Origin of the sequence: Burkholderia sp. KJ006, assembly GCF_000262695.1 — a bacterium.
GTDB classification, from domain to species: Bacteria; Pseudomonadota; Gammaproteobacteria; order Burkholderiales; family Burkholderiaceae; genus Burkholderia; species Burkholderia vietnamiensis.
Genome location: NC_017921.1, coordinates 690849 through 919270, shown reverse-complemented (window position 1 = coordinate 919270; position 228422 = coordinate 690849). Strand labels below are relative to the sequence as shown.

The window sequence follows — 228422 nt, the reverse complement described above, 5'->3', positions numbered from 1 at the left end:
GGGAGTGCCTTACGGCGGCCGGTAGGTTCGGCGGTTCGGCGGTTCGGCGGTTCGGCACGGGCGTCTGACAGTCCGAACATCCGGGTGCCCGACTACCCGTGCGCCCGAATGTCCAGGGATCGAAGCGTCATCGCAGCGATGCAGCGATGCGCCGCGACACGCGCGCCGCATGCGCTGCTCGCGCGTGCGTCAGCTCGCGAAGTACTGCGGCCGGTCGATGTCGGCCAACAGCCCCGGCTGCGTCGGCGCCCAGCCGAGCGCCGCGCGCGTGCGCTCGCTGGTTGCGGGCGCATCCATTCCGACGAACATAGCGAACCAGCCGAAGTGCTCGCGCGCCTGCTCGGCCGAGATCGACGCAACGGGCAGATCGAGCCGTCGGCCGATCACGGTCGCAATCTCGCGAAACGGCACGCCCGTGTCGTCGACCGCGTGGTAGCGCGCGCCGCGCGCACCGCGCTCGACTGCGAGCCGGTACACGCGCGCCGCGTCCAGCCGATGCACGGCCGGCCAGCGGTTCTCGCCCTCGCCGACGTAAGCGGATACCCGTCGCTCGCGTGCGAACGCGATCAGGCGCGGCACGAACGCGTGGTCGCCGTCGCCGTGCACCGACGGCGGCAGGCGCACGACGGACGCATGCACGCCGCGCGCTTCGAGCGCGTGCGCCGTCGCTTCCGACGCGCGCGGATAGGCCGCCGACACCGGCACGTGCGGATCGTCCTCGGTCGCCGCGCGGCCCGGTGCCACCAGCGCGAGCCCCGACGTGACGACGAGCGGCCGCGCCGACCCTTCCAGCACCGCGCCGATCGTCTCGATCGCGCGGCGGTCGAATTCGCAGTTTTCAGCGAAGCGCGAGAAGTCGTGATTGAATCCCGTATGGATGACCGCGTCGGCGGACTCGGCGCCGCGCGTCAGGCTGTCGGCATCCTCGAGCGACCCGCGATGCACCTGCGCGCCGGCGGCCGCAATCGCTGCCGCGGCGGCGTCGGAACGCGCGAGGCCGAGCACCGCATGCCCGGCGGCCACGAGTTCGGCAACGACCGCGGAGCCGACGAAACCCGACGCTCCAGTAACGAAGACACGCATGTTCAACACCTCCGGATGAGTTGGAGGCTTACTATCTGCCGGCCGCCGCGCGCGGTGAAGACGTGACGGTTTACCGGTAAACGAACTAACAGGCTATGGCTGACGCCCCCGACAACCTGCTCGGCGCGTACCTTCGGGACCGCCGCGAGAAACTCGACCCCGCCGCGCTCGGGCTGCCGTCGACGCGGCGCCGCACGCCGGGCCTGCGGCGCGAGGAAGTCGCGCAGCGCGCGCACGTGAGCACCGCGTGGTACACGTGGCTCGAACAGGGGCGCGGCGGCGCGCCGTCGGCCGACGTGCTCGATCGGCTCGCCCGTGCCTTGCTGCTCGACGACGCCGAACGCGAGCATCTGTTCCTGCTCGGCGTCGGCCATCCGCCCGAAGTGCGTTATCACGCGAGCAGCGGCGTGACGCCGCGCCTGCAGCACGTGCTCGATGCGCTCGACGCGAGCCCCGCGATCGTGCGCACGGCGACCTGGGACGTGGTCGCATGGAACGCCGCGGCCGCCGCGACGCTGACCGACTATGCGACGCTGCCGCCGGCCGCGCGCAACATCCTGCGGCTGATCTTCGTCGATCCGCGCGTGCGCGACGCGCAACCGAACTGGGACCGCGTCGCGCGGTTCGCGGTGGGCGCGTTCCGCGCCGACATCGCGCGCGGCGGCGCGACCCAGGCCGTCCAGGCCTTCATCGACGAGATGCGCGCGACGAGCGCCGAATTCGACGCGCTGTGGCGCGACCACGATATCCGCTCGCACGACGAAGGAACGAAGGAGATCCGCCATCCGCACGCGGGGCGGATCACGCTCGAATACTCGGCGTTCGCCGTGATCGGCCGTGCGGACTTGAGCCTCGTGATCTTCACGCCGACGACGGCGGCCGATCGCGCAAGCATCCGTTCGCTCGTCGCTGCGCGCGAGCAGGCTCGTGCAGCGCAGGCGCCGGCCATGTAGCGGTGCGGCGTCGCCCATGCGCGCTGTCGTGCGGCGTGGACGCGCCATCGGATTCCCCACTGACAGGCAGTCGAATATTTAATTTTCAAGCGGCGCAGCGCAGCTTTACCCTTTCGGCATCGCATCGTGGGGCCGCAGGCCCCGTCCTGGAGCAATTCGATGACCGACCGCTGCACCGCGCAAGCCGCCTGCCGTCCGCACGCCGCTTCAATGTCGTATGGCGCGCTCGCGCTGCTGGTGCTGGCCGGCATCAACCTGCGTCCGTTCCTCACTGCATTCGGCCCCGTCCTCGACCTCGTGCGCAGCGACACCGGCCTCGGCTTTCGCGCGGCTGCGCTGCTGACTACCCTGCCGTTCGTGCTGATGGGCATCGTCGCCGGGGTCGGCGTGGGACTCGCGCGGCGCGTCGGCGAACGACGCGCGCTGACGGTCGCGCTGGTGCTGATCGCCGCCGGCTGCACCGCGCGGTTGTGGGCGGGCAGCGGCAGCGGGCTGGTGGTCACCGCGATCGTCGCGGGCGCAGGGGTCGCGGTGATCCAGGCGCTCACGCCGGGCCTCGCGAAGCGCTGGTTCGTCGATCGGCTGCCGCTCGCGATGGGCGTCTATTCGGCCGCGCTCGTCGGCGGCGGGGCGTTCGGCGCGATGACGAGCCCGTGGCTCGCCGCGCACGGCGGCTGGCGTCTGTCGCTGGCCGTCTGGGCCGTACCCGCGCTCGTCACGCTCGCGTTGTGGCGAACGCATGCGCCCCGTGACGCAGCGCACGGAGCGCATGCAGTGCATGCAGCGCACGCGGCCACGGTGCCGGCGTCGGTCGCCGCGTTCGCGCGGGTGCCGCGCGCATGGCAGCTGGCGCTGTTCTTCGGTCTCTGCAACAGCGGCTATGCGAGCGTCGTCGCGTGGCTGCCGGCGTTCTATCGCAGCGCTGGCATGAGCGCGCAGGCGAGCGGCAACCTGCTTGCATGGATGGCGCTGTTCCAGGCGGCCGGCGCGCTGGCGATGCCGCTGCTCGCGAAACGGGCGCACGATCGGCGTGCGGTGCTATGGGCGACGCTGGCGTTGCAGGCGGCCGGCTTCGCCGGGTTCGCGGCGATGCCCGCGCTTGCGCCATGGCTGTGGGTCGCCAGCGTCGGCATCGGGCTCGGCGGTTTCTTCTCGATGAGCCTGATCGTCACGCTCGACCATCTTCCCGACGCACGACTCGCCGGTGCGCTTGCCGCGTTCGTGCAGGGTGTCGGGTTCCTGATCGTGGCCGCGAGCCCGTGGCTGATCGGCTGGCTGCGCGACGCGGGCGGCGGCTTCGCGATCGCGTGGTGGGCGCATGCCGGCGTGGTCGCGGCGATGGCCGCGTTGAACGCCGCGTTCGCGCCCGCCGGTTATCGGCGCAGCATGGTGCGCATTACCGGCGCGGCGTGCTGAGCGGGCAAGTTCGACGATATGGCGCGTGGGCCGCTGCGGCGCGCATCGGTGGCGACGTGAACGTATCGACCACCATGCGATTGGCGGCCTTGCGTACCGTCACGCGTCGACCGACATCATTTGCTGAGACGGGACCAGCTTCGGCGGCGGGGCGCACTTGCAGATACAAAGGTCATCGCTCAATGCCACAGGCCGCCCGTCCGGCCCCGTCATCGGCTGTCGCGGGCCGACACATTGAATCTTGCCGACGGTTTTGCACGCGGGACAGATCACGTCGTCGCCTTCATGAGCGATGTGTCTGCCGCCAAGCTCGAACGGCGTTGCCGTTGCGCGGACGGTTCCGGCCACGGTCGTGTGATCGCCGTCGAGGATCATGTATCGCGTCATTTGTCGTTGCCTCGTTCAGGTATTCAATGTCTTGCCGGTTTTCTCTTACAGCGGGAAACCGGTTTTCGGATCCAGATTGTAGGCCTTCGCCATCGCATCGACCGTCGCTTCCGACGGCTTCGGTGGCGAGGCGGCGGCGTCCTGCTCCTTCTGCCATTCGAATGTGCCGTCCCACCGGGGGAGCTTTGCGGGCGGAAGGGGCACGATTTTGTCGATGTCGGGGAGTTTGGGGTTGCGGCCGTCGTTCGAGCGCAGGAATTCCAGAATCGCGCGGTATCTCCGCGAGCGCTCTGAATCATTGGTCAGCGCGAGATAATATAAACCGTCGGTTTGCGGCGGGGCCTTGAAGCCGTTACCCAGAAAGGAAGCTGACTGAATACTGCCCGCCTCCACTCCTTTTTGAAAGGCCTTTACCGCGTCCGGATACAGCTTATCGCCGCTCAAATCGATACCCAACGCGCTTGCGGCCTCACCAGATCCCTGGTCCGTAGCACACTGGCGCATCTGTCTGGCAATCTCCGGAGCCTTATCAAGCGGCGCCAGTAATTGCGCCACATACGCCTGCGCCTCCGGGTTTCCAAGATCGGCCGCCTTTCGGAAATACCGCAGTGCCGTCTCGGCATCCTGTCCCAGTCCATATCCGGTTTCGAGATAGTGACCGATGTCGTAGTAGCCCGATGGGATGCCTTGTTGGATCAGTCGCACGGCAAGCTCCACCGTTTCCTTCGGTGCATCGGGTGAATCGGCCAAACCGTCGGAAATCAGCGACTGGAGATTCTGATTGGCCTTGTAGTGTCCATGTGCCGCCGCGATCCGGTAATAGCGCGCCACCTCGTTGAAATCTTTCGTGCCGTCCTGCTTCTCCAAAAACCGCGCGTAGCGAAACAGGCCGTCCGCCTGTGGATCAAGCGGCGGCAGGTGATCCGCCTGATGCGTGCAGCTGAAAGCGAGATTCGTGCGCACGGCGCTCATGTCGGGCAAAGCGGTCCCCGGCATTTCCTTTTTCGAGCAGGCGCAGGCGACCAGGGCAAGCCCAATGATGATGGCGTATCGATTCATGAATCAGTCGGAACGGGCGATCGTGTTCGAAGCTCGCATGAAGGCCACGAGCGACGCGTATGGCTGTTGGGCCACCATTTTGTCGCATCTATTTCACACCTACCACCGCCGCCGCGAATGCGGCATCGCCAACACACCGCCTGGCGCATCTCAATCAAATCCATCCATCGTCGTTCCACGCCCACGTGCTGAATCCACTCACTGCCACGAAGCGATTCACCACCGTCCGATTCAGCGGAATCCCCTGCCGAGATTCGAACGACTTTCCAGCCCGCAGCACGATCGGCCATACCAACAACCCCGCCCCACCCTCAACCGAACGCAGGCGCCCCACCTGTCGCATCCATCCATATCCACGTCGCATACGGATAAAACCTCCGCGCCCCACCCGCCGTTAACGCGTTCGTAACCCCGGCGCCCCGAGCTTCGACGCGGCGCCCGTCGTCGTTCGTGATCCGCCATCCACATCGCCCGTCGGCCGCCGTTCGACCGCCGGCAAGGGAACGTCATGCGCAAACTCAGCATCCGCGGCGGCCTCGTCGCGACCATCGCCGGCTACACCGTGCTGCTCCTGCTGGTGGTCGGCGCCTGCATCGCCGCGCTCTACGCGGGCAACCATTCGCTCGAGGCGATGTACCGTGACGACACCGCGTCGCTGCTGCATCTGAAGACCAGCTCCGAGCGGATGCTCGTGCTGCGCGAACGCGTGAGCGACGTCGCGCAGATCATCAGCGCCGGCCAGCCGGCCAACGCCGAAATCGCGCAGCTCCATACGCTGCTCCAGCAAAGCAACGACGAACTCGACGCGTACACGCGACTGCACGCCCGCGACGCCGACGAGCAGGCGCTGTTCGACACGCTGCAATCACGTCGCCGCATGCTGCTCGATCAGGTGTTCCTCAAGGCGATGTCGCAGCTCGACCACGACAACGCCTTCGACTTCCTCGAAACGCACCGCACCGCGCCGCCCGGGCTGTTCACCGCCTATCAGCAGGCGATCGACGCGCTCGAATCGTTCCAGGTCACGCGCCAGAAGGCGCGCTACGACGCAGCCGGCGCGCGCTTTCACCGGATCGTCTGGGCGATGGCGAGCGTCGCCGCGTTCGCGCTGCTGGTCGGCTTCGTCGCGCAGCGCGTGCTGGCGAAGGCGATCATCGAGCCGATCCATCTGGCCGTCGATCAGTTCGACCGGATCTCCAAAGGCGATCTGACCGGCGCGGTCGCGATCCGCGGCGAAAACGAAATGGCCTATCTGCTGAAGGCACTCAAACGCATGCAGGCCGGCCTCGTCGACACCGTGACCCAGGTACGCACGAGCACGGAGACGATCGTCGGCGACGTGCGCACGATCGCGAGCGGCAACGTCGATCTGTCCACGCGCACCGAACAGCAGGCCGTCTCGCTGCAGCAAGCTGCGGCAAGCGTGGAGCAGTTGACCGCGACGGTGCGCCAGAACGCGGACAACGCGCGCGATGCCCGCACCTACGCGCAGGGCGCGGCCGGCATCGCGGCGCGCGGCGGCGACGCGATGCGGCGCGTCGTCGAAACGATGTCGGCGATCTCCACCAGCTCCGCGCGGATCTCCGGCATCGTCGGCGTGATCGAAAGCATCGCGTTCCAGACCAACATCCTCGCGCTGAACGCCGCCGTCGAAGCCGCGCGGGCAGGCGAACAGGGCCGCGGCTTCGCGGTCGTCGCGACCGAGGTGCGCGGGCTCGCGCAGCGCTGCGCGTCGGCGGCGAAGGAAATCCGCGAACTGATCGGCAACTCGACGCAGCGTGTCGAGGACGGCAGCGCGCTCGTCGCGCTCGCCGGTTCGGCGATGTCCGAACTCGTCACCGCGGTCGAGCGCGTCAACGCGATCATGAGCGAGACCAGCACCGCGTTCGACGAGCAGACCGCCGGCATCGAGCAGGTGAACGCGGCCGTGATCCAGATGGAGCAGACGATGCAGCGCAACGCCGCGCTCGTCGAAGAAGCGGCGGCGGCCGCGCTGTCGCTCGACGATCAGGGCGCGCGGCTGAGCGATGCCGTCGCGCAGTTCCGTCTGCACGGCGCGGCGACGGCCTGATGGCACACGAATGGCACACTGATGGCGCGCGAGCGGTGAACCGTGACCGGCAGGCGACGCCCAACCGCGGAACCGGCCGCGCCGCAGCGCCGCCGCGCACCGCCTCTAGCCGCCGTTCCCCGACAGCCCGTGCATCGGCCGCCGCAGCGCGGCATCGAACGGATTCGTGCGCGGGCCGATCGCGTCGGCCTGGCGCCTGAGCAGTTCGACGACCATCGGCATCCGGTCGTCGCCGAGCCGCGACGCCAGCGTGCCGACGCTCAGCGCGCCGACCGGATAGCCGGTGCGATCGAGGATCGGCACCGCGACGCCGGCCATGCCGTCGAGCACGCCGCTGTTGCGGCCCGCGTAGCCGAGCTCGCGCACGCGCTCGATCTCGGTGCGCAGGTACACCTCGTCGAGCACGCCGTAGCCGCGGATACGCGGCACGTTGAAGCGGATCACCTCCTCGCGCTCGGCTTCCGGCAGGAACGCGAGGATCGCGAGGCTGCCCTGCCCGACGCCGAGCGCGATGCGCCCGCCGATGTCGCCGGTAAACGACCGGATCGGGAACGGCCCTTCGCACAAGTCCAGACACACCGCGTCGAAGCCGCTCTTCACGAGCAGGAAGATCGTCTCGCCGAGGCTCGCGCACAGCCGCAGCAACGCGGGCCGGCACAGCGTGCGCATGCTGCTCGGATTGCCGGCCAGCGCGGCGAGCGCGAAGAAGTCGACGCTCAACCGATACAGCTTCGATTGTTCGTCCTGCTCGACCATGCGCTCGGCGATCAGCGACTGCAGGATGCGATGCGCGGTGCCCTGCGTGAGGCCGACGGCCTTCGCCAGGTGCGTGACGCGCACGCCGTCCTGCTGCATGCCCGCCAGCGCGCGCAGGATCGCGAACGCACGCTGCAGCATGCCGACGCCCGCTGCGCCGGTCGCGTCGTCTGGCTGCCGCACGGGCGCTTCCGCCGACGTTCCGCGCGAATCGGGTTCCTGCATACCGGCGCTCCTCGATGATTTCATTGAATGGAATAGGGTGAGCCGCCATTGTCGTCCCGCCGAAAAACCGCGGGCATCCGGGTGTGCACGGGATTGACGCGCGTTTTTCGCGGTACGGCCGCCCTTCATCCAACGGAACGAATCGCACCCGCTTCGTCGATTCATTCCGTTCACCGGAATTCTTCCGAAATTCCTCTCGTTGAGCAGAATTCGAAATTGACGCGCCGAAATATGGCTGGCTAGAGTCCGCGTCAATGACGCACCGGCGCTCCGGTGTGCGAACCGGAGCCTCCCATGTCGTTTCTCACGCTTACGGATCTGACGAAAACGTACGGCGAGCTCACCGCCGTCGCGGACGTCAACCTGTCGGTCGAGCAAGGCGAGTTCGTGTCGCTGCTCGGGCCGTCGGGCTGCGGCAAAACCACGACGCTGCAGATGATCGCCGGTTTCGTCGACGTGACGCGCGGGCGCATCGCGCTCGACGGGCAGGACATCACGCACATGAAGCCGAATCGCCGCGGCCTCGGCATCGTGTTCCAGAGCTATGCGCTGTTTCCGCACATGAGCGTCGAGCAGAACGTGGGCTTCGGCCTCGACATGCGCGGCGTCGACAAGGCCGAGCGCGCGGAGCGCATCCGCGCGGCGCTGTCGCTGGTGCGACTCGATGCGCTCGCGCAGCGTTTTCCGCGCGAGCTGTCCGGCGGGCAGCGGCAGCGCGTCGCGATCGCGCGCGCGGTGGTGATCGAGCCGCCGGTGCTGCTGCTCGACGAGCCGATGTCGAACCTCGACGCGAAGCTGCGCGAGGACATGCAGTTCGAACTGCGCGCGATCCAGCGCAAGATCGGCACGACGACGATCATGGTCACGCACGATCAGTCCGAGGCGCTGTCGATCAGCGACCGCGTGGTCGTGATGGAAGCCGGCCGCATCACGCAGACCGACACGCCGTACCACGCGTACGAACGCCCGGAGAACCGCTTCGTGTCGCAGTTCATCGGCAAGGCGAACCTGTTGCCCGGCACGGTCGTCGCGCACGACGGCGATGCGATTCGCATCGACCTCGGCCACGATCTCGCCGAGACGGGCCGCACCGCGCATCTGCGGATGCACGAGCGCGACGTGCGCGTCGGCGACGCCGTGTCGGTATGCATCCGCCCCGAGAAGCTGCGGCTGTGCGTGCCGGGCGCGGGCCGCTTCGCCGCGACCGTCACGAGCCGCTTCTTCCTCGGCAGCCAGTGGCTGTACCGCGTGGACAGCGCACTCGGCGAAGTGCTCGTGTGCTGCCAGAACGAAGGCGCGGAGCCACTCGAGGAAGGCGCGCCGGTCGGCGTCGACTGGCACAGCGACGCGGTGCGCGTGATGCGCGGGGAGGCATGAATGGCACAGCCTGCCCGCCCGCTGCCTGCCGATCCCGCGCAACGCGGCACGAGCACGAGCACGAGCACCAATACGAGCGCCGCTACGCCGCCGGCACGCGCGGCCGCCCCGCGTCCGCCGCGCGCGACGTGGCGCGCCCATGCGCCGCTGTGGCTGATGTGCGCGCCGGCGTTCGCGCTGTTCGCGGCGCTCGTGCTCGCGCCGCTCGCGATGACCTTCGCGCTCACGTTCTACCGCTTCGATCCGGCCACCGGCCCGAGCGCCGCGTTCCAGTTCGGTCACTACGCGGAGGTGCTCGGCTCGTCGTACTTCCACGCGATCTTCGCGCGCACCTTCGGCATCGCCGCGCTGACCACCGCGATCTGCGTCGCGATCGGCACGCCGGAGGCGTACGTGCTGTCGAAGATGCGCGACCCGTGGCGTTCGCTGTTCCTGCTCGTCATCCTCGCGCCGCTGCTCGTCTCGGTGGTCGTGCGCGCATTCGGCTGGAGCATGCTGCTCAACACGGGCGGCCTCGCGAACCAGGCGCTCGCGCTCGTCGGGCTCGGGCCGTACAAGCTCGAGTACACGACGTTCGCGATCGTGATCGCGCTCGTCCACGTGATGCTGCCGTTCATGGTGATTCCCGCGTGGACGGCCCTGCAACGGCTCGATCCGCAAACCGAGCACGCGGCGCTGTCGCTCGGCGCATCGCCGTTCACGACGCTGCGGCGCATCGTGGTGCCGCAGCTGATGCCCGGCGTGCTGTCGGGCAGCCTGATGGTGTTCGGGCTGTCGGCGAGCGCGTTCGCGATTCCCGGCCTGCTCGGCGGACGCCGGCTGAAGGTTGCGGCCACCGCCGTCTACGACGAATTCCTCGGCTCGCTGAACTGGCCGCTCGGCGCGACCATCGCCGTGCTGCTGCTGGTCGCGAATCTCGTCGTGATGCTCACCTACTACCGCGTGCTCGAACGCCGCTACGCGCGCAGCCTCGGAGGCGCTTCCCGATGAGAAACAACGGCCCTGTCGCGCTGGCGTTCCACACGCTCGTGATCCTGTTCGTGCTCGCGCCGCTCGCGATCGTCGTGCTGGTCGCGTTCACGCCCGACGAAACGCTGACGCTGCCGACGCACGGACTGTCGCTGCGCTGGTTCCGCGCGATCCTCGACTATCCGGACTTCATCACGGCGTTCGCCAACAGCGTGAAGCTCGCGTTCGCGTCGGCGACGCTGTCGCTCGCGCTCGGCCTGCCGGCAGGCCTCGCGATCGGGCGCGCGACGTTCCCCGGCCGCGCGTTCGTGAACGGCCTGCTGCTGTCGCCGCTGGTGATTCCCGGCCTCGTGCTCGGCATCGCGCTGCTGCGCCTGTTCGCGCTGATCGGCGCAACCGGCTCGTTCGCGTGGCTCGTGCTCGCGCACACGATCGTCATCACGCCGTTCGTGATGCGGCTCGTGCTCGCGTCGGTCGCGGGGCTCGACCGCAGCATCGAACAGGCCGCGTGCTCGCTCGGCGCCGACCCGTGGACGATCTTCCGCCGCATCACGCTGCCGATGATCGTGCCGGGCATCACCGGCGGCTGGCTGCTCGCTTTCATCAACAGCTTCGACGAGCTGACGATGTCGATCTTCGTCACGTCGCCGCAGACGGTCACGCTGCCGGTGCGCATGTACATGTACGCGACCGAATCGATCGACCCGATGATGGCGTCGGTGTCGGCGCTCGTCATTTTCATCACCGCCGGCGCGATGCTGCTGCTCGATCGCGTGTACGGCCTGAACCGCATCCTGATCGGCCAACATTGATGACGACTTCCGCTTCCCGCTCCACCGATATCGCCGACGACGGCGCGCAGTTCGTGCGCGTCGCCGAACATGGACGCACGGCGGTCGCGTTCACGCTCGACGGCCGCGCCGCGCACGCGCTCGCCGGCGATACCGTGCTCACCGCCATCCTCGTCGCGCGGCGCCGCGTGCGCGTGAGCGAATTCAGCGGCCAGCCGCGCGCAGGCTTCTGCCTGATCGGCGCGTGCCAGGACTGCTGGGTGCGCACCGAGGCCGGCGCACGGTTGCGCGCGTGCTCCACGCCGATCGCCGAAGGCATGCGCCTCGTGACGACGGCCGTGCAGCCGGCCGCGACCGGAGCCGCGTCGTGACGGCCGCGCTGCAGCCGGTGATCGTCGGCGCGGGGCCGGCCGGCGTGCGCGCTGCCGAGGCGCTGGTCGACGCGGGGCTGCGCCCCGTCGTGATCGACGAGAACGCACGCTGGGGCGGGCAGATCTATCGGCAGCCGCCGGCCGGGCACGCGTTCACGCGCGGCAAGCGCACGCTGTACGGCTTCGACGCCGCGAAGGCCGACGCCGTGCACCGCACCATGGCCGCGCTGCTGCCGCACGTCGACTACCGGCCGAACACGCTCGCGTGGGCGTGCGGCACGGGCCGTATCGACACGCTGCAGGACGGCCGCGAAGTGACGGTGCCGTTTTCGCGCCTGATCGTTGCGAGCGGCGCGACCGACCGCATGCTGCCGGTGCCCGGATGGACGCTCGCGGGCGTCTACACGCTCGGCGGCGCGCAGGTCGCGCTGAAGGCGCAGGGCTGCGCGATCGGCCGCCGCGTCGTGTTCGCCGGCACCGGGCCGTTGCTGTATCTGGTCGCCTATCAATATGCGAAAGCCGGCGCGCAGGTCGCGGCCGTGCTCGATACGAGCCCGCTGCGTCAGCAGACGGCCGCCGCCGCCGCGCTGTTGCGGATGCCGACGACCTTCGCGAAGGGGCTGTATTACATCGGCTGGCTGCGCGCGCACGGCGTTGCGGTGAAAACCGGCGTGACGCTCGAGCGCGTGCTCGGCGACCAGCACGTGCGCGGGCTCGCGTGGCGCGCGGCCGACGGCGACGCGCACATGCTCGACTGCGATGCGCTCGGCCTCGGCTTCGGGCTTCGCCCCGAAACGCAGCTCGCCGATCTCGCCGGATGCCGGTTCCGCTTCGATCCGCTGAGCGGCGCGTGGCTGCCGGAGCGCGACGCGGCCGGCCGCACGTCGATGCGCGGCGTCTACGTCGCCGGCGACGGCGCGGGCATCGCGGGCGCCGACGCGGCCGAAGCATCGGGCCGGCGCGCGGCGCTCGCACTGCTCGACGATGCCGGCTTCGCGTCGGGCTCGCCCTCCGGCAAGCCCGGCGCGGCCGCGCTCGAGCGCACGCTGGCGCGGCTCGGTGCGTTCCGCGCGGGCCTCGAGGCGGCGTTCGCGCCGCCGGCCGAGCTCGCCGCACGCTGCCCCGACGACACGATCGTGTGCCGCTGCGAGGAGATCGATGCGGGCACGCTGCGCCGCTGTGTTCGCGACGGCGCAGCAACCGAACTGAACCGGCTGAAGGCGCTGACGCGTGCCGGGATGGGCCGCTGCCAGGGCCGCATGTGCGCGGACGCGGCCGCGCGCGTGCTCGCCGCCGAAACCGGCCGCCCGCTGGCGGAGGTCGGACGGTTGCGCGCGCAACCGCCGGTGAAACCGTTTCCGATCGCAGCCGCGCTCGCGGGCGACGACGTCGCGACGATTCCCGACGAGGCGCGCGATGAATGAGCGCAGCCGTTACGATGTCGCGATCGTCGGCGGCGGGCTGGTGGGCGCGTCGGCGGCGCTCGCGCTGACGCGGCGCGGGCTGCGCGTCGCGCTGTTCGAGCGCCGCGATTGCGGCGCGCAGGCGAGCGGCGTCAACTACGGCGGCGTGCGCTGCCAGGGCCGCCCGGCCGAACAGCTGCCGCTCGCGCTGCGCGCGCGGCGCATCTGGGATCGGCTGCCCGAGCTGATCGGCAGCGACGGCGAGTTCGTCGTGTCCGGCCACTTGCGGCTCGCGCGCAGCGACGCCGATCTCGACGCGCTCGATGCATACGCGACGCTCGCCGGCGAGCACGGCCTGCCGCTGCAAGTGATGCGCGGCGCGGCGTTCCGCCGCCGCTACCCGTGGCTCGGCAGCGCGGCGCTCGGCGGCTCGCTGTGCGCGACCGACGGGCACGCGAACCCGCGCATCGTGTCGCCCGCGTTTGCGCGCGCGGCGCGCGCGGCCGGCGCCGACGTGTTCGAACACGCGCCCGTCGACGACGTGCGACACGACGGCACGCAGTTTCACATCCATGCGGGCGCGCGCACATGCGTCGCGACGTGGCTGATCAACTCGGCCGGCGCGTGGGCGAACACGATCGCCGAACGCTTCGGCGAGGCGGTGCCGATGGAGCCGATCTACCCGAACATGTGGGTGACCGAGCCGCTGCCGCCGTTCATCACGCACAACCTGGGCGTGTACGGCGGCGGCGTATACGCGCGGCAGGTCGCGCGCGGCAACTGCGTGATCGGCGGCGGACGCGGCCGCGGCGACGGCGAGTTCGGCCAGCCGTCGGTCGACACGACGCGCGCGGTGATGCGCGACGCGTGCGCGCTGCTGCCCGCGCTGCGCGACGCGCTGCTGATCCGCACGTGGAGCGGCGTCGAAGGCTGCACGCCGGACCACAACCCCGTCATCGGCGCGAGCCGTACGACACCGAAGCTGCTGCATGCGTTCGGCTTTTCCGGCGGGGGCTTCCTGCTCGCGCCGGGCGTCGGCGAAGTGCTCGCCGACCTCGTCACGGCCGGCGAAACCGCCACGCCGCTCAGTGCATTCTCGATCGGCCGCTTCTTCCGCGAAGCCGCGCCGAGCGCCCCTATCCGTCAACAGGAGACCCAACGATGAAACTGCCCGCAACGATCGCGGCGGCGGCCGCCCTCTGCATCGCGTGCGCCGTCGCGCCCGCGTCCGCGCAAACCAGGACGATCTACGTCGGCATGAACGGCGGCCCGATGGAGAAGGCCTATACGAGCCAGGTGCTGCCCGAGTTCGAGAAGGCGAACAACGTGAAGGTCGTCGTCGTGCCCGGCACGTCGTCGGACGTGCTCGCGAAGCTGCTTGCGAATCGCAACAAGCCGCAGATCCACGTCGCGTTCCTCGACGACGGCGTGATGGCGCGCGCGGTGAGCCTCGGCGTGTGCCAGAAGCTCGACGATTCGCCGGTGCTCAAGGAGCTGTATCCGTTCGCGCGGATGAAGGACGACGTCGGCGCGGGCGTGCAGCTCGGCATGACGGGCATCGCGTACAACCGGAAACTGTTCGCGGAAAAGGGCTGGGCGCCGCCGACGTCGTGGCTCGATTTCGCCGATCCGAAATACAAGGGCAAGGTCGTGTTCCAGTCCGCATCGAGCAGCACCTTCGGGCTGCACGGCTTCCTCGCGATCAACCGGCTGCTCGGCGGCAGCGAGCAGAACGTCGAGCCGGGCTTCAGCAAGTGGGCGAGCACGGTCGGCCCGAACGTCGTCGAGTACATTCCGAACTCGGCGAAGATCTCCGAGATGGTGCAGACCGGCGAAGCCGGCCTGTTCCCGCTGACCCCGACCGGTGTCGGCGATCTCCAGGACAAAGGCATTCCGGTCGCCTACGCGAACCCGAAGGAAGGGCCGGTGCTGCTGCTGGTCGACCTGTGCGTGGTGGCGAACAACCCGGACCCGCAACTCGCGCAGAAGCTCGCGCAGTTCCTGCTGTCGGCCCCCGCGCAGACGAAGGCGGCCGAGGCCGGCAGGCAGATCCCGACCAACCGGCTCGCGAAGATGCCCGCCGCGATGCAGCAGAGCCTCGGCAACGTCGACGATCTGCTGCACAAGGTGACGGTGGTCGACTGGACCGCGATCAACGCGCATCGCACGCAGTGGGATACGCGCTGGAATCGGCAGATCGAGCGGTGAGTGTCGAGGGTTGGGGGTGCGCCATCGCCGGCGCCGCGGCCATCCTCCGCGGACGCGGTGCGCGCCGGCCGCGCGCCGGCGATCAGCGGCGCGGCAACGCCCGCTGCGCCGCCGCCAGCCCAGCCCCCGCGAACAGCGTCAGCGCCGAATAGACGAGCCCGCGCGCGAGGCCCGCGCTGTCCGACACCCAGCCGATCGCGACCGGCCCGGCGATCTGTCCGAACGCGAAGACCGTGGTGAACGCGCTGATACCCTTCGCCCAGCCTTGCGGCGGCAGGTTGTGACGCACGAACGCGGTCGTCGACGCGACCGCCGACAGGAACGTCGCGCCGAACAACACGCCCGACGCGAACGCGGCTGCCGGATGAACGAACAGCGCGGGCATCAGCGTCGCCACGCCGAGCAACGCATTGAGCACCGCGAGCGCCTGGCCGCCGCGCATCCGGTCGAGCAGCGTCGACCATAGCCGTGCCGACACGACGGTCGCGACGCCGAGCATCACGTAGAACGCGGCCACCACCGTCCCGCTCATCCCGGCGCCGCGCAGCAGCGCGACGATGAACGTCATGTAGCCGATGTAGCCGACGCCGAACAGCCCGTAGCCCGCGAGCGCGAACGCGAAGCGCGCGGGGCCGGCGATCGCGGCCGGCGCGGCGGCGTCGCGTCGCACGGCGGCTGCCGCGTGCGCGTGCTCGATGCGGCGCGCGGCCGACACGGCCGCCGCCGAGAACAGCACGCAAGCGAGTGCGAGCGCGAACCAGGCCGGCTGCCAGCCGTGCGCGCGATGCACGAGCGTCGCGGGCACCAGCAGCGACGACGCGACGATCCCCCAGCCGGTGCCGCCGTAGTACAGGCCGAGCAGCAGCCCGGCGTCGCGTGGCGACGCGGATGCGAGCCGCGCGGCCAGCACGCCGCCGCTGATGAAGATCAGCGCGCTGCCGATGCCCGTCGCGACGCGCGCGGCGAGCAGCGCGTCGGTGCCCGACACCAGCCCGCAAGCGGCCATCAGCGATACGGTGAGCACGCAGCCGGCGGTGAGCAGCGTACCCGCGCGCCAGCGCCGCGACAGCAACGGAAAGACGAGCGCGCCGAGCAGATAGCCGGCCGCGTTGGCCGTATTGAGCGCGCCGGCCTCGGCGAACGACCAGCCGAGATCGGCCTTCATCGGCGGCAACAGCAGTGCATACGAAAAGCGCGCGAGCCCCAGCGCGATCGCGCTGCCGAGCGACAGCCGGACCGCGAGCCGCCAAGCGGCCATCCGGTCGGCTTCGGCCGTGCCGGCGCCCGCCCGTGCGCGGGCGGCATGCTGCGGTGGCGGCGCTGCGCGCATCGCGGTGTCTCCATGATGGTTCGAATCGTCCAGCCTGACCGGCCGTGCGCGCGGCCGTGACCGCGCGTGAAGAAGCCGTCAGATGGTGCCAGAAAACCGGCGGCGCCGCGCGTGCCCGGTGCGGCATCGGCAACCGCCGGCGCGCGAGCGCGGCCGGTCGTGCGCGGCATGCGTGAATAGCCGAATTCAAAAAACGAAACCGCTACACACCCATTGAAATTATAAAAAATACAATTCCCGGCCGAATTGCTCCCATCGCCGATATTCCGAAAAAAATCGCCGCGCGCGTTTGAATCGATTCGGCGTCATCCGGCCCCGGATCACGCCGACAGGTGCGAATTCCGCGTGTTTATCAACGAACGACTAAAAACGCAGCAATGCATTGCATTCGATAAATCCTCAGACTAATATCGACGCCACTCGCCCGGCATTCAGGAAATACCGGGTGGGCGGCGGTAATACCCTTACCGTGCTTTCATGTTGAATCGCTGTTCACCACAGGAGAATTGACATGCAGGAAACCCAGCAGATCGAATTGCTTGACTGGATGCAGGAAGACACGCACCCCGAGGCCGTCGACATGATGGTCGAGGATGCGGTGGTGCCGTTCGGCACCGCGCTCTGGCCGGTCTGAGCGGCCCGTCCGTTCCCGCGGAAGGGCTGCGGCCCTTCCGCCGCTTCCGGAGACACGCATGCTGAACCTGCATCGCGCGCTGGGTTTTCATCCGGCGCTGCGCGACAAGCTCGCACGCGGCGAGACGGGCAAACTGCTGGTCGGCTACGACACCCGCAATCGCGACACCGCGTTGCGCGCGTTTTCCGCCCTGCCCGCCTCGCTCGACGCGACCACTCTCAGCCTCGAAAACACCGCACCCGACGACATCGCCGCCGCGCTCACGCAGGCCGATTTGTTCGTGCTGCTGTACGACTCCTCATGCCTGCCCACGCCGTCGCCGAGCGGCCCGCCGTTTCTTGCGGCGATCCGTCCCGCGATCGTCGAGCACTGGAACAAGTCGGTGCTGTTCAAGGATTACGGCCCGCATCTCGACGAGGCGTTCGCCGAATCGCTCGACGACATCGCCGCGCGCAACGCGCGGCTGATCGAAGCGGCCGCGCACGCATCGCAGATCCATTTCATCGACGAGGCCGGCAACCGGCTCAGCGGTTCGCTCGCCGCGGACCAGAAATGGACGAGCGTCGACGGCATGGGCAACCTCGACGTCGTGCCCGGCGAGATCGCGACGCACGTCACCGACCTCAACGGCTCGATCGTGTTCAGCGGCACGTTCCTCGGCACCGTGCCGTTCGCGATCAAATACCGCGTGGCCGAGCGGCTCGCGAAGCTGCACGTGCGCGACAGCCTGATCGACGGTTTCGACAGCGACGATGCGGGCTTCCGGCGCGACTTCGCCGCCTATCTCGAGCGCCACGACAATCACCGGCGCATCGAGGAGTTCGGGATCGGCACGAACCTCGGCATCCGCGCGCTGTACGGCCGCAACGCCGGCTTCGAGGAACGCCATCCGGGCCTGCATCTCGGTCTGGGCGGCGGCGCGAACGGCAGTCATCATCTCGACCTGATCTTCGCGCGCGGCACGCTCGCGTTCGACGAGCGGATCGTGTTCGACGGCGCGTTCGCCGTCTGAGCGCGCGTCAGGCTTCGGCGGCGGCTGCGTCGCCGAGCCACTTGAACATCACGAAGCAGTCGACGAAGCCGAGCCGCGCATGCCGATACGCGCGCGGCAGGCGCCCGACGATCTCGAAGCCGAGCTTCTGCCACAACGCGACGGCCACGTCGTTCGTCGCGACCACCGAATTGAACTGCATCGCGAGAAAGCCGCGCTCGCGCGCCACCTGCTGCGAGTGCTCGCACATCGCGCGCGCGAGCCCGCGGCCGCGCGCGGCCTCGCTGACCATGTAGCCGCAGTTGCACACGTGGCTGCCGGGGCCGGCCGCGTTCGGCTTCAGGAAGTACGAGCCGAGCAGCTCGCCATCCTGTTCGGCCACCCAGGTGCAGAGCGGCGCATCGAGCCACAGCGTGCGCGCGGCTTCGAGCGTCGGCGCGGGATCGAGCGCGTAGGTTTCCTGCGCGGCGACGACCGCGCGGTAGGTGGGCCAGAAACGCGCGAAGTCGTCTTCGGTCATCGGGCGAAGCGTGATCATTGGGGTCCTTGCGGTTGAAAGATGGGAGCGGAGTGGCGCGCGCATCAAGGCTGCACCATCCACACGAGCACCACCGTCGCCGGCGCCGCGTGCATGTCCACCGGCGGGCGTTCGAGCCTCGGCTCGACGTCGAGTGCCTGCGCAATCGCGGCCGCATCGTCGACCGTCGTCGTGCGCACGATCGTCATCAGCCGCGCGGGCCGATGCAGCGTCTCGCGATACAGCGCGCCGTACCACAGCGGCCGCGTGCCGAGCGCGTCCTGCAACACGTACGGATAACGCCACAGCCGCAGCACGAGACGGCTGTCCGGCCGCGCGGGATCGACGCGCACGAACTCGCGCCGCGTGCTCTCGCCGTGCGTGTAGCGCGGCAGCACCGGCAACGCGTCGGCCTGCGCCTGCGGCAGCAGCCAGCGCAGTGCGCTCGCGGGCGACCACGGCGTCGCGCGTTGCCAGCCGGCCAGCGACAGATGGCGATCGAGCGTATCCGACGTCGCGCACCATTGCAGCGGCAGATACTCCTCGCGATCGCCGCCGATCTCGGTGCGTCGCACCGGCACGCGCTGCCAGCCGCCGCGCAGCCACTGATCGACCGTCATCGCGACGACGTCGCCCACATGCGGACGCGCCGCGCGATCGAGCGCCCACTGCGCGGGCACGGTCCACACGCCGGCCGTCGCCGTGACGACCACCAGCGCGACCAGCGCGCCGCGCGGCTGCACGTGCTCGCGCACCCGCCAGTACGCATAGGTGGCGGCCAGCACCGCGAACCAGGCGAGCCCGAGGCTCCAGCCGCCGATCAGCCCCGACAGCCAGGTGTCGCCCACATAGAGCCGCGCGAAGCCGCCCAGTACGATCCACAGCACGACGGCCGTGACGACCGGCACGCGCCACAGCGCGGGCCGGTCGCGCGCGAGCAGCCAGCCGATGCCGCTGCTCGCGACGATCGCGAACGCCGCGTCGGCGTCGGGCAGCGGCACGTGCAAGGTGCCGGGCGGCAGGCTCGCGGGCGTCGTGCCGAGCGCGCCGGCGCCGAACGCCGGCGCGAGCACGACCGCGACGCCGACCGTCGCGGCCCACCACGCCGACGTCAGCCAGCAGCGGTGGATCATCAGCCAGACGAGAAACGCAGCGGCGACGATCAGCCCCGTATCGCGTCCATGCAGCACGGCCAGCGCGCGCATCGCCGCATCGACGGGCGGCGTGCGCAGGTTCTGCAGAAATGAGTACAGCGCAATGTCGGCATGCGTGAGCGGATCGTTCGCGACGACGTCGCGCACGACGTCGCCGAACAGCCACACGCAGCCGACGAACAGCAGCGCGAGCACCGGCACGGCGCCCGGCAGCCGCCGAAGCGCTTCGATCGCCGCGTGCAGCCGCGTGCCGAAGCGCGGCCAGCGCCGCGCGCACGCGTGCATGCCCGCGGCGGCTATGCGGCGCAGCAACGGCCAGCCGCGCCGCAGCGTGAGGCGCACGCCGATCCATACGAGCGCGACGAGCGCGGCCACCACCAGCAGAATCGCCGCGACCCGCACGCTGATCGCGGCGGCCAGCGCGGCCGACGCACCGAACAGAATGCCGGGCGCGACGTGCACGGGCGCCCAGATCAGCGCCGAGACGATGTTGACCGGATAGAACGCGCGTCGCGGCAGCGTCGCGCATCCGACCACGACCGGCACGACCGCGCGCACCGGCGCGAGGAAGCGCGCGAGGACGATGCTCTTCATGCCGTGGCGCAACACGAACTGCTCGCCGCGCGCATAGGCGTTCGCGTAGCCGAAGCGCACCCAGCCGTTGCGAATCGCGCCGCGATAGCGGCGGCCGACCTCGTAGCTGACGCCGTCGCCGACGATCGCGCCGACCGCCGCGACGCCGAGCGTCGTCCAGGCGTCGAGCGCGCCCGCGCCGACCAGCGTGCCGGCCGCGAACATCACGGCACCGGCCGGCACGATCGTGCCGATCAGCGCGATCGATTCGGCACAGGCGACGACGAACACCACCGCCAGCACGAGCAGCGGATGCGCGCCGATCGCGGCCAGCCAGCCGTGGATCGCGTCGCTCATCGCGGGCCGCCGGGCATCACTGTGCGCCGCGCCGGCAGCGGGCGCATCGCGGCGGCGTGCGGCTTCGTCGATGCGCGTGCGCGCCCGTGGGCAGCGTCAGTCGAACTCGTGCTGCCGCGCGTCGGCCTCGAGCGGCGCGTCGTGGTAACCGACGGTCGCGATTTCATGCAGATAGCGCGCGAGAAACGCGCCGATCGACCCGGCTTCCTCGTACTGATGGACATGACGAAACTCGTGGGTGAGCAAACGCCGCGTGTCGTGGCCGCGCAGCACGACCGCGTGGCCGAGCGTGAGGCCGATCGTCTCCGGCGCGAGCAGCCCGGAGTCGCGGGCGATCGCGCCCAGCGTCGGCGTATCGGGAAACGGCAGCCGATCCGCGATCACGACGCGGATGAGCTCCGGCTGCGCGACGCCGACGGCGCGCGCATCGGCGTGCTGCGCGCGCGTCAGCGGCGCGCCGTGCGCAAGCCCCTGCGCGGCCTGCACACCGGCCCACACGACGGCGTCGAGCAGCACGGACGGCAGGATGTGGACGAGATCGACCATCGTCGGGATTCCTTCGGCGGGACGCATTCCAATCGCTCACCAGTTTATCTCTTAAACAGGCCGGCCCGCGATCCGCGGCATCGACCGGCGGCCGACGACCACGCTGGAACGCCCGCCCCGCCCGGCGCTGCCGCGTGCACCTGTACGCGGCGATCGTTTCGCTGCAATATGCATTCCCCGCTCAAGTGTCTCAAAAAGATACATCGGGCACACCGTTTGCCGCTGCGGCGGCATATATTGTTGGACGAACGGCCGCGGCCACGCGGCGCCATCCGGGAGAGAACCGCTCGATGATCAGGGTAATTCTGGCTGACGATCATGCAGTGATGCGCGACGGCTTGCGTCACATCCTGGAGACGGCCGGCGGCTTCGACATCGTCGGCGAGGCGAGCGACGGCGACGCCACGCTGGCGCTCGCCGAACGGCACACCGCCGACGTGCTGCTGCTCGATCTGTCGATGCCGGGGCCGACCGGCATCGACCTGATCCGGCTGCTGAAGAAACGCGCGCCGTCGCTGCGGCTGCTGGTGCTGACGATGCACGCGGAGACGCAATACGCCGCCCGCGCGTTCAAGGCCGGCGCGACCGGCTACCTGACCAAGGACAGCGCGAGCACCGCGCTGGTGGAAGCCGTCGGCAAGGTCGCGGCGGGCGGCGTGTACGTCAGCCCGTCGGCCGCCGAGAGCCTCGCGCGCACGCTGCGTACGCCGGCCGACCTGCTGCCGCACGAACGGCTGTCCGCGCGCGAGCTCGACGTGATGCGTCGCATCGTGGCCGGTCAGACGGTCACGCGGATCGCCTCGGAGCTGGCGCTGAGCGCGAAAACGGTCAGCACCTACAAGACCCGCATCCTCGAGAAGATGGATCTGCCGCACGAGGCCGCGCTGGTGCGCTACGCGGTGCGCCACGAGCTCGATCTCGGCGTGGGCGACGCATGATGGCCGCGTTCCGCATGCGTGAGCCGGCCGCCGCCGACGACGACGACGCGCCGCAGCCGTCACACATGTTCATGTCGTCGCTGCCGCCGGGCCGGCGCGAGCGGCGGCTCGCGCTCGCGACGGTGCTCGTGTCGGTCGCGATCTTCGTCGCGCTCGCGCCGTTCGCGCGCATGCAGCTGCCGCGGGTATGGGGCTTCATTCCGGTGTACCAGTCGGCGATCGTCGTCAGCGACATCGTGACGGCCGGGCTGCTGCTCGGCCAGTTCGCGATCCTGCGCGAGAAATCGCTGCTCGCGCTCGCCGGCGGCTACCTGTTCACGGGCTTCATGGCCGGCACGCACATGCTGACCTTTCCGGGGCTGTTCGCGCCGACCGGCCTGCTCGGCGCCGGCGAGCAGACCACCGCATGGCTGTATCTGTTCTGGCACGGCGGCTTTCCGTTGGCGCTCGGCGTGTACGCGCTGCTGCGCGCGGCCTCGCGCACGCGCAGCCCATCGCTGCGGCGGCGCCGCGCGGCGGTTCCCGTGCTGCTGTGCATCGCGCTGACCGCAGGCGCGACCGCCGCGCTCGCGTTGCTCGCGACCGCCGGCCACGATTTGCTGCCGCGCATCATGGACGGCAACCGGATGACCGCGACGATGACGAACGCGATCGCGGTCGTCTGGGCGTTGAACCTCGCGGCGCTCGTGCTGCTGTGGCGGCAGCGGCGCCGTCACTCGGTGCTCGATCTGTGGCTGATGATCGTGTTGGTCGCGTGGCTGTTCGACATCGCGTTGTCGTCGATGCTGAACCACGGGCGCTTCGACCTCGGCTTCTACGCGGGGCGCACCTACGGCCTCGTCGCGTCTGCCGTCGTGCTGTTCGCGCTGCTGTTCGAGAACGGCCGGCTTCATGCGCAGACGGTGCGCGCGCTCGCCGGCGCGCGCTACCAGCACCTGCTCGTCGTGCAGAAGAGCGCGCAGCTCAACGACGCAAACGAACGGCTCGAGCAGCGTGTCGCGGCGCGCACCGCGCAGTTGAGCGCGTCGAACCGCGACCTGCGGCGCGAGGTCGAGGAGCGCGTGCGCGCGGAGCGGGCGCTGCAGGCGTCGCGCGAGGAGCTGCGAGAAATCGCGGCGATGAGTGCGAGCGCGCGCGAGGCCGAACAGCGCCGCATCGCGCGCGAGCTGCACGACGAACTCGCGCAGACGCTCGCGACGCTGAAGAACGACCTCGAATGGCTGCTCGATCACGTGCCGCAGGAAGACGCGACCCTGGCCCGCAAGATCGGCGCGATGCACGCGCTCGCGCGCGGCGCGGTCACCGCGACGCGCCGCATCGCGTCCGACCTGCGCCCGCTGATGCTCGACGACCTCGGGTTCGCGGCCGCGATGCAATGGCTCGTCGAAGATTTCCAGCGCCGTCATGGGGTCGCTTGCACGCTGCGCGTCGAGCCCGGCGAATTGCAGCTCGACGAGCCGTATGCGACCGCCGTGTTCCGCATCGCGCAGGAAGCGCTCGCGAACGTCGCGCGGCATGCGGCCGCGTCGAGCGCGAGCGTGGCGCTCGCGTATCGCGACGAGACGCTCGTGCTGACGATTCGCGACGACGGCGCCGGCTTCGATCCGGGCGCGCCGCGCAAGTCCGCCTCGTTCGGGCTGGTGGGCCTGCGCGAGCGCGCCTACCTCGTCGGCGGCACGCTGCGCATCGACACGACGCTCGGCGAAGGCACGACGGTCGAGGTGGAGGTTCCGGTGGCGGCCGCGCATGTCGCGATCGCGTACGACGCACGCCACGCCGCGCGCACACAGGAATGACCGGCGAGGAGCACGCCGGCGCGCGCGGCGTGGCGCATCACGCCTGCGCGGCGACCATCGTGCGCTCGGAGCGCGCCCACGCGATCAGCGCGCCGATCCCGAGCAAGGCGAGGCACACGATCGGCACGATCATCGGCCCGAACGCGGTGCCCGTGACCTTGCCCGCGAACGGCATCAGGTTCTGGCTGAAGAAGCCGCCGAGGTTGCCGATCGAGTTGATCGCCGCGACGCTCGCCGCTGCGCGCGCGCCGGTGAAGTAGCGCGGCGGCATCGACCAGAAGCACGGATACAGCAGCGGAATGCACGCGCCGCCGAGCACGAGCGCGATGAAGCGCAACGGCGTGGACGGCAGCACGAGGCTCATCAGGAAGCCGAGTGCGCCGAGCGCGGCGACGATCGCGATGGTGCGCAGGATGCTCTTCGCGCGGCGCAGCTTCGACGGCAGCCACACCAGCAGCACGACCGCGAGCGCCCACGGCAGCATGCTCAGCAGACCGTTCGTGCTGCTCGATACGCCGAACGATTTCACCAGCGTCGGCAGCCAGTACGTGACGCCGTACAGCGACGTCGACATCAGCATGTAGGTGGCCGCGAACAGCATCACGCGCGGATCGAGCAGCGCAGCCCACGGCTTCGCATGGACGGCTTGGGCCGGCTTCTCGCGTTCGAGCGCGGCGGCGACGATCTGCTTCTCGCGTTCGTCGAGGAACGGCGCCTCGCGGAACGATGCGGGCAGCACGCGGAACACGACGATCGCGACGAGCACGGCCGGCACGCCGGTCGCCACGAACACCCACTGCCAGCCCGCGAGCCCCCACACGCCGTTCAGGCCGAGCAGCACGCCGCCGACCAGCGAGCCCAGCATGTTCGCGAGCGCGCTGCCGAGCGTGAAGATGCCGAGCACCTTCGCGCGATAGCTCTGCGGAAACCACAGCGTCAGGTAGTAGATGACGCCCGGATAGAAGCCGGCCTCGGCAATGCCGAGCAGGAAGCGCAGCGAGCAGAACGCCGGCATCGACGTGGTGAAGCCCATCAGCACGGTGATGAGCCCCCACGTCAGCATGATCCGCGCGAGCCATACGCGCGCGCCGTAGCGATGCAGCGCGAGCGTGCTCGGCACTTCGAACAGCAGGTAGCCGATGAAGAACAGCGACGACGCGAGGCCGAACGCGGCTTCGGTCATCCCGAGGCTGTGCACCATCTGCAGCTTCGCGAAGCCGACGTTCTGCCGGTCGATGAATGCGATCAGGAACATCACGACGAGGATCGGCAGCAGGCGCCGCGCGATCTTCGACATGATGCGCTGTTCTTCGGCGGACGCGGGGTCCAGGGTATCGGTGGCATTCACTACGGGCTCCTCCGTGAATCGGTTGCTGATCGGTTGAACCGGCGCGACGCGCGCGCCCGGCTATTCAGTGGTATCGGTGATATCGGTGGTATCGGTTGAATCGCTGCTCAGCTCGACCGGTATGCGTCGAGCATCGGCGCGAACATCTCGTGCCACGCGCGGGGCTTCGCCTTGATCGTGCCGGCGAGGTACAGGAAGTCGACGTAGTCCATCAGCTGGTTCGGCCGCACCGAGAAACGCGTGTCGGGCGCGGCCAGCATCTGCAGCACGTCGTCGTGCGACACGCCGACGCCCGACGACGCCGCATACAGCGCGGCTGCCGCGCGCGGGTCCTGCGCGATCAGCCGGTTCGCTTCGTCGAGCGCGCCGAGAAACGCCATCGCGAGCGCGGGCTCCGTATCGACGAGCCGCTTCGGCGCGAACACGACGTCGAGCGTCAGCGGCCCGAGCACGTCGACCGAATTCACGACGCGATGAATGCCCGGCTGCCGCAACTCGAGCGTCGAGAACGGCGGCGACGTGAAATGCGCGGTGATGCCGCCGTCGCGGCGGATCAGCGCCTGCATCGCCTGCGGGTGCGGCAGGTTCACGGTGATCGAATCGAGTTGCGCGAAATGGCGCGCGCCGAGCTGCCGGCTCGCGACCATCTGCAGCACCACCGCCGACAGCGACGTGCGAATGCCGGGCACCGCGATCCGGTCGGACGGCGTGAAGTCGCGCAGTGCGACGAGGCCCGGCCGGTTCGCATTCAGCGACAGCGACGTCGTCGACAGGCCGCTGATGCCGATCACCTCGACGTTCGGAATCCCGCGTGCGCGAGCCCACAGCTCGATGAAGCCCGGCGCGCCGGCCGCCGCGAAATCGAGCGTGCCGGCCATCATCGCGTCGTTCACGGAGTTGCCGCCGTCGAGCAGCACCCAGTCGAGGACGATGTCGCGCAGCCCGTGCCGCGCCGCGTGACGCTCGAACAGCCGCTGCTTCTCCATCACGAGCAGCGGCAGATACAGCACGCCATATCCTTTCGAGATCCGTACCGTACGCGGCTTCGCACGCGCGAGCGGCGGTGCGGCCAGCAGGCCGAGCGCGAGGCCCGCGCCTGCGGCGACGAGCGCACGTCGGCGCGGCGACGTCGTCACGCGCAGCTCCGCGTGCAACGGAGATCGCACGCGGACCGGCCGGCGTGCGCTGCGCTGCGTCGCGGATGGGGCCGCGCGCTCGCGGTGCGCGTCAGATGCTGCATGTTGCCGTCTCCTCTGGTATTAATGCCGTCTTCGCTCGTGTCGGCTGAACACAGGTTATCGGGCGAGTCTGAGAAAATGCTGAGATCCCGCCCCCGGGGAAACCCGTAACCCTTCATTGCGAACGGCACCATGCGCATTCTCGTCGTCGAGGACGATGCCGAAATCGGCGCGGCGATCCGCGCGCGGCTCACGCGGCTCGGCCATGCGGTCGACCACGAAACCGACGGCGCGACCGCCAACAGCCTGCTGCGCGTCGAGCGCTTCGATCTCGTCGTGCTCGATGCGAACCTTCCCGGCCTCGACGGCTTCGCCGTGCTGCGCAACCTGCGTGCGGCGGGCAGCACGACGCCGGTGCTGCTCGTCACCGCGCGCTCGGCGATCGACGACCGCGTGAGCGGCCTCGGCCTCGGCGCCGACGACTACCTCGTGAAGCCGTTCGACTACCGCGAGCTCGATGCGCGCGTGCAGGCGCTGCTGCGCCGCAACAGCGGTCATGCGAACGACGTGCTGACGCTCGGCGGCCTCGTGATCGACCGCAGCAGCCGGCTCGCGGAGCTCGACGGCCAGCCGCTGTCGCTGTCGCGCCAGGAGTTCGCGCTGCTCGAGATTCTCGCGAGCCGCCCGCAGCGAATCTTCTCGAAGGACGAGCTGCTGAACCAGCTGTTCAGTTTCGGCAACGAGCCGAGCGCGAATGCGGTCGAGCAGTACGTGACGCGCGTGCGCAGGAAGCTGCACGGCAGCTCGGTCGAGATCCGCACCGCGCGCGGGATGGGGTATCAGATTGCCGCGCACTGACTGGTTCCCGAAGACGCTGTTCGGCCGCACGCTGCTGCTGATCGCGCTCGTCGTCGCGACCGGCGCGCTCGCGCTCGCCGCGATCGCGCGCTACTACGCGGGCGTCGCGGCGGAGCGCGCGTACGACCAGCTGCTTGCAGGCGCGTCGATCCAGGTCGCGGAAAACCTCTACGTGCAAGGCGGCGTGCTCGCGCTGAACCCGCCGGTCGCCGCGCTGTCGACGCTGTCGCGCTACGACCTCGTCTACTACAAGGTCGTCGATTCGCGCGGCGTCGTCGTGGCCGGCTACGGCGATCTCGCGAGCCCCGCGACGGCGGCCGCCGCGAAGCAGGGGCCGGCGTTCGCGGACGCCGTGTACCAGGGGCATCGCGTGCGCACCGCGACCATCGCGCGCTACATGCCCGAGGAGAGCACGCCGGGCTGGGCGATCGTCACCGTTGCGCAGACAACGAACGCGCGGCAGCAGCTGACCAACGACATGAGCATCAAGGTGTGGACGCTGATCGTGTTGATGAGCGTGCTCGCGATCGGCGCAAGCGGGCTCGCGATCCGGCGCGGCCTGCGCCCGCTCGCGCAGATCGGCGCGATCATCGCCGCGCGCGACCCGGCCGACCTGCGGCCGGTGGCCGTCGACACGCCGAGCGAGATCGACGCGATCATCGGCTCGATCAACGGGCTGATGCGAAGGCTGGCCGAGCGGATCAACGCGATGCAGCGCTTCATCGCCGATGCCGCGCACCAGATGCGCACGCCGCTCGCGCGGCTCGACGCGCAGATCGAGCTGCTCGACGGCGAACACGATCCGGCCCGGCATGCGGCGCGGCTCGATGCGTTGCGCGCGACTTGCGCCGATGTCGGACGTCTCACCGGGCAGTTGCTCAATCACGCGATGGTGATCCATCGCACCGAGGCGGTGCCGCTGCAACCGGTCGAGCTCGTCGCGCTCGCGAAGGACGTGCTCGGCCGCGCGATTCCGCTCGCCGGCGCGCGCGACGTGGCCGTTGCGTTCGCGAGCGATGCACCGCAAGCGTGGATCGACGGCGATGCGATCAGCCTGCAGGAGGCGTTGTCGAACGTGCTGCACAACGCGCTGCTGCACGGACATGCGGACGATATCGTCGTGTCGGTCACGACGGCGGGGAATGCGGAGGATGGCGTCACGCTCACCGTCACCGACAACGGCCGCGGGATCGCGCGCGAGCATTGGGACGCGGCGTTGCAGCCGTTCGTGCGGATCGCGGCGGACGGCAGCGAGCGCCGCACAGGCTCGGGGCTCGGGCTCGCGATCGTGCAGGAGGTGATGAAGGCGCACGGCGGGCGCGTCGGGTTCGCGTTTCCCGACGCGGGCGGGTTTGCGGTCGTGTTGACGTTTCCGCGGGCGGTGGGGAGTGGGCGGGGAGCGTGAGCACGCAGCATACTGCCGCCGTCAGGCCGTCACGGCATCCCCGCCGAGATACGCATCGCGCACGCGTTCGTCGTCGAGCAGCGCCCTCGCCGGCCCTTCGAGCGCGACGCGCCCCGTCTGCAACACGTATCCGTAGTGCGCGATCTCCAGCGCGAGGCTCGCGTTCTGCTCGACCATGAACACCGTCACGCCCTGCCGGTTGATCGCATCGATGAGTTCGAGCACCTTGTCGACGTAGAGCGGCGACAAGCCCATCGTCGGCTCGTCCATGCAGATCAGTTTCGGCCGCGCCATCAGCGCACGCGCCATCGCGAGCATCTGCTGCTCGCCGCCCGACAGCGTGCCCGCACGCTGCGCGAGCCGCTCCTTCACGCGCGGAAACAGGTCGAGCACGCGCGCGTAATCGTCGGCGACCGCCGCGCGGTCGCCACGCGTGTACGCGCCCATCAACAGGTTCTCGCGCACGCTCATGTCGCCGAACAGCCGCCGCGCCTCGGGCACCGCCGCGATCCCGCGCCGGACGCGCTGCGGCGTCGCGAGCGACGTCACGTCGTCGCCGTCGAAGCGCACGACGCCGCGCCGCGGCCGCATCAGCCCGAGAATCAGCTTCATCGTCGTCGACTTGCCGCTCGCGTTGCCGCCGAGCAGGCTGACGATCTGCCCGCGGCCGACCTCGAAGCTCACGTCGAAATGCACCTGCACCGGTCCGTAGAACGTGTCGAGGTGCTCCAGTTTCAGCAGCGTGTCGGTCATCGCGAGGTCAGCTCCAGAAAATGGTGGGCTCATGCCGCCGCGCGCGCGGCGTCCGCATGGCGGCGCCCGAGATAGGCCTCGATCACGCGCGGATCGTGCCGCACGTCGCGCGGCGCGCCTTCGGCGATCTTCACGCCGTTGTCGAGCACCATCACGCGATCGGATACGCGCATCACGAGCTCGAGCTTGTGTTCGATCAGCAGGATCGTCAGGCCGCCCGCCTTCAGCGACTGGATCAGTTGCAGCATCTCGGCGGTCTCGGTCTCGTTCATCCCGGCGGTCGGCTCGTCGAGCAGCAGCAGGCGCGGGTGCAGCGCGAGCGCGCGGCCGATCTCGACGCGTCGGCGGTTCGCATACGACAGGCTATGCGCCGGGTGATCGATGCGCGGCGCGAGCCGCTCGCCGAATCGCGCGACGATGTCGCGCGCTTCGGCGCGCAACGCGGCTTCCTCGCGCCGCACCGACGCGGGCCGCACCAGCGCGCGCCATACCTCGGCCGCCGCGCCGAGCACCGGCCAGCCGCGTCGCGCCGCCCGCAGCCGCGCATGGGCGCCGATCAATACGTTGTCGAGCACGCTCAGGTTGCCGAACACGCGGCCGTGCTGAAACGTGCGCGCGATGCCGAGCGCCGCGAGCCGCTCCGGTGCGACGCCGGTGATGTCGCTCCCGTCGAACGTCACGCAGCCGGCGTCGGGACGGTCCGCGCCCGCGATCAGGTTGAACAGCGTCGACTTGCCCGCGCCGTTCGGGCCGATCACGCTCAGCAATTCGCCGTCGGCGAGCGTCAGGCTCGCGGCGTCGAGCGCGGTCACGCCGTCGAAGCGGCGTGTCAATCCGCGCACGTCGAGCAACGGTCGACGAGTGGTCATCGCATTTCTCCTTACACGGTGCCGAGCAGGCCCTGCGGCCGGAACCGGACGAGCAGCACCAGCACGACGCCGTAGATCAGCATCCGATAGTCGGCCGCCCAGCGGAACAGCTCGGGCAGCCCGATCAGCGCAACCGCGCCGACGATACCGCCAAGCACGTTGCCGAGCCCGCCGAGGATCACCATCGTCAACGCAAGGATCGAGACCTGCGAATCGAAGGTCTGGTGATTGATGTAGCTGTACAGATGCGCGGCGATTCCGCCGCTCACGCCGGCCGCCACGCCGCCGACCGCGAATGCGATCGCCTTGTAGCGATTCGGCGCGATGCCGTGCGCGCGTGCGGCGACGTCGTCCTCGCGCACCGCGCGCAGCGTACGGCCGAGATGCGAGCGCAGCAGCCGCACCTGCAGCAGCGCCAGCACGACGAGCACCGCGAGTGCGAACCAGTACGCGGCGCGCGCGGTGCTCGCCCACGGCAGCGGCGCGATGCCGGTGATGCCGAGCGGGCCGCGCGTGAGGCCGTCCCAGTTCAGGATCACGAGGCTCACCACTTCGCCGATGCCGAGCGTCGCGATCGACACGTAGTGGCCGCGCAAGCGGAATGCCGGATAGACGAGCAGCGTGCCGAGCACCGCGGTGATCGCGCCCGCACACGGGATCGTCACAGCCGGCGACCAGCCGAGATCCGACGACAGCAGCGCCGATGCATACGCGCCGATCACGAGCAGCGCCGCATGGCCGAGCGAGATCTGCCCGACCGTGCCGGCCACCAGCGTGAGGCTCAGTGCGAGCAGCCCATACAGCCACGCGTTGGTCAGTGTCTGCAGCACATACGGCGACGCGCCGAGCCACGGCAGCGCGGCAGCCAGCACGATCAGCGCCGCGACGGCCGGGCGCGGCACGCGTACGTGCCTCGCAGCGGCGAGGAAGGTGCCGGTCATCGGCTCGGGCGGCAGCGCGCGCTTCGCGCTGAACAGCCCGTTCGGCCGCCATACCAGGAACACGATCAGCAGCCCGAACGCGAACAGGTCGCGATAGCTCGTCCCGAACAGCGCGACGCCGTAGCTTTCGACGAGACCGAGCAGCAGGCTGCCCGCAATCGCGCCCGGCACGTTGCCGAGCCCGCCGATCAGCAGCGCGACCACGCCCTTGAGCGTCGCCTGGAAGCCCATCGCAGGATCGATGCTGTTGTAGTACATGCCGACCAGCAGCCCGCTGACGCCGCCGAGCGCGCATGCGATTGCGAACACGGCCTGGTTCACGCGATCGACGTCGACGCCCATTTGCAGCGCCGCGTCGCGGTCCTGCGCAGTGGCGCGCACGGCCCAGCCGAGCCGCGTGAAGCGCAGGAATCCGTACAGCAGTGCGGCCGCCGCGATGCCGATGCCCGCGATCAGCAGGTCGAGCGCGCCGAGCGTCGCGCCCGCGATCCGCACGTGCCAGTCGGGCAACGGCGTCGGCACGGCGCGCGGATCGGCGCCGAACACGAGCTGCGCGAGCTGATCGAGGATGAAACTGATGCCGATCGTCGCGAGCAGCGGCGCGATCCGCGCCGCGTGGCGCAACGGCCGCAGCCCGATGCGCTCGATCGTGATGCCGAGCGCCGCGCAGCCCGCGACCACCGCCGCGAGCGCGACGGGCAGCGGCAGGCCGAAGCGCGTCAGGCACAGCCAGCCGACGAACGCGCCCACCATGTAGACCGAGCCGTGCGCGAAGTTGATCAGATGCGACACGCCGAAGATCAACGCGAGCCCGACCGCGAGCAACGCGTAGATGTTGCCGACGATGAGACCGTTGAGCGTGTAGTCGAGCCAGGAAGCCATCACGATACGTCCGTCGAAAGCATGCGGGTCAGGGCGCGCGCTGGATCAGCGCGCGGCGAGTTGCGGCTTCGCGCCGTCCCACAGCGCCCACTGCCCCTGCTTCACCACGAGATAGACGGTGCGGGCGCCCTCGACACGGCGCGTCTGCGGGTCGAAGCGCACCTTGCCGAAGATCACGCTCGGCACGTCGCTCACCTTCGCGAAGCCGTCGTGCGCGGCCGCACGCGTGGTCCCGTAGCGGCGCAGCACGTCGGCCGACAGGATCAGCGCGTCGTACGCGCGCGCCACGAACGAATCGGGATCCGCATGATATTTCGCGCGATAGCGCTGCACGAACGCCTGCACTTCCGGACGCGGTTCGGCCGGGAAAAAGTTCGACTCGGTATAGACGCCTTCCACGGCCGTGCCGCCCAGTTCGAGGAATTTCGGCGAATACACGGAGCCGACCGCCGCGATCGGCAACGCGAGGCCCGCGCTACGCGCCTGACGCACGATCTGCGCGCCGTCGGCGTAATACGAGATCAGCACGATCGAATCGGGCTTCGACGCACCGATGCGCACGAGCGTCGAGCGGAAGTCCTTCTCCGCCGGCTGGTAGCCTTCGGCCGCGACGACCTGCGCGCCGAGCCCCGCCGCCGCCTTCGCGAAGATGTCCTTGCTCGTGCGGCCCCAGTCGGTGTTCAGGTACAGCACCGCAATCCGCTTGAAGCCGAGCTCCTTCACCGCGTAACGCGCCAGCAGCGGCTGCTCCTCGGCCTGACTGAGCGCGGTGCTCCACAGGTAGTCGCCGCCCTTCGTGAAATCGGGATGCGAATTCGTGAAGCCGAACTGAATCAGCTGCCCGCGCTGGTAGATCGGCGACGCGGCCATCGACGTCGCGCTGGAGAAGTCGCCGAGCTCGATCACGATGCGCGGATCGGCGACGAACTTCTGCGCGATCGCGACCGCTTGGCGCGGGTCGCTGCGGCTGTCCTGGAAATCCACCGCGAGCGGGCGGCCATGGATGCCGCCGCTGCCGTTGATCTCGTCGAGCGCGAGATCGAAGCCGCGCTTCCATTGCTCGCCGTATTGCGCGTCCTGCCCGGTGAGCGGTCCGCTCACGCCGATCACCAGCGGCTCGCCCGATACGCCCGCGGCGAGCGCGCCGCCCGTCGACAAACCCCATGCGGCAGCCAGCGCCGCAACCGTGCCCAGTGCGCGCCGCCATGCGCCGCGTGTGTCGATGCCCGATACCTTCATACGCCCCCCAGCCGTCCGCCAATCGAAAAGAGTGACGGCATGTAACCATCTGCCTCAGGGCGTTCCAACGAAGTTTTGCGCATATCGATATCGCACGCGGCGCGAAGCCGAACGCGTGCGTCGATGCATCGGCGTGCGGCGCACATGCACGGCGCGTGCGTACGCGGCGCAGCGCTTTGATTCGATTGAGGTTCGACATGCGCGGCCGTGCGGGACCGGCACGCATGCACGTAATCGAACTCCGCGCGGTGCGCCCGCGCTTCGCACTTTTCGCGCTGTCGATAGCAAAAATCATTATATGAATCACGCATGCATGCGCTCCTACAATGCGCACATTGCATCATCGGAACGCGCCATGGAGTTGCATCAACTCGAAGCATTTTCGGCGGTCATGTCGGCCGGCAGCGTCACCGGCGCGGGCGAACTGCTCGGCCGTTCGCAGCCGGCCGTCACGCGGCAGATCCAGGAGCTCGAAGCCGATCTCGGCTATGCGCTGTTCGACCGGCACGGCCCCCGCGTCACGCCGACGCGCCGCGCGTTCCTGCTCTACGACGAAGTCGAGCGTTCGCTCGTCGGCCTGCGCGCGATCGAAGCGCGGGCGCGCGCACTCGGCGACGAAACGGCCGAGCCCGTGCGCATCGCGGCCACGCCTTCGCTCGCGGCCGCGCTCGTGCCGGCCGCGCTCGCCGCGCTGCCCGACGGCGCGCACGCGCCGCATTACCAGCTGCGCAGCGAATCGGCCGAACACGTCGTGCACGAAGTGCTGGCAGGCACCGCCGATATCGGCGTCGTCACGTTGCCGATCGCGCATGCCGGGCTCGACGTGCACTGGATCGCGCAAGCCCGTTGCGTCGCCGTGCTGGCCGCGGCCGATCCGCTCGCGACCAAGCCGCGTATCGCACTGCGCGATCTCGCGCGGCGCCGCATCGTGACGGTCGCGAACCGGCACCGGCTGCGCCAGCGCATCGATGCGGCGTTGGCCGCAGCACGTGTCGACGTCCGTGTATTCGTCGAGACCAACGCATCGCTGAATGCCGTGATGGCCGCGCGCGCCGCGCTCGGGATCGCGATCGTCGATCCGGCAACGGGCGTCGCACTGCCGGTCGAAGGCGTCGTCGTACGCCCGCTCGATGCGGACATACCGTTTGCGTTCGGCGTCGCGACGCCGGCCGGCAAGCCGCGCACGGCCGCCGTCGACGCGCTGCTCGACGCGCTGCAGCGCACGACGCGCACACTCCTCGACGGCGTGATCTTTCACGATGCATCTGTGCACGACGCGTGGATGCGCGGCGACCGGCCGCGCACCGACGGCGACGCGCGCCCGGCTCGCGCGACGCGCCCTACCCGATCGACCCGAACCGCGCACGCGCGCGGCGCCCGCAAGGAGGCCGCATGACGGCGACGCCCGACACACTCGCGGCACTGGAAGCACGTGTCGCGCAGGACCTGCGCTGGCTCGACCTGCCCCCGCCGTCGTGGGTGCCGCCGCGCGAGGTCGACGGTGCGCGCGTACTCGACGTCGCGATCGTCGGCGGCGGCATGGCAGGGCTCGCGGCGTCGGCCGAGCTGCGTCTGCTCGGCATCGACAACCAATGCGTGATCGACCGCGCGCCGGCCGGCTATGAAGGCCCGTGGGTCACCTTCGCGCGGATGGAGACGTTGCGCTCGCCAAAGCAGCTCGCCGGCCCCGCGCTCGGGCTCCCCGCACTGACCTTTCGCGCGTGGTTCGAAGCCTGCCACGGCCGCGACGCATGGGATGCGCTCTACAAGATCCCGCGCACGCAGTGGATGGACTATCTGCGCTGGTACCGCCGCGTGCTCGACCTGTCGGTGCACAACGACACCACGCTCGTCGCACTGCGCCCGCGTGACGACGGCCTGCTTGCGCTCGACTTGCAAGCGAGCGGCGCAACGCGGACGGTGCTCGCGCGTCACGTCGTACTGGCGACCGGCCGCGACGGACTCGGCGGCCCGTACGTTCCGCCCGTCGCGCAACGCGTGCCGCGCACGCGCTGGGCGCATTCGTCCGAGCCGATCGATTTCGCGGCGCTCGCCAGCAAGCGCGTCGGCGTGGTGGGCGCGGGCGCGTCCGCGTTCGACAATGCCGGTACCGCACTCGAGGCAGGCGCCGCTCGCGTCGACCTGCTGTTCCGTCGCGCGGACATTCCGCGCATCAACAAGCTGACCGGCATCGGCAGCCCGGGCCTCGTGCATGGCTTCGCCGCGCTCGACGACGCGACGAAGTGGCGCTTCATGCACTATGCGCTGACGTCGCAGACACCGCCGCCGCGCGAGAGCGTGCTGCGCGTGTCGCGGCACCCGCACGCGTACTTCCATGCGGCCAGCCCGATCGAAACGCTGGTCGACGCTCATGACGGGCTGCAGGTCGTCACGCCGCGCGGTCGCTACACGGTCGATTTCCTGATCTTCGCGACGGGCTTCCATTCCGATTGGACCACGCGCACGGAATTCGCATCGTTCGGGCCGCATGTGCGGCGCTGGAAGGATCGCTACCAACCGCCGCCCGGCACCTGGCTCGACGAACTCGCCGAGTCGCCCGATCTCGGTCCCGCGTTCGCGTTCCAGGAACGCGAGCGCGGCGCATGCCCAGCCGTCACGCGCATCCACTGCTTCAACAATGCGGCGAGTCTGAGCCACGGCAAGCTGTCCGGCGACATCCCCGCGATCAGCGCGGGCGCGGGACGGCTCGCGCGCGGCATCGCGAGCCGGCTGTTCGACGACGATCGCGACCGCCACTACGACGCGCTCGTCGCGTTCGCCAACGCGGAGCTGCATGGCGACGAATGGCGCGACGCCGACGCGTGGACGGCGCCTTCCACGACACCCGTGACCACCGGAACCCACCACGATGATTGATACCCAACCGCCGGCCGCCGCGCCGGATACGATCGACGCGGTCGCCGGGCTGCGCGACGACAGTCCGGTCGCCGCACTGCGCCGCGCGCGCGAGAAGGTGCTGCGCCATACGCAGTTGAGCGAAGCCGCGCTGTTCGATGCCGCGCTGCCCGATCTTTCGCTCATCGAGCGTCTGCATGCGGCGCGCTACGTCGCGCAGCGATCGAGTGCGCACGCACTCGCCGCGACCTACCACGCGCGGCTGATCGAGGCGGGCGGCACGCCGGACGACATCGCGCGCGCCGACGCCGACGCATTCGATGCGCTGCCGCGCCGTCTGGGTGCGCTGCTCGCGCATGCGCGGCGCCTGACGCTGTCGCCCGTCGACGCACACGCGTCCGATCTCGCCGCACTGAAGTCGGCGGGATTCACGACGGCGGCAATCGTTGCGTTGTCGCAGCTCGTCGCGTTCGTCGCGTATCAGCTGCGCGTCGCGGCGGCGGCCAGCGCGTTGCACACGCGCGTCGCGCGGGAGGCCGCATGACCACGGTCACCTCCCACGGCTTCACGTCCGACACGCTCGGCTGGCGTGCGTGGCTCGATACGGTGCCGCTCGAACGCGCCACCGCGGAGCAGCTCGACGTGCTCGAGGCGAGCCATCCGCACGCAACGACGTCCGACTATTACCTGCTGCTCGTGCATCAGCCCGAGATCCTGCGGCAACGCTCGGCCGTGTTCAACGCGATCATGTACGGCCCCGGCGGACTGTCGCGCGCGGAGCGGGAACTGGCGAGCACGGTGGTGTCGCGTGTGAATGGCTGCGTGTACTGCGCATCGGTCCATGCGCAACGCTTCACGCAGCTCGCGAAACGCAGCGATTCGATCGAGCAGGTATTTGAAGACCCATCGACGGCGGGGACGAACGCGCGCGAACGCGCGATCGTCCGCTATGCGATCGCGCTAACCGAGCGGCCCGACACGGTGGACGACAGCGACATCGCCGCGCTCGAGGCCGCGGGACTCGCTCATGACGAAATACTCGACCTGTCGCATGCGATCGCGATCTTCGCGTGGGCGAACCGCTTGATGCTGACGCTCGGCGAACCGGTGTTTCCGCAGGCCACGACGAACACTTGACGGTGGCGCTGCTCGCCGGCCGGCGAGCCGTCGATGCGGCGCCCGGCCGTTCGCTCAACCCTCCAGCAGCTTCAACCCCGCCGGCAACGTCTCCCCGAACACGCGCGCCGTGTCCGCTTCATCGAACGCGATCGCTTCGCGCACCATGTCGATCCAGGCGGCCGACGCGTTCGCCGCCGACAGCCGCTTGATCACCGCCGCACGCGTGTCGTCCGGCAGATCGCGTTCGCGATCGCCCGTCATCCGCGCGATCTGCGCGACCGCGAACGCCGCCGGTTCGACCTGCTTCCAGTCGAGCGCGAACAGCGCATCGAGCCAGCGCTGCGCGACGTCGGCCGGCACGACGCTGTGCGCGCTGCCGTAGAACGGCCGCCGCGCACCGATGCGCCCGAGCGCCCACGCGCACAGCGTGCGCTCGGCCGGCTTCTGCAACTGCGCGATCAACCGCTCGCCCAGTTCCACCTTGCGCTCGACCGGCAATCGCTCGAGCGACGCGGACAAGCGCGTCATGTCGGCCGGCCCGACCTTGGCCGGGTCGAACGGCAGCTTGCGGCGCTTGTCGTCGGACGGTTCGAGGAACGCGATCGCGTCGCGCACCTGCGCCTGCGCATCGTCGTCGAGACCGCCGGCCGCACGCCGCCACAGCGTCCACCATTCGGACCACACCTGCGCGTCGTTCACGTACTGGATCCCGTCGTCGAACAGCGGCCACAGCTGCTCGATGCGCCACGCGTCGAGCGGATGGCCGAAGCCAGGACGCACGCAATAGCCGGCGAGGTTCAGCCACGCGCGCTCGTGATCGGCCGAACGGCGGCGGCGACGCGCACGCGCGAGCAACGCGTCGAACAGCTCGCGCGCGAGCGCGACGTCCCACTCGTCGCGCGGGCCGAGCACCTGCTCCAGTTGCGCGCGCAACCGCCGCGTGTCCTTCGGCTTGACGTTCGCCGCCTTGCCGCCGAACGAGCGGTCGATCAACTCGATCGCCTGATCGAGCCGCGGATGGCGCGCGGGCCCGTCGACATCGCCGGGGCTGGGCGCATCGCCGCGCAGCTGGAATTCGAGCCGCCAGCGCCGCGACGCATCGTCGGTCGCGATGCAGTGCATTTCGAGCGTGCCGACCTCGGTCAGCGACGCGGTGAGCTTCACCGGTGTTTCGCGTGCGCCGCCGCCCGCCTGCCGGTCGATGACCGTCGCGATCGGCGGCAGCCGCACGAAGTCGCCGCCGGCGAGTTCGACGAGATCGCCGGGCCGATAGACCGTGTCGGCGACCGTCGACACCAGATGGAACCGCACCGGCTGTCCGAGCTGCAGCGCGAACGTGCGCGCATCGAGCCGGAGCTCGCGGCCTTCGTCGGTGCCGCGCGGCAACAGACACACGCCGCGCGGCGCGGCGGCGGCATCGCCGTCGTCGTCCAGCACGAGGAAATAGCTGCGCGCGGAGCCGCCGCCGATGCGCGGTGCATGCCCGCCGCGCGCGAGCCCATAGGCCACCGCGCCGCGTGCGACCGCCACGTCCGGATGCGCGTTGTGCAGCACGTCGAGCGGCGCGCCGCGCCATGCGCCGAGCGTCTGCGCGAGGCGGCCGGCGAGCGCGTCCGCGCGGAACACGCCGCCGTTGAGCAGCAGCGTGTCGGGCAGCGGCCCCTGCGCGTGACGATTCAGGAACGCGGCGACGTGGCGCGTGACGGCCGGATCGCTCGCGTACGGCAAGCCGAACTCGACGATCGCGGCGCGCGTGCGGCGCGGCATGTCGTTCGCGTCGACCTGCGGAAAGAAACCGTCGACGACGATCTGCTCGACCTCCGCGCGCGTCAGCTCGGTCGAACGCGCGCCGCCGACGAGCCGGCTGCCCGCGCCGAGCAGCGTCACGGTGACGGACGCCGGCGCAGCGGCGCCGAGCAGCCGCTCCTTGGCCGCGCGGCAGCGTTCGACGAGCTGCGACAGGCTCGCGGCCGACAGCCGCGTGCCGGGCTCGGTCAGGCGCGGCTCGACCAGGCGCGCGAGCGCGAGGTCCATGTTGTCGCCGCCGAGCATCAGGTGATTGCCGACGCCCACGCGCGTGAAGGTCGGTTCGCCGTCGTCGCCCGGTGCGACGTCGACGAGCGTCAGATCGGTCGTGCCGCCGCCGACGTCGCAGATCAGCACGCGCCGCGGCGCGGCGAAGGTAGCGCGCAGCGTCGCGCGCTGACCGTACAGCCAGTCGTAGAATGCGGCCTGCGGCTCTTCCAGCAAGCGCAACGCCGGCAGTTGCGCGCGCCGCGCGGCTTCGACCGTCAACGCACGCGCGCCGTCGTCGAACGACGCGGGCACGGTCAGAATGACGTCCTGCTGCGCGAGCGGCGCATCGGGGAAGTGCGCGTCCCAGGCCGCGCGCACGTGCGCGAGGTAGCTCGCGCTCGCATCGACCGGCGACACCTTGGCGACGCCGTCGGCGCCGCCCCACGGCAGGATCGCCGCGAGCCGGTCCACCGCTGCGTTCGACAGCCAGCTCTTCGCGCTGCTGACGAGCCGGCCCGGCACCTGTGCGCCGAGCGTGCGCGCGTAGCGGCCGATCACGGCCGGCACGGCGTCGGCCGCTTTGCCGGCCGTCCACGGCAGCGCGATCGCGTCGGCCGGCAGTTCGCCGGCCGCCGGGTGATAGCGCACCGACGGCAGCAGCGGCTGCGCAGCCACCGCGCCGGGGCCGACCAGCTGCTCGACGTCGAACACGCGGATCGCGTCGGAGCCGGCCTCGACGTACGCGACGACGGTGTTGCTGGTGCCGAGGTCGATACCGACCGTATAGCGCTTCATCGCGCTCAGGCGGCGCCGCGCACGTCGAACTCGACCTTCCAGCGCTCGCTCGTGCCGCTCGGGATCGCCTCGAGCTCGAGCGTGCCGGCTTCGGTCACGCGCGCATGCAGCTTGACCGGCACGATCTCGCCGACGGTGCGTCCGTCGGCGGGCAGCGTCGCCTGGATTTCCTCGAGCTCCTGCAATTCATCCGGCGACCAGTAGTCGAGCAGCGTGCCGACCTGATCCTGGCGGCGCACCGACGACCCGAAGAAGCGGAACTGCACCGGCTCGCCGACGACGAGGCCGAACTCCTGCGGCGGCAGCGCCGCATCGGTGCCCTCCTCCATTCCGAACGGCGCGACGCACAGCGCCTGCACCGGCGGCTCGAGCCCCGGCACCGCGGGCATCGCCGATTCGATCGCGACGTAGTACGCACGCGCCGTGCCGCCGCGGATGCGCACGCCGCGGCCGCGCTTCACGTAGCCGTAGTAGGCCGCGCCGCGCGCGACGGCGAGATCGAGGTCCGCGCCTTCGAGCAGGCGGGCGGCCGGCGCGCCTTCCGCGGCGAGCCAGCCGTTCAGCGTATCGAGCACGCGCTGCGTGAGCAGCGCCGACTTGAACACGCCGCCGTTGAACAGCACCGCGGTCGGATGCAGGAACGTCGCGCCCGCCGGCAGCGTGCGCGCCACGCCGTCGAGCGCGTCGAGCGCCGCGACCTGACGGCCGAGGAACGCCGCCAGATGGCGCGTGATGCCCGCGTCCTGCGCATACGGCAAGCCGAGCTGCGTGAGGCCGACGCGCGCGCGGCTCACCGGCCGCGCCGCCGCATCGACCTGCGGGAAGAAGCCTTCGAGGATCGTCTGCGTGAGTTCCGCGCGCGTCAGTTCGGTGCGGATCGACCCGCCGATCAGCTTCGAGCCGCGGCTCGGCACGACGAGCGGCACCGCATCCGTCGTCGGGTCGGACAGCAGCGTTTCCTTCGCCGAGCGGCACGCGTAGGTCAGCGCGCGCAGCTGCCACGGATCGGCCTGCGTGCCGTTCTGCGCGAGCTTGCGCGCGACCACGTGCGCGAGCGCGAGGTCCATGTTGTCGCCGCCGAGCAGGATGTGCTCGCCCACCGCGACGCGATGCAGTTCGAGATTGCCGTCGCGTTCGACCACCGCGATCAGCGACAGGTCGGTCGTGCCGCCGCCGACGTCCACGCACAGGATCAGATCGCCGACCTGCACCTGCTTGCGCCAGCCGCCTTCGCTCTTCTGGATCCAGCTGTAGAGCGCCGCCTGCGGCTCCTCGAGCAGCGTCATCCGCGCGTAGCCGGCCGCGCGCGCGGCCTCGGCCGTCAGCTCGCGCGCGGCCGGGTCGAACGACGCGGGGATCGTGACCGTCACGTCCTGATCGGCGAACGGCGCGTCCGGATGCGCGTGGTCCCACGCTTCGCGCAGATGCGTGAGGTAGCGCGTCGAGCTTTCCAGCGGCGACACGCGCGCGACTTCGGGCGGCGCATCGCTCGGCAGGATCGCCGCGCGGCGATCGACGCCGGGGTGGCACAGCCAGCTCTTCGCGCTCGACACCAGCCGAATCGGCGTGCCGGCGCCGCGCGTGCGCGCCATCTCGCCGACCGCGAAATTGCGCGACGCCGTCCACGGCAGCGTCAGGTCGCCCTGCGTGAGCTCGCTCTCGTGCGGCAGATACAGAAACGACGGCAGCAGGTCGCGCGACTCCAGTGCGCCGGGCGCGGTCAGCTGGGCGATCGGCAGCACCTGCTGCACGATTTTCTCGCCGTCGCTCGCGGCGCTGTCGACGTAGGACAGCGCGCAGTGGGTCGTGCCGAGATCGATACCGATCGAATAGCGCGGATCGCTCACAGTTCCACCTCCGCCGGTGCGATCACCGATGCGTCGTGGCTGCCCGTCAGCTTCGGCAGGCGCACGTCGGCCACGCGCCAGCCGCGATGGCTGACGGTGCCCGTGAACGGCGCGGCGCCGACCACGTTGCCGGTCACGCGCACGGCCATCGCGTCGAAGCCGGCCGGCAGCGTCACGCGCGTGCCTTCCGCTTCGTCGCGTACCGGCACGATCGTGAAGTGTTCGCGCAGCGCGGCGCGGCAACCGTCGTGCACGAGGCGCGCGGCCGCGCCGATGTCGGCGTCCGCATAGCCGGCGATGTCTTCCTCGACGAAATCGATGAAACGCGCATCGCGCTGCAGCAGGCCGAGCAGTTGAAGCGCGGCTTGCGGGCTCGCTTCGCGCAGTTCGGGCGCGGGCGCCTTGGCCGGTGCGGGAGCAGGTGCGGGTGCGGGCGCCGCGGCCGGTGCCGGCGCAACCGGTGCCGGTGCGATCGGTGCCGCGGCGCCGTCGCGCACGCGCAGCACGCCGGCCGCGAACTCGCGGTTGCCGAGCACGGAGAAGAACGTGCCGACGGCCAGCGACAGCCGGCCGAAGAAGGACAGGTTGGATTCGGGCATGGGGTGTGGACTCCTGTGGGCTCGCGACGCGGCGAGCAGCTTGCCTGAGCGCCCGGCAGCGGCATGCGCGAAACGCACGCCGCCCGGCCCGGCGCGTAGTTCGGGCGCGCCCTCTCGGGTGCGGAAAACCCGTATTTTGCCCTGTGGCGGGCGAATCGGGCAGAAGTCCGGGGGACGGGACACGGGCGCGACGGCTTTCGCGGCGTGCAGGAATGCGTCGGATGGCCTGCTGCAGGACGTCGGCCGCGATAGCGCGGGGGGCCGTGCCGGGCCGGAGTGGCGGTTCGCTGGCGGTTGGGATCGGCGTGCGAATGCGTTCGTGGCATGCACGCGCGAGTGCGTGTGATGGCGCAGACGCGGCATTGCGGCGACGGCGTCGGTCGTCGTCGAAACCGGCGCCGTCGCGGCCGGTCACTCGCGTGACATCGGCAGCAGAAGATACGCGTGTCGTCGTTGTGCGTATTGCCGACGGGCTGCCCATCTGTCGATGCGACGCGCGGGTGCAACCGCGATCGTTGCAGGCCGGCTGCGATTACGCATCCTTCGAACGCGCTTGCCCCAAGCGTTCGTCGGCTCGATGGCGACGGCGACGCCGAAGCCGAAGCAAGAGAAACGCGAACGACATGACGCGTCGCCTCGCGTTGGGTCCAACCGACCGCGAGCGCGAACCGGCAACCGCGACGGCTCGACAAAACCCGCGTGATTCAATGCGCCGAGCGCGACCATCGATCCCGGCCGCGCAGCGCACCCACGCCCGCCCAACCGATACAAAAACAGCCCGCGATTGCGCTGATCGCAATCGCGGGCCGTCCGGTTCGACGCGGGAGCGCTACGGCCTCCCGCTCGAACCTCGCGTCACTCGTGCTGCTTAGTGACCGCGGTACAGCGACTTCATCTCGTCATTCGCGCGCGGCGCGACGACCTTCGCCGGCTTGCCGGCCGCTGCGGCGCCTTGCGCGTTGTTGCCCACACCGCTGTTGTCGACACCTTGTGCGCGAGCCAGCGCATGTTGCTGATCGACGCGGGCTTGTGCGGCCTGGATGTCGTCCGGATAGTGCGGGTCTTCGCCGACCGCCGGGTTATAACCGGCCTTCTCCAGTTCGATCAGCTCGGCGCGCACTTGCGCACGGGTGAGCGGTGCGGTGTTCTGAGCGAAAACGGCGACCGGAGCGGCAAGGGCAGCAGCAACGACAACGGCTTGAATAAGGTTCTTCATGATACGTACCTCCGACTGTGTCTGGTTGTGTGGCTTCGAACACCTCGTTCGTTGCCAATGACTAAAGTTTAGGCACGTGCGCCCTCGAGAGTTATCGGGCTGCGTGGAAGTGATTGTTGCTGGCCGCGGATGGAATCCGGCGTCACAACCGCTGCGCAGCGATGGATTCCGCGCGCCAAGTGCGGTTTAATCGATGCCCGGCCACGCCAGCATCAACGGACATTTCATGCTCGACCTCGAAGATCTTCGGCTCGTTCGCGCGATCGGCGCGTCACGCTCGCTGGCGTCTGCCGCGCGCCTGCTCGACCTCACGCCGCCCGCGGTCACGCTGCGCCTGCAGCGGATGGAGGCGCGGCTCGAGGTCCGGCTCGCGGTGCGGCAGTCGAAAGGCATCGCGCTGACCGACGAAGGGCAGCGGCTGTACCAGGAAGCCGTCGCGATCCTCGAGCGCGTCGAAGCGTTGCCGCTCAGCCTCTCCGGCGATCACGGCGACGTGCAAGGCACGCTGCGCGTCGTCGCGCCGTTCGGCTTCGGGCGCAAGTACGTCGCGCGCATCGTGCGCGACGTGCAGCGTGCGCATCCGAAGCTCGAGATCTCGCTGCATCTGTCGGAGAGCCCGTTGACGAGCGCGTCGGGCGCCGATGTGGTGATCCACGTCGGCAGCCTGAAATCGTCGTCGTGGATCGGCTATCCGCTCGCACCCAACGAACGCTTCCTGTGCGCAAGCCCCGGTTACGCACGCCGCATCGGCGCACTGAGCCATCCGTCCGACCTCGCCCGCTACGACTGCCTGTGCCTGCGCGAGAACGACGAAGACATCGTCCGCTGGCGCTTCTCGCAAGCCGGCGACGGCGAAGGCGACGCCAGGCGCTCGGCCGTGATCCGCGTGACGGGCGCGCTGTCGTCGAACGACGGCACCGTGATCACCGACTGGGCGCTCGCGGGGCTCGGCATCGTCGAACGCTCCGAATGGGACGTCGCGCCGCTGCTGGCGAGCGGCAAGCTGGTCAGGCTGCTGCCCGACTGGCATCTGCCGCCCGCGCCGGTGACCGCGCTGCTGCCGTCGCGCACGGGCCGTTCCGCGCGACAACGGGTGTTCCTCGAAGCGGCCACGCAATTTCTCGCGCCGCCGCCGTGGCGCGCGAAGGTGCCGCCGCCCGCCCCTCATTAAATTGGTGTTAATGACCGATTTCCGCCGCGTTAAACCCGCGGCGAGTCGAACGCCGTAGAGTGTGTGCGTCGCCAACCATCGAGGCAACGCATCATGGGCATCCCCACCGTCACCACCCCCGCCGCACTGATCGACGTCGATCGGATGCACGCCAACATCGCGCGCTTGCACGCGCATCTGGACGCATTCGGCGTCGCGTTCCGGCCGCACGTGAAGACGACCAAGTGCCAACAGGTCGTGGACGCGCAGATCGCGGCCGGCGCGCGCGGCATCACGGTGTCGACGCTGAAGGAGGCCGAGCAGTTCTTCGCGAGCGGCGTGCGCGACATCGTCTATGCGGTCGGGATGATTCCCGCCCGGCTCCCGCAGGCGCTCGCGCTGCGCCGGCGCGGCTGCGACCTGAAGATCGTCGCCGACAGCCTGCACACCGCGCAGGCGATCGCGGCGTTCGGCCGCGAGCATGGCGAGCGCTTCGAAGTCTGGATCGAGATCGACGTCGACGGTCACCGTTCGGGGATCCGCCCCGACGACGACTTGCTGATCGACGTCGGGCGCACGCTCGCCGCTGGCGGCATGACGCTCGGCGGCGTCCTGGCTCACGCCGGCTCGAGCTACGAATACGACACGCACGACGCGCTGGTCGCGATCGCCGAACAGGAGCGCGCGCGCACCGTGCATGCCGCGCAGCGCCTGCGGGCGGCCGGCTTGCCGTGCGACGTCGTCAGCATCGGCTCGACGCCGACCGCGCTGTCCGCGGCGAACCTCGACGGCGTGACGGAAGTCCGCGCGGGCGTGTACGTGATGTTCGACCTCGTGATGCACAACATCGGCGTGTGCGCGCTGTCCGACATCGCGCTGTCGGTGCTGACCACCGTCATCGGCCACCAGGAAGAGAAAGGCTGGGCGATCGTCGACGCGGGCTGGATGGCGATGAGCCGCGATCGCGGCACGCAGCGGCAGGCGCGGGACTTCGGCTACGGTCAGGTGTGCACCGAAGCCGGCGACGCGCTCGACGGCTATCTGATGAGCTCGGCGAATCAGGAGCATGGGATCGTGTCGCGCAGCGGCGCGCCGGATCCGGATATCGCGAGGCGGTTTCCGATCGGCACCCGCTTGCGGATTCTGCCGAACCACGCGTGCGCGACCGGTGCGCAACATCCGGAATACCGTGCGCTGACGCGCGACGGCGCGACGCAGACTTGGCCGCGTTTCTACGGGTGGTAAAAGCGCCGGCCATCGCGGCCGTCGCGATTCAACGTCGAGGCAACCGTTTGTTCAACGACAGTCGCCTCATCGAATTCCAGTTTGCATCATCTTTCCACAGGCTCGCCCGCCATGCCGTCAGACGCCCAGCTCCTGCTTCTCGATCGTGATGCCGTCGGGCCCGCGCTTCAGGCCGAACAGGTGACGGCGGCCGTGCGCGACGCTTTCCTGCTGCACAGTCGGCGCGCCGGGCGCGTCTTCCCGGTGGTGCGCGAAAAGCTCCATACCGGCGGCATATTCGGCATCAAGTCGGGCGACGTCGCACAGCAGGAACTGCTCGGCTTCAAGGCGGCCGGCTTCTGGCCCGGCAACCGAAGCCGCGGCGGCGAGCCGCACCAGGCGACGATCGCGCTGTTCGATCCGGCCACCGGCCGCCCGCTGTGCATCATGGACGGCAATGCGATCACCACCGCGCGCACCGCGGCGGCCGGGGCGCTCGGGCTGCAGACGCTGGCGCGTCCCGACAGCTCGCGCGTCTGCGTATTCGGCACCGGCGTGCAGGCGCGCGCCCAGCTCGACCGGACGCTCGCGCTGCTGCCGCAGCGATGCGCGGTGCAATACGTGAGCGCCGGCGGCGATCCGGACCCGGCGTTCGAGTCGGCATTCAGCGCACGCTGCGACATCCGGGCCGCGCGCGACCGCAACGATGCGGTGGCCGGCAGCGACGTGGTGATCACGGCGACGCCCGGCCGCGGCCCGCTGTTCGACGCCACCGCGGTGCAGCCGGGCACGCATCTGACCTGCGTCGGCGCCGACACCGCCGGCAAGCGCGAGCTTCCCGAACACCTGTTGGCGCGCGCGCGAATCTTCGTCGACGATCACGAGCAGGCGCGCAGCATCGGCGAATGCCAATGGGCGCCCGAGCTGCCGCGCATCGAGATCGGCGACGTGCTCGCGGGCGTCGTCACGGTCGATCGTGCGGCGCACGACATCACCGTGTTCGACATGACGGGCCTCGCGCTACAGGATCTGACCGTCGCGCGCGTCGTCTATCGACAGGCCGTCGAGCACGGCGCAGGCCACCGCGTTCCGTGGCCATGGTGAGCGCCGCCGCGCGCGGCAGGTTGCGTCGCCATGCGGTCATCTCGCGTATGCGCAAGCACGTTTGACTTCGACGATGCGTTGCGGTGCGCGCATGCGGCTCGACACGCGCGCACGAGCCCAACGGATACGACCTTCAGCGCGCACGAGGCAAATTGCGTCGACGACGCACCGCCGATCGACATCGCCCGCTCCGCTCACAACCCGTCGATCCCGAGTCGCGCCTTCGGCAGCCCCAACGAAGCGGCGTGACGGCGCCCGCCCCGTCACGCCGCCTGACGCGCCTGCGCGATCCGTTGCGGCGCCTTCGGGCGCGCATAGAGCCGTTTGAGATACGCCTGCAATTGCGGGAACGTATCGAGCAACTGGCATTCGCCGGCCCAGTCGATCAGATAAGCGGTCACGCAATCGGCCACCGACAGCGCATCGCCGACGATGAACTCGCGGCCTTCGAGATGCCGCTCGAGAATCGCGGCCATCGTCACGAAGTCCTCGCGTGCGAGCGCGATGTCGGCCGGCAGACGCTTTTCCGGCGGATAGAGGAACGTGTGGCGCGCGATGCGCCACAGCGGCTGCTCGAGCTCCGTCACCGCGAACATCACCCATCGGTAAGCGTGCGCACGCAGCGCCGGATCCGTGGGCAGCAGCGCCTTCTGCGGATACTTGTCCGCGAGATACAGCACGATCGCGGCCGATTCGGGAATCACCAGATCGCCGTCCACCAGCACCGGCACCTTGCCGGCCGGATTGAGGCGCAGGAATTCGGGATGCTTGTGCTCGCCCGCCGGCAGGTTGACCGACACGAATTCGAAATCCGCGTCGAGTTCCTTGAGCCCCCAGAGCGCGCGCTGCGAACGCGTGCCGGCAAATCCGTAAAGCTTCATCGCAATGTCTCCGTCCAGATTGTGTGTCATGTCGCGCGGGCCGCGTCGTGTCCGACCACGGCCGGCGTCGGTCGCGCGCAGCGCGTGCCGCGTACCGCCGCTCACATGCCGGGCACCGGCAGAATCGGCATCACCTCGACCGCCTCGCCGGGAAACAGCGTGAAATGCGGATGACCTTCGAACAGCGCGGCCGCTGCGTCGTGCGACGCGGCGCGCACGATCGTGAACGCGCCGAGCGCATTGGCCGTATCGGCGACGCCGCGCGTGTCGATCCTCTTGGTCTTGCCGAGCGGGCCGCCGAGTTCGACGATCGCATCGCGATGCCGGTCGACCCACGCATGCCACGCGGCCATTCCGTCCCGCTCGCGTGCGCGCCGCTCGTCCTCCGACAGCGCGAGCCACGCCTTCATGGGCGCACTGTCCTTGCTGCCGACGAAAACCGCGAGATACAACTGCTGTCGAGCATCCATGCTTCCTCCGTCCGGTGGCGGGCGCGGCAGGCTGCCGCACCTCGCCCTTGACACAATAGGTTGATATCAACACAATTGCAACATGGCCCGCAATAAAGACCTTCCCTTCGAAACGACGTTGATGGTGCGCGATTGCTGCTTGTGCCTGCACATGCAGCGCGCGGCGCGCAATCTCGCGCGCATCTTCGACGATGTGCTGCGTCCGCTGGATCTCACCAACGGCCAGTTTTCGCTATTGATGTCGCTGAACCGGCCGCAGCCGGCGACGATGAAATCGGTGGCGTCGCTGCTCGCGATGGATCGCACCACGCTGACTGCCGCGCTGAAGCCGCTGGAGCGGCGCGGGCTGCTCACGATCGCTCAGGATCCGGACGACGGGCGTAGCCGTCTGCTCGAACTCACGCCGGCCGGCCGCCAGCTGCTCGCCGACGCGTTTCCGCTGTGGCAGCAAGCGCATGCCGACATCGAGAAGTCGTTCGCACCGGAGCAAGTCGACGTGCTGCGCGACCAGTTGCGCATGCTGTCGGAAGACCCGGCGACGCGCGGCTGAGGCGCGCGTCATAGCTGGTTGATGCAGCGGGTTGATGCAGCGGGTCGATGCTTGCCGCAGCCTGGCGGCAGCGGGCCGATCGGCCCGCGTGCACGTCACTCGGCGAGCGCCGCCGCGACGCCGACGCGCTTCGGCACGCCGGCCACGATCGTCGCGACCGCGACGGCCAGCACCGCGGCCGCGCCGACGAACACACCGCCCGCGCCGTTCGCATCGAACACGACGCCGCCGGCCGCCGCGCCCGTTGCAATCGCGAGCTGGATCGCCGCGACGATCAGCCCGCCCGCGCTTTCCGCTTCGTCCGGCACGGTGCGCGTGACCCACGTCGACCACGCGACCGGCACGCCGCCGAACGCCATCCCCCACAACGCGACGAGCACCGCGTCGAGCATCGGCGCGCGGCCGAGCGCGACCAGCGCGATCGCGAGCACGACCATCAGCGCCGGCATGCCGATCAGCATCGGCCGCAGCCGGTGTTCGAGCACGCGGCCGGCGAGCGACGTGCCGACGAAGTTGGCGATCCCGTAGCCGAGCAGGATCGCCGACAAGCCGTTCACGCCGACGCCGGCAACCTGTTCGAGAAACGGCCGCAAATACGTGAAGAACGCGAAATGCCCGGTGAATACGAGGATCGTCGCGAACATCCCGAGGCCGACGGTCGGCCGGCGCAGCACGTCGACGAGCGTGCGCAGGCGCGTCGTGCCGCTCGGCGGCATCGACGGCAGCGTGGCGGCCTGCGATACGAACGCGACGCCGCCGAGTGCGGCCGCGATCAGGAAGACGTTGCGCCAGCCGATCAGGTGCCCGAAGTAACTGCCCATCGGCGCCGACGCGATCGTCGCGACCGCCACGCCGCTGAAGATGATCGACAGCGCGCGCGGCACCATCGCGGTCGGCACGAGCCGCATCGCGGTGGCGGTCGCCATCGTCCAGAAGCCGCCGAGCGCGATGCCGAGCACCACGCGCCCGATCAGCAGCGTCGTCAGGTTCGGCGCGAACGCGACCGCGAGATTCGACGCGACGAGCAGCACCGAGAACACGAGCAGCACGCGGCGCCGGTCGATGGTGCGCGTGAGCGCGGAGATCAGCAGGCTCGTGACCAGCGCGACCGTCGCCGTGGCCGTGACGGCCTGGCCCGCGACGCCCTCGGTCACGCCGAGGCTGTCGGCCATCGGCGTGAGCAGGCTCGCGGGCAGGAATTCCGCGGTCACGAGGCCGAACACGCCGAGCGTCATCGCGAAGACGGCGCCCCATGCGGGTTCGCGGGGAGCCGCCGGGGCGGCGGCAGAGGAGATTCCGGGATTCATGCGTCGTTCCGAGTCGTCTGGGGAAAGTACCGATGTCGACGTATCGTAAGGAACAACGACAGGACGGTCTATGACATACAATCCGTTCTTATTGATCCATCGTCCGGATTTCGCAATGTCCACTCCGTTGCTCCCACCGACGTCCGACCCGCACGACCTCGTCAGCGAACTGCTGCTCGGGATGCGGCTGAGCGGCGTGCAATACCGCCGGATCCAGGTGGCGCGGCCGTTCGGGCTGAGCTTCGGCCATGCGCCGGGGCGCGCGCAGTTCCATTTCGTCGGGCGCGGACCGGTGCTGCTGCGCGACGCGGACGGCACGACGATGCAGCTCGAGGCCGGCGACGCGGTGCTGCTGCCGCACGGCCGCACGCATGCGCTGTTGTCGGACCGCGATGCGCCGTGCCGCGAGATCGGCGGCTTCGAGGCCGCGAAGATCTGCGACACGGTGGCATCGGTCGGCGTCGGGGCGTGCGCGGCGACGGAGCCGGCCGCCGGCGACGCGCTGATCTTCAGCGCGTGCATGGAACTCGATCTGGGCGGCATGCAGCCGCTCGTCGGCACGATGCCGGCGTTCATGCACGTCGGCACGCTGCTCGCCCGCTACCCGGAAATCCGCCCGATGCTCGACGCGATGGAGCGCGAATCCTGCTCGGAACGCGCGGGCTTCGCGGGCATCCTCGCGCGGCTCGCGGACGTGGTCGCCGCGTTCATCGTGCGCGGCTGGGTCGAGTGCGGCTGCGGCGACGCCACCGGATGGGTGCAGGCGCTGCGCGAGCCGAAGCTCGGCCGCGCGATCGTCGCATTGCATCGCGATCCGGGGCGCAACTGGAGCGTCGCGGAACTGGCCGCCGCCGCCGGCGTGTCGCGCTCGGTGTTCGCCGAGCGGTTTCTCGCCGCCACCGGGATGACGCCGGTGCGCTACCTGACCGAGCTGAGGATGCGGCTCGCCGCGCAGTGGATCGCGCGCGACCGCGACACCATCGAGACGGTCGCGTACCGGCTCGGTTACGGATCGCTCGCCGCGTTCAGCCGCGCGTTCAAGCGCGTGGTCGGCCGGCCGCCCGGTGCGGTGCGTGCGGAGGGCGATGCGCGGGCGGAGGTTTAGGGGGAGTGGCTCGGTCGATGCGGCGGGGCTGGGTTTGGTTGCCGCGGCGTTGGTTTCGACCGCGCCTCCCATCACACCGCACTCGACGCTCACCGTTGCCCGACCCGCACGACGATCTGCGCCTGCGTATCGCGTTCGATACGCTCCAGCGAACCGCGCAACGCCGCGAACACTTCAGGTGAACAAACCTGTGTGCCGAACGCCGCCGTCATCCGGCGCGTGACCTGCACGATGCGCGCGACCGGGTCGAACACGTAATGCGACGTGAAGTCGACGAAGCGCCCATGCACGATCGTGTCGGCCGGCAGGTCCGTCAGCGCCGCGCCGGCCGGCAGCGCGATCTGGCCGGTCTCGTCGAACGTGCCGCCGATGCAGGTCCATGGTTGCGTGCGCATCGGTTCGGCGAGCCACCCTTCGATCTGCGTCGCGATGCCGCCCGTGACGCTCGACAACGCCGGCACCGCGGTCGTGCCGTCCGGCCACACGAAATGATCGAGCGTGCCGGCAAACGTCACGTCGAACGGGCCGTCCGTCGCGCGGCGATCGCTCGTCTCGATCTGCGCGCGGCCGCGCAGCCCGGTTTGCCGCAGGCGTTCGTTCGCGAGCTGGCCGATCCGCTCGGCCGGCGCACGGCGAAACAGGTTGCGCTCGAGCTCGGCCGTCCAGCCGTCGTCTTCGACGAATGCGTGGAACGGCGCGGCGCCCGCCTGCGCCGCATCGATCGCGAGCCGCGCGGTGCGGCGCCGCGGCTGCGTGGCCGGCGTGCGCGACAGCACGCCGCTGTCGACCAGCAGCGCCGGCCGGTCCATCACGATCGGCGGCAGGTAGCCGAACGCGATGCCGGCCGTCGTCGTATCGGCGTACAGGCCGAGCTCGGGCAGCCACGTGATCGCATGATTGATCGCGCCGCCGCCGTAACCGGGCACCGACGGCAGCGTGTACACCGCGCCGAGGTTGATCAGCACCGGCTCGCTGCGGATGCCGACCGCCGCGAGCAACGCGCCGAATAGCGCGACGTGGTCCTTGCAGTCGCCGTAGCGGTTGCGCAGGATGTCGGTCACGCGATGCGGCGCGGCGGCCGTCTCGCCGAGAAAGATCGCGACGTAACGCACGTTCGCCTGCACCCAGTCGTACAGGATGCGCGCCTTGTCGCGCGCGCCGTCGGCGTCGGCGGTGAGCGCGCGCGCCAGTTGCACGACGGCCGGATCGTGCGCGCCCGCATCGACGGCCGCGTTGCGATACCGCGCGGCGAACGCCGCGTAGTCCGGCAGCGTCGACACCACGAGCCGGTCGCCGTAAGTTTGATAACCGACCGAGCCGCTCTCGATCCGCTCGTACGGCCCATGCCGATAATCGAACGCGTAGCGCGTGCGGCCGTTCGCGGTCACCGGCGGCAACGCGACGTAGCCGCGCGCGTCCGCGTGCAGCGGCATGTCGGCCGGCACGTCGAAGATCAGCCGCTGATGCTCCACCGGCTCGCGCGACGGTTCGACGTAGTAGCCGAAGTAGCCCGCGTTGACCGGCTTCGTGCGTGACTTGCGGAATGCGATGCGGGTGCGCGAGCCGGCCTCGACGCCGGGAAACACCACCGTGCGCAGCAGCCCGTCCTGAAACGTCGGCGCGCCGGCCGAGCGCGGCTCCTGCACGTCGCGGATGCCGTCGGCGCCGACCGGATGCGCGACGCCGTCGCGATCGATCGTCTCGGCCGCCACCAGTTCGACCTTCTCCAGATTCTTGTCGTACCAGACGTAGCGCTGCGCAATCGCATCGATGCCGCTCGCGTCGTTGGCGCGCAGCGTCGAATCGTCGTCCTCGTCGAGCGAGCCGTCGCGCTGGATCACGAATACGTGGACATCGTCGACGAGCGTGACGGGCGCCGCGTCGCCCGTGTCGGCGGCGGGCACGGGGCGCGCGGCGGTCAGCGCGACGGCGGCGACCGCCGCCCATGCAAAGGCGCGACGCGGCCCGCTGCCGGACCGACGGAAGGGAAATCGCACCACGTCGAAGCTCTCCAACGCGTGGGGGTTCGGGTCAGAAATTCGGCCGGCGTATCGGCGCCGGCTGCAACGAGCGCGAGCCGATGAGGTCGGCTCGCTCGGTTCGCTCAGCCAGTGTGTTCGCCGTACCGCCCAGCGTCAACCCGCCCGGCATTCGCTCGCCCCGCACGAAACCACCCTGCCCGTTGCCGCCGCCGCGCGGCAAGCGCACATGCGCCGCACCATCCCTCCCTCTCCACTCGCGCGATCACATCGCTCGCCGCGTGCGCGGCTCGCGTAAGCGCCCAACTCGTGCGTTGTTCCCCGCATTTCGGCATTTGTGCGCGCGCAACAATGGCGGTGCCTCGCGACCGGCGCCGTCCGGGGGCCTGTTTTTCCGCGACGCCGGCCGCGGCGCTTTCCGAAGAACCACATCTCACGAGGACATACCATGCAACTCCAATCCCATCCGGCGTGCCGTCCGTTCCATGAAGCAGGCGAACTCACGCAATTGACCGCGTTCTACGAAGAAGGCCGCAACGTCATGTGGATGATGCTGCGATCGGAGCCGCGTCCGTGCTTCAACCAGCAGCTCGTCACGGACATCATCCACCTCGCGCGCGTCGCACGCGATTCGGGCCTGCCGTTCGACTTCTGGGTGACGGGCTCGCTCGTCCCCGAGCTGTTCAACGTCGGCGGCGACCTGAGCTTCTTCGTCGACGCGATCCGCAGCGGCAGACGCGATCAGCTGATGGCCTATGCGCGCTCGTGCATCGACGGCGTGTACGAGATCTACACGGGCTTCGGCACCGGCGCGATCTCGATCGCGATGATCGAAGGCAGCGCGCTGGGCGGCGGCTTCGAGGCCGCGCTCGCGCATCACTACATCCTCGCGCAAAAGGGCGTGAAGCTCGGCTTCCCCGAGATCGCGTTCAACCTGTTCCCGGGCATGGGCGGCTATTCGCTCGTCGCGCGCAAGGCGGACCGCGGCCTCGCCGAAACGCTGATCGCGTCGGGCGAGGCGCATGCGGCCGAGTGGTACGAGGATCGCGGGCTCGTCGACGAGACGTTCGACGCGGGCGACGCGTACGTCACGACACGCACCTTCATCGACGTGGTCAAGCCGAAGCTGAACGGCATCCGGGCGATGCTGCGCGCGCGTGAGCGCGTGTTCCAGCTCACGCGTTCCGAGCTGATGGACATCACCGAGCAATGGGTTCACGCGGCGTTCACGATCGAGCCGAAGGACCTCGCCTACATGGAACGCCTGGTGATGCTGCAGAACCGGCGCGTGTCGAAGCTGCGCACGGTGTAACGGAAGCGGAGCGCGCCGCCGCGTCGCGGCGGCGCGCCCGCGATGCGGACACGCTCAGGCGATCAGCCTGAGCTTTCTCGTTTCGGCGAGCCACGCCTCGAAGGCCTGAGCCGGCATCGGCCGCGCATAGTAGAAACCCTGCGCGCGGTCGACATCGATCTGCTTCAGGAACTCGGCCTCCGCGCGCGTCTCGACGCCCTCGGCGACCACCGAGAAGCTCAGCGCCCGCGCGAGCGACACGACCGAGCTCACCAGCGCCTGCGAGCGCGCGTTGCGATCGATGCCGGTGATGAAACTGCGATCGAGCTTGATCGAATCGAGCGGCAGCCGCGACAACTGCGACAGCGACGAATAGCCGGTGCCGAAATCGTCGAGGTGAATCTGCGCGCCGAGCTGGCGGAACTGCTTCATCAGCCCGTGCGCCGCGTTCTCGTCCTCGATGAAGCTGCTCTCGGTCAGCTCGACGTCGACGAGGCTCGGCTTCAGTCCGGCGCTGTCGAGGATCGACGCGAACTGATCGACCACGTTCATGTCCTGCAACTGCCGCGCGGACACGTTCACCGCGATCCGCACGCCGAGCCCCTGCGCCTTCCATGCGGCGGCCTGCGCGGCCGCGGTGCGCATCACCCAGCGCCCGAGCGGCGCGATCAGCCCCGACTCCTCGGCGAAGCGGATGAACTCGACCGGCGCGACGAGCCCGCGATCGGGCGACTGCCAGCGGATCAGCGCCTCGACGCTGCGCACGTCGCCGGTGGCGATGTCGACGACCGGCTGGTAATGCAGCACGAACTGCTCGTCCTCGAGCGCCTTGCGCAGGTTGGTGTCGAGCCACATGTACTTCGCGACCTTCTGGTTCATCTCCAGCGAGAACACGCGGTACGTGTGCTTGCCTTCTTCCTTCGCGACGTACATCGCGGTGTCCGCGCTGCGGATCAGCGTCTCGAGCGAATCGCCGTGCTGCGGATACATCGCGATGCCGATCGAGCAACTCGTGTAGACCTCCACGAGCCCCAGATGGATCGGCGTGCGCAGCCGCTCGAGGATGATCTGTGCGGTCGCCTCGAGCAGCGGCCGCGTGCCGTGCTCGAACAGCACGAGGAATTCGTCGCCGCCGAGCCGCGCCAGCGTCGCGCCCGACGGCAGGCAGCCGCCGATCACGGCCGACACGTCCTGCAGCAGCCGGTCGCCGGTGATGTGCCCGTAGTGGTCGTTGACGCGCTTGAAGTTGTCGAGATCCAGGAACAGGATGCCGACCTGGCCGCGCACGTCGCTGCGATCGGCCGCGAGCGCGATGCGGATGCGCTCGCTGATCGCATGGCGGTTCGGCAGCCCGGTCAGCACGTCGGTATTCGCGAGCTCGGTGAGCCGCTGCTGCGCGTTGCGCTCCTCGGTGATGTCGATGCCCGAGCAGATCAGGTACTGCTCGTCGACGCCGCTGCCGCTCTGCACGAACTTGTTGCGGAACTGGAACAGGCGCGGCCCGTTGACCGTGTTGATGTAGCGCTCGACCGCGAACGGGCGGTTGCTCGCAAAAAAGCCGGTGATGTTGCTGCGCGACTGCTCGCCCTGCTCCTCGCTCATGAACAGCTCGAACGCGCTGCGGCCGATCACGTCGACTTCGCGCTTACCCGTCACTTCCTCGCACAGACGGTTGAAGCGCTGCACCATGCCGTTGCGGTCGAGAATCACGACGAGCGAATTCACTTCGGACACGACCTGCTCGGCGAACGCGAGCCCGTGGGCGAGGTCGGCCGCGACGGACTCGGTATCCGAGTAGGCGGACGCGGTGCCGGCCCAGTTGGCGGTGTCGACCTTGCGGCCGACGAGGTGCAGGCTCACCGGATCGCCGAACAACGCGAGTTCGAGCACGAGGTGCGACGTGACGCCGGTGAGCGCGCGGATGCGCGCGGCCTGCTCGCCGGTCAGCGCGACGGCGACATTGGTACAGCCGCGCTGCGCGGCCAGTTCGAGTGCATTGCTGTCGCTACCGAGGCGCCAGCATGGGCTGCGCGTACCGAGATGCGCTTCGAGCACCGCGCAATCGTTTTCGTCATCCATCGACACGCCCCGATCCAGAAAAAACGCATAGTGTAGACGGAGGCGAGCCATCTGCCATCGGTCGCTGCAGGTGCACCATGCATGCGCGGCGGCGCAGTCGTGACGACAGGGACAGCGGCCCTCGTTCCGTACGTGTTTTCAACCAATGCGACCCGGCATTCGCGCTCGACACGCGCAGGATTATTCAAACGAATGATGTAACCCATCTTATCAAATGACGATGCGGATTGACACTCACATTTGCCGGTGAGTGTCAAGGAATCGCGCAATGATTGACAACGATTTTCCATGAATGCGCGCCGCATCGCGCCCGCGACTTGCGCGGGCGTCGAAGCACGTGGTGGGGGCCGTCGGGAAGCCGCGTCCGGCGGGCTTTGCGGCGCAGCGGACGAGCGCGGCAATCGAGCGGCGGTCACGTGCCCAGCCGGGGTCGGAACGCAATGCGGATTAGCGCTTGAAGCCGTATTTTTATTGCCGTACGCATCAGAATGCATGCGTATTGGCGCATATTAATTCCGGTGCCGTTGCGGCGTTCCATCGGACGAATCGCATCCATATCGGCACGCGGGCGGCCACGCGACGCGCGGTGGAACCGGTACTAATACAGCGAGGCGCCCCGCCCGCGCGGAAAATCGCACGCCGCGCATACGGCCGCGCGGCGCGCGTCATGCCTATTCGCCGTCGGCGAAGCCATAACCGCCGCCGCCCGGCGTTTCGACGACGAACACATCGCCGGCCGCCATCTGCGCGCGGCCGATATGCGCGAGCGTCTCGACGGTGCCGTCGGCGCGCTCGATCGTGTTGCGCCCGAGCGCGCCCGCTTGGCCGCCCGCCGCGCCGAACGGCGCATGGATCCGGTTGTTCGACAGGATCGATGCGGTCATCGGCTCGAGGAAGCGGATCCGCCGCACCGCACCGTCGCCGCCGCGCCAGCGTCCGCGCCCGCCGGAATCGGCGCGCAGCCGGTGCGACTCGAGCCGCACCGGGTAGCGCCATTCGAGCACCTCCGGATCGGTCAGCCGCGAGTTCGTCATGTGGGTCTGCACCGCGCCCACGCCGGCGAAGCCGTCGCCGGCGCCGCTGCCGCCCGCGATGGTCTCGTAGTACTGGTAGCGCGCGTTGCCGAACGTGAAATTGTTCATCGTCCCCTGGCTCGACGCGACGCAGCCGAGCGCGCCGTACAGCGCATTGGTGATCGCCGACGACGTCTCGACGTTGCCCGACACGACGGCCGCCGGATACTCGGGGTTCAGCATCGAGCGCGCCGGCACGATCACGTCGAGCGGCTTCAGGCAGCCGGCGTTCAGCGGAATGTCGTCGCCGACCAGCGTGCGGAACACGTACAGCACCGCGGCCATGCAGACGGCCTTCGGCGCGTTGAAGTTGTTGTCGAGCTGCGCGGACGTGCCGCTGAAGTCGATCCGCGCACTGCGCGCCGCGCGGTCGACGCGGATCGCGACGCGAATCTCCGCGCCGTTGTCGAGCGGATAGCGATAGGCGCCGTCCTGCAGCGCGCCGATCACGCGTCGCACCGCCTCTTCCGCGTTGTCCTGCACGTGCGCCATGAACGCGACCACCACGTCGCGGCCGAACTGCGCGACCATCCGCCGCAGCTCGTCGACGCCCTTCTGGTTCGCCGCGATCTGCGCGCGCAGGTCGGCCATGTTCTGCTCGACGTTGCGCGCCGGATAGCGGCCCGACGCGAGCAGCGCGCGCGTCTCGGCGTCGCGCAGCACGCCCGCCGACACGAGCTGCCAGTTGTCGATCAGCACGCCTTCTTCGTCGATGTGGGTCGAATCGGGCGGCATCGAGCCGGGCGTGGTGCCGCCGATGTCCGCGTGGTGGCCGCGCGAGCCGACGTAGAACAGCGGCGTGTCGGCATCGTCCGCGAACACCGGCGTGATCACCGTGACGTCGGGCAGGTGCGTGCCGCCGTGATACGGATCGTTCAGCATGAACACGTCGCCGTCGCGCATGCGGCCGCGGTTGCGCTCGATCACCGTGCGGATGCTCTCGCCCATCGAGCCCAGATGCACGGGCATGTGCGGCGCGTTCGCGATCAGGTTGCCGGCACCGTCGAAGATCGCGCACGAGAAGTCGAGCCGCTCCTTGATGTTCACCGAATACGCGGTGTTCTGCAGCCGCAGCCCCATCTGCTCGGCGATCGACATGAACAGGTTGTTGAAGATCTCGAGCCGCACCGGATCGGCCTCGGTGCCGAGCGAGCGGCGCACCGGCAGCGGCGTCGTGCGGGTCAGCACGAGGTTGCCCTGCGCGGTCATCTGCGCGCGCCAGCCCGGCTCGACGACCGTCGTGCCGTTGCGCTCGGCGACGATCGCCGGGCCGTCGATCGTGTCGCCGGCGAGCAGCGCATCGCGCACGTAGAGCGCCGCATGGTGCCAGCGGCCGCCCGAATAAAACCGCACGGTGTCGTGCACGGGCACGCTCGCCGCCGCGTCGCGCGGCGCGAGCGGCGCGACGTCGACCGGCGCGTCGGAGCGGCCGATCGCCTCGACCGACGCCAGCTCGGCCACCAGCGGCGTGCCGGGCATCAGGAACGCATAGCGCTGCCGGTACGCGGCCTCGAACGCCTGCTGCATCGCGGCGACGCTGCCGGCCGGCACGTCGAGCGCCGAATCGGTGCCCTGGTAGCGCAGGTGCACGCGCCGCTCGGTGGCGATGCGCTCGGGCGCCACGCCCTGCTCGAGCAGCGCGCCGATCGCGTCGTCGGCGAGGCGGTCGAGCGCCGCGTTCAGCCCCGGCAGCGACGCGTCGGACAACACGGCTTCGATCGCGGCCTCGCGCATCGCGGTCTGGTCGGCGAGCCCCATCCCGTAGGCGGACAACACGCCCGCGAGCGGGTGCGCGAACACCTGCGTCATCCCGAGCGCGTCGGCCACGCCGCACGCGTGCTGGCCGCCCGCGCCGCCGAAGGTCGTCAGCACGTAGCGCGACACGTCGTGGCCGCGCTGCACGGAAATCTTCTTGATCGCGTTCGCCATGCTGCCGATCGCGATCTCCAGGAAGCCTTCGGCGAGCGCCTCGGGCGTCTCGCGCCGGCCGGTTACCGCGTGGATTTCGTCGGCGAGCGCGGCGAACTTCGCGACGACGCCGTCGCGATCGAGCGGCTGGTCCGCGTTCGGGCCGAACACGCGCGGGAAGTGCTCGGGCTGGATCTTGCCGAGCATCACGTTGCAGTCGGTCACCGTCAGCGGGCCGCCGCGCCGGTATGCGGCCGGCCCGGGGTTCGCGCCGGCCGATTCCGGCCCGACGCGCAGCCGCGCGCCGTCGAAGCCGAGCACCGAGCCGCCGCCGGCCGCGACCGTGTGGATGCTCATCATCGGCGCGCGCATCCGCACGCCGGCCACCTGCGTGTCGAACACGCGCTCGAACTCGCCGTGGTAGTGCGATACGTCGGTCGACGTGCCGCCCATGTCGAAGCCGATCACGCGCTCGAAGCCGGCCGCGCGCGCGGCGCGCGCCATCCCGACGATGCCGCCGGCCGGCCCCGACAGGATCGCGTCCTTGCCCTGGAACGCGTCGGCGCGCGTGAGGCCGCCGCTGCTCTGCATGAACTGCAGGTTCACGCCGGGCATCTCGTGCGCGACCTGCTCGACGTAGCGGCGCAGGATCGGCGACAGGTATGCGTCGACCACGGTCGTGTCGCCGCGCGGCACCATCTTCATCAGCGGCGACACCTCGTGCGACACCGACACCTGCGTGAAGCCGATCCGGCGCGCCAGCAGCGCGAGCGCGCGCTCGTGCGCGGTGTGCCGGTAGCCGTGGATCAGCACGATCGCCAGCGCACGCACGCCGGTATCCAACACGCTGCGCAGCGCGGCTTCGGCGCCGTGCAGGTCGAGCGGCACGACGACGTCGCCGTGCGCGCCGATCCGCTCGTCGATCTCGACGACCGTCTCGTACAGCGCGTCGGGCAGCACGATGTCGAGATCGAACAGCCGCGGCCGGTTCTGATACGCGATGCGCAGCACGTCGCGAAAGCCGCGGGTCGTCGCGAGCGCGGTGCGCTCGCCGTTGCGCTCGAGCAGCGCGTTGGTCGCGACCGTGGTGCCCATCTTCACCATCTCGACGCGCTCGGGCGTGATCGGCTCGCCGTCGGCGAGGCCGAGCAGCTGGCGGATGCCGGCCACCGCTGCGTCGCGATACTGCTCGGGGTTTTCCGACAGCAGCTTGTGCGTGACGAGCGTGCCGTCCGGACGGCGCGCGACGATGTCGGTGAACGTGCCGCCGCGGTCGATCCAGAATTGCCAGCGCGCGGCGTCGGAGGAAACGGGGGAAGTGTGTCGGTCGGTCATGGCGTTGAAGTCGATGCGTCGTTGATGCAGGAGGACGAGCGCCGCCGCACGGCGCGCGTCGCGCGCCGCGGGTGGGCTTCGATGAACGGGGGAAGGTGAAGCGGCGGGCGCGGTGCGCTTACGCGGCGTCGAGTTCGCGGCCGCGCGTTTCGGGCAGCGTCAGCGCGGCGACGATCAACACGCCGTACGCGGCGACCGCGAAGATGCCGATGCTCGCGCCGAGCCCGTAGTGCTTCGACAGCGCGCCGATCAGGAACGGAAACAGCGCGCCGACTGCGCGGCCGACGTTGTAGCAGAAGCCCTGCCCCGAGCCGCGCACGCGGGTCGGGAACAGCTCGGTGAGGAACGCGCCCATCCCGGAGAAGATGCCCGACGCGAAGAAGCCGAGCGGAAAGCCGAGCCACAGCATCGACATGTTCGTCAGATGCAGCGCCGGCGACGTGTAGGCGAATGCGATCACCATCGAGCCGAGCGCGAACAGGATGAAGTTCGGCTTGCGGCCGAGACGGTCGGTCAGGTAGGCGCTCGTCAGATAGCCGATCCACGAGCCGACGATGATCGTCGCGAGATAGCCGCCCGTGCCCATCACGGTCAGGTGCCGCTCGGTCTTCAGGAACGTCGGCAGCCACGTCGTGATCGCGTAATAGCCGCCCTGCGCGCCGGTGGTCAGCAGCGCCGCGCGCAGCGTGGTCGACAGCAGCTTCGGCGCGAAGATTTCGGTGAGGCGCGGCGCGTCGGTGGCGCGCTGCGCGGCCTTCTCCTTTTCGTAGACGTCCGGCTCCTTCACGTAGCGGCGGATCACGACCACCAGCAGCGCGGGCGCGAGGCCGACGAGGAACAGCGCGCGCCATGCCTGCTCGGCCGGCAGCACCGAGAACAGCAGCGCATACAGCAGCGCCGCCAGGCCCCAGCCGATCGCCCAGCCCGACTGCACGAGCCCGACCGCCTTGCCGCGGTCGCGCGCGCGGATCACTTCGCCGATCAGCACCGCGCCGGCCGTCCATTCGCCGCCGAAGCCGAAGCCCATCAGCGCGCGCGCCGCGAGCAGCTGCGAGTAGTTCTGCGCGAGCCCGCACAGTGCGGTGAACACCGCGAACCACAGCACGGTCAGCTGCAGCGTGCGCACGCGGCCGATCCGATCCGACAGGATGCCCGCGAGCCAGCCGCCGAGCGCCGATGCGAGCAGCGTCATCGTGCCGATGAAGCCGGCGTCCGCGAGCGAAATGCCCCACGTCGCGACGAGCGTCGGGATCACGAACGACAGCATCTGCGTGTCCATCCCGTCGAGCATGTAGCCGACCTTGCAGCTCCAGAACGCGCGGCGCTCGCGCGGCTGCGCGTGCGCATACCATCCGAACAGGCCGTTGTCGTTGCGTGCGGGGCCCGTCGGATCGGCGGCGGGCGCCGCGAGCGTCTTGCTTTCCATGGTGAAGCTCCTGTCGAAGTGTGCGGTTCGGTCGATGCGCGTCGGGTAAGTCGCGCCGGCGGACGCCGGCTCAGAACACCGCGAGCGACGCGTTCGTCATGTCGGTGATCAGCATGTAGCCGGGCGTATGCGCGATCGCGAGCGGCAGCTTCGCTTCCATCAGCGCGGTTTGCGGCGTCACCCCGCACGCCCAGAACACCGGCAGTTCGTCGTCGCGCACCGTCACCGCGTCGCCGAAATCGGGCGCGCCGAGATCGGCGATGCCCAACGCCTGCGGATGGCCGATATGGATGGGCGCGCCGTGCACGCCGGGAAAGCGGCTCGTGATCTGCACCGCGCGAATCGCGTCGGCGCCGCGCAGCGGGCGCATCGACACGACCAGCTGGCCGCCGAAGATGCCCGCCCGGCGGTTCGGAATCGACGTGCGGTACATCGGCACGTTGCGGCCTTCTTCGATATGGCGCAGCGCGATCCCTTCGCGTGCGAGCATGTCCTCGAACGAGAACGAGCAGCCGATCGCGAACACGACGAAATCGTCGCGCCACAGCGCTTCGAGCGAATCGACGCGCTCGGTCAGCCGGCCGTCGCGGTACACGTTGTAGCTCGGCACGTCGGTGCGCACGTCGAGATCCGCGCCGAGCACGTCGACCCGGAACGCGCCCGGCTCGCCGACACCCAGCAGCGGACACGCCTTCGGATTCGCATGACAGAAGCGCAGGAAATCGTGCGCATGCGCGTTCGGCAGGATGGCGAGGTTCGCCTGCGCGAACGGCCCGCACTGGCCGGCCGTCGGGCCGCGGAACGCGCCGCTGCGTACGGACCGGCGGAATTCTGAAGGGGTCATGTAGGTGCTCTGAAGATCGGTCGGTGGTCGGGATGACGCGCTTGCGTCAGCGGATACGGCGAAGAATAGGAAAGAAAAAATTGGCCGGCCAACGAGTTTTTTTGCTGCCGGTGTATAGAATTCCTTAACGCGTATCGGGGTCTTCCCCGATCCCGTTCAGTTTTCTTCACCGGCAAGCTGCGCGTCCCACGTCCACCGATCGCCCATGAACACGCGCTTTCTCGAAACCTTCGTCACGCTCGCGAAGCTGCGCAGCTTCCGCACCACGGCGGCTGCGCTGCATGCGACGCCGGCCGCGATCTCGCAGCGCGTGAAGGCGCTCGAGGACGAGTTGCAGACGGTGCTCGTCGACCGCGACAGCCGCGAATTCCGCCTCACCGCGCACGGCGAATACCTGCTCGGCTATGCGAAGGCCGTCGTCGCCGCGACGCAGGAGCTGCAGGCTGCCGCGGCCGGCGACAGCGCGTTGCGCGGCAAGCTGCGGCTCGGCGTGATCGAGACGGTCGTGCACAGCTGGCTGCCGCACTACCTGCGCCGGCTCGCCGCCGACTATCCGCAACTGGAGGTCGACCTGACCGTCGACGTCAGCGTCGTGCTGCAGCGCCGGCTGATGGCCGGCGAGCTCGATCTGATCATTCGGGTGGAAGGCAGCGACGAGCCGTCGGTGGTGTGCGACGCGCTCGCGAACTATCCGGTGCGCTGGATCGCCCGCGCGGGGCTGCTGCCGAACACGCGCACGGGCCTCGCGCGGCAGGTGCTGGGTCAGCCGATCCTCACCTACGGGCGCGGGACCGCGCCGCATCGCGCGCTCGAGGACATCGTGCGCACGCTCGCGCACGCGCACGGCGTGCCGCTGTCGGAGACGCGCATCACCGGCTCGCCGTCGATCTCGGTCATCGTGCAGCTGGTGCGCGACGGGTTCGGCGTCGCGGCGATTCCGGTGCTGTTCGTCGATGCGCTGATCGAGCGCGGCGAGGTGGTCGAGCTGCCGCTGCAGCCGTTGCCCCCGTCGATCGTGGTGTCGATGTCACGGCGCGCGGATGCGCCGAAGTTCGTGCACGGCGCGTCGATCGCCGCGCGCGCCGCGTGTCATGAGTATTGCGGGAACAGCAACCGGTTGCTGGTGGAGGCGCTGTGACGCGGTGACGTGATCACACGAAAATGGAAGGCGAGCAATGGCGAAGCGGCCATCTTCATAGTTTTGGCGCACGGAATATACAGACTCTGCGAGCTAGGCGGCACGTATGCTGCGAGTCGTCACACGGGCAGGATCTGCTTGCTCGCTTCCTCCGACGCGAATATCAAGATAGATGTTGACCTCCCTAACCCATAATCCGATCGCGCGCCGAGGCTAAAACACACGGCAGTATGTTGCAGTCGCATTAACGCACCCAAACCACGGATTGTTCATCGGAGACCTAATGTCGAAAATCAAGGAGCTACTGAAAAGCCTCGCAACGTGCGAGCCTTACCGGCCAACAAAGGCGCTCTCATTGGAGCGAGCGCGGAAGGCCTCGGCACTTTTCCTGGGTAGTAGCGGTTTCTGCTTTCTGCTGCTTCTAATTTTGGCTGGGTGGCACAAACTAGCGCCCGCCGATTGGCAGATGATTCCAGCAATCACGTTCTATGTATCTACGGTGGTCCTCAGCTTGCTCTCTCTGGTTGTCGAGCCCATCGTCGGCATCATGCTGATGTTTCGCTGGAAACAGGATGCACTGGATACCCTCACCCGCGAGATAGAGACGGACGAGAAGAACGTCCGAGTTCTGAACGGTTATGCCGACGACACCCTCAAATATGCGCAGCATTGCCTACAGCTCAAGGTTAAACGCCTAGACGCGCGCGTCGTTTCATTTTTTGGTAGCGGTGCAGCGGCTTACGCGCTTCTCGCCGTTACGTTCACCAACATCAAGGATGCGGGCGGATTACCGTGGCTAAGGAACACGCTAGCGAATGGATTCGTCTCCGGAAACTTCATCAACACGGCAATTCTCTGGGGTATCGCGCTGATCTTTGGCCTGTCCGTCGGTGCGATGATGGTAAGGCGACTCCAATCCCGCTTCGTGTATCAACTCGATCTGATCGAGCTGGCGTTGTTGCGGCGAACGCTGGAGACAGCCGGGAAGAACACATAGCATCTTCCGCGCTGACGCGCGATGTACGCGCCCAGGCCGTAGCTACGACGCGCGTCGCTCATTCGGCGCGTTCTACCGCCACCGGCAGCGCTCGCCGCGACGCGATCCGCAGCCCGAACACGCCGCCGACGAGCAACGCGATCGCGACCAGCAGCAACGCGAGATCGTACGAATGCGTGACGTCCTTGATGCGCCCCATCACCGGCGGCAGCGCGAGGCCTGCGATGTTCGCGACCGCGTTGATCAGCGCGATCGACGCGGCGGCCGTGAGGCCCGACACATATTCGGTCGTCACGGCCCAGAACACCGGCGTCGCCGCCCAGTTGAAGCCGACCGCGAACACCAGCAACGCATACGCGAGCGGCAGCGCCGGAGTATGGATCGCTGCGATCAGCAGCGCACCGGCCAGCAGCATCGGCACGCCGAGATGCAGCGCTCGCTCGCCGCTAAGATCCGAATGCCGGCCGTTCGCGTACATCGCGACGCACGCGAACAGAAACGGCAGCGCGGACAAGCTGCCGACCGCGAAGCTCGACTGCCCCGACAGGCTCTTCACCAGCAGCGGCAAGAACAGCGTGAGGCCGATCGTGCCGAACGCCTGCAGCAGCCAGAATGCGCCCAGCGCCCACACCTTGCCGTCGCCGAATGCGCGCCGCAGCGCCGTGCCGTGCGACAGGTGCTCGGCGGGCGTGCTGTCGCGCAGCGCCGCCTGGAGCCACGCTCGCTCGTCGGCCGGCAGCCAGCGCGCATGCGCCGGCGTATCGGGCAGCCGCCGCAGCACGACGATGCCGAGCAGCAGCGCGGGCACGCCCTCGAGCAGGAACAGCCAGCGCCAGCCCTCGACGCCGAGCACGCCGTTCAGGTTCAGGAGCGCGCCCGACAACGGCAGCCCGATCACCGATGCAAGCGTTGCGCCGATATAGAAGAACGACATCGCCCGCGCACGATCGCTCTGCGGATACCACGCCGAGAGGTAATAGATGATGCCCGGCGTGAAGCCGGCCTCGGCCGCGCCCAGCAGCAGGCGCATCGCGTACAGCTGCCCCGGCGTGTGCACGGCGCTCAGGCCGGCCGCCACGAGACCCCACGTGATCATGATGCGCGCGATCCACCGACGCGCACCGACGCGCGCGAGCAACAGGTTGCTAGGGACTTCGAACAGAATGTACGTGACGTAAAACAGCCCCGCGCCGAGACCGTACATCTGCGCGCTGAGGCCGAGATCGGCATTCATTTGCAGCGCGGCCACCGAGATGTTCGAGCGGTCGATGTACGCGACCAGATACAGCAGCATCAGGAATGGAATGAGGCGCAGGTTCAGGCGGCGCATCGTGGCGGCGTGCAACTGCGGGACGGCAGCGTTCATCGGCGAGTCTCCTGGATCGTCTGGCGACGCCCATGCGCGTGCGGCATCGTCGCGCCGCGTGATGCGCGGCATCTTGCGATCCAGTCTAGGAGTGCGCCGAAATGGGCGTCAATTAACGGGATGCGCTCTCGATATGTGAGACGTGCGGTGCACGTCGATCCGCGCCACATCACCGGATACGAGCCCGTTGCCGCAATCGCCATGCCCGACCATCCGCGTACGCGGACGAGCTTTCGCATATGCCCCCTTGCTTCGGGCCCGTGCGTGATGCTGTCGCTCGTGGCGCCGGCTACCGCGTGCGGCTCGCGCGTCGCGGCGCGCGTTCTCCGTCGGCGTCGTCGGACGCGAGCATCTGCGGAATCTCGTCGACGAGCGCATCGACGACGACACGCACCTTCGACGGTACGTGGCGCGACGCCGGCCGCACCGCGAACACCTCGGCGCCCGACACGCTGTCGCTGTCCATCACGAGCGCGAGGCGCCCGTCGCGCACGTACGGCGCCATCAGCCAGCACGGCAGCCAGGCGAGGCCCGCGCCGGCGGCGGCCGCGTCGGCGATCGCCAGCAGGTCGTCCAGCCGCAGGCGGCCGGCCGGGCGATGCTCCCGCACCGTGCCGTCGGCGCCGATGACGCGCCACGGCGACGGCTGCCCGCCGCGCGAATACGCGATGCCGACGTGCGACGCGAGTTCGTCGAGCCCCGACGGCCTGCCGTGCCGCGACAGATACGCCGGCGATGCGCAGATGCCCATCCGCTGCACGCCGAGCTTCCGGCCGACGAGCGCGCTCGTATCGGCCAGCTCGCCGATGCGCACCGCCACGTCGAAACCGTCGTTGACGAGATCGGCGATGCGATCGCTGAACGACAGATCGACTTCGAGCTTCGGATACCGCTCGACCAGACGCCGCACCACGGGCGCCACGCACTGCCGGCCGAACAGCACGGGCACGCTGATGCGCACGCGTCCGGCCGGCTCACGGCGGCCCGCGTCGAGTGCCGCCTCCGTTTCGCCCAGCTCCGCCAACAGCCGGCGACACTGCTCGTAATAGATGAGCCCTTCGTCGGTGAGCCCGAGCTGGCGTGTCGTGCGTCGCAGCAGGCGCGCGCCGAGACGCTGTTCGAGCCGCGCGACGATCTTCGCGACGGCCGAGCGCGTCTTGCCGGCGCGCAGCGCCGCCGCCGCGAAGCTGCCTGATTCCACCACGTCGACAAATTCCGCGACGCCTCTCAGTCGTTCGTCCATGCGGCTCCGCTCCGATGCGATGACGGGTTGTGTCCTTGCAGGCGACAATCGTCGGCCGAATTCTCGCCAATGCGTCCCCGTGCGCGACACTATGATAGTCCCGACTATCTCGAAAAAGGAGTCGACATGCACGCATGGCAAGTCAAACCGGGCGACGGCATTGCCGGGCTACGCCGCATCGACGCGACCGCGCGCGCCGTCGGGCCGACCGACGTCGTCGTGAAGATCCACTCGGCCTCATTGAACTATCGCGACCTGATGTTCGCGCGCGGCGACTATCTCGGCATCGGCACCGACGCGCTGATCCCCGTCGCCGACGGCGCCGGCGAAGTCGTCGAAACGGGCCGCGACGTCACCCGCTTCAAGCCGGGCGACCGCGTGATCAACAGCTACTTTCCGCGCTGGATCGACGGGCCGCCGACGCCGCACAAGGTATCGGGTTCGCCGGGCGCGCAATTCGACGGCGTGCTCGCGGAACGGTTCGTGTCCGACGAAGCCGCGCTCGTCGCGATTCCGCCACATCTGGACTACGACGAAGCGGCGACGCTGTCGTGTGCGGGCATCACCGCGTGGAACGCACTGTTCGTCGACGGCGGGCTGCGGCCCGGCGCGACCGTCGTGCTGCTCGGCACCGGCGGGGTGTCGATCGTCGCGCTGCAGCTCGCGCACGCGGCCGGGCTGCGCACGATCGTCGCGTCGTCGAGCGACGCGAAGCTCGAGCGCGCCCGCGCACTCGGTGCGGACGCAACCATCAACTACCGCGCGATACCCGACTGGCAGCACGAAGTCCTGCGGCTCACCGGCGGCGACGGTGCGGATCTGGTCGTCGAAGTCGGCGGCCGCGATACGCTGCCGCGCTCGGTCGCCGCGACGAAGATCGGCGGCACCGTGTCGGTGATCGGCGGCCTCAGCAGCTTCGGCGGTCCGGAGCTCGGGCTGCTGTCGCTGATCGGCGGCTTGCGGCGGCTGCACGGCTTGATGGTCGGCAGCCGCGCGATGCTCGACGACGTCGTGCGCGTGGTCGACGCGCAACGGATCAAGCCGGTAGTCGATCGCGTGTTCGGCTTCGATGAAGCGCCGCACGCGTACGCGTACCTGCAGTCCGGGCAGCACTTCGGCAAGGTGGTGATTCGCGTCGCGTCGTAAGGCGTGACGGTGCGGGCAGCCGTGGCAACCGTCGTCCGTCCGATCGTCGCGGTCGGCGCGATCGCGGCCGCGCCGGCCCTGCCCACGCCCAAAGCAAAACGCGGCGCCCTCGGGCGCCGCGTTTCGTTTCATGCGTCGTGCACGCCGTCGTCAGAACATCTGACGCAGGCCGATCGCGGCGCCGACGTTGTTGGTCCGGCCGATCTGGTCGACCTTGCCCGTCAGCCGGTTCGTCGCGCCCGGGTAATCGGCCGCGAACGCGCCGTTGCCGCGCGCGAAGTCGACCGTACCGTACACCTCGGTGTGCTTCGACAGCGAGTACTCGGCCAGCACGGTCGCCGAGTAGTTGATGCCGGAGCCGAGCGTGCCGTCGAGCCGCTCCGCGTTGCGCGCGTGGCCGTAGTAGCCAGCGACCGTGATCAGCAGCGGCGCGGTGGCCTGCCAGTTCGCGCCGACGTAGAACGTGTCGTCGATCCGGTTCGGGCTGCTGCCGTTGAGCGTCGGTGCGCCCGACTGCTGCATGTTGAAGTCGGTCGTGCCGGTCTTGTCCTGGCCATGCAGCCAGCCCGCGAGCAGGCGCACGGTCGGCGTGATCTGGTACGCGCCGCTCAGGTGCAGGAAGCTCACCTTTGCGCCGTTGACCGCGCTGCCGTTCAGCGACGACACCGAGGTCTGCTGATAGCCGGCGTTGACCGATGCAGGCCCTTGCGCATAGGTCAGTTCGACGCCGTAGGTGCTGTCGAGGCCCATCGCGCCGGCATGATTGCCGAAGCCGTAGATCGCATCGACGCTGAAGCCGCGGTACGCGAACTTGTACTTGACCGAGTTCTGCACGGTCAGGAAGTTGCCGATCCCGTTGTAGGCCCAGCTGTCCTGCCAGTAATCGCCGACGGTCATCGGGTCGAAGATGTCGCCCATCGTGTCGTACACCGGAGCGTACTGGTTACCGAACGTCAGCGCGCCGTAGCGGTCGCTCGACAGCCCGACGTACGCCTGCCGGCTGAACAGCGTGTTCGCGACGTGCAGCTTGCCGTCGCCGAGTTCGAAGCCGTTCTCGAGACGGAAGATCGCGGCCAGGCCGCCGCCGAGATCCTCACTGCCGCGCAAGCCCCAGCGGCTGTGCGTTTCCGGGCCGACCGTCATGCCGATCAGGTCCTTGCCGTCGGGTGCGGCATTCGTCTGATAACGGATGGCCGTATCGACGAGGCCGTACAACGTGACCGAACTCTGCGCGAACGCGGAAGGTGCTGCAATAGCGAAAATCGCGCCGATACCGGCGGGAACGACGATACGTCTCATGAAAGGCCTCCCTGAGCAAATTAATTTTGTAAGCACTCCGACAGCATTTGCGCGCGTGGCCGGAACTGCGACCCGGAGAATAATCGGTCATATACGCGACACCTATTGCTGTTTCTGGATTGGACCTTTCCAACTTCGTCAACAATCACGCAGATCGTCGGGCGGCATTCTGTAAGATGAAAGCCCGCTCCGATTCGCCGCCCATCCCATGTCGACCGCCGCCACCGCCCTGCTGCCGCTCGCCGGCGTCCTGCTGCTGAGTGTCGCCAGCCCGGGCCCGAACTTCGTCGTCGTCACGTCGACCGCGCTCGCCCGGCGCCGCGCCGGCGTGATGACCGCGCTGGGCCTCGCCGCCGCATCCGGCAGCTGGGCCGCGATCGCGATCGGCGGCCTGAGCCTGCTCGTGACCCACGTTGCATGGGTGCACACGGCGCTGCGGCTCGCGGGCGCCCTCTATCTGATCTGGCTCGGTCTGAAAATGGTGCTGGCCGCCGGCCAGCCGGCAGCGCCCGCCGCGCCCGCAACGGCGGGCGGCTGGCAGGCCGCGAGAAAAGGCTATGTGGTCAGCATGACGAACCCGAAGGCCGTCGCGTTCTACGGCAGCATCTTCGCGTTGATGGTCCCGGCCCAGGCGCCGGCATGGTTCGACGGCGCGGTCGTCGCGCTGTCGATCGCGATCTCCGGCACCTGGTACGGCGCGATGGCGCTGCTCGCGTCGCACCCGGCGGTGCGCCGCCTGCTGGTCGCGCGCAAGGCCGCGCTCGATACGACGGCCGGGCTGCTGCTGATGGGGGTCGGCGGGAAGATGCTGGCCGGGCGCTGAGCGGCCGCACGATCGCGCGGCGGCACGCTCGGCGCCGCGTCATTCATCGTGCATCGTGCTGCGCGCGCTCGGCGGCCGCGATGATCGCATCGGCCACCGCCTTCGGCTGGCTCAGCATCGCGACGTGGCTCGCGCGCACGTGCGTGACCGTCGCGCCGATCCGCTTCGCCATCGCGTCCTGCAGCTTCGGATCGATCATCCGGTCCTGCGTCGTGACGACGAACGACGACGGCTTCGCATGCCACGCGGCCTGCGTCACCTTCTCCGAAAGGCAGCCTCCGTACCACGGCCCCTGCGTCGCCGCGACCACGCGCTGCTGCGCGGGCGGCAGGTCCGGCGCGAAGTCCTGCGCGATCGCGCGGTCCGACAGCGTCGTGAAGCCGGCCGCGTCCTTGCGCAGCTCGCCGGCCCACGCGGGCGCGGGCAGCCCCTGCGTGACGTCGGCGATCGACTGGCCGTCATCCGGCGCGAACGCGGCGACGTAGACGAGCGACTTCACCTTGGCGTCGTTGCCCGCCTCGCTGATCACGACGCCGGCCCACGAATGGCCGACCAGCACGACCGGCCCCGTCTGCGCGTCGATGGCGCGCCGGGTCGCGGCCGTGTCGTCGGCGAGCGAACTCAGCGGATTCTGCACCGCGACCACATGCAGGCCGCGCGCTTCGAGCAGCGGAATCACGCGGCTCCAGCTCGAGCCGTCGGCGAACGCGCCGTGCACCAGCACGACGTTGGTTCCTTTCAAGTCCTGCTTCGGTGCCGCGTGCGCCGCGACCGCGCCGGACAGTCCTGCCAGCACCGCCGCGGACAGCAGCAGCCGTTTCGTCAAACCCAACATCGTCATGCTCCTTTGCTTCGTGTCGTCGACTGGATGAAGTGCGGTGATGCCGCGCCGGCGTGACGCAGGCGCGGCCGCGCATCACGAATGCGCGTACAGATCGTCGGTGGCCGGGCGCGGGTAGCGCGCAGCGCGTGCCGCGTGCGTGTCGGCTGCTTCGTAGCGGGCGGCCGGCGCGAGCGCGGCGGTCTGGTCGTCCTGCGACTTCGACGGGCCGTTCTGGTCGGAGCGTGCGACCTGCTGCGCGGCCAGCACGCGCTGCGCGGCTTCGATGTCGTCCGGGTAATGCGCTTCGCTGCCTGCCGGGTTGTATCCGGCGTGCTCGAGGCGGATCAGCTCGGCGCGCACGTCGGCGCGCGTGAGGCCGTGGCCGGGAGCGGCGAACGACAACGCGGGGATGGCGGCGAGGACGGCAACGGCGAGGATTCGGGCGGCTTTCATGGTGTTCTCCTTGAACAAGGTGGGTCGGTCGATCATGGGGGCGGCGATCCTGCGCGTGCCACCGAACGCTTGCTGCATGTCGACAGTAGAACCCGCTCACGTATCCGGCATGTTTCCGAAACCCCCGTGCCGTGCAAGCAGACGTTTCCACGACGGCGCCCGATACAGTGCGATACAAAACGGTCGGACGACGCATCGCGCGCCACGATGAAAAAAGGCGTGCCGCGCGCGGCACGCCTTCGTCGAACTGCGCCCACCGGGCGCGACGGGTCGCGTCAAGGCGCGAGCCGCGTGAACACGTAGTCGTGGTTCTTCACGCGCGCCTGATGACACGCGAAGCACGTCTGGTGCTGCCCGAGATCGGCCGGCACGCCGTCGATGAAGCGCCCGAAACCCCAGCCGCCGGTCGCCGCATAACGCCGCGAATCCTTCACCATCACCTGCACGGTCGTCGCCTGGCCGGGCACCGTGGCCGGCGCGAACTCGTCTGACTGCTTGCGCTTGTACGCGAGCTTCACGAGGATCGTGCCGTCCGGGAACGGCAGCGTCGAACGCTCGAGCGCGCGCATCGCGACGGGGTTGCCGAGCACCACGCGCAGTTCGTCGAGCGGCGCCGCTTCCTCGGCCGGCGCGACCATCTCCCACTTGCGGTAGCCGGGCGGAATCGTCACGCCGTAGAGCGGCGACGCGGCCGGCTTCGGCCGCTCGGCGAACGCGAACGGGCCGCTGGCGATGGCCAGCAGCACGCCCGCCGCCAGCACGCAACGGGCCGCACTGCGCACCGCCGCACGCGCGCGCATCACAGATGCTCCACGTGCAGGATCGCCTCGGCGAACGCCTGCGGCGCTTCCTGCGGCAGGTTGTGGCCGATGCCGCCGGTGATCGTCCGGTGCTGGTACTTGCCGATGAACTTCTTCGCATACGCGGCCGGTTGCGGATGCGGCGCGCCGTTCGCGTCGCCCTCCATCGTGATGGTCGGCACCGCGATCGTCGGGCCGGCCGCGAGGCGTCGCTCGATGTCGTCGTATTGCGCCTCGCCCTGCGCGAGCCCGAGCCGCCAGCGATAGTTGTGGATCACGACGGCGACGTGGTCGGGGTTGTCGAACGCGGCCGCGCTGCGCGCGAACGTCTCGTCGGAGAACTTCCACTGCGGCGACGCGAGCTGCCAGATCAGCTTGTTGAACGCGTCGCGGTTCTGCGCGTAGCCGAGCGCGCCGCGCTCGGTCGCGAAGTAGAACTGATACCACCACTGCAGCTCGGCCTGCGGCGGCAACGGTTTTTCGTTGGCGGCCTGGCTGCCGATCAGATAGCCGCTCACCGACACCAGCGCCTTCACGCGCTGCGGCCACAGCGCCGCGATCACGTCGGCCGTGCGCGCGCCCCAGTCGTAGCCGCCGAACACCGCGCGGTCGATCTTCAGCGCGTCCATCAGCGCGACGACGTCGACGGCCGTCACCGCCTGCTGGCCGTTGCGCATCGTGTCGGCCGAGCGGAACGTCGTCGATCCGTAGCCGCGCAGATACGGAACGATCACGCGATAGCCGGCCGCCGTCAGCCGCGGCGCGACGTCCGCGTAGCTGTAGATGTCGTACGGCCAGCCGTGCAGCAGGAACACGACGGGGCCGCTCCTCGGGCCGAGATCCGCATACCCGACGTTCAGCAGGCCCGCGTCGATCTGGTGGATCGTGCCGAGCGACGCGGTGCCGGCCGCACCGCTCGCCGCCGATGCATCGGGCGCGGGTTGCGCCTGCGCCGGCGAGCCGAAGCCGAGATCCGCGAGGGTCAGGCTGGCGAGGGTCGTACCGAGCAGCAGGCGGCGACGGGTATTGACGGTTTCAGACATGACTCGTTCTCCAGGGTCGATCGCTAAGAAAAGAGCCCGCGCGGGCGGGCATCCGGAACGGTGTTGGGAGCGGGCCGCGGTCGGGCCGAACGCTTGACCGACGTTATATCCGAGCGGCCGCGACGGTTTGTATCCCAACGTATCTGCAATTGCGGATGACACAAGGCGATTCAAAATTGCGGGCGCCGCGGCACGATGCGGGCCGCACGGGCGGCCCGCCGCCGTCGAGGCCGGCAGCCGCCGCGCTCAAGCGCGCCGCAACGGCCGGAATCCGGCGCGCACCTCGCGGGCGAACAGCTCCGGCTCCTCCCATGCCGCGAAGTGGCCGCCCTTGTCGACTTCGTTGAAGTAGATCAGGTCGTGATACGCGCGCTCGGCCCAGCTCCGCGGCGCCTGATAGATCTCGCCGGGGAACACGGTGATCGCGGCCGGCAGCGAGAGGTCCACCGCATTGAAGTTGTTGGAGTGATCCTCCCAGTAGATCTGAGCGGAGGACGTCGCCGAGTTGGTCAGCCAGTACAGCGAAATGTCGTCGAGAATCTCGTCGCGCGGGATCGACCGTTCGGGCACGCCGCCGCTGTAGGTCCACTGCGAGATCTTGTCGTACATCCACGCGGCCTGCCCCGACGGCGAATCGGCGAGCGCATAGCCGACCGTCTGCGGACGCGTGACCATCATCGCCGAATAGCCGGTGTTGTCGCGATAGAACGTCGCGAGCTGCTCGTAGGCGGCCCGCTCCTTCGCCGACAGCGACGCCGGCGCCGGCGCGTCGGTCTGCAGCAGCGCCGCGATGTCGGGCGGAACCGTCGCCGGCATGTTCACGTGAATCCCGACGAGCCCCTGCACGCGCTGCATCGCCATCCGGTGCGAGATCACCGAGCCGCAGTCGCCGCCCTGCGACACGAAGCGCGTGTAGCCGAGGCGCGCCATCAGTTCGCCCCAGGCGCGCGCGATGTGGTCGGAGCCCCAGCCGGGCTTCGCCGGATGGCCCGAGAAGCCGAAGCCCGGCAGCGACGGCACGACGACGTGAAATGCATCGTCGGCGCTCGCGCCGTGCGCGGTCGGGTCGGTCAGCGGGCCGATCGCCTTCACCAGCTCGAACACCGAGCCCGGCCAGCCGTGCGTCATGATCATCGGCAGCGCGTTCGCGTGCCGCGACCGCACGTGGATGAAGTGGATGTCGAGCCCGTCGATCTCGGTGATGAACATCGGGAAGCCGTTCAGCCGCGCTTCGCCCTTGCGCCAGTCGTAGTCGCTGCCCCAGTACTGCAGCAGCGCCTGCATGCGCGCGAGCCGCACGCCCTGCGATTCGTCGGCGACCGTCTCGCGGCCGGGCCAGCGCGTCGCCGCGATGCGGCGGCGCAGGTCGGTCAGCGCCCGCTCGGGAATGCGAGCGGTAAACGGCCGTATGCCGGTGTTGCCCGTGGCCGCGTGCAGCGCGGTGGGCAGCATCGCCGATACGCCGGCGGCCATGGAGGACGCCAGCAGATGGCGACGCAGCGGGGAAAAAGGTGTGGAAGACATCGTTCGGCATCTCCTTTCTTGAAGTGGAAAGTGAACATGCCGCGCGCGCCGGCGCGCCGTCTGTCGAGCGGGCACACGCGGTCGTGCGGCGTCGCCCATTTGAAAGGTCCGATGTATCGCGAGTTTGTCCGGTACGTATGCGTTTGTAGCCGTGCGCCGCGCGGCGCGGTCAAGGTGCGACCCAGCGCCCGTCGTAGCCGTCGGCGTGCAGCTCGAACAGCGCACGGCGATGGCCGCTGCGCGCGAGGTCGAGCCAGTCGATGCGCGTCACGGCGACGTCGAGCACGCAGAAGTTCGCGTAGCCGTCGGCGGCGGATGCCGTGTCGGGAGCCGGCGCGACATGCGCGTGCCCGGGCGCGTCGATCGGCGTGCCGGGTCGCAACGGCGCGCGATACAACAGCAGCGTATGCGGACGGCTCGACGCCCAGATCGCGCGACGCCGCGCGTCGTCGTCGCAGATCGACGCGAGGCCTTCGACACGGATCTGCACGAGCGCATCGAGATCGGCCGCGACGATCGCGATGCGCGGATCGCGGCGCAGCTCCGCGACCTTGTCCGAACGCGCATCGGTATGGAACGACAGCCGCTGCTCCGCACGGCTCGCCTGTCGCAGCACGATGGTGCGCACCTTCGGTGCACCGTCGACGCCGAGCGTCGCGGCCTGCACCATCGTGAACGGCGAGCGCTGCGGCCCGACACCGGATTCGAGGCAGGACCACAGACGGTCGTAGACGTGCGCGAGCGAGTCGGCAGCTGGAACGGACATGATGGCGCGGCGCGGTTGAGGAATTCGATCGCGCCAGCTTAACCGATCCGCCGGCGCGCTTCCCGCGTGAGCCGCGGTGCGCCGGGCGGCTCAGTTGTAGCCGCGCACCACGGTCGCCGCCGTCGTGTCGCCCGGCGCCGCGGCGAAGCGGCCGAGCACGTCCGCGACGTACTGCGGCCCTGCGCCGATCTGCGACGACCGATGCGCGGCCGGCCCGATAGCGGCGACGACCGGCGCGGCGCCGGTCGATCCGACGCCGTCGGTGACGATGCTCATCGCGGTCTCCTCACGCGGCGAGCGCCGCGCGATACGCGCGCACGAGGCGCGCGACGCCTTCCCGGATCGCGTCGACGTCCGGCGCGGCGAACGACAGGCGCAGCGATGCGGCGTCGACGTGGTCCGCGAAGAACGCCTTGCCCGGCACGAACACGACCTGGTTCGCGATCGCGCGTTGCAGCAGCGCGTCGGACGACACGTCGCCGAGCCGCGCCCACACGAACATCCCGCCTTCGGGACGATGGAAGGCGATCGCCGCGCCGAAACCGTCGCGCAGTGCGTCGCACAGCGCGTCGCATTTGCGCCGGTAGGCGGCCGTGATGCGCGGCAGATGGCGTTCGAGCGCACCGTCGGCCAGATACTCGGCGGCGGTCGCCTGCGTCCACGGCGTGCTGCACAGGTCGACCGTCTGCTTCGCGATCACGCAACGCCGCGCGATCTCGGCCGGCGCGATGGTCCAGCCGACGCGCAGCCCCGGCGCGACGATCTTCGACAGGCTCGCGAAGTGCACGATCCAGTCGCGTGCGCCGTCGACTTCGCTCGCGAGCGCCAGCATGGACGGCACCGCTTCGCCCGCGAAGCGCAGATCGCCGTACGGATCGTCCTCGACGATCAGGAAACGGTATTGCACCGCGAGACGCAGCAGCTTCATGCGCCGCTCGCGGCTGAGCGTCGCGCCGGTCGGGTTCGCGAAGGTCGGGACGGTGTACAACAGCTTCGGCCGCGCAATCGCGCCGGCTTCGAGCTGCGACGCGAGGCGTTCGACGTCGAGGCCATGGCCGTCGACGGGAATCGTCACGACGTGCGCCTGCTGCAGACGCAGCGCCGCGAGCGTCGCCGGGTATGCCGGCTGTTCGGTCAGCACGACGTCGCCGGGCGCGACCATCACGCGCAGCAGCAGGTCGAGGCCCTGCTGCGAGCCGGTCGTGACGAGCAGCTCGGCCGGCGTGCAGGTCACGTTGCGGCGCGCCATCAATGCGATCAGCTGCTGCTTCAGTTCGGCGAGGCCGTCGGTCGGGCCGTATTGCAGGCAGCGGACCGGCTGCGCGTATGCACGCTCGGCGGCCGCGTTCAGGCCGTCGACGTCGAACAGCTCGCTGGCCGGGTAGCCGCCCGCGAACGAGATCATCCCCGGCTCGGACAGGTATTTGAACAGCTCGCGGATCGGCGAACCGGCGGGATTCTGGAAGGAAGGCGTGAACGCGTACATGTCGTCGTGAGCTGGATGGCGGCGACGGCCGGGATAGCCGCCGGGGCCGCGCGCCGCGGGGAATTCGAGCCACGATTGTCGACAGTCATTAACGCTGCGGCAAACGATATCTACGCACTAGGTCTTGCGGTTTGGTCATCAATTGGCGCGCGGGGAACGCGCGCCTTGCGGCGTTGCGAAGCAAGGCCCGGCCGCTCTGACGGACGTGTGCGGCCGGCCGTCGGGCAAGCTGCCACCGGCGACGCCACGGTCGGCCGGGCCACGGCGCGAGCTCGCCGCATCGTCAGCGGTACGCACCACGACGCAGCATCGGCAAGGCGCGCCGTGCCCCGGCCGCCGGCAAGCGCGCGCTATCCGTGCGGCGGCGCTATGCCGTCGCGGACATAGCAGGCAATCGCCTCGAGCATGCCGAGGTCGAGGTCCTGCACGCGGTCGGCCCCGAAATGGGCCAACCATTTGCGCGCAAGCTCGGCATGCGCCGTCGTATGCCCGGTCGCGGCAAGGGCACTCAGGTCTTCCAGTGCTGAACGCTCGTCCATGTCTTCTCCGTGATCCTGATGGTGCGGACGCGGCCGGCCGTCGTCGCGGCCGGGCTGCCGTCAGACGGCTTCGAGCGCGAGAGCGATGCCCTGCCCGCCGCCGATGCACAAGGTCACGATGCCGCGCTTGATGCCGTCGCGGCGCATCGAATGCGCGAGCCGGGTGGTCAGGACGGCACCGGTCGCGCCGATCGCGTGACCGTGCGCGATCGCGCCGCCTTCGACGTTGATCCGCTCTTCGTCGATGCCGAGCTCGCGCGCGACCGCGATCGGCACGGCGGCAAAGGCCTCGTTGATCTCGAACCGCTCCACGTCGTTCATCGACCACCCGGCACGCGCGAGCGCCATCTTCACTGCCGGCACCGGCCCGAGTCCGAACAGGCCCGGCTCGACCGCCCCCACGCCGTACGAGACGAGCGTGGCGATCGGCTCGATGCCGCGCGTCTCGGCATAACGCCGCTCGGCCACGATCATCGCCGCCGCACCGCTGTTCAGGCCGGGCGCATTGCCGGCGGTGATGGTGCCGTCAGCGCGAAATGCGGGCTTCAGCCTCGCAAGCGACTCGAAGTTCGTGTCCGGGCGCGGCTGCTCGTCGCGCTCGAATCGGACGGTCTGCTTGCGCCCCGCGACCTCGACCGCCACCAGTTCGGCGTCGAATGCCCCACGCGCCTGCGCGTCGGCGAAGCGCCGTTGCGAACGTTCCGCCCAGCGGTCCTGCTGCTCGCGCGTGATCCCCTTCATCGCGACGAGGTCTTCCGTGTGCCATCCCGAATGCAGGTTGGAGAACGCATCGACGAGGCCATCCACGAGCATGCTGTCGGCGATCTCGGCATTGCCCATCCGATAGCCCCAACGGCCGCCGCCGAGCAGATACGGCGCGCCGTCCATGTTCTCCATTCCGCCCGCCGCCGCAACCTCGCCGAAGCCGAGCCAGATGTCCTGCGCCGCATTCGCGATGGCCTGCGCACCGGAGCCGCACACGCGATTGACCGTCAGCGCGGGCACGGTCACGGGAATGCCGCCCGCGACGGCCGCCTGACGCGCGGGATTCATCTTGTTGCCGGCCTGCACGACGTTGCCCATCACGACCGACGCCAGCTCCGCCGGATCGATCTCGCTGCGACGCACCGCTTCGCGCAACGCGGCCGCGCCGAGCGCCGTCGCCGCAACGTCCTTCAACGTGCCGCCGAACGCGCCGATTGGCGTCCGGACGGGACTGCAGATCACTACCTGTCGAGCAACCATTTCAACACTCCATTCAAAGCCCGCTTCATGCGGGACGGATGCCGCCGCAACTCGACGCGGCGCTTGCGGGAAAGGAACGCATGCATTCGCATGCCCGGCACGTTCGCAAAGCGTTCTCGTGTGCCGACGCACGCACCGGTGGCGGGGCGACGCGCGCCCCGCCATCGCGTCAGATCGAGACCATTTCGAAGTCCTCCTTGCCGACGCCGCACTCGGGACACTTCCATTTGGCCGGAATGTCTTCCCAGCGCGTGCCCGGTGCAATGCCGTCTTCCGGCGCACCGTGCCGTTCCGAATAAATCCAGCCGCACACCAGACACATCAGCGTGCGCATCTCTACCGCCGTCGTGCTCATCTCGCCATCTCTCCCAGGTTCGACGTCTGTCGCGTCACGAATTCGCGCACCTGCTCGCGCACCCTCGCATCCGACAGGATGCGGCCGTGCCCCGCGCCCGGCGCCGGCCACAGCGTCGCGTCCGGCAGCCCGGCCACGACGCGCTGCGCCTCGCAGTACGGCACCACCGAATCGGCCGGGTCGTGCACCACCAATACCGGGACGTCGAGCGACGCGCCGCGCGCGAGCAGATCCCAGTGACTGACCGGCACGCCGTTGCGCAGCTGCAGCTCCGCATAGATGCGCTCGACCACCGGGCGCGGAAATGCCATGTCGCGGCTGGCCCAGCGCTCCAGCACCTCGGTCAGGCCGCTGGTGGGGGCGATCAGCACGAGGCAGCGCAACGACGCGCGGCGCGAGCGCTCGGCCAGCGCCGAGACGGCCGCGATCGAGCCGAGCGAATGCGCGATCACCACCTGCGCGCCTTCGATCGCATCCAGCACCGCACCCGTCGCGCGGGTGAACTGCGTCATCGTCGTATGCTTGCCCGGCGAACGGCCATGCGCGGGCGCGTCGAACGCGGCCACCGAGAAGCCGAGCGACTGCATCGGCTTCACGAAGCTCAGCATGCTGCTGCTGTCGGTGCCCCAGCCATGCACGAGCAGCACGCGCGATGCGCCGCCCTCCCAGTGATAGGCGCGGTCGATGTCCGCGTTGCCGTCGATGGACGCCTCCTTCGCACCGAGCGGCACGCGGTCGCTGACGGGCAGCCCGTAGCCGCGCGTGAAGCCGAACGTGTCGGCCGCCCGGCGCCCCGCGGCGTGCGGCGCGAAGGTCGTCAGCACGCGCAGCGCGCGACGGCCGAGCCGAACGCGCCACGACGGCTTCCGGGCCTTGCGCCGCGCGAGCGGCGAGACGTCGGTAGGGTTCGCTGCCGCCATCACCGGCCCTCCGCCGCCGCACGCGCGCCGACCGGCACGGCCTCCCGGGACAGGCTGCGGTAGTAACCCGACTCGGTGTCGTAGAAATGGCAGTGACCGATCACGTGCCACAGATCGCCGAAGGAGAAATCCTTTTCGCGGATCATTCCCGGAAACGCCTGCTTGAGCGCCGCCTGCGCCTTCGGCAGGTTGTAGAACGGCACGATCGGTGCGACGTGGTGCGCCGTATGCACCGAGATGTTGTGCGTCATGAAGTGCAGCCACTTCGGATACCGGTAGTCGGTCGTCACCAGCAGGCGGCTGGCGTTCGGCGTCCAGTGCTGCGACGGCAGGAACGGGATCTCGTCCGACGTGTGATGCATCAGCGTCGTGGCGCTGAACCACGCATGAATCATCAACCAGGGCACGACGAAGTACAGGAACAGGCCGGTGATGCCGGTGAAGTAGATGAGCGCCGGGAAATAGAGCGCGGACGCGAACAGGACGAACGCGATCGAGCGTTTCACGTCGCGCCGCATCTCGCGCTTCGGATAGAAGCCCGGACGGAAGCCCGATTCCTTCCAGTAGCTCACCGTGCCGGCCCAGAACAGCCACTTGCGGGTGCCGGCGTACTCGAGCCGCTTCAACAGCGGCATGCGATCGTAAAGCGGCGCGGGAATCGGCCGCCAGTCGGTATCGAGCTCGAGGTTGTTGGTATTCGCGTGGTGCAGGTTGTGCGTGTGGCGCCACGCGTGAAACGGATACAGCAGCGGCAGAAGCGACAGGTGCCCGATCGCCAGGTTGAACCATCGGACGCGCGAAAACGAGTTGTGCCCGCAATCGTGCGCGATGCAATGCAGCCCCCAGCCGCCCAGGCCGGCCAGCAGCCACAGCGGAACGTAGAACAACCAGTGCGGCGCGTAAGCGATGCCGACGAGCGCGCCGATATACGCCGCATAGCTCACCACGAAGCCGAGAATGCCGCGCCATACGCGCGGCTCGTAGAGGGATTTCGGAATCGCATCGGTCAGCCGCACGCCCTCGAGCGACTTCGACTTCTGCATGAATTCGTCGAAACGCGCCGGCGGCGCGCTGGGGACCGTATAGGTTTTCGCCATGTCGATCTCCCGCTTACGCCGCTTGCAGACCGAGCTCGGTCGACAGGTGGCGCGCCAGCTCGTCGATGCTGTTGTGTTCGAACAGCAGCGCCGGGGACAGCCGCTGCTCGACCACCTTCTCCAGATCGCCCGACACCTGCACGGCGACGATCGAATCGAGCCCGTACTCGTCGAAGCGCTTGGCGGGATCGATCGCGGCGCGCTCGAGCTTCAGCTGCTTGGCGAGCCGGTCGATCAACCAGTTGCGGATCGACGCTTCGGTGAGCGGCCCGACATCGGCGGCCACCGCCTTCTTGCGGCCGAACAGGCCGCCCAGGATTCCAGCTTGAGACATGATGATTAATCCTTCCGTACGAGGGAGATGAACTGAATGACGACGGCAACTAGCTTCAATACGGCTGCTTGGCGAGCTTGCGGATCGCCGCCGGCGTCGGCTGACGCAGGTCGCGCACGATGCCGACCTTGCCGAGCGTCCACAGCACCCAGGCGCTCAGATCCGGCTCGTACCACTTCACCGAGTGGCGGTACGACGCGGGAAACGCGTGGTGGTTGTTCTGCAGGCCTTCGCCGAACGTGAATACGGCGACCGTCCAGTTGTTCGCGCTGTTGTCCCCGGTCTTGAACGGCCGGCCGCCGAACATGTGGCACACGGACCCCACGCACCACGCGGCCTGGTTGGCCACGAAGATGCGCGCCAATCCGCCGAACAGCAGGCCGTTCCATGCGCCGAGCCACGAGCCGGCGACGGCGCCGCCGATCGCGGCCGGCAGCACGAGGCCGAGCACGATCCACCAGGCGTAGGTGCGGTGATAGAAGAACAGGCGGCGATCGCGCAGCACGTCGGGCGCGAAGAAGGTCCAGCCCGAGACGTCGGGGGCCAGCATCCACGGCATGTGCGCATACCAGAGGCCGCGCAGCTTCGCGAACAGGCCCTTGCCGGCCAGATTCGGCGAATGCGGATCGCCTTGCTGATCGCTGTACAGGTGATGTCGGCGGTGCGTCGTCACCCAGAACATGATCGGTCCTTGCGCGGCCATCGACCCGCAGATCAGCAGCAGCCCTTCGAACCACTTCGACGTGCGGAACGTCTTGTGCGCGAGATACCGATGGAAGCCCATCGTGATCCCGCCCATGTGCAGAAAATAGAACACCGCGAACAGCACGAGATCGGTGGCGGCGAACTCGCCCAGCGCGAGCTGGCGCACGGCCAGCGCGAAGCCGGCCAGCGGCACCAGCATCACGGCCAGGGCGGTCAAGCGTTTGACACGCGCCCCGCTGCCCAGCAGCGGCGAAACACCGGGGATCTGCCCGTCGGCGGCCGACAGCCCGCCTGCGGCAGTCACGCCGGGTGCAACCTGAATCGACGAATTCATAGGAATCTCCAGACGCTAAACAGGATTACGGCGAAATTGAAGGAACCGTCGCGCGGCGCTTGGGCGCATAGCGCACCTCCGTGACGAGCCCCAGCGCGTCGAGCAGGCGGATGACCCAGGCGGAAGGATCGAGCTGCCAGAACGCGTGATCGTTGTTGGCGAAGGCCGGCTGTGCGTGATGGTTGTTGTGCCACGCGCCGCCCACCGAGACGATCGCGAGCAGGCCCAGATTGCGGCTGTGGTCGCGCGTCGCGTGCGGGCGGGTGCCGATGGTGTGGCACAGCGAATTGACGGCCCAGGTCGACTGATCGAGCAGGAAGATCCGTGCGAGCCCGCCCCACAGGAAACCGCCGACGGCGCCGGTCAAGGCCTGCCCGGCGGGCGCGAGCAACGCGCCCGCCAGCGCGGGCAGCGCGAGGCCGAGCAGCACCCACCACCCATAGCGCAGATTGAGATTGACGATCAGGCGGTCGCGCAGCAGGTCCGCGGCATACGCGCTCCAGTTCTCGCGGCGCACGCTGAACAGCCAGCCCACGTGACCGTGCCAAAGGCCCGCGAGCCGGCTCGGTTGGCCGTGGCGGTTCGCGCGCGGCAGCGGCGAATGAGGATCGCCGTCCTGATCGGTGAACGCGTGGTGCATGCGGTGCGTCGCGGCCCAGAACAGGATCGGCCCCTGGGCGGCCATGCTGCCGAATACGCCGAGCATCACGGTGACGATCGGCCGTCCCTTGAACGCACGGTGTGAGAAGTAACGGTGCATGCCGGTTTCGACGCCGATCGCGGTCGAGAAATACATCACCGCGAGCAGGATGAAGTCGGTGGCGCGCACGCCGTATGTCCACGTGTAGGCAATCGCGAGCACGAAACCGAGCGCGGGCACGCCGACGGTCAGATAAGCGAGCCGGCGCGCGCGCGAGTCGGTGTCGGCGTCGGCCGCACGGGCGGCCGCGGGTGTTCGCGACGACGAGAGATCTGCTTCAGCCATGACTGGCTCCGAAGAAAGACAGCGACAATGGAAATCGGGAATGCGGCAGCGGCGAACGGCTCAGGCGCGGGCCTCGAGCGTGCTCAGGCTGCCTTGCTGGAACGCCTGCTTGCACGCTTGCCTGCGCACCTTGCCGCTGGTCGTGAGCGGAATCGCGCCCATCGGCCCCAGGTGCACGACCGCCGGCGCCACGCCGTGATCGCGCGTGACCGCCAGCGTGATCGCCGCTCGCACCTCGCCCATTTGCTCGGGACTCAGACGCCGCGAGCGCTTGAGCTCCGCAACGATGACGAGCGACTCCCGCGGGCCGCCGTCGATCGAAAACGCCACCACGCCGTTGGTTCGAATCGCATCGTGCGCGGCCTGCACCGATCCTTCGATGTCGGTCGGATAGAGATTGCGCCCGGCGACGATCACGACGTCCTTGATCCGGCCGGTGACGAACAGCTCGCCGCGGTTCAGAAAGCCGAGATCGCCGGTGCGGAGGTAGCGCACCGAATCGTCGTTGCCGCGTTCGTCGCAGACCGCCGCCGCGAACACGTCGTCGCTGTCCGCGCGGCCGAGATAGCCGGCAGCGACGTTCGGACCGCTGAACCAGATTTCGCCGATGCTGCGCTCCGGCAGCGCGCGCTTCGTCGCAGGATCGACGATCAGCAGCCGATGGCCGGCCGCCACGGGCCCGCAGCCCACCAGCGTCGTGCGCCCGAGCAGGTCGGATTGCGCGTCGTACGGCACGCACTGGCCGCGGGCGAGCGCCTCCTTGTCGACGTCGATCAGCGTGATCGGCGAACGGCCGGGCTTGCCGGACACGTAGAGCGTCGCCTCCGCCATTCCGTAGCACGGCACCACGGCGCGGCGCTCGAAGCCATGCCGGCCGAAGCGCGCGGCGAAGCGCTCGAGCGTCGCGTGGCTCACCGGCTCCGCGCCGCAGAACACGTGCTGCAGCGAGCCGAGATCGAGCGTGGCGGCTTCTTCGTCGCTGATGTGGTCGACGCATAGGTCGAACGCGAAATTCGGCGCGACGCTGGTGGTCACGCGGTAGTCGCTGATCGCCTTGAGCCAGCGATACGGACGCTGAACGAAATGCTGCGGCGACAGGATCACGAGCGGAAAGCCGCTGAACACCGCGAGCAGCAGCGCGCCCATCAGGCCCATGTCGTGATACGGCGGCAGCCACGTGCAGCCGACGCGCTCCGGATCGGCGCCGAGCCGCTCGGCGATCACCGCGCAGTTGCTGACGAGATTCCGGTGCGTGACGACGACGCCCTTCGGCTCGCCCGTCGATCCCGACGTGTACTGCAGCAGCGCCGGCCGCTCCAGATCGAGGCCCTGCTCCAGCACGCGCCCGAAGTCGTGCGCCGATGCGTCGATGGCGTCGAAGGCATGCTCGTCGATCGTCAGCAACGCCGGCGCGACGCGCGCGCCGTCGTGCAGCCGGTCGAGCTCCTGTTGCAGCGAGCGATGCTGCTTGCCGGCGATCACCACGTCGGGACGGGCGTCGCGGCAGATCGACGCGAAACGCGCCACGGCGCGGGAGCCGGCCGGCGGAAACGAAGGCACCGCGGTGGCGCCCGCCAGCAGGATTCCGAACAGCGCCGCGACGTAACCGAGACCGGGTTCCAGCACCAGCAATACGCGGCGTTCGTGCAGCGCGTGCTGCACGAGCAGATCGCGCACGTGGGCCGCAGCGGCGGCGAACTGGCCGTAGGACCAGCTCGCGACGTCGTCCTCGCCGTCGCGCAGAAAATGGAACGCGACACGCTCCGGCGTGTGCTCGGCACGCTCGCGAAGCACATGGAGCAGCGACGAGGTCGTGCGCTCCGCCAGCAGAGCGGAGGGAGGAATGCTACCGGCCATCATGGGACCCTCGGATAATCGGTTTCGTATTGTTTCGATCAAATCGTCATGCCCGGCGCCGGGCCGAACGCGGCGCCGCCCTCAACGCGCCGCCGCGGAGGCGAGCACGCGCGGTCGCGTATCCACCGGCGCGCACAGGATCGCCGTCGCCAGCGCGAGCGCAATCTGCAGGTAGCAGAGCGTGTGGAATTCGGCGAGCCGCGTGATCGCATTGCCGGTGATGGCGACCGTCAGCGCCACGCCGAACACCGATCCCATCTGGCGTATCGCCTGATTCACGGCCGAGCCGACGCCGAACCGCGCGGGCGGCAGATGCGCAACCGCGGCAGCCGACAATGAAGGCATGACCATCCCGACGCCCAGCCCGGTCAGCAGCGCGCCCGGCAGCCAGGCATGCAGATAGTCGGGCGTGACGCCGGGCACCAGCGCGAACCACAGGCTTGCCGCCATGGAGATCAGGCTTCCCGTCACCAGCAGAAGCCGGTGCCCCGCGCGCGCCGCGAACCGGCCGCAGACGATCGCCGTCGGCACGACGAGCAGCGGCCCTGGGGTGCCGGCCAGCCCGGCGCGCGTCAGCGAGTACGACCAGACGCCCGTGGTGAACAGAAACGTCTGGAAGAACATCATCGCGAAGCCGATCGCGAAGCACAGCGACGCCAGATTGATGTAGCGGTAAGTGCGATCCTGGAACAACGACAGATCGATCGCCGGCGCACGGGCCGTGCGCGCCCACGCGACGAACGCGGCCAGCATCGCGAGCCCGCCCGCGATCGCGAGCGCCACCTTCGGCGACGCCCAGCCAAGCGCTTCCGATTGCACCAGCCCGAACGCGATCGCGCCGACGCCGACGATCAGCAGGACGACGCCGACCAGATCGAGCGGCGCGCCCCGCTCGGGGTCACGCGACTCGTCGAGCACGCGCCATCCTTGCCAGAGCGCGAGCGCGCCGAGCGGCAGATTGAGAAAGAACGCCCACGGCCAGCCGAAGCGATCGACCAGGAACGAGCCGACGCTCGGCCCCAATGCGCCGGCCACGCCGCTGACCGCGCCCCACAGGCTCACGGCGATCGCCCGTTTGGTGACGGGGAACGCCGCCAGCAGGATCGACAGCGAGGCAGGCAGCAACAGCGCCGCGCCCGCGCCCTGCACCGCGCGCATCATCCACAGCATCTCGATGCGCGAGGCGATCCCGCAGCCGAACGATCCGCCGACGAACATCGCGAGCCCGAGCAGGAACATCCGCTTGCGCCCGCACAGGTCGGCCAGGCGGCCGGCCGGCACGAGCAACGCGGCGAACACCAGCGTGTAGGCGTTCAGCACCCACGACAGGCCGCCCGAATCAGCGCCGGGAAACGCCCGTCGCAACGCGGGAAACGCCGCGTAGAGCACGGTGACGTCGATCGAAACCAGAAACACCGCCACGCTCGCGATCCAGAAAACCGGCCACGGCGAAATCGAATTCGGCTGCGCCTGCGAAGCGGGCACGCTGGGTGCGCTCATGGCCTTATACCTCGCGAAGCTGGGCGCGCGTCACGCCGTCGCCCGATGCGGATTCGGGTTCGGCGTCCGCTTCGAAATACGACGGGTCGAGAAACGGCAGCGTCCGTGCCCGCATCCGCGCCTGGAACAGCGCGACGACCGGCCACGGGCGCATCGCCATTGCCATGCTCCTGACGTTGCGCTCGTCTTCCCAGCAGATGACATTGGCTACTTCCAACGGCAGCCCGCCGACCTCGCCGGTCCACAGGCTCAGCGTCGTCGCACCTGCCGACAGACGCGGCCCGCTCGCGCGCCCGCCATAGACCGCGATCGAATGGCCGCACACGCGCTCGACATCGGCGCGCCCGCGTATCGGCTTGCAGGCCACCGGGCTGGTCAGAAACATCTCGTCGGTGATGCCGAACGGCAGCTTGGCATCCAGCACTTCGTCGTCGGGAATCGGCGGCAACGCGGTGTTGACCTCGGCGGGCAATACCCACGCATCGACGTCGACCAGATCCCGGCTCGCGTCATACAGCGCGCGCCGGACCGGCGCCGGAAACGAGCCGAGGAAAATGTCGACCTCGATGCGCGTGCCGGACCTGCGCGCCACCGTCACGCCGCGAATCTGGCGCTCCTCGAAGCGGCCGTGCCATTCGCGCCCGCCGATGTCCGCGCCACGCCACGCGTGTTGCGGCTCGATCGCGGCAAAGACGCCCGCGGCGGCCGCCGCGAGTTGCTCGACCCGCTCGCGACCGAGGATTTCGCCGAACATCATCGGATGATGCAAGGCGACCTCGTCCTGCGCCGACATCCCGAGTTCCTGCAGCAACTCGCCCACATAGAGCGTCCGTCCCGGCTCGTTCATCGTCGCGCCCGCCTCTGCCGTCATCGTGGTTTGTTCGGGTGCGCCCGGCAGGCGCGCCGTTGCCGCGGCCGTCATACCGTCGCTCGAATGGATGCGCGCGCACCCATTCGCTCCAGGATCCGTCGTGCGGCGAATGCCGGCCGGTCGAGCTGGATGTCGATCATCGGCGCCGTGGGGCTCCAGTTCGCCTGCAGGCTCTCCGCGACGTCCTTGTCCTCCATCACGGTCGCGAACACCTCCTTCGCGGTGAACTCGGTAAACCGCTCGTTGTCGACGTCGAAGTCGCGGTGCATGCCCACGAACACGTGGGTGGTGGTGTCGGTGGCGGGCGTGAAGATCGTCGTCGTATAGACGTGGAAGATCCGGCCGCTGGCATCGTCGCAGGCGTGCGCTCGCGTTTCGACCCGCGTGTTGCCGATGGGCCAGTAGAGCACTTCCTGGAAGCGATCGATGTAGTCGAGCTTCAGGATATGGGTATAGAGCGGCGGCGTCTTCTCGCGGCGCAAGTAGCGGCGCACGCGGACTTCGTCCTCGCCGATCACGATTTCCGGCGGCGTCTCGACGATGTCGAGCGAGCCGAGCGTCTTCGCGTGCACGAACGCCGCGTGCGAAATATCGAGGATGTTGTCGATCCCGAACAGGTAGCTGCACGCGATCGTGCAATAGCTCATCGTTCCGGCGAGCTCGGGCGCCGAGCAGACCCAATGGTTCGGAATCGCCGCCTCGTCGGCCTGCTCGGGGTCGCCGGTCCACAGCCAGATGAAGCCGTATTTCTCGACGGCGGGGAACGCGCGCACGCGCGCGCCCTTCGGGATCGTGCTCTGGCTCGGAATGCCGACGCACGCGCCGGAACAGTCGTACCTGAGCCCGTGGTACCAGCACTGGAGTTCGTCGCCGACCACGCGCCCGCGGGACAACGGAACCTGTCGGTGCGGGCATCGATCCTCGAGCGCGACGACCTGGTCCGCCAGGGTTCGATACATGACGACCTTATGGTTCAGGATCGTCCGGGCAAAGGGCTCGCGCTGGACTTCCGCGGAGAGTGCTGCTGCATACCACGCATTCTCGATAAACATGATTCCTCTCTTTGCTACATGGGCGACGTGGCGGCACACCCGACCCGCGTGCGGGTCGGTGTGCGGCTTGCGGATCGTTGCTACTTGCGCATGACGGCGATCAACGCATCGGCGTCCGGCGCGTCCATCGATGCCGCCTCGCGGTCGAGATGCCCCTGCGCCATCCGCTCGAGGAATTCGTCGGTCGACGACTGCAGATTGACGCAGGGATACTGGAAACGGCCCGTCGTATACCGAAGCGCGCCGAAGAAGGACGGCTCGACCGGCGCGCGTGCCGCGGCGAGCAGCCCCTGCGACATCAGATACTTGTGGAGCGCCGGCAGCCGGTAGCACGGCACAGCCGGATACTGATGGTGTTCGAGATGGAAGTTGCTGCCGAAGAACAGCGCGGTGTAGATCGGCGACGTATAGCTGCGGCTGTCGCGATAACGCCCCGGCACGGTATCCGTGTGCTCGATGTACGCGCGGATGGTGCTGAACACGTAGACGCCGATATACGGAATCAGCATGACCGTGAAGCCGAGCCACAACGACCGATGCCAGATGAACCCGTAGGCCGTCACCGCACCCAGGTTCAGTGCAATGTTGATCCGCGAGATCCAGCGCATTTCGCGCTCGCTGAACGGCAGCCGCGTGTTCTCCGGCCACGGAAGGCCAGCGGCCATGCGTACGGCGTTCTTCGTATAGATCCGTACGCCCCGGGAGCGCGCGAGAAAGAAGCGCGACCAGAAGGTGCGGTACTGCGAATAGATCTGGACATCGGGGTCGATGTCCTGACCGGTGTAGCGATGGTGCTTCCAGTGAGTCATGCTGAAACCCACGATCAGGAAGCCCGGCACCAGCGACGAGCAGATGAGCGCCAGCGCGGCGCTCACATACTTGTTGCGATGCAGGTTGGTGTGCATGCCCTCGTGGCCGACGAAGGTCAGCAGATGCATGCCGTGGCCCGCGATCACGCCGAGGACGAGCGCCATCGCCACACGGGCCGGCGCCGACGCCGGGATATCGACGACGGCGAACGCCACCGCAGCCGGAATCAGGAAGAATGCGAGCGCGTGCGCCACATAGAGGATCGTCGCGACGGAGCTGATCTGGTGGAAGTGTCGCGGCAGCTTGAGCCGCGAAAATGCAGCATTGCCGTCCAACGTGGCTTCGATGGTCATGGAATGGCTCCTCGGCTTACTCGACATGGGACCGGTGACGGGCAGAACTGCCCCGCCACGGCTTGCATACGCGTGATCGAAACGACCACGCGCCGTCGTTCCGTGCGCTCATATCGACGCTCTCGCGCAAACGTCGCGATCGCCACCGGCGGCCACCGGCGCGAGATCGTCCGACTCGCACGCCTGCGCCCACCTTGCGTGCGCCTCGTCCGCGAGACGCTGGCGCAACGCCATCTCGGCGCGGATCGCCTCGCCTCGCGTCGACATGTCGATCAGCGGCTGAATGACGCCGGTTTCGCCGCCGGCAATGGCCTCGTCCGCCCATTTCTTGATATCGCTGGGATCGAACACCGCAAACGGCGAACATCGGCGATTCTGCGAAGCCAGCAAGCGCGCCTGCAGCACCGGGTCGGCCGTCAGCTTGCCGAACAGGATCCGGCTGAGCGGATTGTTGTGGCCGAGTGCGCCGCGGCCGCGCGAGTATTCGAACAGGTCGATCGACGTCGCGTCGCGCTGGCGCCAGTAGCATTCCAGCGCGCGGTCGTCGTCCTCGACGATGGCCTGGCCGAGTGCGCGCGCATCGCGAAGTGCGTCGGTGATGCCGAATCCGGGGGACGGATCCATGAACAGGCCCGCGTCGCCCACCAATGCCCAGCCGGGTCCGGCAGCCTGACGGAAGAAGAAGCGCAGCTTCAATGCGCCGAGCACCTTGCTCACCGGCTCACCGGTAATCAGCGGCGCCGTATGGCGGTTGCCCTTCAGCGTTTCGGTCAGCTTCTCGAGCGCGCGGCCCTTCCACTGCGGCAACTGCGTTTTCGGGAACGCCACCCCGATCAGCAGAAGATCGCGGTTGGTCGGAAACACGAAGACGATGTCGTCGCCGAACGTGCAGTTCATCGCCCCGCCCAGATAGCGCGGATCCGTGTCGAACCAGTCGGGACGCGGCCAGTACGCCCAGTACATCGCGCGCGGGCAGTCATAGCCGTGGTACTCCTCCGCGCCGACCAGCTCGGCCGTCGTCGAGTGCGGGCCGTCCGCGCCCACCACGATCCGCGCGCGGATCTCCTCGCGCACGCCGTCATGTTCGACCACGGCGCCCGTCACGCGCTCGCCGTCGCGCAACAGGCCGACCAGCCGGGTCCGGGCCCGCACCTCGGCCCCCGACGCGCGGGCCTCCTCCAGCAACAGGGCATCGAGATCCATGCGGCGCGGGCACGAGCAGCGCCCGCCGACCGGGTACTCGACGCGGCCCGTCACGTCGTCGTTTCCGTACATCATGCTGGGCACCGGGGGCGCGAAGCGGCGCACCTTGTCGCCGAGCTCGAGCTCGTCCAGCAACGCCATGCCGTAGGGAGAAATCCAGTGGGTGGACAACGGTTGATCGCTCGGCAGATGGTTCGCATCGATCGCCAGCACGCGCTTGCCGGCGCGCGCCAGATGAATCGCGAGCGTGGCGCCCGCACAGCGGGCGCCTATGATGAGGGTGTCTAGCACGGAAAATTCCCTTTGGATAACGACCGGAGTCCGAACTGCACGGGACGCAACCTCGCCGTCGCCGGCGCCATCGGTCAGATGGAGAGCCGGCGAACGGCGGCGCAGCGCCGAATGATTACGGTTTGACGTACTGACGAAATCAGCGGTACTGCGGGACCCGCGTGCCCATCGCTCAATGCGCCTCGGCGGACCGATCCGACGGATATCGCCTGAACAGCACCGACGCGTTCACGCCTCCGAACCCGAACCCGTTGGACAGCGCGATCTCGACCGGCACGTGCCGCGCGGCAGGCCCGATCAGATCCAGCCCGTCGGCTGCCGGGTCGGGGTGCTCAAGATTCAGCGTGCCGGGCAGCACGCCATCGCGCAGAGCCAGAATGGAGAACGCCGCTTCGATGGCGCCCGCCGCTCCGAGCAGATGTCCGGTTGCCGACTTGGTCGACGAAATCGCCGGGCCGGCGCCCACACCGAACACCGTCTTCAGCGCCTCGATCTCGCCGGCGTCGCCGACCGGCGTCGACGTCGCATGGGCGTTGACGTAGTCGACCTGCTCCGGAGCGACGTCGCCCATCCGCAGGGCCAGCTTCATCGCCCGCATCGCGCCGGATCCGTCGTCGGGTCCGGCGGTCATGTGATAAGCGTCGGCCGTGGTGCCGTAGCCGATGATTTCCGCGATCGGCCGGGCGCCGCGCGCCAGGGCATGATCCAGCGACTCGACCACCACCATGGCGGCGCCCTCGCCCATGACGAATCCGTCACGATCGCGATCGAACGGACGCGACGCCCGCACCGGCTCCTCGCCGAAGCCGGTCGACAGCGCGCGAGCCGCCGCGAAGCCCCCGAGGCTGACCTTGTCGAATGCCGCTTCTGCGCCGCCGGCGAGGACGACATCGGCCTCACCGGTCCTGATCATGCGCATCGCATCGCCGATCGCCTGCACACTCGCGGCACAGGCCGTCACGGGACAGCCGAGCGGCCCGCGGAACCGGTGCTTGATCGAAATCTGGCCGGCTGCCAGGTTGGACAGGAAGAACGGAATGGTGAACGGCGACAAGCGCCGCACGCCGCGCGTCTCGCCGATTCTCACCGCCTCCGCCAGGCCGGGAAATCCGCCGATGCCCGAGGCCACGACGGTAGCGGTCCGCTCGCGCTGCTGCTCCGCTTCCGGCGCCCATCCTGCTTCGGCGAGCGCCTCGTCCGCGGCGACCATCGCCATCTGGATGAAGCGGTCCATCTTCCGCAGTTCCTTGTGCGGCACCGAGCGCTCGGGATCGAAGCCGCCTTCCGGATCTTCGGCCACGTCCTGGACGGTCCCGCCGACCTTGGCGGACAGCTCACCGGCGATATCGTCGCCGAGGCGGCGAAGCCCGGAGCCCCCGCCGATCAGGCGCTGCCACACCAATTCCTTCCCACAACCCAGTGGAGACACAATGCCAATACCGGTTACCACCACTCGAAGCGTCATCTCACATTCCTCTCGCTGACCGGGACTAGCCGAGCCACATCGTTAAAGCCGTTCATCTTCAGGCACACCTGTTGAAATACCGCATTGCGCGCGCCGCGCCGGGCCGCGCCGCCGGGCGGCGGCGCACGCGAACCTTCACGGCGCGCATCGCCCGCTCATACCGATTGCTCGAGCGCGCGCGACGCATCCGGCCTGCGCAACGTCTTGGGCGGCACGCCGCCGACGCGCTCCAGCCCGTCGAGGTTCAGCGCCGCACGCGTCTGTTCGTCGATCTCGATCCAGAACGGCAAGGTCGGCTTGCCTTCGATCATCTGGGGCGGTGCGGCGCGGTGCACATTGACGCCCATGCGCTTCAGGAGCCGTTCGTTGCCGAGCACGGAGAACGCAATGAGGCGATTGGCGCCATGGGCGTGCGCGACGCGAACGATTTCGGACATCATGGCGCGCGTGTTTTGCCACGACTCTTCGGCGGTCAACGACTCGCCGCGCGGCATGCTCATCGCGAAGCGGGACAGTTCCCACACGTCGGGGGCATGGGGAAGCGCGGCGTCGCCCATCAAGGTCGGGAACACGTCGCCGAGCAAATAAGGCTCGTCGGTCGGCAGCAAGCGGCCGCAACCGACGATTTCGCCGTTGCGATCGCGGGCGATGACGTAAAGGGTATCCGCGTGATCGAAATTGTCGAATTCGATGCCATTATCGGTAGGCAAAGTCCATCCGAGTTCTTGTATGAAGACCTTATGCCGATACTTTGCGAGTTGATACATCGTTTCGCGATTCAAATCAGCGCTTCTTCCCGACAATAACGTCAGCATCTGAATGCCCTCTCTCATCTCAGAATTGTTGACGCGATTGAACCCGAAATTGCAGCGGCAAAATAGCTGCCCGAATGGACAGGTCGTACGTCGCAGACGCGATGGATCGCGCCGATTACGACGAAACGCGGTGCCGGGATAGCGAATTCAGGATTAACGGACGATCGTTCGAAAATCAGCGAAACGGAGCGCCGAAGCAGAGCGTGGGATCGGAAATTGGGGGCCGGGTATCTCGGGCGCCGCATCACGGGATCGATGATTGCGATCGCGATCGAATCGGCGCCGCGCCGCTCAGGAAACTCGGACCCGAGATTTCCGTTTCACGGCACGCGCGGTTCAGCGGATAAATCCGTGGCTTTTTGATGAAATAATCATCGGGATCGAACAAAAAATCAGTGATCGGCGACGACGGCCGATTCAAGTGCGCGTTGCCGCGCCCCCGAACATAGCCAGTTCTGGATTAATGCCCGGCTGTATTGCGCGCCATAATCGTCGCCGTCCGTATCGAGAAGCATTACGTTGCTGCTGACGTCGCCTCGCCCGACCTGCACGTCGGGCTGGCCCACCGCCACGTACCACGCGCAGCCGACGCTCGCGCTCGGCTGCGTGTCGGTGCAGACCAGCTCGTAGTAGCCGGCATTGACGGCGCTGATCCCCTCGCCCCAAAGATCATGCAGGAGTTCCGAATCGGGTTGACACATATGCTGACGGAAACGCAACGCGTAAAATGCGGGCAAAGTCAATCGTATGTATCCATCGTTCCATTTTTTTTGCATATCGGTTATCTCGACGTGACACCTGTTAAAATCGCTTCCGAATAGGCCGGCAAGATTCACGGTGGTCGGCCAGACGAGGGCTATTGCAACGCTCGTAGCGCGCCCGCGTTGTGATTCTTGATAGCCGGTTCGATCGCGCGCATGTGATTCAGGATTATTGCAGATCGTCTGATGAATGACATCGCATTATCAGCCCGTGAAAAGGGGGCACGCCTGCGTGAAATTGAGCGTTTCGAGCGTCTCATCGTCAGTGCGGATGCTCCGCGAAATCCGTCGTCAAGCAAAAAATATCACCGGCGCCATGCTTTCTGCCTGATACCCGGAAAATTCAACCCCACCCTGGAATATCGTTTAATAAGAATCGACCGATGTGTCGACTACACGATATAGCTGCCTCATGGGTAAGATTGACCGAAAAGGTAATGATATGCAGGCTTGGAGAGAAAAGTATCTGAATGGATTCGCCACCGCAAAATCCGAGGCCGACGTGTTTCTGGAGTTTTCGGCGGATGTGCGGGCGCTCGGATTCGACCACTGTTCATTCGGTCTGCGCATACCGTTGCCGATCAGCAAGCCGCAGTTCATGCTGCAGTCCAACTATCCGCAGACGTGGGTCGAACGCTATGTGAGCCAGAACTATTTCGCCGTGGACCCGACGGTCCGGCACGGGTTGAGCCGGATGAGCCCGCTGATCTGGCGCGCCGACAGCCAGACGCAGTGCGTCCAGTTTTGGGAGGAGGCGGACCAACACGGCCTGCGGCACGGCTGGTGCATGCCGTCCGTCAGCCGCACCGGCGCGATCGGGCTCATCACGATGGTCCGGTCCGGCGAACCGATCGAGGAACGCGAGCTCGCGGAAAAGGGATACCAGATGTCATGGCTCGCCAACACGGCCAACTATGCGATGAGCATGCATCTGCTCCAGCGGCTCGTGCCCGAATACACCGTCGAGCTGACCGTACGCGAGCGCGAGGCGCTGCAATGGTCCGCTGCGGGGAAAACCTACGCGGAGATCGGCAAGATCATGCATGTCGACGACCGCACCGTCAAATTCCACCTCGTCAATGCGATGCGCAAGCTGAACGCGGCCAACAAGACCGAAGCCGCGGTCAAGGCCACCATGCTAGGGCTTTTGTTCTGACGATTCGATTCATCGAGCCTCGGCCGGCGTTCGGCACACCGGCCTCATGGCTCAAGGTCACGCAACCGTCCGGGCGGACATTCGCAGCCGCCTTCGATTACCTAGGTAATTGACACCTATCGACCTAGGTAATTGGCGTCCCTACCATGGTTTTCGGCGCGAACCCAAGCGCCACACCTAGAGAGGACACGACCATGACCACCCAGGACGTCGATACCCGCACGCTACGGCGTGTGATCGCCGCAGCGTCGATCGGCAATTTCGTCGAATGGTTCGATTTCGCCGCCTACGGCTTCCTCGCGACGATCCTGACGCGCGAGTTTTTCCCGAGCGGCGATCCGACGATCGGGCTGCTGAAGACGTTCGCCGTGTTTGCGGTGGCGTTCGCGTTCCGTCCGCTCGGCGGCCTGGTGTTCGGCGTGATCGGCGACCGGATCGGCCGCAAGCGCACGCTCGCGCTGACGATCCTGATGATGGCCGGGTCGACGACGCTGATCGGCCTGCTGCCCACTTACGCGAGCATCGGCTACTGGGCGCCGCTGCTGCTCACGATCATTCGCTGCGTGCAGGGCTTTTCGGCCGGCGGCGAATATGCGGGTGCGTGCGCGTACGTGATGGAACACGCGCCGCGCCGCCGCCGCGCGTTCTTCGGCAGCTTCGTGCCGGTCTCGACGTTCTCGTCGTTCGCGTGCGCGGCCGTGGTCGCGTATCTGCTCGAATCGTCGCTGTCGTCGCAGGCGATGATCGACTGGGGCTGGCGCGTGCCGTTCCTCATCGCGGCGCCGGTCGGGCTGATCGGCGTCTATCTGCGCGTGAACCTGAACGAAACGCCCGCGTTCCAGGCGCTCGAGGGCAAGCACGACGTCGCGCATGCGCCGCTGATGGAAACGCTGCGCTCGCAATCGTGGAACATCCTGAAGCTCGGTGCGTTCGTGTCGGTCACCGCGCTGTCGTTCTATACGTTCACGACGTACTTCTCGACCTACCTCCAGGTCGCCGGCCACCTGTCGCGCGGCACGTCGCTGCTCGTGACGGTGCTTGCGCTGTTCTTCGCCGCGACACTGTGTCCGGTCGCCGGCTTCTTCTCCGACCTCGTCGGCCGCCGCGCGACGATCGCGACCACCGGCCTGTTCATCATCGTGTCGGTGTATCCGGCGTTCTCGCTCGGCGGCTCGGGCGTGTTGTCGCAATCGCTGCTCGGCGTCGCTCTGCTGGCGATCGGCGCGGTGTTCTCCGGCGTGGTGACGGCACCGCTGATGTCCGAAGTGTTCGCGACGAAGACCCGCTATACGGCCTCCGCGATCACCTACAACCTCGCCTACACGATCTTCGGCGGCACCGCGCCGCTCGTCGCGACGTGGCTGATCTCCGCGACCGGCACCAACCTGTCGCCCGCGTACTACCTGATCGCCGTGGCGATCTTCGCGATGATCGGCGGGCTGGCGCTGCCGGAAACGTCGAAGACGGCGCTCGAGGACGCCGGCCCGGCGACGGGCCGAGCGGCCCGCAACGCGGAGCGCAGCGTCGAAGGCGCCGTGTGAGCGGCGGGCGGATATCATGAACGGTCTTCACGATTCCGCCCTTGTCACCGCTCGCCCGGTTCGAACGTCGTTCGGGCCGGGCGACGGGATGCCGACCATGACCGACACGATGCCCAGCCTCGACTACGAAGATCTCTTCAGGCACCTGCCCGTCGCGGCGATCGTGGCGAAAGAGCGGATCATGGTCGAGTGCAACGAGAAGGCGCTGCAACTGTTCAGGGCGACCCGCGACGACATCATCGACCAGTCGTTCGCGAAGCTCTATCCGCAACAGAAGGACTTCGCGACGACCGGCCGCCGCCTTGCGCCGCTGCTCGCGAAGCATGCCGGCTTCAGCGACGACCGCATCATGCGGCGGGTCGACGGCAGTCATTTCTGGGTCACCGTCCGCGGCTTCGGATACAACCCGAAGCGGCCGTTCGAGCTGGCCGTGTGGACCTTCACCGATCTGTCGGAAAACTCCAAGCATCCCGATGTCACCGGCACGCTGACCGATCGCGAGCGCGACGTCGCCGCGCTGCTGGTGCATGGCCTGACGAGCAAGGAAATCGGCAAGGAGTTGAGCATCAGCCCGCGCACCGTCGATATTCATCGTGCGAGTTTGTTGAGGAAGTATGAGGTGCGCACGACGCATGACCTGATTGCGTGCTTGCTGGCTTGAGCGTCCCGCCCGGTCCCCACTGCGCGCTGCACGGCCGCCGCGGACGAAAAAAAGCCCGGCAAAGCCGGGCAAATCAGATCGAGATCCGAGGAGAACCCCGCCCGGACCACGCCAGGCGGGCGCGCCGCACTACACGACGTTCTTTTCGACGATCGGCCGGTTTTCCAGCACACGCTCCCAGCCGAGCGACGACAGGTCGAGCGTTTCGTACCGCCCGCCCAGAATCAGTTCACTCACGCCACGCCCCGTGGCAGGCCCCTGCTGCAGCCCGTGCCCGCTATACCCGTTCGCGAACACGACGTTGTCGAGCTCGGGGTGATACCCGATGATCGCGTTGTGGTCGAACACGTTGTACTCGTAGTACCCGGACCAGCAATTCTCCACGCGCAGCGCCTCGAACTCCGGCACGCGGTTCGCGAGCGTCGGCCAGATCACCTCGTCGAACAGATCGTGATCGACCTCGTCGAGCGGCAGATCGTCGGGATCGCGATCCGGGCTCGGCGACGTCCCGCAGATATACGTGCGCCCTTCCGGCCGGAAATACACGCCGGTCGGATCGATCAGCAGCGGGCAATCAGCGAGCTTCGCCGGCGACGACACGTTGAAGATGCTGCGGCGCCGCGCATACACCGGAATGTCGATGCCCATCATCGACGACAGCGTGCGCGTCCACGCGCCGGCCGCATTGACGAGCGTGTCGCATGCATGGCGCTCGCCGTCGTTCGTCACCACGTGCGTGATCTTGCGGCCGTCGCGCACGACGCCGGTCACGTCGGCCGCCACATAGCGCGCGCCGAGCGCCTGCGCCTTCTTGCGCAGCGCCTGCACGAGCCCGTAGCCGTCGAACCATCCTTCGCCGCTCGCGCCATAAGCGCCCGACACGAGATCGTCGACGTTCAGCCACGGGAACTTCGCACGCAGCGCGTCGCGGTCCAGCAGATGGATATCGGCGCCGAGCCGCGTCTGCAGCGCGTGGTTTTCGCGCAGCGTCGCATCGCCGGCCGGCGTCGCGAGGAACAGGTAACCGCCTTCATGCAGATCGATCGACGGCTGCGTTCCGTCGACTTCGAGCCGTTCGCCGATATTGCGCAGGAACGCGATGCCGAACAGCGACATCTCGATCGACAGCGGCGTCGAGAACTGCTGGCGGATCGACGCGGCCGACAGCGCCGACGACGACTTCGCATAGGTGGGATCGCGCTCGATGACGGTCACGGAAACCGTCGGATCGGTGGCGCGCAGGAAATAGGCGATCGAGCTGCCGATCACACCACCGCCGACGATGACGACTTGAGAACTCACGACTGACTCCAGTTGCACATGAAAGGCGCGGCCAGCCGGCCGCGCCCGAAGGTTGTTCGTGCCGCGTCGCGCGCATGGTGCGCGCCCGATCGTTGCGGCTATTTCAGCACGTCACGCCGCGCCGCGAAAGAGCGCGTGCGGCGCTCAATCGGCCGTCTGCGTGGTGACCGGCTGCCACGCGGCGTTCTTCACTTCATACAGCGTCGAGCTCGGGTTCTTCAGGTCGCCCGTGGTCGTGAACGCGATCGTGCCGGTGATGCCGTCGTAGCGCGTGCTCTTGAGCGCGCCGTTGAAGTCGGCCGGCTTCGCCGAATTCGCCTTCTGCATCGCATTGATCGCGATCCAGGTCGCGTCGTAGGCGAACGGCGCATAGGCAAGCATGTCGACGCCGTACTTCTGCCTGAACTTCGTCTCGAACTGCTTGCCCTTCGCGAGCCGTGCGAGCGGCTGCCCGTACTCCCACACGGCCGCGCCTTCGGCCGCATTGCCGGCGAGCCTGATGAAGTTGGCGTTCATCACGCCGCCGCCCGCGAGGAACTGCGCGCGCACGCCGAGCTGGCGCATCCGCTTGACCAGCATCGCGGACTGCGCATCGAGCCCGCCGAAGAACACGAGGTCCGCGTTCGCGCTCTTGATCTTGGTGAGCTGCGCGCTGAAGTCGACGGCCTTGTCGTTCGTGAATTCGCGCGCGACGATCGTGCCGCCCGCCGCCTTCACCGCCTTCTCGAACTCGTCGGCTTCGCCCTGACCGAACGCAGTGCGGTCGTCGATGATCGCGATGCGCTTCGCCTTGGTCACGCCCGCCGCATACGCGCCGGCATTGCCGGCGTTCTGCGCGTCGGTGGCGATCACGCGATACACGGTGCCGAGCCCGGCGCGCGTGATGTCGGGATTGGTGGCCGACGGCGTGATCATCGGAATGCCGGCCTTCGCGTAGATCTTCGAAGCCGGCAGCGTCGTGCCCGAATTGAAATGGCCGATCACGACCGCGACCTGCGCGTCGGTCAGCTGCTGCGCCGCCTGGACGCCGATGCGCGGATCGCTCTGGTCGTCCTGCGACGCGACGACGAACTTCACCGGCTTGCCGCCGAGTGTCGGCCGCGCCGCGTTCGCCTCGTCGACGGCCATCCGCACGCCGTTCTCGATGTCCTTGCCGTAGGCGGCGCCGCTGCCGGTCAGCGGCACGGCCACGCCGACCTTGACGACCGCTTCCTGCGCGTGAGCCGCGCCGGTCTGGAACGCGAGAAGCGCGGCGGCCAGCGCCATGCCGGAAAGCGAGCGAGTGCGGAACGTCATCGGCGAATCCTTTCTTTTATGGGTCGGGGCACGGGGCGCGGCTATCGCGCGCGCAACAGGTGAGCCGATTGTGGGTAGCCAATACGCGTGCCGCAAACGAAATATCGGAACTACGTTGTGAGGAATTGTCATCACCGACGGTATGGCCGACGACGCGCCGGCCCGCGCATGGACGGGCCGGCAACGAAGTACGTCGGGTCGAACGCGCGCCGGTACGGTGGCAAGCCGCGGCGCGCGGTGATGCCGTGGAAGAATCATCACCGGCCGAGGGGCGATGAGGCGCGCCGCGACGCTGCCGCCGGCGCAGCGCTCAGTGCCGGTCGATATGCGTATCGATGCCCGTATGCCTGCGCACCGCGTCGGCCGCCTCGCCGGCTTGCTCCTGGAGCTTCCCGGCCTGCTGTTCGGCGACGCCCTCCGCTTCCGTCTCGCGGTCGCCGGTCACCTTGCCGAGCGCTTCCTTGACCGAACCCTTCACCTGTTTGAGCTTGCCTTCGATGCGATTTCTATCCATGGTCGTCTCCTGCGATGAGTTGAGGGAGAGTCGGCCGCACGGCCAGCGCGCCGTGCCGCCGAGGGGACAGGATCGCAGCCGCGCGCAATGCGCGGCAGATGCGGATGCATCATCGTGGCTGGTGCATTCGCACCGATCGCATACGGGACGGCGTCAGTCGCCGCCCTTGTCGGTGCGCGCGACGTTCGGATCGGCCGCGCCGACGACGCCGCGCTCGCGCGCCCATACGATGGCCTCGCCGCGGCTGTGCACGTCGAGTTTCGCGTAGATCGTCGCGACGTGATTGCGGACCGTGTTCGGCGCGAGGCCGAGGCGGCCGGCGATCTCCTTGTCGGCGAGGCCCTGACACAGCAGGTCGAACACGTCGCGCTCGCGCGCGGTGAGATCCGACAGCTGCGGCCCCGCGTCCGGCGCATTCGCGCGCCGCACGTTCGCGAGCTTCTCGATCAGTGTGCGGCTGAACCACGACGCATCCTGCATCGCCGTCTCGATCGCATAGACGAGCTCCATCTCGGTGCGCTTGCGGTCGCTGATGTCGAGCAGCGCGATCAGCACGCAGTCCTGGCCGTGAATCGCGACCGGGTCGGCCGACACCACGCAATCGCGCAGGTCGCCTTCGCGCGTGCGGATCTGCACGTCCGCGTTGCGCACGCCGCCGTCGCGCGCGAGCTGGCCGTCGAGCTGCTCGCGCGCGCCGCGCTCGGCCCACAGACCAATTTCGTCGGCGGACTTGCCGAGCAGGTCGTCGCGCGGATGGCCGGTCATCGCGACGAAGGCGTCGTTCACGTCGAGCAGCACGAAGCCGTCGGCCGTGACGATCGCGGTAGCCACCGGCGCCATCCGGAACGCCTTCGCGAAGCGCTCCTCGCTCTGCCGCAGCGCAAGCTCGGCCTGCCGGCGCGGCTCGAGGTCCATGAAGGTGAACAGCATGCATGCTTCGCCGTTCATGTCGATCGGCTGCCCGGCAACGACGACCGCATTCGGGCTGCCGTCCGCGCGTTTGACCACGGCCTCCATCTGCGGAATGGTCGCGCGCTCGGCGAGCCGCTCGATCGCCAGTTCGCGCCGCTCGGCCTGTTCGAGCACGTCCACTTCATAGACGGAGCGGCCGAGCACTTCGTCGCGGGCGTAGCCCGTCATGTCGAGAAAGCCCTGATTGACCTTCACATAGCGCAGATCGTCGAGCCGGCAGATCGCGGCCGGCGCGGGGTTCGTGTTGAAGGTGCGCTCGAAGCGGTCCTCGGCGCTCGCCCATTCGGTTGCGTCGTGCAACACGAGCGCGAGGCAATCGGGCTCGCCGGCCGCATTCGTCAACACGAGGCTGCGGATCCGGTGGACCCAGCTCACGTTCGCGTCGGCGGCCGATTCGACTTCGACGGTCACGTCGCTGAACTGCTCGCCCGCGATCACGCGGTCCATCGGATAGTGGCCGTGACGCACCGGACGATTGTTCCGGTAGCGCAGCCGGAAGCGCGCGCGATACTCGGTGACGTCCGCGCCCAGCTCGGCGAGCTCGGTCACGCCGTGCATCGCGAGCGCGGCCTCGTTCGCCCACACGATGCGCTGGTCCGGTTCGATGAGGATCACGCCCTCGGTAAGCCCCGCGATGATCTGATGTAGTTGGCGCCGATCGGTATGCGACTTGAGCGCCTGTTCGTTCACTCGTTCGTCCATTGAATGATGGTCCACGTGGTCTGCATGGTTGCCGGCCGCGTCGCGCCCGCGCGGGCATGCGCCGGGCCGGTGGATGCCGCGAGGAGCCGGCGCCGTCGCTACGCTCGACGCGCGCCGATGCACCCCGCGCAATAGTACATTCGCGCCGCGCCGCCGCTGCGTGCGCGAGCGCGCCACGCGCGCGCAGCCGCGCTGCGCCGCGTGCGGCGGGCGCTTGCGCAGGTACGAAGCACGCGTCGTTCCTGCCCCGCCGTTCCGTCCCCATGCAAACGCACTAGCGCATCCGGTGAATTTGCGCGATGTGCGCGTGCGTTCTCGTCGGTACGCTGGTAACACATCGGCGCTCCCGCGCTGCCCAGCAACACCGCAGAGGAGGACATCCTGATGAAGCTGCATCAGACACCCGATCCGACGCGGCCCGAACCGGCCCCGGACAATCCGCCCGAACCGGCGCCGGGCACCGACCCGCCGGTGCCGTTGCCGCCCGACGTGCCGCGCCCGGACATGCCACCGCGCGAGCCCGGCTACGACACGCCGATCGCACGTTGACGGCGAGCCGTCGCGCGATCCCTATCGACCGTACGACCGCAGCATTTTTTCAACCATAAGATCGAAGGAGAACATCGATGAACAAGACCTCGCATCTCTCGACCGTCCTCGCGATCAGCGCGTCCTTCCTGCTCTGCGCTGCGCCGCTCACGCATGCCCAGACCCAGGCGTCGTCGACCGACAGCAGCATGACCAGCGAGTCGAATCAGCCGGTGACCGACACGTGGATCACCACCAAGGTGAAGAGCGAACTCGCCGCCACCGACGGTGTGAAGAGCACCGACATCAGCGTGAAGACCGTCGACGGCGTCGTCACGCTGACCGGCGTACTGCCGACCCGCACCGCAGTGAAGAAGGCCGTCGCCGTCACGCGTTCGATCAAGGGCGTGAAGCACGTCGACGCGGCGGGACTGAAACCGAAGGCGTGAACCGTTGCGCGCCCGAGCGCCGCACTTTTTTCCCCTAACTCGAGGAGCAAATGATGAACGAAGACAAGATCAAGGGCCAATGGAAGCAGCTCACCGGCAAGGTCAAGGCGAAGTGGGGCAAGCTGACCGATGACGATCTGGCCGTCGCCGAAGGCAACCGCGACTATCTGGTCGGCAAGATCCAGGAGCGTTACGGGATCGCCCGCGACGAAGCCGAGCGACAACTGAAGGACTTCGATAGCGGGCTGTAACGAACCGGTCGTCATACCCCGCCGCGACGCGCTGCGCGTCGCGGCCACGTGGAGGACAACGACATGGGCAAGTACCTGATTGCATGGCTGCTCGGCGTGCCGCTGGGCGTGCTGGTGCTGTTCTACCTCGTCATGCACCTGTTCTGACCGATTGCGCAGTCCATTCAACGCCAACGGGCCGGCGGCTGTCCTCAGCCGCCGGCCCGTTCTTCGATGAGTAGCGCGCTTATGCCTGCTTCGCCGCGTTCGCCGTCATCTTGAAGATGCCCTGCGCGTTGCCCGCATCGAAACGCAGGTCGGTCACCCAGCGGCGCGTCGCCTGGTCGAACGTGCGACGGCGCGTGATGAACTCGTAGAACGAGCCCGGCACGTTGCGCTTGACCGTGCCGCCGTCGCGCGTGCGGAACTCGCGCTCGACGACGTCCGCGCGGTAGGCCGTCTGGAACACGCGGCCCGAGCGCGAACGCTCGACTTCCGGCTTCATCGGCCGGCCCTTCGCCTTCTCGTCATCGGACAGCTTGAACACGTCGGCCACGCGGTCGGTCGCATGGTTGAACGCGTTGCCCTCGGTCGCGATCCAGGCCATCTCGGCGGATTCGAGCAGCAGCGTGTCGTAGTCGAGCTCGCTCGGCACATCGTGCTGGCGCGCGAACGCGCCGACGATCTCGGGCAGCAGCGCGTGCGCCGCATCGATCGGTAGCCAGCCTTCGCGCTCGATCTCCCACAGCAGCGCGACGGCCGCCGGCGACAGCGGATCGCGCGACGATCTCACCACGTTCGTCACCGCCTGCTGGAATTCCTTCGAGAAACGCTCCGGATGCAATTCGCTGACGAAGAACTGGGCGATCTCGTCGGGCGCGTCTTCGTGCGCATAGGCGCGGCCGGTCATGCCGAGCTTGTCGAGCGGATAGCGGCCGTTCAGCCGGAAGCCGAGCGGACGCAGGATGCGCGTGAACGCCGCCTCGCCCGGCGGCAGCGCGCCCGTATGCGGCCAGCGCACCGTGCGCAGCGCGCCATGATCGAAGTAGACCGAGCCGCCGCCCTCGACCGCGTCGGCCGTGTACGCGCGCCCGTTCGCCGAACGCTCGAGCAGCCCTTCGAACAGCGCCATGTTCATCGCCTGCGCGATTTCCGCGCGCGTGACGACGTCGGTTTCCCATTCTTCGAGGATGGACGGCATGTTCAACGTCGCGAACAGGGCGTCGGTCTTTGCCTGTCCCAGCAGCCGGGTCAGCAGGCTTTCGATATTCGGATTGCGCATCGGGTTTCTCGGTTCGGGGCATCGCCGGCAAACGCGCCGGCCACTCGGCGGCCAGGCACCCACTGGCGCGCCTGGCCTTGCGTAGGATGCATTATTCAAAGGCTTGCAGCCGCCCGTAAAGCGAGATTAAATTGAGATGTGATGAGTTTTTGGAATCAGTCGGCGTTCTCGCCGCTGTGGGCCGCCCCTGCGGCCCCGTTCGTCGGACACAACGAGCATCATGCGCAAATTCAAGATTCCCAACATGGGGGCGCTCGTGGCTTTCGAAGCCGCAGCGCGCCACGAGAGCTTCACGCACGCGGCGAAAGAGCTGTTCCTCACCGAAAGCGCGGTATCGCGGCAGATCGCGACGCTCGAAGCGAGCCTCGGCGTGCGGCTGTTCGCGCGCGTGAAGCAGCGCGTGGTGCTCACGCGCGCCGGCAAGCTGTACGGCACGCAGGTGCGGCGTGCGCTCGAAGCGCTCGATCGCGACACGCTGTCGATCATCGCGCACGGCAGCGGCGGCGGCTACCTGGAGCTCGCGGTGCTGCCGACCTTCGCGTCGCACTGGCTGATTCCGCGCATCAAGAGCTTCTACGACCGCACGCCTGACGTGCGCGTCAACATGGGCAGCCGCACCGATCTGTTCTCGTTCGAGGACACGCATTTCGAAGCGGCGATCCACTACGGCAAGCCGACCTGGCCCGGCACGTCGTCCGACTACCTGTTCGGCGAAGAAGTCGTGCCGATCTGCGCGCCCGCGCTGCTCGAGCGCCCGGTCGAACGCGTGGAGGATCTGCTCGCCTATCCGCTGCTGCACTCGACGACGCGCCCCGGCGCGTGGGCGCAGTGGTTCGAGACGCATGGCGTCGAGGACATCCGCACGATGCAGGGCGTGCGCTACGAGCTGCATACGATGCTGATCAGCGCGGCGGCGGCCGGGCTCGGGATCGCGCTGGTGCCGAAGTTCTTCGTCGAGCAGCAGTTGCAGCAGCTCGGGCTGGTCGTGCCGTGCGATGCCGCGACGGTCGGCGATTCCGCGTACTACCTCGTGTATCCGACGGAGTTCAGTCACAGCAAGCCGCTCGAGTCGTTCCGCGCGTGGTTGCTGGAGCAGGCGAGCGCATATGCGGCGCCCGGACGCGACGCGCTCGGCGACGCGGAGGATGACGAAGACGTGGCGTGACGGCGCCGTGGCGCGGCAGGACCCGGTGCGCGCCGGGCGGGCAACCCCACCCCGGCGCTCCGGGCAGCCGATCTTGCTTCGGCAACGCGACGGACCTTGCTTCGCTCGTTGACTTCGTGTGTTTTCTCTCAGGTTCCGGGCATTTTTGCTTCGTCGCGTCGGGCCATTATCCGCCCAAAGCGGCCGAAGTGAAACGTTTGCGCATGCGGCGAACGCGCAATTCCGCGGATTCCGAAAAATTCCTACAAAGCGCTTACGCTCGAGACGCCTGCGTTCTGCACTGGTTGCAATCGGCGCGGCATTCGCTTTTAATGGAACTGGTTCCAATCTGCGTTTCGGTGGTCGATCTGCATGACGCCTCGTCGTGCGCGCGTCATGATGGCGGTTCAGGATCGCCTCCATTCGGCCCAGGATTGCGCATCGCTCCCGTCCTTCCGGACACCTGTCAAACGAGACCGTCATGCCCGACTCCGCTTCGCTGCAGCAGCTGTTTCCCGCTCATCAGGACATTCCCGCCGAGTTCCGTCTCGCCGCGCCGATCCATCAGCGCGTATCGTTGGTCGACGGCGAACTGCGCGCGTGGGACGGCGCCACCAAGACCGTGCTGTCGCCCGTGTGCGTGCGCGAAGCCGACGGCAGCGTCGCGCAACTGGAGATCGGCAGCTATCCGGTGATGGGCGAGACGGAAAGCGACACGGCGCTCGACGCCGCGGTGCGCGCGTACGATTCGGGCCGCGGCGAATGGCCGACGATGAAGGTCGAGCAGCGCATCGCGTGCATGCAGGACTTCATCCGGCGGATGGTCGCGCAGCGCGAGCGGGTCGTGAACCTGATCATGTGGGAGATCGGCAAGAGCCTTGCCGATTCGCAGAAGGAGTTCGATCGCACCGTCACCTACATGACGCAGACGATCGATGCGCTGAAGGAGCTCGACAACGCGAACTCGCGTTTCGTGATCGCCGAAGGCACGATCGGGCAGATTCGCCGCACGCCGCTCGGCGTCGTGCTGTGCATGGGCCCGTACAACTATCCGCTGAACGAGACCTTCGCGACGTTGATCCCCGCGCTGCTGATGGGCAACACCGTCGTGTTCAAGCCGCCTCAGTACGGCACGCTGCTGTTCGAGCCGCTGCTCGACGCGTTCCGCGCCGCGTTTCCGAAAGGCGTGATCAACACCATCTACGCGCCGGGCGCGGTGGTCGTGCCGCACATGCTCGCCTCGGGCAAGATCAACGTGCTTGCGCTGATCGGTTCGAGCAAGGTCGCCGATCACCTGAAGAAGCAGCATCCGAAGTCGCACCGGCTGCGCGCGATTCTGGGCCTCGATGCGAAGAACGCGGCAATCGTGCTGCCCGATGCCGACCTCGACCTCACCGTCAAGGAATGCCTGCTCGGCGCGCTGTCGTTCAACGGGCAGCGCTGCACGGCGCTGAAGATGCTGCTCGTGCATCGGTCGATCGTCGACGAATTCCTGAAGCGTTTCACCGCCGCGCTCGAGCAGTTGAAGATCGGCATGCCGTGGGAGAAAGGCGTCGGCATCACGCCGCTGCCGGGCATGCACCGCACCGCGTACATGACCGACGCGATCGACGACGCGAAGGCGAAGGGCGCGCAGGTCGTCAATGCGTCGGGCGGCGAATTCAGCAAGACGCTGTTCTATCCGGCCGTCGTGTATCCGGTGTCGGAAGGGATGAGGCTGTATCGCGAAGAGCAGTTCGGGCCGATCATTCCGGTCGCGCCGTTCGACGACGTGGAGACCGCGCTCGACTACGTGACGACGTCGGAGCATGGCCAGCAGGTGAGCATCTTCGGTTCAGATCCGGCGCAGATCGGCGCGCTCGTCGACCCGCTCGTGAACCAGGTGTGCCGCGTGAACATCAATTGCCAGTGTCAGCGCGGGCCGGACGTGTTCCCGTTCGCGGGGCGCAAGGACTCCGCGGAAGGCACGCTGTCGGTGACCGATGCGCTGCGTGCGTTCTCGATCCGCTCGATGGTCGCGGCCAAGCAGACCGACGGCAGCAAGCAATTGCTCGACTCGATCGTGTCGGATCACCACTCGAAGTTCATCAACACGGGCTTCATTTTCTGACGTGCGGTTGGAGTGGTGCGGTGGGCGCTCGCGCGTGGGACGTGCGCGGCGCGAGCGCTACCGCGAGATGCCCGTCGGGCGCTGGAGTACGCCTGCCAGGGTTGCCGGTCTACGAAGCCAGCACGACGCCCGTAGTCAGCGCGGCAAGCCCCGCGGGCCAACATTGAATCAACACGCGCCCCGCACGCTCGCGCCGCGCGTACGCCCACAGATAGAACGGCACGAACATTCCCACGATTCCCTTGACAGGGTTGGTGAGAAAAACATGAATCCCGATTCCGATCTGCGAAAGAATGATCGACGCCAAGCCGACAATGATCAGAATCGATCCCAGTGAATGCGTCATCGCACGTCTTCTCCAGTGAAGAACGCCCGCTTGCGCGGGCGTGGTTGCAAGCGCTAGCAGCAATACGCGGTCACTTGGCAGTATCAGGCTGATCGGACTTCAGAACCGTCAGCTTCGATTCTTTCACGCCGGTTTGTCCGGTGACGTCGTCGACGAGTTGGAGCTTGTTGCGGGCGTACATGACGCCCATCTTGACCTCCTGCCATACGTAATAAATCTTCCCTGCGACCGTATCCACGTCCAGCGTCGAGTCGTTTTCAGCCATCGACACCAATTGATGGTGACCGGGGTCGACCTCGCTATACAGGTAAGTCCTCGCGCCCGTCGTGCCGAGAATCTTCCCGTCGAGCGTCACCGGCATCTTGACGGCCCCGCCCATGCTCTCGTTTCGATACACGTAAATCGCGGCCTTATCGTGCGGAGCGTTGAAGGTCTTCAGCTCGGCATCGCGCTGCGGATCCCCCATCGGTACCGACGCACAACCGGCCAGAATCGACAGTGAAACGCCGATCGCGAACAATTTCTTCAATTTCATTTTTAATGGTCCTCGTTTTTTGACAGCTAACCCCGAATCATTTTTATGCGCTGGTCGATCCATGCGTATGCCGGCTACCGCTCAATGCCTGTTGGCGTTTGCGACGCATTATGCACGACATCTTTTTAAAGCCGTCTTTACGTCCACCGCGCCTTATTGAAGGACGCGTTTGCCGTACACCCATTCGATACTGCCGTAAGGCGCAATCCCATCGAGGATACGCAGCCTGCTGCGCGCGGCGTCGGCATCGCCTTTGACGAACTTCGCATAAGCGCCGAGATAGAACTGCTCTTCGGCTTCCGCCTCCTGGCGCTCCTCGCCGGACAACCCGGCATTGACGATCGAAAGCGCCTTCAGCGCGTCCTCGCCCTGCCATATGCGCAACAAGACTCCGTATTGGTTCTTGTCGTTCGCGACGTGGTAAGTCGCGTCCCGTTCGAGCCGCGGATTCGCCAACGCGGGATCATGGGCACGAGCCATGATGTAGCGGTAGACCAGCGCACGGTACGCATAGAAGCTCGGCCCTTCCAGCGGAGCCTCGGCATCGGCCAATGTATCGATTGCCGCCTTCCATTGCTGCAACTGAATATGCGCGAAAGTGGCCGTGACGAATCCTTCGGTATAGGTACCCAGTACACCGACGCGTGCAAGTTGTGGGTTGCGCGCCGCGAACTCGCGCGTCTTTTCTATTTCCGGAGCCAGAATCGAGAGCGCCTGCTGCGGATCGTTCAGCGAGAACAATATGCCGGCTTTCGTGGCGATCAAATCCTTGCTTTTGGCGGGATCGGCCAATTGCAACGCCTCGTTGATTCGCGCAAGTGCTGCGTCGGATTCGCCGAGGGAATCGAGCGCGGCGGCCTCGTCCTGCAACGCCGACGCCTTGTCGAATGCCGAATTTGCAGCCGCCTCGTGTATCCGTGCAGCCGCAAGCGCCTGTTCGTGCTTCGCCCGGAGCGGATTACCGCCCATCGAAGCTCTGAGATCTCGCAGTGAGCAATGAAGCGGACGCCCCACGGAAACCGGATGGTCGCGGACCGTAATATCCGTCATGCTCTGCGAACAGCTCTGCGTGCCATCGAACGCAAAATTGACGTGATACACGTGCCCCTTTTCCGGCACCAAAGCGGTGACGAACGGTCCGCACGAATCCGAACGGCGGTCCATATCGTCGCCGTAGAGACCCTTGACCTGGATTTGTACGCCGGGCTTCACGTTTACCGCGCGCGACGTCTCGGTTCTGAGGACAGCCTTGTTGAGCTTCTCGGTCAAGCTCGCAATCGACGGCAGTAGTGCTCCCCGCCCGCTATCGAAGACGGCTCCGACCGATTGGAATCCGGTGCATGCCTGATCCGACGTGCTTGTCGAAAAGCCCACCGCCATGGGCATGCCGCTCGTCGTAAAGACGATTCTTGCACCATCCTTCGGAGCGTCAGCGGCGAGGTTCGTCGGTATAGAAGTATTTCTGCCTTCCTGCACCGCGGTCCTGCGTGATGCTGCGTGCTTGGTCGCACACCCCGTGATCAAGAGAATTGACGCTAATGCCGCGCAAACGGATCGCGTCAAGGTTGTTTTGGTCGTTCGCATGAGTTTGGTTTGGTGATTTATGTCTGAATTTCGATTCACCCCATGTGCGAGTCGAATCGTATCAAAGTTCGCCAATATCCTCATCACGCGATTTGCGACGATAAGCGGCACCTCGGTTGATGTCCGAGTTGCGTTGGCGATTTTCAAACTTGCGTGATGGCGGAGCGCCACCACGCAAGCCAATACCTCGACCGTCAGGTCATCAGAAACGTGTTGTCACTTCGTCAGTCGAACGACGTACAAACCGGAATCCTGCGCATTCGCGCTCAGACTGTAGTTCGGTGCAGTCGCGTACGATGCGCCCTGGGTCAGCTGCTTATAGACTACGGTCGAGCCGGACACGTCGGCGAACTCGACAACCGGCGGATTCGGATTCGGAACGGTATTGGTCGTGAAATTCAGCGTCAGTGTCGACGATGCCATCGCGTGGAGATCGCCCGAAGATTTCACCTCGTAGATGTAGTTTGCGGTTACGCCGGCCGGCGCCGGATCAGGCTTGCCCAGACAGATGGTCAGGTCTCCGGTCTGGCCGCTCGCAGGTGTCTTGACCGTCAGCGTCGCAATGCCGTCATCGGTCGTCAGGTTGAGGTTGGCGTTCGCGATGACGCTGTTGTTCGACAAACTGAGTTTCTTGTAGGTCGCCGGGCAGGAAAACGCCGCGGTCGTCGTTGTCGTAGTTTGCGACGTCGAGCCGGCCGAATTTCCCGACGCCGCGCTGCCGCCACCGTCGCCACCGCCACCACATGCAGCGAGCACGACCATGGTGCTCATAAGACCAATCAATGCTGACTTGTTATTCATCGCTTCTCCGCAATTGTTAAATAGTTCTAAATACAACACCTACACTTCACCTGTCCGATTTTCCCTAACTCGCACAGCGTGATTCACGCATAAAAAGCGCGTGGCGATGTTGATGCCACGCAAGGCGCCCAGGCTCAAAATGAGCGCGCAGACGCAACCAATCAGCGGCGAAACGTCAATCAAATACCGTGTGTCGCTCTTGCTTCACGGTAATTCTCGATTCGACGCAAAGTACGTGCATACGCTCGACTGTGACCTGCAAGGGCTGCCCGCTCAAAACTGCGAAGTCAGCTGGAATCCAAACGTGACGCGCGCAGTGGGAAAGCCCGAGGGTTTATAGATCGGCGTACCGGCAAACAGGTCATACGCGTAGGCGCCGAAGCGCGTCCCGATGCTTCCCTTCACGCCGATAACAGCGCCGGCCAACTGCGTGCCGACGAGCGCGATCGGCTGTGGTCCCCATACGCGGCCGTAGTCCAACCCTGCGTAAATCGCTTGACCCGTCTGGCCGATCGGCATCTGCAACTCGTTACGCCAGTAGAAACCGCGCGACGAGGCGAGCATCGTTTCTCCGTCGAAGCCGCGCACCGTGTATCGGCTACCGATCGTCATGTCGTCGAGGTAGTACAGGGTGTTCCCCGTATACTGGCCGTGGAACGTACCGACATAACGGAACGGCTGTTTGCTAATCACGAACGGCACCGACAGGTTCGCGTCAAGCACTGCCATCTTGAAGCGATACGTTGGGCCAGCTGCGAGCATGTCATCCTGCGCGCCGAAACCGCCGACGCCCTGCCGATAGGCGGCCGAGCCGTCGAACTGCGCGCCATCGAAATAGTGACGATCTGTCACGCCGAGTTCGATGATCGTGTTGTTGCGGCGTTGTTGAGAAATCTCGGTGTCCTCAATGAAACTCTGACCAAAACGGCGCGACAGCCGGAAGTACCCACCGAACACGTCATTCTGGCTGCGTGCCAGGACTCGGGCCAGTTTGAAATCGACTGTCTTCGAGTTGCCGCTCGCGATGAATGTCTGATTCACGCCCGCGATCTGCTGGTAGTACGTGTTCGTGCTGGCGGACAGCGTAGCCGCCCAGTAGCCCCACGGAATCGTATAGAAACCGTTCCAGCCGTGCGAGCCGAGGCGCTTGTCGCCGAACTCGAGGTCTTGGCTGACGCCGACGTTGAGCATGTCGTTCAGCCCGAGCGGGTTGTCGATGCCGACCGACAGATTGCCTTGCAGCTTGCCGGTGGCGCGGGTGCCAGAGTTGTCGATCGATGCGACGACGGTCCACGGCTTGCTGCGCTTCACGTCGAGCACTACGTCGCTTTCGCCGGGCAGAGCGCCCGGAACGATTTGCATCGAGACGTCCTGACTCGACACGCGCTTCATTTGCTCGAGACCTTGCTCGAGATCGCGCAGGTTCAGCACTTCGCCGTCGCGGGTCGGGAAGGCGGTTTTCCACGTGCCCCGCAGTTTTTCATCGGCGAAGCGCACGTGACGAATCATGCCGGGAATCAGCGAGAGTTTGAGCGTGCCGGTTGATAGGTCTTGCTCGGGAACGAGCACGCGCGTCGTGACATAGCCTCGCGCAAGAATCGCCTGGGACAGCCCCTTGATGAGCACGTCGATGCCTTGCTTACCAACGCATTGGCCTTCGTAGTGGTTCAGCCAATCGTGCGCGAATGCGAAGCGATCCATCGGAAGCGTGGATGCGCCTTGAGCTTTCGCTGCGTCGGGCAATGACGGTGGAACGTCAAGCGTAAAGCGATCAATCCGGAAACACGGTGTTTCGGTAGGAAGCGCCGGATATGCTTCGACCTTCGGCACATCGGAACGCACGGATGGGGCGCGCACGGCCGCGTCGCGCTGCTGCACGTCACGTTGCTGCTGTACCTGCCGATCCTGTTCTGCGTTTGCGCGTGCTGCGGCCGCCTGATCAGTCGGCGTCGCGGCCTGCTGTGCGTGTACTCCGATCGACATTAAGGCTGAAAACTGGAATACCGCCAGCCGTTTCACTATTTCCATTATTTATCCCGCGTCTTCCTTCCTGCGTAACGCAACGTTCGATTACCTCAAACATATCTACAGGAATGCTTCATTCCTCGCTGATTTTCCCGATCAAATCCCGATCGACTCGCAACTCCCCAATGCCACCCGGATCGAATTTCGCGTCATCAGAAAAATACCAAACAAATCAACACCACCATTACAGCACCAAACAATGACTCCACGAAATTACATGCCAATATTTCGCTCAGAGTATCGTTAAAAATCGCAAATAAAAATCAACAGATAGCTCTGTCAAAAATACGCCAGTCTAAAAATTCAATTAATTCCCCGCATTGAATAGCCCGGAGTGTGTCCGTGGGTGAAGCCGGACCCGCAGACCTCAATCCCCGAACCCGTGCGTTACTTCGTCCCGCTCAAACCCGAGCCGCAGAGCCCGCGCTGCGTACCCTACTGTTGAAATGGCAGGCCGTCACCAGTGGAAGATGTTTTTCAGCACCACGTAGGCAATGAATCCCATCCCTACTGCGAAGCACGTCCACCAGATGATTTTTTGCACCCGTGTTTTTGCCACGGATTGATCGCTGCTGTCAGGACTTGTCCTGCTCATCGCCCTTCACTTCGTAGCTTTTGCGCGCCTTCTTGTAACTGTTGTCGAAGGGCTTGATGTGCAGAAGTTTTGCGCGACTCGTCATACCCCCCACAAGTGCAATTGCGAATCCAACAAGCAGGAGAGTGCGGGCCCAAACAACGGGAAGGTCAAGCCCAATTGGGATTGCAGCAAAACCAATTCCCGTAAGGATAAGGAGGAGACGCACCCACGAAGTAAGGTTACCGTCTTCGATGAATCTGATCTTCATTGATTTTTCCCTGTGGCGTTCCCACCTATTGCCTTGTTCGCGCGGTCTTGAACCCAGGTTGCTGTGCCACTGGTATTCACTTGATTTGTTAGCTCGTTAATTGCCGGCGTAAGCCCCGGAAGTTTACTCGATGCGAAATTACCTATAATTGCCGTGAAGCCATTGAACACGTATTGCGCCGAATTTGGTTGCGCGATCTGCTGAATAATGTCCGCTACTATGCCCGTCGCGGTACTACCAATGGCGATTGAATCTAGCACGGGGGCATATGGCGTTGGAAGGCTTGCCCCCGCTGCCGCAGCCGAGCCTATCCGGCCCGCATTGGTCGAAACCATACCTGAAGTATCGGCTACCGTCTGTCGCACAAAGTCACCATCCGACTTGTCGAACTTCGTAAATGGGCCCGTGATATTGGTTGATCCACCGCCGCTCGGAAGGGCATACGTGAACGGACTCGGCACCTGCCCCGGTGAAACGCTGTTGTAGTTAGCCAGAATATAGCTCTGCAATTGCGGATCAGGTCGCGCAGTAATCTGCGTCAGAATCGGTTTCCCGTCAGCCGTGGTGCCACCCGAAATCCACCGAGCCCCGGAGTCTGTCGGCATCTGGCCGACCAGCGTTGCCGGTGCGCCCGATTCGCTCGCCCCGTTGCCGCTGACGCCCATGATTCGCATCTGGTCTTCGATCTGTGCTTGCGTATATTTTCCGCCGCTCTTGTCGGCAAGCAACTTCGCCAGCGTCTTTTCCTGCGGATGCAACTGCCGATTGTACAGATCGGCATTCAATGCTCCACCCGCACCGCTCATGGCACCAGCAGAACCACCCACCGCTCCTCCCACCGCCGCACCGGCCAACCCCGCCACTGCATTGGCCAGCAATTTTCCACCGATCAAATCGTCGAGCGTATTGCTTACGGCATTGCTCACAAGGTCGCCGGCAATGGTGCCACCAACCGCACCCGCCACGTTACCGCCGCCCATCGCTGCACCAACACCGGAGACGACCGCATGCGCGCCAATGCGTAATGCACCATCGTTACCCCACAAGGCCAGTTGTTGCTGCGCGGCAGTAAGGTCGGCCTTTGCTTGCGCCATGCCAGCTTCGTCGTTGGCCGCCTTGGCCGTGTCATAAGCCTTCTGTGCAGCATCCGCGTTTGCCGAAGCTCGCTTCGCCAACGCATTCGCCACATCCCCCACCACCTGCATCCCGACCTGACCAACACCCTGCTGGACCGCCAGATCGTTCTGCACGTTCTGCGCATTGAACGTGTTCTGTACCGCACCATTCGCATTCGCCGTATCACGGCTCAAACCGACGGTGCTGTCGTGCCCGGTACCCGCGTCGCCCCGCACCGTGATCGCGCCCGGACTCACCGCCGCATACGTCGTCCCCGACGCGTCGCTGCTCGTGCCCGCCGCCGAGAATCCGCTCGGTCCCAAACCTTGCGAGTTCTGCGGCCCAGGCAACTTGTTCGCGATCGAGGTGACCGGTGTCTTCAACATGGCTCCGCCCGGCCCGCTCCAACCAAAACCGCCACTCGCACTGAAGCCGACCGTATCGCCCGAATAGCTCGCGTGATTTTCCAGATTCGTGAAGCCCAGCGTCTGGGTCGACAAACTGTTCTTGTCCGGCGTCGCCGTGCTCGCGATCACACCGCCGTCAAGCTGCGTATGGTTTCCGACATTCACGTCGTACCCGCCCGTGCCTGCATAGATCCCGCTTTGCTGGTTCACCGACTGGTAGTTCGCGTTGATGTTCTGCTGGCTCGCGCTCGCGCTACCGCTAACGGTCTGGCCGTAGCAGAACGGTGGCACGCAAATGCTTGCCTGGAATCCAGCGCTCGACTGCTTACTGTCGTACGTGGCGGTGTCCTGTTGGCTCGCGATATTGAGGTCGCGCCCAATACTCGCATTGACCGCATCGCCCGAGACCTCCGCGCCACGCAAATTCGTATCCCGCCCGCTCGTCATCGACAACGTATCGCCCGCGGTAATTTGCGTGTCACGATTGGTCACGCCTTGGCCATTCGCATGGCCTTTGGATGCATTCGCGGCCAATTCCAGCGTGAAGCCGTTCTGCTGTCCTCCGATACCCAGCCCGACACCGACGCTACCGCCGCTGCTACTGTTGTGGCTCGCAAGTTGGTTCGTGTCCTGGGCGCTTTGGAGATTGATGTCGCGCGCCGCATTCAGTGTCACGTTCTGCCCGGAAATCTGCGTACCGCGCGCGTTGATGTCGCCATCCGTAGCAAAGCCACTCGCGTCCTTCTTACCGCTGCCGGTCGCGATCAGGTTCACGTTGCCGCCCGCGTGCAGCGTGCTGCCGTCGTTCGACAGGGAACTGCTCTGCGAGTCACTATGGCTCGAGCCGCCTCCGATGCTCACCGTGGCCTTGATCAACGGTTGACTCGTCGGCCCCTTGCTCAACGCCGTACCAACTTGATACGCGTTGTACGCCGCAAGTCCGGCCTGTGCCTTGTCCAGCGCCGCCAACCGCGAATCGCCCCCGCGCGCGGGCTGCGCAAATGCTTGATTGGCTTGCGCGACGGCGTTCCCGATCGCACCGCCAAGCGCCACGCTCACGCCGAACTGACTGGAATCCTGACTCATCCGGCTCTGTGTCGCGTCCGTACCCGGATCGAGATTCAGGTTCTTGCCGATCAGCGTCAGATCCTTACCCGCGCTCAAATCGGAACCGGCGACCGTGATGTCCTGCTTCGCATCGAGCGTCACGTTGCCGTTGCCGCTGACGATCTGGCTGCGCATCGTGCTTTGGGTCTGCGAAGCCGTGTCCTGGACACTATGGTTCTTCGCCACACCGACGCTAAAACCGGTAGCCGTGCCGTTACTGCCCAGACTGCCGATCTGCTGACTGCTCGATTCCTGGTGGCTCGTACTCGTGTCAAGCCCGGCCAGCACGTTGATTGCGCCCTGTGTGGCGACGAGATCGACGCCCTGCGTTCCACTGATGCCCGAGCCGACGACGTTGATGTCGCCCGTCTTGCTCTTGATGACGACGCTATTACCCGTGACCGATGCCGCCGTTTGCTGCGTCATCGTCTGGCTGCCGTCCGAATTGCTCCGGCTCGCATTGTACGGCGACGGGCTGTTGCCACCCGTGTTCGCCGTGCCACCCACCCAGCGCCCCAAATCGCCCAGGCTCGGCGATGCCGCTTGAACGCCCCATGACGAACCGGACGATTGTGTCGACTGCTGCAAGTGATCAGTCGATGCCTGCAAGTTGACGTTACGGTTCGCATCCAGCGTCGCCGTGCCGCCCGCGCTGATTGCCGAGCCGATCACGGAAATATCGCCATCCACGATGTTGCCGTTCGCGTCCTTCTGCGCGCCGCCAGTCGCTTTCACGGTCACGTTTCCACCACCGCGAACCGTGCTTCCCAAGTTCGTCAAACTCGACATATCGGTCGTAGAGCTGCTACGGCTCTGTCCGTACGACACGGAGATCCCCGGCACGTCTGCCGCGCTTGCGCCGATCTCGTTGCCCACTGCTTGGCCGCGCTGGAAGGCGTTACCCGACGACGCATTCGCCTTCAGGTTGCGTACCGTATCGTACGGCGTACCGGTCACGGCAACGGTCAGGCCACTCGAATGCGCTTCGCGTTGATCGTGCGATTGCGCCACATCCTGCCCTGGATCAATCGTCACGTTCTGCCCGGTGATACTGATATTGCCCGTGTTTCCGTCGACGTCGCCCGCCGCCTTGCCTGCCACGAAATCGCTGCCGCTGATATGGACGTCCTTCCCGCCCGATACGGTCACGTTGCCTTCAACGCTGCCGACCGTACTGCGCGACTGGCTCTGCGTCGTCGAAGCCGCGTTATACCGGTCGCTCTGTTCGCTCGATCCGATCGTAATGCCAAGTCCACCCGAGCCAGACAAGCCCGAATGCTTCTCTTGGTGATACTCGTTGTCCTGATACGTGTCGGTCGCCGCCGTGATGTTGACGTTGTTTTTAGCGGACAGCGCCACGTCGTGCGTCCCGACAATGGCGCTACCGGTGACGTTGATGTCTTTCCCGCTGACGACCGTTACGCCGTCAGCCGAAATCGCGCTGCCATTGGCATACGTGGTGGTCTGGTCGACGCGGTTTGTCGCGCTCGCATGACTTGCAACGCCGCTGTGGTCGTGCGATTCGTTCATGTTCGACACGTGCGTTTCGGTCGCCGCGCCGACGTTCACGTTGCCGACCGCCATCAGGCCCACGTTGCCCTGGTCAAGCAAGATCGTGCTTCCGATGACGCTGATGTCCTTGCCCGAAGCAACGCTCAAGGTATTGCCGCTATGCACCGTCGTGCCAACGACGGTCTGGTCGGACGTGTGCAACGTTTCCGAATAGCTGCCGTGGTGATCGCTACCCGAACTGTTGCTGTCGACCGTCGACGTAGCGCTCGCAGCGCCGAGCGTGATATTGCCCTTGGCCGCGATCGTTCCGCCGTTGCCCAGGTTGATTTGCGCGCCGCTCGCGGTCAGATCCCCATTCACTCCGATCATCGACACGCCGCCGACATTCACAGCGCTACCAACCACGCCATTGATGTCGGTATTCGATACGCCATTCGCGCGCTGCACGATCTTGTGCTCGCCGACTTGCTGCGTACCGAGGTCGTAGTTTCCCCCAATCAGCATGCCGAGATTGCCGCCGACCGTCAGCGCGCCCGCATGCTGCTCGACATTGCCACCTGTCATGATTCCCGCATCGCCCTTGACGTCGAGCTGAGCAATCGGCCCGAGCGTCGTCGTCACACTCGTTGCGCCATCGCGACTCACCCGGGTGTCGCTTTTCACGGCGGAATCGAGAATCAGGTCGCCACCGGCATTCAGATACAGGCTTCCGGCCTTGACCTTCGCCGACGTCAAATCGACATTGCCAGTCGTCGTCAACGACATGAGCCCACCACTCTGCAACGCGCCGAACGCGTTATCGATCTGCTTGCCCTGAATCGACAGCGTGTTGTCCGCCTTCACCGTCCCGCTGTTCGTGAAGTTCTGCGCGTCCTTCAGATCGATGTCCGTCGCGGTAATCAGCGGGCCGTTGACGTTCTGCTGGTTCGCCTGCGCGAGGTACACGACCGGCACGAGCACCGATTGGCCGTCGACCACGCGCGTTTCCATCATGATGACGTTGCCGGTCAGCTTCGACACCTGATCGGCCGACAGGCTCGCGCCGATCGGCAGGTTGAGCTGCTTGTCCAGCGATGCACCCGCCGCCATCAACGATTCGTACATCGCCTGCAGATCCGTGTACGGACCGAGCACAGCCCTGCCGGTCAATGAGGTCACTTGGTTACGTACCAGCTGCTGCTCGTAGAATCCATCACCCAGACGCTTCGGAATATGCGTGAGGTCGACGCCGATCTGACTGAAGAAGTAGTCGCTGGAGATGAAGCGCTTCTGGTTCGTGAATGCCGGGTTCGTCTCGATCGCATAGCTCGCGTTCGGCGACGGATTCGGTCTGTACAGACCGCCCTGCGGGATCGTCAGATTGTTCAGGACGTTCTGCGCCGTCGCGCTGGCGATGACCGGCGAGACCGTGATCACCCCACCATGCACGGCCGAAGCGCCCGACTTCGTGCCGCTCGCGCTTCCGCTCAGCCCACCAATCATCAGACCGGGGACGGATTGACCGGGCAGCAGACCGAGCGACGGAATCGACGCGTTTGCGGCCGTGTTATTGATGCTGACACCCGTGCCGGAGATCGTGCCGTTCGAACCCAACGTCGAATCGTAGCTCGGCAGACTGTAGGTCTTGACGTCCGCTGGCGCGACTTGGGTATAGCCGCCCGGACGGCTCGTCACGAACGGGGCGTTGCCGAACGGCAATTGCCAGTTGTATTCGCTGCTGTCGTAGTTGTTGTAGTGGTACTGGCCCGAGTACGTCACCGTCACGGTCGGCGCCTGCTGGCCCGTCGCCGCCCAACCGTTGCCGTCATAGTTTTGCGGCAAGTCGAGGTTGCCAACGGCCGTGATGCTGCTCCAGTAGTTTTGCAGGGTACCGGTCGATGTTGCATTGAGACTGCCGCCCGACACGATTTGCGCAGTCGGGCTCAATGCCGTGACCGTGTTCGCCACAGCCGTTCCAGTATAGGTCGTGTAGAAGTACCCGCTGTTCCACTGGCCGCCGTGAGGCGGCTCAATGTACATGCCGCCCGGCTGTTTGATCAACGCGGCCGTTTCGGCCGGTGTGATGTTGTCGGACCGGAGACCGGCGATCATCTGTCCCCCTCCCGCGCAATTCACCGCGAAGTACGATGCGCAACCTGACAGGCTAATGCCGTATTGCGCGAGGGCCGCCGGATCGACGTTACTCGTGCTTCCCGAGGTGCTCATCACACGACGCGTGCTCGTCACCTTATCGGCGTGCAACTCCATATCGCCGCCGGACTGGATCAACGCCGACGAGTTGTTGACGAGTGCCGCATTCGTGTAATTGCCGCTCGCGTCCTTACCACCCGCGAGTACGACCTTACCCATCCCGAAAATCGCCGTCGTCGGCATCGAATCCGTCGCCGTCGTGTCGTCACGGTTTTCGATATCGTGCGCGAGAATTTCAAGCGTGCCGTTGCTATCCGATGCACCAATCAAGGCCGTCGGCCCGACGTTCGACACCGTGCCCGTTGCGTTGAGCGAGACGCTGCCGCCCACCAGCGACCCGGTATTGGTGAGGTTGCCCGATTGCGTATGCAGCAAACCGCCGGCTGACAGTGCACCGGAGTTGACGATGTTGCCGGCATTGACGCTCAGATCGTTGACCGACTGCACGTTGCCGCTGTTGTCGAACGTACCGGGCAACGCAAACGCAAGATCATGGCCGACGTTGAACTGATAGTCGGGCGTCACCGAGAAATCGCCCTGCAAATTGACGCTCGCATCGTGGGCCGCGCTATAGGTACCGCCACCTTGCAGCGTCGGCGCTGTCACCGTCAGGTCGTGCGTCGAACTGATCTGCCCGTTCGTGTTCGTGATCGCGCCGCTGGTCGTCACGGCCACATCGCCGCTCGAATTCGCGACGTTACCAATCTGCCCGCCGCTGTTGTCCAAGGTCGTCCCCTGAACATGCAGCGAGGCGCCGCTCAGCTGGCCACCTTGCGTGTTGGAAATCGACGCAGCGTTCACCATCACGTCACCGTTACCGGTGATCGCACCCATCCCCGACACACCACCGGCGTTGCTGTTGGTGATCTGACTGCCGCCCTGCACGGTCATTTGGCCGGCGCCAAGGTCGGCGATCGACCCGTCGGCGTTGTCGATCGACGCGGACTGGATGCGCAGCGTGCTCGTGTCGCCTGCCACGGTCTGGCCGGCCTGAATATGCCCGCCCTGGTTCACCAGCGCGCCGCCGTTCGTCAACGACAAGGACGTTCCTGCGCGCACCAGGCCTTGCGCGTTGTTCACGTCGCCCGCGATCGTCGCGGCGATGTCGCCCTGTGCCGCGAAGATGCCGCTCGTATTGTCCCAGCCGCTCGCGCCGACGACTGCATTGCCCTTGGTGACAACGGTGCCGCCCGCGTTGTTCACTGCACCTGCACCGCTGCCTGGTTCAATCGTCAGCGTACCCGCGCCGGCATGCGTAATCGTTCCGCCAGCGTTGTTCAATTGCGCGGGAGCGAGCGTCAGGTCCGTACTGTTCGTCTGGATCACACCGCCAGCGGAATTGTCGAGCGTGCCGCTCACATTGACGCCCATCGCCGACGACCCATACTGCGTGATCGTGCCGCCGTGGTTCGTCAGATTCGGCGTGCTCAGTGCGAGCTGATTGGCTGTGAGCTGTCCACCGCTATTGTCGAGCGTCGAATCGGCTGTGACCGACAGATTCGGGGCAACGATCGCGCCGCCCTGATTCGTCATCGAACCCGTGTGAATCGTCGCATTCGTGCTCGCGCCGATTTGGCCGCCATCGTTCGTCAACGTGCCGCTCGTCGAGCCGAGCTCCGTGTTGGACAGCAGCTTGCCGTTGGTATTGTTCAGCGTGCCGCCAACCACCGCGATCAGCCCGCTTTGCGCGTTGATGGAACCCGAGGTGTTGTTCAGCGAGCCGCTTTGCGCCGCGATATGTCCATTGCTGGCAATCGCGCCGCCGACGTTCGACACCGAACCCGCACCGTTGCCCAACGTCAGCGTACCCGTGCCGGCGTGGACGATCGTGCCACCATCGTTGACCAGCGCAGCAGGGGCCAGCGTGACGTCCGTGCTGTTCGTCTGGAGCGTGCCGCCACTCGAATTGTCGAGCGTGCCCGATACATTGACGGCCATCGTGCCGGTGCCGATCTGCGTGATCGTGCCGCCGCGATTGACGAGACTGGTACCGGTCAACGCGACCTGTTGGGCTTGCACGGTGCCTGAGCTGTTGTCGAGCGTAGTGCCGTTCAACGCGGCGGTTTGGCCCATGAGCGTGCCGCCACTGTTGGCCAGGTGCGCAGCGGCGTCGACCGCGACGTTCTGCGCGGCCTGCAAGGACCCGCTGCTGTTGTCGATCGACTGACCGGCCACGTGCAGATTCGTATTGGACGTGATCGTCGCGTGGTTGGCGATCGTCCCGCCTTGCACCGTCACGTCGCCATTGCCGCCGATCACGCCACCTTGCGCGCCGGCCGCCGTCGTACCTGCCGCATTCGTGAGTTGGCCCGTCGCGGTCAACACCATCCCGTCGCTATTGAGCGACGTAATGCGGCCGGCCGTATTGTCGATCGTGATTGCATCGACCGTGGCACGACCAGCGCTCTGGACCGTACCTTGGTTGTTCGCGACCGTGCTGCCACGCAGCGCCATCGTGCTCTGCGAAACGAATACGCCGGACTGGTTCGCGATCTGGTCGGCGGCCGTCACCGACAGCGGCCCTTGCGACGACACTGCGCCGTTCCGGTTCGACACGTCGTTGCCCGTCAGGCTCGTTGCACCGCCACTCGTCAGATTGCCTCGATCATTGATGACCGTGCCTGCGGCATTCGCCGTGATGGCCCCTTGGGCGCTGGTCGTCGCGTTCGTGAAGTTGACGTCGCCGACCGTGGCCGTGAGCGACAGATCGCCGTTCGCGGCCGTCGTGCTGCCCGCGAGGTTTACGCCGGAGCCTTTCGCGCTCACGTTGCCGCCCGCAACGTTCTTGCCGGTCGCATCGAGCTGGCCCGTCGTCGCGAGTTGCAGGTCGCCGGTTTGCGTCACGGAACCGTCGCTGTTCACGCCTGCGCCGAGCAACCCGGTCGAATTCAGCGAGCCCGCGGTCACGCCGACGTGATGTTGCGCAGCCAGCGTACCGGTATTGACGACGTCCGCACCGGTATTCACCGACACCGACTGCTGGCCGTAGGTGGTGCCGCTGTTCTCGACTCCGCCTGCAGCAGAAATGGCGGCGTTCCCGGCCGACGAAACCTTGCCCGACTGAATCAGCCGTCCGTCGGTAGTCAACGTCAGCCCCATCGCGTCCGCCGCGATCGTCCCGGCGTTTCGGACTCCGACGCCGCCCTCGGTGCCGACCAACAGGATGCGATTGCTGTACATGCCGCCCAATTGCGCAACGTCGATCGCAACCGCAGGCGCCGCACCATCGCCCTGAATGCGGGTCGCCTCCAGGGTGTCGTGATTGACCCGATTCGCACCGGCGATCACGTTCAGGTTCGTCGCATAGATGGCGGCGTTCGCCTGTACGGCTCTGGAAATGAGGTCGACCTGATCCACGTTGGTGGCATTCAGGCCCGCGCCCTGTACCGCGATGAGGCCGCGCGTCACGCTGAAACCCGCCAGTGATCCGTCCGGATTCAGGTTCGGCGTGCCGGTGGTCAGGATTGCACGCGAGGTATTGATGAAGCCGCCACCATCCACGACCAGTCCCGACGGATTGGAAATGATCATCTCCGCACGCTGGCCGGCGATCTCGACGAAACCCCTCAGTTGCGACGGGTTCGGGCTGTTGACCTGATTGATGATGATCCTGGCCGAACCGTTCGGGCCGAGATTCGGGTTGCCGTTGATGTACCCGGCCTGCTGCGTATTCGTCAGCGTAGGCGAGTTGTTGACGATCACGCCGGGTTTGGGCACATCGAACTGCGAATAGGTATTCAACGACACGCCCGCACCGGACGGCTTCGTGATGTTGACCTGTTGGAGACCGTTTTGCGTCTGGATGACCGACGGCGCGTTCGCGCCCGCGCCCACGACCTGCGCATTTGCCCACATCGGCGTGATCCCGGCCGCGACCAGCACCGCGAATGCAGCATGGCGCAAGGCAAAGCTCGCCGACGCGCTCGCCACGCGATCGCCAACGGCGCGCGACGCTTCACCCTTGGTGACTTTCCCCGTCGCGTGAGCCGTTTCCTCGACTGCAACGAGCATGCTGCGCACGCGGCTGAATACCAGACGATATTGGTTCTTGTTCATGGATACGGCAAACGCTTTTAGACGTCGAGAAAATCGATCGGGAAGCCCCCACGAGTACAGAGACGCTCTCCGATTTCGAAGGCAACGCTGTCTGAGTTTGTCTGCACGACGAAACGTGTGATCGCGATCGAATGGCGGCTCCTCTCGCCCAAATCTATCGAAAGGTCCGCATTCACAGTGTCAGAGATTGCAAGTCATCGACTAATAAATTGCACGCCGCCGCGCGCGTGATCGTCGACAGCGTGGAAGATGCCGTGCGGGACGCACCATATCGACCGCCTTCCGCTCGAAACGCGGATGCGGAATTGACATTCCGAAATATTTTTATAATCGACCAGCGATTGATATAAATCCGTATCGAGTGGCCGGCACTCACCACTGACTCAACCTGAATCGTCACCCGATCCGACTCAACGGAATATTTTCAATGGTCGCTCACTCGTACAACGTTACTCGCGACTAGTCGCGTGACCATTGAATCGCCACCATCTCAAAATAAGCCAATTGACATTTAAAACAACTAGCAAGTCCGATCGCGAATTGCGATGGCCGCTTCAGCTTGCTCTACGACTCGCGTCTCCAATTCGCAACGGCGCATCGATATGAAGAAACCAGGCGTCGCGTGGTGATCGCATGTCGAGTTGGGACGCGTGGCTGATATGCGTGTGCGCGCGGGCAAAGGATTTCCGGTTTCCGGCTGAGGCATACGGCGTCGAGGCATCGCCCGCCGCTGAACGCTACGCGCTCACGACCGTCGAGCGGTTGCAGATGCAGCGCCACAAGATCGGCGCCCGTACGGTCGCTTCCGATCGGAGGTCGCTGCGTTGACGCAGAGGGGAGCCGCCCCGCGCAACATAGTTGGGAAGCGCACCGCATCCCGGCACGGTTGGAGTGCGCGATGACGCAGCCCGCGCTGGTTTACCCCGAGCGCTCGAACGTCGGCCAGAGGTCTGAGGCCCGAAGTTCAACGCATGTCAGACACGAACTCCTGGCAACGGCAGGACGTCTCACCGATGAAACGTCCGGTGCGCGCCGCACGCAATCGCGTGCTTGGACCGACGCCCGTATCGAGTACCCCACGCAACCGCCCCCACCGCGCACACCCCCGCCCGGCGCACCTCCCGCGCACACGCCTCGACACCACCGCGTCCGCGCCCGAAAATGCGACTGGCGTCACCATGGCGTTACGTTACATCGGTGAAGCATTTCATCGGTCCGGACGAGTTTTCCGTGCCGCACGCCACCATACACGACCGTCCGCCGGACGCCGCGACATCCCGCGCGAGCCAGTCCCGACGCGCCACAGCAGCCATCGCGGCGCGCCGCGCGCGACCGGCCGGGCAAGTGGATCGCGTTGCTGGTACGGAACCTGCATTCGTTGCAGCAACAGCCGCGCCGCCGAGCGGCGCATATACGAACCCGGTTCAGGCCAAGCCCGAACGATCCACGCCAGTTGCGAGGCATTTCATGGATACGCTGCCCAACTCGTCCGATACGTCGTTCCAGATCTTTCTCGCGAAGCTGCTCGAACAGCCGCAGCCTGAATGGACCGAAAAGCAGCAGATGGAACTCGAGATGGCCCGCTCGCTGTCGACCGAGATGGTGCGCTACGCCGAGGACATGCGCGGCCGCGCCGACCTCGCGCGCTGCCTCGTGCTGCTGCGCTACGCGAAAGTCCTCGACTTCATGCTGACGTCGCTCGCCGCGCACCGCGACATTCACCCGCAAACGCTGCGCACGCTGTTCCGCCTCGCCAACCTCAAAGTCGACGATGCGTATCCGGTGTGAGCGGTGTGAGCGCACCCGAGCGACACACCGTCGGCGCCATTAGCGCGCCGCCCGCCATCCACTTCCGGTAACGCCGCGCTCAACATCGCGCGGCGATCTGCTGCCCCACCAGCGGCTGCACCACCCGCGCTGCCCGCGACCATCGTCGCCAGCGGCCCACTCCGCGCCCGAGCCGGCGTCGCTACCGATGCGCCAGCGCGCGTGAACGCATCATGCGACACGTGCGACACGTGCGACACGAGCGCGTCGAGCCCCGCATCGCATACAGCCGCGCAGATTTGCTTACGTCGCAGGTAATCGACGCGCGTCGCGCGCGTGCCGATCATGGGGTCACCGATCGACGCATCGCATCGACGCCCAGGAGCCCGACATGACCGCCTACGCCATCGCCCACCTGCACGACGTTCAAATGTGCGACGACATCGTCGAATACCTCGAACGCATCGACGGCACGCTTGCGCCGTTCGATGGCTACTTCGCGATACACGGCGCGCGGCCCGACGTACGCGAAGGCGAGTGGCACGGCGATCTGATCGCGATCGCGTTTCCCGATCTCGCCGCCGCGCGCGCGTGGTACGACTGCGACGCTTACCGGCAGATCCAGCCGCTGCGCACGCGGCACGCGAGCGGTTCGCTGATCCTGATCGACGGCGTGGACGCGTCGCACAAGGCGACGGACATCCTGCGCTGAAACCGCCGCGGCCGCCCCGGCGTCTAGTTCGCGCCGCGCTCCAGCGGCTCGCCGACGACGAAGCCGCCACCCTGGTAACGCTGCGCCGGATCGTCGTATTCGGCGCTCGGCGCGGTCACCGGAAACAGCCCGGCGAACTGCGCGGAGCTGTCCTGCGGCCGGAACCCGAGGAAGCCGGCCTTCGTGTTGTCCCACCACTTCACCGGGTTGTCCGACACGCCGTACACGATCGCATGCCCGACGCGGTTCGTCAGCAGCGCGCAGCGCACCAGCTCGATGAAGTCGCGATAGCTGAGGAAGGTCACCAGCATGCGCGGGTTCTTCGGAACCTCGAACGACGAGCCGATCCGCAGGCACACGGTCTCGATCCCGAAGCGGTCGAAGTAGTACCGCGACAGCGCTTCGCCGAAGCACTTCGTCACGCCATAGAGGCTGTCCGGACGCAGCGGCGCGTCGACGTCGAGCACTTCCGTGACCGGATGAAAACCGATCGCATGGTTCGAGCTCGCGAACACGACGCGCTTCACGCCGTGCTTGCGCGCGGCTTCGTACAGGTTGTACGTGCCGGTGATGTTCGCATCGACGAGATCGTCGAACGGCGCATCGACCGAAATTCCGCCGAGGTGGACGATCGCGTCGACGCCGTCGACGAGGTCCATCACCGCCGGCCGATCGGACAGGTCGACGACCCGGGTTTCCTCGTGCTGCGCCGCGTCACCGAGCGCGGCGACGTCGCTCACGCGCACGATGTCGGCCCAGTTCGCGAGCGCGCCGCGCAGCTGGCGACCGAGATTGCCGGCCGCGCCGGTCAGCAGCAGGCGCGCAAACGGCTTGCGGGCGCCGGTGGAAGTGGCGTTCATCGAGTCTCCTTGGATCTGTGCTGAAGGTATGCGGATGCGCCCGACCTCCAATCGCTTGCAACGATTTGGCCGGAAAACGTTTTCCAACTATACGCGGCGGCGAAGGCGAACGTCAACGGTCGGCCACCTTCTCGGCCATCCGCACTTTCCCGATGTCGGCCGATGGCCGGCCGCCTCGGTTTTCTGCCACAATCGCGGACAACGGAACGTAAACGTTACCCTTGCGATGAAAAAAGTTTCCCCGACGATCCGCGACGTGGCGGCCCAGGCCGGCGTGTCGGTTGCGACGGTCTCCAAGTTCGTGAACGGCACGCAGCGCTTCTCACCGACGGTCGAAGCGCGGCTCAAGGAGGCGATCGAGCGCCTCGGCTATCGTTCGAATCCGCTCGCGCGCTCGATGATCACCGGGCGCACACGCACGATCGGCCTCGTGATCCTCGACATCAGCAACCCGTATTTCACGAGCGTCGTCAAAGGCGCGAACCGCGTCGCGCTCCAGCACGACTACACGCTGCTGCTCGTCGATACCGAAGAAAGCCAGGCGCGCGAACGCTCGCTGGTCGAGGCGCTCGCGCAGCGCGTGGACGGCTTGATCGTCAGCACGCGGATGCCCGACGACGAAGCGGGCTGGATGCTCGATCTGCACAAGCCGCTCGTGCTGCTGCGACGCAGCCCCGGCCTGCCGATCCCGAGCGTCGGCATCGACAACCGGCTCGCCACCTACATGCTCGCGCGCCATCTGCTCAACCTGGGCCACACGCGCATCGCGTATCTCGGCTTCGGCACCGCGCGCGTGAACGACGAACGGATCCAGGGCGCGCGCGACTGTCTCGCGGAAGCGGGACTCACGCTCGACGTGCACGACGCGCATGCGCCCACCGCCGAAGCCGGCGAGCGCGCCTGCTCGCGCGTGATGCTCGGGCCGCAGCGCCCGCAGGCGGTGATCTGCTACAACGACCTGATCGCGCTCGGCTTCATAAAGGAGGCCGCGTCGCTCGGTTTCCGGTTGCCGCAGGACGTTTCCGTCGCCGGCATCGACAATGTGCCGTACGGTCAATACGCAGCGCCCGCGCTGACCACCATCGACATCCAGAGCGAAAACATGGGCGAGCTCGCGATGCAGAAGCTGATCGACGCGCTCGCCGGACGCACCGACGCGAGCTATTCGACGTTCGAGCCGCGGTTGATCATGCGGGCATCGACGGCGGCGGTGGGGTGAGTGGCGGGCGGGGTGGGCGGTGGTTGCGGTAGCCTGCGGTTGCAGTTGCTGTCGTAGTCGACATCGCAGTCGCAATCGCAGTCGCAGCCGCCATCCCAAACTCAACCGCCGCAGCCCCGCATCGCTTCGCATGCGCCCCGCCCACCCCAAACGAAAACGCGCCGCGTCCAGCGCGGCGCGTTCGCGTGTCGCGGCGCTTACGCGCCGAGTCGGGCCGGCTTCATCTTCGGCGTGAGCGCGTGCATGATCGCGAGCGCGAGCAGGTACGCCAGCGCGCCGATCGCGAACAGCACCCAGTAGTGGCCCGTGCGCTGCAGCACCTGCCCGATCACTTCCGAGAACAGCACGCCGCCGATCGAACCGGCCATCCCGCCGATGCCCACCACCGACGCGACCGCGCGGCGCGGAAACAGATCGGATGCCGTCGTGAACAGGTTCGCCGACCAGCCCTGGTGCGCGGCCGCGGCGAGCCCGACGATCGTCACCGCGATCCACAGGCTCTGCACCTGCGACACGAACGCGATCGGCAGCACGCAGCACGCGCAGACGAGCATCGCCGTCTTGCGCGCGCCGTTCACGCTCCAGCCCGCGCGCAGCAGCGCCGACGACAGCCAGCCGCCGCCCACGCTGCCCACCGTGGTCAGCGCATAGATGCACACGAGCGGCAGGCCGATGTGCTGCATGTCCATCCCGCGCGACTCGTTCAGCCACTTCGGCAGCCAGAACAGATAGAACCACCACACCGGGTCGGTCAGGAACTTGCCGATCAGGAACGCCCAGGTTTCGCGCTTGCGGATCAGCTCGCCCCAGCGCGGCGCGCCGGCATCCGCGTTGGCCGCGTCGAGTGCTTCCGCTTCGTCGCGCGGCTCGTCGTATTCGGCGGCGAGCGCGTGCGTGTCGGCCGTGCGGTACAGCACCAGCCACACCGCGAGCCACACGATGCCGATCGCGCCGATGATCACGAACGCCGCGCGCCATCCGTAGGCCAGCGCGATCGCCGGGATGATCGCCGGCGCGAACACCGCGCCGATGTTCGCGCCCGAGTTGAAGATGCCGGTCGCGAGCGCGCGTTCGCGGCGCGGAAACCATTCGGCCGTCGTCTTGATCGCGGCCGGGAAGTTGCCGCCCTCGCCGATCCCCAGCAGCGCGCGCACCGCGGCGAAGCCCATCACGGAGCCGACCGCCGCATGCAGCATCGCCGCAATGCTCCACATCAGCATCGCGGCCGCGTACGAGATGCGCGTGCCGAGCCAGTCGACGATGCGCCCGAAGCCCAGCAGGCCGATCGCATAGAACGCGGTGAACGCCATCACGATGCGGCCGTACTGCACCTGGGTCCAGCCGATGTCGTGCTGCAGCATCGGCGCGAGCAGGCCGAGGATCTGCCGGTCCATGTAGTTGATAACGGTCGCGAAGAACAGCAGCGCACAGACGGTCCAGCGGTAGCGGCTGGCGACGGCGCGCACCGCGCCGACAACGGCAGATTGCATGAGTGTCTCCGATGCGCGGTCGCGCCCGTCGCGCCGACTGTCGATACGTAGTCCGTAACCGGCGACGGGCGCCGCGGCGAACCGCAACTGCGCAGGCCTCGCGCAGCCGCTATTTCACCGATGGGTGGAAAACGTTTTTCCAAGCATAGGCCGCCGGTCGGGGCGATGTCAGTCCGGGATTTCGATGAGTCATCTCAAATTCGATCGCGCAAAAAGAGATGACCGTTTCGCAAAGTGCACATCAATCGTTTTCCGCGATGCGTGTGCGGTGAAACGGGGTCGTGACGGAGCCCGTGCGCGCGGATGCGCAAGTCAGCGTTCGGCCGGAAACTGCGCTGCGGATCGTTTAAAGTCATCGGATGTATGCCGATCCCGCTCCGCTGTCTGCTACGACACGATGCCTTCGCGCAATCGCTGCCTCAACGGCGGGTTCGGATGTGCGTATCGTCGCCCTAGGTGGAGCGCCGCATGGTCCGCTGCGTAAACGCGCCGAATGCGTTCGCTGCCGGCGCTGCGGCGCGCAATAGCGTGCATATGCCGCGCTACGCGAGCCAACGCCCTCAAGGAGAAACTTCGCGATGACTCCCGCGCTTCTGATCCCGAGCCCGCTCGGCGACATCGCCGTCCGTATCGAGCACGATGCGCTGACCGGCCTGTTCTTCGTCGGCCAGAAATACTATCCGTCGCTCGCGATCGCCGCGGATGCGCACGCGCACGTCGGCGCTTCATCGCTCGCGCGGCACATCGCCGACGAGGTCGCCGAATACTTCAGCGGCACGCGCCACACCTTCTCCGTACCGATTCAGCTGAACGGCACCGCGTTCCAGCGTGGCGTCTGGCAGCAACTGCTCGCGATCCCGTTCGGCGAACTCGTGTCGTACGGCGACGTCACCGAGCGCCTGGGGTTGCCGATGAGTGCGGCGCGCGCCGTCGGCGGCGCGATCGGCCGCAATCCGGTCGCGATCATGGTGCCGTGCCATCGCGTGATCGGCGCGTCCGGCAGCCTCACCGGCTATGCAGGCGGGATCGAACGCAAGCGCGCGTTGTTGTCGCTCGAAGGCGCGCGCTTCGTGCGCGGTGACCGACACGCGGCGCAGCAGGCGTTCGCGTTCTGAAGGCGTCGGATCGCGTGCGACGCGCCGCCGTGGGTCAATCGTCGCGACGCTTGCGCATTGCGTGCGCGACGCGCGCGTTCGCGTCGAATTTCGCGCGATGCGTCGAGAAGAACGTCCGCACGTTGCGCACGTTCGATGCGCCAGTGAAGAGGCGCCGCGCGAACGCGTCGTATTCGGCGACGTCGGCCAGATCGGCCACCACGATGAAATCCGGCCCCGGCGACACGCGGTAGCACTGCGTGACCGACGGCTCCGCGCACACGTAGGCCTCGAATGCGTCGTAGTCTTCGGCCGTCTGCCGGTCGAGGCTGATCTCGATCAGCGCGGTGACGGCCGTGCCGATCGCGACCGGATCGAGCACCGCGATCTGCCGGCGGATCACGCCGGCCTCCGTCAGCCGCCGCACACGGCGCATGCAGGTCGGCGGCGACGACAGCGCGCGCTCGGCCAGTTGCAGGTTCGACACCGACGCGTCGTCCTGCAGGATCGCGAGAATGCGCAGGTCGAGATCGTCGAGCGTGATGCCGGCCATCGGCAGCTCCTTGCGAGATGGATGTGGAATTTAATTTCACCATCCTACCGCATTGCCGCATCGTTTCAGGATTACGCCAATTTTGAAATTTAATTCCATTTTGCTGCCTCTACTATCGCGGTCACGGACTCAGACAACGTATTCAGGGAGCGCGATATGTGTGGAATTGTCGGGGCGGTGGCTCAGCGGGACATCGTGCCCAATCTCGTCGACGGGCTGAAGCGGCTCGAATACCGCGGCTACGATTCGTGCGGGGTCGTGGCCTATCGCGACCGTGCGCTCGCCCGCGCGCGTAGCGTCGATCGCGTCGCGAACCTGCAGCGCGAGATCGCGGCGCAGGGGCTGTCGGGCTATACCGGCATCGCGCACACGCGCTGGGCCACGCACGGCGCGCCCGTCACGCTCAACGCGCATCCGCATTTTTCGCCGCGCGACGACAACGCGCGCATCGCGCTGTCGCACAACGGGATCATCGAGAACTGCGATCAATTGCGTGCGGAGCTGCAGGCGCACGGCTACGTGTTTGCCAGCCAGACGGATAGCGAGGCGATCGCGCATCTGATCGATCATCTGTACGACGGCGACTTGTTCGACGCGGTGCGCGGCGCCGTCGCGCGCTTGCGCGGCAGCTACGCGATCGCGGTGATGTGCCGCGACGAGCCGCATCGCATCGTCGGTGCGCGCGACGGGATGCCGCTCGTCGTGGGCGTCGGCGACGGCGAGAACTTTCTCGCGTCGGATGCGATCGCGCTGTCGGGCGTGACCGACCGCATCGCGTACCTCGAGAACGGCGACGTCGCGGACATTCAACTGCATCGCTACTGGATCGTCGATGCGGCCGGCCAGCGTGTCGAGCGCGCGGTACAGCGGGTCGCCGCACACAGCGGCGCGGCCGATCTCGGCGCGTACCGCTACTACATGCAGAAAGAGATCTTCGAGCAGCCGCAGGCGGTGGCCGATACGCTGCTCGATGTCGCGTCGATCATGCCGGAGCTGTTCGGCGATGGCGCGTGGCGCGTGTTCAACGACGTCGACTCGGTGTTGCTGCTCGCGTGTGGCGGCAGCTATCACGCGGCGCTGACGGCGAAGTACTGGATCGAGAGCATCGCGAAGCTGCCGACGAACGTCGAGATCGCCAGCGAGTTCCGCTATCGCGACGGCGTGGCGAACCCGCACACGCTGGTCGTCGCGGTGTCGCAGAGCGGCGAGACGGCCGACGTGCTCGGCGCCGTGCAGGTCGCGAAGCAGCGCGGGATGATGCATATGCTGGCGATCTGCAACGTCGCGTCGAGCGCGCTGATGCGCGAGTGTGCGCTGCAGTTCGTCACGCGCGCGGGGATCGAGATTGGCGTCGCGTCGACGAAGGCGTTCACGACGCAGCTCGTCGCGTTGTTCCTGCTGACGCTGTCGCTCGCGCAGGTTCGCGGCCGGCTGAGCGACGACGACGAGAAGGCGCATCTGCGCGCGCTGCGGCATCTGCCCGATGCGATGGCGAAAGTGCTCGCGCTGGAGCCGCAGATCATGGGCTGGTCGGAGCTGCTCGCGCGACGCGACAACATGCTGTTCCTCGGCCGCGGGATGCATTACCCGATCGCATTGGAAGGCGCACTGAAGATGAAGGAGATTTCGTATATCCATGCCGAGGCGTATCCGGCGGGCGAACTGAAGCATGGGCCGCTGGCGCTGGTCAGCAACGAGATGCCGGTGATCGCGGTCGCGCCGAACGACATGCTGTTGGAAAAGCTCAAGTCGAACATGCACGAGGTGAGCGCGCGCAACGGCAGGCTGTTCGTGTTCGCGGACGTCGACTGCGGGTTGACGTCGGGCGAAGGGATCGACGTGATTCGGCTCAACGAGTACTACGGGCCGCTTTCGCCGATCCTGCATACCGTGCCGATGCAGTTGCTGGCTTATCACGCGGCGCTGGCGCGGGGGACGGATATTGATAAGCCGAGGAATCTGGCGAAGTCGGTGACGGTGGAGTGAGGTTGGGGGCGGGGTTTGGGCGGTCACAATCGGTGAACGTGCGCTCCCGTGTCGCGTTCCTCCTGCCTGTCGCGGCGGACATCCATCCGAAGTCGACACGCAAGGCCGGGCTGCCCCCCCATTGACGCAAATCAAGCCCGTCATACGCGAGCCGCTTAGCATCGTTTCAGCAGACACAACCGGCCGTAAGGGGGCAGGACATGCAACGCTTTTCGACTTTTCGTGCCGCGTGTCTTGCGGTGTTGATGACGGCCTGCATCGTGATGCTGTCCGGATGCGGCTACAACGCCATACAGGCCCAAGACGAGCAGGTGAAGGCCAACTGGTCCGAAGTGCTCAATCAGTACCAGCGACGTGCCGATCTGGTGCCGAATCTCGTGAACACCGTGAAGGGATATGCGAACCAGGAAAAAGACGTTCTAACGCGGGTGACCGAAGCCAGGGCGCAAGTGGGCGCCATGCGCGCCACGCCGGAACTGCTGGCGGACCCCGCCGCGTTCGCAAAGTTCGAGGCGGCCCAGGGACAACTGACGTCGTCTCTTTCCCGGCTGCTCGTGGTTTCCGAAAACTACCCGCAGCTGAAGTCCGACGCGAATTTTCGTGACCTCCAGGCCCAGCTCGAGGGTACCGAAAACAGAATCGCCGTAGCCCGGAACCGCTACATCCGCTCGGTTCAGGACTACAACATCACGGTTCGCTCGTTCCCGAACAATCTGACCGCGATGGCGTTCGGCTACAAGGAAAAGCCGAACTTTGCCGTCACGAACGAAGCGGAAATCGCCAAGCCGCCGCGGGTGGACTTTGGTGCCGCGCCGGGGCCGGCGAGCGGAGCCGCAAATTGAAGATGGTTCGCGCGGCGCTGGTCGCCTTGGCCGTGCTGTTTTGGTGGAGCAACGCCGTCGGTCAGACGGCGCAGCCTGTACCGGCGCTCTCCGCGCGCGTGACCGACGCGACGGGCACGCTGTCCGATGAACAGCGCAGCACGCTGGAGCAATCGCTGAAGGATTACGAAGCACGCAAGGGAAGCCAGATTGCGGTGCTCATCGTACCGACGACGCAACCCGAGACCATCGAGCAGTACTCGATCCGCGTCGTCGAACAATGGAAGCTCGGGCGGACGCGCGTGGACGACGGCGTTCTGCTCATCATCGCCAAAAACGACCGGACGCTGCGTATCGAAGTCGGCTATGGCCTGGAGGGTGTGCTCACGGACGCCACGAGCAACCGCATCATCGAGGACATCATCGTCCCACGATTCCGGCAGGGCGATTTCTACGGCGGCGTATCGGCCGGCGTGGACGGCATCATGCGCGTGGTGGATGGGGAACCACTTCCGGCTCCCCGCCAATCTCCGGGGCCAGGCGCCGGCAGTCTATTGCCGGTGTTGTTCGTGCTGACGATTGTGGCGGGCGGTGTGCTGAGAACCCTCTTCGGCAGACTGGCCGGAGCCGTCATCACCGGAGGCGCAGTTGGATTCGTCGCGTGGCTATTGTCGGGCGCGGTTCTCGTCGCCATCGTCGCCGGCGCCATTTCCCTTGTATTCACGTTGATTGGCGCCGGGATGGGGATGCGCGTCGGCGGCCCCTACATCGGCGGACATTCAGGGGGGCAAGGTTCTGGAAGAGACATCTTTCGCGGCGGCGGCGGTGGCTTTGGCGGCGGTGGCGCGTCGGGGAGATGGTAATCATGGATTTCCGACGCGTTATCCGGCACCTGCTCATGACGAAATGGCGGGTCAACGCCGCCTTCCCGAAACCGACGCTGGCGAAGATCGAGGCAGCGGTAAAGGCGAGCCACGTCGCGCACGCGGGCCAGCTGCGCTTCGCGGTAGAGGGCGCATTGCATAGCGCCGCGTTGCTTCGAGGACAGACCGCCCGCGAGCGCGCGATTGACGTGTTCTCGGAGCTTCGGGTCTGGGACACCGAGCACAACAACGGCGTGCTCATCTACTTGCTGCTGGCCGACCGGGACGTCGAGATTGTCGCGGACCGAGGCATCCATTCGCGCGTCACAAGTGAAGAATGGGAAGTGGTCTGCCGCACCATGGAAACCGCATTCAAGGCTGGCAGCTTCGAGTCTGGCTCGATACACGGGATTGAGCTCGTCACCGAACTGCTCAAGAAACATTACCCGTCTCGCCGTCCTCCTCAGGACGAGTTATCCAGTAAGCCCGTCGTGATGTGACCTGCCGCCAATTCGATAACGCGGCGCGACCTGTGACCGGCTAAGGAAGCGCATGCCGCTCCCGCCCGCGACGACATGTCGGTTCGCGGATGCCGCTACGCGTCGTCACGATGACGACATCGCAACGCGCGTCACGTCATGCTAGACTTTTGCCCCATGTCGTACTGGCGCAAACTCTTCCTCGTTCTGTTCCTCGCACTGAGCCTTCCGGTTCAGTCGTTCGCTGCGATTGCAATGCAGTGCGCGGCGGCACATGCGGACGAAGACGTCGAGTTCGCCACTGGCGCCGGGCAACCGCTTGCCGAGCAGCACCATGAAGCGGCCGACGTACACGCGGCAGCTGACCACGGCACGCACCAGCACAGTCTGGCAGATACCCACCACGCGCACTCGTGCTCGACCTGCGTGTCGTGTTGCGTCGGCGCTGGATTGCCAACCGCGCCGTCGGTCGCGCGGTCGTTCGATTCCGCACTCACCGCTGTCTTCCCTTCCTCTTCTACCGCAGCCGCGTCATTTCTGACCGCTGGCATCGAGCGGCCTCCCCGAATCCTTCTCGTCTGAGCTTCGCGTCGTAGCGTGTGTGCTGCGGCGTTCATCTCGCTTTGGCGGCGCGTTCCGGCCGCCCGGCTGACATTCGACGAGAAAAACCATGCGAATCCTATCTGCAGCGCTGGTCGGCGCGGCGGCAGCATTGCCGACGCTCGTCCTCGCTACGACGTCCGTTCCCGACCCGTCAGACGCGGCAGCGTCGGTCCCGGCCGTTGCCGCCCCGTCGGCATTTGACGATTACCAGCCGTACGAAGACGGTGAGGCGCCCACCTGGCAACAGGTAAATCGGGCCGTCACGCCGGCACGCCCCAGCTCGAAGCGCGAGGCAACCTCCAGCAGCCCCTCGAACACGAGTCATCACTCGACACACGAGAGGGACGGCCAATGATCGAGCGACGCATTTCCATTCGGTTGATTGCCGGTGCCGTCGCGCTGGTCGTGCTCGCCGGCTGTACGACGTTTTCCAGGGATGGCGGTTTCAATACCGTCTCGACCACCGCATCGGAGCGGCTCGGGAAAGAGGCGCTGTTCGTCCGTACCGAGCAGGACCGTGACGCGGTCGCGCAACGCACGCGCGAACTGCTCGGAAAACCGCTTGCCATGGATGACGCCGTCCAGGTCGCCTTGCTCAATAACGCGGGACTGCAGGCGTCCTACGCCGAGTTGGGAATCTCGGAAGCGGACCTTGTCCAGGCGGGTCGCCTCCCCAATCCGGGCTTCAGTTTCAGCCGCACGCACTGGAGCGACAACTTCGGCATCACGCGCACGTTTTCCGCGAACGTGCTGGCCATCCTGACGCTGCCGCTGGCCACGCGCATCGAAAGCCGCCGCTTCGAGCAGACCAAACTCGAGACGGCCGATGCGATGCTCAAAGTGGCCGCTGACGCCCGCCGCGCATACGTGAGCGCCGTGGCAGCGGAGCAGTCCGCGAAGTATGCGGAACAGGTCAAGGACTCCGCCAGTGCCGGAGCAGAACTGGCGCACCGGATGCAGCAGGCCGGCAACGCCAGCCGGCTCGACTACGCGCGCCAGCAGGCGTTTTACGCCGATGCGGCGACTCAGGTTGCGAAGGCGCGGCAACAAGCCTTTGCAGCGCGAGAAAAGCTGACTCGCGTGATGGGCGTTTGGGGCGCGGCGACGCAATACAGCTTGCCGGAGCGGTTGCCCGACTTGCCCAGGGAACGACCGGAATTGAAGGATCTGGAGGTCTTCGCGATGCACAACCGGCTCGACATCCAGGCCGCCAGGTTGCGCACGCAAGGTGTCGCGACGTCCCTCGGCCTGAGCAAGGCGACGCGTTTCGTCAATGCGCTGGAGGTCGGTTACCTCAACAACTTCGAGACGGACAAAGGGCACGAGCGCGGCTACGAAATCAGCGTCGAGATTCCGATTTTCGACTGGGGCAGTGCCAAGGTTGCGCGGGCGGAAGCGCTGTACATGCAATCGGCGAGCAAGCTGGCACAGACGGCCGTCGACGCACGCTCCGAGGTCCGCGAATCGTACGTCGCCTACGTAACGAACTACGACATCGCCAGGCATTACCGCGACGAGGTGGTGCCGCTGCGCAAGACCATCTCCGACGAGATGCTGCTGCGCTACAACGGCATGCTCGCCAGCGCGTTCGACCTGCTTGCCGATTCGCGAGAACAGGTCAATGCGGTCAATGGCTATATCGACGCGCTGAAGGACTACTGGCTCGCGGAAACCGACCTGCAACTTGCACTGGGTGGACGCCTCCCTCCGCCCGACCGTCCAGTAGACGCTTTTGCCCGTTCAACCCAGCAATCAGCGACGGCCGCAGCCACGCTCGCGGCGCCGCACACGCAGTCCGAAGGTAATTGAGATGGTGTCACGACGAACATTCCTGAGCGGCTCGGGTGCCGCATTGCTGGGTGCCGCGATGGTCAGCAAGGCTGGCGCGGCGTCGCTGCCCGAAGCGCCGACGATGGCGCATCCCGCAACGCAGCCGCCGCTTCAGCCGCCCAACGGGCGGCCCTACACGCCAGTGACGACGCTGAACGGCTGGTCATTGCCGTGGCGCATGAAAAACGGCTGGAAAGAATTCCACCTCACTGCGGAGCCGGTCGTTCGCGAAATGGCGCCCGGCATGAAGGCCAATCTCTGGGGCTACAACGGCCAGTCGCCCGGCCCGACGATCGAGGCGGTCGAGGGCGACAAGGTGCGCATCTTCGTGACCAACAAGCTGCCGGAGCACACCACGGTCCACTGGCACGGGATGCTGCTGCCCTGCGGAATGGACGGCGTCGGAGGGCTCACGCAGCCTCAGATTCCGCCCGGCAAAACCTATGTGTACGAATTCCAGCTCGAGCGGCACGGCACGTTCATGTATCACCCGCATGCCGACGAGATGGTGCAGATGGCGATGGGGATGATGGGCACGTTCATCGTGCATCCGAAGGACCGGGCGGTGATGCCGGTGGACCGCGACTTCGTGTTCCTGATGTCCGCATATGACATCGACCCCGGCAGCTACACGCCGCGCGTCAACACGATGACCGAATTCAACATGTGGACGTGGAATTCGCGCGTATTCCCGGGGATCGACTCGCTGCCTGTGCGCGCGGGCGACCGCGTCCGCATCCGGTTCGGCAATCTGACGATGACGAACCATCCGATTCACCTGCATGGCTACAGCTTCGAAGTCGTCGGCACCGATGGGGGATGGATACCGCCGTCGGCGCGCTGGCCTGAAGTGACGGCCGACGTCGCCGTGGGACAGATGCGCGCCATCGAATTCACGGCAAACCGGCCGGGCGACTGGGCGTTCCATTGCCACAAGTCGCACCACACGATGAATGCGATGGGACACCAGGTACCCAATCTCATCGGTGTTCCGCAGAAAGACCTCGCGAAGCGCATCAGCAAGCTGGTGCCGGATTACATGGCGATGGGAAGCACGGGCGGTGCGATGGGCGCAATGGAGATGCCGCTGCCCGACAACACGCTGCCGATGATGACCGGCACCGGACCGTTCGGGCCGCTGGAAATGGGCGGCATGTTCACGGTCGTCAAAGTGCGACAGGGCCTCGGCCGAAACGACTACCGCGACCCGGGCTGGTTCAAGCACCCGAAGGGAACCGTGGCCTACGAATACACCGGCGAGTTGCCGGACAGCTGAACAACACAATAAGGCCGGGCATGACCCAGCCGTCGATTTCCTCACCTCAACTCTGGAGAACACACGATGAAAACTGCATTCGTTTCGATTGCGATGGGCTGTGCGCTGACCTTCGCTGCTGCAACGTACGCGGCCAGCGACATGGGCAACATGAGCATGGGCAGTGGAACCATGCAATCCGCCGACATGAAGGACAGCATGTCGCACGGCGAAATCAGGAAGGTCGACCTGGCCGCCGGCAAGCTCACCATCAAGCACGGTCCGCTCGAGAACCTCGGCATGGAAGCGATGACGATGGTCTTCAAGGTCAAGGACCCGGCCATGCTGTCTCAAGTGAAGGTCGGCGACAAGATCGACTTCGTCGCCGAAGAAGTGAATGGCGCACTGACCGTGGTGAAGCTGCAGAAGCAATAAGGACATCCAGCGGGGCGCCTGTATCGCGCCCCGCCCTCACCATTCGAGACGAGCAAGAACATGAAGACTCTCACATTCAGGCAGTTTGCCGGCCTTGCTGCGGCTGGCGCTATCGCAGTCGTGCCTGTCGCAGCATTGGCGCACGGAAAGCTGGAAAGTGCCGTTCCGGCGTCGGGCGCCATCGTCGACGCCGCACCGGAAGCGTTGCGGCTTACTTTCAACGAGGACCTGGAGCCGACCTTCAGCACGATAAAGGTCACTGACGCGAGCGGCACCTCCATCGGAAAGGAAAGAGCGAAGGTCGATGCTGCCAATCCACGCGTCATGACCGTTGCCGTGCCGAAGCTCGCGTCGGGTGTCTACGCCGTGCAATGGGCGGTGATGACCTCCGACTCGCACAGGACCAAGGGCACATACGCGTTCAAGGTGAAGTGATGAACGACGGGTTCCTCGGCATCCTGCGGCTGGTATCGGTGGCCATCCAGAACGTCGGCTTCGCCGTCATCGTCGGTGCCCTGCTCAGCAGCCAATGGCTTGCGCGCGGTGAGTCGACCTGGCAACAGCGCGTCGGCCGGCGTCTGGTCGTCACGCTTCGAGCGGCGTCCATCGTCTCGCTGCTGGCAAGCGCGCTGTCGTTCTGGGCGCATTGCGCGCTGATGAGCGAGTCGTCGTTAGTCGAGGCGGGCCCGGCCGTGTGGTCGATGCTTACGGCAACCGGGTTCGGACATGCATGGCTGGTTGGCGCGTTTTTCACGCTTTGCATAGCCGTACTGGCATTCCTGCGGTCGGGAAACGAAACCCGCTTGCCGTTCGCCATATGGGGTGCGTTAGCGGGCGTCGCGCTGGCGCGCAGTAACGCCGGACATCCCGTCGACGCAGGGCTGTTCAGTCTGCCCGTATGGGTGGACTGGCTGCATCTGCTTGCCATCAGCGCGTGGGTCGGACTGGTGCTGGTTACGACTTACGTGGTTATGCCGCGCCTGCTCGATGCCCCGGGAAACGAACGGCAGACCAGCGCATCGTTCGTGCAGTCGCTCTCCGACGCATCGACTTACGCGCTGATCGTCCTGTTCAGCACTGGCGCCTACAACGGCTGGCGAGGCGTCAACGTTCCCGCCAATCTGTTGCACTCGATTTACGGGCAAGTTCTCATGCTCAAGCTGGCGCTCGTACTGCTTGGCGCCGCACTCGGCGGACACAATCGCTTCTTCGAGATGCCCACGCTTCTGTCGACATTGAAAAAGCCGTCGGAAGCGATTCCTGGGAGGCCGCTCCGTCGATTCGGCAGGGTGCTCCATGTGGAATCTCTCGTACTGGTCGGCGTGCTGATGGTAGCGGCCGTGCTTGGTTCGAGCCCGTTGCCAGGAACGACTTGAACGACACCGCATCATCGTCCGTTCACGCCGGTGGTTCGCCCGTGTAGATACGTCGTGCTCGAGTGACGACCTTGACCGCCGGAAATCCGTTTCTCTATCTGGTCAGGTTCCTTGACCTTCCCATAGTGGGAAGGTCAAGAATGTGCATCATTGGGGCTCGAAATGGGCCACCAAAGGAGGCGGTCATGAATATCGGTGAGGTGGCGAAGTCTTCCGGCGTTTCAGCCAAGATGATTCGTCACTATGAAGAGGCCGGGCTCATCCGGCCCGCGACGAGAACGGCATCGAACTATCGGGTCTACACGGCCAAGGATGTCGAGGTCCTCCGCTTCGTGCGATGGGCGCGACATCTCGGCTTCTCGACTACGCAGATTTCGGCGTTGCTGGCGCTCTGGGAAGACCGCGAACGTCCCAGCAGCGAGGTCAAGCAGCTCGTGACGCAGCACATCGACGACCTGAACGAGCGTATCCGCGAACTCGTCGAAATGCGCGACACACTCCAGTATCTGGCCCAGCACTGCAAGGGCGACTCGCGCCCGGATTGCCCGATATTGGCGGAGTTGGCCAGGCAAACGCATTGCGACTGACTCAGGACAGAGGCCGGGCCTCGCACCCGGGTTCGAATAACACCGAATCAGTGCCGATAGCGAAGGAGCGTCAAGATGAACAGTCAACGTGAAGACGATGGGGCACCTCAGCAGCCGGTTTCAGCGCACTCGTCAGACGGACATCATGCCCATGGCACGCGTGGGCACCAGCATGCCGTCGAACACGAAGATGACGCGCATGCGCATCTCCACGGGGGAGACCGCGACCACGGTGGTACGGGGGCGCAACTTCACGACCCCGTATGCGGGATGCCGGTCAGGCAGACATCACGCTTTCGCAGTGAATACGACGGGAAGCCATACTTCTTTTGCAGCGAGGCCTGCCTGACGAAATTCCAAGCGGCTCCGTCGAAATACGTCGCGCCATCGAGTGCTGCAGCATCGCCTGCTATGCCGGAGGCCACCATCTACACGTGCCCGATGCATCCGGAAGTCCGTCAGGACCATCCGGGGCAGTGCCCGAAGTGCGGCATGACGCTCGAGCCAATCCTGCCGAATCTGGACGAAGGTGAAAATCCCGAACTGGTCGATTTCCGGCATCGATTCTGGTGGACGCTGCCACTGACGGCCATCGTTTTCATGCTGGCGATGTTCGGCCACCAGGTCGAACTGATGCCGTCGTCGACCGAGAACTGGGTCGAATTCGTTCTCTCCTCGCCAGTCGTCCTGTGGGCCGGCTTCCCGTTTTTTGTTCGGTGTGTGCGTTCGTTCATCAATCGCAGCCCGAACATGTGGACGCTCATCGGGCTCGGGACTGGAGCCGCTTACGTTTACAGCGTCATTGCGACGGTCCTTCCCGACCTGTTTCCAGCGACGTACAGCGCGCACGGCCGTGTCAGTGTGTATTTCGAAGCCGCTGCGGTGATCATCTCTCTGACGCTTCTGGGGCAATTGCTGGAGCTGAAAGCGCGTTCGCAGACGTCTGCGGCCATCAAGGCGCTGCTGGGCCTCGCCCCGAAGACGGCTCGCCGCATCAATCCGGATGGCGCCGAAGAAGACATCCCGCTGGGCCACGTGCAGGTGGGCGATCTGCTCCGTGTTCGCCCCGGCGAGAAAGTCCCCGTGGATGGCGTCGTAACCGACGGCACGAGCTCGTTGGACGAGTCGATGATTACCGGCGAGCCCATTCCCGTCACGAAGCGCGTCGGAGACCATGTCATTGGTGCAACGATGAATGCAGCCGGCAGTCTGGTCATCCGGTCGGAGAAGGTCGGCTCCCAGACGGTGTTGTCGCAAATCGTGCAGATGGTCGCGCAGGCGCAGCGTTCGCGCGCGCCCATGCAGCGAATGGCGGACAAGGTTGCAGGCGTGTTCGTCATCGGCGTCGTGAGCGCCGCCGTTTTGACGTTCTTCGTGTGGGGGCTCGTCGGACCCGAGCCCAGCTGGGTATTCGGCCTCATCAATGCGGTCGCGGTGCTCATCATCGCGTGCCCTTGCGCGCTCGGACTTGCAACGCCGATGTCCATCATGGTGGCAAGCGGCAAGGGGGCGTCGAGCGGGGTGCTCTTCCGCGACGCCGCCGCCATCGAGAACCTGCGCCAGGTCGACGTTCTCATCGTGGACAAGACGGGAACTCTGACCGAGGGCCGTCCCGCGTTCGAGCGCACCGCAGCGGCAAATGGATTCACCGACGAGGAGGTGCTGCGGCTGGCCGCCAGTCTGGACCAGGGTAGCGAGCATCCGCTGGCTGCTGCCATCGTGAAAGCTGCACGCGAGCAAGGTCTTGCGCTGGACCTGGCGGAGGCCTTCGAATCTGCGACAGGCATCGGTGTGCGCGGGCTGGTTGCAGGGCGGCGACTGGCGCTCGGCAATACCGCGTTGATGCAGGCCGGCCAGGTGTCCGTCGAGCCGCTGGCGCAGGAAGCAGACCGTATGCGCGCACAAGGCGCCAGCGTCATGTACTTGTCGGTCGATGGGCGCCTGGCCGGACTGTTGGCGGTCGCCGATCCAATCAAGACAACCACACCGGAAGCGCTCGCGACATTGAGGGAAAAGCGCATCCGCGTCGTGATGGCGACAGGCGATGGCGTGGTGACGGCCAGGGCTGTTGCTGAAAAACTCGGTGTCGATGAGTTTCATGGTGAGGTCAAGCCGGCCGACAAACTCGAACTGGTGACGAGGCTTCAACGTGCCGGACATGTTGTGGCAATGGCCGGAGACGGCATCAACGATGCACCGGCGCTCGCGAAGGCGGATGTCGGCGTGGCCATGGGAACCGGCACCGATGTCGCCATGAGCAGTGCGCAAGTCACGCTCGTCAAGGGAGACTTGCGTGGTATCGCGCGCGCTCGGGAACTGTCCGAGGCAACCGTCCGGAACATGAAGCAGAACCTCGGCTTCGCATTTGTCTACAACGCACTTGGCGTCCCGCTGGCAGCAGGCGCGCTGTATCCATTCACCGGCTTGCTGCTCTCGCCGATGATTGCAGCGCTGGCGATGAGCCTGAGTTCGGCATCCGTTATTTCAAACGCGCTACGTTTGCGCAATGCGAAGATTTAGTGTGCTCACGCGTTCGCCGGGATTTTGAAGCGTGTCGACCATGACCGGAGCCGACTTCACCAGTCCTCGTCAGCCAGAATCGATAGCACGTCTACTCGCGGCGAGTGGCGCGCTGCATCTTGCGCGCTCAAATCTTCAACGTCGTCGACAGGTATTTGAACACCGTCGAAACGCGCCGCAGATGCCGCGACTCCCGGTGAGTCAGCACCCATAGCTCGGTCTGGCAGTCGTGCAGGACATCGGTCAATTGCACGAGGTCGGAGCGGCCGCGGGTCAGGAACGTCGGCAGAATGCCGACGCCCATGCCGAGGGCGACCAGCTCCATCACGGTCAGGATGCTGTTGACCTTGTAGTGCGGCACCACTTTCCTGAAATGACGCTTGCGCCAGATGACCGACGGATGGCCCGGCAGCGCGTCGTCCGGCGCGATCCAGCGTACCTTGCCCGCCGTGACGTCGTCATAACTGCGCGCGGCCTCGTAGTGCTTCGACGCAAAAAGCGCTACGTCAATGGGACCGACATGCTTGCCGACGAGATATTCCGGTGGCTCCTTCGTCGCACGCACGGCGATATCGGCATCGCGGCGCCCGAGGTCGGCGATCTCGTTGCCCGTGTGCAATTCGTACGCAAGCCGCGGATGTATGGCCTCCAGCTGCTTCAGTGCCGGCCCGACCAACCCGTGCAGGATCGTGTCGGTGGTCGTGATGCGCACCGTGCCGCCCACCTGCTCGGGCGCTTGTTGGGCGATCGAGCGGGCCGATTCGACCTGCACTTCCACTTGCTCGGCGTGTTCCGCGAGCGCCAGCCCGATTTCCTTCGCGCGATAGCCGGAACGGGTCCGTTCGAACAACTGCTGCTGCAGGCCGCGCTCGATTCGCCGCAGATTGCGAAACACCGTCGATGCATCCACTTGCAGTCGCTCGCCCGCCTGAACGAGCGTGCCCGTGCGGAAAAGTGCCAGGATCGTTTCGAGATCTGCCGCGCTGAGCTTGTATGGCATCCAGTTGTCTCCCGTGCATTGCATTTTTGCATTCATTTTTTGTAATTATGCTTATTATTCAAGCACATCCGCAATGCTAAATTCGGTCCCGCTTTGCCAACTCTCGCAATGGGTACCGATATGAATCAATCGATTTCAACAAATGCCAATGCCGCCGCCTATGGCGCGTTGCTGCTCCGAGTGGCATTGGGCGTCATGTGGATCGCCCATTCACTGCTGAAATTGCTGGTCTTTACCCTGCCGGGCACCGCGCAGTATTTCCAGAGCGTCGGCTACCCCGGCTTCCTGGCCTATCCGGTCTTCACTGCCGAGTTCGCCGGCGGGATCGCGCTCGTGCTGGGCGTCTATGCGCGCCAGGTTGCATTGCTGCTGGTGCCGATCATGGTGTGCGCGACGCGTGTGCATTTGTCCAATGGCTGGGTGCATACGAGCCAGGGCGGCGGCTGGGAATACCCGGTGTTCCTCATCGTCGCGTCCGTCGCGCTGTGGCTGCTCGGCGATGGCGCGCTCGCGGTACGCCGCAGCGAGCGCTTCGCGCTTGGCGCGGCCTGACGGAGCGAGGCGTCGACATGAGCACGCTCCAATACCACCTCGTCAGCCACGTGCTTTGCCCGTACGTCCAGCGCGCCGTCATCGTGCTGACCGAAAAAGGTGTGCCGTTCGAACGCACGGATGTCGACCTGAGCAACAAGCCAGACTGGTTTCTCAGGATTTCTCCGCTCGGCAAGACGCCGGTGCTGGTCGTCGATGGCGCGCCCATCTTCGAATCGGCGGTGATCTGCGACTATCTCGACGAGACGCTCGCGCCGCCGCTGCATCCCGATGCGCCGCTCGAGCGGGCGCGGCACCGTGCCTGGGTCGAGTTCGCATCGGCACTGCTCAGCGCCATAGCGGGCTTCTACACGGCTCCGGACGAAGCGACGCTCGCCGGGAAAACCCGCGACATCCGCGCGCGATTCCAGCAGCTCGAAGACACGCTCGGCGCTGGCCCGTATTTCAGCGGCACGCATTTCAGCATCGTGGACGCGGCATTCGGGCCGGTGTTCCGCTACTTCGAGGTGTTCGAACAGATCGACGACTTCGGGTTCTTCGCGGCCCTGCCCAAGGTCACCGCCTGGCGGCAACGGCTTGCCGAACGGCCGTCCGTGCGTGCAGCGGTCCGGGCTGATTATTCGCAACTGCTGATGGAATTCCTGCTCAAGCGCGGCTCGATGCTGTCGACGCGTATTCGCGAGCACGTGCTGCGCGTTCAGGATTGAATTGAGATTACCTATATGTGTGCCGGCGAGGAACTGAAGCCGGCACAAGAATGTGCAGCCGTAACTTGAAAGACATCTGTTTATCGTCGCCAGCCGGCTGCTGAACGTTCTTGCGTCCGGTCACGGGTACGTGCACGACAGCAGGCGCGATGGTTTTACTTCTGCGCGATCGCTTGGCACGAAATCGTGAGATCGCGCGTGCACGGTTGCACCGCACGTTGCTTCGTTACCCGACGCCGGAAGTGAAAACCAACGTCGCGGCTGGAAATCACGGACGAAATGGAGCGCCAGGACACCAACCCTGCGTTCAGTGCTGCAAGCACATTGCGTTCGCGTCACTCGCGTCGAACTTTCGAAAGCTGGTGCAAGACCAGGGGCGCTGACGAAAGGACAACGCATTCGCCGTGTGCAGGAATCTCACGCGAGCTTCCAAGCCTCCCAGCCTGGCCAGCCACAACCCATCTCCTCCCGCAAACGGGCCGGTCCCACGACCCCCTTACCCCCATTTAAAACCGTTCGGTTTAAAATCCCCGCATATCCCACCTCGAGAGAGATGACCACCCCATGGGCAGACCGAAAAAATTCAGCCGCGAAGGCGTGTTGGAAAAGGCGCTCCCGGTCTTCTGGAAATACGGCTTCGCCGGCACATCGCTTCAGCAGCTGGAACAGGCGACCGGCGTCAACAAGTCCGGGCTCTATTCCGAGTTCGAGGACAAGGAAGACCTGTTTCTGCACAGCCTGCTCTATTACTACGAGCATCGTGGCGCGCTGCGGATCCTCACCGCGGAACCGAAGGGCTACGCCAACATCGAGCGCTTTCTGCGCCTCGGCGACCCGCAAGACAGCGGCTGCGTCGGCTGTTTCTCGGTCAATTCGATCCGCGAATTCCCGTCGCTGTCCGAGCGCGTGCGCGACGTGCTCGCCGCGTACCACCACCGGCTGATGCCGCAGATCATCGAAAACATCGACGCCGAGCCTCACACACTCCCCGCCGCAACCATCGCCACGATCGTCTCGGTGTTCTTCGCCGGCTATTGCATCGAACGCAATCTGCCCGAGCTGGCGGAAAGCGACGCCGTCGGCGCGTTCATGCAGGCGCTGCGCCTCCTCTGAAGCGCCACGCCGCGCGCAGCACGGACCGATAGCCCACCCTTTCTGAACCGATTGGTTTTTTTAATTTGTCCGCCGCCCGCCACTCACCCATACTGAACCGGTCAGTTCAATAAGCATCGATCCAAGCGGAGAGCAGCCATGGCCCTGAAGATCCACCCCATCAATTTCGGCAACATGTCCGGCGGCGTGTCGTTCCGGGACTCCGGTTCACCGGCCACGCGCCGTGTGCCCGTGCTTCTGACCCACGGTCGCACGCACCGTTGACCGGCTGCCCCGCGCATCCATCCAGTTTCCCGGCCCGCATGCTCCCAGGCCACCGGCCTTGAAAAGGACCCACACATGACTACGCCCCTCCCCGCGCGCACGGCACGCGCGCTTCGCATCCTCAGCCTCGCATACTTCGTCCAGGCGACCGGTGCGCTCTCCGTCGTCGGCAGCCTCGATTCGATCTCGCGTCAGTGGGGGCTCGCGGATTCGCAAAGCGTCTACCTCGTCACCGTGTTCGGCGTCACCTTCGCGTTCGCCGCGCCGCTGCTGCAGGTCGGCTTCGGCCATCTGCCGCGTCGTCGCCAGGTGCTGCTCGGCCTGACACTGTTCAGTGCGGCGGCGCTGCTGCTCGCGGCCGCGCCGAATTACCCGGTGCTGCTGCTGTCGCGCGTGCTGATGGGCCTCGGTGCAGGCTTCATCGGCCCCGTGCTCGGCGCATTGGGCTCGAGCCTCGTCGAACGCGAGCAACAGGGCAGCGCGATCGCCGTCGTGCTGCTCGGCCTGAGCGTCGCCGGCCTGGTGGGCATGCCGCTGTCCGCATGGATCGCGCACGCATGGGGCGCTCGCGTGCTCTTTCTCGTCATCGGGCTCGCCGGCGCGGTAACCGCCGCGCTGATCCTCCGCCTGATCCCGGACACGAGTCAGGGCGAGAACATCGATTTCGCGACGGTTTCGGCGCTCCTGACGCGCACCGATACGCTCAGCGCGTTTCTGGTCGTCTTCTTCATCGCGGCCGGCGTCTACTCGACCTACGCCTTCATCGCGCCCATCATTCGCGACGCGTTCCATGCAGGCGCCAATACGGTATCGACCGCGCTCGTCGTATTGGGCGCCGCGGGCATCGCCGGCAACCTGTTCGTGACGCGCGCCGCGCGTCGCTATAGCGCCGAAGCGATGCTGTTCGCCGGCCTCGCATTGCTCGCGCTCGACCTCGTGTTTCTCCGCTTCACGCCGCCGAGCCTGCGCCTGCTGTTCGTCGCGCTGGTCGTGTGGGCGTTCGCAACCGACCTGCTGTGGCCGTCGCAGCAGCGCCGCATCGTCGAACTCGTGCCGCAATGGCGCGGCATCGCACTGGCCTTGACGGCATCCTTCGTGTTTTGCGGAATCGGCGTCGGCTCCGCCGTTGCGGGCTGGGTCTATCCCGCGTTCGGCTTGACGGGCTCGATCGGCAGTTCGCTCGCGTTCCTCGCGCTGGCGACCGGCAGCCTGCTCGTGTCGCGCGCGTCGGTCAATGCGAAGCGCAGCGCCGACGTGTCGCCCGCGCCCCCATCGCTTCAATCATGAAGAAGCCGTCGAAGCCACGCAGACCTCCGCGTCGCGTGGCGCGCCGCGACGATGCGTGCAGGCATCGCGGCCGTCGCTGGCCCGGTTCATCGCACAGCCGGGCCAGCGTTTCGCAGCGGTCGGCAACTGCTTTTTCCTTCCATTGCAGAAACTCTTACTCGCCATCTGCGGCTACTCGACCGCCGGGCGACCGACGACAATCCGGATGACCGTTGCGACCGCGTAAGCGCGTTCGCTTCTTCCTCTCGAGGCATGGCGATCATGTTGAATGCGTTGTCGACCCTTCTCGTCGGCGAGCTGCTCCTGCCGGGCCTCCTGATCTGGAAAGGCGGACCATCGCCGGAGTTCGAAGGATTCGAGCAAAAGCCTGCTGTCGTGGCTCGCCATGTTGTTCGTGCCCGCGGCTACCGGGCGATGACGGCTTTCGATCAGTTGGCGACCGACTGGCTCATGCAGCGGCTCAGCAACGCTCGCGACAAAACGGAATCCAGACATGACCTCTGACCTCGCGCCCGCATAGGCGGTGTTGCAGCAGCAACCTCTCTAGGGGCTGCTCGCGACATTGATCGCATATCTGCTCAGGCTGTCCGTGAATCAGGCGTGCGCGGCGGTCCCGCTTCCATCGCCACAATGAATAACGGCGGCCGGAAATCCGGCCGCCGTCCGTTTCAGAACCGATCTCGACGAGCTCAAATCAGCTTCTCGAGCAACACGACTTGGAGCGTCGCCTTACCGTCGAGCGCACGCGCCAGCGTCTGGAATGCCGGCGCTTCGCCATGCACGTGCAGCGCATGCTCATCCCGCCAACGCTCGATCATCGTGAAGCGATGAAACGCGTCGCGGTGTCGATGCAGCTCGTACTGCTCGCACCCGTCTTCGTTTCGAACGGCCGGTACTGCCGCCAACAGCGCATCTTCCACCGCCGCGACGTGTCGCGGATCTGCGGTAATCGTGGCAACCACATACTGCTTCGACATCGATGGCCTCCATTCGCCACTGGATCGTTTCGTGCGCGAGCGCGCGCGTTGCATCGCTTCAGAACGCAGCGACGGCGAGCATTCCGCACGACACGCAGCTGCGTCGCGATATCGGAGCGCACCAGCTCGCGAGCACGGCGTCATGCCGTGCAAATCGAGCCGGATACGCACGCGCTCAATCGACCGCCGGAAAATCCAGCGTCGTGTCGTTCACACGGTTCACCAGATTCGTGAACGTGATCGATGTGACGACCAGGATCGTCTCGATCACCTGGCGCTCCGTGAACCCTACTTCCAGCACTGCGTCGAGCACGGCAGCGGGCACCGTATCGCGGCTCGTCACGATCGAGCGCACGAACGCGAGCAACGCATCGCGGCGCGCATCGCCGGTCGCGTGGCCGGCGCGGATCTGCTTCATCGCGTCCGGCGCGAGGCCGGCCATCTTGCCGATCATCGTATGGGCGGCCAGGCAGTAATCGCAGCCGGACAGCGCGCTGACTGCGAGGCGCACCGCCTCGACATCGGCCTGCTCCAGCGAACTTGCGGCGATCGCGGCGTCGACGTTCAGCATCGCCGCGAGACCGGCCGGACTGTGCGTGCCGATGGTCGCATAGGCGTTCGGGACCTTGCCGATCGCGGCCTTGATCTGGTTGAACACGACTGCGGTTTCGCCGGTTGCTTCCGACGGCTTCAAGGTGGTCAAGCGGGTCATATATATCTCTCACTAGGCTGGATAATCGGGAGCCGCCCGATGAAGGTCGGCGCAATAGCGCGGAGCGCGGGCCAATGCCCGCATTCCGAGCCTTTACTGCGGATCAAGCGTGACAAGGATCGAATACGCGCCATCGCGCAATACCGATTTTTCCTTGCACTCTTGTCGTCGAAGCTGATATCGACTTCGTCGTCACGTGCGCATGGCAGACATCGCTTTGAATCGATCTCGCGCACCAACATGTGAATCGACACCGACGTGTGCGAGCGAAATCACCGGCCCGGTTCGCCCGGCACCAGGTTGTTGACCACGGACGTCACGCCCGCGACGCGCGCCGCGCTGTCGCCGGCGAGCTGCACCTGTTCGCTGTCGGGCACGTATCCGGTCAGCGTCACGACGCCATGGCGGACCAGCACCCGCGCATTCACCGCGTTCAGCCCTTTCGTTTTCGACAACGCCCAAACGATTTTCCGCGACAGCGCCCGATCGGCAGCGCGTTCGGTCTTTCGTTCGGCCTTCTTCACTTCTTTCTGACTGACGACCGCATCAGAAGACGGAGCGGCATCCTGTTCCGCTGCATGGGCGGACACGCCGAAAGCCAAATACGTTACGTACAGTACCGACGCGACAATCTTCTTCATCACAGGCTCCTCAAAAGACGTTGGTGGAAATTCGACAAGGGCTGAAACCCGAACGAATGGTAGACAAGCGCCTACCCGCGCTCAATGGCGTATTTCCGAAAACAGCATTCACGCATCGATGATGGTCTGCCGCGCCCGCCCAAACGGCCGCTCTATACCTGCGTATAGGTGCGTTGAATGGTTGGAGCCGGTGCGAATACACCATGACGACGCCACGCGGCTCATCGGAAAGGCGTCGCTGCACGCGATTGCGCCCGCCGCGCTGGCCGAACTGCGTGCGCCGATCCAGTATTCATGCTGGATGAATTGAGTTTATGGGCGGGGCGCGTTGATCGACCCGCCATACGACTCATACACTGCATCGCACTACCTCGACACGAACGAGGAAGCGCATGCAGCACCGAGCCACCGGCATCACGCAAGCGGCTCATGCGCTTCCCCGGCCCGTGTCGAGCACTTCGACACCCTCACCGGAGCAACAGCATGACGCAAGCACATCAAGGCACCGCACTCATCACCGGCGCATCGTCGGGCATCGGCGCGATCTATGCGCAACGGCTCGCACGCCGCGGCTTCGATCTCGTCCTCGTGGCCCGCAATCGCGACCGGCTCAACGACTTCGCCAAGCGCATCACCGACGACACGCAGCGCAACGTCGAAGTGATCGCCGCCGACCTCGGCGATCCTCGCGCGCTCGCCGAGATCGAAGCGAAGCTGCGCACCGACGCGAGCATCACGATGCTGGTGAACAACGCCGGTGTCGGCACGCACAAGCCGCTGCTCGAAAGCGACGTCGACGCCATGACGCGCATGATCGACCTCAACGTCACCGCGCTGACGCGTCTGACCTATGCCGCCGCACCGGGCTTCGTCGCGCGCGGTCACGGCGCGATCATCAACATCTCGTCGATCGTCGCGATCGGCCCCGAGCTGCTGAACGGCGTGTACGGCGGCAGCAAGGCGTTCACGCTCGCCTTCACGCAGTCGCTGCATCACGAGCTCGCCGACAAAGGCGTGCAGGTGCAGGCCGTTCTGCCCGGCGCGACGGCCACCGAGTTCTGGGACAACGGCGGCCTGCCGCTCGACAACCTGCCGAAGGAGATCGTGATGTCGGCGTCCGACCTCGTCGACGCCGCGCTGACCGGCTTCGACCGTCACGAGCTGGTCACGATTCCGTCGCTGCACGCAGCGGAAGAATGGGATGCCTACGACGCCGCCCGTCGCGTCATGACGCCCCATCTGTCGAACAGCACCGTCGCCGCACGTTACGCCGTCACGCACTGACCTCGGTCATCCAACTTCGCAACCGCTCAAGTCAATCATTCAAAGGAACCACGATCATGAAACTCACCGGTAACACCATCTTCATCACCGGCGGTACCTCGGGCATCGGCCGCGCACTCGCTGAAAACCTTCATCGGCGCGGCAACAAGGTGATCGTCGCCGGGCGTCGCCGCGCCCTGCTCGACGAGATCGCCGCCGCGAATCCGGGCATCGACACGGTGGAGCTGGACGTCGGCGACGCGCAGCAGATCGAGCGCGTCGCACGCCAGCTGATCGCCGACTATCCAACCTTGAACGTCCTCGTCAACAACGCGGGCATCATGCCGTTCGACGATGCCGCCGGTGCGCTCGACGATGCCCAGGCCGTGCGGCTCGTGAACACCAACCTGCTCGGCCCGGTGCGCCTGAGCGCCGCGCTCGTCGAGCATCTGAAGGCGCAACCGGAGTCGTACATCATCAACAACAGCTCCGTTCTCGCCTACGTGCCGCTTGCGTCCACCGCGCTCTACTCGGCCACCAAGGCGGCGATTCACTCGTACACGCTGTCGCAGCGCTTCGCATTGCGCGACACGAGCGTGCGGGTGCTCGAAATCGCGCCGCCGTGGGTCGATACGGACCTCGTCCACAAGAGCGGCGATCCGCGCGCGATGCCGCTCGACGCGTTCATCGCGGAGACGATCCAGCGTCTCGAAACCGCGACGACCGAAGTCGTGGTCGAGATCGCACAGCCGCTGCGCAACAACGTCGGCCCGAACGAGCATGCATTCGTCGAGCAGTTCAATCAGGCGCTCGCGGAAAACCCCATTCCGGTCGCGTGAGTCCTCGCGGATTCGATCTTTTGGACAACCTGAGGAGTCGCGTCATGGAAAGCCCCAAACAATACGAGTATCTGTTCCTCGGCGGCGGCAAGGGCGGCAAGTCGCTGGCGATGGATCTCGCGCGTAGCGGCAAGCGCGTGGCCATCATCGAGCGCGGGATGATCGGCGGTTCGTGCATCAACGTCGCCTGCATTCCGAGCAAGACGCTGATCCAGAATGCCCGCAACATGCATGCGTGGCGCTCGGCCGACGCGACGGCGCATCCGGTGGCCGACATGGCGCGGGTCCACGCGAACGTCCGCGCCGTGGTCGACGGGATGGTCGACGTCAACCGCCGCGCGTTCGAGCAGTCCGGCCTCGATCTGGTGATCGGCTCCGGCCGCTTCGTCGCGCCGCGACGCGTCGCCGTGCGCGCCGCCGACGGCAGCGAGCAGCTGTTCGAAGGCGAGAACGTCTACATCAACACCGGCACCGTGGCGACGATCCCCGACGTGCCGGGGCTGCGCGACGCCGCTCCGCTGACCCACGTCGAGGCGCTCGGCCTCGACGTGCTGCCGGCACGGCTGATCGTCATCGGCGGCGGCTACATCGGCCTCGAGATGGCGCAGGCGTTCCGGCGTCTCGGCAGCGAAGTCGTCGTGATTCACGACGCGCCGCGCGTCGCGGTTCGCGAGGACGAGGACGTCAGCATCGAGATCCAGAACGCGTTCGAAGCCGACGGGATCGCGTTGCGGCTGTCTGCACGCATTGCCAGCGTGGAGGGCCGATCGGGCACCGGCGTCACGGTCGCGCTCGCCGACGGCACGACCGTCGAAGGCAGCCATCTGCTGGTGGCGACGGGCCGGCGCCCGGTCACCGACGACCTCGGCCTCGATCTGGCCGGCGTCGAGCGCGACGCGCGCGGCTTCATCGAGGTCGACGACACGCTGGCGACCACCGCGCAACGCACCTGGGCGATCGGCGAAGTGGCCGGCACGCCGATGTTCACGCATGCGTCGTTCGACGACTATCGCGTGCTGAAAGCCGGCATCGACGGACGCGGCGGCAGCACGGCGTCGCGGGTGATTCCGTACGCGTTGTTCACCGATCCGGAGCTGGCGCGCATCGGTCTGAACGAAACGGACGCCAAAGCGCGCAACACGCCGGTCATCGTCGCGAAACTGCCGATGGCAGCCGTGCCGCGCGCGCGCACCAATGGCACCACGCGCGGCTTCATGAAGGCGCTCGTCGCACCCGACAGCGGCCAGATCCTCGGCTTCACGATGGTCGGCTCGGGCGCGGGCGAAGTGATGTCGGCCGTGCAGATGGCGATGATCGGCAAGCTGCCTTATACGTCCGTGCGCGACGCGATCCTCGCTCACCCGCTTCTCGCCGAAGGGCTGAACCTGCTGTTCGCGACGATCAAGTAAGCCGACGGCCGGGTTTTCCCGGCTGATCGTGCCGGCCACGCCGGCCGCCGATGCCGTCGCGACGCGTCCTGCGTCGCGACGGCATCGGCGCGTCCGCGCGCCTTCCACGTCCCGGATCGAAGCAACTGCACTTAGCGCGCTCGCGCCGATACGATCCGGTAGAATCCGCGGGCGAGTTCGAATGGCGCGCCGGCGTTCCCATCGATTGGGACGTCGGCGCGTGCGCCATTTCGAACTCCGAGAAAAACATGCCTTCGCCGACACCGACGCTCCGCTGCGGGCGCGTTGCCGGATCGCGGGCGAGGTCGCCGTTCTTCCACTCGCATCCAGTACCCGGCTGTGCTTCGTTGCCCACGCGAACGACGCGCACGCGCGGCTGTGCGTCGTGGCGCGGACACCTGAATTGCTGTTGGCATTCGACATCGACGACCGGAGGCATTGCCATGGACAGATTGACGCAGCCGTTCTCGCCGAGCAACGGGGGAACCTCTTGGATCTGAACGCGACGCGCTCGTCCGATCATCCGGTCGACGGCGGCGACTCGAACGACGCGGCGCGGGAAACGCGCATTTCGCGGCATCTTGCGCTGCGCATCCTGCCGATCTTCATGTTCGCGTACGTGGCCGCCTACGTCGACCGCATCAACGTCAGCTTCGCGAAACTGCAGATGGTGGTCGATCTGGGTTTCAGCGACGCGGTGTTCGGCTTCGGCGCAGGTACCTTCGCGTTGGGCTACGTCGTGTTCGAGGTGCCGAGCAACATGATCCTGCAGCGGGTCGGCGCGAAGCGCTGGCTCACGCGCATCATCCTGTCGTGGGCGATCGTTTCGGCGTTGACTACGTTCATCGCGACGCCCAAGCAGTTCTACGTGATGCGCTATCTGCTCGGCGTCGCGGAAGCCGGGCTCGTACCGGGCATCGTCTACTACATCTCGCAGTCGTTCCCGCGATACCACCGTGCGCGGGTGCTGTCGACGTTCTACGCGGCGCTTCCGCTGTCCGGGCTGATCGGCTCGCCGTTGAGCGGCTTCATCATGGAATACTTCGACGGCATCGCCGGGCTGTCCGGATGGAAATGGATGCTGGTCGTCGAGGCGTTGCCGGCGTTCGTCGCGGCGCTGCTCTGCTGGAAGTATCTCGAGGACGACGTCACCCAGAGCCGCCACGAGAGCGAGGCCGACCGCGTGTACCTCAGCCGCACGCTCGCCCAGGATCGGGCGCTGGCCGCATCGGCGTCCAACGACCAGATGTTCGGCAGCTGGATTTTCTGGACCTTCGGCGTGATCTACTTCCTCGACGTGTTCGGCATTTACGGCTACACGCTATGGGCGCCGACGATGATCAAGTCGCTCGGCGTCGGAAGGGATTTCGTCATCGGGCTGATCGCAGCGCTGCCGAATGCGGTCGCGATGATCGTGATGATCACGGTCGGACAAAGCGCGGATCGTCACCGCGAACGGCGCCTGCATACGGCCGCGCTGTTCCTGCTCGCCGCGGCGGGGCTCATGCTCGCGCTGGTCTGGCACGGCAACCTGTGGCTGACCGTGCTCGCGCTGTGCATCGCCAACGCCGGGTTGCTGTCCGTGCCGCCGGTGTTCTGGGGAATGCCGACGGCGGTGCTCGGCCCCAGCAATGCGGCCAGCGGCATCGCGTGGATCAGCGCGATCGGCAACATCGGCGGCTTTTTCGGTCCGTACGTGGTCGGCGTGCTAAAGCAGTCGTCGGGCAGCTTCGCGCTGCCCGTGTCGTGCATGATCGTGTGCCTGCTGGCCGGCCTGGGTCTCACGCTGGTGCTGCCCAAACATATCGTGAACCGATAAGCCGCAGCGCTCACGCCGCCGCAGCGCCTCGTGCAGGCGCGGCGGCCGGCAGCGTTACTCCGCCGCGGGATCGAGCCCCAGCGCTTGCGCGCCGAGCACGAATTCGGGCAGCGTTCGCGCGCCCATCTTGCGCATCGCGTGGCCGCGATGGATCTTCACGGTGATTTCGCTGAGCCCCATCTCCGCGGCGATCTGCTTGTTGAGCAGGCCGCTCACCACGTACTTCATCACCTCGCGCTCGCGCGGCGTCAACGTGCCGTAGCGGCGTCGAACGTCGGCGAGGCGACCGTCCGACTTGCGGCGCTTCTCGTCCTTCAGCAACGCATTCTGGACGACGTCCAGCATGTCCTGATCGCGGAACGGCTTCGACATGAAGTCCAATGCGCCGTTCTTCATCGCCTTCACCGACATGGCGACGTCGCCGTGCGCCGTGATGAAGATGATCGGCAACTGAAGATCGCCGGCGACGATCTGCTCCTGCAACGCGAGGCCGCTTTGGCCTTTGAGCCGGACGTCGAGAATCAGGCAGCTCGGCACATCGCGCTTGTCGAAATCGAGAAACTCCTGGGCCGACCCGAACAGCTCCACGCCGAGGCCGACGGAGCGAAACAGCCGGCCAAGCGCGTTGCGCATCGAGTCGTCGTCGTCGACGACATACACGACGGAGTTCGTTGCGATGAGATCGGGACCGTTGCTCATGGCTGCGTGATTCCTTCGACTGGTAGAACGAACTGCATCGATGTCCCCTCGTTTTCTTGTGATTCGGCCCAGATGCGGCCACCATGCCCTTCGACGATCGAACGGCAGATCGACAGGCCCATTCCCATGCCTTCCTTCTTGGTCGTGAAGAACGGCGTAAACAGCGAATCGGCGTCCTGCGTCTTGATCCCGTGGCCGGAGTCTTCCACCGTGATCTGCGCGTTCGCGCCGTCGACGAGCCGCGTCGACACGGCCAGCGTGCGCCTGGGGCCGGCGACGCCGCTCATCGCCTGCACGGCGTTCATCAGCAGATTGATGATCACCTGCTGCAACTGCACGCGGTCGCCCCGCACCCACAGCGACGGCTGGCAGCTCTGCGCGACTTCGACGCCGTGGCTCTGCAGCTCGCGGCGCATCAGATCCATCGATTGCTCGACGATCGACGTGACGTCGACGAGCGTATCGTCGCGGTCGTTGCGCTTCGCCATCGCGCGGATCTGACGAATGATATCGGTAGCGCGCCGCGCGTCGTCGGTCATTTGTTCGATCGAGTCGCGCACTTCGTCGAGATCCGGCACGTCGTGATTCAGCCAGCGAAGCCCGGCCTCGCCCGACGTCACGATCGCGGCCAACGGCTGCGTGACCTCGTGCGCGATCGACGCCGCGAGTTCGCCGAGCATCGTGACGCGCGTGACATGGGCCAGTTCCGCGCGCGAGCGCTCGAGCGCCTGCTCGGCCTGCCGGCGCGCCTCGATGTCGGTATTGACGCCGTACCAGCGGCGAATCCGGCCGTCCGCGTCGCGCAACGGCGCCGCGCCGATGATCATGCAACGATACTCGCCGCTGCCGAGCTGGACGCGCGCCGTCACCTCGAACGGGCTGCCGGACGAAATCGCATCGTGCCAGGCCGCCTCGAGCGTCGCGATGTCGTCGGGATGGACGATGTCGCGCCACACGTCCGCGCCGTCGCGGGTTCTGACGTCGTAATCGGTCCAGCGGCGATTGAGGTACAGCAGGCGGCCGTCTTCCGCCGTGCTCCACACCATCGCAGGGATCGCATCGATCGTGGCCACCAGCTCTTCCTTCTGGCGGCGCAGCTCGGCTTCCAGCGACTTCGCCTGCGTGATGTCGCTGTCGGTCGACAGAATCGCGACCGGCTGGCCCGACTTGTCGCGCGACACGATCCAGCGGCTGGAGATCAGCACCGTCTCGCCGTTCTTGCGCGTGCGCGTCAGCTCCCCTTGCCAGCAACCTTCGCGGATCGTCGTGTCGATCAGCTCGGCGATCGGCGCGGCGGCGGCCGTCTGCGTCAGCTCGTGGAACGCCGCGCCGAACGCTTCCGGCGCGCGCCATCCGTACAGACGCTCCGCGCCCTTGCTCCAGAAGCGGACGCGCCCGTCGAGGCCGTACACGACGATCGCGTCGTGCGTGAGGTTGAGCAGATCGACCTGGTTCTGCAGCATGGCCCGGCTGCTCTGATTGCGCAACGCGAGCGCCGACACCGTCACGATCGCTATGACGCTGACGATGCAGCGCGCGAGCGAACTGACCGCGATCTGATCGCTTTGCGCGAGCAGGAAGCCGAGCACGGTCAGCGACACGCAGGCCCACGCCGTGCCGACGGTGACCGTCGTGGACGCCACCGACGCAACCAGCAGCACCACCACGACGTACAGCACGGCGACCGCGACGTCGACCGGCGCGAACGCGTCGACGAGGAACACCGCGAGACCCAGCGCGATCGCGACCGCGTACACCGCGCGCGGGCTGGTGCGCAGCTGGGCGTCGACATTGGGGCCGAGCGCGGACGCAGGCACCGCCGCAAGCTCGGGCGGCGCAATGATGTGGTCCACACGTACGCCGCGACCCTCGCTCATCTGGCGATTGCTATCCATATCTCGTGACTCGGTAAAAACGGATTTCGGATTACTGGGGGCCGCTGTTCGCGCCGACGTCCTCGAGGCGCTCCTGGATCTGCGCCGGGTCGACCGGTTTGCTGAACACGCAGATCGCGCCGAGCTTCATCGCCTGCTCGCGCGTTGCGTCGGATGGGAAAGCCGTGATGAAGATCACGGGAGGCGCCGGTCCGCGCTCGAGAAGGGCCGCATACATCTCCAAGCCGGTGATGCCCTTCATATGCACGTCGGAGATGATACACGCGACGTCGCCGATCGGATCGGCGTCGAGGAACGCCTCGGCGGACTCGTAGACGCGCACGTCCCAGCCCAGCGAGCGGACGAGACTGCGCGTCGCCCGACGGATGGACCGGTCATCATCGACGATGGAAACAATACCTCGGTTCGGCATACCAGCGGTCCTTGACCTTCAATTCAGAAAAATGGCGAGATCGCGCATTCGAGGTCCGCGGGCTCGACCGCATCCTATGCCGCCGGCATCGGCTCGAAAACTATACTTCGGTATAACGCCGCGCCCGAACCGCATGCCGTCGCCTCGTCAGCGCGGCTCACGCCGTGGCCGACAGCGGCTGGAAGCCCGCTGTAATGAACGGCCGCTCGCTGCTGTTGCGCTCGCTGTTCGGCGTCCAGTACGGCGCCGCGTCGCGCCCGCCGTTCGGCGCCGACGTGTGGTCGAAGCTGGCGATTTCCAGATCGCGAAGCTGCGTCTGCATCCAGTCGATGAACGCGCGGATCGACATCGGCACCTGGCGTCGATCCGGATACAGCACCGAAATCGGCAGCGGCGGCGGGCCGTACTCGCCGAGAATGCTGACGAGCGTGCCCTTCGCCAACTCCTCCGCGACCATCCGTTCGCTCACCTGCGCGATGCCGACGCCTTCGACCGCGTATCGAACGGCCGAACGCACGTCATTGACGGAAATGCGCTCCGCCAGCTTGAGCCGCGTCTCGGCGCCGTCCACCGTGTAACGGAACTCGCGGACCGGACCGAAGCGCCGCGGCGTGTAATGGATCACGTCGTGGCAATGGAGGCTGTCGGGGTCGACGGGCGTGCCGCGCGCCTTCAGATAGTCGGGGCTCGCCACCGTCACCGCATGGAAGTGCCCGACGCGCCGGCTGCGCAGCGACGAGTCGGCCAGCTGGCCGACCACGACCGCGCAGTCGACGCCGTTCGCGATCAGGCCGTCCGCGTCGCCGCCGACGTCGACCCGCAAGCCCACTTCCGGATGGTTCGCGCGGAACACCGGCAGGAACGGCAACACCGAATGCGCGACTTCCTGATCGAGATCCACCGCCAGCCGGCCGCGCGCGATCTTCCCGGCGCCGCTCAGTTGCTGCTGCATCAGCTCGATCTCGCCGAGAATGCGCTGGCAGTGCTCCTGATACTGCTCGCCCTCCGTGGTGAGCCGGACGCAGCGCGTGGAGCGCTGCAGCAGCGTTGCGCCGAGATGCTCCTCGAGCCGGCGCACCAGCGTGCTGGCCGATGCCGCGCTGATGCCGAGCATCTCGGCCGCCGCGGTGAAGCTGCCCAGGCGCGCGACCTGGCTGAACACTGACATCGCATGCAGGGTACGGTCCATGCTGTTCTCCGGAATTCGTTGCGGTAGAAGGATTGATGTGAAGTCTAGAGAACAGTCGGGCCGCGCAATATCACCAGATGGGAGTTCGCACCTTATACGATGGTGTTAGGGCGCGCACCGCGGATGGCGTGCGGCGGGGGTTCGGGGGCGTGGCCAGAGGGTGGCGGGATGGGTCGGGCGGGACGCGCCGGGCGTGCTGCGGCGCGCTAGAGAACATCGGCTCGCGCCGGCACGCGCGGCCAGCCGGCCGCGCACGAAAGACCACTACTTCGACAAACTCAGATTCTTCGACAGCACCGCGCCGCTTGCCGGGTTCACCAGCGAAATCGTGTCGATATCCAGGTACAGCCGCGACGTGTGGGTCGTGATGTCGGTCGGCTCGTCGTCGGTCGGCTCCGCGTGCTCGACGTGTTCGGTCAGATACGGTTGCACCAGCCGGCCCGACAGCGCGATCGCGAATTCGCCGTGCGTTTGCGCGTACGCGGCGGACGAAAGCCGCACGCGCCCGCGCACGGTGGTCTTCCCGCCTTTGCCGGGATCGAGCTCGATGATGTCGATCCGCTGGATATAGCCTTTCGCTTTAGCCTCGGCGGCGATCACCAGCCCGCGCCCGCGCGGCCCCGTGATGGCCTTCCTGAGCAGGATGCCGGTGCGGCCTTCGCCATCGGCGTTGACCATGTCGACGTCCACCGTCAGCAGACGCTGCTGCGTCTGATACCGCAGCCCATACGTGGCCGGCACGAGGAACGTCACCTTGCGATCCAGGCCGATCGCGGCCAGCTCGGGGTTCGCGCGATGCTTGTCGCCGCCCGGGATCAGGCGGCGGACGCGATCGCCCAGCGACGCCGGCGTGCTCGCGAGATGCCGCTGCGCGAGCGCGTCGCGGATCGCAACGGGATCGTCGCCGACGACACGCGCCGGGGCCGACGGCTCGCGCGCGCCGGCCGGCGAGGCGTGTGCCGCGTGTGCCGCGTGTGGCGGGCGCGCCGGCTCAACGACGCGCTCGGCCGCCGCATATGTCGCGGTCGGGGCCAGCATCAGCGCCGCCATCGGCACGCACAGCACCCGCAGCAGATCCAGACGACCCAACATGGAATTCCGGTGAAACACGACAAGCTCCCGATTTTGTGGCGAAACGCCCGGCCGGGCGGCAGTGGCCGACCGGCAACGCGACCGTAGCGCGCAGACTACGCGAATCGACGACGCGCGAACAGCGCCCCGACGTGCATGATGCAACGGCTTCCCGTTGCGCGTCGCGAAGCCGCCGCTGCCCCGTCACGCATGCCCGTCGTCGCGCCGATATTCGGCCGGCGCCTTGCCGACCAGCTTGCGAAAATCGCGCGTGAAATGCGCCTGGTCGAAATACCCGAGCGAATGGGCGAGTTCCGCGAGATCGACCGGCTCCCCCCCCGCGAGCCGGTCGGCGGCCTCGTGCAGACGATAACGACAAATCACCCATTTCGGCGTCACGCCCACGTAGCTGGAAAAGAGCTGCTGCAGCGTGCGCTCGCTCAACCCCGCACGCTCGGCGAGATCGCGCACCTGCGTGAGCGCCGCGTCCTGCTGCAGCAACCGCAGAATCGCATCGATGCGCTCGACCTGCGGATCGGCCGGCGGTAGCACGCGCAACAGCAGCGCCTCCGCGGCGGCAACCATCGCCGCATCGTCGCCGGCGCCGAGCACGGCGTTCTCGGCGTCGGCCTCGTCGAGCCCGAGCGTCGACACCGGCAACACCTTGTCCGTCATCAGGTGCACCGGCTTGCCGAAGAACGCGCGGAACGCGCCCGGCCGGAACCGCAGCCCGAGCACGCGTCCCGCGCCGGCGAGCGTCGTCTCGAACGCGCCGGACACCACGCCGAAGATGCCCGTGCGCCGGCGATCGAACACGAGGTTCACGCACGGATACGGCAGCGTGCGCTGCACGTGCGGCGGCTGATCGCGCAAGTCCCACTCGACGATCCAGTGGTGGTCCAGCACGCCGGCGAGTTCGGCGCGCGGATAGTAGCGATTCAGGCGGAAGCGCTGATTGAGGGCTTTCGGGCCGACGACGCCTTTCGGCGTGTCGGTCACGTGACGCAGGGCGGTCATGGCGACGAACCGTTGGGGTGACCGCGCGATGATGCACCGCCACGGCGGGTTTTTCCAATACGGCGCCGCGCGATCGGCCTACATTGAGCGCTTGTCCCATCCCCCACCGGAGCCCGCGATGCCGCACGACCGCCACCTGACCCTCTATCACTCGCCGCGCAGCCGATCGGCCGGCGCGCGCATGCTGCTCGAAGAGCTCGGCGCCGACCATGAGATCCACGCGTTCGACCTGTCCGCCGGCAAGCAGCACGAACCCGAGTTCCTTCGCCTCAACCCGCTGGGCAAGGTGCCCACGCTGCGCCACGGCGACGTGATCGTCACCGAGCAGACGGCCGTCTATCTGTACGCGGCCGAGCTGTATCCGGAAGCCGGCCTGTCGCCGGCGCCCGGCGATGCGCTGCGCGGCCCGTATCTGCGCTGGATGGCGTTCTACGGTTCGTGCTTCGAGCCGGCCATCGTCGACCGCTCGATGAACCGCGCGCCGGCCGCGTATTCGACGTCGCCGTATGGCGACTTCGACACCGTCGTCGCCGCGATCGGCGCGCAACTGGCCGGCGGCCCGTATCTGCTCGGCGAGCGGTTTACCGCAGCCGACGTGCTGTGGGGCTCGGCGCTGAGCTGGACCACGATGTTCAAGCTGATGCCGGAAACGCCGCCCGTGCGCGCGTATATCGACCGCGTGCTGGCCCGCCCGGCGATCCAGCGCGCGCAGGCCGCAGATGCGGCGCTCGCGGCCGAACAGGATCGGGCGAAGGCGGCAGCCGCGGACGGCCGGTAGCGCGGCGGCGGGCGCGATCGTCGCGGGATGCGCCGCATGCGACGGTCCGTCCGCCGAACCCGCAAGAAAATAAATTCGCCATATTCGATAACGATAAAACGTTATTCCACATCGTTCTGAATCCACGGCTGAATTTGGATCCTTTTTCCCCGCTCACCCTCGTATCATTTCCTCCGTCACGAAAAGAACGAGCCGATCAGCACATGAGCGATACCACCCCGCTGCACTACCTCGACTACGCCGCCACCACGCCCGCCGATCCGCGCGTGATCGAAGCGATGATGGCCTGCCTCGGCGCCGACGGCATCTTCGGCAACCCGGCATCGAGCTCGCACGCCGCCGGCCGGCTGGCGAAGCAGAAGGTCGAGCACGCACGCGCCCAGGTCGCGGCGCTGATCGGCGCGGACGCCGACGAGATCGTCTGGACCTCGGGCGCGACCGAATCGAACAACCTCGCGCTGAAGGGCTACGCGGAAACCGCGACCGGCAAGCGCCACCTGATCACGAGCCGCCTCGAACACAAGGCGATCCTCGACACGACGGCGAACCTGTCGAAGCACGGAATGACGGTCACCTATCTGTCGCCGAACGCCGACGGCGAAATCACCGCCGACGCCGTAGCCGCGGCACTCAGCGCCGATACGGGGCTCGTGTCGCTGATGCTCGTCAACAACGAGCTGGGCACGCTGACCGACATCGGCGCGATCTCGCGCATCGTCCACGCGGCCGGCGCGCTGTTGCACGTCGACGCCGCGCAGGCGCTCGGCAAGACGCCGATCGACGTGCGCGCGCTCGGCATCGACCTGCTGTCGATGTCCGCGCACAAGGTATATGGCCCGAAAGGGATCGGCGCGCTGTTCGTCCGCCGCGACATCGCGGATCGCATCGCGCCGCAGATCCACGGCGGCGGACACGAGCGCGGCCTGCGTTCGGGCACGCTCGCGACGCATCAGATCGTCGGGATGGGCGTCGCGTGTGAATTGGCCGCCGACAAGCTCGAGCGCGAAGCCGCACGGATCGCGGCGCTCAGCGCACGCGTGAAAGACGCGCTGCTCGCGCTCGGCGACATCACGCACAACGCGGCAGCGGCGCGCCGCATTCCGCACACGATGAGCTTCACCGTCGACGTGCCGGGCTTCTTCCCGTTCATGCTCGGCGATGCGCTCGCGGTGTCGTCGACGTCCGCGTGCAACTCGACGAGCGGTGCGCCGTCGCACGTGCTGATCGCGATCGGCCTCGATGCCGCCGCCGCGAGCCGCACGGTGCGCATCAGCTTCGGCCGCTTCACGACGGAACAGGACGCCGAGTTCGCGATCGCGTGTTTCGCTCGCGCGCTCGAACAATGCCGGGCCGCGGCCGCGACCGGCTTCACCGCGTCGCGGCAGATCACGCCGGCCGAGCTGACGGCGATTCGTCATGCGGGCTTCCGTGCGGTGATCTGCAACCGGCCGGACGGCGAAAGCGCCGACCAGCCGGCATTCGACGAGATCGCCGCCGCGGCGCGTGAACTCGGGCTCGACGCGCGCTATCTGCCGGTCGAGCGCGACGGGATCGACGATGCGCAGGTCGACGCGTTCGGCGCGCTGGTCGATGCGCTGCCGAAGCCGGTGCTCGCGTATTGTCGAAGCGGCAGCCGCTCCGCGCTGCTGTGGAACCGGCTGACCGAGCGCCGCGCGGTCACGGTTTGAACGCGACCGCGCGGGCCGTGTAATGCGGCCCGCGCATTCGCGCTCGCGGTGTCACCCAGACCGGCGTCACCGACACACCGGAACGCGCATCACCCGTAGACCGGGAAACGCTTGGTCAGCTCGGCCACTTGCGCGCGCACGCGCTCGAGCGTCGCCGCATCTTCCGGGTTCTCCAGCACGTCCGCGATCAGGTTGCCCACCTGCTCCGCTTCCGCCGGACCGAAGCCGCGCGTCGTCATCGCAGGCGAGCCCAGCCGCACGCCGCTCGTCACGAACGGCTTTTCCGGATCGTTCGGAATCGCGTTCTTGTTCACCGTGATGTGCGCCGCACCCAGCGCCGCTTCCGCCGCCTTGCCCGTGATGTGCTTCGCTCGCAGGTCCACCAGCATCACGTGGCTTTCCGTGCGGCCCGACACGATCCGCAGCCCGCGCTTGACCAGCGTCTCGGCCAGCACCCGCGCGTTCTCCACCACCTTTTGCTGATACGCCTTGAACTCCGGCGACAGCGCTTCCTTGAACGCCACCGCCTTCGCCGCGATCACGTGCATCAGCGGGCCGCCCTGGATGCCCGGGAAGATCGCCGAGTTGATCTGCTTCTCGTACTCCGCCTTCATCAGGATCACGCCGCCGCGCGGGCCGCGCAGGCTCTTGTGCGTGGTCGTCGTCACGAAATCAGCGTGCGGCACCGGGTTCGGATACACGCCCGCCGCGATCAGCCCAGCGTAGTGCGCCATGTCCACCATCAGGTACGCGCCGACCGACTTCGCGATCTGCGCCATACGCGCGAAGTCGATCTTCAGCGCGAACGCCGAGGCGCCCGCGACGATCAGCTTCGGCTTGTGCTCCTGCGCGAGCTTTTCCGCCGCGTCGTAATCGATGTCTTCGTTTTCGTTCAGCCCGTAGCTCACCACGTTGAACCACTTGCCCGACATGTTCACCGGCGAGCCGTGCGTCAGGTGCCCGCCGTGCGCGAGGCTCATCCCCATGATCGTGTCACCCGGCTTGAGCATCGCGAAGAACACGCCCTGGTTCGCCTGCGAGCCCGAGTTCGGCTGCACGTTCGCCGCTTCCGCGCCGAACAGCTGCTTCACGCGATCGATCGCCAGCTGCTCGACCACGTCGACGTACTCGCAGCCGCCGTAGTAGCGCTTGCCCGGATAACCTTCCGCGTACTTGTTCGTGAGCTGCGAGCCCTGTGCGGCCATCACGGCCGGGCTCGTGTAGTTTTCCGAGGCGATCAGCTCGATGTGCTCTTCCTGGCGGCGGTTCTCGTTCTGGATGGCGGCCCACAGTTCCGGATCGACGTTCGCGACGGTGCTGGTAGTGCGATTGAACATGATGATGGATCGAAAGAGAGTGATGGATGAACCGCGCAGGCGGCCGTGCCGAGGCGCTCGACGACGTCGACGGCCATGCCGCCGCGCGATGTCGGCTTGGCGGTCATGCGGCATCGCCATTCCAGCAGACGCCGATCGGTTCAGATAGAAGGATTGCGACAATCCGCTAGGACGCCTCGCGCGGCGCGCGGGCCTTTCGCGGAACGAATCATCGCCGGCGACGCGACGTGCAGCGCTCGCGTGGCGGAAACATCAGACATGAACTGCGGCCGGCGGCCGGCGTCGCCGACACGTGCAGGAGTGCAGCACGATGTCGGGCGAGCGGCCGCGGGCGCCCGCGCACGACGCGAGACTCGACCGGACACGCGCCTCGGGCCGCCGACGTGCGCGACGGCGCGTCGATGAGGAAAGCCGCGGCCGAAGCTGCGCCGCGGCATGCCGGCGGCCGATCGTCGCGGTCGTCGCGCTCGCCGTGGCCGGCCGATGCCGTCCCGGCACCGACCGTCGCGCTGCGCCCGCGCAAGACCGCTACGCGGTCACTCGTCGTCCTGCTGCTCCTGCTGCGCCTGCACCTGCCGCTGCTGGATGAACTGCCGCACGTCGCTCATCGTCACGCGGCCGGTATGCTTGGCGTCGATCTCGTCGAAGTGCTTCGCGACGAAGCCGAGCCCGCTGCTCTGCGCCTGCGCCTTCGTCACGGCCGCGCCGTTGCTCAACACCGTGTTGCCGCCTAGCCGCGCGTCGACGCGCTGCTGTGCCTGTTGCTGCAGCGTCGCGCCGGTCGAAGGCAACACCGGCGCCGCGCGCGTCGACGGAAAGAACGGGCCGTCGACGCCGTGCGCGCCGGGCGGCAGCTTCACCGGCGCGACCGCCTGCGGCGGCAGCGCATACGCACCGCTCGTCACGGCGCCGACGACGATCACCGCAGCCATACGTCGCATCAAATTGATTGGAGACATGATCACTCGCATTCGATGGATGAATAGAAGGTTCCTCGTTCGCAACGGGTCCGGCGCTTACGGCGCCGCGGCAACCGTGGTCGCGGCGCTCGCGCCCGGCGCGCTGCCGGTCGGCGTGCCGGCCGGGTTCTCGTCCGGCCACGGCGGCGGCAGCGTATGCAGCGTCAGTGCGGTCGGAATCCGCCGGCCCTGATAGAAGATCCTCAGATCGCGCTTCATCTGCGGGCGCGCGACGTCGTCGAGATACGTCATGTGGCCGCCCTGGAAGAAATTCACCTGCAGCTTCGGATTCAAACCCTTCACCGTCTGCAGACGAGCGAGCTGCTTCTCGGTGTTGAAGAACGGCGTCGCCAGATCGTGCAGGCCGTTCTCCGCGAGCACCTGCAGCTTCGGGTTGAGCTGCAGCGCGCCGAGCAGATCGGGGATCGTGTCGGGCATCGGCTGGCCGTCGTGCGAGAAGTCCCACACCTGGATGATGTTGTCGTTCAGCGGCAGGTAGGTCGCGTTCGGCGCGGTATAGCCGAGGTAATCGGGCATCTGCGTCGCGAGCGCGTTCGTGAACGGCTGCGAGATCAGGATGTCAGACGGATCGCCGTCGGTCTGCAAGCGCGGATCGGAATTCGGCAACGACACGCGTCCGTCGTAGCGGCCGATCGTCGTGCCGGGCAGCAGGCTCGTGCCGAACGGATTCGCGTTGAAGTAGCCGCGCAGCGCCTGCATCGTGAGGCTCGACGGGATCGACCACAGCCTGAGCGTCGCATCGCTCGGGAACACCGGCGTGCCGAGCGCATCCGGAATGCCGAGCTGGCTGAGCACCCACGACTGCGAATACCGCTGCAGCTGGTTGTAGATCAGCGTGGTGAACAGCTCCGTCTGCAACGCATACAGATACGGATTCACCGGCGTCGGCGACACCTGGTTGAAGTATTCGGCAACGGCCGCGTAGCCGGGCAGGTAACCGGCCACGGTATCGGTGTCGAGCAGCAGCCCTTCGGTCGACTGCGTGATCGCGACCGCTTCCACCGCATCGGCGAAGTAGTTGAGGATCGCCGACTGCAGCACGATGCCCGTCAGGTGCACGCCGGCCGATTCGAGCGCGAGCGCCAGCATGTCGGTGCGCGGCGTGCCGTACGACTCGCCGTACAGGTAGAGCGGCGACGCGCTGCGGCCGTTCACGTTCAGGTAGCGCTGGATGAAGTCGCGCATGATGTTGACGTCCGCGTCCGAGCTCCAGTATTTCTGGTTCGTGTTCGGCAACACGGCTTCGGACAGCCCGGTTCCGGGCGGATCGATGAACACGAGGTCGGTCGTGTCGATCAGGCTCTCCGCGTTGTCGACGAGCGGATAGTTCGGCCAGTTGCTGCCGAACAGCGGGTCGGGCGTCGCGACGCGCGTGGGCGCGAACGAGCCGAGCCGCAGCCAGATCGACGACGAGCCGGGCCCGCCGTTATAGACGAACGTGACCGGCCGCGGCTTGCCGTTCGCGCTCGGCGCCGTGTACGCGACGTACGACATCGACGCTTCCGCATTGCCGTTCGCGTCCTGCGCGGTCAGGTGGCCGGTGGTCGTCGTGTAGTCGATCGTGGTGCCGCCGGACTTCCACTGGTAGTGCATCACGGCCGCCTTCTCCGCGACTTGCGCGGGCGCGAGGCCGTCGGTCGCGTTCATCGAATAGGCGACCGGGTCGACGTACGGCTGGTTCGCCGCCGGCGTCGCATCGCCGCTCGCCTGCTGCGCGGCGGCCTGCCGGCTCGCGGCCGCCTGCGCGAGGCTCGATGCGCCGACCGACGACGAATCGTCGCCGCCGCAGCCCGCCAGCACGAGCGTCGCGACGGTCAATGCGCCTAGCGCGGCCAGCCGGGCGCGGCGTATGGCGCGACTGCGGGTACTGCTGCTGTCTGGTTTCATCTCTGTCCTTTGTGTCGGGTTGGATACCGCTTCACACAGGCCGTCGTCGCCGGCAACGAACGCACAGGCGCACCCGCCACTCGCGTTGCACGGTCGGCAGACGGCGGTTGGGGATTGGACTTCTTCGAGAGACCGAATTCGCTACGGACACAGCACACTGCTGGCGGAGAATGATGCCGAGACGCCGCCCCCTTGCAGTTTTGAATACTTTTTTATTACGCGGTTTTACGACACCACAAAAATAGGCGGTGCTGCGCCGCGTTGTCAAAGATCATTCGGATATTAAAAAATCGCCGATGATGCAAACGGCCGTCAGTGTCTGGGATTTGAAAGACCGCGGCGCAGGCCCGCGTGGGCAGCGGCAGGAGAGCCGTTTCGTATTCGACGCGAGCGCCGTCACCCTTGTCGCACGGCGTTCTACGAAACGGCGCATCGCGCGGCGAATGCTTTCAGATCGGTGAATCGTCTCTTTCGTTTTTATTATTTAAAACCGATTCGAATGGCGCGCTGATTTGAATCCGCGACCGCCCATAAAATACCGATTCAAATCGGTTTCAGGTTGGCGAGTGGAATTATTTACACGATGACGGAATCGCATCGCAAGCGACGCGGCATCGGCGACGCGGCTGAATGAACCGATATTCTCGTGAACCGTGGCGCATCGTATTGCGGGTCGCCCGCGAATGACGCGGGCGACCCGTGAAGCGGAGAACATGACGGCGACGTGCGGCGTCACCGCCGCCCACGCTCAGCGCGCGCGGCCCGGCAGCGCGATGTCGATCAGCACCGGATCGTGATCCGACGACCGATATGCATCGGGCGCGTAGTAGGTCTTCTGCTGGTCGGCCGACTTGTAGGCGAGCGTGTACTGCAGCGCGAGCGGCTCGTCCGCGTTGATGTGCCACTCGTGCACGGCCTTCACGTGCGCGGCGAGCGGCAGCGACGCGAGCGCGTGATCGAGATAACCGGCCTCGCCGTTGTACACGTAGCTGTACGCGTTCGCGCCGATCCAGCGCGACACGAGGTTGCGGTAGCCGCGCGATTCGAGCGTGCGGATCGGGTCTTCATGCGTGTAGCTGTTGAAATCGCCGATCAGCAGCGTGCCTTGCCCGGCGACGCCGGTTGGCGTGCCGGCCAGCCAGTCGGCGAGTTTCGCGGCCGCACGCGCGCGCGTCGCGTTCCAGCAGCCCTGGCCGTCGCCCTGGTCGAGGTCGTCGTTCGCCGCATCGGGGCAGTTCTTCGACTTCAGATGATTGACGGCGATCGTCAGCGCGTGCCTGCCGCCGATGCGGCGGAACGATTGCGCGAGCGGCTGGCGGTTCCGCTCGTCGATCGCCAGCGTCGCCGCGCGGCCGACCGGTTCGACCGTGCGGCTGTCGTAGATCATCGCGACCGCGATCGCGTCGCCGCCCAGGCGCGACGCGCCCGGATCGACCACGCGCCAGCGGCTGCCGAGCTTTGCCGCGAGCTGGCGCACCGCGCCCAGTTCGCCGTAGCCGTTGTTCTGGATCTCCATCAGGCCGATCACGTCGGCATCGAGCGCCTGCAGCGCGCTGACGATCTTCGCCTCCTGACGCTGGAATTCCTCGTAAGTCTTCGCGCCGCGGTTGTTCGGATCGTCGAAGCCGCCGCCCAGCCCGTTGCCGTTGAAGTAATTGAGCACGTTGAACGACGCGACGCGCAGATTCGAGTTCGGATCGCGCGCGGGCGCGCGGGTGCGCGGGTTCGCACGCGCGTCGAACGCCGGCGCGGCCGCGCCGGGCAGCGGCTGCACGCGCCACGCGCCGTAACGCACCTCGAGCACGCCGTCGACGCCGCGCACCGTGTAGCCCGAGCGCAGCGTGTTCGCCGCCGACAGCGCGGGCGCCGGATACGGGACGCTCGCCGGGTTCTGCCGGTTCGAGCCGTCGTCGAGAATCAGCCGGTTGCGCGCGTTCGCGTCCATCAGCGTGCGCGCCTGCGCCGGCGGCACCACGCTCGTCGGCGTGCGCAGGCGGCCGTTGCTCAGCAGCACGCTGCCGTAGCGGCCCAGCTCGTAGTTGTCGGTGACGGTCAGCGTCTGCGGCAGGCGCACGCGCATCCCTTCATACGCGGCGAACGCGGCCGGGGCGCCGACCGGCAGCGTCAGCGTCGCCGGCGTGACCGTCTGGCCGTTCGCGCACACCGCGATCGCGCCGGCCAGCGTGAGCTGCGTCTGCCCGTATTTCTCTTCGACCTTGCCGGTCACGTGAACGAGATCGCCGGCCGTCGCGCGCGTCTTCGGCGCATAGACGAACAGCCCTTCGGACACGCCCGGCTGATTGCGCCGCTGCGCGTCGGCCTGCTGGACGAAGAAGCCGCCGAAGCCGTCCGCGCCGCCGAAGTCGGCGGTGACGACCGCTTCGATCGACACGTTCTGGCCGGCGAGCGGCGACGGCGCGCCGGGCCCCTGGATGTCGGCGATCGGCGTCGTGCTGCCGCCGCAGTTCGCGCTGACGGGCGCGGCGGTGGCGGCAACGACGGGCGCGGCGAGCGCGGGCAGCAGCAGGAGCGGCGCAAACAGGCGAAGTGTCGAGCGCATGACGGGAAACCCGGTTGTGAGTGTGCCGAAAGCTTAGCCGCGGTCGATGACAGTTGTTAGTAACCAAACGACAGATGGATGTAATGTGCGGCACGGCGCTTGCTCCGCGATACGGTACGCACGTTCGTCGGCAGCCGGCCCGCCGTGCAGGCCCGAATGCAGCCCCGAGCGCATGCCCGCACCAGCTTGCCGAAAGCATCGGGCTCGGCTAGACTGCCGTTCGTCTTTGGGGAGTAGCCTGCTTTCCGCTCTGGAAAGCGAACGCGTCAACATACTCGGCTTGCGGCCGTGGCGCGTTCGGCCGAATCGGCTTGGCGAGACCATCGACGCATCGCGCCGTTCCGGGTCGGACGTCGGCAGATGCGTCATGGTTCGTCAACGTCCGACCACGGAGCCCCCATGTCCTTCGTCCCTTTCCCGTCGCGCTTCGTCCGCTTCCGCCATCCCGCCAACGCCAACCCGCGCGCGTGCGGAGGTGCCGCATGACGTTGATGCTCGTCGAACTGGCGTTCATGCTGATCGTCATCCTGATCGCCGCCGAACTCTTCACCAATGCGCTCGAACATCTCGGCGAACGCCTGAAGATCTCCGAAGGCGTGACGGGTTCGCTGTTCGCGGCCGTCGGCACCGCGCTGCCCGAGACGACGGTGCCGGTGCTCGCGCTGATCGGCGGCACGTCGAACGCCGCGGTGAACGAGGAAATCGGCGTCGGCGCGATTCTCGGCGCGCCGCTGATGCTCGCGACGCTCACCACCTTCCTGATGACGCTCGCCGTGATCCGCTCGCGCGGCGTGACCGGCACCATCGCACCCGAGCGCAGCGGCTTCGTGCGCGACCTGAACTACTTCATCGCCGCGTTCACGCTCGCGACGGTCGCGATGTTCGTCCCGCATCACGTCTGGGCGGTGCGCGCGATGCTCGGCGCGATGCTGGTCGGCATCTACGTGATGTACGTGGTGATGACGCTGCGCGCGTCGACGCAGCTCGTCGACGCCGGGCACGGCACCGAGGCGCCGCACACGATGTTCCTGTCGCGCACCGGGCTGCCGACCAATCTGGCGACCATCGCGCTGCAGCTCGCCGTCGGCGTCGCGCTGCTGGTCGGCGGCGCGAAGGGCTTCATTCACGGCGTCGACGGCGTGTCGCAACTGCTCGGCATCTCGCCGCTGCTGCTGTCGCTGATCATCGTGCCGATCGCGACCGAGCTGCCGGAGAAGGTCAACAGCGTGCTGTGGATTCGCCGCTCGAAGGACACGCTCGCGTTCGGCAACATCACCGGCGCGATGGTGTTCCAGGGCACGCTGCTGCCGGCGATCGGCATCATGCTGACGCCGTGGGAGCCGCGCGCCGAAGTGCTGACCGGCGTGGTCATCACGCTCGCGGCGGCAGTGTGGCTGCGCGTCAATGCGCGGGCGCGCGGGCTCGCGATCTGGGCGCTGCTCGCGAACGGCGCCGGCTATGCCGGCTATCTGTACGTGACGCTCACGCGTTGAATGCGCGCGGGCCTCGCCATTCGCGCCGAGGCCCGCGTGCGCCGGTCAGGCGGCGTTCGCCAGCCCGTCGGCCTGCAGCACCTGCTGTACGGCCGCCCGCGCCCGCACACGCTCGTACCAGCTGCGCAGGTTCGCATGGCGGCTCAGGTCGATGTCCGCGTCGTACACCGAGCGCAGCCAGCCGGCCTTGCCCCAGCCGGTCAGCGCGAACAGATACGCATCGGCGATCGTGAAGGTGTCGCCCGTCAGATACGTGTGGCCGTCGAGCTGCCGGTCGATCCATGCAAAGCGGCTGTCGAGCTTCCGGCGCACCGGATCGACGTATTTGCCCGCCTGTACCGCGTACAGCAACGGAATGAACCCCTTGTGGATCTCCGTGCCGAGGAAGTTCAGCCATTCCATCAGCCGGTAGCGCGCGAGCGTTCCGTATGCCGGCGCGAGTCCGGCTTCGGGGCGCCGGTCGGCCAGATACTGCGCGATCACGGGGCCTTCGCGCAGCGTGGTGCCGTCGTCGAGCACGAGCAGCGGCACGTAGCCGAGTTCGTTCACGGCACGATAGTCGCGGCCATCGTCGAACCGATGCCGGCGCGCGTCCACCGTGACGATCTGCGCGTCGAATTGCGCTTCGCGCAGCACGATGCAGATCGCCTGCGAGCAGCTGCCGGGAGCGTGATAGAGCTTCATGCGTTTCCTTGTGTGAATGTTTCGTATCTCTCTCGATTCGCCGCGACGCGGGCGCTAATATCTCGCATCGGCGCGGCGCTGAGAAGAAGGCAGTCGTTTGTGCCGTAGTCACAAAAAAGTTACCGACGCAGAGTCATCAGCATGAAAACGAGTGCGACAGGATGTTCCGTGGAAGAATCGATGCGGCTGCTCGGCGGCCGCTGGCGGCTGCTGCTCGTGTCGTATCTGCTCGATGGGCCGAAGCGCTTCAGCGATCTGCGTCGCGACATGCCGGGCATCTCGCAGCGGATGCTGACGCTCGACCTGCGTGCGCTCGAAGACGCCGGCCTCGTGCGACGCACCGTGTATCCCGAAGTGCCGGTGCGGGTCGAGTACGATCTGAGCGCGGACGGCGACCGGCTGCGCCCCGTCGTCGAAACGATGCGCGAATTCGGGCTGTGGCTGAAGGCGCGACACGTGACGGCGGATTGACGCGCATGCGCCGCTGCAGCGGCTTCCCTACCTCGAGAGAAACATCATGGAACTACACGCCACGCTCGGCGCCGCGACGGCCGACGTCGACGACGACGAGAGCTTCGCGAACCTCTACTGCTTCGACGCGGAGCAGGACTACTGCTTCTCGCTGCTGCGATTCCCGGACGACACGACGATCGAGGTGATGGTGCGCGACCAGCTCACCGCGCGCGTGGACGATCTGTCCGTCCGCCTGACGGAACGCACGCTCGAAGTCGAGCTCGACGAACGCACCGCCGCGCAACTCGACGGCAATACGCATTACGTGATTCATCTGGCGCCCGGCGAACATGATCGCGCGGTGCTGCGCGCCGCGCTGGCGGAAATCTTCGACGGCAAGCGCGGATATCGCGACGACACCGCAAGCGCGTGACGCGCCGACATCGGCGCGGGATCGCCGAGATATGACGCGCGGCGCGTATGACGAACCGCGCGCGCAGGCATCTCCACATATTGCGCGCGCAACGTCCCATTAATAGGGATGACTGTCCAGATGTTGACGCGCGCGGTACGCGGGCCATAACGTTGTTCCGATGCCATTGAATACGGCCGTCCCGTCACGCGGGCACGCGCCGCACAAGCACAGGAGACGACCCGTGGCCCATTCCGCGTCACGCACCCATGCCGCGCCGTCGGAGCAAGCGCGCGCGGGCGCCGATTCCGCAGCGCCCGACGCTCGCGCGTCCGCTGCATTTACCGCATCCACCGCATCCACCGCATCCACCGCGCCGGCCGGCCGCAAGCGCATGGTCATCCTCGCGCTGCTGTTCGTCACGGTGGTGATCAACTACCTCGACCGCAGCAACCTGTCGATCGCCGCGCCCGCGCTGTTCAAGGAGCTGAACATCGACCCCGTGCGCGCGGGCCTGGTGTTTTCCGCATTCGGGTGGACCTACGCGCTGATGCAGATACCGGGCGGCTGGCTCGTCGACAAGGTGTCGCCGCGCGTGCTGTATGCGCTCGCGCTCGCGCTGTGGTCGGCCGCGACGCTGCTGCTCGGCTTCGTCGGCTCGTTCGTCGGGCTGATCGTGCTGCGGCTCGCCGTCGGCGCGCTGGAAGCGCCGGCCTATCCGATCAACAACCGCGTGGTCACGACGTGGTTCCCCACCCGCGAACGCGCGGGCGCGATCGGCGGCTACACGTCCGGGCAGTTCGTCGGCCTCGCGTTCCTCACGCCGGTGCTCGCGTGGTTGCAGCAGCACCTCGGCTGGCACATGGTATTCGTCGCGACCGGGCTCGCCGGCATCGCGTGGGCCGCGATCTGGTACGCGCTGTATCGCGAGCCGCGCGCGTTTCGCGGCATCAACGCGGCGGAACTCGCGCTGATCCGCGACGGCGGCGGCCTCGTCGATCTCGAAGACCGCATCGCCGCGCGCCCCGAACGCGTGCCGTCGACGTGGCGCGACCTCGGCGTCGTGCTCGGGCGGCGCAAGCTGTGGGGCATCTATCTCGGCCAGTTCGCGCTGAACTCGACGCTGTGGTTCTTCCTCACGTGGTTCCCGACCTATCTCGTCAAATATCGCGGCATGGACTTCATCAAGTCCGGCTTTCTCGCGTCGCTGCCGTTTCTCGCCGCGTTCGTCGGCGTGCTGTGCTCGGGCGTGCTGTCGGACTGGCTGATGCGGCGCGGCGCGTCGCAAGGCTTCGCGCGCAAGCTGCCGATCATCTCGGGGCTGCTGATCTCCACCTGCATCATCGGCGCGAACTACGTCACGTCGACCGGCTGGGTGATCGCGTTCATGACCATCGCGTTCTTCGGCAACGGCTTCGCGTCGATCACGTGGTCGCTCGTGTCGGGCCTCGCGCCCGCGCGGCTGCTCGGCCTCACCGGCGGCGTGTTCAACCTGATCGGCAATCTGTCCGCGATCGCGACACCGATCGTGATCGGCCTGCTCGTCGACGGCGCGGACTTCTCGCGCGCGATCACCTACATCGCGGCGATGGCGCTTGCCGGCAGCCTGTCGTACGGGTTGCTGGTCGGCAAGGTCGAGCGGATCGAGGCGTAAGGAGCGGCCCCGAACCGATCTTGTGGTCGCGCCGACGATCGGGCTGGGCGCGGCACGCCGAGCGAAGCGGTAGCTGCTGGCCTTGCGTTCGGATGCGTGCCGGCCACACGCACGGCGGCTGTCGCGCAGGCTTCCGATGCAGGGCTGTGCGAACGCGCGGATGCGTCGGTCATCGGCCGGTACGGCAGCACGTCGTCATCGAGTAATTGGATCGACTAAGGCACGCCGAGCGAAGCGGTAGCTGCTGGCCTTGCATTCGGCCGCGTGCCGGCCACACGCACGGCCGCGGTGGCGCATTCCTCCGACGCAAGGCTGGGCGAACGCGCGGATGCGTCGGTTATCGGCCGGTACGGCAGCACGTCGTCATCGACTAACTGGATCGACTAAAGCCCACGCGCCGCGCTCGACAACGCGCGGACGCCGCCGCTCCTTTACACTGCCCGTTACGCCGGCCTTCACGGCCGCCGGAACGCGTCGTCCGACGCGCGGAGCCATCGCCCGCCGCCCCGTGGTTCCCCGTGATGACGCCGACGCCGCAACCGCTACAATCGCGCCCGCTTCCTACCGAGAGACCCGCATGCCGCTCGACATGAACGCCTGCCACCGCGACGACGACCGCTTCGACGCGTCGTTCAAGGCGCTGGGCGAGCTGATCGAGACGGTCGGCACGCCGCATTTCGTGCCGCGCCTCACGCGGCTGCTGAACGACGTCGTGCCGCTCGACGTCGCGCACGTCGAACGCTCGCGCGTCGACGGCGCGATGCCGACCGGTTACCGCTGCGAATGGATCGGCAGCAGCGGCATCGGCACCGCGACCGCAGAAATCTCCGACGTGATGACGCTCTACTACGAGCGCTTTCTCGACAGCGACCCGCTGTTCGCCGGGCTGCGCGGCAAGACCGGCACGATGCTGGTCGTGCGCGACATCGCGGCGATCCCGCCCGGCGAATTCCGTCAGCGGCTGTTCGACGACGTGCGTATCGGCCACGAATGCGTGCTCGCGCGCGGCACGCGCTACGCGCAGCATTCGATCGCGCTCGAACGCGGTCGCGACCGCCCGCCGTTCACGCTCGCCGAGATGAACCGCTTTCGCAGCATCAGCGACGTGCTGTTTCCGCTGCTCGAACTGCATGCGTCGACCACCGCCGCGCGCCGTATCGCGCATCCGGCCGCCGACCTGCATCCGCTCGCGCAGTTCGACGCGCGGCTCGCCGCCGACGGCGTGAAGCTGTCGAAGCGCGAATACGAAACCTGCAAGCATCTGATCTCGGGCAAGACCGTGCCGGAGACGGCCGACATCCTCGGCGTGCGTGTGGCGACGGCCGAGTCGTACGTGAAGCGCGCGTTCGCGAAGCTGGGCGTGCGAACCAAGCGCGAGCTCGCCGCATGGGGAGCCGCCGCGCCGGCGTCCCGCCGCGCCGCGCGACAGGCGGACGACGTACCGCCCGCGCGGGGCGAATGATCGGCGCGAGCGACGCGCGCGCCCTATCGCCGAAGCCGCTTCAGTTGTAGCCGAGAATCGCGACCGCCGCGACCTCCGGCCGATCGACCGTGCCACCGACGAGCGACGTCATCGGCTCCTGCAGCACCGCATGGTACGAGGTCGCGCGTACCTCTTGCGATGCGTCGGCGTCGTACTGCGGCGGCGCGTCGAATGCGTGACGACCTGCGACGTTGCCGGTTTGCGATTGCGCAAAAGTCATCTCCACTCCTTTTGATATGTCGTTGGTGTTCTAGCTCGCCCGTTTCAACACCGGCGCATGCGCGGCTACGCCGTCATGCGCGGTTTCGGCGCGCGCGAGCTGGGCGCGCGTGCGTCGCGTGACGTGAATCACCGCGAACACGACCGGTGCGATCAGCAGACCTTCCGCCAGCTCGGGATCGACCGGCAGGTTCATCACGTGCAACGCCTTGAACGCCGCGGTGGCGAGCGACAGCACGTAATACGAGATCGCGGCCACCGACAGCCCTTCGACCGCGTGCTGCAGATGAAGCTGGTTGCGCGCGGTGCGCTCCATGCCGACGAGCAGGCGCGTGACGTCCTGTTCCTGCGCCAAGTTCACGCGCGTGCGCAGCAGATCGACCGCGCGCGCGATGCGCGCCGCGATCTGCTCGTGACGCGCCCACACGCTGCGGCAGGTTTCCATCGCCGGCGCGAAGCGCCGTTCCATGAATTCGGCGATCGTCGGCATCCCTTCGATGCGCTCCTCGCGCAGCTCGTGGATGCGCGCCAGCACGAGCTTCTCGTACGCGCGCGACGCGCTGAAGCGCGCGCCCGAGCCGGACAGCGCTTCGACCCGCACCGCGAGATGCGTGAGCTTCACGAGCAGCGCGGCGTCGTCGCCGTCGGCGCCACCGGCGTCCATGCGCTGCATCAGCGCATGCAGCGCCGTATGGATGTCGTCGAGCTCGCGGCTCATGCGCCGCGCGACCGGCAGCGCGAGCAGCGCCATCATCCGGTACGTCTCGATTTCGTAGAGGCGCTGCAGCAGACGGCCGCCCTGCTCCTCGCGGAAATCCTCGTCGATCACGAGCAGGCGCATGAAGCCGTCGTCGCGCACGTGCCAGTCGCAGAACACCTTGCCGCCGCCGAGCACGCTGCTGCCGACCAGCGCCGGCCCGTCGATCCAGCGGCGCAGCTCGCCGCGCACGAGCCGCGCGGCATCGCCCGACAGCAGCTCCATGCGCACCGCGACGAAGCGGATGCCCGCGAGCCGCGCGAACCATGCAGGCGGAACGCCTTCGATGGCGAGATCGTCGAAATAGCCGGTGTCGCGGCGTGGCGCGACGAACGTGAAGGTCGAGAATTCGGTGTGACGCTCCCACTTCACGTACCAGCCGCACGGCGACTGCACCGCATGGTGGGTCGCACCTTCGTGCGGCGCGTCGAGGCCGGTATCGCGGCACAGCGCGTGCAGCAGCGTTTCGTGGATGTCGGGCTGGCCGTCCGCGTAGATCGCGTAGTGCGTGAGCGACACGGCTTCGGCGATCCGCAGGAACGGCCGCGCATGCAATTCAGCGGCCAGTGCGGCGCGCAACGGATGATCCATCATCGATACACCACTCTGTTCGGTTCGACGCGGCGTGCCGGCAGGCCCGCGATCGCCGCGCCGCATCGGGCGATACGGCAGGCGTGTTTTCACTATGGCAGACACGCTGCGACAATAAAAACGCATAATGCTGATCGTTACGTTCAGCTTTCCTGATACCGATGAAGATGCTCGATCACGAGGTTCTGGCCACGGTCGTCGCCGTTGCGGAAACCGGCAACATGACCCGCGCCGCCGAAGCGGTGAACCGCTCGCAATCGGCCGTGAGCATGCAGATCAAGAGCCTCGAGGAAGCGATCGGCCGGCCGCTGTTCGTGCGCAAGCCGCGCAGCATCGTGCTGACGCGCGAGGGCGAGGTGCTGCTGGGATTCGCGAGGCGCATGCTGGCGTTGCGCGACGAAGCGTGGGCGGCCGTAGTGCGGCCGGAGGTGACGGGCAAGGTCGTGATCGGCGTGCCGGACGACTATGCGTCGTCGCTGCTGCCGTCGGTGCTGAAGAAGTTTTCGGCGACCTATCCGAAGGTCGAGATCCAGGTGATCGGGCTGCCGAGCAGCGCGCTTGCGCCGCTGCTGAAAGACGGCACCGTCGATCTGGTGTGCGGCACGCGCATCAAGGGGCTGTCGGGCGACTTCATCCGCCACGAGCCGATGGCGTGGGCCGCGATGACGAACGGGCCGCGCGTGTGGGAGGAGCGGCCGTTGCCGATCGCGGTGTTCATGCCGGGCAGCGTGGCGCGCGAAAACGCGATCCGCAGCCTCGAACGCGCGAAGCTGCCGTTTCGCACGTCGTACGAAAGCCCGAGCCTGCTCGGGCTGCTCAGCATGGTGGAAGCCGGCCTCGCGGTCGCGCCGCTCGCGCGCTGCGCGATCCCCGCGCAGCTGTCGATGCTCGGCCGCTCGCACGGGCTGCCCGACCTGCCGCCGCTCGAGCTGATACTCGCGCGCAGCACGAAGTCGAAGCGGCCGCCGTGCGACTTTCTCGCCGAACAACTGATGGAAGACCTGCAGCGGCAAACCGGCCAGGCCGGCGACGCCTGAACGTCGGTCAGGCGCGCGCCGCGCCGGTCGTCACGACTCGCGCGGGCACGGCTGGCCGGCCACGGCGAGCGCCGCGTTGACGATGCCGGCCACCGCGTCGACGAGCGCTTCCAGCGTGTCGCCGTGCACGTGCCGCGCGGCTGGTGGAACGTATTCGTGGCGTCGGCCGCCCCACTGGGAGCCCGCCGTCACCGACAGCGTCGCGCCGAACCGGTTGCCGTGCCGCCGGCCGAAGATGCCGACGCGCTCGTCACCCAGATACGCCTGCTCCGGAAGAGACAGGCGGATTTCGGCCGCAACCTGCTCGGGATCGCCGGCGCGCGTCTGCGCATCGACCGTCGGCGCGAACACCTTCGCGATCCGGAAGGTCACGTGCGAATCCCACGCGGCCAGCGGGCCGCCGGCCGCGTCGACGCGCTCGAGGTCGACCGACCATTGATGACGATCCGGCAACCGGATCGCCTGACGCAGCAGCACGTCTGCCGCGCGCACCGTCATCAGCAACTGCCGGGCCAGCTGTGTGCCCGACGGCAGCGTCACCGCGCGCACGCGACGGCTTGCCGAGCGCGCGGTGTGCACTTCTTCTGTGAGGTACATGCATCCTCCGTGTCCAGGGCCAGCGCCGCGTACGACGCGACGCACAATCGTCCACCTCGGCCGGCCGTGCAAGGGCACGGCGATCGGCAAAAAGGTGGCGGATCCAACCAGCAATCGGCGTTCCCGGGGCGGCTAGGCTTGTTCCGTGCGGTCCGGGCGGCCCACGCGGTCCACGGGTCGGACGAGCGGACCGATGATCGCGTCGGTCTGCTGCGCCATCAGCATGTGCAGCGTGAAGTCCAGATCTTCCGGCGCGATCTCGAGCTGCACGCGGATCGCGTCGCGCCCGGCGGTCGCGCCGACGACATACGCGCCGAGCGGCGAATGCAGCCGCGCCGCATCGGCGCTCAGCGTGATCGGCAACTGCGCAGGCGCGCGGCGACGTGAACGCCACGGCACTGCAGCAAGCAGTGGATGGCGAACGGAGCTAAACACCGGCGGAGGTGGGACGGGAAGAATGGGGGTCATGGCGCGGGTCGAAGGCATCTCCGTCGATTGAATACGTCTGGAGCTTATAGGCCCGCGCATAAACACCGTGCAAAAAAACGGCACTGCGGTGCAAAAAACGGTACGCCGATGTCGATGGGCGGCGGGCGTCGACGCGCAATCAGCGCGCCGGCCGTAGCGCTTCAACGGAACGCCGACTCACCGGCCGTCAAAATCGCGCCCGAACGCACAGACGAACCGACCGTGCCAGCGCGGCTTGCTCGGCTCGGCTCGGCTCGGCTCGGCTCGGCTCGGCTCGGCTCGCTTAGCTGGCTTGGCTTGGCTTGGCTTGGCTTGGCTGGGCTTGGCTTGGCTTGGCTTGGCTGGGCTGGCCTGGGCCGGGCGTGGCGCGTAGCGTTGGCCGTCTGCCGGCCGCGCATCTATCGCGCCCCGCCGCGCCCCCACCCCGCCCCTCAGCGCAGATTTGTCCGCGCGAGTTCCACGATCTCGTCGCCGCGACCGCTCAGGATCGCGCGCAGCATGAACAGGCTGAAGCCCTTTGCATGCGCGAGTTCGATCTTCGGCGGCATCGCGAGCTCGTACTTCGACGTGACGACGTCGACGAGCGCCGGCCCGTCGTGCTCGAACGCGCTGCGCAGCGCTTGTGCGACGTTCTCCGAATGCTCGACGCGCACGCTGAAGATCCCCGCGCCTTTCGCGATCGCCGCGAAATCGGTCGCGCTCAGATCGACGTTGGTGTCGAGATAGCCGGCGGCCTTCAACTCCATCGACACGAAGCCGAGCAGGCTGTTGTTGTACACGACGACCTTGATCGGCAGATTGAGCTGGCGCGCGGTCAGCAGATCGCCGAGCAGCATCGACAGCCCGCCATCGCCGGACAGCGACACCACCTGCCGCCCCGGATGCGCGCCCTGTGCGCCGAGCGCCTGCGGCATCGCGTTGGCCATCGAGCCGTGATTGAACGACCCGTGCAGCTGCCGCTTGCCGTTCATCGTCAGGTAGCGCGCGGCCCATAGCGTCGGAGTGCCGACGTCGGCCGTGAAGATCGCGTCCTCCCCAGCGATTTCGTCGACGAGCTTCGTCAGATACTGCGGATGGATCGCGCGGCCCGGCGGCTCCGGCACGGCGAGATCGTCGAGGCTCTTGCGGGCGGCCGCATAGTGCCTCAGCGCGTTCTCCAGGAAGCGCCGCTGCGTCTTGCGCGTGAGGCGCGGCAGCAACGCCGCGATCGTCTCCTTCACGGTGCCGACGAGCCCGAGCGCGAGCGGGGCGCGGTGGCCGAGCTGCGAGCCCTTCCAGTCGATCTGCGCAATCTTCGCGTGGGCCGGATAGAACGGCCGATACGGAAAGTCGGTGCCGAGCATCAGCAGCGTGTCGCACGACTCCATCGCGTGATAGCCGGAGCTGAAGCCGATCAGCCCCGTCATCCCGACGTCGAACGGGTTGTCCCATTCGACGAACTGCTTGCCGCGCAGCGCATGCACGACCGGCGCGCCGAGCATGTCGGCGAGCGCGACCACTTCGTCGTGCGCGCCCTGCGTGCCGCTGCCGCAGAGCAGCGTCACCGCGTCCGATTCGTTGAGCAGCGCCGCGAGCCGGTCGAGATCGGCGTCCGCGGGGAGGATCGACGGCGGCGCCGATACGCTCCACGATGGCGGCTCCTGCGGGCCGTCGCCGAGCGCAATGTCGCCCGGCAGCACGATCACCGCGACGCCGCGCTCCTCGATCGCGGTGCGCATCGCGCGCGCGAGCACGCGCGGAAACTGCGACGCGTTGGTTACGAGTTCCGCGAAATGGCTGCACTCGCGGAACAACTCCTGCGGGTGCGTCTCCTGGAAGTAGCCGAGGCCGATCTCGGTCGACGGAATGTGCGCAGCGATCGCGAGCACCGGCTGGTGGTTGCGATGGCAATCGTACAGGCCGTTGATCAGGTGCAGGTTGCCCGGCCCGCAGCTGCCGGCGCACACGGCGAGGCGCCCGGTCGACGCGGCGTCCGCGCCGGCCGCGAATGCCGCGCTTTCCTCGTGCCGCGTGTGCATCCAGCGGATCGAGCCCATCTGGGCGAGGCTGAACGACAGCCCGTTCAGGCTGTCGCCCGTCACGCCCCAGATGCGCTCGACGCCCGCTGCCGCCAGCGTCTTCGCCAGGTATTCCGCCATTGTTTGTCCAGCCATGGTGCCCTCGCTCGTTGATGGTCGTCGCACGAATGAATGATCCGGCTCGCGGCGGCACCGGCCGCCGCCGGATCGAGCATACGCGAACGCCCAATTACGCGTCGTGACGGTGCGTGCGGGCCGCCGGCATGCGGCGGCGGCGTGATGACGGGCCGTGCGGCGCTGTCGCGGCGGCCCGGCGCGGACGGCGTTAGCGTTGCGCGGCGGAAGCCACGCCGCGCTATATCGGCAACGCGTGCGTCGACAGGATTTCCTTGAGCACGGTGGACGAGCGGTCCTGGCGCACGATGGTCGTTCCGTCGCTGTCGCTGACGCTGTCGCGGCGGGCGGATGCGGGCGGCATTCGCGTCGCGCGGCGAACGTCACGCGCCGCTATATCGGCAACGCGTGCGTCGACAGAATTTCCTTGAGCACCATGAACGAGCGCACCTGGCGCACACCGGGCAGATACAGCAGTTGCTCCGCATGCAGCCGATTGAAGCTCTCGTTGTCGCGCGTGCGGACCAGCATGAAGTAGTCGAATTCGCCCGTCACCACGTGACATTCGACGCATCCCGACACCTTCTGCGCAGCCTTCTCGAACGCGGCGAACGCTTCGGGCGTCGAGCGGTCGAGCACGAAGCCGATCACGACCAGCATCCCGGCGCCGAGCGGCTTCGGGTCGAGCAACGCAACGATGCCGCGGATCAACCCCATCTCCTTGAGCCGCTCCACGCGCCGCAGGCACGCCGGCGCGCTCAGCTTCACGCGCGCGGCGAGGCGCACGTTCGAGATCGACGCGTCCTGCTGCAGTTGCTTGAGGATCGCGCGGTCGATGCGATCGAGCGCCGGCGCGGCATCGACGGGCGACGCGCGACCACGAGTTAATTTCATTGCGCCTCCTGGCGTTTTTACGAATCAGAATTGCTCCACGCATTGCAGTTTGAACGATAACGTAGGCCAACGCCCATTTACTTCGCAAGCTCATTTCTCGCGCTCTTGCCTATCATTTTTCGATCAGCGCGCGGCACGACACGCATCACGCCGCCGCTCTTCCGCCCACCGTCCTTCGGAGCCCGTCGATGAACCTGCAACGTTTTCCCCGCTACCCGCTCACGTTCGGCCCGACGCCGATCCAGCCGCTCAAGCGCCTGAGCGCGCACCTCGGCGGCAAGGTCGAGCTGTATGCGAAGCGCGAGGACTGCAACAGCGGTCTCGCGTTCGGCGGCAACAAGACGCGCAAGCTCGAATACCTGATCCCCGATGCACTCGCACAAGGCGCCGACACGCTCGTGTCGATCGGCGGCGTGCAGTCGAATCAAACGCGCCAGGTCGCGGCCGTCGCCGCGCATCTCGGGATGAAGTGCGTGCTCGTGCAGGAGCACTGGGTCAACTACGACGATCCGGTCTACGATCGCGTCGGCAACATCCAGTTGTCGCGCATGATGGGCGCCGACGTGCGGCTCGTCGCCGACGGCTTCGACATCGGCATTCGCCGCAGCTGGGAAGATGCGATGGAAAGCGTCCGGCAGGCCGGCGGCAAGCCCTATCCGATTCCGGCCGGCTGCTCCGAGCATCCGCTCGGCGGGCTCGGCTTCGTCGGCTTCGCAGAGGAGGTGCGCGAACAGGAGGCGCAGCTCGGCTTCCGGTTCGATTACGTCGTGGTGTGCTCGGTGACCGGCAGCACGCAGGCGGGGATGGTGGTCGGCTTCGCGGCCGACGGACGCGCGGATCGCGTGATCGGCATCGACGCATCGGCAACGCCCGAGCGCACGCGCGAGCAGATCACCCGCATCGCGCGGCATACGGCCGAACTGGTCGAACTCGGCCGGCCGATCGCAGACGCGGACGTCGTGCTCGACACGCGCTACGCGGGCCCCGAGTACGGGTTGCCGAACGACGGCACGCTGGAGGCGATCCGGCTGTGCGCGCGTCTGGAAGGCGTGTTGACGGACCCCGTCTACGAAGGCAAATCGATGCACGGGATGATCGACATGGTGCGTCGCGGGGAATTCGAGCCGGGATCGAAGGTGCTGTATGCGCATCTCGGCGGAGTGCCTGCGCTGAGCGCCTACGCGGAGATCTTTCGCGACGGCTGAGCGGCACGAGGCGCGTCGTGCCGCGAGCCGCCGACGCGTCGCGCCCCGCTTGCTTCATGCGGGCTCGCTCCCTGCTCCCGAGCCGGCTGCACGCAGACGTTCGGCCGACCGCTCGATGGCCGCGCGGCACGCCGGCCATGCCGCCCGCAGCGCGGCGGTTCGGCCCTGCGAGAAGATCCGCTCGGCATGCGCGCAAGCGGCGCCAGCGACGATATCGCCCGCCAGCGCGAAACCGCCGCGCATCGAATGCAACTCCACGCGGATGCGCTCGACGTCTCCGCGCGGCAGCGCGTCGTCGATCAATGCCAGAGACAGCAGCGTCGCGGTCCGCAAATTCTCGCGGATCTCGTCGGTCATCGGCGGTATCGGCCGGTCGCCCGAATCGGCAGAATCGCCCGTAGACGACCGGGCCGCCGCAGCGCGCCTCGCGTGCCGCGTCAGCACCGCGTCGAGCGCATCGATCGACAGCGGCTTGAGCACCACTTCCACCGCACCGGCCTGCGCGCAGCGGCGACGGTCTTCGTCCGTGGCATGCGCGGTCATCGCGATCACCGGCACCTTCGCACCCTGTTCGCGCAGACAATTCGCGAGCGCGAAGCCGTCGAGTTCGGGCATGCCGAGATCGGTCAGCACCACGTCGAACGGCTGCGCGAAAAACGCGCGCATCGCTTCGATGCCGTTCGACACCAGCGTCGCATCGCAGTGCAGCGCGTCGAGCTGGTCGCGCAGCAAGGCGCGGCTCGCCGGATGATCTTCCGCGACGAGCACGCGCAGCGGCGTTTCGCCGTCGGCGCTGCTCTCTGGTGCCGGGGGCTGCGCGGGTGAGAGCGCCGACGTGGGGGTATGGGTTTCTGTCGGTTTGGGAGTCGCCGCGGGGCGGCTCGTTGCATTCATACGTATGGCAGCGGCCCTCGTTGCGGCCGCCATTGCGTCGGGTCCGGTTCTGTTGGCTTCTGTTCCGCTGGCTCCGGGTGCCTCGGTCCCGGTTGCCTTGGCGTCAGCCGCCTCAGCTTCCGTTCCCGTGGCCCCAGTTCCATCGGCTCCAGTTCCGTCGACCCGAGCCGCGTCGGCTCCCGTTACCTCAGCCTCAGTTACCTCAGCCTCGCCCCTCTTCGCGCCGCCCGCCCTCGCATCGACCGCTGCGCGCCCCCGCAACGGCGCATCGGCCAGCGGCAGCGATGCCGTAAACACGGCGCCCGCCCCCGGCCGGCTTTCGACCGTCACGTCGCCGCCCATCAGCCGTGCGAGACGCCGGCACAGCGGCAACCCGAGCCCCGTGCCGCCGAAGCGCCGGTAAATCGACGCATCGGTCTGCACATAGACGTCGAACAACGTCGGCATGCTGTCCGGCTCGATGCCGATGCCCGTATCGCGCACCACGATTTCCACACCGCGCCGCGGCACGGCTGCCGGCTGCGCTTCGACAGTCACGCTGCCATGCTCGGTGAACTTGATCGCGTTGCTGACGAGATTCGAAACGATTTGCCGCACGCGGGCCGGATCGCCGACGTACCCGTCGCCGAGCCCGGCCGCGATCACGCATTCGAGCCGCAGATGCTTCGCGTCCGCGAGCGCACGAAAAATCGCCGCAACTTCGTGCAGCACCGCGCGCAAATCGAACGGAACGGCTTCGAGCGCCATCTGATTCGATTCCGCCTTCGACAGGTCGAGTACGTCGTTGATGGTGTGCAGCAACGCATCCGACGACGACATCACCGTCTGCAACCGCCGCCGTTCCGCCAACGGCAATTGCGCGCGCGCCATCAATTCGAGATTGCCGACGATCGCGTTCAGCGGCGTGCGGATCTCGTGGCTCATCGTCGCGAGGAACGTCGATTTCGCCTTGTTCGCATCCTCGGCCGCGGTGCGCGCCTCCTTCAGCTTGTCTTCGGTCAGCTTGCGCGCGGTGACGTCGGTCAGCGTGCACAGCAGCACGTCGACGCCGTGGAACATCGTCCGTACGACCTGCAATGCCAGATAAACCTTGCCGTGGTCCGCTTGCTCGACCGCCAGTTCGTGCTGCATCACGTCGAGCCTGCCGTCGCTGGCCGCCGCGCGCTCAAGGTACGCCTGCCAGATGCGCTTGCCGAGCCGCTGGCCGCCCGCGCCGCCGTCGTACGCGCGCACCGCGTCGTTGTGCACCATCGTCTCGCCGTCCGCCGCCGACAGCAGCAACAAACCCGCGGGCGCATGACGGGCCAGCGTGCGGTTGAACGCCTCGCTCTCGATCAGGCGGATCGCACGCCGATGCGCGGGGCGCAGCGCGCGACGATCGAACAGCACGATCGCCGACCACAGCAGCACGATCCCGAGCAGCGCCGCGCCGAACGTGATGCCCAAGCCGACACGCATCTCCCGCACCATGCTGCGCCACGAGAAGCTCGTCATCATCACGAGGCCTGTGCCCGGCAGGCGATCGTAGACGACGAAGCGCGCGCCGACGCGCCGCACCGCGACGTGATCGCCGAGCGGCGCGCGCGCGTCGTGCAACGCGCGCTCGATCATCGACCGGTCGCGCTCGCGTCCGAACACGATGTCATGGCGCGCGTCGACGATCGCAACGTCTTCGTCGTCGGAACGCGGCGCCATCACGTCGTCGACACGATGCAAGCCGTTGATCACCAGCCAGCCGAACGGCCGGCCGGCCGCATCGTCGAGCCGGCGCGCGAAGCGCATGACGACCCGGCCCGACAGCGGATCGAGGCGTCGATCGAACACGAACGGACGGCTCTGCATCAGCGTCTTCTGCCGTGCGATGCCGGTCGGCATCAGCCCGTCGATCAGCGTGTGCAGGTCGGTGCCGGGCTCGAGCGTGTGCGCGCGCGGCACGAGTTCGGTGCCGAGCACGGCCAGAAACGGCGCATCGAGCCCGATCAGATAGCCACCGAGCGGTTCGCCGCCGGACACGAGCGCCGGCGGCAGCACGTGCCCGGATCGATCGTCCTGCCGGACCAGACCGAACAGCGCGCCGAGATAGCGCGCATACGATGGTGCGGGACGATCCGGCGTGAGCCGCGCGAGCGCGAGCAGCGTCTCGCTGCCGTCGCCGTTGCTCGCACCCAGCACGCCGCCGGCAGCAGAGAATTGCGCGAGCGCATCGGCAGACGGCCGCGCGCCCTGATTCCACAGCTGCTCGATCCTGCCGCCATAGGTCGCGAGCACCATGTCGGCCATCTCCAGCGTGCGGGAGAATTGCGCCTTGCGATAAAGGAACGTCAAACGGGCCTGCGCGCGATAGTCCTGCACGTCGAGCCGCGTGACGAGCAGCGCGCACATCAGGATGAACAGCGTCACCGCGAAGCCGCCGCCGTACAGCAGCAACTGCTGGTAGCGACGCGCGCGGCCGGGCTCGAACGGCTTGCGCCCCGCATTCGCGACCTGACTCGCGATGCGCTTCAGCTCGGCTGGCATGGGCGCTCCTTTACGCTGAACCGGAAGCCGAAGCCGAAACCACCGGCCGGGATGCGCCGCCGAATCGGCATCGTCGCAGCACGCATGCGGCGACTACGCATCGCTTACGGGTGCATCCGCACCGCCCGCATCCGGAAGCTCGCGTTCGCTCGCATAGCGAATCAGGTCCGCGTCGCGCACGATGCCGAGCTTCTTCATCGCGCTCGACTTCTGCGAGCTGATCGTCTGCTTGCTGCGATGCAGCTGGACGGCAATCTCACCCACCGTCAGCCCGGCCCCGTACAACCGCACGACCTCGATCTCGCGCGCCGTCAGCGTCCGCGCGCCGGTCGGCGCTTCGGTGCAGGTCAGCAATTGCTTGACGACGGGAGACACATAGTTCGCGCCGACGTAAGCCGCATGCACCGCGCCCACCAGATGCGAAATCGCGTCGGACTTGCTGAGGATGCAGCCGACGCCCTGCCGTTGAATCGCATGCAGCACGCTCGGGTTGTCGATCATCGTGATCGTCACGAGATGCAGCGCCGGATAGCGCCGTTGCAGAAACGACAGCAACACGAGCCCATCGCCGTACTTGCCGCCCGGCATCACATAGTCGACGACCAGCACGTCGGCCTGCTGCGCGTCGAGCATTTCCACCAGATCGGTCGAATTCGAGACAGTGCCGAGCAACCGGATCGTGCTGCTCCCAGCGAGCGCCTGGGACATCCCGAGTGCTGACGCCGGATGATCGTCCGCCACCAACACTCGCACAAAAAATTCATCCATCTGCGTTCTTCTCCCGATACAGGCGCTCGACCTGCGATGTCGCACAATGCGTCGCAATTCGAATCGATTCCGCAACACGGTTCGTGTTACGGCCTTCGGCGGACCGAGCGGCGCGCGGTCCAATTCTAAAATAACGGGTGCGCCGCGCTTTGCGCCAACCGCACCTCGCGGCCTGCCGCAGCGAGGATCGCCACACGAACCCGTCGCGAGGCGAGATGACCGCGCAGGGCGTTGCGCCACGATCCGCCGCCGCTCGACGCTCGCGCAAAACCGATCGGCGGCGCCGACGACGCCGTCGATCCAACGTGCTGCGCGACACGATCGCCAGCAGTCGCTAATGTCCGGACACCGGCTCGTCCGGCTGCCCCGCTCGTTCGCCCGCGGCGTGCTGCCACTCGGCAATGACGCGCCGCCGCTGCGCCGGCGACATCATCATGAATTCGTTCAGCCTGGTCAGGAAATCCCGACGGGACTTCTCCGGCAACGTCGCGAACGCAAGCAGCAGCCCGAACACCTTTCCCATATAGCGCACGGCCGTACCCTTCCTTCAGTCGAAATCACACCGCACCCGCACGACGCGGCGTGTCTGCCTTCGATGATCGACGCCGACGGTCTGTGCCGCCGTGACGCGCCGGTTTCTTATCTTCCCGACATATCCGCGGTTGCCCGCGCCTTACCAACCACACAACGCTCGTTCATTGCGCCCACCAGCACACCGATCCCGCGCCGGCGTGCGATCCGCGTCAGACTGCGGCGCAGATCGGCAAGCGTCACCGGCTTCGTCAATACGCAGTCCACCTTCACCGCGGCATAAAGCCTGGCGTCGTCAGGCCCCAGATGGGACGCGACGACGATCACGTCGCACGGCAGCGCGCGCGCATGGACGGCTTCCACCAGCTCCCGAGCGAGCATGTCGGGAAGCTCCGCGGCGATCAGCAGCACGTCCCAATTGCCGCGCGCGAGCATGTCGAGCGCGGCCGCGCCGGACGACACGCAGTCGAACGGACTGCCGAGCACAGCCAGCTGCTCGAGGAAAATCGAGCCGTTGATCGCGGCATCGTCGGCGACCAGCACGCGCGGCAACGACTCCGCTGGCGCCGTCGCAGCCGCGTGCGGATCGGCAATCGGCGCATGCGGCGACTCGCCGCCGGCCCTCAGCGTGCGCTCGAGCGCCATGCGCAGCCCGTTCACCGAGTAGCTCGATACGCGAATCGTGCGGCCAGCGACATCCGGTTGCAGCGGACCATCGGGCGTTGCCAGCACGATCGGCGTGTCGTGCCCGGCCCGGTCCAGTTCGTCGCGCCGCCATCGGTCGGCATCGCCGACGAGCACCAGCGCACGAGCGCGCGCGACGAGCTCGGCCGCGATCCCGACCGGGCTCGCGTGTACCGCGACATCGAAACCCCATGCGCGCAGATGCGCGGACGCGAACTTGCGCCAGGCCTCGTCCTGCGACACGACGAGCACCGCGTGGCCGCTGCTCGCGTCGAGCGGGCGTGTCGGCGCGATGTCGGCCTGCAGCGGCAGATGAACGCTGAAGACGCTGCCCACCTGCGGCGTGCTGTCGACCGACAACGTGCCGCCCATCGCCGTCACCAGCCGATCGCACAGCGCCAGCCCGAGCCCTGTGCCGCCGTAGCGGCGCGTGATCGATGCGTCGACCTGCGAGAACGGCTTGAACAAACGCGCGCGTTGCGTGGGCTCGATGCCGATGCCGGTGTCCTCGACGCTCAGTTCGACCTCGGGCACGCCGCGCGCATCGGGCCACACTGCGACGCGCGCGGCGATATGGCCTTCGCTCGTGAACTTGATCGCGTTGCTCAGCAGGTTGCCGAGGACTTGTGCGAGCCGCGTCGGGTCGCCGCGCATGCGCTGCTCGACGCTCGCGTCGATCTCGACGAACAGCGGCAGCCCTTTCGCCTTCGCGATCGGCGCGAACGCGGCGAGCTGCTGCTCGATCACCGCGATCAATTCGAACTCGATCGACTCGACCGACATCGCGCCGGCCTCGATCTTCGAAAAATCGAGGATGTCGCTGACGATCGCGAGCAGCCCCTCGGCCGACGCGCGCAGCGTGCGCACGCGGCTCTGCTGCGACGCGTCGAGCGCGGTGCGCTCGAGCAGCTCCAGGTTGCCGAGGATCACGTTCAGCGGCGTGCGGATCTCGTGGCTCGTCGCCGCGAGGAACGACGACTTCGCCGCGTTCGCGGAATCCGCCGCGCGCACCGCTTCCTCCAGTTGCTGCACGAGCCGGCGCTGGGCGGTCGTGTCGGTGAATACGGCGATCAGCACGTCCTCGCCCTGATAGCGCGCCGCGTGCGCGATGATTTCCAGATGCAGCGGCGCATCGCCGTGAGCGTCGACCGCGAGCTCCGTCACCAGCGTGCGGCCGCGCCCGCCGTCGGCGACGAACGCGTCGTATCGCTCGAGCACGCGGGCCGACAGCGCGTGGTGATCGCCGCCGTGCGGCAGCAGCATCTGCACGAGCGCGTCGCTCGCGAGCATCACGCGCCGGTCGGACAACGACACGAGGCCGATGCCGACCGGCGCCATCGCGATCACGCTGCGGCACAGCGCTTCGCTGTCGAATACGCGCGCGGAGCGCGCGTAAACCGGCGCGAGCACGCGCCGGTGAAAGCGTACGAGCAGCAGCCACATCACGGCGATCGTCACGAGCGTCGCCGCGGCGAGCACCGCGGCCTGCACGCCGACGCCCAGGACGACGTCGCCCCACGACAGCACGTACGCGACGGTCCAGCCGGTCGTCGCGAGCCGGCTGCGAAATACGATCGAGCCGCTGCGAAACAGCGGCTCGCCGAGCGACTCGTCGCCGCGGGCGACGTCGAGCGCGAGCAGGCGCGCGTTCAGCGCGCCGGTGTGCTCGACGGCCGGGTCGATCGCGATGAGCCGGTTGTCCGCCGACGCCACGAAGAACCGGCCGGCCAGGCCGCGATCCGGCAGCCACGACAGCAGGTACTCCGGTGCGTATTCGGTGACGAGCACCGCGAACGCGCCGCCGCCCGCGCGGGCCTGGGCGGCGATGCGGATGCGCGAGCGGCCCGTCACGGGGTCGACATAAGGCGGCAGCCAGCGCACGCTCGGCCGGCCATCGCTCTGCGCGGGCATCGGCCCGTCGAAATCGACGTGCAGCGCCGCGAGCAATTGCGCGCGCGTGCGCGCGGTCGCGAGCGCCGGGTGATCGCGCGCCGGGCGCGGCACGATGCCGAATACACCGGTACGCGTACTGTAGTGATAGCCCTCGACCGTGCATGCGCGATTGTCCGCACTCGTCGCGCACAGATGCGGCAGCATGAACGACAGCGCCAGATAGCGCGCGACCTCGTCACGCTGCGCGGTCTGGCCGGGCACGCCGACCACGAGCGATTGATACGGTGTGACCGCGAGTTCCTGGCCGTGTGTGAAAAAAGTGTCGACGACATCGGCAGGCGCCGGCGCCGTCTCGCTCCAGATCAGCTGCGCATTCATCACGTCGTTGACGAATGCGGTTTCGGCGACCTGCAGCTCCTCGGCGGTCTCGTCGACGCCGTTCAGGAAATTGCGCCGCTCGGCGTCCAGATAGCCGTACACGATCGACGAGATGCCGAGCCCGCAGGCGATCAGGATCAGGATCGTGACGACGATGCCGCCGCCGAACATCGAAATGCTCTGATAGCGGCGAATGAACTGGAGCGTGCTGTTTTGCATGGCGCGACGTGACGACGCCCGGGCGGCGGACTCGCGGCGCAACGGCGGCCGCGCCCGGCATGTCGACGGATAGATTCGGATGACGAATGCCGATCATGCCAAATGACGACGCGGAAATCCGTCGCGGATTATCCTTTTAGTACACGTACGACTCGTTCGAACGTTCGTTTTGAACTTGAACGATATTTCGTCGTCAAGTCGCCGGTGGGGCGGATCGGACGGGACCGATCGCGTGGTCGAATCGCGCGCGCACGCGCGTCGCTGCGCGTCACCGTGAACGTCGGCGAAGAATGCGTACTGCGAAGCGCACGCCGGCGCACGCGGCATGCGGTGCGCGCGCAGCGGGTGTGCGCGCGGCGGGGCGAATACAATTCACCTACGCCGACACGCAGTCCCAGCTTTTCTCAGGCTCTCTCAGGCTCTCTTCGGATTGTTTTGTCACCTGCGCAACGCCGGCTTCGCCGTGTCGATTGGTCGACATTCGGACTCCAAACCTGACGCAACAAACAATAGTGACGCGGTGGGCAATAATAATCGAGATAAATGACATGTCAAGGCGTATCTCGAATTAAAAGTTTGCATATCACGTCACTTTTGAATATGCTCTCGGTCGCTCAACCGCAGGAGACCCCTTCGAGATGTCCAATAGCGAGCAGGTCAACGTCGATCTCATCACCGCAACCAAGGTGCGCGATCTGCTGACGCGCAACGGTGTTCCGCCGCGCAGCCACAACACGACGATCGCCAACGTGCTGGGCCTCAGCTTCTCGGTCGTCACGCGCAAGATGAAAGGGCTGATCCCGTGGAACCTGTCGCAGCTGCAGGACATCGCGACGCACTTCGGCGTGCCGCCCGCGATCCTGCTCGACGACAAGGGCACGCAACCGGCCGCCGCCGAGATGGTCGATGCGACGCTCGTGATCGCGTCGCGCCGCTTTCGCTGCCGCGCCGCGATCTCGGCGAAGGCGAGCAGCCAGATCGACACCGATTTCGTCGCGCTGCAATGGCAGGGCGAATGGATCGTCACCGAACGCGAGCACGCGCGCGAAGGCCGCACCTATCCGGTCGACGTCATCGAGCTGCGCTCGAGCCAGCCGACCGTCTATGCGGCGCGCATCGCCGTGGTCGACGATTCGGTGGACGTGGCCGAGACGGTGTGCGAGTACTTCCTCGAAAAGGGCGTCAACGCGATTCCGTATCACGACGGCGCATCGTTTCGCAAAGCGCTGGAAGTCGAGGATTTCGACGCGTACATCCTCGACTGGATGCTCGGCGATCAAACCGCCGCCGAGCTCGTGCGCGGCATTCGCTCGAGCGAGAACGGCGACGCGCCGATCTTCCTGCTGACCGGCAAGATCTCCACCGGCGAAGCGAGCGAGGACGAGATCGCGCACATCGTGTCGCACTACAACGCGCGCTGCGAGGAGAAGCCGGTGCGCCTGCCGATCCTGTTCGCCGAAGTGGCGCGCGAACTGAAGATCACGCTGCCGGCCGCCGCAGCGCCCGCGAACTGACATCCGGCGCAAGCCGGCCCTCACGCGAACCCGCCCCAAGGAACAGCCATGCGAATCTCGACTCTCTGGATGAAGACCCTGCTCACGGCCGGCCTGCTCGGCATGTCCGTCGTGTGCTGGGCCGCGTCGTTTACGTTCACCGTCGACGGCGACATCGGCCGCAGCAACCAGCCCGGCAAGACCACCTACGTGTTCTCCGAGCAGGCGCTGATGGCGCTGCCGCAGTACACGATCGTCACGTCGACGAGCTGGACGCCGAAGGCGTCGTTCACCGGCCCGCGCCTGTCCGACGTGCTGAAGACGGTCGATGCGCACGGCACGCAGATCGAGTTCCGCTGCATCGACGAATACACGTTCACGATTCCCGTGTCGGACGCCGACAAGTACGGCGTGATCCTCGCGCGCACGATGAACGGCAAGGTGCTCGGCAACGACAACTACGGCCCGTTGTGGATCATGTACCCGCGCGACGACTATCCGGACGAGCTCAAGACGCCGCTCGGCGAAGCGAAGTTCGCATGGCAGATCATCGGCCTGACCGTGAAGTAAGCGCACGACATGATGTGCGGGCAATGGAAGAACCGTAAGCTCATCCTGGTCCTCGGATCGCTGTGGCTGCTGGGCTTCGCGGCGTGGGCGTTCCTGTTGTGGGACCTGCTCGCGACGTCGGTCAACGAGGGCGTGCTCGAAGGCCCGCGTGAAGGCGTGTTCTGGACGGCCGCGCAATACCGCAACGCGTATACGCGCTTCGAGCGTCAGCTGATTCTCTACGCGACGCACGAGGACGACGACTTCGATCGCGTGCAGATGCAGCTCGACAGCCTGTCGGTATCGTTCGGCTTCCTGCAGCGGCCGTCCGAAGTGTCCGAATACTGGCTGCGCATTCCGCGCGCGCGCGACGAGATCGCCGAGCTCGGCGCCTTCATGGCGCGCCTCAAGCACGACGTGCCGCTGCTGCGCACGGCGCCCCACGACGACGCACGCCGCATGATCGACGACGTCAATACGTACTGGCCGAAGGTCAATGGCCTCGCGAACTACTTCCGCGCGATCGAGATGGCGCAGCGCGACTTCACGTTCCATCAGCTCAAGGAACGGCAGCGCGCGATTCTCGCGCTCGGCATCATCCTCGGCGTGATCCTGTGCGCGCTGTTCCTGCTGCTGTTCTACACGATGCGCACGCGCGACAATCTGCTCGCGCGACAGCGCGCGGCGCTCGATGCCGAACGCAAGGCGTCCGAGCGCGCGTTCGAGATGATCGAGGCGAAGAACGCGTTCCTCGGGATGGTCAGCCACGAACTGCGCACGCCGCTGCAGGCGATCTGCGGGTCGATCGAGATCCTGCTCGCGCGGCCGCAGTCCGACGCCAACCTGAAGACGATCCGGCGGCTGCAGAACTCCGCGTCGTCGCTCGAGGCGCTCGTCAAGGATCTGACCGACTACATCAAGCTGCGCTCGACCAAGCGCCTCGCCGAAGCCGAAACCGTCGGCATCGCTTCGTTGCTCGCCGAGGTGCTCGATCCGTTGCGCGCGAAGATCGCGGCGAAGCGGATCGCCGTCACGCAGCGCGTCGAGCCGCACGATCTGGCGATCCGCTCGGATCGGAAGCTGTTGCGGCAGGTGCTGTCGAACCTGATCGAGAACTCGGTGAAGTACACCGTCGGCGGATCGGTCGACGTGTCGGTCACGCTGGTCGACGCGCCGGCCGGGCGGCAATTGAAGCTGGTGGTGCGCGACACCGGCGCGGGCATCGCGCGGCAGCATCTGCCGAAGATCTTCGAGCCGTTCTACCGCGCGAACGACGCGGTCGGCCTGCACGTCGACGGCATCGGGATGGGGCTCGCCGTCGTGCGCGAAATCGTGACGACGCTGCGCGGCCATGTGGACGTGCGCAGCGTCGTCGGCGAAGGCAGCGAGTTCGTCGTGACGCTGCCGGCCGAGACGCCCGACGCCAGCGACGCGGCCGGCGACATGCCCGCGTGGCCCGCCGCCGCCGCGCATCGCAACCGCCGCGCGCTGGTGGTCGACGACAACGACAATGCGCGCGAAACGCTCGGCGCGATGCTGTCGGCGCTCGGCATCGACGCCGATCTGTGCGGCACCGGCCACGAAGGCGTCGCGCGCTTCGGCGACGCGCATTACGACCTGGTCGTGCTCGACCTCGAGTTGCCGGACCTGAGCGGCTTCGAAGTCGCGCAGCGCATCCGCGCGGTCGCCCAGCCGGACGACGACGGCAGGCTCGTGTCGATCGTCGGCGTCAGCGCGTACGAGGCGGCGGCGCTGCGCGAGAACCCGCAGGCATTCGATGCGTTTCTGCCGAAGCCCGTGCATCTGCACGAACTCGGCGCGCTCGTCGACACGCTGTCCGGCTGACGGCGGTACGCCCGCGCAGCGTGCGGCCGGCCGCTGTGCGCGCCCGCGCCTATTCGCCGATCAGATGCAGCACGATATCGCGCCGGTGCGCCGCACGGCGATGCTCGAACAGGTAGATGCCCTGCCACGTGCCGAGCACCATGCGGCCATGTTCGACCGGGATCGACAGCTGCACCTGCGTGAGTGCGGTACGCAGATGCGCGGGCATGTCGTCGGATCCTTCGGTGTCATGCTCGTAACGCGTGTCGTCCTCGGGCGCGAGCGTCGCGAAGTAGCGTTCGAGATCGCGCTGCACCGACGGATCGGCATTCTCCTGGATCAGCAGCGATGCCGACGTGTGGCGGCAGAACACGGTGAGCAGGCCGGTGCGGATCGCTTGCTGGTCGACGAACGCACGCACCTGCGGCGTGAATTCGACGAGGCCGCGGCCGCGCGCTTCGACGGCGATGTGCGTGATGGTCTGTTGCATGTCGACGGCCTCAGGCGAGTGCGGCGAAGCCGTCGGCTTCGATCTGCGTGGCGTCGGCCGGACGCACGACACGCGCGACTTCGACGCCGTCGCGCAGGAACACCAGCGTCGGCCACAGCTTCACGCCGAACGAACGGCCGAGCGGGCGGCCGGGGCCGTCCTCGATCTTGAGATGCCGCACGGCAGGATGCGCGGCGAACGACGCGGCGATCGCGGGCTGCGCGGCCGCGCAGATGCCGCACCAGTTCGCGCCGAATTCGATGACGGTGGCACCGGTCAGTGCGTCGACTTCCGCGCGCGTCGGCGCGTTGGCGGTGTAGCGTTGCTCGGTTTCCATCGAGGCCCTCGTGTGCATTGGCGGAACGGGGCCGCCGCGTGCCGGCGTGCGCGGCACGAGCGGCCGGTGATTTCTTACTGTAGCGGAAAAGCGCGCGGGATGCCGGCGGCGGGCGGGCCGGCGCGCCGGTCGATCCGGATGAGGCGAGACGGGCGATCCGCTGCCGCTACCGCTGACGCGCCCCGTTCTGCGGGATAGCGATCGGATAAGATACGGCCCGATTGGCCCATGACCGAACCGACGGAGTGTTTCAGTGATTCAACCGACCGCAGTATTCAAGGACAACCTCGCGCAACTGCCGGCCATCGACGGCATCGCACGCATCGACCTCGTCGGCGCGAACGGCGAGGTAGTCGCCAGCATCGAGAACCAGCCGGGCAAGCAAGGCTCGCTCGCCGTGTACAACTATCTGCAGCAGGCGTTCGGCACGCTCGACGCGAAAGCGGCCGAACACGGCCTCGCAGTGTTCGGCGAGCATACGGCCGATGCACGCAACCGCCCGGGCGCCCACCCGAACGTCGATCGTCTGCTGGCGATCGTCGCGGGCGGCGAAGCGCTGCGCATCGACGTGATCGCGCAGCACTGACGCGCAACGACGTAACGGCGGGTGCGCGAAGCCGGCATCGGGCACCCGCCGATACGCAGCCGCATGCCGCCACACGCGGCGGCATGCGGCAACGGGCGAACCCGAGCGCGATCCTCAGCGATTCGCGCCGAGCGCCACGCGCAGCCGCTCCATCAGCGCCGTGTAGTGACGCAGCACGTCGGCCTTGTCGGTCACGTTCGCGGTCGCGAAGCGCTCGACCCATGCCGGTTTCCATTCGTACGTGCCGTGCACGCTGCGGTCGCCATCGGGCGCGTGGATCAGCGAACGAATCCGCGCGTCGCGGCCGGGCCCCGTGTGCATTTCGAACAGCGCGTGGATGAACGTGTGATACGCGTCGTAGACGTCGTCGTCGAACAGATAGCGATAGATGTGGAACGTGCGGTCCAGCTCGCGCTTGGCGCGGATCACGTCGTCCGGCGAGATGTCCTTCCAGTAGCCGATCCACGTGTAGAAGCACAGCAGCGCATTGAGCTGCGGCGCGACCGTGTCGTACAGCGCGAGCCGTTTCTCGATCAGCCGCTGGTTGGTCCACTGCACGAGCTCGAGCCGCTTCAGCCGGCGCGCGACGAGCCAGCCGAGGCACGCGACCGACAGCGGCGTCAGCACGCCGAGCACGAGCTTGACGATTTCCAGCGAATTCCACGGATCGTTGAGTGGCTGCATGACGGGCTCGACCAGAAGAACGCACCGCGCGGCGATCGTCGCGCGATGACGGTTAGTTGCCGGTGCAGCCGACGCGCGCATCGGCCGCGACGCGGCGAAACGAAACTGCATCGACAGTGTAGCGGGCGATCGTCACCGGCCGATGACGAAACGGCGATGCGGCGCGGCTCGCCCGCCGTGCGCTACGTCGGCAGCGCCGACGTGAGCTTCACCTTCTGCATCGGGATGTCGGTCTTCACGCTGAGGACGCCGGGGATGCGCGTCAGGTACTCCATCTGGAAGCGCCGGTAATCGTCGATGTCCGCCGCCACGACGCGCAGCAGAAAATCGCAGTCGCCGGCCATCAGATGACATTCGACGACCTCCGGCATCTGCTGGACGGCGTCGGCGAAGCGATTCACGGACTCCGCGTCCTGCCCCTTGAGCCACACGCGCGTGAAGATCGTCAGCCCCTTGCCGACCTTCGCCGGGTTCAGCACCGCCACGTACTTCTCGATCACGCCGGCTTCCTCGAGCAAGCGCACGCGCCGCAGGCACGGCGACGGCGACAGCCCGACCTCGTGCGCGAGTTCCACGTTCTGCATGCGGCCGTCGCGCTGCAGAGCGCTGAGGATCCGTCGATCGATCGCATCGAGCTTCATTGGCATCCGATTCCAAAAAAATATCAAAACACGCGTTAAGTGCCAAATTCTCGGAAATATCTAGCTACAACGCAACCCGATTCGAGTCAAAAAAGCAGACAATCCCACTCCCCCGAAGGAGGAGTAATGACCAGTAGCGTTTCCACGTCGTCCGGGCTTCGCGACAAGCCCGCCTATGTCGCCGAGATGGGTCGCGGGCTGCGCGCGGCGCTGCCCGTCATGCTGGGTTTCGTGCCGTTCGCGCTGCTGCTCGGCGCGCAGGCGGCGCAAAAAGGGCTGAGCCCGTTCGAGGTGCCGATGATGACGGGCCTGAACTTCGGCGGCGGCTCCGAATTCGCGGCGATCCATCTGTGGACTTCGCCGCCGCACATCGCGCTGATCGTCGCGATGTCGTTCCTCGTCAATTCGCGCCACATCCTGATGGGTGCGGCGTTGGCACCGTACATCCGGCGTCTGCCGCGGCGCCGCGCGTTCGCCGCGCTGTTCTTCATGTGCGACGAGAGCTGGGCGATGTCGCTCGCCGATGCGCGCGCCCGATCGGCCTCGCACATCAGCGTGCCGTACTACGCGGGCATCTGCGCGGGGCTGTACCTGACGTGGATCTCGATGACGACGTTCGGCGCGGCGGTCGGCCCGACGATCAGCAACGTCGAGCAGTACGGCTTCGACATGGCGTTCACTGCCGTGTTTCTGGTGCTGCTGCGCGGCATGTGGAAGGGCGTGCGTGCGAGCCGCCCGTGGTTAGTGAGCCTCGTCGTCGCGGCCGCCACGCACATCGCGGTGCCGGGCGCGTGGTACGTCGCGGCCGGCGCGTGCGCGGGGCTGCTCGCCGCGCTGCTGTGGGAGCCGCACGATGCTGCCTGACGTCGCGACGGTCGCGACCATCGTGCTGATGGCGTCGACGACCTATCTGTCGCGCGTACTCGGCTATGTGCTGCTGCGCAACCGCACGCTGAGCCCGCGCATGGCGTCGGTGATGGAGAACGTACCCGGTTGCGTGCTGATTTCGGTGATCGCACCGGCGTTCGTGTCGACGCGGCCTGCCGATCTGGTCGCGCTCGCCGTCACGCTGGCCGCGGCGACGCGCCTGTCGATCCTGCCGACCGTCATCGCCGGAGTCGTGTCGGCTGGGGTGCTGAGGCAGTTGCTGGGGTAACGCGGTAACGGTGCGGGATCTGGGCTCTGGTCACTGCTACTCGGCTGCCCCGCTGCTTGCCGAAGCAGACCGAAGGGTTGCGATCAGTACGCGCTCAAGGCGACGTCGCCGCGGCCACCGACACCGGTATCAAACGGCCTCGCCGCTCTCGCCCCCATCACGTCAGATTCAATCCCCCGTCGAGCATCACGATCTCGCCCGTCATGTAATCGGACGCGACGAGCATCGCGACGGTCTGCGCGATGTCATCCGGCGACGCGGCGCGACGCATCGGCGCGTGCTCGCGCCAGAGCCGCTGCGCATCGGTCCAGTCGGCCGTGAGCGGTGTGTCGACGAGCCCGGGCGCCACCGCGTTGACGCGGATCGCCGGCGCGAGCGTGCGCGCGAGCAATCGCGTCGTGTGATTGAGCGCGGCCTTCGCGGCCGCATACGGAATCGACGCGCCCTTCGGCCGTACCCCGGCATGCGAGCTGACGTTGACGACGCAACCGGCGCGTCCGCGCGACGCTGCGTCGAGCAGCGCGGGCTGGGCGAGCGCCACGAGCCGGAACGGCGCGATCACGTTGATCTCGTGCATCTCGCGCCACACGTCGGGCGTCGCGGCCGCGAGATCGTCATGTGCGATCACGCGGCTCACGCCGGCGTTGTTCACCAGCACGTCGAGCCGGCCATGCACCGCGAGCGCATCGCGTATCAGCCGCACGCGCTCGGCATCGTCGGCGAGATCGGCCTGCACGTACGTGCCGCCGAGCTCCCGCGCCATCGCGCGCCCGGCGTCGACCGAACTGCGCGAATGCAGGATCACCGCATGGCCATCCGCCGCGAGGCGGCGCGCGATCGCCGCACCGATGCCCGACGTCGATCCGGTGACGAGCGCGACCGGCCGATGCACGCGCAGCGCGCGCGGCTCGACCGCGGTTTCGGGTTCGGTTTCGGAAAGCGGGTCGTTCAACGGCGGAAGCGGCGCGTCCATGGGATGCGATCCTGTCAGTGGCGTTCCCGCATCATAAGCGCGACGGCGGCCGCTGCGGGCACGCGCGGCTTATGGCTGGCCGGGCAGGTCGACGAAATCCTCGAGCGCGCCCGCGACGTGAAGCCGCTTGCCGATTCTCGGATACTCGCACACGTCGTGTTCCAGGCGCTGCCCCATGATCAGCAGTTCGAGCGGCGCGGCGCCGGTGTTCTGCAACGTGTGCGCTTCGCCGCCGCGCGCAAAGCCGAGAAAATCGCCCGGCCCGATTTCGTACGCACGCTCGCCGATCGTGGCCGTGCCCGTGCCCGACAGCACGTACACGCATTCTTCCTCGTACAGATGACGGTGATATTCGGCCGATTCGCGACCGGGCGTCAGCGTCAGCAGGTGCGCGCCGATCTGCGTGAGGCCGGTCGGGTCGCCGAGCTGGCGTTTCAGGCGGACCGCATTGGGGTTCAGCGGATGCACTTCGCGCGCCGGTTCCATCTTCGCGATATCGGCGGCTTTCAACAGTGCCCTGGCAGGCGTCGGGGACATGGCAACCTCGTCGACAGCAATGCAGCGGTTGAACGGGCTCGCCGAAGCGGCACGGCAAGCATGCGACGGTATTGTCGGACATTTTCGCGCACGCGCGCAGCGGTGCGCGCGGCCGCCCGCGCGGCGGTCGCTCAACGCACGTGCACGCCGCGCAACTGCGTCAGCAATGCAACGAGACGATCGACGTGTTCGTCCTGCGTGCGCCATGACGACACGCTGATGCGCAATGCGGGCCTGCCCTGCCACACGGTCTGTCCGAACCATACGGCGCCCGAATCCTGCGCGGCTCCGATGATGGCGATCGTTTCGTCGTCCGTGCCGGCTCGCACGAGCACCTGATTCAGCACCACGCGGTTCAGCACGTCGTAGCCGGCCGCGCGCAAGCCGTGGGCGATGCGCGCTGCCTGCGCGCAATGCCGCTCGATCATCGTCGCGACGCCCGCGCGGCCGAGCGCGCGCAGCGCTGCCCACACCGGAATGCCGCGCGCGCGCCGCGAGAACTCGAGGTTCAGGTTCTTCTGCGCGTCGTGCGCGCCGCTCAGGTAAACGGCGTCGCTGTTCATTGCGGTTGCGAGCGCCGCCGCGTCGCGGCAGATCACCATCGCGCCGTCATACGGCGTGTTCAGCCATTTGTGGCCATCGGTCGTCCAGCTGTCGGCGCCGTCGACGCCGTCGGTCAGCGCGCGCTTGGACGACGCCCGCGCCCACAGGCCGAATGCGCCGTCCACATGGACCCACGCACCGGCGGCCCTGGCGCGCGGAATCAGCGCCGCGAACGGATCGAACTCGCCCGTGTTGACCTCGCCCGCCTGCACGCAGAGTATCGTCATGTCGTCGAGCGGCGGCAGCTGCGCGGGATCGATGCGGCCGTGCGCGTCGACGGGCGCGACGATCAGGCGCTTCATCCCGAAGCCGAGCACGCGCAGCGCCTTCTTCACCGTGATGTGCGCGAGCTCGGACAGCACCACCTTGACCTCGGGCGCGCCGTTCAGCCCGTCCTCGTCGACGTCCCAGCCGTTGCGCGCGAGCAGCGCGCGCCGCGCGGCCACCAGCGCGACGAGCGTGCATGCCGTCGCGCTCGTGCCGAATCCCACCGCGCTGCCTTCGGGCAGCCCGAGGACGTCGACGATCCAGCGCGCAGCCTGCCGCTCGATCGTCGCGGCCACCGGCGAGTTCACGAACGACGACGCGCACTGATCCCATGCGAGCATCAGCCGTTCGGCCGCCGCCGCGGCCGGCAGCGTCGCGCCGATCACGAAGCCGAAGTAGTTCGGGCCGTTCGACGCAACGGTCGCGGGCGTGCCGCGCTCGTCCAGCAGCCGCAGCACGTCGTCGGCCGCACGACCCGTATCCGGCAGCGGCTCGTCGAACGCGGCGAGGCCGGCGAGCGCCGCCGCGTCGGGGTACGCGCGCCGTTCGGCGGTCGCGGCGAGATACGCGTGCGCACGCCGGTCGGCGTCGGCAAGCAGCGCGAGTTCATCCATGTCGTGGCCTCGATGAAGGTCAGAGTTGCAGCAGATCGCGGCCCAGCCGATGCAGCGCATCGTCGATCCGCTTGTAGTACGTGAACTTGCCGACGCGCGTCGCGCGCACCAGCCCCGCATCCGCGAGGATGCGCATGTGGCGCGTGGTCGTCGCCGGCGCGATGCCGAGCTTGTCGGTGATGTACGTGCAGCACACGCCGAGCTCGTCGAAGTCGCCGTGCGGCTGCGGCGGAAAATGCTTGCGCGGCTGCTTGAGCCAGCGCATCACGGCCAGCCGGCTTTCGTTGGCCAGTGCGCTGATGCGGATGACGTCGTCCATGGGGTCGGCCTCGGTTAACGTTTCGCATATTAGCTAAATGACGAAACGTCTGCAACGGCGCGTCGCGTGATCGGGCTGCGGCAGGCGCAGGTGCGCTGTACCACGTTGCGGGCGACGCGGCACGGTGCGCGAAACCAACGGCACGTCCGCGCCGCTTTCCGTTTCCCGCGATGACGTTCTACAGTTACGGGAACCGACCTGCACCGTTGCGCATCGCCCACGTGCCGCGATACGCACCCGATTCCGAGGGACATCCATGCCGAGCATCATCGCCGGTTCCGCCGCCCTGCCGCCGAGCACCGTCGCCGCCGAAACGCGCATGGTGCACGACGTCGCCACGTTGCGGCCGTCCGACTACCGGTCGGCCGACGGCACGGCGTGGGTCATCGCGACCATCACGCCGGCCGCCGACAGCGGCGCGCCGGTGAGCGGCCCCACCTACTTCGACACGGCGACCCGCCAGACCGTCGCGGTACCCGATGCGCGCAGGCGCTATGCGAACCGCGGCAGCTGGCAGGTCGTCGCGACGTCGAGCCCCGCGGTGCCGGCCACCGGCCGCTACGACTGGCTCACGCTCGCGTGGCTGCCGATCAACCGGCGGCCGCCGCCGCAAACGCCCGAGCATCTGTATTCCCCGTTCATCCACGGCGGCACGATCGTCTATCGATGGAATCCGGCCGCGCAAGGCGGCGAGCAGTTCGGCAACGTGCGGATGATCTTTCCGGCGTGGCAGCAACCCGTGGCAGACGTGCTGCGCAGCGCACCCGACGACGCCGCGCAGTTGACAGCGAGCGCCGCTGCACCGGCGCTCGAGCGCGTGGTGCACGACGACAATCCGATGCTCGCCGTCGTCGACTTCGGCACCGCGCTGCAAGAAGAACCGGCCGAGCGGATCGCCGCGCGTCTGCCGGCATTGTTGCGGGCGCGCGATTTGCACGAAGTGTCGGCGCTCGTGTTCCTGTGCATCGCCGAAGCGCGCGAAGCCGAGCGGCCGCGCCTCGTCGAAGCGATCAACGGGGCGATTTTCTCGATCGACGACGGCCCACGTCTGCTCGCGATCGCCTACGGCGCGTTCGCGGCCGGTCGCGCGAAGCAGCGTCCGTTCAGCGATGCCGCGCAGACCGCGCGCATCGGCGACGTGTTCGCCGCGTTGAAGCAGCGCACCACGGCACTCGGCGTGCCCGTCGGTCACGGCACGCCATGGGATGAGTTCTTCACGGCGTACCGGCTCGGCGGCACGTCGGCCGGCGTGGGCCGCGACATCCGGTAGTCAGGGCTGCGGCGCGAGCGCCGCGCGTATCGTCGGGCGCGCCGCCGCACAGCGGCGAACGCGACGTCGTCCTGAACGATCGCATCCGCCATTCGAGCGGCCGCCGCAACGCGGCGCAGGCCGCTCGATCACGACGGGAACCGCAAGCGCCGCGCCGGGTCGAAACGCCGCATCACGCGTCGACCGCGTCGCGTTCACCGGTCGATCCCTCGTTCCCCGAAACTTTGCCTTCATGTTGAGCCTTGGTCCCTTCTCGATCCGCGTCGTCGCGGTAGCCGCCGCGGCATTGCTGGCGTGGCTCGTTGCCCGCCTGATCCAGCGCCGCCCGTCTGACGGCCAGCACAAGAGCGCGTCGAGCCTGATCCTCGACGCGCTGCTGCTGGGGCTCGTCGCCGCCCGTATCGGCTATGTCGCGCAATGGTGGCGCGAATACGCGGCCACGCCGCGCTCGATCGTCGCGCTGGGCGACGGTGGCTTCGACTGGCGGATCGGCCTCGCAACCGCGCTGGTGTTCGCGGTGTGGCGGCTGCGCCGCCTTCCGGCTCTGCGCCGGCCCGTCGCCACCGGCATCGTCGCCGGGCTGGCCGCATGGGGCATTGCGCTGGGCACGCTCGCGACGCTGCAGCGCAATGCGCCGCCGTTCGCCGCAATGCAGTTGCAGGCGCTCGATGGAGCGCCCGTGTTGCCGCAACGCTTTGCCGGCAAGCCGCTCGTCGTCAATCTGTGGGCAACGTGGTGCGCGCCCTGCCGGCGCGAAATGCCGATTCTCGAACAGGTGCAGCGCGATCGGCCGGACATCACGGTGTTGATGCTCAATCAGGGAGAAAGCGCATCGGCGGTACGCGCGTTCCTCGCGCAGCAGGGGCTGCGCTTCGACACCGTGCTGCTGGATCCGACGCTGCGCGCGATGCATGCGTACGGATCGCGCGGCCTGCCCACGACGCTGTTCTTCAACGCGAAGGGCGAACTCGTCGAATCGCACATGGGTGAAATCACGGCCGCACGGCTGAAGGACGCCGCGGCGCAGCACTTCGGCCAGTGATGCGCGCGGCGCCCGGCGGCGACCGTCACGGCCGCGACATCACCATCACGCGCCCCGACACGCGCTGAAGCTTGAGCCAGCCGGTGTCGGCGGTAAAGCGGAGCTGCTGCAACGGGAAGTCGAACGACGCCTTCTGCGCCGCGCTGACCACCGCATCGGCGATCCACCGAATCAGTTCCTTGCCTTCGTCGGTGGTCTGGTGGCCGTTCTGCACGCCGTAGAAATAGCGATTGCCCGCGTTGACTTCGTTCTGCAGCTGCATCCAGTGGCCGGCCAGGCCGGGCAGCGTTCTGAACAGATCGGCGACGCGTTGCGTCGTCAGGCCGCGCGCCCACAACGCACCGTTCGTCGCCGGGCGCGCCAGGTTGTGTCGGTCTGCTTCCTGGGCCTGCTCCTTGATGTCGCCTCGCAGTGAGTCGGGTTTCGTCATCGCATTTTCCTCGTGAAGGCCCGTCGCGGGCCGGTTGATTGAAAAGCCGCTGAAACGCGCGCGCGCGCTGCCCGCACGATATCGCCAATCCGGAAAATGTTCGCCTGTCAGGTGTATCAGGCCGCGCACGCGCGCGCACGATCGGCGCGACACTGCATGCGTCCCGCCCGGCTGCGTTCGCGCCGCGCACGGGAAGGTTGTACAGTCGAGGGCTGCCGACGTGCGAGCGCAGCGCCGTCCGACGACGAGCCGTGCATCACGTCGCGCCTTTTGTCATCGAACCGGAATCCCGTCATGTTTCTCGATCATCTTCATCCGGAACGCTGGACGTTCCTGTGGAACGCGTTGTCGACGCTTTCGATCAGGCTTTGCGCCGGCCTCGCGTTGCTCGTCGTCGGCTGGTGGCTGTCGAAGCGCATCGGCAACTGGCTGAACCGTCTGCTCGCGAACAAGGAGCGCGTGGACGTCACGCTGCGCCCGATCCTCTGCGACGTCGCCGTGTGGGGCATCCGCATCGTCGCGATCGTCGGCGCGCTGTCGCAGCTCGGCATCGAAACCGCGAGCATCGTCGCGGTGCTCGGCGCGGCCGGCCTCGCGATCGGCCTCGCGCTGCAAGGCACGATGCAGAACATCGCGGCCGGCATCATGCTGTTGCTGCTGCGGCCGTTCAAGGTCGGCGACTACATCGACGGCGGCACCGGCGTCGCGGGCACCGTGGACGAGGTCGGCCTGTTCATGACACGGCTGACCAAACCCGACGGCATCTGCGAATACGTGCCGAACAGCGCGCTGTGGGGCAGCTCGATCCGCAACTACACGCGCAATCCGACGCGCCGTCTCGATCTCGAAGTGGAGGTGTCGGTGCACGACGACATCGATCGTGCACTCGGCGCGCTGCGCGCGCTGGCCGAAGCCGACCCCGACGTGCTGAGCGATCCTGCGCCCGACGTGATGGTGATGCGCTTCGACGACAGCACCGCGATCGCGAACGTGCGCGTGTGGACCCACACCGACAAGTTCTGGGCGACCCGCTGGCGTCTCGCGCGCCAGGTGCGCAAGACGCTCGACGATGCGGACTGCGCACTGCCGATCCGCACCCGCGAGCTGCATATCGTGCACGACGCCGAGCAGCAACGGCGGGCCGATCCGCATCGCGCGCAGGTGTCGTGAGGCGGCGCGGTGCATGACCGCGCGTATCGCGCGAGGGCACGCCGCGCGATACGCTCCGGCATGCGCGGCGTCGCGTACGTCACGTAGTCCGTACCTCGATCGGTTGCCCGCATGGCCGCGCGGCTGATCGCCGAGGCGGCGGTGTAGCGGTTCAGCGGGTCAGCAACGCAGCGCAACCTCTACGCCCGTCCCTCGAAACCAAGCAACACGTTCACCGCATTCACGCCGATTTCGTCGACCATATACCCGCCTTCCATCACGAACAGCGTCGGCACGCGCAGCCGCGCGAGCGCCTCGCCGATGCGCAGGTAGTCGGGCGAGCGCAGCTTGAAGTGGCTGATCGGGTCGTGCTCGAACGTGTCGACGCCGAGCGATACGACCAGCAGATCGGGCGCATGCGCGGCGACCGCTGCCGCCGCGTGCTCGAGCGCACGCGCATATGCGTCCCACTGCGTGCCCTTCGGCAACGGCAGATTCAGGTTGAAGCCGTCGCCCGCGCCGCTGCCGCGCTCGTGCGCGTAGCCGGAGAAGTACGGATAGCACACGGCCGGCTCGCCGTGGATCGACGCGAACAGCACGTCCGCGCGATCGTAGAAGATGTCCTGCGTGCCGTTGCCGTGGTGGAAATCGACGTCGACTATCGCAACGCGCGCAGCGCCGCTCGCGATGCCGCGCTGCGCGGCGATCGCCGCGTTGTTCAGATAGCAGTAACCGCCCATGTATTCGCGACCCGCATGATGACCGGGCGGCCGGCACAGCGCGAACGCCGCACGCGCGCAGCCGTTCGACAGCAGGTCCGCTGCGGTGAGCGCGGAATTCGCGCTCGCGCGCACGGCGTCCCACGTGCCGACATTGATCGGCGCACCGGCGTCCATCGCGAAGAAGCCGAGCTTGCCGTCGATGAAATCGGGCAGCGCCGCCGCCGACGGCATCGCGCGCACCGGCCACACCAGCGGCAGCGCCTGGCAGCTGCGGCCGCTCGCGGTCCACTCGTCCCACGCACCGGCAAGAAACTCGACGTACCGCGTGCTGTGCGCGCCGGCGTAGCAGGCGCGGTCGAACGCGCGCGGCGCGAGCACGCCGCCGAGGCCCGCCGCGCGCACCTGCGCGAGCACCGTCTCGGCGCGCAGCGGGTTTTCGAACGAATCGGTGATCGCGCCGTCTTTCAGTTCGACGCCGCGATGCAGATGGTGATCGCTGCTGTAGATCGTGAGCATGGTTGGCCGTTCCAGTGAAACGCGTGACTGAGGCGACAGTCTATCGACGCCCGATGGCGATTGTTTTGCTTTCGACTTCGCCGTTTCCTACAATTTCGAAAAAACCGCCTACGGAGATCACTCAATGAGCAAAAATCGCGCTCCGCTCGAACTGGACGGCGTCGACCGCGCGATGCTGCGCATGCTGCAGGACGACGGCGCGCTATCGAATGCGACGCTCGGCGAGCGCCTGTCGTTGAGCGTCACGCCATGCTGGCGGCGGCGCAAGCGGCTCGAGGACGAACGGGTGATCACCGGCTATCAGGCCAATCTCGACCGCCGCGCGCTCGGAATGAACGTGTTCGCGTTCGTGCACGTCACGTTCAACATGCATTCGGACCAGGACGCCGATCATTTCGAGGACGTGATGCGCAGTCACGACGAAGTGACGTCGTGCCACAAGATCACCGGCGCGGCCGACTACATTCTTCAGGTGGTCGCGTCCGATCTCGACGCGTATGCCACGTTCGTCGAACGCGTGCTGAGGAAGCAGGCCGGCGTGTCGTCGATTCAGTCGAGCCTCGCGCTGCGCGAGGTGAAGTTCTCGTCGCGCGTGCCGGTGCCCGATGCGTAAGCGTCCGTTCCCGCCCGCGCCGGCATCCGCGTCGATCGTCATCCCATGGAGCACCCCGTCATGAAACCCGTCATGCCTTCCGTCTCGCTCGCCGCCGCATTCGCGCTCGCGCTCGCATTGACCGCCTGCACCACCGAACCGCCGTCGCCGCTTCCACCGGACGTCGCCGGACGGTCCGCGCCGAGCACGCAGACCGCCCAGGTCACGCCGCCCGCGCTCGGCGGCGATCGCGACGCGCACGGCTGCATCGGCTCGGCCGGCTACGCGTGGTGCGCGCACACGCAGCAATGCGAGCGTCCATGGGAGCTCGCGCACGCGCGCGGCTTCGCGAACAGCGCGCAGGCGTACGAGCAGTTCTGCGGGAACGGCGTCGCGAATTGACCTGAGGCAGGCGCGAACGCCGGCCCGCGATGCCGCGCCGCGGCTCGACGATCGGCGGGCGCGCTTCGCGCCGTGCCGCGAGCGCACAGGTCGGGCCGCACGCGTTCGCTTTCCGTCGTTGCGGCCGCGTCCGGGCCGCCGCAACCGGCCGGCCGCGGCATTCGCGCCGTTGCGCGCTGCCGCCGTATCGGCCCGCTCGCCGCGCGCCCGCCCGAATGCCCGACTGCCGGTGCGCCGCATCCGCTAGAATTGCGGGCACGCGCGACGCCGTCGCCGCCCGCTCCACCCATCCGCATCGCCGCGGTCCCCGCGACCGCCGGTGCGGCCCGCGCCCGAGCCGCGCGAGCGCCGCACGCCGTTGCCGCGCCCGCCGGGCGCGCCACCAACCGAATTCAGCTGGAGAAAAACCGTGTTTACCTGCCGAAACCAGAGCTGCGGCACGCAGTGGGAGACGTCCGACGTCGTGATCAAGGACGAAGGCCAGGGGCTGCTGTTCCGCTGCCCGCTATGCGGCGCACGCAACTATCTCGAGCGCTTCGAAGCCGAAGACGGCACGGTCGTCTACGAGCAGATGGCCGGCCGCCCCTACCTCGGAGATGTCGAATGACGCAGCCCGCCGCCACGCCGTTCAGCGCGCTGCCGCTGACGCCCGCGACGCTCGCGAACCTCACTCAGCTCGGCTACGTCGACATGACGCCGATCCAGGCCGCGAGCCTGCCGATCGCGCTGGCCGGGCACGACCTGATCGCGCAGGCGAAGACGGGCAGCGGCAAGACCGCCGCATTCTCGCTCGCGCTGCTGTCGCGCCTCGACGCGCGTCGCTTCGACGTGCAGGCGATGATCCTGTGCCCGACGCGCGAGCTCGCCGACCAGGTCGCGCAGGAAGTGCGCCGCCTCGCGCGCGCCGAGGAGAACGTCAAGGTGCTGACGCTGTGCGGCGGCACGCCGATGCGTCCGCAGGCGCAGAGCCTCGAGCACGGCGCGCACGTCGTCGTCGGCACGCCGGGCCGCATCATGGACCACCTCGAGCGCGGCAACCTGAAGCTCGACGCGCTGAACACGCTCGTGCTCGACGAAGCCGATCGGATGCTCGACATGGGCTTCTTCGACGACATCGTGAAAGTCGCACGGATGTGCCCGGCGACGCGTCAGACGCTGCTGTTTTCCGCGACCTATCCGGACGGCATCGCGAAGCTGAGCCAGCAATTCCTGCGCAACCCGAAGGAAGTGAAGCTCGCGGAGCGCCACGACGACAGCAAGATCCGCCAGCGCTTCTACGAAGTGACGGACACCGAGCGTCTGCATGCGGTCGGCCAGTTGCTGAACCACTACCGGCCGGTCAGCACGATCGCGTTCTGCAACACCAAGCAGCAATGCCGCGACCTGCTCGACGTGCTGCACGCGCAGGGCTTCCATGCGCTCGCGCTGCACGGCGAGCTCGAACAGCGCGAACGCGATCAGGTGCTGATCCAGTTCGCGAACCGCAGCTGCTCGGTGCTCGTCGCGACCGACGTCGCCGCGCGCGGGCTCGACATCGCGCAGCTCGAGGCGGTGATCAACGTCGACGTGACGCCCGACCCCGAAGTGCACGTGCACCGGATCGGCCGCACCGGCCGGGCCGACCAGGAAGGCTGGGCGCTGAGCCTGGCGAGCATGGACGAGATGGGCCGGGTCGGCGCGATCGAGCAGGCGCAGAAGCGCGACGTCGAATGGCATTCGCTCGCGGAACTGAAGCCCGCCGACGAAGGCACGCTGCTGCCGCCGATGGAAACGCTGCAGATCCTCGGCGGACGCAAGGACAAGATCCGCCCGGGCGACGTGCTCGGCGCGCTGACCGGCGATGCCGGCTTCGACGGCAAGCAGATCGGCAAGATCAACGTGACGGAGTTCTCGACCTACGTCGCGATCGAGCGCGGCGTCGCGCGCGACGCGCTGCGCAAGCTCAACGCCGGGAAGATCAAGGGCAAGCGCGTCAAGGTGCGCCTGATGGACGACGAATGACCGCAAGCGGTGCGGCGCTTCGAGCGCCGCACCGCCGCGTCATGCCAGCACCGGATAGCCGCGCGCCGACGCGCGCTGCGCGAACTGCGCAATCGTGTCGTATGCGTGCGGCGCCACACTCTCGAACCCCTTCAGCCTCAGCACGCGCGCGCGGTCGCGATCGACCGTGACCGCATGCGCGAGCGCATCCCGTAGCGGCTTCACCAGCCCGCCGTCGAGCGCCTTCGACGCAATCAGCGGCAACCCCGGCGCCGGCGCCGTCATGCCGACGATCCGGATCTCGTCCAGCAACGCAGGCAGCGCATCGCCCACGTACGCGAACGTCACGCAGTCGATCGCCGCGCAATCGGCTTGGCCGGCCGCGAGCGCGCGCAGCACGTTCAGGTGCGAGCCGAACGACGCGACCGAAGCGAAGAAACGTCCGTCATGCGCGTGCGGCGCGACTGCATCGCGCAACGCATTCATCCCGCTGTGAGAATCGTCGCCGTTGATGGCCGCGCGTAGGCCGCGACACGCGGCTAGCGTCGTCGCGCCGCGCGCCTGCGCGCGCGCCGACACGACCAGCACGCTGCTGTAGCGTGCGCCGTCGCAGCCGGACGCATCGAACGCGGGCGTCGCGATCAGATGCACGGTTTCGTTCAGCCCGAGCATCCGGTACGGATAGCCGCAGGTCTGCGACAGCAGCAGGTCGTTGCGGCGCCACAGCGCATTCAGATCGTCGAACGGCTCGCCGGGCAGCGCGACGTCGGCCGGCCCGCCGGCGCGCGCGAACGCATCGAGCGCGTCACGCAGCAACGCGCGCCACAGCGCGCCGTGGCGCGGCGTCACGTTGTACATCGGCAGTGCGGCGATCCATTGGTTCATGCGCGCATTCTACGCAGCGGCGCTGCACCGCGGGAAGCACGCTCGATCGAACTTCCGCAGGCACCGAAACACGAGCGCGCGAACGATGCTTATGCGCCGCGCGGCGCATAAGCAAATGCGAAACGCTTGGTTGGCATGTCGACGCCGCGCCGTTAGCGTTCAAATGGCGCGGCGCCGTCGGATTCCGCCCAGGTGACGGCCGCCACCGGCGAAACACCTGCGGGCACATCGAGCGTGCGCTGCATCGACGCATTCGTCCGCTTGCCGCCTTTCGCGCCGACGGCGCACTTCATCCCGTTTCACACCATGGCCGAATACTTCGACGTCGACCACGCGCGCGCGATCGCCGCGCTCGACGCCCGCTTCACCGCCCGCACCGAGTGGCCGACCTGGCTGCTGATCGTCGCGATCTACGGCGGCTGGCTCGCCGTGCTGCTGCTCGTGCGCGCCGGCCATTTGTCGCTTGGGGCCGCGACGCCGCCGCTGATCCTGCTCGGCGCGTGGCACATGTCGCTGCAGCACGAACTGCTGCACGGGCATCCGACCCGCTGCGCGTTCGTGAACCGGCTGCTCGGCTATCCGCCGCTGACGATCTGGTATCCGTACACGCTGTATCGCGACACGCACCTCGACCATCACCGCGACGAGGATCTGACCGTGCCCGGCGTCGACCCGGAATCGAACTACGTGTCGCGCGAGCAGTGGGCGCGGCTGCCGCGCTGGCGACGCGCGCTGACAGCGGCGCGCAACACCTTCGTCGGGCGCCTCGTGTTCGGGCCGCCGACGAGCGTCGCGGCGACGTTCGCCGACGCGCTGCGCAGGTTCCGGCGCGGCGACTTCCACTACCTGCCGATGTGGGCCGCGCACGCCGCGTGCGTGGCCGCACTGCTCGCGTGGCTGCAACGGGCGATCGGCATGCCGTGGTGGTACTACGTACTGGCCGTCGCGTGGCCCGCGCTGTCGGTCGCGATGATCCGGTCGCTGTTCGAGCATCGCGCCGCGCGGCAGCCGAAGGCGCGCATCGCGATCAACGAGGCCGGCTTCGCGATGCGCCTGCTGTATCTGAACAACAACTACCATCTCGTGCATCACGACCTGCCGAAGCTGCCGTGGTACGACCTGCCGCGTGCGTACCGGATGCGCCGCGACGCGTATGCGCAAAAATGCGGCGGCTTCGTGATCCGCGGCGGCTATCGCGAACTGCTCGCGCGCCATGCGTGGACGCCGACCGACGCGCCCGTGCATCCGTTCGAGCGCGGCACCGCATCGCTGTCCACAGGCTGCGGCGCGACGGTCGCCGTGGTCGACGGGTATCTCCGGATCAGTACCTGACGCACGTCAGGCGCGCGAGCGCGTAGGGCGTCGGTCGCGTCGCGAAGCCGCCCGTTGCGGCGGCCGTTGCGCGCAACGGCGCGCCATCCACGCCCCCTGCGCATTCCTTACGAAACGCCGACGCCAGCGCAATGCGGCGCTCTACCGCCGAATTGCCAATTGCGTCGGCAATGGCCAGAATGACGGCTCGTCCGGAGCCGCCCACGATCATTCGCTCCGCCTCCGCCCGCGGCCGCGCGCCGCCCTCTCCGAACGACGATGCAACCCAACTCCTCACCCGGCGCGGTCCGCTCGATCGGCAACGACTGGTCGGTGTCCGCGATCACCGCGGGCTTTCTGGCGGTGCTGATTTCCTATGCGGGTCCGCTCGCGATCCTGTTCCAGGCATCGCAGGCCGCGCACGTATCGAACGAGATGGTCGCGTCGTGGGTCTGGGCGATCTCGATCGGCGCGGGCGTGTCGGGCCTGTTCGCTAGCTGGAAGCTGAAGGTGCCGGTGATCACCGCGTGGTCGGCGCCCGGCACCGCGCTGCTCGTCGGCCTGTTTCCGCAACTGTCGCTGAACCAGGCCGTCGGCGCCTACCTGACGGCCGCGGCGATCATGCTGGCGATCGGCGTGAGCGGCGGTTTCGACCGTCTGGTCCGCCATATTCCGCGCGGCATCGCGTGCGGGATGATGGCCGGCATCCTGCTGCCGTTCGGCATGCATGCGTTCTCGGCCGCGACCGCGCAGCCGGTGCTCGGCTTCGGGATGATCGGCGCGTACGTGATTTTCAGGCGCCTGCTGCCGCGCTACAGCATCGTGCTGGTGCTGCTGACGGGCGCCGCGCTCGCGACGCTGCTGGGGATCGCGCACATCGGCAACGTATCGCCGAGCATCACGCGGCCCGTGTTCATCGCGCCGGAATGGACGCTCGGCACCACGCTCAGCCTCGCGTTGCCGCTGGTCGTCGTCAGTCTCACCGGCCAGTTCCTGCCGGGGATGACGATCCTGCGCGTCTCGGGCTACCACACCAGCGCCCGGCCGATCATCGCCGCTACCGGCGTGATGTCGCTCGTCGTCGCCTGCTTCGGCGGGGTCACGATCGTCGTCGCGGCGATCACCGCGGCGCTGTGCACCGGCAAGGATGCGCACGAGGATCCGGACCGCCGCTATGTCGCGGGCATCGCGAACGGGGTGATCTATCTGATCGGCGGGATCTTCGCGGGGACGATCGTCACGCTGTTCTTCGCGCTGCCGAAGGCGTTCGTCGCGATCCTCGCGGGGCTCGCGCTGATCGGTGCGATCGGCGCGAACGTGCACGGGATCTTCGAGGACGACGCGCACCGCGACGCGTCGGTGATCACGTTCCTCGCGACCGCATCGGGGATGACGTGGCTGGGGCTCGGGTCCGCGTTCTGGGGCATCGTGATCGGGTCGGCCGCGTATGCGGCGTCAAGCCGGGTGCGCCGCCACGCGTGACGCGACGCGCGCGCATCGGCGCAGACGTCGGCTCAGCGCGTGTGCTCGCGCAGCAGCGCCGCGATCGCCTGCTCCGGTGACGTTGCGCCGTAGACGCGCTCCGACACGCCGGCCTCGACGTCGATCTGCCCTGCGTTGTGCGCGTCGTAGAGATCGACGATCAGCTGTGCATGGCGCTCGCTGAGGCCGGCGCGCAACAGCGTCGCGGTCCATGCGTCGCGCGGCAGTTCCTGCGCGACGATCGCGCGGCCGGCGCGTTCGGCGAGCGCATTGGCGATGTCGCGCACGCTCGCGCGCCGCGGCCCCTCGATGCTGACGATGCGCAACGCCGTACGCGCCGCGGCCGGCTCGGTCAGCAGCCGCGCGGCCGCGATGCCCACGTCTTGCGCCCAGACCGTCGGAAACACCTTGTCGAGCGGATGATGAAAGCTCGGCAGCACGCCGGTGGCCAGCGCGACCGGCAGCACGCGCGCCCAGTTCTGCAGGTGTTCGGCCGAGCGCAGCAGCGTGAGTTGCGTCGGGATCGTCTTGAACGCCGCTTCGAGCCGATGAAAGAGCCGCGTGATGCCCGTGTTGCCGTCGCGCTCCGCGCCGTAATCCGACAACGCGAGCAGCGCCGGCGGCGCAGCGGCGACGAGCGCGCCGGTCACGACGTCGATGATCCGCTCCATCGACGCGGCCGGGTCGCGCTCGGCGGCGGGCGCCGGACACAGCATCTGCACGGCCTGCGCGCCGTCGAGCGCCGCGGCGACGGCCCGTGCGTCTGTCAGATCGGCGATCGCCACCTCGCAGCCGAGTTGCACGAAGCGCTCGCGCCGGCTTGCGTCGCGCAGGACGGCGCGAACCGGATGGCCTGCGCTGCGCAGGGCCGTGACGGCCGACAAACCGATATTGCCTGTTGCGCCGAAAATCACGAACACGATTCGCTCCTTGGGGGATGACGTTGCGGTGATTGTCGCGGTGCGCGACTCGGATGGCGCGCACGGATGGATGAAGCGAGCAGGAATGGATGACGCGATGGTCGGGGCGCGCGGGTGGACGGCGTGAGCTGCGGCTCGGTGGATGTTATCGGAGGCGCGCTGTCAGGTTGGCGTTGCCATTCACGCTGCCCTTACCGCCATCAACCTCCTAAGCCCGCGTCAGCCCGCCCTTCCCCCCGCGCGCGCAATTTCGGTCGGCGTCGCGCCGAGCACGCGATTCATCCAGTTCGCCATGTGGCTCTGGTGCGCAAAGCCGGCCTCGAGCGCGATCTGGCTGATGCTGAGCCGTCCTTCGAGCAGCAGCGTCTTGGCCCGCTCGACGCGCCGCCGCACGACGTACTGATGCACCGGCATCCCGAGCGTCGCGCGAAACAGCACCTTGAAATGCGGCACGCTGATCGACACGAGCGCCGCGAGTTCGGCGAGCGTCATGCGGCGTTCGAGGTTCGCCTCGACGTAATCGATCACGCGCGACGCCGCCTTCGGCGTCAGCATGGGCGTGCGCTCGCGTAGCGCCGGACGGCTGTCGGCCAGCCGCGCGACGAGCGCCGTGCACAGGCTCTCCGCATAGAGCGGGTCCGACGCGTCCGCCGCGTCGAGTTCGGCGGCCAGCGCCCACGCGATGTGCTGCAGCCGCGGATCGCGCACCTGCAGCCGCCGGCGGATCTGGGCGTGCGCGGGCTTCAGTTCGAGTTGCTCGAACGTGCTCCGCACGAACGTGTCGCTCAGCGCGATGTACAGGACCCGGCAATCGGCGCTGTCGGTCCACCGGCCCGGCAGCCCTGCGGGGATCACGTCGACGTCGCCATGCGCCTGGATGCGCGACACGCGCTCGCCGTCGCATACGCAATCCGCGCGCACGGGCGAGCCGACGTGCACGCCGATGCGGTGATGCTCGGCAGCCGGAATCCGGTACGTGCCCGCGCGCATTTCCAGCAGCGATGCGCCGAAGCCGCGCCATCCGAGCCCCCGGCTGGAGCGCAGCGTGACGGGCACGCCTTCGTCGGGCGGCGCGGCGAGAATCGGATCGCTCATGATTTCCCTCCACCGAAGCGGATACAGATCGCGCATTGTGACGCCTTTTCGGCGCGCTTGCCGGGCCTGCGCGGTCACTTCGACGTCGCGTCGGAAAAGATCATCCGTTTCTGCTCGGGCCAATCCTTGCATGCGCGCCAATCGCAGCCGCGCCGCCTACGATGCGCGAATCCGACACCTACGGAGACCGAGATGCCCCGTTCATGCCCGCTGCATGCGGCGTTTGCCGCCACTTCATCGTCCCGCGCAGTGCGCCTGCGTGCGCTTGGCGCGTCGCGCGACCACAGCCCGACCCTTGCCGAACGCTGCCTGCGCGTGATCGGCTGGCACCGGCTCGAGCGACTGCTCGCGTCGATTCCCGACAGCAACGACGACTTCGGCATCGTCTGACGGCGGCGCCGCACGGCACGGCCCGTATCGGGCCGCTTGCATCACCCACTCACATCGCCTGCTTCCGCCGCCGATCGTGCGGCGCGACCGTCGCGCCGTCGATCACCGGCGCGCCCTGCTTGATCAGGAAATCGCGGAACAGCCCGGTCACCTGCGAGATGCGGCGATCGGCGAGCGTAACCACGTACCACTCACGCTCGATCGGGTTGCCGGGAAACGGCAATTGCCCGAGCAGCCCCGTGCGCAACTCGAGCGCGCATGCGTGCAGCGACAGGAACGCAATGCCGAGCCCGGCTTCGGCCATCTGCTTGATCGCCTCGTTGCTCGACAGTTCCGAGCCCACGTGGAACCGGTAGCCGGCCGTCTTGAACAGCGTCTCGACGGTCGAGCGCGTGCCCGCGCCGCGTTCACGCACGAGCAGGTGGGCGGATTCGAGATCCTTCAGCGTGACGCGCTTGCGCTGCATCAGCGGATGCGTCGGCGCGGCGACGAACACCATCGGATGCTTCGCGAATTCGACCGCGTGCGTGCGCAGCTCCTTCGGCGCGCTGCCCATCACCGCGAGATCGATTTCATGCGTGGCGAGCATGCGGATGATGTCGTCGCGGTTGCCGACCTTGAAATAGGTCTTCACGTGCGGACGCGTCGCGGTGAATTTGACGAGCAACGGCGGAATCAGATACTCGGCGGTCGTGATCGCGCCGATGCGCAGCGTGCCGCCGAGATCGCCCGTCAGCGCGGCCACCTCGTCGCCGGCCTCGCTCCACAGATGCAGGATCTCGCGCGCGTAGCGCGCGACGATTTCGCCGGCCGCGGTCAGCTGCACGCCGCGCCCCACCCGCTGCAGCAAAGCGGCGCCCACCGCCTCCTCGAGCAGCCGAACCTGCAGCGAGACGGCGGGCTGCGTCAGGTTCAGCTCCTCGGCCGCGCGGGACACGCTACCGAGCCGCGCAATCATGTCGAGCGCCTTCAACTGCCGGAACGTTGCGGTCTTTCCTATAAGTGAATACATATGAGTCGCTTATAAACATTAAATTGTTTGCGCAGGTTCGAAACTATATCGTCGGTTCCTGAGGAATGTCATTCGAATCATCATCAAGCGGGAGCCCAACATGAACCACAACACGCACACCGTTGCAACGGACCGCGCACCACCCACGCCGCGCATCGTGATCGTCGGCGGCGGGGCCGGCGGCCTGCAGCTCGCGACGCGCCTCGGCGACACGGTCGGGCGCCGCGGGCAGGCCGAAGTCGTGCTCGTCGACCGCTACCCGACGCACTTCTGGAAGCCGCTGCTGCACGAAGCCGCATCCGGCCATCGCGATCCGGCCACGCACACGATCGAATACGTCGCGCAGGCCAAGCGCCACGGCTTCCGGTTCGTGCAGGGCGCGCTGCAGGCGCTCGACCGCGCGACGCGCACGGTGACGATCGCCGCCGTGCACGACGCCGACGGCACCGAGATCCTGCCGCAGCGCGAACTCGGCTACGACGACCTCGTGCTCGCCGTCGGTAGCGTGACGAACTTTTTCAACGTTCCGGGCGCGGCCCGCCACGCGCTGCCGCTCGAAAACCTCGACCAGGCGGAAGATTTTCGGCGCAAGTTCCTCGCCGCATGCACGCGGGCCAACCACGCGGCCGAGCAGCATCCGGCGCGGCGCGCGGCACCGGTCTGCATCAGCGTGATCGGCGCGGGCGCGACGGGCGTCGAACTGGCCGCGGCGCTGCGTCACGCGGTCCAGCAACTGACGACGTATCGCTTCAAGGCGCTGGTGTCCACGCGCGACGTGCACATCCGGCTGATCGAAGGCGGGGCGCGCATCCTGCCGGCGCTCGACGAGCGGCTGTCGGCGCGCATGCATGCGCAGTTGCGCACGCTGAGCGTCGACGTGCTGACGGATACGCGCGTCGCGCAAGTCGATGCCGACGCGGTCACGACCGCGACCGGCGAGCGGCTGGCGAGCGACATCACGATCTGGGCGGCCGGCGTGGCCGGCCCCGCGATCCTGCGGGAGCTCGGCGGTATCGCGCTCAACCGGTCGAACCAGGTGATCGTGACCGACACGCTGCAAACGCCCGACGATGCGCACGTGTATGCGTTCGGCGATTGCGCCGCGTGCCCGTCGGCCGATGCGCTGAGCGTGCTGCCGCCGCGCGCGCAGGTCGCGCACCAGCAGGCCGTGTACCTCGGCGACGCGTTCGCGCGGCGCCTCGCCGGCAAGCGGGTGGCGCGCTTCGCGTTCCGCGATGCGGGCACCGTGGTGTCGCTCGGCCACACCGGCGCCGTCTATCAGGCCGACTTCGGCGCGCGGCCGCGCTCGGTGATCGTCGACGGGCTCGCCGCGATCGGGCTGTACAAGTTCCTGTACCGCAAGCATCTGTTCAGCGTGTACGGACTGAAGCGCGCGCTGTTCCAGTCGCTCGGGCACTGGCTGCAACGCCGCAACCAGCCGTCGATCAAGCTGCACTGAGCGCGGCTTGCACGGTGCCGCAACACCGCGTATCGCGCGCACCACGCGATACGCGGCCCGCTGCGGCGCACGGCCGTGGTGCAGCGATCGGCTGCGCATGTTTGGTGCATCGGGCGAAGGCCGTCGCGCCGATGCCGAACCTGCGTGTCGTGCTGCATCGCGCACTTCCGCACCAGTCATGGCCCGCGATGCCATTCATTAGTCGAATCGTATGGGTCGGATATAAATATTAATTGGTCGCATATTCCGGATCGACGCTAAGGTGTCGAGCATTCCCGTCCGCGAACGGATCGTCACGTGTCAGGAGAGGAATCACCGTGGTCATTGAAGCCATCGTCACCCGTCTCGATGCTGCATTCGCGCAGATCGAAGCGACACCCGATTCGCACGAAGCACGCAACCAGCGCGACGCCATCATCCAGTGGCTCGACAGCGCATCCGAGCAAGGCTATCGGCTCGGCCTCGTCACGACGCTGCCGGCCGCCCGCCTCAGCGACATGTTCGAGGGGCAGTTCGGCCGCGCGACCCTCGACCGCTTCGCGGTCGTCGTGACCGACGCCGATCAGCAGGATGCCGCAGCGAACCGCCATCCGTTCGACGTCGCGCTGCAAGCGCTCGGCGTACCGCCCGAATGCGCGGTGGGCGTCGCCAGCAGCGAGCCGGAGCGCCGCGAAGCCGAGATCTTCGGCCTGTCGCGATGCATGCGCGTCACCGATACGATGCACGCGCTCGCATCGGCAAGCGTGCACTGAACCGCGCGCGTTCATACGGATACACTCGGCTGGTCGGGCGCGATGGCGCGCCATGCCGATCATCGCCTGACGACGCGCTGGCATTTTTGCCGTCAAAGTCGGCTGCGACATTCGCCGGCTTGATCGATTTCTTCCCGAGGCGGGACGGTGCGTGCATCGTCTCGCTCGTCGCGCAACGGCGCCGGTTCACCGATACACAGAAGGTTGTGACACCAAGACGAAGATCGCTGCGGCGGTCGACGCGGTGAACGGGCGGCGTCATCGGAAAGGCTGAACGTCCGCGACGCGGAGCCTGTCACGTACCGGATGACAAAGCGGCTGCATGACGATTTCTTCAACGTGGTCGATGCAATCGCACGCGGCGGCCCGATACGCGCCGCAACGCTGCGCTCCCATTCGCATCCGTCATGGGCCTGAAGAACGCTTTCATGGCAACGCCGCACGCGCGGCTACGGTCCAACGCGGAACCGCATGCGAACAGCCAGCGGCCGCGCCGAAACTCCGCCGACACCGCGAGGTCGAACGAGCATCGTCGGAGAAAGTGACATGAACCACACCGCCCCGCTCGCCATCCTGCTCGTGCTCGTTGCCGCCAGTTCGCCCGCATACGCCGACGCGAGCGCCAACATCCCCACCGCGCAGGTTCCGCCGCAGCAGAAGAACTGCGTGCCGTCCTCCAGCGTGCGTCAGCCTTCGAATCGGCCGCCGATCCGCGTATGCGTCGGCGATTCCGACACGCAGCTGAACCTGCCGTGGTTCGTCACCGACGTGCTCACCGCCGTGGACACGCGTCAATCGCCTCGCGCCCTGTTGCACCGGATGCGCGACGATTTCTGAATCCCGGCGCGCCGGACGCTTCGGCCTACAGCGCGCCATAACGCGGCGTTCCCGGATTGGCCGCGGTATCACCCAGATAACCGACGTTCATACGAGATAGGCGGCTGATGGCAACGTATACGCCGTCCCACGAATATTTACGATCACACGTTAATCTACGACACAGCATTCAATTAACAAACTACGATCAACAATTGAGGGATCCATCGTATACTTGCCGCACACCGTCCTCGTGCCAAGAGAAGGTGGGTTCCGCCCGGCCGCATTCGATGCGGCCGGGTTTTTTTACGCGCCATCAATATATATGCGTAATCGATGTATGTTATGGAGAGCCGCGTCGAACCCGTGTCCCCGCATCGTTATCGCTTCGCGTGTGTCGCGAGCGTAGAATCGACTGACGTCCCGCTACCGGCGCGGACCGCCGCGCTCCGGCCAGGCACGGCGAATGCTTCGCGCCCATTCATCGACCGGTTCGACGAGCATGCCCATACGGACAACAACGAGCGCGACCCGACGAACGTCCGCGTCCACGCCGGGCGCGAAGCCGGTATTCCATCGCGCCGACGCCGCGCAGCACATCGTGTTGCCGATTGCCCTCCTCGCCTGCATCGTCGTGCTCGTCCTCGCGCTCGTCATGGCCGACCGCATGGCGCGCGACTCGGTCACGCGCCACGAGCGCACGGTCGCGACCGATATCGCGATCTCGATCGACCATATCCTCGACGGCGTGCGCTCACGGCATCCCGGCGAACTCGACGCGCTGATCGGCCGGCCCTGCGCCAGCGTGTCCAGAACGCTCGCCGAAGCGGCCACGCGGCTGCGCTACCTCCGTGCGGTCGGACTGGTCAACGGCGGCCGCGTCACCTGCTCGTCCGCGCTCGGCCCGGTCGATGTTCCGCTCGACGTTTACACGCGCACGCCGGCGTCGGCCGGCACGACGCTCGCGCTGCTGGAGCAGACGCCGTTTCAGCGCGGCGTGCCGGTGCTCGCGGTCGTGCGGGCGGCAACGCCGGGCTCGGGCGTGCTGTACCTGATCGAAGGCGACTATGTGGCCGACATGCTCGCGTACGGCGCGCGCTTCGGCGCGGCGACGGCCACGCTGTCGGTCGCGGGCTGGGGCGGCCTCGATCAGCGCGGCCGCTTCATGCCGCCGCACCCGGCGGCCGCGCCGGCGGGCAGCGCGATCACGTCGAGCGCGTGGCCGTTCACGGTGTCGGTCGCGGCGTCGCAACCGTACGTCTCGCAGGTGTATCGGCGCTATCGGCTCGTCTGCCTGACGATCGCGCTGCTCGTGAACGGTCTCGTCGCGGCCGCGTACCTGCTGGCGATGGCGCCGCGCCGGCTGCTGCTGAAGGCGGTCCGCCACGCGCTCAAGCGCGGCGAGCTTCACGTCGTCTACCAGCCGATCGTCGACGTCGAGACGCGCCGAACGGTCGGCGTCGAGGCGCTGCTGCGCTGGCAGCATCCCAAATGGGGGGCCATCGGTCCGGCGGCATTCGTCCCCGAGGTCGAGTCGAGCTCGATCCTGCCGAAGATCACCGAATTCGTGCTGCGCACGGCCGTGTCGGAACTGGCCGACCTGGCGCCGTCGACGCCGCTGCGCATCGCGATCAACATCGCGCCGCAGGACCTCGAACGGCCGCGCTTCGTCGCCCTCGTCGCCGAGGCGATTCGCCGGCTGCCGCCGGGATGCACGCTGGTGCTCGAAGTCACCGAGCGCGTCCTGCTCGAGAAGAATGCACGCACGACGGAGATGTTCGCCGCGCTGCGCGCGACGGGCGCGAAGTTCGCGATCGACGATTTCGGCACGCATCACAGCAATCTCGACCTGCTGTCGCGCTTTCCGTTCGACTACGTGAAGATCGATCGCCAGTTCATCTCGCAGCTGACGACCGGCAACGCCAGGCTGATCGAGGGCATCGCGGCGCTGGCGCGCCATTACGACGTGACCGTCATCGCCGAGGGCGTGGAGACGGAGGAGCAGCATCGCGCGCTACGCGCCGTCGGCGTGCAATATGCGCAGGGCTTTCTGTATCACCGGCCGCAAGACCCGGAGAATTTGAAGCGCGATTTCGCGGCGATGCCGGCCTGAGCGCGCCGCGTCGCGCGCCCGCGTGCGGGCGCCGTCGCGAGGCGGCGCCGACGGGCCGCGGTGCTGGCGCTGGTGCTGGTGCAAACGCCCACGCGAGCATCAACGCCAACGCCGAAGCGAGCACCAATCCCCATCGCGGC

Annotated in this window: 206 protein-coding genes, 1 pseudogene and 1 riboswitch; of the genes and pseudogenes, 95 read left to right on the top strand and 112 right to left on the bottom strand. The window is 67.2% G+C overall.

Going from position 1 to position 228422, the window contains the following annotated elements; translation table 11 throughout:
* Positions 1 to 189: 189 nt before the first annotated feature.
* The gene (locus tag MYA_RS18185; RefSeq protein WP_014724504.1) at positions 190 to 1083 is read right to left on the bottom strand and encodes an SDR family oxidoreductase; all 894 of its coding nucleotides are present in this window, start codon (positions 1081 to 1083) and stop codon (positions 190 to 192) included.
* A gap of 95 nt (positions 1084 to 1178) precedes the next feature.
* Between MYA_RS18185 and MYA_RS18180 the strand changes: the two genes are divergently transcribed.
* Together MYA_RS18180 and MYA_RS18175 are read left to right on the top strand one after the other, a co-directional pair.
* Complete coding sequence (locus tag MYA_RS18180) at positions 1179 to 2036, top strand: helix-turn-helix transcriptional regulator (protein ID WP_014724503.1); 858 nt, start codon at positions 1179 to 1181, stop codon at positions 2034 to 2036.
* A gap of 159 nt (positions 2037 to 2195) precedes the next feature.
* A complete protein-coding gene (locus tag MYA_RS18175; protein WP_014724502.1) occupies positions 2196 to 3452 on the top strand; it encodes a cyanate transporter in 1257 nt (418 codons plus the stop codon).
* Between the two features lie 99 nt (positions 3453 to 3551).
* Here MYA_RS18175 and MYA_RS18170 read toward each other — a convergent pair whose 3' ends face one another.
* Both MYA_RS18170 and MYA_RS18165 read right to left on the bottom strand, forming a co-directional pair.
* The gene (locus MYA_RS18170) at positions 3552 to 3839 is read right to left on the bottom strand and encodes a PAAR domain-containing protein (protein ID WP_014724501.1); all 288 of its coding nucleotides are present in this window, start codon (positions 3837 to 3839) and stop codon (positions 3552 to 3554) included.
* A gap of 45 nt (positions 3840 to 3884) precedes the next feature.
* Positions 3885 to 4898: a DUF6396 domain-containing protein gene (locus MYA_RS18165; protein ID WP_148278582.1), complete on the bottom strand. Its 1014-nt coding sequence runs from the start codon at positions 4896 to 4898 to the stop codon at positions 3885 to 3887.
* 508 nt (positions 4899 to 5406) lie between these two features.
* On the opposite strand from MYA_RS18165, the gene MYA_RS18160 reads away from it, so the two are divergent.
* Entirely contained in the window at positions 5407 to 6969 is a 1563-nt protein-coding gene (locus tag MYA_RS18160) for a methyl-accepting chemotaxis protein (RefSeq protein ID WP_014724498.1), read from the top strand.
* Positions 6970 to 7074: 105 nt separating this feature from the next.
* Here the strand turns inward: MYA_RS18160 and MYA_RS18155 are convergent, their stop codons facing one another.
* Positions 7075 to 7950, bottom strand: coding sequence for an IclR family transcriptional regulator (locus MYA_RS18155; protein WP_014724497.1), 876 nt, complete (start codon positions 7948 to 7950; stop codon positions 7075 to 7077).
* A gap of 294 nt (positions 7951 to 8244) precedes the next feature.
* Here MYA_RS18155 and MYA_RS18150 point away from each other — a divergent pair, with 294 nt between their 5' ends.
* The 7 genes from MYA_RS18150 to MYA_RS18120 are packed head-to-tail and all read left to right on the top strand — an operon-like array spanning position 8245 to position 15069.
* A complete protein-coding gene (locus tag MYA_RS18150) occupies positions 8245 to 9327 on the top strand; it encodes an ABC transporter ATP-binding protein (RefSeq protein WP_014724496.1) in 1083 nt (360 codons plus the stop codon).
* On the top strand, positions 9328 to 10317 hold the full coding sequence (locus tag MYA_RS18145; protein ID WP_014724495.1) for an ABC transporter permease: 990 nt from the start codon (positions 9328 to 9330) through the stop codon (positions 10315 to 10317).
* Positions 10314 to 11108 carry an ABC transporter permease gene (locus MYA_RS18140; protein ID WP_011881409.1) on the top strand — a complete coding sequence of 265 codons (795 nt, stop codon included), beginning with the start codon at positions 10314 to 10316 and terminating at the stop codon, positions 11106 to 11108. Before MYA_RS18145 ends, MYA_RS18140 begins: the two co-directional genes overlap by 4 nt.
* Positions 11108 to 11458, top strand: coding sequence for a (2Fe-2S)-binding protein (locus MYA_RS18135; protein WP_014724494.1), 351 nt, complete (start codon positions 11108 to 11110; stop codon positions 11456 to 11458). The genes MYA_RS18140 and MYA_RS18135 overlap by 1 nt, the downstream gene beginning before the upstream one ends.
* Positions 11455 to 12882 (top strand): FAD-dependent oxidoreductase, encoded by a 1428-nt coding sequence (locus MYA_RS18130; protein WP_014724493.1) that lies wholly within the window; start codon positions 11455 to 11457, stop codon positions 12880 to 12882. The genes MYA_RS18135 and MYA_RS18130 overlap by 4 nt, the downstream gene beginning before the upstream one ends.
* Positions 12875 to 14026, top strand: coding sequence for an NAD(P)/FAD-dependent oxidoreductase (locus MYA_RS18125; protein WP_011881406.1), 1152 nt, complete (start codon positions 12875 to 12877; stop codon positions 14024 to 14026). Before MYA_RS18130 ends, MYA_RS18125 begins: the two co-directional genes overlap by 8 nt.
* Entirely contained in the window at positions 14023 to 15069 is a 1047-nt protein-coding gene (locus MYA_RS18120; protein ID WP_011881405.1) for an ABC transporter substrate-binding protein, read from the top strand. The genes MYA_RS18125 and MYA_RS18120 overlap by 4 nt, the downstream gene beginning before the upstream one ends.
* 82 nt (positions 15070 to 15151) lie before the next feature.
* Here the strand turns inward: MYA_RS18120 and MYA_RS18115 are convergent, their stop codons facing one another.
* Positions 15152 to 16399, bottom strand: a complete 1248-nt coding sequence (locus MYA_RS18115; protein WP_014724492.1) for a YbfB/YjiJ family MFS transporter — start codon at positions 16397 to 16399, stop codon at positions 15152 to 15154.
* 511 nt (positions 16400 to 16910) lie between these two features.
* Between MYA_RS18115 and MYA_RS32440 the strand changes: the two genes are divergently transcribed.
* Both MYA_RS32440 and MYA_RS18105 read left to right on the top strand, forming a co-directional pair.
* Positions 16911 to 17033, top strand: a complete 123-nt coding sequence (locus tag MYA_RS32440; RefSeq protein WP_006479692.1) for a hypothetical protein — start codon at positions 16911 to 16913, stop codon at positions 17031 to 17033.
* Between the two features lie 58 nt (positions 17034 to 17091).
* Entirely contained in the window at positions 17092 to 18045 is a 954-nt protein-coding gene (locus tag MYA_RS18105) for a hypothetical protein (protein WP_014724490.1), read from the top strand.
* A gap of 7 nt (positions 18046 to 18052) precedes the next feature.
* Here MYA_RS18105 and MYA_RS18100 read toward each other — a convergent pair whose 3' ends face one another.
* The 3 genes from MYA_RS18100 to MYA_RS18090 all read right to left on the bottom strand — a co-directional run bounded on the left by MYA_RS18100 (position 18053) and on the right by MYA_RS18090 (position 21171).
* Complete coding sequence (locus tag MYA_RS18100; RefSeq protein WP_014724489.1) at positions 18053 to 18562, bottom strand: GNAT family N-acetyltransferase; 510 nt, start codon at positions 18560 to 18562, stop codon at positions 18053 to 18055.
* A 44-nt stretch (positions 18563 to 18606) separates the two neighbouring features.
* On the bottom strand, positions 18607 to 20625 hold the full coding sequence (locus tag MYA_RS18095) for an LssY C-terminal domain-containing protein (RefSeq protein WP_014724488.1): 2019 nt from the start codon (positions 20623 to 20625) through the stop codon (positions 18607 to 18609).
* Between the two features lie 96 nt (positions 20626 to 20721).
* Positions 20722 to 21171 carry a hypothetical protein gene (locus MYA_RS18090; RefSeq protein ID WP_014724487.1) on the bottom strand — a complete coding sequence of 150 codons (450 nt, stop codon included), beginning with the start codon at positions 21169 to 21171 and terminating at the stop codon, positions 20722 to 20724.
* 290 nt (positions 21172 to 21461) lie between these two features.
* On the opposite strand from MYA_RS18090, the gene MYA_RS18085 reads away from it, so the two are divergent.
* Together MYA_RS18085 and MYA_RS18080 are read left to right on the top strand one after the other, a co-directional pair.
* Complete coding sequence (locus tag MYA_RS18085) at positions 21462 to 22109, top strand: response regulator (RefSeq protein ID WP_041494073.1); 648 nt, start codon at positions 21462 to 21464, stop codon at positions 22107 to 22109.
* Complete coding sequence (locus tag MYA_RS18080; RefSeq protein ID WP_014724484.1) at positions 22106 to 23905, top strand: sensor histidine kinase; 1800 nt, start codon at positions 22106 to 22108, stop codon at positions 23903 to 23905. Before MYA_RS18085 ends, MYA_RS18080 begins: the two co-directional genes overlap by 4 nt.
* Positions 23906 to 23942: 37 nt before the next feature.
* On the opposite strand, the gene MYA_RS18075 is transcribed toward MYA_RS18080, so the two are convergent.
* The gene (locus tag MYA_RS18075; RefSeq protein ID WP_014724483.1) at positions 23943 to 25253 is read right to left on the bottom strand and encodes an MFS transporter; all 1311 of its coding nucleotides are present in this window, start codon (positions 25251 to 25253) and stop codon (positions 23943 to 23945) included.
* A 107-nt stretch (positions 25254 to 25360) separates the two neighbouring features.
* On the bottom strand, positions 25361 to 26389 hold the full coding sequence (locus MYA_RS18070; RefSeq protein WP_041494262.1) for an ABC transporter substrate-binding protein: 1029 nt from the start codon (positions 26387 to 26389) through the stop codon (positions 25361 to 25363).
* 234 nt (positions 26390 to 26623) lie between these two features.
* Here MYA_RS18070 and MYA_RS18065 point away from each other — a divergent pair, with 234 nt between their 5' ends.
* Positions 26624 to 27289 (top strand): response regulator transcription factor, encoded by a 666-nt coding sequence (locus MYA_RS18065; protein ID WP_011881394.1) that lies wholly within the window; start codon positions 26624 to 26626, stop codon positions 27287 to 27289.
* Positions 27276 to 28694: a sensor histidine kinase gene (locus tag MYA_RS18060; protein ID WP_014724481.1), complete on the top strand. Its 1419-nt coding sequence runs from the start codon at positions 27276 to 27278 to the stop codon at positions 28692 to 28694. The genes MYA_RS18065 and MYA_RS18060 overlap by 14 nt, the downstream gene beginning before the upstream one ends.
* Before the next feature lie 21 nt (positions 28695 to 28715).
* Here MYA_RS18060 and MYA_RS18055 read toward each other — a convergent pair whose 3' ends face one another.
* Genes MYA_RS18055 through MYA_RS18040 form a run of 4 tightly spaced genes read right to left on the bottom strand, consistent with a single transcriptional unit; the run spans position 28716 to position 33378 of the window.
* A complete protein-coding gene (locus MYA_RS18055; protein ID WP_011881392.1) occupies positions 28716 to 29447 on the bottom strand; it encodes an ABC transporter ATP-binding protein in 732 nt (243 codons plus the stop codon).
* A 29-nt stretch (positions 29448 to 29476) separates the two neighbouring features.
* Positions 29477 to 30316 (bottom strand): ABC transporter ATP-binding protein, encoded by an 840-nt coding sequence (locus MYA_RS18050; RefSeq protein WP_014724480.1) that lies wholly within the window; start codon positions 30314 to 30316, stop codon positions 29477 to 29479.
* A gap of 11 nt (positions 30317 to 30327) precedes the next feature.
* A complete protein-coding gene (locus MYA_RS18045; RefSeq protein WP_014724479.1) occupies positions 30328 to 32139 on the bottom strand; it encodes an ABC transporter permease in 1812 nt (603 codons plus the stop codon).
* Between the two features lie 45 nt (positions 32140 to 32184).
* A complete protein-coding gene (locus tag MYA_RS18040) occupies positions 32185 to 33378 on the bottom strand; it encodes an ABC transporter substrate-binding protein (protein WP_014724478.1) in 1194 nt (397 codons plus the stop codon).
* Positions 33379 to 33733: 355 nt separating this feature from the next.
* Between MYA_RS18040 and MYA_RS18035 the strand changes: the two genes are divergently transcribed.
* Genes MYA_RS18035 through MYA_RS18020 form a run of 4 tightly spaced genes read left to right on the top strand, consistent with a single transcriptional unit; the run spans position 33734 to position 37371 of the window.
* Positions 33734 to 34774: a LysR family transcriptional regulator gene (locus tag MYA_RS18035; protein ID WP_011881388.1), complete on the top strand. Its 1041-nt coding sequence runs from the start codon at positions 33734 to 33736 to the stop codon at positions 34772 to 34774.
* Positions 34771 to 36255, top strand: a complete 1485-nt coding sequence (locus tag MYA_RS18030) for an NAD(P)-binding domain-containing protein (protein ID WP_011881387.1) — start codon at positions 34771 to 34773, stop codon at positions 36253 to 36255. Before MYA_RS18035 ends, MYA_RS18030 begins: the two co-directional genes overlap by 4 nt.
* On the top strand, positions 36248 to 36778 hold the full coding sequence (locus tag MYA_RS18025; protein WP_011881386.1) for a CMD domain-containing protein: 531 nt from the start codon (positions 36248 to 36250) through the stop codon (positions 36776 to 36778). The genes MYA_RS18030 and MYA_RS18025 overlap by 8 nt, the downstream gene beginning before the upstream one ends.
* Positions 36775 to 37371 (top strand): peroxidase-related enzyme, encoded by a 597-nt coding sequence (locus tag MYA_RS18020; protein ID WP_014724477.1) that lies wholly within the window; start codon positions 36775 to 36777, stop codon positions 37369 to 37371. Before MYA_RS18025 ends, MYA_RS18020 begins: the two co-directional genes overlap by 4 nt.
* 54 nt (positions 37372 to 37425) lie before the next feature.
* Here the strand turns inward: MYA_RS18020 and MYA_RS18015 are convergent, their stop codons facing one another.
* From MYA_RS18015 to MYA_RS18000, 4 genes are all read right to left on the bottom strand, one after another.
* The gene (locus MYA_RS18015) at positions 37426 to 40164 is read right to left on the bottom strand and encodes an Hsp70 family protein (protein ID WP_014724476.1); all 2739 of its coding nucleotides are present in this window, start codon (positions 40162 to 40164) and stop codon (positions 37426 to 37428) included.
* 5 nt (positions 40165 to 40169) lie between these two features.
* A complete protein-coding gene (locus MYA_RS18010; RefSeq protein WP_011881383.1) occupies positions 40170 to 42011 on the bottom strand; it encodes an Hsp70 family protein in 1842 nt (613 codons plus the stop codon).
* Positions 42008 to 42610, bottom strand: coding sequence for a DUF2760 domain-containing protein (locus MYA_RS18005; RefSeq protein WP_041494072.1), 603 nt, complete (start codon positions 42608 to 42610; stop codon positions 42008 to 42010). The genes MYA_RS18010 and MYA_RS18005 overlap by 4 nt, the downstream gene beginning before the upstream one ends.
* Before the next feature lie 868 nt (positions 42611 to 43478).
* The gene (locus tag MYA_RS18000; RefSeq protein WP_011881381.1) at positions 43479 to 43826 is read right to left on the bottom strand and encodes a DUF4148 domain-containing protein; all 348 of its coding nucleotides are present in this window, start codon (positions 43824 to 43826) and stop codon (positions 43479 to 43481) included.
* A 226-nt stretch (positions 43827 to 44052) separates the two neighbouring features.
* Here MYA_RS18000 and MYA_RS17995 point away from each other — a divergent pair, with 226 nt between their 5' ends.
* From MYA_RS17995 to MYA_RS17985, 3 genes are all read left to right on the top strand, one after another.
* The gene (locus MYA_RS17995; RefSeq protein ID WP_014724475.1) at positions 44053 to 44997 is read left to right on the top strand and encodes a LysR family transcriptional regulator; all 945 of its coding nucleotides are present in this window, start codon (positions 44053 to 44055) and stop codon (positions 44995 to 44997) included.
* Between the two features lie 93 nt (positions 44998 to 45090).
* The gene (locus MYA_RS17990; protein ID WP_014724474.1) at positions 45091 to 46221 is read left to right on the top strand and encodes a DSD1 family PLP-dependent enzyme; all 1131 of its coding nucleotides are present in this window, start codon (positions 45091 to 45093) and stop codon (positions 46219 to 46221) included.
* 111 nt (positions 46222 to 46332) lie between these two features.
* Positions 46333 to 47304, top strand: coding sequence for an ornithine cyclodeaminase family protein (locus MYA_RS17985; RefSeq protein ID WP_041494071.1), 972 nt, complete (start codon positions 46333 to 46335; stop codon positions 47302 to 47304).
* Positions 47305 to 47567: 263 nt separating this feature from the next.
* On the opposite strand, the gene MYA_RS17980 is transcribed toward MYA_RS17985, so the two are convergent.
* Positions 47568 to 48185 carry a glutathione S-transferase family protein gene (locus tag MYA_RS17980; protein ID WP_034194895.1) on the bottom strand — a complete coding sequence of 206 codons (618 nt, stop codon included), beginning with the start codon at positions 48183 to 48185 and terminating at the stop codon, positions 47568 to 47570.
* Between the two features lie 101 nt (positions 48186 to 48286).
* Positions 48287 to 48655: a YciI family protein gene (locus MYA_RS17975; RefSeq protein ID WP_014724471.1), complete on the bottom strand. Its 369-nt coding sequence runs from the start codon at positions 48653 to 48655 to the stop codon at positions 48287 to 48289.
* 82 nt (positions 48656 to 48737) lie between these two features.
* Here MYA_RS17975 and MYA_RS17970 point away from each other — a divergent pair, with 82 nt between their 5' ends.
* Positions 48738 to 49205 (top strand): MarR family winged helix-turn-helix transcriptional regulator, encoded by a 468-nt coding sequence (locus MYA_RS17970; protein WP_041494070.1) that lies wholly within the window; start codon positions 48738 to 48740, stop codon positions 49203 to 49205.
* Positions 49206 to 49300: 95 nt separating this feature from the next.
* Here MYA_RS17970 and MYA_RS17965 read toward each other — a convergent pair whose 3' ends face one another.
* Positions 49301 to 50512 carry an MFS transporter gene (locus MYA_RS17965; protein WP_011881374.1) on the bottom strand — a complete coding sequence of 404 codons (1212 nt, stop codon included), beginning with the start codon at positions 50510 to 50512 and terminating at the stop codon, positions 49301 to 49303.
* Positions 50513 to 50582: 70 nt separating this feature from the next.
* On the opposite strand from MYA_RS17965, the gene MYA_RS17960 reads away from it, so the two are divergent.
* The gene (locus MYA_RS17960; protein ID WP_014724468.1) at positions 50583 to 51617 is read left to right on the top strand and encodes an AraC family transcriptional regulator; all 1035 of its coding nucleotides are present in this window, start codon (positions 50583 to 50585) and stop codon (positions 51615 to 51617) included.
* An 89-nt stretch (positions 51618 to 51706) separates the two neighbouring features.
* On the opposite strand, the gene MYA_RS17955 is transcribed toward MYA_RS17960, so the two are convergent.
* Positions 51707 to 53617, bottom strand: coding sequence for a DUF3857 domain-containing transglutaminase family protein (locus MYA_RS17955; RefSeq protein ID WP_011881372.1), 1911 nt, complete (start codon positions 53615 to 53617; stop codon positions 51707 to 51709).
* A 427-nt stretch (positions 53618 to 54044) separates the two neighbouring features.
* On the opposite strand from MYA_RS17955, the gene MYA_RS17950 reads away from it, so the two are divergent.
* Positions 54045 to 54908 (top strand): crotonase/enoyl-CoA hydratase family protein, encoded by an 864-nt coding sequence (locus MYA_RS17950; RefSeq protein WP_011881371.1) that lies wholly within the window; start codon positions 54045 to 54047, stop codon positions 54906 to 54908.
* 54 nt (positions 54909 to 54962) lie between these two features.
* Here the strand turns inward: MYA_RS17950 and pdeR are convergent, their stop codons facing one another.
* The 4 genes from pdeR to MYA_RS17930 all read right to left on the bottom strand — a co-directional run bounded on the left by pdeR (position 54963) and on the right by MYA_RS17930 (position 63552).
* Positions 54963 to 56966: a cyclic di-GMP phosphodiesterase gene (gene pdeR, locus MYA_RS17945; RefSeq protein WP_041494069.1), complete on the bottom strand. Its 2004-nt coding sequence runs from the start codon at positions 56964 to 56966 to the stop codon at positions 54963 to 54965.
* Positions 56967 to 57637: 671 nt separating this feature from the next.
* Positions 57638 to 61282: a hydantoinase B/oxoprolinase family protein gene (locus MYA_RS17940; protein WP_014724464.1), complete on the bottom strand. Its 3645-nt coding sequence runs from the start codon at positions 61280 to 61282 to the stop codon at positions 57638 to 57640.
* A 118-nt stretch (positions 61283 to 61400) separates the two neighbouring features.
* Positions 61401 to 62708: an MFS transporter gene (locus tag MYA_RS17935; protein WP_014724462.1), complete on the bottom strand. Its 1308-nt coding sequence runs from the start codon at positions 62706 to 62708 to the stop codon at positions 61401 to 61403.
* A 70-nt stretch (positions 62709 to 62778) separates the two neighbouring features.
* Positions 62779 to 63552 carry a putative hydro-lyase gene (locus MYA_RS17930; RefSeq protein ID WP_014724461.1) on the bottom strand — a complete coding sequence of 258 codons (774 nt, stop codon included), beginning with the start codon at positions 63550 to 63552 and terminating at the stop codon, positions 62779 to 62781.
* 205 nt (positions 63553 to 63757) lie between these two features.
* On the opposite strand from MYA_RS17930, the gene MYA_RS17925 reads away from it, so the two are divergent.
* Together MYA_RS17925 and MYA_RS17920 are read left to right on the top strand one after the other, a co-directional pair.
* Positions 63758 to 64690, top strand: a complete 933-nt coding sequence (locus tag MYA_RS17925) for a LysR family transcriptional regulator (protein ID WP_014724460.1) — start codon at positions 63758 to 63760, stop codon at positions 64688 to 64690.
* Between the two features lie 283 nt (positions 64691 to 64973).
* Positions 64974 to 65687, top strand: coding sequence for a hypothetical protein (locus MYA_RS17920; protein ID WP_041494068.1), 714 nt, complete (start codon positions 64974 to 64976; stop codon positions 65685 to 65687).
* A 58-nt stretch (positions 65688 to 65745) separates the two neighbouring features.
* Here MYA_RS17920 and MYA_RS17915 read toward each other — a convergent pair whose 3' ends face one another.
* Complete coding sequence (locus tag MYA_RS17915; RefSeq protein ID WP_041494261.1) at positions 65746 to 67053, bottom strand: MFS transporter; 1308 nt, start codon at positions 67051 to 67053, stop codon at positions 65746 to 65748.
* A 289-nt stretch (positions 67054 to 67342) separates the two neighbouring features.
* Positions 67343 to 68296, bottom strand: a complete 954-nt coding sequence (locus tag MYA_RS17910; RefSeq protein WP_014724458.1) for a LysR family transcriptional regulator — start codon at positions 68294 to 68296, stop codon at positions 67343 to 67345.
* A gap of 126 nt (positions 68297 to 68422) precedes the next feature.
* Here MYA_RS17910 and MYA_RS17905 point away from each other — a divergent pair, with 126 nt between their 5' ends.
* Positions 68423 to 69442 (top strand): zinc-dependent alcohol dehydrogenase family protein, encoded by a 1020-nt coding sequence (locus MYA_RS17905; RefSeq protein ID WP_041494067.1) that lies wholly within the window; start codon positions 68423 to 68425, stop codon positions 69440 to 69442.
* A 150-nt stretch (positions 69443 to 69592) separates the two neighbouring features.
* Here the strand turns inward: MYA_RS17905 and MYA_RS17900 are convergent, their stop codons facing one another.
* Positions 69593 to 70741 (bottom strand): porin, encoded by a 1149-nt coding sequence (locus tag MYA_RS17900; RefSeq protein ID WP_014724456.1) that lies wholly within the window; start codon positions 70739 to 70741, stop codon positions 69593 to 69595.
* A 208-nt stretch (positions 70742 to 70949) separates the two neighbouring features.
* On the opposite strand from MYA_RS17900, the gene MYA_RS17895 reads away from it, so the two are divergent.
* Entirely contained in the window at positions 70950 to 71564 is a 615-nt protein-coding gene (locus MYA_RS17895) for a LysE family transporter (RefSeq protein WP_014724455.1), read from the top strand.
* 43 nt (positions 71565 to 71607) lie between these two features.
* On the opposite strand, the gene MYA_RS17890 is transcribed toward MYA_RS17895, so the two are convergent.
* The 25 genes from MYA_RS17890 to MYA_RS17770 form a co-directional block, all read right to left on the bottom strand.
* Positions 71608 to 72399 (bottom strand): alpha/beta fold hydrolase, encoded by a 792-nt coding sequence (locus tag MYA_RS17890; RefSeq protein WP_014724454.1) that lies wholly within the window; start codon positions 72397 to 72399, stop codon positions 71608 to 71610.
* A gap of 81 nt (positions 72400 to 72480) precedes the next feature.
* A complete protein-coding gene (locus MYA_RS17885) occupies positions 72481 to 72840 on the bottom strand; it encodes a DUF4148 domain-containing protein (protein WP_041494260.1) in 360 nt (119 codons plus the stop codon).
* A 275-nt stretch (positions 72841 to 73115) separates the two neighbouring features.
* Positions 73116 to 73640, bottom strand: a complete 525-nt coding sequence (locus MYA_RS17880; protein WP_014724452.1) for a cytochrome P460 family protein — start codon at positions 73638 to 73640, stop codon at positions 73116 to 73118.
* The gene (locus MYA_RS17875; protein WP_011881358.1) at positions 73640 to 74683 is read right to left on the bottom strand and encodes an alpha/beta fold hydrolase; all 1044 of its coding nucleotides are present in this window, start codon (positions 74681 to 74683) and stop codon (positions 73640 to 73642) included. Before MYA_RS17875 ends, MYA_RS17880 begins: the two co-directional genes overlap by 1 nt.
* 246 nt (positions 74684 to 74929) lie before the next feature.
* Entirely contained in the window at positions 74930 to 76207 is a 1278-nt protein-coding gene (locus MYA_RS17870; RefSeq protein WP_011881357.1) for an epoxide hydrolase family protein, read from the bottom strand.
* A gap of 169 nt (positions 76208 to 76376) precedes the next feature.
* A complete protein-coding gene (locus MYA_RS17865; protein WP_014724450.1) occupies positions 76377 to 76973 on the bottom strand; it encodes a pyridoxamine 5'-phosphate oxidase family protein in 597 nt (198 codons plus the stop codon).
* Positions 76974 to 77063: 90 nt separating this feature from the next.
* Positions 77064 to 77249: a hypothetical protein gene (locus MYA_RS17860; protein WP_011881355.1), complete on the bottom strand. Its 186-nt coding sequence runs from the start codon at positions 77247 to 77249 to the stop codon at positions 77064 to 77066.
* Between the two features lie 10 nt (positions 77250 to 77259).
* Positions 77260 to 78459 (bottom strand): aminotransferase-like domain-containing protein, encoded by a 1200-nt coding sequence (locus MYA_RS17855; RefSeq protein WP_014724449.1) that lies wholly within the window; start codon positions 78457 to 78459, stop codon positions 77260 to 77262.
* 350 nt (positions 78460 to 78809) lie between these two features.
* Entirely contained in the window at positions 78810 to 78998 is a 189-nt protein-coding gene (locus MYA_RS17850) for a hypothetical protein (protein WP_014724447.1), read from the bottom strand.
* Positions 78999 to 79058: 60 nt separating this feature from the next.
* On the bottom strand, positions 79059 to 80243 hold the full coding sequence (locus MYA_RS17845) for a thiolase family protein (RefSeq protein ID WP_011881353.1): 1185 nt from the start codon (positions 80241 to 80243) through the stop codon (positions 79059 to 79061).
* Positions 80244 to 80412: 169 nt separating this feature from the next.
* The gene (locus MYA_RS17840) at positions 80413 to 80598 is read right to left on the bottom strand and encodes a rubredoxin (protein ID WP_011881352.1); all 186 of its coding nucleotides are present in this window, start codon (positions 80596 to 80598) and stop codon (positions 80413 to 80415) included.
* Complete coding sequence (locus tag MYA_RS17835; RefSeq protein ID WP_011881351.1) at positions 80595 to 81518, bottom strand: alpha/beta hydrolase; 924 nt, start codon at positions 81516 to 81518, stop codon at positions 80595 to 80597. Before MYA_RS17835 ends, MYA_RS17840 begins: the two co-directional genes overlap by 4 nt.
* Positions 81518 to 82615 (bottom strand): fatty acid desaturase, encoded by a 1098-nt coding sequence (locus MYA_RS17830; RefSeq protein WP_011881350.1) that lies wholly within the window; start codon positions 82613 to 82615, stop codon positions 81518 to 81520. The genes MYA_RS17835 and MYA_RS17830 overlap by 1 nt, the downstream gene beginning before the upstream one ends.
* Before the next feature lie 13 nt (positions 82616 to 82628).
* The gene (locus MYA_RS17825; protein ID WP_011881349.1) at positions 82629 to 82949 is read right to left on the bottom strand and encodes an acyl carrier protein; all 321 of its coding nucleotides are present in this window, start codon (positions 82947 to 82949) and stop codon (positions 82629 to 82631) included.
* Between the two features lie 55 nt (positions 82950 to 83004).
* Positions 83005 to 83988, bottom strand: a complete 984-nt coding sequence (locus MYA_RS17820) for an acyl-CoA desaturase (RefSeq protein WP_014724444.1) — start codon at positions 83986 to 83988, stop codon at positions 83005 to 83007.
* Positions 83989 to 84013: 25 nt separating this feature from the next.
* Entirely contained in the window at positions 84014 to 84973 is a 960-nt protein-coding gene (locus MYA_RS17815) for an acyl-CoA desaturase (RefSeq protein ID WP_014724443.1), read from the bottom strand.
* 60 nt (positions 84974 to 85033) lie between these two features.
* Positions 85034 to 86833 carry a fatty acyl-AMP ligase gene (locus MYA_RS17810; protein ID WP_238539603.1) on the bottom strand — a complete coding sequence of 600 codons (1800 nt, stop codon included), beginning with the start codon at positions 86831 to 86833 and terminating at the stop codon, positions 85034 to 85036.
* Positions 86834 to 86911: 78 nt separating this feature from the next.
* Positions 86912 to 88330: an MFS transporter gene (locus MYA_RS17805; RefSeq protein WP_011881345.1), complete on the bottom strand. Its 1419-nt coding sequence runs from the start codon at positions 88328 to 88330 to the stop codon at positions 86912 to 86914.
* Positions 88331 to 88334: 4 nt separating this feature from the next.
* Positions 88335 to 89252: a hypothetical protein gene (locus MYA_RS17800; protein WP_014724440.1), complete on the bottom strand. Its 918-nt coding sequence runs from the start codon at positions 89250 to 89252 to the stop codon at positions 88335 to 88337.
* Complete coding sequence (locus MYA_RS17795; protein ID WP_014724439.1) at positions 89249 to 90253, bottom strand: aromatic ring-hydroxylating dioxygenase subunit alpha; 1005 nt, start codon at positions 90251 to 90253, stop codon at positions 89249 to 89251. The genes MYA_RS17800 and MYA_RS17795 overlap by 4 nt, the downstream gene beginning before the upstream one ends.
* 80 nt (positions 90254 to 90333) lie before the next feature.
* Positions 90334 to 91416 (bottom strand): fatty acid desaturase family protein, encoded by a 1083-nt coding sequence (locus MYA_RS17790; RefSeq protein WP_011881342.1) that lies wholly within the window; start codon positions 91414 to 91416, stop codon positions 90334 to 90336.
* 108 nt (positions 91417 to 91524) lie between these two features.
* Positions 91525 to 92910: an NAD(P)/FAD-dependent oxidoreductase gene (locus MYA_RS17785; protein ID WP_034194880.1), complete on the bottom strand. Its 1386-nt coding sequence runs from the start codon at positions 92908 to 92910 to the stop codon at positions 91525 to 91527.
* A 172-nt stretch (positions 92911 to 93082) separates the two neighbouring features.
* Positions 93083 to 94375 (bottom strand): beta-ketoacyl-ACP synthase II, encoded by a 1293-nt coding sequence (gene fabF / locus MYA_RS17780; RefSeq protein WP_081054278.1) that lies wholly within the window; start codon positions 94373 to 94375, stop codon positions 93083 to 93085.
* Between the two features lie 155 nt (positions 94376 to 94530).
* Positions 94531 to 95208 carry an acyl-homoserine-lactone synthase gene (locus tag MYA_RS17775; RefSeq protein WP_374702164.1) on the bottom strand — a complete coding sequence of 226 codons (678 nt, stop codon included), beginning with the start codon at positions 95206 to 95208 and terminating at the stop codon, positions 94531 to 94533.
* Between the two features lie 374 nt (positions 95209 to 95582).
* The gene (locus MYA_RS17770) at positions 95583 to 95966 is read right to left on the bottom strand and encodes a DUF4902 domain-containing protein (RefSeq protein WP_034194879.1); all 384 of its coding nucleotides are present in this window, start codon (positions 95964 to 95966) and stop codon (positions 95583 to 95585) included.
* A gap of 171 nt (positions 95967 to 96137) precedes the next feature.
* Here MYA_RS17770 and MYA_RS31280 point away from each other — a divergent pair, with 171 nt between their 5' ends.
* The 4 genes from MYA_RS31280 (at position 96138) to MYA_RS17755 (ending at position 99309) form a co-directional block, all read left to right on the top strand.
* Positions 96138 to 96356 (top strand): hypothetical protein, encoded by a 219-nt coding sequence (locus MYA_RS31280; RefSeq protein WP_124259904.1) that lies wholly within the window; start codon positions 96138 to 96140, stop codon positions 96354 to 96356.
* Positions 96357 to 96363: 7 nt separating this feature from the next.
* A complete protein-coding gene (locus MYA_RS17765; protein ID WP_224383353.1) occupies positions 96364 to 97107 on the top strand; it encodes a helix-turn-helix transcriptional regulator in 744 nt (247 codons plus the stop codon).
* A gap of 194 nt (positions 97108 to 97301) precedes the next feature.
* A complete protein-coding gene (locus tag MYA_RS17760; RefSeq protein WP_014724432.1) occupies positions 97302 to 98648 on the top strand; it encodes an MFS transporter in 1347 nt (448 codons plus the stop codon).
* An 88-nt stretch (positions 98649 to 98736) separates the two neighbouring features.
* The gene (locus tag MYA_RS17755; RefSeq protein WP_034194877.1) at positions 98737 to 99309 is read left to right on the top strand and encodes a PAS and helix-turn-helix domain-containing protein; all 573 of its coding nucleotides are present in this window, start codon (positions 98737 to 98739) and stop codon (positions 99307 to 99309) included.
* A 129-nt stretch (positions 99310 to 99438) separates the two neighbouring features.
* Here the strand turns inward: MYA_RS17755 and MYA_RS17750 are convergent, their stop codons facing one another.
* The 4 genes from MYA_RS17750 to MYA_RS17735 all read right to left on the bottom strand — a co-directional run bounded on the left by MYA_RS17750 (position 99439) and on the right by MYA_RS17735 (position 104095).
* Entirely contained in the window at positions 99439 to 100611 is a 1173-nt protein-coding gene (locus tag MYA_RS17750; RefSeq protein WP_014724430.1) for an NAD(P)/FAD-dependent oxidoreductase, read from the bottom strand.
* Positions 100612 to 100755: 144 nt separating this feature from the next.
* Positions 100756 to 101907 carry a branched-chain amino acid ABC transporter substrate-binding protein gene (locus tag MYA_RS17745; protein WP_014724429.1) on the bottom strand — a complete coding sequence of 384 codons (1152 nt, stop codon included), beginning with the start codon at positions 101905 to 101907 and terminating at the stop codon, positions 100756 to 100758.
* Positions 101908 to 102217: 310 nt separating this feature from the next.
* On the bottom strand, positions 102218 to 102421 hold the full coding sequence (locus MYA_RS17740) for a CsbD family protein (RefSeq protein WP_014724428.1): 204 nt from the start codon (positions 102419 to 102421) through the stop codon (positions 102218 to 102220).
* A gap of 153 nt (positions 102422 to 102574) precedes the next feature.
* On the bottom strand, positions 102575 to 104095 hold the full coding sequence (locus MYA_RS17735) for a helix-turn-helix transcriptional regulator (protein WP_014724427.1): 1521 nt from the start codon (positions 104093 to 104095) through the stop codon (positions 102575 to 102577).
* Between the two features lie 384 nt (positions 104096 to 104479).
* On the opposite strand from MYA_RS17735, the gene MYA_RS31960 reads away from it, so the two are divergent.
* From MYA_RS31960 to MYA_RS17725, 3 genes are all read left to right on the top strand, one after another.
* Positions 104480 to 104644: a hypothetical protein gene (locus MYA_RS31960; RefSeq protein ID WP_006484627.1), complete on the top strand. Its 165-nt coding sequence runs from the start codon at positions 104480 to 104482 to the stop codon at positions 104642 to 104644.
* Positions 104645 to 104721: 77 nt separating this feature from the next.
* Complete coding sequence (locus MYA_RS17730; RefSeq protein WP_041494066.1) at positions 104722 to 105072, top strand: BON domain-containing protein; 351 nt, start codon at positions 104722 to 104724, stop codon at positions 105070 to 105072.
* 53 nt (positions 105073 to 105125) lie between these two features.
* Positions 105126 to 105323, top strand: coding sequence for a CsbD family protein (locus MYA_RS17725; protein WP_014724426.1), 198 nt, complete (start codon positions 105126 to 105128; stop codon positions 105321 to 105323).
* A gap of 226 nt (positions 105324 to 105549) precedes the next feature.
* Here MYA_RS17725 and MYA_RS17720 read toward each other — a convergent pair whose 3' ends face one another.
* Positions 105550 to 106584, bottom strand: a complete 1035-nt coding sequence (locus tag MYA_RS17720; RefSeq protein WP_014724425.1) for a DUF1338 domain-containing protein — start codon at positions 106582 to 106584, stop codon at positions 105550 to 105552.
* A 220-nt stretch (positions 106585 to 106804) separates the two neighbouring features.
* Here MYA_RS17720 and MYA_RS17715 point away from each other — a divergent pair, with 220 nt between their 5' ends.
* Entirely contained in the window at positions 106805 to 107749 is a 945-nt protein-coding gene (locus tag MYA_RS17715; protein ID WP_014724424.1) for a LysR family transcriptional regulator, read from the top strand.
* A 460-nt stretch (positions 107750 to 108209) separates the two neighbouring features.
* Positions 108210 to 109838: an NADP-dependent glyceraldehyde-3-phosphate dehydrogenase gene (locus MYA_RS17710; RefSeq protein WP_014724423.1), complete on the top strand. Its 1629-nt coding sequence runs from the start codon at positions 108210 to 108212 to the stop codon at positions 109836 to 109838.
* A 109-nt stretch (positions 109839 to 109947) separates the two neighbouring features.
* Here the strand turns inward: MYA_RS17710 and MYA_RS17705 are convergent, their stop codons facing one another.
* The 7 genes from MYA_RS17705 to MYA_RS17675 all read right to left on the bottom strand — a co-directional run bounded on the left by MYA_RS17705 (position 109948) and on the right by MYA_RS17675 (position 126362).
* On the bottom strand, positions 109948 to 110184 hold the full coding sequence (locus tag MYA_RS17705; RefSeq protein WP_041494065.1) for a hypothetical protein: 237 nt from the start codon (positions 110182 to 110184) through the stop codon (positions 109948 to 109950).
* Between the two features lie 70 nt (positions 110185 to 110254).
* Complete coding sequence (locus MYA_RS17700) at positions 110255 to 110719, bottom strand: DUF2846 domain-containing protein (protein ID WP_014724421.1); 465 nt, start codon at positions 110717 to 110719, stop codon at positions 110255 to 110257.
* A gap of 153 nt (positions 110720 to 110872) precedes the next feature.
* Positions 110873 to 111988: a hypothetical protein gene (locus MYA_RS17695; protein WP_148278581.1), complete on the bottom strand. Its 1116-nt coding sequence runs from the start codon at positions 111986 to 111988 to the stop codon at positions 110873 to 110875.
* A gap of 531 nt (positions 111989 to 112519) precedes the next feature.
* Positions 112520 to 113104 carry a hypothetical protein gene (locus MYA_RS17690; protein ID WP_041494063.1) on the bottom strand — a complete coding sequence of 195 codons (585 nt, stop codon included), beginning with the start codon at positions 113102 to 113104 and terminating at the stop codon, positions 112520 to 112522.
* A 273-nt stretch (positions 113105 to 113377) separates the two neighbouring features.
* Positions 113378 to 115132, bottom strand: a complete 1755-nt coding sequence (locus MYA_RS17685) for a ShlB/FhaC/HecB family hemolysin secretion/activation protein (RefSeq protein WP_014724418.1) — start codon at positions 115130 to 115132, stop codon at positions 113378 to 113380.
* A 572-nt stretch (positions 115133 to 115704) separates the two neighbouring features.
* A complete protein-coding gene (locus MYA_RS17680; protein ID WP_041494062.1) occupies positions 115705 to 115974 on the bottom strand; it encodes a hypothetical protein in 270 nt (89 codons plus the stop codon).
* A complete protein-coding gene (locus tag MYA_RS17675; RefSeq protein ID WP_014724416.1) occupies positions 115971 to 126362 on the bottom strand; it encodes a hemagglutinin repeat-containing protein in 10392 nt (3463 codons plus the stop codon). Before MYA_RS17675 ends, MYA_RS17680 begins: the two co-directional genes overlap by 4 nt.
* A 1467-nt stretch (positions 126363 to 127829) precedes the next feature.
* Between MYA_RS17675 and MYA_RS17665 the strand changes: the two genes are divergently transcribed.
* Positions 127830 to 128150: a DNA-binding protein gene (locus MYA_RS17665; protein WP_011881331.1), complete on the top strand. Its 321-nt coding sequence runs from the start codon at positions 127830 to 127832 to the stop codon at positions 128148 to 128150.
* 370 nt (positions 128151 to 128520) lie between these two features.
* On the top strand, positions 128521 to 128841 hold the full coding sequence (locus MYA_RS17660; RefSeq protein ID WP_014724414.1) for a DUF1330 domain-containing protein: 321 nt from the start codon (positions 128521 to 128523) through the stop codon (positions 128839 to 128841).
* A gap of 23 nt (positions 128842 to 128864) precedes the next feature.
* Here MYA_RS17660 and MYA_RS17655 read toward each other — a convergent pair whose 3' ends face one another.
* Positions 128865 to 129701 carry an NAD-dependent epimerase/dehydratase family protein gene (locus tag MYA_RS17655; RefSeq protein ID WP_011881329.1) on the bottom strand — a complete coding sequence of 279 codons (837 nt, stop codon included), beginning with the start codon at positions 129699 to 129701 and terminating at the stop codon, positions 128865 to 128867.
* A 226-nt stretch (positions 129702 to 129927) separates the two neighbouring features.
* Here MYA_RS17655 and MYA_RS17650 point away from each other — a divergent pair, with 226 nt between their 5' ends.
* Positions 129928 to 130920 carry a LacI family DNA-binding transcriptional regulator gene (locus MYA_RS17650; RefSeq protein WP_014724413.1) on the top strand — a complete coding sequence of 331 codons (993 nt, stop codon included), beginning with the start codon at positions 129928 to 129930 and terminating at the stop codon, positions 130918 to 130920.
* Positions 130921 to 131117: 197 nt separating this feature from the next.
* Here the strand turns inward: MYA_RS17650 and MYA_RS17645 are convergent, their stop codons facing one another.
* Positions 131118 to 132410, bottom strand: a complete 1293-nt coding sequence (locus tag MYA_RS17645) for an MFS transporter (RefSeq protein ID WP_014724412.1) — start codon at positions 132408 to 132410, stop codon at positions 131118 to 131120.
* Between the two features lie 578 nt (positions 132411 to 132988).
* Between MYA_RS17645 and MYA_RS17640 the strand changes: the two genes are divergently transcribed.
* The gene (locus tag MYA_RS17640; RefSeq protein WP_014724411.1) at positions 132989 to 133525 is read left to right on the top strand and encodes a methylated-DNA--[protein]-cysteine S-methyltransferase; all 537 of its coding nucleotides are present in this window, start codon (positions 132989 to 132991) and stop codon (positions 133523 to 133525) included.
* A 34-nt stretch (positions 133526 to 133559) separates the two neighbouring features.
* On the opposite strand, the gene MYA_RS17635 is transcribed toward MYA_RS17640, so the two are convergent.
* Positions 133560 to 134057 (bottom strand): Lrp/AsnC family transcriptional regulator, encoded by a 498-nt coding sequence (locus MYA_RS17635; RefSeq protein ID WP_014724410.1) that lies wholly within the window; start codon positions 134055 to 134057, stop codon positions 133560 to 133562.
* 156 nt (positions 134058 to 134213) lie between these two features.
* Here MYA_RS17635 and glmS point away from each other — a divergent pair, with 156 nt between their 5' ends.
* The 4 genes from glmS (at position 134214) to MYA_RS17615 (ending at position 138227) form a co-directional block, all read left to right on the top strand.
* Positions 134214 to 136043: a glutamine--fructose-6-phosphate transaminase (isomerizing) gene (gene glmS / locus MYA_RS17630; protein WP_041494061.1), complete on the top strand. Its 1830-nt coding sequence runs from the start codon at positions 134214 to 134216 to the stop codon at positions 136041 to 136043.
* Between the two features lie 200 nt (positions 136044 to 136243).
* Positions 136244 to 136885 (top strand): LemA family protein, encoded by a 642-nt coding sequence (locus MYA_RS17625; RefSeq protein WP_014724408.1) that lies wholly within the window; start codon positions 136244 to 136246, stop codon positions 136883 to 136885.
* 2 nt (positions 136886 to 136887) lie between these two features.
* Positions 136888 to 137727, top strand: coding sequence for a TPM domain-containing protein (locus tag MYA_RS17620; protein ID WP_371464454.1), 840 nt, complete (start codon positions 136888 to 136890; stop codon positions 137725 to 137727).
* Positions 137728 to 137729: 2 nt separating this feature from the next.
* Positions 137730 to 138227, top strand: coding sequence for a TPM domain-containing protein (locus MYA_RS17615; RefSeq protein ID WP_011881320.1), 498 nt, complete (start codon positions 137730 to 137732; stop codon positions 138225 to 138227).
* Positions 138228 to 138368: 141 nt separating this feature from the next.
* On the opposite strand, the gene MYA_RS31735 is transcribed toward MYA_RS17615, so the two are convergent.
* A complete protein-coding gene (locus tag MYA_RS31735; protein WP_158333099.1) occupies positions 138369 to 138611 on the bottom strand; it encodes a hypothetical protein in 243 nt (80 codons plus the stop codon).
* A gap of 265 nt (positions 138612 to 138876) precedes the next feature.
* Here MYA_RS31735 and MYA_RS32200 point away from each other — a divergent pair, with 265 nt between their 5' ends.
* The 8 genes from MYA_RS32200 (at position 138877) to MYA_RS17575 (ending at position 146812) form a co-directional block, all read left to right on the top strand.
* Positions 138877 to 139164: a hypothetical protein gene (locus MYA_RS32200; protein WP_080957690.1), complete on the top strand. Its 288-nt coding sequence runs from the start codon at positions 138877 to 138879 to the stop codon at positions 139162 to 139164.
* Positions 139161 to 140618, top strand: coding sequence for a TolC family protein (locus MYA_RS17605; protein ID WP_014724404.1), 1458 nt, complete (start codon positions 139161 to 139163; stop codon positions 140616 to 140618). The genes MYA_RS32200 and MYA_RS17605 overlap by 4 nt, the downstream gene beginning before the upstream one ends.
* Position 140619: 1 nt before the next feature.
* Positions 140620 to 141915 (top strand): multicopper oxidase family protein, encoded by a 1296-nt coding sequence (locus MYA_RS17600; RefSeq protein ID WP_011881317.1) that lies wholly within the window; start codon positions 140620 to 140622, stop codon positions 141913 to 141915.
* A 66-nt stretch (positions 141916 to 141981) separates the two neighbouring features.
* Positions 141982 to 142329: a copper-binding protein gene (locus MYA_RS17595; protein ID WP_011881316.1), complete on the top strand. Its 348-nt coding sequence runs from the start codon at positions 141982 to 141984 to the stop codon at positions 142327 to 142329.
* 60 nt (positions 142330 to 142389) lie between these two features.
* Positions 142390 to 142764: a copper homeostasis periplasmic binding protein CopC gene (copC, locus tag MYA_RS17590; RefSeq protein ID WP_034194859.1), complete on the top strand. Its 375-nt coding sequence runs from the start codon at positions 142390 to 142392 to the stop codon at positions 142762 to 142764.
* Positions 142764 to 143705, top strand: a complete 942-nt coding sequence (locus MYA_RS17585; RefSeq protein WP_041494060.1) for a copper resistance D family protein — start codon at positions 142764 to 142766, stop codon at positions 143703 to 143705. The genes copC and MYA_RS17585 overlap by 1 nt, the downstream gene beginning before the upstream one ends.
* A gap of 185 nt (positions 143706 to 143890) precedes the next feature.
* A complete protein-coding gene (cueR, locus tag MYA_RS17580; protein ID WP_014724400.1) occupies positions 143891 to 144292 on the top strand; it encodes a Cu(I)-responsive transcriptional regulator in 402 nt (133 codons plus the stop codon).
* 75 nt (positions 144293 to 144367) lie between these two features.
* Complete coding sequence (locus tag MYA_RS17575) at positions 144368 to 146812, top strand: heavy metal translocating P-type ATPase (RefSeq protein WP_041494059.1); 2445 nt, start codon at positions 144368 to 144370, stop codon at positions 146810 to 146812.
* 127 nt (positions 146813 to 146939) lie between these two features.
* Here the strand turns inward: MYA_RS17575 and MYA_RS17570 are convergent, their stop codons facing one another.
* A complete protein-coding gene (locus tag MYA_RS17570) occupies positions 146940 to 147812 on the bottom strand; it encodes a LysR family transcriptional regulator (RefSeq protein ID WP_011881311.1) in 873 nt (290 codons plus the stop codon).
* A gap of 120 nt (positions 147813 to 147932) precedes the next feature.
* On the opposite strand from MYA_RS17570, the gene MYA_RS17565 reads away from it, so the two are divergent.
* From MYA_RS17565 to MYA_RS31955, 6 genes are all read left to right on the top strand, one after another.
* The gene (locus MYA_RS17565) at positions 147933 to 148364 is read left to right on the top strand and encodes a DoxX family protein (protein WP_011881310.1); all 432 of its coding nucleotides are present in this window, start codon (positions 147933 to 147935) and stop codon (positions 148362 to 148364) included.
* Between the two features lie 17 nt (positions 148365 to 148381).
* Positions 148382 to 149071: a glutathione S-transferase family protein gene (locus tag MYA_RS17560; protein ID WP_014724395.1), complete on the top strand. Its 690-nt coding sequence runs from the start codon at positions 148382 to 148384 to the stop codon at positions 149069 to 149071.
* Positions 149072 to 149668: 597 nt separating this feature from the next.
* Positions 149669 to 150184 (top strand): TetR/AcrR family transcriptional regulator, encoded by a 516-nt coding sequence (locus tag MYA_RS17555; protein WP_226245700.1) that lies wholly within the window; start codon positions 149669 to 149671, stop codon positions 150182 to 150184.
* A gap of 138 nt (positions 150185 to 150322) precedes the next feature.
* Positions 150323 to 150448, top strand: coding sequence for a hypothetical protein (locus tag MYA_RS32435; protein WP_257785927.1), 126 nt, complete (start codon positions 150323 to 150325; stop codon positions 150446 to 150448).
* A 75-nt stretch (positions 150449 to 150523) separates the two neighbouring features.
* Positions 150524 to 151735, top strand: coding sequence for an MFS transporter (locus tag MYA_RS17550; protein ID WP_011881306.1), 1212 nt, complete (start codon positions 150524 to 150526; stop codon positions 151733 to 151735).
* 51 nt (positions 151736 to 151786) lie between these two features.
* Entirely contained in the window at positions 151787 to 152239 is a 453-nt protein-coding gene (locus tag MYA_RS31955) for a hypothetical protein (protein WP_174479781.1), read from the top strand.
* Positions 152240 to 152424: 185 nt separating this feature from the next.
* Here MYA_RS31955 and MYA_RS17540 read toward each other — a convergent pair whose 3' ends face one another.
* From MYA_RS17540 to MYA_RS17530, 3 genes are all read right to left on the bottom strand, one after another.
* Positions 152425 to 152712 carry a putative quinol monooxygenase gene (locus tag MYA_RS17540; RefSeq protein ID WP_014724392.1) on the bottom strand — a complete coding sequence of 96 codons (288 nt, stop codon included), beginning with the start codon at positions 152710 to 152712 and terminating at the stop codon, positions 152425 to 152427.
* Between the two features lie 175 nt (positions 152713 to 152887).
* Positions 152888 to 153424: a carboxymuconolactone decarboxylase family protein gene (locus MYA_RS17535; protein WP_014724391.1), complete on the bottom strand. Its 537-nt coding sequence runs from the start codon at positions 153422 to 153424 to the stop codon at positions 152888 to 152890.
* A gap of 272 nt (positions 153425 to 153696) precedes the next feature.
* Positions 153697 to 154065, bottom strand: a complete 369-nt coding sequence (locus tag MYA_RS17530; protein ID WP_014724390.1) for a BON domain-containing protein — start codon at positions 154063 to 154065, stop codon at positions 153697 to 153699.
* Between the two features lie 483 nt (positions 154066 to 154548).
* Here MYA_RS17530 and MYA_RS17525 point away from each other — a divergent pair, with 483 nt between their 5' ends.
* The 4 genes from MYA_RS17525 to MYA_RS17510 all read left to right on the top strand — a co-directional run bounded on the left by MYA_RS17525 (position 154549) and on the right by MYA_RS17510 (position 159395).
* Complete coding sequence (locus tag MYA_RS17525) at positions 154549 to 155349, top strand: SDR family NAD(P)-dependent oxidoreductase (protein ID WP_011881300.1); 801 nt, start codon at positions 154549 to 154551, stop codon at positions 155347 to 155349.
* 56 nt (positions 155350 to 155405) lie between these two features.
* Positions 155406 to 156167 carry an SDR family oxidoreductase gene (locus MYA_RS17520; RefSeq protein ID WP_011881299.1) on the top strand — a complete coding sequence of 254 codons (762 nt, stop codon included), beginning with the start codon at positions 155406 to 155408 and terminating at the stop codon, positions 156165 to 156167.
* A gap of 44 nt (positions 156168 to 156211) precedes the next feature.
* Positions 156212 to 157576 carry an FAD-dependent oxidoreductase gene (locus tag MYA_RS17515; RefSeq protein ID WP_014724388.1) on the top strand — a complete coding sequence of 455 codons (1365 nt, stop codon included), beginning with the start codon at positions 156212 to 156214 and terminating at the stop codon, positions 157574 to 157576.
* A 490-nt stretch (positions 157577 to 158066) separates the two neighbouring features.
* A complete protein-coding gene (locus MYA_RS17510; RefSeq protein ID WP_041494057.1) occupies positions 158067 to 159395 on the top strand; it encodes an MFS transporter in 1329 nt (442 codons plus the stop codon).
* 54 nt (positions 159396 to 159449) lie between these two features.
* Here MYA_RS17510 and MYA_RS17505 read toward each other — a convergent pair whose 3' ends face one another.
* From MYA_RS17505 to MYA_RS17480, 6 genes are all read right to left on the bottom strand, one after another.
* Positions 159450 to 160094 (bottom strand): response regulator transcription factor, encoded by a 645-nt coding sequence (locus tag MYA_RS17505; protein WP_011881296.1) that lies wholly within the window; start codon positions 160092 to 160094, stop codon positions 159450 to 159452.
* Positions 160091 to 161989 carry an ATP-binding protein gene (locus MYA_RS17500; protein ID WP_041494056.1) on the bottom strand — a complete coding sequence of 633 codons (1899 nt, stop codon included), beginning with the start codon at positions 161987 to 161989 and terminating at the stop codon, positions 160091 to 160093. The genes MYA_RS17505 and MYA_RS17500 overlap by 4 nt, the downstream gene beginning before the upstream one ends.
* Before the next feature lie 31 nt (positions 161990 to 162020).
* Positions 162021 to 162401 (bottom strand): response regulator transcription factor, encoded by a 381-nt coding sequence (locus tag MYA_RS17495; protein ID WP_011881294.1) that lies wholly within the window; start codon positions 162399 to 162401, stop codon positions 162021 to 162023.
* Positions 162402 to 162558: 157 nt separating this feature from the next.
* Complete coding sequence (locus tag MYA_RS17490; protein WP_041494055.1) at positions 162559 to 163590, bottom strand: LysR family transcriptional regulator; 1032 nt, start codon at positions 163588 to 163590, stop codon at positions 162559 to 162561.
* A gap of 264 nt (positions 163591 to 163854) precedes the next feature.
* Positions 163855 to 164682, bottom strand: coding sequence for a hypothetical protein (locus MYA_RS17485; protein WP_014724384.1), 828 nt, complete (start codon positions 164680 to 164682; stop codon positions 163855 to 163857).
* A gap of 183 nt (positions 164683 to 164865) precedes the next feature.
* Positions 164866 to 165678, bottom strand: coding sequence for an AraC family transcriptional regulator (locus tag MYA_RS17480; protein ID WP_011881291.1), 813 nt, complete (start codon positions 165676 to 165678; stop codon positions 164866 to 164868).
* Between the two features lie 118 nt (positions 165679 to 165796).
* On the opposite strand from MYA_RS17480, the gene MYA_RS17475 reads away from it, so the two are divergent.
* A complete protein-coding gene (locus MYA_RS17475) occupies positions 165797 to 166456 on the top strand; it encodes a glutathione S-transferase family protein (RefSeq protein ID WP_014724383.1) in 660 nt (219 codons plus the stop codon).
* Between the two features lie 203 nt (positions 166457 to 166659).
* Positions 166660 to 168144: an aminotransferase class V-fold PLP-dependent enzyme gene (locus MYA_RS17470; RefSeq protein WP_014724382.1), complete on the top strand. Its 1485-nt coding sequence runs from the start codon at positions 166660 to 166662 to the stop codon at positions 168142 to 168144.
* A gap of 89 nt (positions 168145 to 168233) precedes the next feature.
* Here MYA_RS17470 and glyA read toward each other — a convergent pair whose 3' ends face one another.
* The 4 genes from glyA to MYA_RS17445 form a co-directional block, all read right to left on the bottom strand.
* Positions 168234 to 169481, bottom strand: coding sequence for a serine hydroxymethyltransferase (gene glyA, locus MYA_RS17465; protein ID WP_014724381.1), 1248 nt, complete (start codon positions 169479 to 169481; stop codon positions 168234 to 168236).
* 536 nt (positions 169482 to 170017) lie between these two features.
* Complete coding sequence (locus tag MYA_RS17455; protein ID WP_034193776.1) at positions 170018 to 170440, bottom strand: hypothetical protein; 423 nt, start codon at positions 170438 to 170440, stop codon at positions 170018 to 170020.
* 57 nt (positions 170441 to 170497) lie between these two features.
* Complete coding sequence (locus tag MYA_RS17450) at positions 170498 to 172348, bottom strand: S10 family serine carboxypeptidase-like protein (protein WP_041494053.1); 1851 nt, start codon at positions 172346 to 172348, stop codon at positions 170498 to 170500.
* A gap of 748 nt (positions 172349 to 173096) precedes the next feature.
* The gene (locus tag MYA_RS17445; RefSeq protein WP_014724375.1) at positions 173097 to 174908 is read right to left on the bottom strand and encodes an ExeM/NucH family extracellular endonuclease; all 1812 of its coding nucleotides are present in this window, start codon (positions 174906 to 174908) and stop codon (positions 173097 to 173099) included.
* Between the two features lie 216 nt (positions 174909 to 175124).
* A riboswitch (yybP-ykoY riboswitch) is annotated at positions 175125 to 175260 on the top strand.
* A gap of 130 nt (positions 175261 to 175390) precedes the next feature.
* Here MYA_RS17445 and MYA_RS17440 point away from each other — a divergent pair.
* Positions 175391 to 176401 (top strand): sodium:calcium antiporter, encoded by a 1011-nt coding sequence (locus MYA_RS17440; protein WP_014724374.1) that lies wholly within the window; start codon positions 175391 to 175393, stop codon positions 176399 to 176401.
* Between the two features lie 45 nt (positions 176402 to 176446).
* Here MYA_RS17440 and MYA_RS17435 read toward each other — a convergent pair whose 3' ends face one another.
* On the bottom strand, positions 176447 to 177085 hold the full coding sequence (locus tag MYA_RS17435; protein ID WP_014724373.1) for a glutathione S-transferase C-terminal domain-containing protein: 639 nt from the start codon (positions 177083 to 177085) through the stop codon (positions 176447 to 176449).
* 141 nt (positions 177086 to 177226) lie between these two features.
* Here MYA_RS17435 and MYA_RS17430 point away from each other — a divergent pair, with 141 nt between their 5' ends.
* The 4 genes from MYA_RS17430 (at position 177227) to MYA_RS17415 (ending at position 181066) form a co-directional block, all read left to right on the top strand.
* Positions 177227 to 177556, top strand: a complete 330-nt coding sequence (locus MYA_RS17430) for a winged helix-turn-helix transcriptional regulator (RefSeq protein WP_041494052.1) — start codon at positions 177227 to 177229, stop codon at positions 177554 to 177556.
* A 46-nt stretch (positions 177557 to 177602) separates the two neighbouring features.
* Positions 177603 to 177971, top strand: coding sequence for a hypothetical protein (locus MYA_RS17425; RefSeq protein WP_014724371.1), 369 nt, complete (start codon positions 177603 to 177605; stop codon positions 177969 to 177971).
* A gap of 223 nt (positions 177972 to 178194) precedes the next feature.
* A complete protein-coding gene (locus MYA_RS17420; protein ID WP_014724370.1) occupies positions 178195 to 179604 on the top strand; it encodes an MFS transporter in 1410 nt (469 codons plus the stop codon).
* A gap of 577 nt (positions 179605 to 180181) precedes the next feature.
* Positions 180182 to 181066 (top strand): helix-turn-helix transcriptional regulator, encoded by an 885-nt coding sequence (locus MYA_RS17415; RefSeq protein ID WP_014724368.1) that lies wholly within the window; start codon positions 180182 to 180184, stop codon positions 181064 to 181066.
* 40 nt (positions 181067 to 181106) lie between these two features.
* Here MYA_RS17415 and MYA_RS17410 read toward each other — a convergent pair whose 3' ends face one another.
* Together MYA_RS17410 and MYA_RS17405 are read right to left on the bottom strand one after the other, a co-directional pair.
* Positions 181107 to 181307, bottom strand: a complete 201-nt coding sequence (locus MYA_RS17410) for a hypothetical protein (protein WP_014724367.1) — start codon at positions 181305 to 181307, stop codon at positions 181107 to 181109.
* Positions 181308 to 181337: 30 nt separating this feature from the next.
* Complete coding sequence (locus MYA_RS17405; RefSeq protein WP_041494256.1) at positions 181338 to 182657, bottom strand: DUF3422 family protein; 1320 nt, start codon at positions 182655 to 182657, stop codon at positions 181338 to 181340.
* 158 nt (positions 182658 to 182815) lie between these two features.
* Between MYA_RS17405 and MYA_RS17400 the strand changes: the two genes are divergently transcribed.
* The gene (locus tag MYA_RS17400) at positions 182816 to 183691 is read left to right on the top strand and encodes a LysR family transcriptional regulator (protein ID WP_011881275.1); all 876 of its coding nucleotides are present in this window, start codon (positions 182816 to 182818) and stop codon (positions 183689 to 183691) included.
* A 30-nt stretch (positions 183692 to 183721) separates the two neighbouring features.
* Here MYA_RS17400 and MYA_RS17395 read toward each other — a convergent pair whose 3' ends face one another.
* From MYA_RS17395 to MYA_RS17380, 5 genes are all read right to left on the bottom strand, one after another.
* Positions 183722 to 184288, bottom strand: a complete 567-nt coding sequence (locus MYA_RS17395; protein ID WP_014724365.1) for a hypothetical protein — start codon at positions 184286 to 184288, stop codon at positions 183722 to 183724.
* A 132-nt stretch (positions 184289 to 184420) separates the two neighbouring features.
* Positions 184421 to 184774, bottom strand: coding sequence for a hypothetical protein (locus tag MYA_RS17390; RefSeq protein ID WP_148278580.1), 354 nt, complete (start codon positions 184772 to 184774; stop codon positions 184421 to 184423).
* A 413-nt stretch (positions 184775 to 185187) separates the two neighbouring features.
* A complete protein-coding gene (gene poxB, locus MYA_RS17385) occupies positions 185188 to 186909 on the bottom strand; it encodes a ubiquinone-dependent pyruvate dehydrogenase (RefSeq protein ID WP_014724362.1) in 1722 nt (573 codons plus the stop codon).
* 220 nt (positions 186910 to 187129) lie between these two features.
* A complete protein-coding gene (locus MYA_RS32430) occupies positions 187130 to 187252 on the bottom strand; it encodes a hypothetical protein (protein WP_014724361.1) in 123 nt (40 codons plus the stop codon).
* Between the two features lie 29 nt (positions 187253 to 187281).
* Entirely contained in the window at positions 187282 to 187782 is a 501-nt protein-coding gene (locus MYA_RS17380; RefSeq protein WP_011881271.1) for an Lrp/AsnC family transcriptional regulator, read from the bottom strand.
* A 188-nt stretch (positions 187783 to 187970) separates the two neighbouring features.
* Here MYA_RS17380 and MYA_RS17375 point away from each other — a divergent pair, with 188 nt between their 5' ends.
* A complete protein-coding gene (locus tag MYA_RS17375; protein ID WP_011881270.1) occupies positions 187971 to 188987 on the top strand; it encodes a 1-aminocyclopropane-1-carboxylate deaminase in 1017 nt (338 codons plus the stop codon).
* 54 nt (positions 188988 to 189041) lie between these two features.
* Here MYA_RS17375 and MYA_RS17370 read toward each other — a convergent pair whose 3' ends face one another.
* The 4 genes from MYA_RS17370 to MYA_RS17355 all read right to left on the bottom strand — a co-directional run bounded on the left by MYA_RS17370 (position 189042) and on the right by MYA_RS17355 (position 196871).
* Positions 189042 to 192398: an ATP-binding protein gene (locus tag MYA_RS17370; RefSeq protein ID WP_014724360.1), complete on the bottom strand. Its 3357-nt coding sequence runs from the start codon at positions 192396 to 192398 to the stop codon at positions 189042 to 189044.
* Positions 192399 to 192491: 93 nt separating this feature from the next.
* Positions 192492 to 193166: a response regulator gene (locus MYA_RS17365; RefSeq protein WP_011881268.1), complete on the bottom strand. Its 675-nt coding sequence runs from the start codon at positions 193164 to 193166 to the stop codon at positions 192492 to 192494.
* A gap of 334 nt (positions 193167 to 193500) precedes the next feature.
* The gene (locus MYA_RS17360) at positions 193501 to 193689 is read right to left on the bottom strand and encodes a hypothetical protein (protein WP_085954502.1); all 189 of its coding nucleotides are present in this window, start codon (positions 193687 to 193689) and stop codon (positions 193501 to 193503) included.
* Positions 193690 to 193805: 116 nt separating this feature from the next.
* Positions 193806 to 196871 carry an ATP-binding protein gene (locus MYA_RS17355; protein ID WP_014724357.1) on the bottom strand — a complete coding sequence of 1022 codons (3066 nt, stop codon included), beginning with the start codon at positions 196869 to 196871 and terminating at the stop codon, positions 193806 to 193808.
* 638 nt (positions 196872 to 197509) lie between these two features.
* Here MYA_RS17355 and MYA_RS17350 point away from each other — a divergent pair.
* The 3 genes from MYA_RS17350 to atsR are packed head-to-tail and all read left to right on the top strand — an operon-like array spanning position 197510 to position 200758.
* A complete protein-coding gene (locus tag MYA_RS17350) occupies positions 197510 to 198385 on the top strand; it encodes a response regulator (protein ID WP_014724356.1) in 876 nt (291 codons plus the stop codon).
* 48 nt (positions 198386 to 198433) lie between these two features.
* Positions 198434 to 198934 (top strand): molybdopterin-dependent oxidoreductase, encoded by a 501-nt coding sequence (locus MYA_RS17345; protein WP_011881265.1) that lies wholly within the window; start codon positions 198434 to 198436, stop codon positions 198932 to 198934.
* A gap of 9 nt (positions 198935 to 198943) precedes the next feature.
* Positions 198944 to 200758: a hybrid sensor histidine kinase/response regulator AtsR gene (gene atsR / locus MYA_RS17340; RefSeq protein WP_041494050.1), complete on the top strand. Its 1815-nt coding sequence runs from the start codon at positions 198944 to 198946 to the stop codon at positions 200756 to 200758.
* Between the two features lie 49 nt (positions 200759 to 200807).
* Here atsR and MYA_RS17335 read toward each other — a convergent pair whose 3' ends face one another.
* Positions 200808 to 201227: a secondary thiamine-phosphate synthase enzyme YjbQ gene (locus tag MYA_RS17335; protein ID WP_014724354.1), complete on the bottom strand. Its 420-nt coding sequence runs from the start codon at positions 201225 to 201227 to the stop codon at positions 200808 to 200810.
* A gap of 10 nt (positions 201228 to 201237) precedes the next feature.
* Entirely contained in the window at positions 201238 to 201564 is a 327-nt protein-coding gene (locus MYA_RS17330) for a thioredoxin family protein (RefSeq protein ID WP_011881262.1), read from the bottom strand.
* Positions 201565 to 201817: 253 nt separating this feature from the next.
* Here MYA_RS17330 and MYA_RS17325 point away from each other — a divergent pair, with 253 nt between their 5' ends.
* Positions 201818 to 202150, top strand: coding sequence for a DUF2322 family protein (locus tag MYA_RS17325; protein WP_011881261.1), 333 nt, complete (start codon positions 201818 to 201820; stop codon positions 202148 to 202150).
* Positions 202151 to 202264: 114 nt separating this feature from the next.
* On the opposite strand, the gene MYA_RS17320 is transcribed toward MYA_RS17325, so the two are convergent.
* A complete protein-coding gene (locus MYA_RS17320) occupies positions 202265 to 202834 on the bottom strand; it encodes a hypothetical protein (protein WP_034193697.1) in 570 nt (189 codons plus the stop codon).
* Between the two features lie 182 nt (positions 202835 to 203016).
* Positions 203017 to 203475 (bottom strand): Lrp/AsnC family transcriptional regulator, encoded by a 459-nt coding sequence (locus MYA_RS17315; RefSeq protein ID WP_009691375.1) that lies wholly within the window; start codon positions 203473 to 203475, stop codon positions 203017 to 203019.
* Positions 203476 to 203601: 126 nt separating this feature from the next.
* Between MYA_RS17315 and MYA_RS17310 the strand changes: the two genes are divergently transcribed.
* Together MYA_RS17310 and MYA_RS17305 are read left to right on the top strand one after the other, a co-directional pair.
* Positions 203602 to 204339 carry an AzlC family ABC transporter permease gene (locus MYA_RS17310; protein WP_014724352.1) on the top strand — a complete coding sequence of 246 codons (738 nt, stop codon included), beginning with the start codon at positions 203602 to 203604 and terminating at the stop codon, positions 204337 to 204339.
* The gene (locus MYA_RS17305) at positions 204329 to 204631 is read left to right on the top strand and encodes an AzlD family protein (protein WP_011881257.1); all 303 of its coding nucleotides are present in this window, start codon (positions 204329 to 204331) and stop codon (positions 204629 to 204631) included. The genes MYA_RS17310 and MYA_RS17305 overlap by 11 nt, the downstream gene beginning before the upstream one ends.
* A gap of 157 nt (positions 204632 to 204788) precedes the next feature.
* Here MYA_RS17305 and MYA_RS17300 read toward each other — a convergent pair whose 3' ends face one another.
* The 4 genes from MYA_RS17300 to MYA_RS17285 form a co-directional block, all read right to left on the bottom strand.
* On the bottom strand, positions 204789 to 205604 hold the full coding sequence (locus MYA_RS17300) for an SDR family NAD(P)-dependent oxidoreductase (protein WP_011881256.1): 816 nt from the start codon (positions 205602 to 205604) through the stop codon (positions 204789 to 204791).
* 69 nt (positions 205605 to 205673) lie between these two features.
* Positions 205674 to 206141: a cupin domain-containing protein gene (locus MYA_RS17295; protein ID WP_011881255.1), complete on the bottom strand. Its 468-nt coding sequence runs from the start codon at positions 206139 to 206141 to the stop codon at positions 205674 to 205676.
* A gap of 131 nt (positions 206142 to 206272) precedes the next feature.
* Entirely contained in the window at positions 206273 to 207625 is a 1353-nt protein-coding gene (locus tag MYA_RS17290; protein ID WP_011881254.1) for a pyridoxal phosphate-dependent decarboxylase family protein, read from the bottom strand.
* A gap of 19 nt (positions 207626 to 207644) precedes the next feature.
* Entirely contained in the window at positions 207645 to 207944 is a 300-nt protein-coding gene (locus tag MYA_RS17285; RefSeq protein WP_011881253.1) for an ArsR/SmtB family transcription factor, read from the bottom strand.
* A gap of 256 nt (positions 207945 to 208200) precedes the next feature.
* Between MYA_RS17285 and MYA_RS17280 the strand changes: the two genes are divergently transcribed.
* A complete protein-coding gene (locus MYA_RS17280; RefSeq protein WP_014724351.1) occupies positions 208201 to 209214 on the top strand; it encodes a hypothetical protein in 1014 nt (337 codons plus the stop codon).
* Positions 209215 to 209446: 232 nt separating this feature from the next.
* On the top strand, positions 209447 to 210256 hold the full coding sequence (locus tag MYA_RS17275; RefSeq protein ID WP_014724350.1) for a TlpA family protein disulfide reductase: 810 nt from the start codon (positions 209447 to 209449) through the stop codon (positions 210254 to 210256).
* 25 nt (positions 210257 to 210281) lie between these two features.
* Here the strand turns inward: MYA_RS17275 and MYA_RS17270 are convergent, their stop codons facing one another.
* Positions 210282 to 210686 carry a hypothetical protein gene (locus MYA_RS17270; RefSeq protein ID WP_011881250.1) on the bottom strand — a complete coding sequence of 135 codons (405 nt, stop codon included), beginning with the start codon at positions 210684 to 210686 and terminating at the stop codon, positions 210282 to 210284.
* A 294-nt stretch (positions 210687 to 210980) separates the two neighbouring features.
* Between MYA_RS17270 and MYA_RS17265 the strand changes: the two genes are divergently transcribed.
* Entirely contained in the window at positions 210981 to 211856 is an 876-nt protein-coding gene (locus MYA_RS17265) for a mechanosensitive ion channel family protein (protein ID WP_011881249.1), read from the top strand.
* A 179-nt stretch (positions 211857 to 212035) separates the two neighbouring features.
* Here the strand turns inward: MYA_RS17265 and MYA_RS17260 are convergent, their stop codons facing one another.
* Positions 212036 to 213073: a histone deacetylase family protein gene (locus tag MYA_RS17260; RefSeq protein WP_014724348.1), complete on the bottom strand. Its 1038-nt coding sequence runs from the start codon at positions 213071 to 213073 to the stop codon at positions 212036 to 212038.
* Positions 213074 to 213197: 124 nt separating this feature from the next.
* Here MYA_RS17260 and MYA_RS17255 point away from each other — a divergent pair, with 124 nt between their 5' ends.
* The 4 genes from MYA_RS17255 to dbpA all read left to right on the top strand — a co-directional run bounded on the left by MYA_RS17255 (position 213198) and on the right by dbpA (position 216068).
* Positions 213198 to 213686 carry an Lrp/AsnC family transcriptional regulator gene (locus MYA_RS17255; RefSeq protein WP_014724347.1) on the top strand — a complete coding sequence of 163 codons (489 nt, stop codon included), beginning with the start codon at positions 213198 to 213200 and terminating at the stop codon, positions 213684 to 213686.
* A gap of 60 nt (positions 213687 to 213746) precedes the next feature.
* On the top strand, positions 213747 to 214067 hold the full coding sequence (locus MYA_RS17250) for a hypothetical protein (protein WP_014724346.1): 321 nt from the start codon (positions 213747 to 213749) through the stop codon (positions 214065 to 214067).
* A 409-nt stretch (positions 214068 to 214476) separates the two neighbouring features.
* Entirely contained in the window at positions 214477 to 214674 is a 198-nt protein-coding gene (locus MYA_RS17245; RefSeq protein WP_011881245.1) for a hypothetical protein, read from the top strand.
* Positions 214671 to 216068 (top strand): ATP-dependent RNA helicase DbpA, encoded by a 1398-nt coding sequence (dbpA, locus tag MYA_RS17240; RefSeq protein ID WP_014724345.1) that lies wholly within the window; start codon positions 214671 to 214673, stop codon positions 216066 to 216068. The genes MYA_RS17245 and dbpA overlap by 4 nt, the downstream gene beginning before the upstream one ends.
* Before the next feature lie 39 nt (positions 216069 to 216107).
* Here dbpA and MYA_RS17235 read toward each other — a convergent pair whose 3' ends face one another.
* Entirely contained in the window at positions 216108 to 216932 is an 825-nt protein-coding gene (locus tag MYA_RS17235) for a phosphate/phosphite/phosphonate ABC transporter substrate-binding protein (RefSeq protein ID WP_014724344.1), read from the bottom strand.
* A gap of 152 nt (positions 216933 to 217084) precedes the next feature.
* A complete protein-coding gene (locus MYA_RS31730) occupies positions 217085 to 217225 on the bottom strand; it encodes a hypothetical protein (protein WP_014724342.1) in 141 nt (46 codons plus the stop codon).
* Between the two features lie 13 nt (positions 217226 to 217238).
* On the opposite strand from MYA_RS31730, the gene MYA_RS17230 reads away from it, so the two are divergent.
* The gene (locus MYA_RS17230) at positions 217239 to 218264 is read left to right on the top strand and encodes a fatty acid desaturase (protein ID WP_014724341.1); all 1026 of its coding nucleotides are present in this window, start codon (positions 217239 to 217241) and stop codon (positions 218262 to 218264) included.
* Here MYA_RS17230 and MYA_RS31260 read toward each other — a convergent pair.
* Positions 218254 to 218475 (bottom strand): hypothetical protein, encoded by a 222-nt coding sequence (locus tag MYA_RS31260; protein WP_059888851.1) that lies wholly within the window; start codon positions 218473 to 218475, stop codon positions 218254 to 218256. The genes MYA_RS17230 and MYA_RS31260 overlap by 11 nt on opposite strands.
* A 47-nt stretch (positions 218476 to 218522) precedes the next feature.
* Between MYA_RS31260 and MYA_RS17225 the strand changes: the two genes are divergently transcribed.
* A complete protein-coding gene (locus MYA_RS17225) occupies positions 218523 to 219725 on the top strand; it encodes a benzoate/H(+) symporter BenE family transporter (RefSeq protein WP_014724340.1) in 1203 nt (400 codons plus the stop codon).
* A 32-nt stretch (positions 219726 to 219757) separates the two neighbouring features.
* Here MYA_RS17225 and MYA_RS17220 read toward each other — a convergent pair whose 3' ends face one another.
* Positions 219758 to 220645, bottom strand: a complete 888-nt coding sequence (locus MYA_RS17220; RefSeq protein WP_014724339.1) for an NmrA family NAD(P)-binding protein — start codon at positions 220643 to 220645, stop codon at positions 219758 to 219760.
* Positions 220646 to 220864: 219 nt separating this feature from the next.
* Positions 220865 to 221740, bottom strand: coding sequence for an AraC family transcriptional regulator (locus MYA_RS17215; RefSeq protein ID WP_041494049.1), 876 nt, complete (start codon positions 221738 to 221740; stop codon positions 220865 to 220867).
* Positions 221741 to 221932: 192 nt separating this feature from the next.
* On the opposite strand from MYA_RS17215, the gene MYA_RS30000 reads away from it, so the two are divergent.
* Positions 221933 to 222130, top strand: a complete 198-nt coding sequence (locus MYA_RS30000; protein WP_041494255.1) for a hypothetical protein — start codon at positions 221933 to 221935, stop codon at positions 222128 to 222130.
* Between the two features lie 49 nt (positions 222131 to 222179).
* On the opposite strand, the gene MYA_RS17205 is transcribed toward MYA_RS30000, so the two are convergent.
* Positions 222180 to 223142: a LysR family transcriptional regulator gene (locus MYA_RS17205; protein ID WP_011881237.1), complete on the bottom strand. Its 963-nt coding sequence runs from the start codon at positions 223140 to 223142 to the stop codon at positions 222180 to 222182.
* Positions 223143 to 223242: 100 nt separating this feature from the next.
* Here MYA_RS17205 and MYA_RS17200 point away from each other — a divergent pair, with 100 nt between their 5' ends.
* The 5 genes and pseudogenes from MYA_RS17200 (at position 223243) to MYA_RS17185 (ending at position 228282) form a co-directional block, all read left to right on the top strand.
* Positions 223243 to 224601, top strand: a complete 1359-nt coding sequence (locus tag MYA_RS17200; RefSeq protein ID WP_011881236.1) for an NAD(P)/FAD-dependent oxidoreductase — start codon at positions 223243 to 223245, stop codon at positions 224599 to 224601.
* A gap of 317 nt (positions 224602 to 224918) precedes the next feature.
* Positions 224919 to 225353, top strand: a complete 435-nt coding sequence (locus tag MYA_RS17195) for a hypothetical protein (RefSeq protein WP_011881235.1) — start codon at positions 224919 to 224921, stop codon at positions 225351 to 225353.
* Positions 225354 to 225629: 276 nt separating this feature from the next.
* Positions 225630 to 225802, top strand: a pseudogene (locus MYA_RS32195) (histidine-type phosphatase); the annotation flags it as partial.
* 97 nt (positions 225803 to 225899) lie between these two features.
* Positions 225900 to 226190 carry a hypothetical protein gene (locus MYA_RS17190; protein WP_011881233.1) on the top strand — a complete coding sequence of 97 codons (291 nt, stop codon included), beginning with the start codon at positions 225900 to 225902 and terminating at the stop codon, positions 226188 to 226190.
* Between the two features lie 445 nt (positions 226191 to 226635).
* Positions 226636 to 228282 carry an EAL domain-containing protein gene (locus tag MYA_RS17185; protein WP_041494048.1) on the top strand — a complete coding sequence of 549 codons (1647 nt, stop codon included), beginning with the start codon at positions 226636 to 226638 and terminating at the stop codon, positions 228280 to 228282.
* Positions 228283 to 228422 lie beyond the last annotated feature (140 nt).

Bases quoted from the DNA above. Each gene is read 5' to 3' on its own strand.
- MYA_RS18055 (WP_011881392.1), bottom strand. From the start codon at position 29,447: ATGACCGACACGCTGCTGAAACTGGAGCACCTCGACACGTTCTACGGA.
- MYA_RS17550 (WP_011881306.1), top strand. From the start codon at position 150,524: ATGACTACGCCCCTCCCCGCGCGCACGGCACGCGCGCTTCGCATCCTC.
- MYA_RS17450 (WP_041494053.1), bottom strand. From the start codon at position 172,348: ATGAAACCAGACAGCAGCAGTACCCGCAGTCGCGCCATACGCCGCGCC.
- MYA_RS17735 (WP_014724427.1), bottom strand. From the start codon at position 104,095: ATGGACGAACGAGTGAACGAACAGGCGCTCAAGTCGCATACCGATCGG.
- MYA_RS17705 (WP_041494065.1), bottom strand. From the start codon at position 110,184: ATGACGCATTCACTGGGATCGATTCTGATCATTGTCGGCTTGGCGTCG.
- MYA_RS17930 (WP_014724461.1), bottom strand. From the start codon at position 63,552: ATGACCCCTTCAGAATTCCGCCGGTCCGTACGCAGCGGCGCGTTCCGC.
- MYA_RS17595 (WP_011881316.1), top strand. From the start codon at position 141,982: ATGAAAACTGCATTCGTTTCGATTGCGATGGGCTGTGCGCTGACCTTC.
- MYA_RS32440 (WP_006479692.1), top strand. From the start codon at position 16,911: ATGCAGGAAACCCAGCAGATCGAATTGCTTGACTGGATGCAGGAAGAC.
- MYA_RS17355 (WP_014724357.1), bottom strand. From the start codon at position 196,871: ATGCAAAACAGCACGCTCCAGTTCATTCGCCGCTATCAGAGCATTTCG.
- MYA_RS17815 (WP_014724443.1), bottom strand. From the start codon at position 84,973: ATGGCTGAAGCAGATCTCTCGTCGTCGCGAACACCCGCGGCCGCCCGT.
- MYA_RS17990 (WP_014724474.1), top strand. From the start codon at position 45,091: ATGGGCATCCCCACCGTCACCACCCCCGCCGCACTGATCGACGTCGAT.
- MYA_RS17575 (WP_041494059.1), top strand. From the start codon at position 144,368: ATGAACAGTCAACGTGAAGACGATGGGGCACCTCAGCAGCCGGTTTCA.
- MYA_RS17950 (WP_011881371.1), top strand. From the start codon at position 54,045: ATGCAACTCCAATCCCATCCGGCGTGCCGTCCGTTCCATGAAGCAGGC.
- MYA_RS17375 (WP_011881270.1), top strand. From the start codon at position 187,971: ATGAACCTGCAACGTTTTCCCCGCTACCCGCTCACGTTCGGCCCGACG.
- MYA_RS17225 (WP_014724340.1), top strand. From the start codon at position 218,523: ATGCAACCCAACTCCTCACCCGGCGCGGTCCGCTCGATCGGCAACGAC.
- MYA_RS17200 (WP_011881236.1), top strand. From the start codon at position 223,243: ATGAACCACAACACGCACACCGTTGCAACGGACCGCGCACCACCCACG.
- MYA_RS17455 (WP_034193776.1), bottom strand. From the start codon at position 170,440: ATGTCTCCAATCAATTTGATGCGACGTATGGCTGCGGTGATCGTCGTC.
- MYA_RS17880 (WP_014724452.1), bottom strand. From the start codon at position 73,640: ATGCGCGCGCGTGCGGCGGTGCGCAGTGCGGCCCGTTGCGTGCTGGCG.
- MYA_RS17920 (WP_041494068.1), top strand. From the start codon at position 64,974: ATGTCGAAAATCAAGGAGCTACTGAAAAGCCTCGCAACGTGCGAGCCT.
- MYA_RS17530 (WP_014724390.1), bottom strand. From the start codon at position 154,065: ATGAAGAAGATTGTCGCGTCGGTACTGTACGTAACGTATTTGGCTTTC.
- MYA_RS17640 (WP_014724411.1), top strand. From the start codon at position 132,989: ATGACTCCCGCGCTTCTGATCCCGAGCCCGCTCGGCGACATCGCCGTC.
- MYA_RS17765 (WP_224383353.1), top strand. From the start codon at position 96,364: ATGGGTAAGATTGACCGAAAAGGTAATGATATGCAGGCTTGGAGAGAA.
- MYA_RS17675 (WP_014724416.1), bottom strand. From the start codon at position 126,362: ATGAACAAGAACCAATATCGTCTGGTATTCAGCCGCGTGCGCAGCATG.
- MYA_RS17820 (WP_014724444.1), bottom strand. From the start codon at position 83,988: ATGAATTCGTCGATTCAGGTTGCACCCGGCGTGACTGCCGCAGGCGGG.
- MYA_RS32200 (WP_080957690.1), top strand. From the start codon at position 138,877: ATGCGAATCCTATCTGCAGCGCTGGTCGGCGCGGCGGCAGCATTGCCG.
- MYA_RS17560 (WP_014724395.1), top strand. From the start codon at position 148,382: ATGAGCACGCTCCAATACCACCTCGTCAGCCACGTGCTTTGCCCGTAC.
- MYA_RS17690 (WP_041494063.1), bottom strand. From the start codon at position 113,104: ATGAATAACAAGTCAGCATTGATTGGTCTTATGAGCACCATGGTCGTG.
- MYA_RS17350 (WP_014724356.1), top strand. From the start codon at position 197,510: ATGTCCAATAGCGAGCAGGTCAACGTCGATCTCATCACCGCAACCAAG.
- MYA_RS17980 (WP_034194895.1), bottom strand. From the start codon at position 48,185: ATGAAGCTTTACGGATTTGCCGGCACGCGTTCGCAGCGCGCGCTCTGG.
- MYA_RS17185 (WP_041494048.1), top strand. From the start codon at position 226,636: ATGCTTCGCGCCCATTCATCGACCGGTTCGACGAGCATGCCCATACGG.
- MYA_RS17860 (WP_011881355.1), bottom strand. From the start codon at position 77,249: ATGAGCATCGTCACCGACGGCGTCGGATCGACCGGCGCCGCGCCGGTC.
- MYA_RS17635 (WP_014724410.1), bottom strand. From the start codon at position 134,057: ATGGCCGGCATCACGCTCGACGATCTCGACCTGCGCATTCTCGCGATC.
- MYA_RS17525 (WP_011881300.1), top strand. From the start codon at position 154,549: ATGACGCAAGCACATCAAGGCACCGCACTCATCACCGGCGCATCGTCG.
- MYA_RS17235 (WP_014724344.1), bottom strand. From the start codon at position 216,932: ATGAACCAATGGATCGCCGCACTGCCGATGTACAACGTGACGCCGCGC.
- MYA_RS17285 (WP_011881253.1), bottom strand. From the start codon at position 207,944: ATGGACGACGTCATCCGCATCAGCGCACTGGCCAACGAAAGCCGGCTG.
- MYA_RS17320 (WP_034193697.1), bottom strand. From the start codon at position 202,834: ATGCAGCCACTCAACGATCCGTGGAATTCGCTGGAAATCGTCAAGCTC.
- MYA_RS17190 (WP_011881233.1), top strand. From the start codon at position 225,900: ATGAACCACACCGCCCCGCTCGCCATCCTGCTCGTGCTCGTTGCCGCC.
- glmS (WP_041494061.1), top strand. From the start codon at position 134,214: ATGTGTGGAATTGTCGGGGCGGTGGCTCAGCGGGACATCGTGCCCAAT.
- MYA_RS17715 (WP_014724424.1), top strand. From the start codon at position 106,805: ATGCGCAAATTCAAGATTCCCAACATGGGGGCGCTCGTGGCTTTCGAA.
- MYA_RS17445 (WP_014724375.1), bottom strand. From the start codon at position 174,908: ATGCGCTCGACACTTCGCCTGTTTGCGCCGCTCCTGCTGCTGCCCGCG.
- MYA_RS17520 (WP_011881299.1), top strand. From the start codon at position 155,406: ATGAAACTCACCGGTAACACCATCTTCATCACCGGCGGTACCTCGGGC.
- MYA_RS18165 (WP_148278582.1), bottom strand. From the start codon at position 4,898: ATGAATCGATACGCCATCATCATTGGGCTTGCCCTGGTCGCCTGCGCC.
- MYA_RS17835 (WP_011881351.1), bottom strand. From the start codon at position 81,518: ATGGCGGCAGCGAACCCTACCGACGTCTCGCCGCTCGCGCGGCGCAAG.
- MYA_RS18090 (WP_014724487.1), bottom strand. From the start codon at position 21,171: ATGGTCGATCTCGTCCACATCCTGCCGTCCGTGCTGCTCGACGCCGTC.
- MYA_RS17365 (WP_011881268.1), bottom strand. From the start codon at position 193,166: ATGGATGAATTTTTTGTGCGAGTGTTGGTGGCGGACGATCATCCGGCG.
- MYA_RS18120 (WP_011881405.1), top strand. From the start codon at position 14,023: ATGAAACTGCCCGCAACGATCGCGGCGGCGGCCGCCCTCTGCATCGCG.
- MYA_RS17230 (WP_014724341.1), top strand. From the start codon at position 217,239: ATGGCCGAATACTTCGACGTCGACCACGCGCGCGCGATCGCCGCGCTC.
- MYA_RS18115 (WP_014724492.1), bottom strand. From the start codon at position 16,399: ATGCGCGCAGCGCCGCCACCGCAGCATGCCGCCCGCGCACGGGCGGGC.
- MYA_RS17335 (WP_014724354.1), bottom strand. From the start codon at position 201,227: ATGCAACAGACCATCACGCACATCGCCGTCGAAGCGCGCGGCCGCGGC.
- MYA_RS17625 (WP_014724408.1), top strand. From the start codon at position 136,244: ATGCAACGCTTTTCGACTTTTCGTGCCGCGTGTCTTGCGGTGTTGATG.
- MYA_RS18180 (WP_014724503.1), top strand. From the start codon at position 1,179: ATGGCTGACGCCCCCGACAACCTGCTCGGCGCGTACCTTCGGGACCGC.
- MYA_RS18160 (WP_014724498.1), top strand. From the start codon at position 5,407: ATGCGCAAACTCAGCATCCGCGGCGGCCTCGTCGCGACCATCGCCGGC.
- MYA_RS17855 (WP_014724449.1), bottom strand. From the start codon at position 78,459: ATGTACGCGTTCACGCCTTCCTTCCAGAATCCCGCCGGTTCGCCGATC.
- MYA_RS17430 (WP_041494052.1), top strand. From the start codon at position 177,227: ATGAAAACGAGTGCGACAGGATGTTCCGTGGAAGAATCGATGCGGCTG.
- MYA_RS17895 (WP_014724455.1), top strand. From the start codon at position 70,950: ATGTCGACCGCCGCCACCGCCCTGCTGCCGCTCGCCGGCGTCCTGCTG.
- MYA_RS17840 (WP_011881352.1), bottom strand. From the start codon at position 80,598: ATGAGCACGACGGCGGTAGAGATGCGCACGCTGATGTGTCTGGTGTGC.
- MYA_RS17845 (WP_011881353.1), bottom strand. From the start codon at position 80,243: ATGGTTGCTCGACAGGTAGTGATCTGCAGTCCCGTCCGGACGCCAATC.
- MYA_RS17870 (WP_011881357.1), bottom strand. From the start codon at position 76,207: ATGTCTTCCACACCTTTTTCCCCGCTGCGTCGCCATCTGCTGGCGTCC.
- MYA_RS17700 (WP_014724421.1), bottom strand. From the start codon at position 110,719: ATGAAATTGAAGAAATTGTTCGCGATCGGCGTTTCACTGTCGATTCTG.
- MYA_RS17475 (WP_014724383.1), top strand. From the start codon at position 165,797: ATGCCGCACGACCGCCACCTGACCCTCTATCACTCGCCGCGCAGCCGA.
- MYA_RS18035 (WP_011881388.1), top strand. From the start codon at position 33,734: ATGGAGTTGCATCAACTCGAAGCATTTTCGGCGGTCATGTCGGCCGGC.
- copC (WP_034194859.1), top strand. From the start codon at position 142,390: ATGAAGACTCTCACATTCAGGCAGTTTGCCGGCCTTGCTGCGGCTGGC.
- MYA_RS17515 (WP_014724388.1), top strand. From the start codon at position 156,212: ATGGAAAGCCCCAAACAATACGAGTATCTGTTCCTCGGCGGCGGCAAG.
- MYA_RS17890 (WP_014724454.1), bottom strand. From the start codon at position 72,399: ATGTTGGGTTTGACGAAACGGCTGCTGCTGTCCGCGGCGGTGCTGGCA.
- MYA_RS17395 (WP_014724365.1), bottom strand. From the start codon at position 184,288: ATGTACCTCACAGAAGAAGTGCACACCGCGCGCTCGGCAAGCCGTCGC.
- MYA_RS17295 (WP_011881255.1), bottom strand. From the start codon at position 206,141: ATGTCCCCGACGCCTGCCAGGGCACTGTTGAAAGCCGCCGATATCGCG.
- MYA_RS18100 (WP_014724489.1), bottom strand. From the start codon at position 18,562: ATGATCACGCTTCGCCCGATGACCGAAGACGACTTCGCGCGTTTCTGG.
- MYA_RS17985 (WP_041494071.1), top strand. From the start codon at position 46,333: ATGCCGTCAGACGCCCAGCTCCTGCTTCTCGATCGTGATGCCGTCGGG.
- MYA_RS17310 (WP_014724352.1), top strand. From the start codon at position 203,602: ATGACCAGTAGCGTTTCCACGTCGTCCGGGCTTCGCGACAAGCCCGCC.
- MYA_RS17585 (WP_041494060.1), top strand. From the start codon at position 142,764: ATGAACGACGGGTTCCTCGGCATCCTGCGGCTGGTATCGGTGGCCATC.
- MYA_RS17410 (WP_014724367.1), bottom strand. From the start codon at position 181,307: ATGACTTTTGCGCAATCGCAAACCGGCAACGTCGCAGGTCGTCACGCA.
- MYA_RS18185 (WP_014724504.1), bottom strand. From the start codon at position 1,083: ATGCGTGTCTTCGTTACTGGAGCGTCGGGTTTCGTCGGCTCCGCGGTC.
- MYA_RS18050 (WP_014724480.1), bottom strand. From the start codon at position 30,316: ATGACCACTCGTCGACCGTTGCTCGACGTGCGCGGATTGACACGCCGC.
- MYA_RS17255 (WP_014724347.1), top strand. From the start codon at position 213,198: ATGAGCAAAAATCGCGCTCCGCTCGAACTGGACGGCGTCGACCGCGCG.
- MYA_RS17290 (WP_011881254.1), bottom strand. From the start codon at position 207,625: ATGGATGAACTCGCGCTGCTTGCCGACGCCGACCGGCGTGCGCACGCG.
- MYA_RS17755 (WP_034194877.1), top strand. From the start codon at position 98,737: ATGCCGACCATGACCGACACGATGCCCAGCCTCGACTACGAAGATCTC.
- MYA_RS17605 (WP_014724404.1), top strand. From the start codon at position 139,161: ATGATCGAGCGACGCATTTCCATTCGGTTGATTGCCGGTGCCGTCGCG.
- MYA_RS18135 (WP_014724494.1), top strand. From the start codon at position 11,108: ATGACGACTTCCGCTTCCCGCTCCACCGATATCGCCGACGACGGCGCG.
- MYA_RS17725 (WP_014724426.1), top strand. From the start codon at position 105,126: ATGAACGAAGACAAGATCAAGGGCCAATGGAAGCAGCTCACCGGCAAG.
- MYA_RS18005 (WP_041494072.1), bottom strand. From the start codon at position 42,610: ATGCCCGAATCCAACCTGTCCTTCTTCGGCCGGCTGTCGCTGGCCGTC.
- MYA_RS31260 (WP_059888851.1), bottom strand. From the start codon at position 218,475: ATGATCGTGGGCGGCTCCGGACGAGCCGTCATTCTGGCCATTGCCGAC.
- MYA_RS17660 (WP_014724414.1), top strand. From the start codon at position 128,521: ATGACCGCCTACGCCATCGCCCACCTGCACGACGTTCAAATGTGCGAC.
- MYA_RS17940 (WP_014724464.1), bottom strand. From the start codon at position 61,282: ATGACCGACCGACACACTTCCCCCGTTTCCTCCGACGCCGCGCGCTGG.
- MYA_RS18020 (WP_014724477.1), top strand. From the start codon at position 36,775: ATGACCACGGTCACCTCCCACGGCTTCACGTCCGACACGCTCGGCTGG.
- MYA_RS17485 (WP_014724384.1), bottom strand. From the start codon at position 164,682: ATGTTGGGTCGTCTGGATCTGCTGCGGGTGCTGTGCGTGCCGATGGCG.
- MYA_RS17345 (WP_011881265.1), top strand. From the start codon at position 198,434: ATGCGAATCTCGACTCTCTGGATGAAGACCCTGCTCACGGCCGGCCTG.
- MYA_RS17440 (WP_014724374.1), top strand. From the start codon at position 175,391: ATGACGTTGATGCTCGTCGAACTGGCGTTCATGCTGATCGTCATCCTG.
- MYA_RS17830 (WP_011881350.1), bottom strand. From the start codon at position 82,615: ATGGCGAAAACCTATACGGTCCCCAGCGCGCCGCCGGCGCGTTTCGAC.
- MYA_RS17770 (WP_034194879.1), bottom strand. From the start codon at position 95,966: ATGCAAAAAAAATGGAACGATGGATACATACGATTGACTTTGCCCGCA.
- MYA_RS31280 (WP_124259904.1), top strand. From the start codon at position 96,138: ATGAATGACATCGCATTATCAGCCCGTGAAAAGGGGGCACGCCTGCGT.
- MYA_RS17975 (WP_014724471.1), bottom strand. From the start codon at position 48,655: ATGGATGCTCGACAGCAGTTGTATCTCGCGGTTTTCGTCGGCAGCAAG.
- MYA_RS17790 (WP_011881342.1), bottom strand. From the start codon at position 91,416: ATGACCATCGAAGCCACGTTGGACGGCAATGCTGCATTTTCGCGGCTC.
- atsR (WP_041494050.1), top strand. From the start codon at position 198,944: ATGATGTGCGGGCAATGGAAGAACCGTAAGCTCATCCTGGTCCTCGGA.
- MYA_RS17260 (WP_014724348.1), bottom strand. From the start codon at position 213,073: ATGCTCACGATCTACAGCAGCGATCACCATCTGCATCGCGGCGTCGAA.
- MYA_RS30000 (WP_041494255.1), top strand. From the start codon at position 221,933: ATGCCCCGTTCATGCCCGCTGCATGCGGCGTTTGCCGCCACTTCATCG.
- MYA_RS18025 (WP_011881386.1), top strand. From the start codon at position 36,248: ATGATTGATACCCAACCGCCGGCCGCCGCGCCGGATACGATCGACGCG.
- MYA_RS18065 (WP_011881394.1), top strand. From the start codon at position 26,624: ATGCGCATTCTCGTCGTCGAGGACGATGCCGAAATCGGCGCGGCGATC.
- MYA_RS18175 (WP_014724502.1), top strand. From the start codon at position 2,196: ATGACCGACCGCTGCACCGCGCAAGCCGCCTGCCGTCCGCACGCCGCT.
- MYA_RS31955 (WP_174479781.1), top strand. From the start codon at position 151,787: ATGCGTGCAGGCATCGCGGCCGTCGCTGGCCCGGTTCATCGCACAGCC.
- MYA_RS17500 (WP_041494056.1), bottom strand. From the start codon at position 161,989: ATGGATAGCAATCGCCAGATGAGCGAGGGTCGCGGCGTACGTGTGGAC.
- MYA_RS17480 (WP_011881291.1), bottom strand. From the start codon at position 165,678: ATGACCGCCCTGCGTCACGTGACCGACACGCCGAAAGGCGTCGTCGGC.
- MYA_RS17795 (WP_014724439.1), bottom strand. From the start codon at position 90,253: ATGTTTATCGAGAATGCGTGGTATGCAGCAGCACTCTCCGCGGAAGTC.
- MYA_RS17615 (WP_011881320.1), top strand. From the start codon at position 137,730: ATGGATTTCCGACGCGTTATCCGGCACCTGCTCATGACGAAATGGCGG.
- MYA_RS17280 (WP_014724351.1), top strand. From the start codon at position 208,201: ATGCCGAGCATCATCGCCGGTTCCGCCGCCCTGCCGCCGAGCACCGTC.
- MYA_RS17315 (WP_009691375.1), bottom strand. From the start codon at position 203,475: ATGAAGCTCGATGCGATCGATCGACGGATCCTCAGCGCTCTGCAGCGC.
- MYA_RS17965 (WP_011881374.1), bottom strand. From the start codon at position 50,512: ATGAATCCCGGAATCTCCTCTGCCGCCGCCCCGGCGGCTCCCCGCGAA.
- MYA_RS17400 (WP_011881275.1), top strand. From the start codon at position 182,816: ATGAAGATGCTCGATCACGAGGTTCTGGCCACGGTCGTCGCCGTTGCG.
- MYA_RS17720 (WP_014724425.1), bottom strand. From the start codon at position 106,584: ATGCGCAATCCGAATATCGAAAGCCTGCTGACCCGGCTGCTGGGACAG.
- MYA_RS17775 (WP_374702164.1), bottom strand. From the start codon at position 95,208: ATGAGAGAGGGCATTCAGATGCTGACGTTATTGTCGGGAAGAAGCGCT.
- MYA_RS18145 (WP_014724495.1), top strand. From the start codon at position 9,328: ATGGCACAGCCTGCCCGCCCGCTGCCTGCCGATCCCGCGCAACGCGGC.
- MYA_RS17805 (WP_011881345.1), bottom strand. From the start codon at position 88,330: ATGAGCGCACCCAGCGTGCCCGCTTCGCAGGCGCAGCCGAATTCGATT.
- MYA_RS17685 (WP_014724418.1), bottom strand. From the start codon at position 115,132: ATGGAAATAGTGAAACGGCTGGCGGTATTCCAGTTTTCAGCCTTAATG.
- MYA_RS17600 (WP_011881317.1), top strand. From the start codon at position 140,620: ATGGTGTCACGACGAACATTCCTGAGCGGCTCGGGTGCCGCATTGCTG.
- MYA_RS17665 (WP_011881331.1), top strand. From the start codon at position 127,830: ATGGATACGCTGCCCAACTCGTCCGATACGTCGTTCCAGATCTTTCTC.
- MYA_RS18040 (WP_014724478.1), bottom strand. From the start codon at position 33,378: ATGAAGGTATCGGGCATCGACACACGCGGCGCATGGCGGCGCGCACTG.
- MYA_RS18095 (WP_014724488.1), bottom strand. From the start codon at position 20,625: ATGAGCGACGCGATCCACGGCTGGCTGGCCGCGATCGGCGCGCATCCG.
- MYA_RS17760 (WP_014724432.1), top strand. From the start codon at position 97,302: ATGACCACCCAGGACGTCGATACCCGCACGCTACGGCGTGTGATCGCC.
- MYA_RS17865 (WP_014724450.1), bottom strand. From the start codon at position 76,973: ATGTCCGTTCCAGCTGCCGACTCGCTCGCGCACGTCTACGACCGTCTG.
- MYA_RS17875 (WP_011881358.1), bottom strand. From the start codon at position 74,683: ATGTCTGAAACCGTCAATACCCGTCGCCGCCTGCTGCTCGGTACGACC.
- MYA_RS17370 (WP_014724360.1), bottom strand. From the start codon at position 192,398: ATGCCAGCCGAGCTGAAGCGCATCGCGAGTCAGGTCGCGAATGCGGGG.
- MYA_RS18140 (WP_011881409.1), top strand. From the start codon at position 10,314: ATGAGAAACAACGGCCCTGTCGCGCTGGCGTTCCACACGCTCGTGATC.
- MYA_RS31730 (WP_014724342.1), bottom strand. From the start codon at position 217,225: ATGAAGTGCGCCGTCGGCGCGAAAGGCGGCAAGCGGACGAATGCGTCG.
- MYA_RS17645 (WP_014724412.1), bottom strand. From the start codon at position 132,410: ATGCAATCTGCCGTTGTCGGCGCGGTGCGCGCCGTCGCCAGCCGCTAC.
- poxB (WP_014724362.1), bottom strand. From the start codon at position 186,909: ATGGCTGGACAAACAATGGCGGAATACCTGGCGAAGACGCTGGCGGCA.
- MYA_RS17620 (WP_371464454.1), top strand. From the start codon at position 136,888: ATGGTTCGCGCGGCGCTGGTCGCCTTGGCCGTGCTGTTTTGGTGGAGC.
- MYA_RS17265 (WP_011881249.1), top strand. From the start codon at position 210,981: ATGTTTCTCGATCATCTTCATCCGGAACGCTGGACGTTCCTGTGGAAC.
- MYA_RS17405 (WP_041494256.1), bottom strand. From the start codon at position 182,657: ATGATGGATCATCCGTTGCGCGCCGCACTGGCCGCTGAATTGCATGCG.
- MYA_RS17535 (WP_014724391.1), bottom strand. From the start codon at position 153,424: ATGACCCGCTTGACCACCTTGAAGCCGTCGGAAGCAACCGGCGAAACC.
- MYA_RS17740 (WP_014724428.1), bottom strand. From the start codon at position 102,421: ATGGATAGAAATCGCATCGAAGGCAAGCTCAAACAGGTGAAGGGTTCG.
- fabF (WP_081054278.1), bottom strand. From the start codon at position 94,375: ATGACGCTTCGAGTGGTGGTAACCGGTATTGGCATTGTGTCTCCACTG.
- MYA_RS17570 (WP_011881311.1), bottom strand. From the start codon at position 147,812: ATGCCATACAAGCTCAGCGCGGCAGATCTCGAAACGATCCTGGCACTT.
- MYA_RS17935 (WP_014724462.1), bottom strand. From the start codon at position 62,708: ATGGAAAGCAAGACGCTCGCGGCGCCCGCCGCCGATCCGACGGGCCCC.
- MYA_RS17360 (WP_085954502.1), bottom strand. From the start codon at position 193,689: ATGGGAAAGGTGTTCGGGCTGCTGCTTGCGTTCGCGACGTTGCCGGAG.
- MYA_RS18045 (WP_014724479.1), bottom strand. From the start codon at position 32,139: ATGGCTTCCTGGCTCGACTACACGCTCAACGGTCTCATCGTCGGCAAC.
- MYA_RS18080 (WP_014724484.1), top strand. From the start codon at position 22,106: ATGATGGCCGCGTTCCGCATGCGTGAGCCGGCCGCCGCCGACGACGAC.
- MYA_RS17215 (WP_041494049.1), bottom strand. From the start codon at position 221,740: ATGAGCGATCCGATTCTCGCCGCGCCGCCCGACGAAGGCGTGCCCGTC.
- MYA_RS17910 (WP_014724458.1), bottom strand. From the start codon at position 68,296: ATGGACGAACGACTGAGAGGCGTCGCGGAATTTGTCGACGTGGTGGAA.
- MYA_RS17380 (WP_011881271.1), bottom strand. From the start codon at position 187,782: ATGAAATTAACTCGTGGTCGCGCGTCGCCCGTCGATGCCGCGCCGGCG.
- dbpA (WP_014724345.1), top strand. From the start codon at position 214,671: ATGACGCAGCCCGCCGCCACGCCGTTCAGCGCGCTGCCGCTGACGCCC.
- MYA_RS17745 (WP_014724429.1), bottom strand. From the start codon at position 101,907: ATGACGTTCCGCACTCGCTCGCTTTCCGGCATGGCGCTGGCCGCCGCG.
- MYA_RS17470 (WP_014724382.1), top strand. From the start codon at position 166,660: ATGAGCGATACCACCCCGCTGCACTACCTCGACTACGCCGCCACCACG.
- MYA_RS17655 (WP_011881329.1), bottom strand. From the start codon at position 129,701: ATGAACGCCACTTCCACCGGCGCCCGCAAGCCGTTTGCGCGCCTGCTG.
- MYA_RS17915 (WP_041494261.1), bottom strand. From the start codon at position 67,053: ATGAACGCTGCCGTCCCGCAGTTGCACGCCGCCACGATGCGCCGCCTG.
- glyA (WP_014724381.1), bottom strand. From the start codon at position 169,481: ATGTTCAATCGCACTACCAGCACCGTCGCGAACGTCGATCCGGAACTG.
- pdeR (WP_041494069.1), bottom strand. From the start codon at position 56,966: ATGGATGACGAAAACGATTGCGCGGTGCTCGAAGCGCATCTCGGTACG.
- MYA_RS17925 (WP_014724460.1), top strand. From the start codon at position 63,758: ATGAACACGCGCTTTCTCGAAACCTTCGTCACGCTCGCGAAGCTGCGC.
- MYA_RS17495 (WP_011881294.1), bottom strand. From the start codon at position 162,401: ATGCCGAACCGAGGTATTGTTTCCATCGTCGATGATGACCGGTCCATC.
- MYA_RS17275 (WP_014724350.1), top strand. From the start codon at position 209,447: ATGTTGAGCCTTGGTCCCTTCTCGATCCGCGTCGTCGCGGTAGCCGCC.
- MYA_RS18000 (WP_011881381.1), bottom strand. From the start codon at position 43,826: ATGAAGAACCTTATTCAAGCCGTTGTCGTTGCTGCTGCCCTTGCCGCT.
- MYA_RS17505 (WP_011881296.1), bottom strand. From the start codon at position 160,094: ATGAGCAACGGTCCCGATCTCATCGCAACGAACTCCGTCGTGTATGTC.
- MYA_RS17885 (WP_041494260.1), bottom strand. From the start codon at position 72,840: ATGAAAGCCGCCCGAATCCTCGCCGTTGCCGTCCTCGCCGCCATCCCC.
- MYA_RS32430 (WP_014724361.1), bottom strand. From the start codon at position 187,252: ATGCCGCCCGCATCCGCCCGCCGCGACAGCGTCAGCGACAGCGACGGA.
- MYA_RS17300 (WP_011881256.1), bottom strand. From the start codon at position 205,604: ATGGACGCGCCGCTTCCGCCGTTGAACGACCCGCTTTCCGAAACCGAA.
- MYA_RS17800 (WP_014724440.1), bottom strand. From the start codon at position 89,252: ATGACGGCCGCGGCAACGGCGCGCCTGCCGGGCGCACCCGAACAAACC.
- cueR (WP_014724400.1), top strand. From the start codon at position 143,891: ATGAATATCGGTGAGGTGGCGAAGTCTTCCGGCGTTTCAGCCAAGATG.
- MYA_RS17730 (WP_041494066.1), top strand. From the start codon at position 104,722: ATGAACAAGACCTCGCATCTCTCGACCGTCCTCGCGATCAGCGCGTCC.
- MYA_RS17415 (WP_014724368.1), top strand. From the start codon at position 180,182: ATGCCGCTCGACATGAACGCCTGCCACCGCGACGACGACCGCTTCGAC.
- MYA_RS17330 (WP_011881262.1), bottom strand. From the start codon at position 201,564: ATGGAAACCGAGCAACGCTACACCGCCAACGCGCCGACGCGCGCGGAA.
- MYA_RS18125 (WP_011881406.1), top strand. From the start codon at position 12,875: ATGAATGAGCGCAGCCGTTACGATGTCGCGATCGTCGGCGGCGGGCTG.
- MYA_RS17565 (WP_011881310.1), top strand. From the start codon at position 147,933: ATGAATCAATCGATTTCAACAAATGCCAATGCCGCCGCCTATGGCGCG.
- MYA_RS17850 (WP_014724447.1), bottom strand. From the start codon at position 78,998: ATGGACGAGCGTTCAGCACTGGAAGACCTGAGTGCCCTTGCCGCGACC.
- MYA_RS17710 (WP_014724423.1), top strand. From the start codon at position 108,210: ATGCCCGACTCCGCTTCGCTGCAGCAGCTGTTTCCCGCTCATCAGGAC.
- MYA_RS17435 (WP_014724373.1), bottom strand. From the start codon at position 177,085: ATGAAGCTCTATCACGCTCCCGGCAGCTGCTCGCAGGCGATCTGCATC.
- MYA_RS17205 (WP_011881237.1), bottom strand. From the start codon at position 223,142: ATGTATTCACTTATAGGAAAGACCGCAACGTTCCGGCAGTTGAAGGCG.
- MYA_RS17825 (WP_011881349.1), bottom strand. From the start codon at position 82,949: ATGTCTCAAGCTGGAATCCTGGGCGGCCTGTTCGGCCGCAAGAAGGCG.
- MYA_RS17490 (WP_041494055.1), bottom strand. From the start codon at position 163,590: ATGGACCGTACCCTGCATGCGATGTCAGTGTTCAGCCAGGTCGCGCGC.
- MYA_RS17650 (WP_014724413.1), top strand. From the start codon at position 129,928: ATGAAAAAAGTTTCCCCGACGATCCGCGACGTGGCGGCCCAGGCCGGC.
- MYA_RS17425 (WP_014724371.1), top strand. From the start codon at position 177,603: ATGGAACTACACGCCACGCTCGGCGCCGCGACGGCCGACGTCGACGAC.
- MYA_RS18030 (WP_011881387.1), top strand. From the start codon at position 34,771: ATGACGGCGACGCCCGACACACTCGCGGCACTGGAAGCACGTGTCGCG.
- MYA_RS17810 (WP_238539603.1), bottom strand. From the start codon at position 86,833: ATGATGGCCGGTAGCATTCCTCCCTCCGCTCTGCTGGCGGAGCGCACG.
- MYA_RS32435 (WP_257785927.1), top strand. From the start codon at position 150,323: ATGGCCCTGAAGATCCACCCCATCAATTTCGGCAACATGTCCGGCGGC.
- MYA_RS17905 (WP_041494067.1), top strand. From the start codon at position 68,423: ATGCACGCATGGCAAGTCAAACCGGGCGACGGCATTGCCGGGCTACGC.
- MYA_RS17270 (WP_011881250.1), bottom strand. From the start codon at position 210,686: ATGACGAAACCCGACTCACTGCGAGGCGACATCAAGGAGCAGGCCCAG.
- MYA_RS18155 (WP_014724497.1), bottom strand. From the start codon at position 7,950: ATGCAGGAACCCGATTCGCGCGGAACGTCGGCGGAAGCGCCCGTGCGG.
- MYA_RS17250 (WP_014724346.1), top strand. From the start codon at position 213,747: ATGAAACCCGTCATGCCTTCCGTCTCGCTCGCCGCCGCATTCGCGCTC.
- MYA_RS17305 (WP_011881257.1), top strand. From the start codon at position 204,329: ATGCTGCCTGACGTCGCGACGGTCGCGACCATCGTGCTGATGGCGTCG.
- MYA_RS17960 (WP_014724468.1), top strand. From the start codon at position 50,583: ATGACATACAATCCGTTCTTATTGATCCATCGTCCGGATTTCGCAATG.
- MYA_RS18150 (WP_014724496.1), top strand. From the start codon at position 8,245: ATGTCGTTTCTCACGCTTACGGATCTGACGAAAACGTACGGCGAGCTC.
- MYA_RS18170 (WP_014724501.1), bottom strand. From the start codon at position 3,839: ATGACGCGATACATGATCCTCGACGGCGATCACACGACCGTGGCCGGA.
- MYA_RS31960 (WP_006484627.1), top strand. From the start codon at position 104,480: ATGAAGCTGCATCAGACACCCGATCCGACGCGGCCCGAACCGGCCCCG.
- MYA_RS17390 (WP_148278580.1), bottom strand. From the start codon at position 184,774: ATGCCTTCGACCCGCGCCATGACCCCCATTCTTCCCGTCCCACCTCCG.
- MYA_RS17970 (WP_041494070.1), top strand. From the start codon at position 48,738: ATGGCCCGCAATAAAGACCTTCCCTTCGAAACGACGTTGATGGTGCGC.
- MYA_RS17900 (WP_014724456.1), bottom strand. From the start codon at position 70,741: ATGAGACGTATCGTCGTTCCCGCCGGTATCGGCGCGATTTTCGCTATT.
- MYA_RS17540 (WP_014724392.1), bottom strand. From the start codon at position 152,712: ATGTCGAAGCAGTATGTGGTTGCCACGATTACCGCAGATCCGCGACAC.
- MYA_RS17680 (WP_041494062.1), bottom strand. From the start codon at position 115,974: ATGAAGATCAGATTCATCGAAGACGGTAACCTTACTTCGTGGGTGCGT.
- MYA_RS18085 (WP_041494073.1), top strand. From the start codon at position 21,462: ATGATCAGGGTAATTCTGGCTGACGATCATGCAGTGATGCGCGACGGC.
- MYA_RS18015 (WP_014724476.1), bottom strand. From the start codon at position 40,164: ATGAAGCGCTATACGGTCGGTATCGACCTCGGCACCAGCAACACCGTC.
- MYA_RS18105 (WP_014724490.1), top strand. From the start codon at position 17,092: ATGCTGAACCTGCATCGCGCGCTGGGTTTTCATCCGGCGCTGCGCGAC.
- MYA_RS17995 (WP_014724475.1), top strand. From the start codon at position 44,053: ATGCTCGACCTCGAAGATCTTCGGCTCGTTCGCGCGATCGGCGCGTCA.